Here is a 230,686-nt window from a genome sequence, read left to right on the forward strand (position 1 = left end):
ACCTGGTTCAACCCGCAGGGAGCGAAGCGGTCGATCAGCTCCTCCACGCCCAGTTCCGATTCGCGCAACCAGCCGTGCGTGGCCACCTTGCCGTCCCGGACGTCGGCTCCGAGGATCACATGGTCCGGACCGAACCCGGCCAGCCACTCCGCGAACGCCTCCGGATCGGTGACCGCCACGCTGCCGCAGATCGCCCGGTTCGCACCGCTCTCCAGCACGGCCCGCAGGGAGTCGGCGCTCTTGATCCCTCCGCCCCACTGGATGTCGAGCCCCGTACGGGCGGCCACCCGCTCCAGCACCTTCAGATTCGCCGGGGCGGACGCTTTCGCCCCGTCCAGATCGACCAGATGGATGCGCCGCAGTCCGATCGACTCGTAACGTGCCGCCACCTCGGCCGGGTCCTTGAAATAGGTGGTCTTGCGACCGTAGTCGCCCTGCGTCAGACGGACGCATTCGCCGCCGATGATGTCGATGGCAGGAATGATCTCGATCATAGTTCCAGAAAGTTTTTCAGTATCCGTTCCCCGATCCGGCCGCTCTTCTCGGGATGGAACTGGGTTCCGTAAAAGTTATCCCGTCCCAGCGCGGCGCTGAAAGGCCCGCCGTAAAGGGTGGTGGCAATGGTCTGCGGACAGAGGCCGGGCGCATAGGAGTGCACGTAATAGACATAGGCGCCCTCCTCCAGCCCGGTGAAAAGAGGGGAGCGGAGCCGTTCGACCGTATTCCAGCCCATTTCGGGAACCTTCAGTTCCTCCGCCGGAGCGGCCGCGGACCCCATGCATCCGCAGGAACAGGCCGGCCGGCCGGAAAACGTCTCTCCGAGCCGTTTCACATCCGTGTCGAAAATCCCCATGCAGGGGGTATCCCCCTCCGCGCTGCGGCGGCACATGAGCTGCACCCCGATGCAGATACCCAGTACGGGACGGGTCAGCGAACGGATCACCTCGACCAGTCCCCGCTGGCGCAGCTTCTCCATGGCGGAAGAGGCCTCGCCCACCCCGGGAAGCAACACCCGGTCGGCGGAGCGGATCGTCTCCGCATCGCCGGTCACCGTAAACTCCGCCCCCAGCCGTCCCAGCGCATTGGCCACGGAGCGGAGATTACCCGTATCGTAGTCGATCACCGCAATCATAGCACCCCCTTGCTGCTCGGCAGCTCGTAAGAAAAGACATTCCGGGCGATCGCCATGCGCATGGCCCGGGCGAAGGCTTTGAAAATCCCCTCGATCTTATGGTGTTCGTTCTCGCCCCGGGCCGAAACGTGCAGATTGCAGCGGGCCGACTCGGCCAGGCTCTTGAAGAAGTGGCGGAACATTTCGGTCGGCATGTCACCCACCTTCTCGCGGCGGAATTCGGCGTCCCATTCGAAGTCGATACGCCCGCCGAAATCGAGCAGCACCAGGGCCCGGCATTCGTCCATCGGCAGGGCGTATCCGTACCGTTCGATTCCCCTTTTGGAGCCGAGCGCCCGGAAGATCGCCTCGCCCAGCACGATCGCCACGTCCTCCACCGTGTGATGCTCGTCCACCTGCAGATCGCCGTGCGCCTCGACCGACAGGGAGACACCCGCATGGTGTACGATCTGTTCCAGCATGTGATCGAAAAAACCGATCCCCGTGGAGATACTCGAAGGAGCGAGCCCGTCCAGATCGAGCGAGACGGTGATCTGTGTCTCCCGCGTGGAGCGCGACACGACCGCCGTCCGTTCTTCAGCCCGCAGGAACGCGGCCACCTCCGCCCAACGGTCGGTGACCAGCGCGCAGACCTCCGACAGACCCGCCTCCGCGATCTGCGCCGCACCGTGTTCCCGGGGCTGCAACAGAATCGCCCGGGCCCCGAGGTTCCGTGCCAGTAACACGTCGGTGAGCCGGTCGCCGATCACATAGGAAGCCGCCAGATCATACTCTCCCGTGAGGTATCTGCCGAACATCCCGATCCCCGGTTTCCGCGTGGGAGCCCCCTCGCTCTCGAAGGTGGGGTCGATCAGCATGTCATCGAACCGGACATCTTCGCCGGCAAGCGTCTTCAGCATCTTCTCATGGGCCGGGCGAAAAGTCTCCTCCGGGAAACTCTCCGTACCCAGACCGTCCTGGTTGGTCGCCATGACGTATTCGTATCCCAACCCGGAGAGGGAGGCCAGGGCCGAAATCACCCCCGGTACGAACTCCAGTTTCTCCAGGCTGTCCACCTGTTCGTCGGCCGGTTCGACGATAATCGTCCCGTCCCGGTCGATAAACAGCGCTTTTTTCTTACCATTCATATCCTATCCGTTTTATTCCATCCGTTTCAGTACCCGGATCAGCCGGTCGTTCTCTTCGGGCGTCCCCACCGTGATGCGCAGACACCCGGCACACCCGGCGACCCGCGAGCGGTCGCGCACGATGATACCCTCGCCGATCAATGCCTCATAGACACCCCGCGGATCGTCCACCCGCACCAGCACGAAATTGGCATCGGAGGGGAAGACCTGCCGGATCACCGGACAGCCGGACAGTTCACGCATCACCCGTTCGCGCTGTCCGGTCAGTTCGCGCACCTGGTCCGCGACGGAACGATCCAGCCGTTCGGCCACGATCCGCTGGGTCGGTCCGTTGACATTGTAGGGATACTTCACCTGTGCGAACACCTCCGCCACCCGGGGCGAAGCGAACGCCAGCCCCAACCGCAGACCAGCCATGCCCCATGCCTTGGAGAGGGTCTGCAGAATCACCAGATTGGGATGGCTTTCCAGCTCCGGAAGCAGGCTCTCCTGCGCAGCAAAGTCGATATAGGCCTCGTCCAGCACCACCACACCGGGAAAACGCTCCACGATCCGGAGCAGCTCCCCGCGGGGGAAACTGTTTCCCGAAGGGTTGTTGGGCGAACAGACGAACAGCAGTTTCGTCTGTCCGTCGGCCGCCGCCAGGAGAGCATCCCCGTCCAGCGAAAAGCCGGCACCGAGGGGTACCTCGCGGAATTCCACATCGTTGATGGCTGCCGCCACCTTGTACATGCCGTAAGTCGGGGCGATCGAAACGGCATTGTCCACGCCCGGACGGCAGAAGACCCGGTAAACGAGGTCGATCGCCTCGTCGCTGCCGTTTCCGATGAAAATCCGCTCCACGGGCACACCCTTGATCCGGGCGATCTGCCGCTTCAGCGCCTTCTGGTGCGGATCGGGGTAACGGTTATACCCGTTCTCGTACGGGTTTTCGTTGGCATCGAGATAGATGCCCAGCTCCCCTTCGTATTCGTCCCGCGCCGTGGAGTAGGGCGCCAATGCCCGGATATTGGGGCGGATCAGCTCCTCCACCCGCCGGGCCGTACTCTCCGTATCTCTCTGTGTCATCATTTTCCCTTCCGTTTACAGGTTTCCCTCCGACAGCCGGACCGCCACGGCGTTCCGGTGGGCGGCGAGCCCTTCGCCCTCGGCCATCGTCATGATCGTACCGCCCAATGCGGCGAGCCCCTCCCGCGTGATCTCCTGATAGGTGATCTTCCGCAGGAAACTGTCCGTATTCACCCCGCTGAAGGCCCGCGCCCAGCCCGACGTGGGAAGCGTGTGATTCGTTCCCGAGGCGTAATCGCCCGCGCTCTCGGGCGTATAGTTCCCGATAAAGACGCTGCCGGCCGCCGTGATCCGCGAGGCGACCTCCCACGGGTTTTCCATCGACACGATCAGATGCTCGGCCGCATAGGCATTGGCGAAGCGGACCATCTCCTCCGGCGTGTCCATCACGATCAGGCGGCTGCCGTCGAGGGCCTGCCGGGCGATCCCCCCGCGGGGGAGCGAAGCCAGCTGACGTTCCACCTCCCGGCTCACCCGCTCGGCGAAGGCCCGCGACGTACAGAGCAGAACAGCCTGGCTGTCGGGGCCGTGTTCCGCCTGCGAAAGCAGGTCGGCCGCCACGAAATCGGGCCGCGCCGTCTCGTCCGCCATCACCATCACCTCGGAAGGTCCGGCCGGCATGTCGATCGCCACCTGCGAAGTGCTGACCAACTGCTTGGCCCGGGTCACATAGCGGTTCCCGGGTCCGAAAATCTTGTCAACCTTCGGCACGCTCTCCGTACCGTAAGCCATCGCGGCCACGGCCTGCGCTCCGCCCGCCTTGAAGACGCGCATCACGCCGCACAGCGAAGCCGCATAAAGAATTTCGGGAGCCACTCGCCCTGTCTTGTCCGGCGGCGTGCAGAGCACCACTTCGGGACACCCCGCCACCCGGGCGGGCACCGCCAGCATCAGCACGGTCGAAAAGAGCGGCGCCGAACCGCCGGGGACATACAGTCCCACCCGTCGGATCGGCACGGGACGCTGGATGCACCGCACGCCCGGCACGGTCTCCACCTCCACGGGCCGGGGAAACTGGGCCGCATGGAATTTCTCGATATTGGCGGCTGCCTGTTTCAGCGCCTCCTTCAGCGCTCCGCTCACGGCCGTCTCCGCCTCCCGTATCTCATCGGCGCTTACCTCCACGCCGGACAACGTCGCTCCGTCGATCTCCCCGGCCAGGGCGACCAGGGCCCGGTCGCCCTCCGTCCGCACCCGTTCCACAATCCGCTCCACACGGGCTTCGACCGCCCCGTCGTCCTGCCGGCTGCGGCTCAGAAGAGCCTCCCATTCACGGGGTTCGGGATTCACGTATATCTCCATCACCAAATCATCTTTTCGAGCGCCAGCACCAGAATATCCTCGGCACCGATCGCCTTGAGTTGTTCTATTTTATTCCACAGGTCACGCTCGTTCACCACCACGTGCACGGAACACCAGCCCTCCTGCGCCAGCGGAAGGACAGTCGGAGACTTCATGCCGGGCAGAATCTCCACGGCCTCGGCCACCTTGTCCTGAGGCAGGTTCATCAGCATGTATTTCATGCCCCGGCTGCGTTCCACGGCCTCGAAACGGAACAGCAACTGGGAAAGGATCTGCCGTTTCTCCTCCGAAAGGGCCCGGTTGGCCACGAGCACGGCCTCCGAGAAGAAGACCTTCTCCACCTCTTTCAGCCCGTTGGTCACAAGCGTGCCGCCGGAGCTGACGATATCGAAGATGCCGTCGGCCATTCCCACCGAAGGGGCGATCTCCACCGACCCGGCGATCTCGTGAATCTCGGCGCGGATGCCGCTCTTCTCGAAAAAGGCCCGCAGGATCTTCGGATACGACGTGGCGACCCGCTTCCCGTCGAACCATGCGGGAGAGTCGTAATTCTCGGCCTTAGGAACGGCCAGCGAGAGGCGGCACTTCCCGAAACCCAGCCGGTGCACCACGTCGACGGCCTCGCCCTTCTCTTCCACTTCGTTCAGTCCCACGATTCCGAGGTCGGCCACTCCCATGGCGACTGCCTGCGGAATGTCGTCATCCCGCAGATACAGCACCTCCAGCGGGAAATCGGCGGCCAGGGCCAGCAGTTTGCGTTTACTGTCCTCGATGCGGATACCCGCCTCGGCAAGCAGCGCCACGCTCTCTTCGTTCAAACGGCCTTTGGCCTGAATGGCAATTCTGATCATTTCTTTCCTGTTTTATATCGTTATCTGTTCGTCTCCGGGTAAAAAAATAGGGCCTACCGCAGTGGTAAGCCCTTATCTTTGACGGAGAGTTTCATTACATAACCATCTCCACGGCTACCACTTCGGATGCTGTGTCGTGATGATGATGGATATGGAAAAAACCCTTCATGTCGGTCCCTTTACTTTGCAAATATAATCAAAATTTCAGCAAGTCAAACATTTTGCGGATTTTTCCCCGAAAAACCTTCCGTCCGTATAAACTACGGCACAGTTTCCGAACGTGAAAAAGGAGAGAGGAACGGGTTTTCCACCCCCTGCCGACCCCGATAAGGTTCCCCTGCCGCCGAAGTTCCCGTAACGCAGAATCCGCAGATCGTCCGACAGCGAGAGTCCCTCCCGGCGGGCGTATTTATATAAGGTCTCCTTCGCGCACCAGCACACCGCTTCGAACAGTCCGTCGCCCGGCGCGGCGAGCTCCCGCTCCTTTTCCGAGAGATAACGGGAAGCGATCCGGCCGAACCGGCGATCGAGCCGTTCCACGTCCACGGCGCAAGGCGATTCCGGATCATAAATCACGGCGGCGATCCCGTCCGTATGGGAAACCCCGATATACCCGCCCCCTCCCTGCGACACTTTCCCGGAGGGCAGCAGCACCGGTCCTCCGCCCGATTCGTATCCGATCCGCACCTGCGGCAGCACGCTGCGGAGAGCCGCCCTCCACGCCAGCCGCTGACGGCGACGCTCCCGGCTGCCGAAACCGGCCGTCTCCGCCACATCCTCCGGAGAGACGAGGTCAGCCAACTCCTCCTCCCGCTCCGCGATCTCCCAGAGCAGGAGCCAGCCCCGTTCCGTATGTTCTCGATAGACAACAGGCATATTGCGTCGATTGCGGGCCGTAGGGACGAGCCGGCCCCGTTATCATCCGGGCAGGACGACCTTCACCTTGTCGATCCTCCGCCCGTCGAGCGATTCCGCCGTGAAAAGGATACCGTGGCTGCCGACCGACTCCCCTTTCTTCAGGAAGTCGCCCTTGATCTCCAGCATCAGCCCGGCCACGCTTTCGGCCCCTCCGCGCACGTCCCGGAAATAGTCCTCCTCCAGTCCTGCGACCCGCTCGAAATCGTTCAGGTGAGTCTTTCCCTCGAACAGATAGGTATGGTCGTCGATCTTCCGGTAGAACGACTCTTCGTTGTCCGACTCGTCCGAAATTTCGCCCACGATCTCCTCCAGGATATCTTCGAGGGAGACGAGCCCCACCGTCGAACCGTACTCGTCCACCACGATGGCCATGTGCACCTTGTCGGCCTGGAACTCCTCCAGCAGGTCATTGATCTTCTTGTGTTCGGGAACGAAATAGGGCGTCCGCAGGAATTTCTGCCATTCGAACCCCGCATCTCGTCCGATGTAGGGAATCATATCCTTCACGTAGAGCACGCCCAGAATGTGGTCGAGGTTCTCCCGATAGACGGGAATACGCGAAAAACCCGAAGAGATGATCGTCCGCTTGACCTCCTCGTAGTCGGCCGTCTCGTCGAGCGCCACCACGTCCACTCTCGGCCGCATGATCTCCTCGACCTCCGTGTTGACGAAACTGACGATGCCCGAAAGCATCTGTTTCTCTTCGTCGGTCTGGTTTCCCGTGATCTCGATGGCATTCGACAGTTCGTCCATCGAAATGTCCGCCCGCTTGCGGGCCATCGACTCGCTCACCAGGCTGCCGGCCCGGATCAGAATGCAGGAAAAGGGTTTGAACAGGTGTTTCAGTCCAAGCAGCGGCACCGAAATCATCCGGGCGAACCGCAGCGAATTGTAGGCGGCGAAAATTTTGGGCATGATCTCCCCGAAAAGCAGCAGCAGGAACGTCACCACCACCGTCTTGATGAGGAACTCCCACACGGGGGCTCCGCCGAACGTAACCACCCCGCTCAGGATATAGCTCGAAAGCAGGACGATGCAGATATTGACCAGATTGTTGGCGATCAGCACCGTAGCCAGCAGGTAATCCTGCATCGAAAGCAGTTTGAGAATCGCCTGGTCGGCACGGGAAGACTGTTTGCGGATCGAACTGATATGGGCCGGAGTAAGCGAAAAAAAAGCCGTTTCGGAACCCGACACCAGCGCGGAGACGCACAGCAGCAACACCAGAATCACCAGCAGTACGACGTACTGAGGTTCGAATCCGTTGAAAACGAGTATGTGGGCGGCAGTGTCCAATACGTTATACATTTATCCCGCCGGGTGTCAGTCGAACAGCGAACCGCCCGTCTGGGACTTCTTTTCGGGTGCGGGAGCCTCCTCCTTCAGCGACACGCGGGAAGTTTTCGGTCCCTCGTCCGGAGCGTCGCTGGTGAACTTCACCTTCCGCCGGACGAAAGCCGGCGTATTGACGATCGCGTCGAGGTCGGCGTAGCGGGTATTCTCCTGCGCATGAATGATCTGGCTCTCCCGCACGGGGGGGACGAAACCACCCGTGCGGGTTCCGGCCGGACGCTCCGCAGCAGGCTGTGCACCGGAGGCGGGAACCTGGGGACGCCGGAAAGGATTGGGAACCTCCTTCTCCACAGGAGGCGTCCAGCGCTTGCGCACCACGGGGGGCTGCATCTCCGGAGCCGTCTCCGGCTGTCCGACAGGCGTTCCCGTCTCCTCCGTCCCGGCAGGTACCGCCGCGGGTTTCGAAAAATCCCGTCCGAGCGACTCCCCGTTCAGAATGGCGTTGTTGGCGTCCAAGTCGAACCCCGTGGCAATGATGGTCACCTCGATATCGCTGCCCAGCGCCTGGTTGTACCCGGCCCCCCAGATGATATTGGCCTCGTTTCCGGCCCGCTCCTGGATATACTCGGTGATCTGGCAGGTCTCCTCGAGCGTGATCTCCTCGTGCCCGGAGGTGATGTTGATCAGGATATTTTTGGCTCCCGTAATGTAATTGTGGTTCAGCAGGGGAGAAGAGAGGGAAAGGTCGGCCACCTTCTGGGCGCGGCCCTCGCCGCTGGCACGGCCCGACCCCATCAGGGCCACGCCGCTGTCGCTCATCACGGTCTTCACATCGGCAAAGTCGACATTCACCACTCCGTCCCGGGTGATGATCTCGGCGATCCCCTTGGCCGCGGTCGCCAGAATATCGTCCGCCTTGCCGAACGCTTCGGTCAGCGCCAGTTTCCCGTATATCTCCTGTATGTTCTCATTATTGATAATCAGCAGCGAATCCACGTGCTGCCGCAGTTGTTCGATCCCCTCCTGCGCATGTTTGGCCCGCGTCTTCCCCTCCGCCTTGAACGGCAGGGTGACGATCCCCACGGTCAGGATACCCAGCTCGCGGGCGGCCTTGGCGATGATCGGCGCGGCCCCCGTACCGGTTCCGCCTCCCATTCCCGCCGTAATGAAGACCATTTTGGTCCCCTCGCGTTTGAAAATGGAGATGATCTCGTCCAGGCTCTCCAGCGCCGCCGCGCGTCCCCGCTCGGGATTGTTGCCCGCACCGAGCCCCTCGGTCAGATGTTCGCCGAGCTTCACCTTGATCGGCACCGGACTGCGGAAAAGCGCCTGCCGGTCGGTGTTGCAGATCATGAAGGTCACGTCGGCGATCCCCAGCTCGAACATGTGGTTCACGGCATTGCTCCCGCCGCCGCCCACTCCGGCCACCATGATGATCGACGGGGAGACCTTCTCTATGTCGAATTCTATCAGTTCCTCTACCATAACCCTACGTTCCTGTGCAAATCGGGAAATTTATATCTCGTTGTCGTCCACCACGTCGAACATGTCGGTGATGTTCTTGAAGAGCTTGGAGAAGGGGTTCCGCTTCTCCTTTTTCTTTTTGGCCTTCTCCTCCGCTCCGGCAGCGGGCTCCTCTCCTCCGGCCTCCGCAGCCGGGGGAGCCTGCACGCCCGGACGGGCCGCAGGAGCGGCGGGACGGACCGCCCCGGCAGCCGGTGCGGTCGAGATACGGCGGATCGTCTCCACGCCTCCGGCCCGGCCGCTTTCGAGCCCCTTCATCACGATTCCCACGGCGGTCGAAAGACGCGTGTCGGCGGCCAGTTCGGCCGACTCCTCGTCCACATTCACGTCGGGCGCCGCAATCCGTACGTCCAACCCCGTATAATTCTTCACCATCAGGTCGATGTCCCGCAGCCGGGCACAGCCTCCCGTCAGCACCAATCCGGCGGCCAGCTTGTTCTCGTATCCGGCCTGCTTGATCTCCATCATCACGTAATCCAGAATATCCTGCATCCGGGCTTCGATGATGGCGGCGAGGTTCTTGAACGAAATCTCCTTCGGGTCGCGCGAGGTGCGTCCCGGCACCTTGATGACCTTATCGGCGCTGGCGTTCTCGGAAAGGGCGCTGCCGTACTTCACCTTCAGGTCCTCCACATACCGTTCCAGAATCCCGTAACTGCGGATATCCTTGTTGATGATGTCCGCACCCAGCGGCACCACGCTCACATGGCGGGCGATCTTGTCGTGATAGATGCAGATGTCGGCCGTTCCCGCTCCGATATCCACCACGGCCACCCCCAGCTCCTTTTCATCGGGAAGCACCACGGCCTCGGCCGACACCAGCGGATTGAGGAACATCTGCGCCTGACGGATACCCACCTTCATCAGGGCCTTCTCGAGCCGGGAGACGGCGCTGTTGTCGCCGATCACGAAATTGAACGTGGCCTCGAGCTTCTGCCCGAACATTCCCACCGGATCGGCCACCTCCTCCTCGTCGTTGACGATATAGTTCTGGGGGATGATATGCAGAATCTTCTCCCCGTCGGGAGCCTGCACGTTGCGCATGCTGTCGTTGAGTTTCTGCACGTCCTCCTCCCGTATCTCCCCGTCACGCCCCACATAGACATAATACGAATTCTTGGCGCACTTGATATGCTGGCCGGAGATACCAGTGTAGGCCTCCGAAATCCGGATGCTCAGCCGGCTTTCCAGTTCGTCCACGGCCTCGCGGATCGACTTGGCCACCCCTTCGATATTCTTGATCTCGCCGCGCAGCATGCCCTGCACCTCCTTCACGGCCACGTCCACGATATGCACCTTGCCGTTTTCGCCCCTGGCTCCCACCATGACGACCACGTTGCTGCTACCCAGATCGACCGCTACGATATAATTCTTTTTTTCCACGTCTTGTTTCGGTTATTTTGTACAGATCACCTGATTCCTAAATTTCAGATTGATGTATTTCGGCCCGTCCCAGCCCTCGTACGCCAGCGCATCCCGGTAAAAATCCAGCAACTTGGCGAGCTTGGCCTCCACATCGTCCAGCGGCCCGAGCCCCACCACGTGGTCTCCGGCCCTCGGAACAAACTCAACCTGAGGCTCCTGCCACGCGGGATCACCCTGCGGAGCGGGACTCTCAGACACCTGGATCTGGACGATCTGGGCACGCCAGAAATCATCTCTCTCTATGAATTTTACAAAATTAATCAGTTTCCGGAAAAACCGGTAATTTTCAGATGATTTTTTTTGGGCTTCGGGCAGTGCCTCCGACAGGGGACCCACATAGGTGCGGGAGAAGGGAGGGGTGAAACTGCCCGTAATCACGGGCACATAAAGCACCTCGTGGGGCTGGAGCGGCAGGATGTACCCGTCGTCGGTGATGTAGAAATTGTAGCCGTTGTAGGTGTTGACCCGCGCCACGGGATGCCGCTGGCTCAATTCGATGTGCAGTACGCCGTCGAAATCGGTGTACACTTTCGCGTCGCGTACGTACCCGCGGCCCGTCACCAGCTCACGGATGCGGCGGAGGTCCACCTCGGCGAGCGGCATGTCCTTCGTCCGGATTCCCTCCCGCTCCAGCCAGCCCCGCACCATACCGGGCGTGATAACGCGCTGGCGGGCGCTGTCGCGCACCACGACGCGCACCTGACGCACCACCCGGGCCTCCTGACGGCCGGAGCAGTAGCGTGCGGCCACGACCAGATAGGCCAGCAGCACCCCCCAGCCCACGACTCCCAGAACGATATTCCACACGCGACTCATTCCTTCCGACTTCTTCCGACCTCAGCCGGCCCGTTATTGTTTCACTTTTTTACGCAACTCTTCCGCAATGGCGGGGCAGCAATTCTCGATATTTCCCGCACCGAAGCTCACCACCACGTCCGTCTCCATGCCGGCCAGTTCCCCGGCGACACGCTCCCGGGACACGACGCGCCACGGCACGGTAAGACACCGCCCGATCAACTCCGCATCCACCCCCTCGATAGGCAACTCCCGTGCCGGATAGATCGGCAGAAGCACCGCCTCGTCCGCCAGCGAAAGGGCAGCGGCGAACTCCCGGTACAGGTCGCGGGTCCGGGTATACAGGTGCGGCTGGAACAGGACGGTGAGCCGCCGCCCGGGAAACATCTTCCGCACCGAAGTGATGGCGGCTTCCAGCTCCCGCGGATGATGGGCATAATCGTCCATGTAAACCTGCGACGGAGTGTTGATATAAAACTCGAACCGCCGCTTCACCCCTTCGAATCGCGCCAGCGCCCCGCGCAGCCTCTCCTCGTCAAAACCGGCCACCCACATCAGAGCCACGGCGGCCACGGCATTCTCTACGTTCACCCAGCCGGGGACCCCGAGCGTGCATCCACCGATCACGCGGTCGGGACAAACCAGGTCGAACCGGTAATGCCCCCCGTCGAGCAGGATCACATTGCGGGCATAGAAATCGCACGGAGTATCGAACGAATAGCGGAAGACCCGGATTCCGGCATTCCGCAGCGCGATCTCCACACCCTGTTTGATAACCAGCGCACCGCCCGGCACGATGCGGTCCACGAACTGGGAAAAAGCCTCCTTCACGGCCTCGTGCGTTCCGTAAATATCGAGATGGTCGGCATCGGCGGCCGTGATGACCGCCGCGTCGGGCGTCAGCCGCAGGAACGAACGGTCGAATTCGTCCGCCTCCACGACCAGTCTCCGGCCGGTACCGAGCACCAGGTTGCTGCCGAAATTTCTGGATATACCCCCCAGAAAAGCGCTTCCGCCGCCCGCACCGGGCTCCCCGCCCGGAGCCGCCGCTTCGTGGTCGAGCCACGCCGTGAGCGTAGAAGTGGTCGTCTTACCGTGAGTGCCGGCCACGGCCATCACGTACTTTCCCCGGCTCAGATGGCCCAGCGCCTGCGAACGTTTCACCACTTCGAAACCGTGGCCCCGGAAGTAATTCAACTCGGCATGGTCGTCCGGGACGGCGGGCGTATAGACCACCAACGTTCCGCCGGGCGAACGGAACGGCAGGGGGATCGAATCGACACGGTCCTCGTAATGCACCGCGGCACCCTCTCCGGCCAAAGCCCGGGTGAGCGCCGTCTCCGTCCGGTCGTAACCGGCCACGGCTTTCCCCTCATGCAGGAAATAACGGGCCAGGGCGCTCATCCCGATTCCCCCGATACCCACGAAATAGACTCTTTCGAACTCCATGCTCCTATCTTTTCTCGATCAACCCCGATCTGTAATATTTATTACCCTATTTACCTTCTATCATCATCAATATTTCGTCCGCGATCCGGTCGGCCGCATCGGGCCGGGCCAGTTTCAGGATATTGCCGGCCAGTTCACACCTCCGCGCATCGTCCTTCAGCAAGGCGATCGCGGCCGGAATACCATGTTCCACGGCTTCGCAGTCGGGAATCATCTCGGCGGCGTTCTTCTCCACCAGCGCACGGGCGTTCTTGGTCTGGTGATCCTCCGCCACATTGGGCGAGGGGACGAACAGGGCCGGCTTCCCGATCAGACAGAGCTCCGACACAGTGCCCGCCCCCGACCGCGACATCACCAGATCGGCAGCGGCGTAGGCCAAATCCATCCGCTCGATGAAGGCCCCGCGCCAGATACCCCGGTCGCTCCGTGCGGACATGAATTCGGACATCTCCCGTTCGTAATACTTTCCCGTCTGCCAGATCACCTGAATCTCTCCTGCGGCGGTGATCGCGTCCACCCAGCGTTTCATCATGTCGTTGAGCGTACGCGTGCCCAGGCTTCCGCCGACGACCAGCAGCACCGGTTTGTCCTCCTCCAGGCCGAAATAGTGCAGGGCTTCGGCCCGCAGCGCCGCACGGCCGGATTCAGTCTGCCCGGAAAAGGTGCCGCGCAGGGGATTGCCCGTCATCACGATCCGTCCGGCAGGGAAAAAACGTTCCATGCCGTCGTACGCCACACAGATTTTCCGCGCCTTCGCTGCCAGTATCTTGTTGGTCACCCCCGCATAGGAGTTCTGTTCCTGGATCAGGGTGGGAATTCCCATCCTCTGTGCACTCCACAGCACCGGGGCACTGGCGTAGCCGCCGAACCCCGCCACCGCGTCCGCCCCGAAATCGCGGATCGTCCGGCGGGCCCTGCGCAGGCTCTTCCACACCTTGACGGGCAGCGCCAGATTCTGCAGGGTCAGTTTACGCTGCAACCCGGCCACGGGCAGCCCCACGATCCGGTATCCCAGCGCGGGGACCTTCTCCATCTCCATTTTCCCCTCGGCACCCACGAAAAGCAGTTCCACCCGGTCGCCCAGGCGACGCCGAAGCGCCTCGGCCACCGCCACGGCCGGATAGATATGTCCGCCGGTCCCTCCTCCGCTCAATATGATTCTGTACATACTCTCTATTATGTTTCGGCCGCAGGTTTCTCCGCAGCACGTCCGTTTCTATTTCGTCTCCAGCAGCGACTCTCCGCGCGGCCTGTCGAGCGAGCGCTCCTGGGTCTGGCGGCTCACCCCGAGGATCATGCCCAGTGCCAGCGAGGTGAAGAGCAGCGACGAACCGCCCAGACTGATCAACGGCAGGGTCTGCCCCGTCACCGGAAAGAGGTTCACCGACACCAGCATGTTGAAGAGCGCCTGCAATACGATCATCAGCCCCAGCCCGAGCACCAGCAGGCTCGGGAACGCCGTCCCGCACTTCTGGAAAATCAGAATCGTCCGGAAGAATATCCACAGGTAGAGCACCAGCACCACCACCGCTCCCACGACACCGTACTCCTCCACGATAAAGGCATAGGCGAAATCGGAGTAGGAGTGGGGCAGGTTGGCCCGCTGGGTACTGTTGCCGGGCCCCTTGCCGAAGATTCCGCCCGAAGCGATGGCGATCTTCGCCTGTTCGACCTGCAGGTTGTCGTCCGACTTCTCGTCCACCTGCTCGGTACCGATTCCCGCATAATCCTTCAGCCGGTTCATCCACGTTTCGGCCCGGCCGATTCCGGCAGCCGACATGAAGGCCAATGCCAGAGCGATGACCACGACCACGATTCCCACCAGGCGCCAGAGCTCGCGCACCCGCACCCGCCCGATATAGAGCATCACCCAGCAGGTGAAAAAGGTGATGGCCGAAGTGGAGAAATTGGAAAAGAAGATCGCCCCGCAGGCCAGGACCACGGGAAGAAGCAGGGGGATCGTCGTATCGAAAAGAATATCGCGGTTCCGGCGGCCGTTTTTCGTCCAGCCGCTGACGGAAAACTGGGGCAGGATCGGAATTTTCTGGATCACCGTCTGCCGCTGGGCCAACTGCTGGGCCAGCACCATCACCAGCGTCACCTTCAGAAAATCGGACGGCTGGAAGGTGAGCCCCACGCCCGGAATCCGTATCCAGCGCGAAGCGTCATTCAGGTTGACACCCACCACGAACGTCAGGGCCATGGCTCCCAGCGCCACCAGAAATCCGAGCCGGGCGAAACGGGCGTACACCTGGTAGTTGATCCGATGGACGAGATAGATCACCACGAACCCCAGGCCGATGAACTTCAACTGGTTCATGAAGTAATGGGCCGTGTCGCCTCCCGCCTTGCGGTAGGCCATCGACGCCGTGGAAGAGTACACGACCAGCAGGGAGACGACAGCCAGCGCCGCGAGGATCACCCACAGCACCTTGTCGCCCCCGAAAATCCGCTCCGAAAGCGGTCTGACGGCCGTCTTTTCTCTTTCCTGCATATATCTTCCCCCTTTTTACTGTTGCTGTTTCCCGGTCCGCTCTTTCACCCACGCCTTGAACCGCTCGCCCCGGTCTTCGTAATTCCGGAACAGGTCGAAACTGGCACAGGCGGGAGAGAGCAGCACCGTATCGCCCGGTACGGCCGCAGCACGGGCGGCATTCATTGCGTCTTCGAGCGAATCGGTATCATATATTACAGGAACAATGCCCGAAAAACTCTTTTTCAGTTTGTCGTTATCGAGCCCCATGCAGACCAGCGCCTTCACCTTTTCCCGAGCGAAGTCCATAAGGGGGCCGTAGTCGTTCCCCTTGTCGGTTCCTCCGGCGATCCAGACCACGGGCCGGGTCATGCTCTCCAAGGCATACCACACCGAATCGACGTTCGTGGCCTTCGAATCGTTGACATAGAGTACGCCGTCCAGTTCGCCCGCCGGTTCCAGCCGGTGTTCCACCCCGGCGAAGGATTCCAGCGTCCGCCGGATCGAATCCGGTTCGACGCCCGCCGAAAGGGCCGCCAGCGTGGCCGCCATGGCATCGTAGGTGTTATGGATTCCCTTGATCCGCATCCGGGCCGTCTCCATCTCCACCGTGAACGTTCCGTCCGTCGCCGTGAAGGTTCCGCCGTAGAGCGAAGCGCCCGGCCTCTCGTTCCGTTTCACGGAGAAAGGGAGACGGCGCATGGTCATCGGGTATTTTCCCAACTCTCCGGCGATCACGGGATCGTCGTCGCTATATATAAAAGTATCCTCCGGCCCCATATTGCGGATCACGCGGAACTTGCTGTCCACGTAATTCTGCATCCGGTACTCGTAGCGGTCGAGATGGTCGGGCGTAATGTTCATCAGCACGGCCACGTCGGCCCTGAAACCGTGCACCCCGTCAAGCTGGAAACTACTCAATTCCAGCACATACCATTCCGGAGTTTCGGGAACCTCGACCCCCAGCCTCCGGGCCGTCCGGCGTCCCTCCTCATCCTCCGCCACGGCCACCGTATAGGCGAAACTTTCGCCGATATTGCCGCCGAGCGCCACCTTCATTCCGCCGTCCTTCAGCATCCGGTAAGTCAACGACGTGGTGGTCGTCTTCCCGTTCGAGCCGGTGATGCAGATTTTCCGCGCATGCGTGTAGCGTCCCGCAAACTCGATTTCGGAGACGACCGGAATCCCAGCCTCCCGCAGGGCCTTCACCATAGGGGCCTTGTCCGGAATTCCGGGGCTTTTGACCGCCTCGTCCGCATTCAGAATCAACTCTTCCGTATGGGTACCCTCCTCGTAGGGAATCCCCCACTTCTCCAGCTGCGCCTTATATTTGTCCGCGATCTTTCCCTTGTCGGAAAGAAACACATCGAAACCCTTCACCTTCGCCAAGATTGCCGAGCCGTATCCGCTCTCGCCGCCTCCCAGCACGACCACTCTCTTCATCCTTACCGTATTTTAAGCGTTACCAGTGCGATGGCCGCCAGCAGGAGCTGTACGAGCCAGAAACGCACCACGATTTTCGATTCCGGAAAATTTTTCTTCTGGTAATGGTGGTGCAGGGGAGACATCAGCAGGATGCGGCGCCCTTCGCCGTACTTGCGTTTCGTGTACTTGAAATACCCCACCTGCATCATCACCGACAAACTCTCCACCAGGAAAACGCCGCAGAGGATCGGCAACAGCAGCTCCTTGCGGATCAGCAGGGCGAACACCGCAATGATCCCTCCGATCGCCAGGCTTCCCGTATCGCCCATGAACACCTGCGCAGGATAGCAGTTATACCACAGGAACCCCAGCAGGGCCCCGGCGAACGCCCCCGCGAAGACCAGCAACTCCCCGCTGGAGGGGATATACATGATATTCAGATAATCGGCATAGATCACGTTGCCGGAAAGGTAGGCCAGTATGCCGAGCACCACCACGACCGGAGCCGACACCCCGGCCGCCAGGCCGTCCAGACCGTCCGTCAGGTTGGCCCCGTTCGAAACGGCCGTGATGACGAAAATGGCGACGACAATGTAAATGATCCACGTCAGCACGTCCTCCCTGTGACTGTCGCCCGGCACCAGCCAGTGGTAATCGAATTCGTTGTTCTTGATGAAGGGAATGGTCGTCTTGGTCGACTTCTCCCCCTCGCCCACGAAAACGGGACGGGGTTTTCCCTCGTCCACCACATAGGCCACCTCGGCATCGGCCGTACGGCGATCGAGCTTCTCCTTGACCACGATATGGGAGTTGAAGCACATCACCGTTCCGACGATGACTCCCAGACCGATCTGTCCCACGACCTTGAAGCGGCCTTTCAGCCCCTCTTTCCTGCGGCGGAACACCTTGATATAATCGTCCAGAAAACCGATCGCCCCCAGCCACACGGTCGAAACGATCATCAGGATCACGTAGACGTTCGTCAGGTCGCCGAACAGCAGGATCGGCACCAGGATCGAGGTCAGGATAATCAGACCGCCCATCGTAGGAGTACCCTTCTTCTGCATCTGCCCCTCCAGTCCGAGATTGCGGATCTCTTCGCCGATCTGTTTCCTCTGCAACAGGCGGATGATACGCTGGCCGAAGACCATGCCGATCACCAGCGCCAGAATGATGGCCATGGCGGCCCGGAACGACAGATACTGGAACATACCCGCGCCGGGGATGTCCATATAACGCTCCAGATAGTTGAGTAAATGATAGATCATGATTCGTATTTCGCTTCTTTATGCCTGTTTTCCTCCCGTGCGCAGCGCGAATGCGTCACGCACCTCCTCCTTGTCGTCGAAATGGTGCTTCACTCCGCCCGCATCCTGGTAGGTTTCGTGTCCCTTCCCGGCCACCAGCACGATGTCGCCCGCCGAAGCCATCATCACGGCAGCCCGGATCGCCTCCCGGCGGTCGGTGATCGAAAGATAGCGGTCGCCCGGCTGCACGCCCGCCTTCATCTGGGCCAGAATCGCCTCGGGGTCTTCCAGGCGGGGATTGTCGGAGGTGAGCACGGCCAGATCGGATTCGGAGGCGGCGATGTGCGCCATCTCGGGCCGTTTGGTCGCGTCGCGGTTGCCGCCGCATCCCACCACCACGTAGAGTTTCTGTTCCGGCGTACGGATCTCGTTGATCGTAGAGATGACGTTCTGCAGGGCATCCGGCGTGTGGGCATAGTCCACGATGGCCGTCACGCCATCCCCCGAACGCAGATATTCGAAACGGCCGTTCACAGGCCCCAGCGAACTGAGGCGGGTGAGCACCTCCCCTCGGTCAGCCCCCAGCAGGATCGCCGCGGCATAGACGCTCAGCAGATTGTAGGCGTTGAACCGCCCCAGGAAACGCACCCACACTTCATCGGCATCGAACCGGAGCAGCATACCGTCGAAGAGCATCTCCACGATCCGGCAGCGGAAATCGGCCATACTCCGCAGCGAAAGGGTCTTCACCTGTGCCTGCGTGTTCTGCACCATCACCCGGCCGTTCCGGTCGTCGATGTTGACGAGCGCGAAAGCCCGGCGGGACAACCCGTCGAAGAACAGTTTCTTGGCCCGGATATACTCCGCGAAAGTCTTATGATAATCCAGATGGTCGTGCGTGATGTTGGTAAATATGCCCCCGGCAAAGGTCAGCCCCTCGATCCGGTGCTGCACGATGCTGTGGGAACTCACCTCCATGAAGCAGTATTCGCATCCGGCCTCCACCATGTCGGCCATCATCTCGTTGAGCCGGATCGCGTCGGGCGTGGTGTGGGTCGAGGGGATCTCCCGCCCGTCCACGCGGTAAACCACCGTGGAGATCAGGCCCGCCTTGTATCCCAACCCCCGGAAAAGGTCGTAGAGAAGGGTGACGGTCGTCGTCTTGCCGTTGGTACCCGTCACGCCCACGAGCCGGAGCTTCGCGCTGGGATTTCCGTAAAAGGCGGAGGCGATACGCCCCATCGCCGCATTGGTGTCCTCCACCTGCACGTAGGCCACGCCGGGACGGACGGACGGAGGCATCCGCTGACAGACCACGGCGACCGCACCCGCGTCGAGCGCTTTCTCTATGTAGTCATGGCCGTCCGACTGCACGCCGCACACGGCGAAAAAGAGCTGGCCGGGCACCACTCGCCGGGAGTCGAATCCCAGCGAAGTGACCTCGGCATCGGCCGCTCCGGCCCGGGAGAGGACCTCCACGTCATTCAGAATTTCGCTTAACATTTCGATACTTTTATTGCAATGTACAAAAGTAGGGTTTATCCACCAGAAAAAGGCACACGAAAACCGGTTTTATTGACATCTTATCGACATTCGGGCTCAGACTTCGAGCACGATGCCGACCACCTCGCCGCGATGGACCTCCGCCCCCGGCGGAACGGACTGCGAAACCACCCGCCCCCTCCCGCGGAACGAGACCTTCAACCCGCTCTTTTCCAACAGGTAGACGGCATCTTTCAGCCCCATGCCCCGCACGTCGGGTACCCGGCCGGCCTGCTGCTCCAGAGGGATCACCTCCACGAAGGTCGAATCCGTCCGTGTCTGTACCCAACCCCTGCCCCGGCGTTCGCCCTCCACGGGCAGCGAAAGTTTCGACGACACGCGCCTCACCTGGGGGGCCGGCCCCCCCTTCAGCGACACGGGCCCCTCCCACTTTCCGTCGTATCGCTTCGAGATGGGTTCCTGCCACTCCACCTGGGAGGCCACCACCCGGTCGGCAATGGCCCGGAACACGGGACCGGACAGCGACGCGCCGTAATAGGTGTGATAGGAGCCGGGACCGTAATAGGTCTTGATAGCGACGATGCAGCTGTACTTGGGTTTGTCGGCCGGGAAATAGCCGACCAGCGTAGCCAGGTAGTGACGGCCGCCCCGGGCATCGGTATAGCCATGGCGACCCTGCGCGATCTGCGCGGTACCGGTCTTGCCGGCCACCGTGTAGTAGGGACTCTTGAGCACCCGGGCCGTTCCCTCGTTCACCACCCCCTCCAGACAGCCGCGCACCTTGTCGAGCGTCTCCGACGAGCAGATCTTCGGCACCAGCGTCTCGGTAGGGAAGGTGCGGACGGTCTGCCCGTACTCCCTCAGTTCCCTCACCAGCAACGGACGCACCATCCGTCCGTCGTTGGCCACGGCATTATAAAGGGCGAGCGTGTGCATCGGCGTCAGACGCAGGGCATATCCGTAAGCCATCATCGCCAGCGTGGTACCGTCCCAGTACCGCTCTCCGGGATGCTTCACCACAGGCGTCGCCTCGCCGGCGATCTGCATGCCCAGCTCCTTGTCCAGCCCCATGCCGCAGATGAAATCGACGAACCGGGCCGGATCGTTCTGGTAGTGCTCCCACACCGCCTTGGCGAACCCCACGTTCGACGAGTGCTCGAACACCTGACGCAGGGTGAGCACGCCGTCCTTGTGCGAATCCACGATCTTCGCCTTGCCCACCCGGGCCGTACCGCCCTCGGTATCGATCTTGTCGTCGAGCGTCATCTTCGCGTCGTCCAACAGGGCGATCAGCGACGCCAGCTTGAACGTGGAACCCGGCTCGAGGTTCATGCCGATCGCATAGTTGAAATCCTCCACGAACTGCCCTTCCCCCTTGCGGGTCAGGTTAGCCATGGCCCGGATTTCGCCCGTAGCCACCTCCATCAGCACGACCGTGCCCCACTGGGCATGTCCCAGATCGAGCTGGCGCTTGAGAGCCGTCTCGGCCACGTCCTGAATATCCACGTCCAGCGTGGTGACCACGTCGATCCCGTTGACCGGCTCCACGTTCTCGGCATCGGGCACAGGCACCTTGAAACTACCCGACACACGCTGCATGAGCGTATTGCCGTCGATTCCCTTCAGGTCGTGGTCGAACGCCCCCTCGATTCCGATTTTGGTACCGGTCTGGTTCACGCGGCCGATCGTCCGGGCCGCCAGCGAACCGTGGGGCCGCAGCCGGAGATTGACCTGTTCGACGATCAGCCCTCCCCGGTTCTGCCCGAGGCGGAAGATCGGGAAACGAGTGATCTGCTTCAGCTCGATATAGTTGACCCGGCGGGGAGAGAGGCGGACATAACGGTTCGACTTCCGGTTGCGGCGGGCCGTCACCAGTTTATTGCGGTAGGCGGCCACGCTTTTGTCCTTGAAGAACGTGGCCAGACAGTAGGCCAGCGAATCCACATCGCGGTTGAAAACGGAATCGGCCAGACCTGCCGCCGCGAAGTCCATGCGAATCTCGAAAGTCGGAATCGAAATGGCCAGCGTACGGCCGTCGCGGGCCAGAATGTCGCCCCGGTCGGCTTCGATCGTCACCCGTTCGTAAGTGATCCGGCGCGCCTTTCTGCGCAGTTCATCGCCCTGCGGCCCGTACTGAATCCAGAGCACCCGCGCGAATATGGCCACACCAGCCAGCACGAAAAACAGGTAGAGCATCCGCACACGCAGCAGGATGTCGCGCTTGATTCCCGTCTTCTTCTCTTGCACCATTACTTTCCGATCACTTTAGGGGGTACGAGCGACTCCTGGAGGTCGATGCCCCGCACCTCCAGTTCACGGATGATCTCGCTCTGCCGCGTGGAGTTCATCCGCATGGCGGAGATGGTGAGCGACTTGGCACGCAACTCCTTCACCTCCTTCACCAGCGCGTCGTGGCGACGGTGGAGGTGCTGCATGCGGAACACGTTCGAAATATAGAGCAACATCAGGAAGGCCACGAACAACAGGTACGGATACAGGCGCCGGACCTCGGACTTCGAGAGGATATTGCCCGACAGCAGGGAACCGACATACTCTTTCAGCCTGGAGGGAGGCGCAACGGAGGCCTCTTCGTCGTCCTCCCTGTCCGGCGATGCCGCGGATGCGCCGGAGGTATCCGGCCCCACCCCTTCTTCCTTCATCCCGGCGGAGGAACCGGCGGGAGCACTGGCTGCCCCTTCCGGAACATCTTCCCCCAGCACCACCACATCCTCCTCCGGCTCCCCCCGGCGGGAGCGCAGGCCGGAGGCGAACTCCTCCGTTCCGCGCAGCGTCTCTTTCAGCCGCCGCTGCTGTTCCAGTTCCCACTCGGGGTCTATGATCGTATCCTTGGGCATGGTATCCTTTCAAAATCCGGTCAGCGCTCCGCAGACTTCTCCGCCACACGGAGGCGGGCGCTGCGGGAACGGGGATTGCGCGCCAGTTCATCGTCGGAAGGGACGATCGCCTTGCGCGAAACCACCGTGAAGGGCGACTGCACGCGCCCGTAAAAATCCTGCTCCGCCCTTCCCCCGAAATTGCCGCTGCGCATGAAATTCTTCACCAGGCGGTCCTCCAGCGAGTGATAGGAGATCACGGCCAGGCGGCCGCCGGGACGCAGCACCTTCAGACTCTGTTCCAGCGCCATTTTCAGCGCCTCCATCTCGTGATTCACCTCAATCCGCAGTGCCTGGAACAGCTTGGAGAGAAACTTGGTTTCGTCTTTTTTCGGCGTACAGGGCGCCACCGCCTCCACCAGTGCGGAGATGGTGAGGATCGGACCCGCCGCCCGCGCACGCTCGATGCAGTTGGCGATCTTGTAGGGAGTGTCCAGCTCGCCCCACTCGCGGAAGATGCGGGTGAGCCGCTCGTTCGTATAGGTGTTCACCACCTGTTCGGCCGAGAAACCGGCCCGCTGGTTCATCCGCATGTCGAGCGGCGCATCGAAACGGAACGAAAATCCCCGCTCCCGCGTGTCGAAGTGGTGGGAGGAGACCCCCAGATCGGCCAGCACGCCGTCGACCCGTTCCACGCCCCGCAGACGAAGCGCTCCCCGCATGAAACGGAAATTGCTCTCCACGAAGTGGAAACGCGGATCGTCCGGCACGTTGGCCCGGACATCCGCATCCTGGTCGAAAGCATACAGGCGCCCCCCGGGGCCGAGCTTTCCGAGCAGGGCGCGGGAGTGGCCGCCGCCGCCGAAAGTCAGGTCGACATAGGTCCCGTCGGGCCTGATATCAAGCGCCCCGATCGACTCGTCCAGCAGCACGGGTACGTGATAATCGGTCATCGTTCGCAGTTGTCATGAATCACGCGGTAAAGATACGCTATTCGGAAGGCTTTTCAAAACGGATTTCCGCAAAGAGTTTTTTATATTTGCAGAAATTTTCGAATAACCGTAACCTCAACCGAAACCGTCATGGAAGTCAGCGTCGCGGAGGTGCTCCGCAAGAAAAACCCGGCGGCGGCCCGGTGGATTCCCGGCTTCGCGGTGCGTTACCTCGCCCGCATCGTCCATGAGGAGGAGGTAAACTCCTACCTGCGCGACTTCGCCGACCTGGATGCCATCCACTTCGTCAAGGCCTGTCTGGAGCGCATGCGGATCGGCTACCGGGCCGAAGGCATGGAAAAACTCGATCCGCAGGGCCGCTACATCTTCACCTCGAACCATCCCTTCGGCGGCGTGGACGGCCTGATGCTGGCCGACGAGGTGAGCAAACACTTCGGCGACGTGCGCGTGGTGGTGAACGACATCCTGATGAACCTCACCCCGCTGGCCCCGCTCTTCATCCCCGTCAACAAGCACGGACGGCAGAACCCCGCCTACCTGCGCATGTTCAACGAGGCGTTCGATTCTCAGCTTCCGATCGTCACTTTCCCGGCCGGCCTCTGCTCCCGGCGCACGAACGGCACGGTGGCGGACGCCCCGTGGAAATCCAATTTCGTCAAACGGGCCGTTGCCTCCCGGCGGGACATCGTCCCCGTCCATTTCGACGGGGAGCTCTCGAACTTTTTCTACCGGCTCTCGAACATCCGCAAAAGACTGGGGATCAAGGCCAATATTGAAATGCTCTACCTGGCCGACGAAATGTTCAAACAGGGCGGGCGCCATTTCGACATCCGGATCGGCGACCCCGTACCGTGGCAGGAAATCCGCGCGGAAGGCACACCTGCCCGATGGGCCGAGCGCATCCGCACAAATGCGTATAATTTAAAAAATTCCGGCCGGTAGGCTCCACTTTTCAATTGTTTGGCTATTTTTGTACGGTTTTCCACACGAGCAGAACGAAAGATGAAACCCCTGATAGACCCCGTACCCCGAGAACTGATCGAGCAGGAACTGACCCCCGAGCGTCTGATGCGCAACACCAACAACGGAGGCAACCGCATCTATGTCATCACGGCCGAGAACAGTCCCCACACCATGCAGGAGATCGGACGACTGCGGGAATGGTCGTTCCGCGACGCGGGAGGCGGCACGGGCGCCGAGGTGGACATCGACGAACTGGACACCGTCCCCGGCGGATACAATCAGCTGCTGGTATGGGACCCGAACGCCCGCGAGATCATCGGCGGCTACCGCTTCATCATCTCCCGGGACAGCCACACGAAATACCTCTCCACCGAACACTACTTCCGGTTCAGCGACCGTTTCCGCCGCGACATCCTGCCGTGGACCATCGAACTGGGCCGCTCGTTCGTACAGCCCCACTACCAGGGCACACGCACCAACCCCAAGGCGATCTACGCCCTCGACAACCTGTGGGACGGGCTCGGAGGGCTGATCGTACGCAATCCCGACATGAAGTATTTCTTCGGAAAGGTCACCATGTACGGCGACTACAACCGGGAGGCCCGCAACATGCTGATCTATTTCCTGCGCAAATATTTTCCCGACACGGAAAACCTGGTGGAGCCGATCTACCCGATCGAACTGGACATCGACAACGAAAAGATGGCGGAGATATTCTGCGGCGCCAACTACGCCGAAGACTACAAAATCCTGGGGCGGGAAATCCGGGCCCGGAACGAAAACGTTCCTCCACTCATCAACTCCTACATGAACCTCTCGCCCACGATGCGGGTCTTCGGAACCGTATGCAATCCCGATTTCGGCGACGTGGAAGAGACGGGCATCCTGATCACCATCGAGGACATCTATCCGAAAAAGAGCGAACGGCACACGAAAAACATGCAGTAGACCGGCCGCGGGGAGGGTTTCATCCGTACCCGACAGTCGTCGGCACACCGTCGTGCACCTGAAACGGGCTCATTTCCGGCACACCGGAAACCCTGTTCTTCCGGCACTCGCCGAAACACTTTCCGCCGATGCGAAACTGGTACGAACCTTGCGGAAGAGAGCAGGGGAAACCGCCGTACGGCGACCCGCACGACTTTCAAAAATCGTTCGACATGGCAGACATAGACAATTTTTACGACGACAAACTGGACTTCACCGATGCGGAAGACCAGCTCAGGGATCAATCCGAAGAATTTAAGGAGACCGTAGGGGATACGGACGACGAAAAGAAAAAAACGGAACAGGAGACGGAAAAGAAACCGAAACCCTGCGGCTGCCGGCGCTGACCGAGCCGCGACGGAATCATTTCTCCCGCTCGGCGATATAATCGCACAGGCTCAGCAACGAACGGCGGCAGGGAGAGTCGGGATAGCCGCCGAGCAACGCACGGGCACGGTCGAGATAGTCGCCCATGACCTCGGCCGACCGCTCCAGTCCCCGGCCCGCGACCACCGCGTCGCGCAGATAATCCACATTCTGCGGACGGCGCCGGATATCGGAGAGCTTGGCAATCAGATGCCGCCGCTCCCTATCGGAGACGGACTCCAGAACGGTGAGCAGAGGCAGCGTGATCTTGCGTTCCCTCAGGTCGCCGCAGGCCGGCTTGCCCGTCTGGGAGGAGAGGGCGTAGTCCAGTATGTCATCCTTGATCTGGAAAGCAATTCCCAGATGGTCCCCGAACGTCTTCATCCGCTCCACCTCCTCCGCGGAGGCTCCCACAGCCAGCGCACCCGATCCGCTGCTGGCCCCGATCAGCGTGGCCGTTTTCTTATAGATAATGTCCAGATAGATCTCCCGGGTCATCTCCAGCCGGTCGCTCTGCTGGCTCTGAGTGAGCTCGCCTTCGCAGACCTGCCCGATCGACTTTGTAATAAAAGTTACGATATCGGTCGCTCCGCGTTCCAGTCCGACGGAAAAACTCCGGGCGAAAATATAGTCGCCGATCAACACGGAAGTGCGCGAACGCCACAAGGCGTTGACCGCAGGCTTGCTGCGCCGCACATAGGCCTCGTCCACCACGTCGTCGTGGACGAGCGACGCCGTATGCAGCATCTCGATCAGCATGGCCGCCAGGAAACTCCGCTCCCCGATCGGCTCCGTTCCCCGGTGCAGGGCCCCGGAGAGCATGACCAGCAGGGGGCGGATACCCTTGCCCCGCGTACCGAAAATATAGTTCAGCACCGACGACACATAGGCGTTCGGACTGCGGAGAGCATCGCGCAGATACTCCTCGTAGGCCGACAGTTCCGCCGCCACGGGTTCACGTATCGAATCGAGTGTCGCCATTCTACGGTTTTCGAAGCAACAAATGTAAGGCAAATTTACGGATAGTTTCCGATATCTCGACTATTTTTTATTACTTTGCAACATTAAAAACCGCTTCGTTTAAGGAATGAACAACCGGAAAATATTCATGCGCCTGCTCCCCTATCTGACGGCGCTGGGGCTCTTCATCGCGCTCGACATGCTCTATTTCGCCCCGCAGTACGAGGGCAAACAGCTTCAGATGCACGACGTGACCCAGTACCAGGGCATGAGCAAGGACATTCTCGACTACAAGGAAAAATACGGCACCGACCCCCAGTGGACGGGCAACATGTTCGGCGGCATGCCGGCCTATCTGATCGCGGTACGTTACCCCACGACGCTGGTCAAGTACGCCTCCGAGGCGATGAACTTTCTGGGCGACCCCGCCTGCCTGATCTTCATCGCCATGACGGGATTCTTCGTCATGCTCCTGCTGTGCGGCATCAATCCGTGGATCGGGATCGTCCCCTCGCTGGCATACGGACTTTCGACCTATTTCTTCATCATCATCGGAGCAGGACACATCACGAAAATGGTGGCGCTCGCCTGGGCGCCGATGATGGTGGGGGCCGTATTCTACACCTACCGCCGCAACATGTGGCTCGGAGCGGCGCTCACGGCCCTTTTCGCCTCGGTGGAGCTGGCCGCCAACCACCCCCAGATTACCTACTATTTCCTGCTGGTGCTGATCGCCTTCTGGATCAACGAGGCGATCGGGTCCTTCCGGCAGAAAACGCTGCCCCGTTTCGCCAAAGCCACGGGACTGCTGGCGCTGGCGGCCGTACTGGCCGCAGGTTCCAACCTCGCCCCGCTGTGGTACGTGCAGCAGCACTCCGGCGACACGATCCGGGGAGGCACGGAACTGACCCAGTCGGGCAGCGAATCGGCTCCCAAGAAACAGGGTTCGGGCCTCGATCTCGACTATGCCACGGCGTGGAGCTACGGAAAGGCGGAGAGCTTCAACCTCTTCATCCCCGACCTGATGGGCGGGGCTTCCGACCGGGGATTTTCGGACGACGGCCCCGTAGCGCAGACGCTCTCGAAATACGGCGCCCGCAGTCTGGCCGCCCAGCTTCCCGGCTACTGGGGCGACCAGCCAATCACCGCAGGGCCGACCTATATCGGCGCCGTAATCATCTTCCTCTGCGTGCTGGGCCTTTTCCTGCTTCGGGGACGGTGCAAATGGTGGATCGTGGCGATCACCGTGCTGGCCCTGCTGTTGAGCTGGGGCAGGAACATGATGTGGTTCACGGAGCTCTTTTTCCACTACTTTCCCGGTTACAACAAGTTCCGCACGGTGTCGATGATCCTCGTGATCGCCGAATGGAGCGTTCCCTTCGTCGCCGCCCTGCTGTTGGGCAAACTCTGGAACCAGGAGATCGAACGGCCCCGGATGCTGAAAGCCATCAAATACACGCTTATCGTCACGGGCGGTCTCGCCCTGCTTTTCGCCCTCGGAGGAGGTTCGCTCTTCCGCTTCGGCGAGGAGAACACCTACGGCATGATGATGCAGATGGCGGGAAACAATGAAAAAGTGGCCGGGGAGCTGACCGCCGCCATCGTGCAGGAGAGGGCCGACATGCTGCGGGCCGATTCGCTCCGCTCGCTGCTGTTCGTCCTGCTCACGGGCGGCACGATGCTCGTCTATGCCCTCGGCAAACTGCGCAGAGGATGGCTCGTGGCCATTCTCGCCGTGCTGGTCTGCGCCGATCTCGTCCCGGTCAACCTGCGCTACCTGCCCCAGAGCAAGTTCGTGGAGCCCCGCAAGACCGAGATTAAACCCACGGAGGCCGATCTGCAGATACTGGCCGACACGACGCCCGGCTATCGCGTGGCCAACTTCACGGTCAGCCCGTTCAACGATGCCACCACATCCTACTTCCACCGTTCGGTGGGCGGTTACCACGGCGCCAAACTACAGCGTTACCAGGACCTGATCGACCGCCATCTGTCGCAGATGCACGGAGAGGTCTACAACATGCTCAACACGAAATACTTCATCGTGCCCGGCCAGGACGGGAGACCCTCCGTGCAGTCCAATCCGGAGGCCAACGGCGCTGCCTGGTTCGTCTCGGACATCGAATGGGCCGCCACTGCGGACGAAGAGATCGCCGCATTGGACAGCCTCGACACAAAAACCACGGCCGTAGCGGACATCCGGTTCAGGCCGCAGGTGGAAAAGGAGCTGGAAGGCACGCGGCTCACGGCCGACTCCGCAGCCACGATCACGCTGACCGACTACCGTCCGAACCGGCTGACCTACACCTACCGAAGCGGAGCGAAAGGCCTGGCCGTCTTCTCCGAGATCTACTACGACAAGGGCTGGACGGTGACGCTCGACGGCCGGCCGGCCGATTATTTCCGGGCCGACTACCTGTTGCGGGCCATGGTGCTCCCGGCAGGCGAGCACACGGTGGTATTCAGTTTCCGGGCACCGAACTTCGACCTGCTCTCCAATATTACGCTGGTCTTCTCGTTACTGATCTTTGCGGGAGTGGCCGCAGCCGCCGGCTGGACCATCGTCCGCAAACGGAGGCAGACGGCGGGAACGGTCGCCCCGGGAAACGAAGAGGACTTTCTCCGCGACTCTAAACAGCGATAAAACATGGCCCACGACAGCAACAAAAGACTCAAACGCAAAGTACGCAATTCGTACATCGTCTCCACGGTCAGCATCGCCCTGGTGCTGTTCCTGCTCGGAACGGTCGGCTATCTGATCCTGAACGCCATGCTGGCGACCCAGCGGATGAAGGAGAACGTAACGGTCTATGTCATGCTGCGTTCGGACGTCACCGACGAACAGACCGCGGCGATCAAGACCAATCTGCTGAAGCAAAACGCCGTGCGCGAAGCCGTCTTCGTCTCCAAGGCGGAGGCTGCCGAAGAGTTCAGGGAGTACGCCGGCACCGATTTCGTGGAATTCCTCCGGCAGAACCCGCTGCCCGACTCCTTCGAGGTGAGCCTCAACGCGCGCTCTTCGGAGAAGGAGACCGTACGGGCGCTCGAAACGCAGATCATGCAGTGGCCCGGCGTGGATGAAGTGGTCTATCAGCGCAACGTGATCGAACAGATCACCTCCAACATCAACAAGTTCAACCTGATCCTGCTGCTGTTCGGCGGCACGCTGCTGTTCATCTCGCTGATCCTGCTCAACAACACGATCCGCGTGACGATCTACTCCAAGCGCTACATCATCAACACCATGAAACTGGTCGGGGCGACCCGTTGGTTCATCCTCAAGCCGTTCCTCGGATCGGGCATCCTGCAGGGCATCTACGCGGGCATCATCGCCTCGCTGATGTTCGCGGGCATGGTCGCCGGGCTGAGCGAGGGAATCCCGGAAGTGCGCTTCGTGGCCGAACGGTTCCAGATCGCCGTCATCATGGGCGGCATGCTGGCGGGCGGAGTAGCGATTTCGCTGCTTTTCACGACCTTCGCCGTCAACAAATTCATCAAAATGCCCCCCGGGCGCATCCACATGTATTAAACCAGGCATACCGATATGAAAAAGACCAAAAACACGACCGCGGAGGCCGTTCCCGAAAAAGAGGCCCGTATGGCACTCGGCCCGGCCAATTACAAACTGATGCTGATCGGTTTCGGGATCATCGTCCTCGGCTTTATCCTGATGGTGGGCGGCGCGAGCCCCTCGCCCGACCAGTTCAACTACGACATGTTCAGTTTCCGGCGCATCACGCTGGCCCCGATTCTCGTGCTGGGCGGCTTCGCATTCGAGATCTACGCCATCATGAAACGGGATAACAAAACCAAACACGAATAGCCTATGGACATATGGGAAGCGATCGTGCTGGGCACCGTGCAGGGACTGACCGAGTTCCTGCCGGTCAGCAGCAGCGGGCACCTGCAGATCGCCAAAGAGATACTGGGCGTGACCATACCCGACAACCTGTCGTTCGACGTCACGCTTCATGCAGCCACCGTGCTGAGCACCATCGTCGTATTCCGGCAGGAGATCGCCCGGCTGGCCCGCGGATTTTTCTCGACACGCTACAACGACGACATGGCCTACGTACTGAAAATCCTGCTGTCGATGATTCCCATCGGCATCGTCGGATTCGCATGCAAGGACCGGATCAACGAAATGCTCTCCTCGCCGTACATTCTGGCCGTCGTCGGCGCCATGCTGCTGCTGACGGCCGTGCTGCTGGCTCTCACCCACTTCTATAAGCCCCGTCAAAAGGAGAAAATCTCCTACCGGGACGCCTTCATCATCGGGCTGGGTCAGGCCTGTGCGGCCATGCCGGGCCTCTCCCGCTCGGGCACGACGATCGCCACGGGCCTGCTTTTGGGCGACCGCAAGGAGAGCGTGGCCCAATTCTCTTTTCTGATGGTGCTGCTGCCGATCATCGGGGAGACCTTTCTGCAGTTACTGGACGGCGAGTTCGCCTCGGCCGGAGGAGGTCTCGGCCCCGGGGCGCTCATCGCCGGATTCGTCGCCTCTTTCGTCGTCGGCTATCTGGCATGCCGCTTCATGATCGGAATCGTCAAGCGGGGCAAACTGATCTGGTTCGCCCTGTACTGCGCCGCAGCCGGCATCACATCCATCGCATATTACCTGGCAAACTAACGTAATCCCAAACGGAAACATGACAATCATAGACGGAAAAGAAGTCGCAGCCAGCCTGCGCAAGGAGATCGCCGCAGAGGTGGCGGACATGACCGCAAAAGGGGCGAAAGCGCCCTATCTGGTAGCCGTACTGGTCGGAAACGACGGAGCCAGCCAGACCTATGTGGGACACAAGGAAAAATGCTGCGCGGAAGTGGGTTTCCGCTCCACCGTGTTGCGTCTGCCGGAGGAGACCTCGCAGGAACAGCTGCTCGCCGAAATCGACCGGCTCAACCGCGATCCGGAAGTGGACGGGTTCATCGTACAGCTTCCTCTGCCCGGACATATTTCGGAACAGGCCGTGATCGAAGCGATCGACCCCCGCAAGGATGTGGACGGTTTCCATCCGGTCAATACGGGCCGCATGGTATCGGGCCTCCCCTCCTATCTTCCCGCCACGCCGGACGGCATTCTCTCCCTGCTCCGGTACTATAAGATCGAGACGGCGGGCAAGCACTGCGTAGTGATCGGACGCAGCAACATCGTAGGCCGGCCCATCGCCAACCTGCTCTCGCAGAAAGGATGGGACTGCACGGTCACGATCTGCCACAGCCGGACGAAAAACCTGAAAGAGGTGGTCGCCTCGGGCGACATCGTGATCGCCGCGCTGGGCAAGGCGGAATTCGTCACAGCCGACATGATCAAACCCGGCGCCGTGGTGATCGACGTGGGCATCACCCGCGTCCCGAGCGACAAGACCAAGAGCGGCTGGAAGTTGCTGGGCGACGTCAAATTCGACGAAGTGGCACCCAAATGCAGCTACATCACGCCGGTGCCGGGCGGCGTAGGCCCCATGACGATCATCTCGCTGATGAAAAACACACTCAAGGCAGGCCGCAAGGAGATCTACGGATAAATTCATGTCCCCGGTTGCCGGAGGACCGAACGTTTTCATCAAAACACATCCGTCCCTCCGGATTCAAACAGACAAGGCTGTCTCTAAAAAAGACAGCCTTGTCTGTTTTTTTCCTCTCCGGAATTCTATTCAGTATCGCTTTCCACTTCCAACAATTTATATAACCGGAATTCATACGGTTTGACATACCCCATCGCACCGAGATAACCTACATTCTCGTCATCGAACGCAATGAAAAGGCCCTCGGAAGCGATCTCGTTATCCACATCCACCGTGACCGGATCGAGCCATTTGCGCTGCTCCCTGTCGTAGCTGACGACCTGGAGATACCTCGCACCGCTGCTTCCCAGGGTGTACACGATATAGGGCACGCCATCCCTGTCCAGCGCCATGGTATGGGCACCGAAACGAGTGGTCGGAACCGAGGCGCCGAACGGACGGGGAGCGCTGTCCTCTCCATCTTTATAGGTGTACACCTGGAACAGGTAAGCTCCGTCCACCTGCTGGGAAGAGAGGAAATACATCGTACCGTCGTCCGCGAAATCAATCGCAAGATCGTTCCAGTTGGTAGCCGAAGAATTGGTCAGTCCGCTCTCGACCAAGGTGGAGACACTTCCGTTCGTCCACTTGTACAGGGAATAAAATCCGCCCGTGCCGACATTGGCGACCCCGATATAGACACTTTCCCCGAATCGTCTGGCTTTCTGGTAGTAGGTCGACGTATAGGTCGTCGGACGGTTCGGAATGACACCGGAAGTCCATCCGCTGCCCGAATAGGAGGAAAGCGTAGCCAGTCGGTAATATTCCGTATTACGTCCGTTTCCGGTAGTCACGACGACTATCCGGCCCGTTGCATCGACTGCAAGAGCTCCGTGCGAAGTATTGACCGCATAAGGGATGAATCCCGACGTTCCGACCACCTTCCAGGCGGAACCGTCATACGTCATCACGGTCGGAGCATTCGACACGGAAGCTCCTCTGTCTGCATACAGCACGAACGGTGTACCCTTCGTATCGAACTCCAGATCGACGGCTCCGCCCACTTCGGTCGAAAAAGCCTCCTCCCCGATCCGGACGAATTCGGAACCGTCCCATTTGGCGAAGGCCAGTTTGTCCTCATCGCTGGCCGTTTCGGTCACGCAATAGACCAAATAGGGCAACTGATCGACCGGATTGAGTTTCATCTTGAAATCGGACCGGGTGAACTCGTTTTCCTCGGCCTTCAGCGTACCTACGTGTGTCCACACCTTGTTGACCGGCTTCGTGATATTCACGCTGAAAACCTGGGCGTATTTGGATTCGGAATCGGAAACCAGCATGTCGACAGGCGAGGAGTAATCGTACACCGTGCTCCCGCTTTCGAAAATTTCGTCCCCGACGCTGACTATATCGCCGTCCGAAACCGTAAACCGGGCTTTGAGCTGCGTTTTGTCCACACTCTCCGGAAGAGCGACCACGATATCGCGTCCGGTGATCTCGCCCTCGTAATCCAACACGAGCACACCCGCGTTATCCTCGGCATAAAAACCGAACGAAGTGATTTCAGCCTTGTAGTCGCCACTCCCGCGTCCATCGACGGACTTGTCGGAAACGCAAGCGGCCATGAACATGGCACAACCCGCAACCGTGCATAACTTCAACCAATTTTTCATCTTCAACGGATTTTATTGGGTCTACATATTCACCTTGGTAATCGTATAATAGCTGTTGAGTTTGTCCGGTCCCGGATAACCCATCGTAAAATTCATGCTGTTGCTTTTGAGCACGATTTTCACGCTATTGTCCTTGACAGGCCTGCCGCCGGCATCCACGGAGTCGTCCACCCGGCGGGGCAGCCAGCGGATGTGGATCACATTCACGTAGAGACCCACGGGAAACACCAGCTGTTTGGGACTGAGCAACTCGTAATCCACTCCCTCCTGCAGGCCGTTGCCCGGTTCCAGGTCGTAATTCACCAGCAGTTCGCTTTCCAGCGTCCTGGAGCTGAGAATCACGGCATACGTCGTCTCGAAACTTCCCTCGCTGTCGACCTCGGCACTCGAAGTGGTATTGGTGGAATTGTCGGTGATATAGATAAACGGATGATCGAAAATCACCTCGTGCTTCTCACAAGAACACAACATCGCTCCCAATACGCAGAGCCATATTCCAAAAACTGTCTTCCTATTCATAATTTCTGCTTTGATTCGATTAATAACCCGGATTCTGCTGTATCCCGATATTGACCTCCACCTCGATACTGCTGAGCGGAAGGACGAACTTGTCGTTGGGATAGTTCAGCCGCCGGACGACGGAAGTGGTTTTCGCATCCCGCTCCAGATTCTCCTTGTAACGGACGATATCGAAGAAACGGACCCCTTCCAGGCTCAGTTCCAGAATACGCTGCCGTTTGACAACATCGAGAAGCTGATCCGCGCTGCCCGGCAATGTCACCCGGCCGGTCTCCGTATTCTCCGCCCGGGCGATGATCTCCTTCAGGTCGGCAGCGGCGAGCGACGCTTCGTTCAGCCGGCAATAGGCTTCGGCGCGAATCAGGTACATTTCGGACACACGCAGTACGATCGGGGAGTAGAACAGGTCCTCTTCGTCGGCCGTAGGATCATAGTCGGGGCCGTAGTCGTACTTGAGCAAATCAGTCCCGTCGAGCAGCTGCCTGCGGACATCGTTCTCGTCACTTTCATTCATCTCTTGCAGGAACTTCCCGGAAGCCATGACATTCTGCTCTTCGGCTTCGTAGAACGACCTCAGTCCCCGGCTGGAGATCTGGTCTCCGTTCAGGCGGAACACGGACTCGTCCGAGGCGACCTCCTGCACGAACATCTCCGCATACTGGTCGGCCGGGGTCAGCGACTTGGCCTGAATCACCTCGGAAGCGTAATCCCGGGCATTTCCCCAATCCTCCATATAGAGATAGACACGGGCGAGAAGCGCCTTGCAGGTCAGTGCGGAAACGGTGTACTTGTCGGTCGCGGCCGAATTGCCGAACAGGCGTATCGCCTCGTTCAGGTCATCGACGATCTGCTTGTACACATCCCGGATCGGAGAGCGAAGAATACGGTCATTGACCAACGGGATGGTGTTCACGACAGCGATGCCCAGATGCGAGGCATCCGCCGTATAGTTATACGGCTGCGCATAGGCATTGCAGATGAACAGATGCGTGATCGCCCGGAAAAAGAGCGCCTGTGCCATGATCCGGTCGACCTCTTCGGCACTGGCAGGGAAATCCGTCTTCAGTTCGGGAGCGTAGTAGAGCAGATGGTTTACATTCGAAAGCAATTCGTACCCGTCCGACCAGATACGTCCCACGGCCCCCGTCTCCTGACTGGGATTCGACGTGTAATCGTACTGATCCCTCATGTCGGTGGCGGTGGCAGAGAGGGAGACCATGTCGGCCGCCACCTCCGAATATTTCATATATTCGGCGTTGTAGAAGTTGTAGAACAGACGGTAGAGGCCCAGATTGGCGGACCGGAGTCCCTCCACGTTGGAAAAGAACTTGGGAATGTCGTTCCTACCCAACTGTTTCACGTTCAGGAAATCGCAACTGGCGGCCAGCACGAGCGCCAGAGACAATATGCTTATTTTTCCGATGATTTTCATACTCATTCCTACTCTTAAATTAGAACGACAGGTCTATTCCCAGCATAAACGATCTCTCCTGAGGATACGACTGCATCAGCGTCTTGTAGCTGTTCCGGTTGGCGTAATCCCTCGGAGTCCACAGGAAAAGATTGTTCCCGATGAACGATACGGCGGCTCCCTTGATACCCACCCGGGAACAGAACCGGTCCGGCAGATTGTAACTCAGCGCCAGATTGGAAAGCCTCAGATAGGTTTTGCTGTACAGGAAACGGGTGTTGTAACTGGCGGTGTATCTCGAAAGATTGGCGATGTTCACGGGATTGGCCGCCAACTGCCCGGGGTACTGCCACCGGTCCAGCATCTCCACGGCCTGGTTCTGGCTCACGATATCCCGGCCGTCGGTCATCCCGCTGCTGGCGAGGCTGCTGTTGGCATATCCCCCCACCGAATAGTTGAAGAACGCCGAAAGCGAAAGGTCTTTCCAGCGGAGCATCGTGCTGAACCCTCCGTAGATCGTCGGCCGTTTGGTTTTATACGGCACCCGGTTGTCGTAGCTGTACACCCGCGTGACGTTTCCGTTCTTGTCGTACCAGAGCGGAGCTCCGTCGCGGGGATCGACCCCGGCCCACCGGATCAGCATATGGGCATCCATATCCTCGCCTTCCACCCACGCGGTATTTCCGAAACTGACCATACGGCCGTCGTCGTTCAGCTTGAGAATCTTGTTCCGGTTGTGGGAGAGGTTGGCGGAAAGCGTCCAGTCCCAATCCTTCTGTCTGATAACATGGTAGTCCAGCGTGAGTTCGACACCCATATTGCGCATTTTCCCGGCATTCCGGTACACCCGGCTCTGGCCGATAATACGGGAGACATAAAGCTGGCTGATCAGATCGCGGGTGATGTTGTTATAATAGTCGAGGCTGATGTTCAGGCGGTCGAACAGACCGATATCCAACCCCAGATTGAATTTGTCGGTAATCTCCCAACCGATGCCCGGATTGGCGATCTCCGAAATCCTGGACCCCAGTTCTCCATTGTAACCGCTCGTCAGACTCGTGGTATAGACCCCCCGGGAGATGGCGCTGCTGATCTTCGAGTTTCCGGCCGATCCGTACGAAACCCTCAACTTCAGTTGGTTGATAAAATCCACGTTGAAAAACTTCTCCCGGTGAACGTTCCACGACACGCCGGCGGAAGCGAAATTGGTCCACTGCGAGAACTCGTCGAAATCGGATGTTCCGTCCGAACGGAAATTGGCCGTCAGGAAATAGCGGTTGTCGTAGGCGTATTTGACCTGGAACATGTAGGACATTTTCCGCGAAACGGAAGAGTTGCTGCCGCCGTTGCGCGTGGAGGCATAGTTCACCTCCTGGATTTCGTCGTTGGGATAGCCGTTGCCTGTGGCTTCCAGAGACTGGCGCTGCGTGCTGGTCATTTCGAACCCGGCCAGCCCGGAGAGGAGGTGCTTCCCGAAACGTTTCTGGTAATTGAGCTGTTCGTTGTTGATCCAGTTCAGGAAATTGGCCTGGCTACGCCGGGAGTAGCCGACCGGCGTGTGCACCATCTTGCGCTCCGGATCCTCCTCCTTGTCCGCCCTCTTGTAGCTTATTCCGGAAAGGTTGGTGCGGGCTTGGTAAATATCCTCGTACGTGCCGATATAGTGCACGCCGAAGGAGGCCGACAGGGTCAGTCCGGGAATGAACTCGTACTTGAGGGCCGCCGAACTGATCGTGTTGAACGTACGCTGCCGGTTGGTATTCTCGTCCCGCTCGGCCAGCGAGTTGAAGAAATTATACTCCTGCGGCCAATAGACGGTGGTCCGCGACGTCACCGGCAGGTTGGTCCAGGGGTCTATATCGCCCGGAGCGAGCGTGATGGCCGTATACTCCTTGTTCTTCAGGCGGTAGGTGCCGTCTTCGTTGTAGGGGGATACGATCGGTTTGAACGTGTAATAGTCCCTGTCGAGCGAAAAAATGTTGTTGATGTTGTAAGACATGTTCGACTTCAAATCGAACGTAAACCGTTTGGAAAGTTTGTACGACGTCCCGAAACGGGCCGAAATACGGTCGGCACTGTTTCCCTCGAGCGCGGTGGTTTCCCGGAAATAGTTCACGCCCAGATAATTCCGCATCCGGTCATTTCCCCCGGTCATCGAAACGTTCGCCTGTACGGTCTGCCCCACGTCGAAAAACAGATCGTACCAGTCGGTATTCGTGGCGGAATAGGTATTGAAATCGTTGTCCTGGAATGGAAATTCCCGCGAATCGTATCCGGCATTGGCCCATGCCTCGCGGGCCAGCATCATATACTCCGGCCCGTTGAGAATCTTGTACCGGGTGCTTTTGTCCACCAGCGAAACGCCGTATTTCAGGGAGACGTTCAGCGTAGGGGCTCCCGCCTTGCCCTGTTTGGTCGTCACGAGAATGATGCCGGAGGAGCCGTTGGCCCCGTAGATCGAAGTCTCCGTCGCATCCTTGAGCACGGTGATGGACTCAATGTCCGCCGGGTCGATGTACGACAGCGGGCTCACCGAAGTCTGTACACCCGTAACGGCGTTGTTGTCGTCTCCCGTGTAGATGGGAACTCCGTCGACGATCCAAAGCGGTTCGTTGCCGGCACTGAGCGACGTGTTGCCCCGGATACGCAGGTTATAGCGCGACCGGGCACCCCCGTAATCGTTCTGAGCCTCGATATTGAACCCGGGAACAAGTCCCTCGAGCATCTTGTCGATCCGCGCGGCCGGCAGATTCTTCAGCTTGTCGGCATTGACCTGATAGGCGCTTCCGACCATCTCCGACCGTTTCTGAATCGTTCCATAGGCACCTACGATCGTGATCTCTTCGATCGACTCGCTCGACTCCTTCATCTGGACCCTCAGCGTGGTCTGCGTCGTGACCGCCACGGTCTTGGGCTCCATGCCGATAAACGAAAAGAGCAGGGTGGCACCTTCACGGGGTATCCGGATAGAGAACTGACCGTTCACACCGGTGGCCACACCGCCGCCCGACTTACCTTTGATCACGACTGAAACGCCTATCAGAGGGGTACCCTGCTGATCGACCACGACTCCCTTCAAATCCCGCATCTCTCCCTGCCGGGAATCCGCACCCGATGCCGTCACCGTACACGGCAACGAAAGCAGGCAACAGAACACGAGAAGCAGCGTAATAGATTTCTTCATAAGCATCCGTATTAAGTTTGGCAAACAATACGACTTATAATCCCCACTTCGAGGCCCGGTCATTTTCATCTCCGATCCGGGAGAAGACAATCGAAGCATGCAGGGGTATGCAGACAAATATATCAAATTAATATATAAATTAATTCGAGAACCGGTATAAAATTTCTGTTAATTTCATTTTTTATTAATATATTTTAACAATTCCGATAAATCAGAAGCAAAAAGCAGCCATTCGGTTAACGAATAGCTGCCTCGAAAAGTTCGGGATTCCGCCCCGGCGCTACATGCGCTCCGGCACTTCGATACCCAGCAGTTTCATGCCTGTGGCGATGATGCGGGCCACCTCTTCGCAAAGGCGCAGGCGCATTTTGCGGACGGCGTCCCTCTCCTCCCGGAGAATCGAATGGTCGTGATAGTAACTGTTGTAGGCTTTGGCCAGATCGTAGACGTAAGCAGCGATCAGCGCGGGAGAGAAGCTCTCTCCCGCGGCACGCACCACGGCGGGAAAATCGGCCATCTGTTTGATCAGCGTGATCTCCTCGGGCAGGTACTCCACGCCTTTCACGTCGCCCCGGGCATAGTCGATGCCCCCTTCGGCCGCCTTGCGCAGAATGGAGCGGATACGTGCATGCGTGTACTGGATAAAAGGTCCCGTATTGCCGTTGAAGTCGATCGACTCGCGGGGATCGAAAAGCATCGTCTTGCGCGGATCGACTTTCAGGATGAAATACTTCAGCGCCCCGAGCCCCACCATGCGGCTGATCGCGTCGGCCTCCCCGGCGGAGCACCCGTCGAGCTTGCCCAGCTCCTGCGACATCTCGCGGGCCGTGGCCACCATGTCCGCGATCAGGTCGTCGGCATCCACCACAGTCCCCTCGCGCGACTTCATCTTTCCCTCGGGCAGCTCCACCATCCCGTAGGAGAGGTGGAAGATGTGATCGGCCCAGTCGTATCCCAATTTGGAGAGGATCAGCTTGAGCACCTGGAAATGGTAATTCTGTTCGTTACCCACCACGTAGATCATCTCGTCGAGCTTGTTCTCCTCGAAACGGCTGAGGGCCGTCCCCAGGTCCTGGGTCATGTAAACCGAAGTACCGTCGCCGCGCAGCAACAGCTTCTGGTCGAGGCCGTCCGCCCCGAGGTCGATCCACACCGACCCGTCCTCCTTGCGGAAAAAGATACCGCGCCGCAGGCCGTCCTCCACGAGGCTCTTGCCCAGCAGATAGGTCTGCGACTCGTAATACACCTTGTCGAAATCGACGCCCAGCGCCTTGTAGGTCACGTCGAACCCGTCGTACACCCAGCCGTTCATCGTCTGCCACAGACCGTACACTTCCGGGTCTTTGGCCTCCCATTTGCGCAGCATCTCCTGCGCCTGCCGCATCAGGGGAGCCTTGTGCTTGGCCTCCTCCTCGTCCATGCCGCCGGCCACGAGCTCCTTCACTTCGGCCTTATAGTGCTTGTCGAACTCGACATAGTATTTCCCCACCAGATGGTCCCCCTTCATGCCGCTCGAAGCGGGTGTCTCCCCGCCGCCGAAGAGTTTCCAGGCCAGCATGCTCTTGCAGATATGAATGCCCCGGTCGTTCACCAGATTGACCTTCAGCACCCGGTGGCCGTTGGCAGCCAGAATCTGCGCCACGGAATATCCCAGCAGGTTGTTGCGGATATGCCCCAGATGGAGCGGTTTGTTGGTATTGGGCGACGAATACTCCACCATGATCGTGCGGCCGGTCGGCCCGGCGAACCCGAAGCGTTCGTCCGCCGCGATCTCGGCGAACCGATCCCCCCAGAACGCTCCCGAAAGCGAGAGGTTCAGGAATCCCTTGATAACGTTGAACGCGGCGATCTCCGCCACATTGTCCACGAGCCACTGCCCGATTTCGGTGCCGGTCTGCTCGGGACCCTTGCGGCTGGTCTTGAGCAGGGGGAAGACGACCAGCGTATAGTCGCCTTCGAACTCCTTGCGGGTCTTCTGTATCTGGACGGGAAACGCATCGGCGCCATACAGGGCCGACACGGCGGCCTGCGCCTGCTGCTGGAGGAAATTCTCGATATTCATACCGTTGTAAGCTGTTTTGTCGCCAAAGATAACTATTTTTGCGGCAAAATCATAACGCCGCATGAAGATAGCCGACATAGACCTGGGCGACAAGCCGCTCTTTCTGGCTCCGATGGAGGACGTCACCGATCCTTCGTTCCGCCACATGTGCAAGGAGTTCGGTGCGGACATGGTCTACACGGAGTTCATCTCCTCGGACGGACTGATCCGCGATGCGGCGAAATCGCGCGCCAAACTGAACATTTCGGATGCGGAACGTCCCGTAGGCATCCAGATCTACGGCCATCTGGTCGAGCCGATGGTCGAAGCCGCCCGGCTGGCCGAGGAGGCCCGTCCGGACGTGATCGACATCAATTTCGGCTGCCCGGTCAAGAAGATCGCGGGGCGCGGAGCGGGCAGCGGCATGATGCGCGACGTTCCGCTGATGGTGGAGATGACGCGGCGCATCGTGGAGGCGGTCCGCACACCCGTAACCGTCAAGACGCGGCTGGGCTGGGACGACGAGCACCGCAACATCGAAGAGATCGCCGAACGCCTTCAGGACGTGGGCATCGCCGCCCTCACGATCCACGGCCGCACGCGGGCCCAGATGTACCGCGGCGTGGCCGACTGGACGCTGATCGGAAAGGTGAAGAACAATCCCCGGATACACATTCCCGTCATCGGCAACGGGGATATCTCTTCGGGCGAAGACGCCGCCCGGGCCTTCGACCGTTACGGAGTGGACGGCGTGATGATCGGCCGGGCCACCTACGGCCGGCCATGGATTTTCCGGGAGGTGCGCCACTACCTCTCAACGGGCGAAACGCTGCCCCAACCCTCGGTCCCGGAACGGGTGGAAATCGCCAAACGCCACCTGCTCAAATCGGTGGAGGTGAAGGGCCCCAAAGTGGGCGTACTGGAGATGCGGCGCCATCTCTCCGGCTATTTCAAGGGGCTGCCCGACTTCAAGGCCACCCGCCTGCAACTGGTCACCCTCAACGAGGTGCCCGACCTGCTCCACACGCTCGACTACGTCCGAGACCGGTGGGGCGACTTCGACGCCGGAAGCATCACGCCCCCCCCTCTGTCGCACGAATTGTAACCCCGCCCGGGAAACGGCACGGAAACCGGAGCGTCCGGCACGTCCCGTCACCCCTTACGGCGGCACCATACAGACAGGGGAGGTCCGGAATTCCGGACCTCCCCTGTCGTTTTCCCTGCCGGCTACCGGTTCTCCCCGGCCGGTTTCAGGTATTTGTCCAGCCAGCCGAAGAACTCCCGGTTCCACACCAGCGAATTCTGAGGTTTGAACACCTGGTGCGCTTCGTCCTCGAAAGCCACCAGCCGTGCAGGAATCCCCCGCACGCGGGCGGCGGTGAAGGCCTCCAGGCTCTGCGTATAGGGAATCCGGAAATCCTTCTCTCCCGTGAAGATCAGGATCGGCGTATCCCACTTCTCCACGAACTTATGCGGCGAATTGGCATAGGAGCGCTGCGCCGTCGCATTGCCCTTGTCCCAATAGGGGCCGCCGTAGTCATTGTTGACGAACCAGAGTTCCTCGGTCTCCCCGTACATGCTGTCGAAATCGAAAATGCCGCAGTGGGCGATGAAAGCCTTGAACCGCTTGTCGTGGTTGCCTGCCAGGAAAAAGACCGAATACCCGCCGTAGCTGGCGCCCACACAGCCCAGACGATCCTCATCCACCCACGGTTCGGAGGCCACGTCGTCGATGGCGCTCAGATAGTCGCGGATATTCTGTCCGCTGTAATCGCCCGAAATCTGGTCGAGCCACTCCTGCCCGAACGAAGGGAGTCCGCGCCGGTTGGGCGCCACCACCACATACCCCTGCGCCGCCATCAGCTGCAAGTTCCAGCGGTAACTCCAGAACTGGCTCACCACGCTCTGCGGACCGCCCTGGCAGTAGAGCAGGGCCGGATAGCGTTTCGTACTGTCGAAATCGGGAGGCAGCACTACCCAGGTAAGCATCTGCTTGCCGTCGGTGGTCTTCATCCAGCGTTTCCGCACTTCGCCCATCTTTACGTTGTCGTATACCTCCCCGTTCACCGCGGTCAACCGGGTCATTTCCCCGGTGGAGGGATCGACCCCGAACAGTTCGGTCGCCATCGAAAGCGTGGTCACCTCGGCCACCATCCGGTCGCCGGCACGGGTGAAGGCATTGATGTCGTGGTCGCCCGATGTCACCGTCTCCACTTCGAGAAGATCGTAGTGCGGCCGATCGCCGGCTGCCGGCCGGTAAGGCACCTTACATATCTGATGCGTGGCAGCTATCGGGGCGATGAACCAGAGTTCGTCGTTCCCGTTCCAGACCACGTTCGAGGCATTGTAGTCGAATCCGGCGGTCAGGTCGCTCATCGACCCGTCCTCACTGTTCCATACAAATAGACGCTCCTTGTCCGACTCGTTGCCCGGGCGGCGCATGCTGCGGAAGGCGATCTTCCTGTCGTCGGGCGAAAAGACCGGATACTTGTCGTAACCGGGCATCGAGGGCATCCTTCTCAACCGCGGATCGAGCGGTTCTTCGTCGCCCTTGCAGATATTGCGGGTCGCAGCGGAAGCCACGTCGTAGAGATAGATATCCGAATCGGTCGAAACGGCGTATTCCGTGCCGGTCATCTTCTTGCAGGTGTAGGCCAGCTGTGTTCCGGCATGGTTCCAGGCGATCTCCGCTCCGTCGAAATAGGGCGCCATCGGAGCGTCCCACGGTTCGCCCTCCATGATGTCCTTTCCTTCGGTCAGCCGGCCGTCCTTCAGATCGGCCACGAAGATGTGCATGTAGCCGCCTTCGTCCCAATAGTTCCAGTGACGAGCCATCAGATCGTCGTAGATACGGGCTTTCGAAGCGCCCATATCGGGATAGATGTCGGACGACCTGCGCTTTTCGACCTGCACCCGTTTCAGGTAGTAGGCCCTGTCTCCGGACGGAGCGATCCCGAACCCGGCGATCCCGTCCGCAATGTCCGATACCTGCACGGCCTTGCGCGAGGAGACGTCCATCTTCCAGAGCTGGTCGCTGCCGCTCCGGTCGGAAACGTACCACACCGCACCGCCGTCCGCACTCCAGGCGGGAGACCCCACATTCTCGTCCGCCTCCGTCAGGACCACGGGATCGCCTCCCGCCGCAGGAGAAAGACAGAGCGAAGTCCGGCCTCTGTTCTCCGCCATGTCATATTTCGTCAGCGTATACACTACGCTCTGTCCGTCCGGAGAGAGGGAGGAGGAGCCGATCCGGTTCATCTTCCACATCACCTCGGGCGTAAAGACCCCCGCCTGTTTCTCCTGCGGGGTCAGCCCGTTGTCGATCTTCGTCGTCATATTTTCCGTTTTTGTTCCGCACGACGCCATCGCCCCCACAGCCACGGAGAGCAACAGCCATGATTTCAGATTTCCTGCCATATTGCGTTTGTTCGTTAGTTGTCTTTCACTCCCTGTCCAGATAGCCCGCCCGGACGAATACCTCCCGGATGGAGCGGAAACTGCCGGAAAGCAGCTCCGGAAGCCGCGCAGGCCCGACCCACTCGGCCCGGGTGATTCCCTCCTCCCGCTGGGGTGCGAGCCGTCCGCACCCCTCTCCGGCATCCATGCGGTACCACCAGCACCTTTTCAGCGTCCATACCCCGTGCCACTGATAGAAATGCAGGGTATGGACCAACCATCCGCCCGTAGCCGCCACCCGCACGCCCGTCTCTTCCTCCACCTCCCGCAGGGCACACGTTTCAGGACTCTCGCCCGGCTCCAGATGTCCCTTGGGCAGGTCCCAGCGGCCGTTGCGGAAGATCAGCAACACCCGACCCCCGGCATCGGTCACGAGCCCGCCCGCCGCCTCGACACGGGCGAACAAGTTGCAAAAAGCATCGAAATCACGCCCGGGATCGGACGATATTATCCTCAGCTCCTTGTTATTTTCAACAATTTGCAACACCTTTGCAATGGAAAGCGGAACTCCGCCCTCCAGCACCGCCACACCGGGCTCGGGAGAGGGCGCCGTACGGGTGAAACCGATCCGTTTATCCTCGAAACAGACACTATAATTCATAACCATGAAGAATACCGAGCAACTCGTAGCACAAAGCCTGTTACAAATTAAGGCAATAAAACTGAATCCGGCAAATCCTTTTACATGGGCGTCGGGTTGGAAATCCCCTATCTACTGCGATAACCGCAAGACGCTCTCCTATCCCGAGGTGCGCAAACTCATCTACGAATCGTTCGCCGAGCGGATTACGAAGCTCTATCCCGAAGCCGAGATCATCGCCGGCGTAGCCACGGGAGCCATCGCCCACGGCGTGCTGGCCGCCGAAAAGATGGGCAAGCCGTTCATCTACGTACGGTCGGCCCCTAAATCGCACGGACTGACGAACCAGGTGGAGGGGGAATACCATGCGGGAGCCAAAGTGGTGGTCATCGAAGACCTCGTCTCCACCGGGGGCAGCAGTCTCAACGCCGTGGAAGCGCTGCGCGACGCGGGCTGCGAGGTGCTGGGCATGCTGGCCATCTTCACCTACGGATTCCCGACCGCCGCCGGGAACTTCGCAAAAGCGGGCGTCCGCCTCGACACGCTGAGCGACTATTCCACCATGATCGCGCTGGCGGCCGAACAGGGTTACGTCCATCCCGACGAGCTCGACGCCCTCCGCGAATGGCGCGAATCTCCCTCCACCTGGAGACAATAGAAACGCCCTTGAAACGGAACATTTCCGGACAGGAAATCAGGTACACTATTTGCATCGAAACCAGACAAGACAGATTCATGGAAAAATACGAAAGCCACCAGGTGAGGATACTGCGTCCCGCCGCCGTCATCTACCGCACGCTCTCCGACTTCTCCAACTTCACCCCGATCCTGCAGGACAAGGTGGAAGAGTGGCAGGCCGACGCCGACAGTTGCTCGTTCAAGGTGAAGGGCTTCACGGCCCGGCTGCGGATCGTGGAGCGGGAAGAGAACAAACTGGTCAAGGTGACCGGCGACGAAGGTTCGCCTTTCCCCTTCTTTTTCTGGCTGCAGCTCCACCCCGTGGACGATACGGACACCCGCATGCGGCTGGTGCTCCACATCGAACTGAACATGATGATGAAGATGATGATCGGAGGCAAAATCCGCGAGGCGATGGACCAGATCGCCGACAAGATCGCCGAAAGTTTCAACAACGCCCCTATATAAGACCGCAACCATGTAAAACGCCGCCGCCATGTTCTACCTGATCGCCGCCATACTCGGCTCCTCCTCGCTGACTATCATTCTGAAACTCTTCCAGCTGAAGGGGGTGGACCGGACGGTCGGAATCACGGTGAACTATATCGTGGGGGCGGCCATGGCTTTCCTCTTCGCACCGAAAACGGTCTCCGTCGCGGAGATCGTCCATGCCCCGTGGTTTCCGCTCGGCATGCTCACCGGAGCCATGTTCATGCTCTCCTTCATGGTCTACGCCCTGTCGGCCCAACGATCGGGCGTGGCCGTCACCACCATCTCGGGTCGGGCGGCCATGGCCATTCCGGTCATCTTCGCGTTCGCGGTGCTCGGAGAGACACCCACGCCGCTCAAAATCGTCCTGTTGATCCTGTTGATCCTCTCGATGCCCGTCATACTCTACAAACGGCAGGAGCCGGGCAGGACCGAGGAGCGGTCGCTCGCATGGACGGCCGGATTGCCGATCGCCGTATTCCTGTTCAACGGCACGAATGACACATTGGTACAATACATCCAGAAAGTGCAGATAGCGGCCCGCGACGACAACCCGATATTCATGGGCAGCATGTTCGTCGCAGGCGCCGTGATGGGCCTCGTCTATTATCTGATCGAACGCCGCGGGAAATGGTACGTTCCCACGGGACGCGATCTGCTGTGGGGCACGATTCTCGGGGCGACGAACTGGGTCTGCATGATCGGCGTGCTTTACGCGCTCACGCGCATGGACGGGTCGATCTTCTATGCGCTCTATTACAGCGGAGCGATCGTCTGCGCGACGATCGTGGGCGTCTGGGCCTTCCGGGAGAAACTGTCGCCGCTCAACTATGCCGGCATCGTCGTGGCCGTAGCGGCCATCGTCCTGCTCAGCATGCAGTAAAACCGCACAGATTGCGCAGAACCCAGTAAAAGGCCAGCACGGTCAGGACGATCCCGATCGCACGGCGCCCGGTCAGCACATCGTACAGGCGGGGAAAGCGCACCCGTCCGCCGAAATATTGGAGATACAGAAGCAGGAAGACATAGGGAAGGGCCACCGTCAGGATCGGGTTGTAGGCCAATCCCTCCGCAATCTTCCCGTGCAGGATATGATACAGCGCACGGCCGGTTCCGCACCCCGGACATTCGTACCCCGTCAGCAGCCGGAACGGACATTTGGGCATCCACCATGCCTGCCGGGGATCGACGAAAAAAAGCATAACGACGACCCCGCTGATGACGAGAGCCGTCGTTATGCCTGTCTTTCTACGCATCGGAAACGCCTGGCCCCGGAATATCCGGAACAACGCAACGGCCGCTACATGGCCGACATGCTCTGAAACATACCCATTCCCATGCCCAAAGCGATCAGGAAAACATAGAGTATCCATCCCGCACCGGCCACGATCATGCTGGCGATCGTCCACTGTTTGGCGGACCGGGCCGTACGGATCGCATCGTCGTAACGCCGGTCATGCCACAGTCCGTCCACCTTCGACGCATACACGATGGCCGGAATGCTGAGCGGCAGGCAGCACAGGATGGCCGAAATGATCGACCAAGCCAGCCACGAATCGGGCTTCGGAGGAATCACGACCGTCTGAGTCTCCGACTGCACAGGGGCAGGAGGTACGACGGGCGGCGCCACGGGAGGAGGCGTACCGGCAAACAAGGCGGCCGCCAACTCCTCAACTTCACCCGCGTCCGTCCAGTCGGCCATACTGGCCGTCCAGACCTTAGTACCGGGCCGGATTCCGATCCGGCGCAACTCGTCCACGGAGCAGGGCCCCTGTTGCTTCATCTCGTCATCCAGATAGAAATAGGTATTCATAACCTTACGTTTTATCGTCTCTTAGAAGAACTTCACCCGCCAGTCCTTCACTTCGCTGGCCTCGATCATCGCCTGGTTGGTCCGCTCGTTGATATAGGCCTGAGCCATCGCTTCGAGACGCACCTTTTCACTTTCGAACGTCGCATCTTCCGTCGTCGTCACATGATTCACATCGAAGAGGAAGACTCCCGTACCGCCGATGACAGGTTTGGAAAGCGTATTGGGCTCGGCTCCGCCGCAGATCGCACCGATCAGGCGAGGTTCGACACCCGCTCCCTCCACATAAAACGAGCCAAACTGCAGGTTGCCGACCGTATCCACCGGAGCCCCCAGCGAAGCGGCCACTTCGTCCAGCGAAGCGCCCTTCATCTTCGCGGCCAGCATCTCCCCTTTCTTTTCGCGCAGGAGAATCGTCCGGATATCGGACGCCACCTGCTCCACGGGAGCGATACCGTCCTCACGCACTCCGGTCTGAAGGGCCACCACATAGTCTCCGCCCACCTCCATGATGGGCGAAACGGTACCCTCGTCGTTATTGAAAGCCCAACGCACGAGCTCCCGCGAATTTTCGATACCGTTCACGCTGTGGTCGGTATTGCGGATACGGGCCACCCGCTTCGAAAGAGCCGATTCCTGCACGGCCTTCTCGAAATTCTCGGCCGATCCGGCTGCGGCGGTCAGGAACTTGCTGGCCTCCCCGTACACCGTCTGCTGGGTCAGCGGACTGGGATCGACACGATAGGTGATCGTAGCCATCTGCGCCTTGGGAACCAGCGGCGATTTGTATGTCAGCTGCACCACGTGGATGCCGTACTGCGTCTGTACCGTGAAGATATCCCCCACCTTGGCCTTGAGGCAGGCCTCGCTGAACTGGGGAATCATCTGCTCGGGTGCGAAACGTCCCAGATCGCCGCCCCGCATATTGGCGTTTTCGTCCAGCGAATTCTCGCGGGCCAGCACGGCGAAATCGCCGCCTTTCCGGATCACTCCGACCAGACTGTCGGCCTTGGCCGTCTCTCCGCCCGGAAGTAGGATATGTTTGGCCCCGATCGTATCGGGCAGGTTCCGGATCTCCGAAAGACGGGCCAGCGTATAAACATCCCCCTTGAGGACCGGACCGTACATCTTCTCCTTCCCGCCGAAAGCGACGGCCGCAATAGCCGGCTCCAGCTGCGACTCCTTATAATACCGGTTGTCGGGCGTCTCGGCCGAATTGAGCGTGGCGTACTGCATCGGGGTCTCGCTGGCAGCGAATTCGGCAGCCAGTTCGTTGATGTATTTCTCCGCCTCGGCATAGTCCTCTTTCGAGGGGAGCATGTCGAACATGACGTATTCGATATCGCGCGAAGCGATCTGCTTGAACATATTCTTGTGCGACTTGTAGTAGGAACGTATCTCCGAATCGGAAACCGTCACCGTCGAATCGGGAATCGTGCGATACTCCTGCATCACGAAACGGGCATCGTACGTGTGGTTGGCGGCCTCCAGGCCCAGTTCCACCTCGAGATCGTTCACGAACAGGCCCTTGGTGATGAGCGTCACGTATTTCGACATCACCCGCTGATCGACCATCTGCTCCTTCATGTAGTTCCACATCATCGCGGCACGTCCGCTCTGGTCGGCATCCACGTTGTCGATGAAGTTCTTCAGCATGGCGGGGTCGAACACCCCGTTCCTATTGACGAACGTTCCGCCGATGATCGGGGAGATGTAGACCCCGCTGACCATATCCACCTGCTCGCCCTCGCCGGCCATCAGGCCGAGTTCCTCGAAACCGGGCTGGTAGGCATATTTCATAATCATCGATTCCCAGGCCAGGTTGCGGGTCTGGTCCTGCTCCTCGGCCGTCAGGGCATCCTTGCCCGACATGGCCTGAGCCACGGAGGTCAGCAGATCGGCCCGGTTCGTATATTCGATATAGCCGATCGTGGTTCCGTCGATTTCGCCCACTTTCATCTTCCGGGCGTTCATCAGCCCCGTGCCGGACGAGAGCAGGTCTCCCAGCAAGAAAGCAATCAGCGCCAGACCGATCACGATGGAAACGATGATTCCTCCACGGGTTCTCAATGTGTTTAAAGTTGCCATAATTCGTATAACGTTTAATTTAATTTTGCACGAAACGGGGCCCTCGGGGGCCTAATTAAGGCTCAAAGATAGCAAAATTCTCTATACCAACTACTATTCCGCCTCCCAAGACACGTATTTTTTTACTCCGTGATCCGCACGCGGGCCAACTCCAGCCGCGAGGAGCTCTTGCGCAGAATCCGTATCTCCTTGTTCCCGATCGCAAGCGTCTCGCCCTGCGGCGGAATCCCCTCGTAATGCAGGATGATATATCCGGCCAGCGTGTCGTACTCGTCCGACTCCGGAATCTCCAGTCCGTACTTCTCGTTCAGATAACGCACCTCCAGCCGGCAGGAGAAAATCCATTCGTTCTCACCCACCTGCTTCTCGACCATGTCCTGCGAATCATGTTCGTCCTCGATCTCCCCGAAAATCTCCTCCAGCACATCCTCGAGCGAGACCATGCCGGCCGTTCCGCCGAACTCGTCGATCACCACGGCCACGGACTGCCTCTTCTTGATGAAGCCGGTGAGCAGTTTCTGCGCCGGCATGCTCTCGGTCACATAGGCAACGGGCTTCATCGCCTCGCGCACGCTTCCGGGCCCCGTGAACAGGCTCTTCGTATTGACATAGCCGATGATGTTGTCGATCGTATTCTCATAGATGAAAATACGCGAATACTGCGACTCGACAAAGCGCCCGGTCAACTCGCCGATCGTCTCCGTCACGTCGGCCGCCTCGATGTCCACGCGCGGCACCATACAGTCCCGCACCCGCAGGTCCGAGAAATCGAGCGCATTCTGGAACAGACGGAACTCGTTCTCCCCTTTGTGTCCGCCCCCTTCGTCCTTCTCCCCGTCTGCCGCCTCCTCCACCAGATGCTCCAGATCGACCCGGTCGAACGTACGGATCGTCTGGTTCCTCCGCACGGGCAGTCCCACGATTTTCAGAAACAGGATCGAAATCCAGGTGGTCAGTTTGGCGATCGGGTAGAGGAGCAGATAAAAAAAATAGACCGGAACGGCGAAGGCCTTCATGTAAAAATTGGGGTCGGACTTCACGACCGCCTTGGGAATGAACTCCGCCGTGAAGATAATGACCACCGTGGAGATCAGCGTCTCCGCCAGGATCGACTCGCTGCCCGGCACCCAGCCGAGACGATGCGCCGCCATCGTCAGCAGGGCCGACATGTTGAGCGAATAGACCACCAGCGCGATATTGTTTCCCACCAGGATGGTCGTGATATACTGCCCGGGACGCCGGGTAAAGATGTCGATGATATACCCGAACGTGCGGCTCTGTTTTTTCTCGATCTCCAGTTTCAGCCGGTTGGAGGTCACGAAAGCGATCTCCATCCCCGAAAAGAAAGCGGAGAAAAGCAGTGCTGCGATGACGACGATAACGACTGTAAGCATCTTATTATCGGAATTTGCCGGACGATCCGCAAACGGTGGCTCAATGACTTTGCTGCTGACGGACAGGACGCGGCTTGACCAGGTTTTCCTTCCCCTCCCTTTTGGCCGGCACGGGCTCCCCGGCTTTCCGGTCGCCTGCGGGAAGGTCCGAAGCAGGGCCCTCCACAGCGGTCGAATCGGCTCCCCGGGTCGGCTCGGTATCCACCGTCACCTTCCCTTTCGGACGCCGGAAAGTGAAGTCGTCGAAATTCTCGTCCGACTCGAAACCCACCCCCACGATCACGTCCGTTCCCTGCGTCACCTTCGAATCGACGTTCGAATAGATCTTACGCGTCTTCTGGTTCCAGAAAAGCTGCTGGGTCTCCAGAACCTGTCCTTTGGCATTGGTCGCCACCACGTTTCCTTTCGCCTCCCACAGCTTCTGGTTTTCGAAAAATATGGCATAGTCGGCTACCAGGGTCGATTCGACCTGTCCCGTGGAATCGGAATAGGTCACCACGTCCACCCCTTTGCGGAACTCCATGTACGGCTCTTTCGCCAACTCGTAACGTTCCATGAGAGGCGTGAAAAAACGATAGGACTTGCGTCCGTTCTCCGAAGCGATGAGCGTGAGCGAGTCGCTCTGCTGGGTCATGAGCGTCTCGGGGTCTTCGTTCGCCCCCCCGGACTTCCGTTCGCAGGAGATAAGCAAGATAGCACTCCCCGCAAAAAGGAGTGCTACCCAGAATCTTTTATGTATCGTCGGACGGTTCACCCGCAGGGTCGGTTATCGTCCCTCCCGTACCGTGGTGGAACCGGAAATCCAGCCGCACTTCACCGTATAGGCCGCACCGTTGTTGAGCCCGCGGAAGAAGCACTCCTCCTTCGAGGGGAAATTGGCCCGGTAGCTTGCCAGCTGCTCGTCGGTACCTTTCTTATGCTCGTCGTCCAGCATCGTGCAGGCTTTGGCCAACAGATCGTAGGCCAGCCAGTAAACGCTCTGACGGTCGAAACCCGAACAGGAATTCGAACCCACCGTATAGGCTTGGGCGAGGATCATGTAGGCGAACCCGTTCTCGGGGTCGATCGCAATGGCCTCCTTGGCGAATTTGGCAGCCTCCTGGGCATTGTTCGAACCGAGCTGCGAACCGGCGATCCGCACGCAGAGATTGGCTTTGGTCGCCGGATCGGATTCGTTGGCGATCGCTTCGTTCAGGTATTTCAGGGCCTTGTCGAACTGTTTTTTCTCCTCGAAACCGGCAGCCAGCGCCAGCGCGGTGCTCGACGAGGGCTTCAGCGCATAAAACTTTTCACCCACTTCGAGCTGGAAGTCGGAAATGCAATTGCCGGCCATCAGCAGCCCCAGCGTCTTGTCCAGCAGGGCGGTATCGGTGGGAGCGACAGCGATTCTCGGACGGAACAGTTTCTCCAGATTCTCGCAGCTGGCGGCACCGCTGGAAACGAAAAGCGCCTCGAACGTCTTCTTGGCCTCGGCCTTTTCGGGCGTAGGATCGACGTCGAAAATTTTCACCAGTTTCTCATACTCGTCCATCAGGACGTCTGCCTCGATATTATCATTTTTGTAATCTTCCGTCAACTCCTTGAAGTAGATGTTCAGGAAGTCGGGATCGCTGTTGTTGCCGTTCTCGGCGATGGCGTCCTGGCACATCTTGATGATACCCTCCCGGTCCGCCGGTTTGTAGGTGATATATTCCCGGGCCTTGAGCTCCATGATATACCCCTTGCCGCGAGTGGCGTGATCCCCGAAGTTCTCGATCCGCTTGTCGTAAATCAGCATCAGCGAGTCGATGAGCACGTTCTTCTGCTCGAGCGACGTGGCCCGCAGAATTTTATTGCGGTAAATATCGGCGCCTTTGATATAGATATTCTGCGTCGCCTTGGGAGCCTTCTCCATCAGCTGCTGGAGATACTGCACCGCACCGTCGTAGTTCTTGTTGTTGTATGTATCGTTAAAGAAATTGAGGATCAGCACATTCTGCTTCCTCTCCTCGGGAGTGGCCCCATAACGGGGATCTTCCAGATAAGCCTGGGCAAAAGCACCTGCACTCAGCGAGGTGAGCGCCAAAGCCAATACCAGTTTCAAATCCAATCGTTTCATTTCGTGTAAGTAAGTGATATTAATTAGTTTTAATCGTATTTCGGCTTCACGAACCAGAAGTCCTCTCCGAAGAGGCTCAGCCCGATCGAGAACTTGAAGTAGTTCTCCCGGATCATACCGCGGCGGGTGTTCCCCCTCACGCCATACTCGGCCCCCACGTTGATGTTGGAGAGACGCTTCATGTTGATCGGAATACCCACGCCGACAGTCACCGCCTTATCGCTGATGTTCTGTCCCTTCAGCTGCATGTAGTAGGTGCTGTACCGGAATCCCGCGCGATAGGTGAGCCGTCTGTAAAAATGACGGATATCTCCCCAGTCCGGCGTGTACTGGCCGCCCACCTTGATGCTGTGGGTATCCACGAACTTCACGCCGTTCACCTCGTCCGCCTTGTTCTTGCCGGCCCAGTTCTGGTAACTGTAATCGAACCCCACCCCGATTTTCGCCGTCTGGTAGAAGAGACCGACGGTCAGGTTCGAAGGCAGCGTGAAATCCGACTTCGAGGTGACGAGACTCACCGTGTCCGCATACATGTCGCCCGAAGGCACGTATTTGGTGATATCGGAGCGCAGCTCGCCGCCGAGCTGGTAGGTCACACCCAGCGTCAGCATCCGTTTCTCCGTCGCAAGGACATCGTACTGGATGCCGAAATTCCCGAAAATCCGGGATACGCTCTCTTTCGTGCTCGCATTCATGTTGCTGTAACTGCCGCTCGAAGTGATGGGAGTGATATACTGGTCGATGTAACGGTCGATGCTTCCCAGATAGTAGATCATTTCGGCACCTACGGAAAGACCCTTTGCAATCTCCATGCCGACACCCGCCTTGAACTGGGTGAGGCCGCCTTCCCCGGAATACTTGTACTTGACCTGCCCCACCGTAGCCAGAATATCGGGATCGGTGACCGTCTCCTCCATGCGGTACCCCACGTTGCTCAGCGGCGTCACGCTGAGACCGAAACCGAGCCGGCGCGCGATCGGAAAGGCGATGCCCACATCCCGAACGTTGAACGTATTGTAACTGTTCTTCGACTCCCCGGTCTTCAGATAGAAGTTCTGCCCCTCCATCCCGAAGTTGAACAGGAACGACTTCGGCTGCACCGCACTGTACGAAGCTGGGTTCATATAGTTGATCATCACCTGGTTGCGGAATGCGACCCCGATGCCGCCCATCGAACGGAGATATGCCGTTCCCGGGGTGGACATATCGCCCAGCCCGTAGCAAGTATAGGGCGAAAAAGCGTTGATGCTGCTGCTCTGGGCCCAAGCCCCTGCCGGAAGTGCGAGCGCCAGCACCACCACCTTCATGATCCTCTTTCTAATCTGCATTGTATTCCAAAATTCGGTTCAACCCGTACACAACCAGGTCGTAGGTTGCAAATATCGGATTTTTTACTCGTTTAGCAAAAAAATTTCCGTCTCCTCCCGTAAAAATTATCCTCAAATCGGGATACCGTGCGGAAAGCCGTCCGATGTATCCCTCTATTTCGTAGACGATACCGTCGATTACGCCGCTCTCGATCGCCGAAAAGGTATCCCGTCCCAGCAGTTCGGTCTCCCCCGGCCTGAGCGCCCGCAGGGGCAGCGAACAGGTGTATTCGTGCAGGGCCCGGAAGCGCGAAGCCGCTCCGGGGGAGATATTGCCCCCCAGGAACTCCCCGGCGGCCGAAACCATGTCCACCGTGATGGCGGTGCCGAAATCGACGATCAGCACGTTGCTCTCCGGATAGAGGGCATTGGCCCCCACGGCCGCCGCCAGCCGGTCGCAGCCCAGCGTGCCGGGCGTCCGGTAGAGGTTCTTCAACGGCACGGGCACCGTGTGGTCGAACCGCAGATACCGGCCCGCACGTTTCCTGAGGAATGCCTCGATTCCGGCCACGTCGCCGCGCGAAGAGACCAGCACGGCCGCCTCCACGCCCGGATAACTCTCCAGCACGGAAGCCACCTCCCGCTCTCCCACGCCTTCGAACTTGAACGTATCGACCACCTGGCCCGCCTCGATAACGGCCATTTTGGCGAGGGTATTGCCTATGTCTATTGCCAGGTTCATACGCCTGCAAAGATATTCATAAGTTATAAAGTAAACAAGAAAACCGGCATCAAACTACTGAACCTCTTCCGCTTCGGCCTCCAGCCGGCCCAGGGTTTTCCACGCATCCTCCACGCCTTTTACATCTCTAACTGTCAAACCCAGCTTATTATTGTTCTGGCGGAAAACAAATTTTGCCCCGCCCGCGGTCACCGTCTTCAAAAGTGCCATGAAAAAAGGCGTTTTATAATACGGCGAAGAGGTGTCGGCGATGAACTGGAGGATCAGCAGGCCATTTTTCACTTTCGCCCGTTCGAATCCCAGCTTCATGCACACCCATCGCAGGCGGATCACGTGGAACAGGGTCCGCGTCTGTTCGGGAACGGGACCGAACCGGTCCGTAAGGTTCGCCTCGAACTTCCGCAGGGTCTCCTCGTCGGTGATGTTGTCCAGCTCCCGGTAGAGTCTGATCTTCTCGGCGCTCTGGCCCACGTAACCGTCCGGGATCAGGGCCTCGCTGTCCACCTCGATCTGGCAGTCGTTCACATAGCTGACCGGAGCGGCGGGGAAAGCGGCCGGTGCCGGAGCGGTGGCGCCTTCGGGCAGCGTCCCGTCGCCCACGAGACGTTCGGCCCGCAGCTCCTCCATCGCCTCGTTCAGGATTTTCTGGTAGGTCTCGAAACCGATGTCGGCGATAAAACCGCTCTGCTCGGCCCCCAGCAGGTTTCCCGCTCCGCGGATATCCAGATCCTGCATGGCGATATTGAAACCGGAACCCAGGTCGGAGAACTCCTCGAGCGCCCGCAGGCGGCGGCGCGCCTCACCCGTCAGCAGTTCGTCGGGCGGAGAGAGGAGGTAGCAGAATGCCTTGCGGTTCGACCTCCCCACGCGCCCGCGCAACTGATGCAGGTCGCTCAGCCCGAAATTCTGGGCATTGTTGATGATGATGGTGTTGGCGTTGGGGATGTCGATGCCGTTCTCCACGATGGTGGTGGCGACGAGCACGTCGTATTCGCCGAAAATGAAGTCCATCACCACCTTTTCCAGCTGTTTGGGGTCCATCTGCCCGTGCCCGACGACCGTCCGTACACCGGGACACAGCCGGCGGATCATCGCCTCGATCTGCAGGATGTCCTCCACGCGGTTATGGACGAAATAGACCTGTCCGCCCCGGCCCAGTTCGTAATCCACGGCCTCCTTGATGATCTGCTCGTCGAACGTGTAGGATTCGGTGACGATCGGCTGGCGGTTGGGCGGCGGGGTGGAGATCACCGAAAGGTCGCGCGACCCCATCAGCGAGAACTGGAGCGTCCGGGGGATCGGAGTGGCGGTCAGCGTCAGCGTATCGACGCTCACGCTCATCTGGCGCAGCTTCTCCTTGGCCGCCACGCCGAATTTCTGTTCCTCGTCGATGACGAGAAGTCCCAGCGATTTGAAACGCACGTTTTTCCCCAATATCTTGTGGGTGCCGATCAGGATGTCGATCTTTCCCTCCTCCAGCTCTTTCAGCACCTGGGCCGTCTCTTTTGCGCTTTTGGAGCGGCTGAGATGTTCGATCCGCACCGGAAAATCGCGCAGCCGCTCGCTGAAAGAGCGGTAATGCTGGAGCGCCAGGATCGTGGTCGGCACCAGTACCGCCACCTGCCTGGAGTCCGACACGGCCTTGAACGCCGCCCGGATTGCAATCTCCGTCTTGCCGAAGCCCACGTCGCCGCAGATCAGGCGGTCCATCGGCTGGGGACTCTCCATGTCGTGCTTGACCGCTTCGGTCGCCTTCTGCTGGTCGGGCGTATCCTCGTAGATGAACGAAGCTTCCAGTTCGTGCTGCAAATAGCTGTCCGGTGAGAAGGCGAAACCGGGCGTCGCCTTCCGGCGGGCATACAGGGCTATCAACTCGCGGGCGATCTCCTTGACGGCCTTTTTCGTGGCCGCCTTCATCCGCTGCCACGCCCCGGAACCCAGCTTGTAGATTTTGGGCGGTTCGCTGTCCCGGTCCTTGTAGCGGGAGATGCGATGCAGAGCATGTACGTTGACCAGCAGCACGTCGTTGTCGCGGTACACCAGCTTGATCGCCTCCTGCACCTTGCCGTTCTCCTCCGTGCGCACCAGACCGCCGAAACGGCCCACGCCGTGGTCGATGTGCACCACGTAGTCGCCCACCTTCAGTTCGTTGAGTTCGGCCACCGTAAGGCTTTCGCTGCGGTCCAGCTCTCCGCGCAGGCGGTAACGGTGATAGCGGTCGAAAATCTGGTGGTCGGTGTAGAAACAGAGCCGCAGGTCGTGGCTGACGAACCCCTCGTGAAGGGTGAGCGGAAGCGCCTCGAAGGCCACGTCCCGCTGTCCGATCGAGTGGAAAATATTCTGCAGGCGCTCGATCTGCGCCTTGTTGTCCGAGAGAATCAGCGTCCGGTACCCTTTCAGCCGGTTGGCGTTGATATCGGCGGCCAGCAACTCGAAATTCTTGTTGAACCGGGGCTGGGGAGCGGTGCGGAATTCGATCTTCCGATCCGCCGCCCGCTCCTTCGCATTGTCCTTGAGCAGGAACATCCGGCAGGCCGACACGTCCTCCGCGAATCCCTTGCGGCCCGTCACCAGCGCGTCGATCTCCGAAGGCTCTTCCAGCTCCTTCAGTATCTTGGAACGGATGTCGTTCAGCCGTTTGAACAGATAGTCGGGGTCGGCCACCCAGTAGGTGGCCCGGCCGGCGAAACGGGGAAACGACACCCGGTCGGGCACCAGATCGTCCCGCTTCAGATTGGGCACGATCTCCGCACACTGCAACTTCTCCACCGAGAGCTGCGAAGCGATCTCGAAACGGCGGATCGACTCCACCTCGTCGCCGAAAAAGTCGAGCCGGAAAGGATGGTTTTCCGAATAGGAGAAAATATCGACAATACCGCCCCGCACCGAATACTGTCCCGGTTCATAGACGAAATCGACCCGCTGGAAACCGTATCCGGCCAGCGTCTCCTCCACGAACGCGGGGGAGAGACGGTCCCCGACGCCCACCTGCAGCACGGTGCGCCGCAGCTCCTCCATGCCCACCACCTTCTCGGCCAGCGCCTCGGGATAGGTACAGAGCACCAGATAACCCTCGCCGCCGAAATTTTTCACCGCATTGAGCGCCGCCGTCCGCTGGACGATGCCCGAAGGGTCCTCCTGTCCGAACTGGATCGACCGTTTGTATCCCGTCGGGAAAAAGAGCACACGGTCCGCATCGAGCAACTGGTAGAAGTCGCTGCTCAGATAGGCCGCCGCATCGCGGTCCTCCATGACGAAAACGTGTACGCCGCCCCGCTCCCTCACCACCGATGCGGCGACAAGCGAAAAGGCCGAACCCACCAGCGAGCCCAGGCTCACGGTGGCACAGCCTTCGTAATGTTCCGATATCTCCTTCACGCCGGGCAGCTGCCCGACCAGATCGTTTACCTGTTGCGGCGACATGGCTTGCACATTTTCCCTCCGTCCGGCGCTTTCCGGCCGTCCCTGCTATATCAGTTCACGGCCGTCCTTGCCGTAGAACTTGGTCTCCACGAAACCGGTGGACTGATCCGAGGCGATCTTGATCGTGCAGCGGTATTTCATCGCCCAGCGCATGCGGATGCTGACCAGTCCGCGGGTCAGATAGGACGCCACGAACGGATTCACTTTCACTTTGATATGTTTGATTCCCTTATCGCCGGCGAAATAGGCGATCTTGTTCTCGATCTGCTGGTCGAGCAGCACGGAGGGCATGATCGTCCCCGTTCCGTGACAGGTGGGGCAGGTCTCCTTCACCTCGGGCGCCGCCTCGGGCCGCACCCGCTGACGGGTGATCTGCATCAGGCCGAATTTCGAGAGGGGCAGCACCGTGTGCTTGGCCCGGTCGGTCGCCATCAACTCCTTCATCTTCTCATAAAGGGCCTGGCGGTTCTCCCCCTTGTGCAGGTCGATGAAGTCGATCACGATGATCCCTCCCATATCCCGCAGTCGGAGCTGACGGGCGATCTCCTCCGCCGAGGCGAGGTTCACGTCCATCGCCGTCCGCTCCTGGTCGTCGTCCACCTTGGCCCGGTTGCCGCTGTTGACGTCGATCACGTGCAGCGCCTCCGTGTGTTCGATAATCAGGTAGGCTCCCCTGCGCAGGGAGACGTACTTGGCGAAGAGGGATTTGATCTGTTTCGATATGTCGTAGTTGTCGAAAATGGGTACGCTGCCCTTGTAGAGCTTCACGATCTTCTCCTTCTCCGGGGCGATCGTGCGGATATACTCCTTCACCTCCTCGTACACCGAGGCGTCGTCCACCACGATGCTGCTGAACGAACCGTTGAGCAGATCGCGGATAATGGTGGTCGTACGGCTCATCTCCCCCAGCAGCAACGAGGGAGGGGCCTGCGTCCGGACCCGTTCGAGCGCCGTGTTCCAACGCTTGACGAGCGATTCTATGTCGTGCCGGATATCCTCTTCGCTTTTCCCGATGGCGGCCGTGCGGATGATGACCCCGTAATTCTTCGGAAGTACCTCCTCTACGATCTTCTTCAGCCTCTTTTTCTCCTCGTTGGAGCGGATTTTCTGGGAAACGGATATTTTGTTCGAGAAGGGGATCAGCACCACGTGGCGCCCGGCCAGCGAGATATCGGAAGTAAGCCGGGGACCCTTGGTCGAGATGGCCTCCTTGGCGATCTGCACCAGAATGGGCTGCCCCCCCGAGATCTGGGAGGATATCTTCCCCGTCTTTCCGATGGGGGGATCGAGTTTCAGCGTCTCGAAACGCGTATTTTTCTTATTGGAGAGATTGCCCACCAATTTATGCAGCGACACGAACTGGGGTCCCAGGTCGAGGTAGTGGATGAACGCATCCTTTTCGTGCCCTATGTTGACGAACGCAGCATTGAGACCGGGCATGATCTTGCGCACCTTCCCCAGGTAGATATCCCCCACCGCGAAGCCGGTCTTGCATTTTTCCGTATTGAGCTCCACCAGCCGTTTGTCTTCGATCAGGGCGATCGAGATCTCTGAGGAGGTCACGTTGATGATTAGTTCCTTATTCATTAGTCGTCGGTCTGGACTGCCTGAACGGCAGAGAGAGCTGGGCCTGTGCCCAAAACAATGAACCTAAAGGACCCTGCGGTTCTTTAGGTTCATATAAAAACTTCACATAACAGAGCTACCTACTTTTTCTTTTTATGCCTGTTTTTACGCAGACGTTTTTTCCTCTTGTGGGTAGCCATCTTATGCCCTTTTCTTTTTTTACCGCTTGGCATAACGCTTGAAATTTAAGTTTGGAAATAATTATTTAGCACCCTTTACTTTCGCTGCAAAACTCTTGGCCGGCTTGAAAGCAGGAATGTTGTGAGCAGGGATGGTAATGGTCGTGTTCTTGGAGATGTTGCGGGCCACTTTCTGGGCGCGTTTCTTGATGATGAAACTGCCGAAACCGCGCAGATATACATTGTTCTGAGCCGTCATCGACTCTTTGATGCTGGTCATGAATGCCTCTACAACGTCCTGCACTACAGCTTTTTCAACGCCGGTGCTCTTGGAAATCTCGTTTACAATATCAGCCTTTGTCATGTCTATAGTTTTTAATAAGTTTATCAGTCAAACGAACTGCAAATATACATTTTTATTTATTTAATTTACAAAAGAGTAGCGATATTTTTTGCAAACCGGGCCCGATTTCGTTCAATATTCCACTCTGCATAAGGCATATAACAAAAACCGGCCCATTTTTTTCTTTTCCAGCGCCTTATTGCAAAATACACTGTGAATCAAACGATTATTTTTTCGGTTTATTGTCTCGTCCGTCGTCTTTTTCCGGCACCGGCCCGCGGAAAGCCCCTCCGCGCCCGCCGGAAATATCCGGAAGGGAAGACAATAATTGTCCCGTTTTTGCATTGTATAGATAAAGCGATTATTTATCTTTGCCAATAACTAATGTACGATTATGAACGGAGCCAAAATCCTCTGGGTCGATGACGAGATCGAGCTGCTGAAACCCCACATCTTTTTTCTGAAGGGCAAGGGATACGACGTAGAGACCTGCAACAACGGGTACGACGCCATCGAGATGGTCCAGAGCCACCTGTTCGACCTGATCATCCTCGACGAGATGATGCCCGGCATGACGGGCCTCGAAACGCTTCCGAAAATCAAAGAGATACGCCCCACCACGCCGGTCATCATGGTGACCAAGAGCGAAGAGGAGAACATCATGGACAAGGCCGTAGGTTCGAAGATCGCCGATTACCTCATCAAGCCCGTCAATCCCAACCAGGTACTCCTGTCCATCAAGAAAAACGTGCACCAGCAGCAGCTGGTCACCGAGCAGACCACGGCCGACTACCGGGCCGAATTCGGCCGCATCTCCACCTCGTTCGCCGACGCCCGCACCTTCGCCGACTGGAGCGCCATTTACAAGAAGCTGGTGAACTGGGAGATCGAACTCACCGATTCGAACGACGATTCGATCAGGGAGATTCTCGCCTACCAGAAAGACGAAGCCAACAACGAATACGCCAAGTTCGTCCGCAAAAACTATCTGGACTGGATCAACCGCAAGGATGCCGACACGCCCGTCATGTCGCACACGCTGATGCGGAGCAACATCTTTCCGGAAGCCGACCGCAACCGGAAGACCACGCTCCTGCTGATCGACAACTTCCGCTACGATCAGTGGCGCAGCATCAACGCCCTGCTCCACAACTGGTTCGACATCGCTACCGAGGAGTTCTACTGCAGCATCCTGCCCACGGCCACCCAGTATGCCCGCAACGCCATTTTCGCCGGGCTCATGCCGCTGGCCATCGACAAGCTGATGCCGAACCTCTGGCTCAACGACAACGAAGAGGGGGGCAAGAACCAGTACGAGGAGGATTTCCTGCGCCGCCAACTGCAGACCAACGGCAAGAGTTACCGGATGACTTTCGACAAGCTCATCCGGCCCGAAGCGGGCCGCAAGCTGATCGACAACATCAGCAAGGTGTACGACGCCGATTTCTCGGTGATCGTCTACAACTTCCTGGACATTCTTTCCCACGCCCGGACCGAGACCGAAATCATCCGCGAACTGACGGAGGACGAAGCGGCCTTCCGATCCCTCACACGGTCGTGGTTCGAGCACTCCGACCTGTTCACCATTCTCAAAATGCTCTCGGAGAGGGGGCACACGGTCATCATCACCTCCGACCACGGCACGATCCGGGTGGACAATCCGGTGAAGATCATCGGAGACCGCGAAACCTCCACCAACCTGCGTTACAAAACCGGACGCAACCTCAACTACAACGCCAAGGAGATGTTCGTCATCAACAAACCGCAGGAGGCCCAGCTGCCGCAGAGCAACATCACCTCGACCTACGTATTCGCCTACAACCGGGATTTCTTCGTCTATCCCAACAACTCCAACCAGTTCGTGCGCTACTACAAGAACACGTTCCAGCACGGAGGCATCTCGATGGAGGAGATGATGGTCCCCTACATCGTACTCAAACCCAAAGGATAGCCGCAGAGGTATCCGCCACAAGACCCCATACATGAAGACCCTGCACATAGACCACCAGAGAGACCTGCCCGACGCGGCGGAAGAGATCGTGAAGGAACTCGGCCGCCACCGCATCGTCGCCTTTTACGGCCCGATGGGGGCCGGGAAGACCACCCTGATCCGCGAGATCGCCGGCCGGCTCGGCGTCGAAGACACGGTGACCAGTCCGACTTTCGCCCTGGTCAATCAGTACATGACGGCCGACGGGGAGAAAATAGACCATTTCGACTTCTACCGGATCAACCGCATCGAAGAAGTCTTCGACCTCGGATACGAAGAGTATTTCGACAGCGGGGACATCTGCCTGATCGAATGGCCGGAAAAGATCGAACGGCTCCTGCCCGAAGACGTGCTCGTCGTGGAGATCGAAATCGAAGACGAGGAGAGCCGTATCATCCGGATCGGAACGAGGAACGAACCCAACTGAAACCCGATACGACCATGAAGAATTTGAAACCGGCCGCCCTCGCGCTGGGGTTGGTCTTCGCCGGATGTACAGGAAACGGACCCGCGGAAACGGACACTGTTCCCGCCTACGAGAACGTCACCACGGTACGGCTCACCGTCTCCGAAGGCAAACGGCTGATCGCCAAAGGACTCGCCCGCAACGAAGATATCCGGCGATGCCTCGGAGAAGGCATGCTCATCATCACCCGGGGCACGACGAACACGTACATCGCCGAGGAGCTTGCAAACCTTTCGGCGCCGCACGGCAGTTTCGTGACGGGAAAAATCATTCCGACCGGAACGAAGGACTTCGCCGATACGCTCGAACGGGTAACGGAGATCGTGCTCATCAAAGGGAAGCCCGCGGAGATCGGTTACGAGGAAGCGCTCGCCCGCATGACGGAAAACGACATCGTACTCAAGGGGGCGAACATGCTGAACTATGCGAAACGACAGGCCGCCGTCTGCACGGGTGCGCCGGACGGCGGTACGGTGGCCCGGCTGAAACGGTACACGGACCGGGGAATCGGGCGCTGGATCGTTCCGATCGGTCTGGAAAAGGAGTGTTCCGGAGACCTGCGCATGTATAGGGAGGTAGTGGAGAACGCGAAAGAGAAGGGTCCCGGCACCGTACGGCTCACGCTGACGGAAGGGAACGTATACACCGAAATCGAGGCATTGAAGGAGTTCGCCGACGTCGATGTCTATCCGGCTGCGCTGGGCGGCGTGGCCGGTGCGGAAGGGGGCGCTACACTGATGATCTGCGGAGACGCGGAGGAGGTGGGCAAAGCGGTCGAAGCCGTACATTCCGTACTCGGCGAACCTCCGTTCGCAGAATAACCCCTGCACCGCAGGGACGTTCCGCCTGTTCGCACGCCATCTTTCGCCCGGATTTGCATTGCCGGCCCGACATAAATCCGTAAAAAAGAGACGGTATCTGATTTTCTCAGATACCGTCTCTTTTATCCGAAAACGCCGGATTCCCCGGACGGCCGAACCGCCCGGGGAACCGGAATGCTACTCGTCCAGCAGAATCTCCAGGATACGGATCGCAGCCGTGGCGATCGGCGTACCGGGACCGAAGATGGCGGCGGCACCGTCGCGGTACAGTTCGTCGTAATCCTGATGAGGAATCACACCTCCCACGATCACCACGATGTCCTCGCGGCCCAGTTTCTTGAGTTCGGCGATGATCTGCGGCACCAGCGTCAGGTGACCGGCGGCCAGCGAGGAGACGCCCACTACGTGCACGTCGTTCTCCACGGCCTGTTTGGCCGCTTCGGCCGGAGTCTGGAACAGCGGACCCATATCCACGTCGAAACCGATGTCGGCATATCCCGTGGCTACCACTTTGGCTCCGCGGTCGTGACCGTCCTGTCCCAGTTTGGCGATCATGATACGGGGCTGGCGGCCCTCCTTTTTGGCGAACCGCTCGGCCATCTGTTTGGCCTTTTCGAAATCTGCGTCGTTTTTCACTTCTGAACTGTATACTCCTGAAATGGAACGGATAACTGCCTTGTAACGGCCTACGACCTTCTCGCAGGCATCGGATATCTCACCCAGCGAAGCGCGCACCTTGGCAGCCTCGACGGCCAGTTCGAGCAGGTTGCCCTGCTTGGTCTCCACACACTTGGTAATGGCATCCAGAGCGGCCTGCACGGCCTTTTCGTCGCGGTTCGCACGCAGGTCGTTCAGACGTTTGATCTGCTCCTCGCGCACGGCCGTATTGTCCACGGCCAGAATGTCGATAGGCGCCTCCTTCTCCAGACGGTATTTGTTCAGACCCACGATCACGTCGTGTTTCGAGTCAATCCGGGCCTGCTTGCGGGCGGCAGCCTCCTCGATACGCATTTTGGGAATACCGGTCTCGATGGCCTTGGCCATACCGCCCAGTTTTTCCACCTCCTGGATCAGATCCCATGCCTTGTGAGCGATCTCGTTGGTGAGTTCCTCCACGTAGTAGGAACCGGCCCACGGATCGACCTCGCGGCAGATGTCGGTCTCCTCCTGAATGTAAATCTGCGTATTCCGCGCGATACGGGCCGAGAAGTCGGTCGGCAGGGCGATCGCCTCGTCGAGAGCATTGGTGTGCAGCGACTGGGTGTGTCCCAGGGCGGCAGCCATCGCCTCGATGGCCGTACGGGCCACGTTGTTGAACGGGTCCTGCTCGGTGAGCGACCAGCCGGAAGTCTGGCTGTGAGTACGCAGGGCAAGCGACTTGGGGTTCTTCGGATCGAACTGCTTCACGATCTTGGCCCAAAGCAGACGGGCGGCCCGCATCTTGGCGATCTCCATGAAGTGGTTCATACCGATGGCCCAGAAGAACGACAGACGGGGAGCGAACGTATCCACGCTCATGCCGGCATTGACTCCGGTGCGCAGATACTCCAGACCGTCGGCCAGCGTATAGGCCAGCTCGATGTCGGCCGTAGCGCCGGCCTCCTGCATGTGATAGCCGGAGATCGAGATCGAGTTGAACTTGGGCATGTTCTTCGAGGTGTACTCGAAGATGTCGGCGATGATCCGCATCGAGAATTCGGGCGGATAAATATAGGTGTTACGCACCATGAACTCCTTGAGGATGTCATTCTGGATTGTACCGCTGAGCTGTTCGAGCGTGCAGCCCTGCTCCAGGCCGGCCACGATATAGAAGGCCAGGATCGGAAGCACGGCGCCGTTCATGGTCATCGAGACGGACATCTTGTCCAGCGGAATCCCGTCGAACAGCACCTTCATGTCCTCCACCGAACAGATCGACACGCCGGCCTTGCCCACGTCGCCCACCACACGCGGATGGTCGGCGTTGTAACCGCGGTGCGTAGCCAGGTCGAAGGCTACCGACAGACCCTTCTGTCCCGAAGCCAGGTTGCGGCGGTAGAAGGCGTTCGACTCGGCGGCGGTGGAGAACCCGGCATACTGGCGGATCGTCCACGGACGCATCACGTACATCGTGCTGTAAGGGCCGCGCAGGAAGGGTGCGATACCGGCAGCATAGTTCAGATGCTCCATACCCTCCAGGTCTTCGGCGGTGTAGATTCCCTTGACCGGTATCTGTTCGGGAGTCATCCAGGTCTGGTCGCCGTCGGCGCACTTCTTCGCGTTGCAGCACGCTGCGGCAGCTCCCGTATAGGTCATATCAGAAAATTTTGCTCTCATGTTCTTGTCCTCCTTTTTAGATACCGAGTTCTTTCAGATAGTTTTGCAGGGTTTCGAGCACATTGCTGCGAACGCTGATGAAGTTCTTGATTCCCTGTGCCTCCAGCTCGGCCTGGCAGGCGGGAGCCCCGGCAACCACCAGAATGGCCTTGTCGCCGATCAGCTCCTTCACGCGCGGAGCCAGCGTCGCGTAGTCGTCGTCCGAAGCGCAGACCACCACAATTTCGGCGCCCGATTCAAGGGCGGCCTTCGCACCCTCTTCCACCGAATGGAAGAACGTATTGTCGATCACGCGGATTCCGGCGCAGGCGAAGAAGTTGCAGGAGAACTGGGCGCGGGCGCGGGCCATCGCCAGCGAACCGGCCGTCAGCATGAAGGCCTTGGGCTCCTTGCCGCTGCGGTCCACCTTCAGACGCATCTGCTCGAAAGCCATGGCTCCCCGGTACGGTTTCAACGGACGGACGGACGGGGCGGCCTCCTGATGCTTGCAGCAGCATTTGGGCGAACCCGGCACGACGGTCTGCTCGGTCACGGCCTCGCCGGCCACCTCCGTGAAGTTGGGGAACTGATTGGTTCCCAACAACGAAATGCGGCGCGTCGCCACGTTCTTATCCTTGTTGGCAGCCGATGCTTCCACGGCATCCTGAACGAAGCCCTCCTTGAAAGCGGCGATGTAACCGCCCTTCTCCTCGACCTGTTTGAACAGGGCCCATGCCTGCTCGGCGATACTTTGCGTAAGGGTCTCTATATAATAGGAACCTCCGGCCGGATCGACCACCTGATCGAAATGCGACTCGTTCTTGAGCAGCAGCTGCACGTTGCGGGCGATCCGCTCCGAAAAGTCGGTCGGCTGCTCGTAGGCGGCGTCGAACGGGGTCACCTCCAGCGAGTGGACTCCGGCGATGGTGGCGCTCATGGCTTCGGTCGTTCCGCGAAGCATGTTCACGTATGCGTCATAGACGGTCTGATTCCATTTGGAGGTGACGGCATGCACGAACATTTTCGATGCACAGCCGCGCGTGGGGTTGTAGGGTTTCATGATATTGGCCCACAACATCCGGGCGGCCCGGAACTTGGCGATCTCCATGAAGTAGTTGGAGCTGACGGCCATGCTGAAACGGATGGCGGGAGCGGCTTCGTCCACCGAGAGCCCGGCCTCCATCAGCTTCACCACGTACTCGTGGCCTACGGCCAGCGTAAAGGCGAGCTCCTGCACGATCGTGGAACCGCTGTTGTGGAACTGCTGTCCGTTCACACCCACGAAACGCATCCGTTTGAAAGGTGCGGACTTCCTGATCAGCCCTGCGATCGCATCGAATGCCTTGCCGCCGTCTTCGCTGCATCCGAACGAACCCTTCAGGGTCAGTTTATTGACGATCGGATCGAGAATGAACGAAACACGGACCTTCTCCGGATCGAGCTTTTCGGCCGAAGCCTTTTCGATCACCAGTTCGGCCACTTTCCGGGCACCGCAGCCGCAGAACACCAGTTCGTACCGGTCGAGACCGATACCGGCCAGCAACGTTTCGAGGTCGGCGGCACTGAACTCCTTGTCGGCGATACTGAAGCCCAGCGACTCCACACCGCCTTCGATCAATTTCAGAGCCAGCGCATTGGCCTCTTGGGGGCAGGTTACGGGAATGGTCTGGTGAATCCGCCAGCAATTGCAGCGCTTCGTCCCGCGGACATAGGGAAACTCCCCGCTTTCGGAACCCAGGTGACGAATGGCGGCCAGGTCCTCCGCACGATAGTAGGGGCGGACATTGAAACCTTCGGCCGTCCTCCATACCAGTTTTTTCTGGTAGTCGGCACCTTTCAGGTCCTTCGTGATCACCTCTTCCCACTGCTCCGTGGTGACGGGCGGGAAAGCGGTGAACAACTTCTCTTCCTTATTATTTGCCATAATAACAGTATTTAGAAATGTTTCGTAAGTTTCCGAAAAGACGCCCAAAGTTACTGTTTTTTATTTAACAATCACGGGAAACGGCCACTTTATTTTGCATCACCGGCCAAATAGAAGGTCCGGAAGATGGAAATCCGGAATTAATCGCTTATTTTTGGAACGCGATGAAACCCCGGAATCCATACGGCGAAAAGGTGCGCGAAATGCTCCGCGCGCTCTTTTCCTACACGCCCCGGGAAAAGAGAGGCATCCTCTATCTGCTGCCGTTGCTCGTGCTGCTTTCGCTGCTCGTCTCGACCCTCAACCGTCCGACCTTCGAAAAGAGTTTTCCCCGCTACGCCGACCGGGTGCTCGACTCGCTGAACGACGCCCGCCGGGAACAGTATCCCGACCGCAGCACAACCGCAGGAAAGGATTCCGCCGACCGCAGCGCCAGGGGAGAACTTTTCGCTTTCGACCCCAACACGGTAAGCCTTCCGGAACTCCGTCGACTCGGATTCACCGAAAGGCAGGCCCGGGGCATCCTCAACTACAGGGCTGCGGGAAAGGTGTTCCGGACACCGGAAGCCTTCGCCGACTGCTACACCGTGTCGCCGCAGATGTTCGAACGGCTCGCACCGCTTATCGTCATCGGAGCGGAGTTCCGGACACCCGGACGGGTCGAAACGTCGACCGGACAGACCCTGCATCGCACCGCCGAAACGACGGACGGAGAAAGACGCCCCGACTCCCTGTTCCTGTTCGACCCGAACCTGCTGGATAGGGAAGGGTTCCGCTCGCTGGGCTTCAGCAAACGCCAGACGGAAGCGATCCTCCGCTACCGGGAGATGATCGGAGGATTCCGGGACGCGGAGGAGTTCGCGGAGTGCTACCCGGTGCGCGACCGGTTCCGGGAACTCGAACCGTATGTCCGCATCGCACCCCCGCCCGAAAGGAAGCCCGTCCGCGTGGAACTGAACACGGCCGACTCGGCCCTGCTGGTGACGGTGAAAGGTATCGGGGCGGTCACAGCGGCACGGATCGTCGCCTACCGCACCCGGCTCGGAGGGTTCGTCCGGACGGAGCAGCTGCAGGAGATTCCGGGCATGACCGAACGCAATTACGAGATGATTTTGCAACAAATTTCGTTGGACAGTAGCGAAATTCGAAAAATTGATATTAACTTTGCCGACCCGAAGCGGCTGGCGGAACACCCGTACCTGACCGCATTGGCAAGAAGAAAAATTCTCAAACAGAGACAATTGAAAGGAGGTTGGCGCACGATCGGAGAGATGACGGACGACAAGACACTATCGGTTCAGGAGGCAGAAAAGCTCTCCCCGTATCTCCGTTTCACCCCTTTCGAATCCCCTCAATAAACATTCCGGTTCCCGTCCGGGAGGGCGGCGGCCGTGCGAAAACGAATTTTAACGAAGTAAAAATCCATATCATTTTACGACCATGATTATCATGCCTATCAAAGAGGGCGAAAACATCGAACGCGCTCTGAAGAAATTCAAACGGAAATACGAACGCACCGGCGTGCTGAAAGAACTGCGCAACCGCCAGTACTTCACCAAACCGTCGGTGACCAAGCGCATCGCCAAACTCCACGCCATCTATGTGGAGAACATGCAGCGCGAAGAGGAGTAGTACGTTCCGTCCGGAACGGAGGGACTGCCCGGCAGTCCCCTGCCAGGAAATCACCCCCGCAGCCGATCACCGCTGCGGGGGTGAAATCGTTTCAGCCCGCAGCCGGCAGACGCCCCGCCTTTCTCCGGGAAAAGAACCCGGAGAAGGAATTTTCGGTCCGAAATAGCGACTTTCCGGACATCCGGGGGGACGAAACTTTCGCTACCTTTGTCTTATGACAGAAGAATTCCTGCAATACCTGCGTACGGAAAGGCGCTATTCGGAGCACACCGTAAGGGCTTACGGCGACGATGTCGAACGATTCGTCACGTACTGCCTGGGCCGGTCGGACGATCCGGAACCGGAGTTTTCGCCGGAACGGGTCACTGCCGACGACATCCGGGGATGGATGATGGAGCTCAACCGGGAAGGGGAGAAAGCGACGTCGATCAACCGCAGGATCAGTTCGCTGAGAGCCCTATTCCGCTATCTGCGCAAAACGGGAGCCGTCCGGCACGATCCGTTCCTGAAGATCGGACAGATGAAAACCCCGAAACCGCTGCCGGTTTTCATCGCAGAAAGCCGGATGGAACAGGTACTGCGGCAATCCCCGGAGCATCCCGACGATTTCGACACCCTCCGCAACCGTCTGATCGTACTGTTTTTCTACACGACCGGTCTGCGTCTGGCAGAGCTCGTCGCCATCGATACCGACGACTTCTCGCCCGGTTTTCGTGAACTGAAAGTCCGGGGCAAGGGCGACAAGGAGCGGATCGTACCGATCATGCCGCAGGTACGGGAACGTATTTCGGAGTATCTCGATGAAATTATGCGGCAAAACATTTGCATTACCGGAGGAAAATCCCTATTTTTAACCAAGCAAGGGAGACGCATCAGCCGCAGCACGGTGTACCGGATCGTCCGCGCGGAACTGGCGGCGGCGGGTGTACAGGGCAAGCGCAGTCCGCACGTACTGCGGCATACGTTTGCCACCCACCTGCTCGACGGAGGAGCCGACATGCGGGAAATCCAGCAGCTGCTGGGGCACAGTTCCCTTCGGGCGACGCAGGTGTACACGCACAACAGCATCGCCCGACTGAAAGAGACATACAACACCGCCCATCCGAGGGCGTCACATAAAAAAGATTAAGGAGGAGAAAGCTATGAACGTGAAGATTCAATCCGTAAAGTTCGATGCAGATCAGAAACTCATCGAATTCATTCAGGCCAAGATGAACAAACTGGACCGTTTTGCGGAAAACGCCATTTCGGCCGAAGTCATCATGAAGCTGGACAAGGATACCGAACGGGGCAACAAGGTGGTGACGATCAAACTCGTCGTTCCGGGAGGAGATCTGGTCGCGGATTATCGCAGCAAGAGCTTCGAGGAGTCGGTGGACGAGGCCATCGACGCACTGAAGAAACAGATCGAAAAGCACAAGGAACGCTATAACAAATAATCCGGACCCATCAAAAAACGGAAGCCGACCCGGGCGGGTCGGCTTCCGTTTTTGCCGTTTCACCGGATAATTCTTTCTGATTCCGGCAAATATCCCTATCTTTGGACGACTATAAAAAAAACCCGAGACTATTTCCCCAACTGCAATGAAGATAAGACATTTCCTGATTTCCGCGATTCTCATACTGGCCGCCGCCCCCCTCCTGCATGCCGAACAGCCTTCGGGCGGCGTGAAGGGACGGGTGATCGACAGCCGCAAACGCTCGGCGCTGGCCGGGGCCGTCATCGCCGTCCGGACGGAACGGGATTCCGTCTTCAAGGTGACCGACACGAAAGGGGCGTTCACCATCACGGGACTTCCGCGCGGCAACGCACGGCTGCGGATCTCCTTCATCGGGTACCGGCCGGCCGAAATGCCCGTCTCGATCGAGGGACAGGTACTCGACGTGGGCACCGTCACCCTGACCGAAGCGGACAATGCGATCGACTCGGTAACGGTGGAGTACAAGGTCCCGCTGATGACCCAGACCGGGGACACGATCAAATACAACCCGCTGGCCGTAAAGACCGAACCGTACGACTATGCGATCGACCTGGTCGAGAAGCTGCCGGGCATCACCCTCGACGACAACGGAAAGGTGACGGCGCTGGGAAAAGACGTGACATGGGCGTTCGTGGACGGGAAACTGCTCTTCGGACGGAACGTGATGAACGCGCTGGACAACGTCAAGATATCCGACATCAAGTCGATCAACATCTACGACGTGGCCAATCCCGAAAAACCGCTGCCCGAAGGCGACCTGCAGGACGAGGACAAGCAGCGCGTGCTGGACATCAAGACCAAGAGCCGGTTCCGCCATGCCTACAATGCGGAGGCCTATGGAGGGTGGGGGCAGGATATGAACAAATCACCCGGAACGCCGCGCCAGAACCGTTACCTGGCCGGAGGGAACATCCGCAAGTTCTCCGAGAAACTGGTGATGACGGCCGACGTGCAGGGCAACAACATGAACCGGCAGAGGATGGGATACCGCCGGATGTTCCTCGACCACGGAGGCTCCTCATCCGGGTACTTCCGCAACAACCGGGTCGAAGCGTCCGTCGACCGCAACAACCCGTTCATCAAACGCAAAGGCCCCGGATTCAACTTCCGGTACTCTTTCACCAACAACCACAGCAACAGCGGCAGCGTGAGCGAAAAGGTCTATTTCGAAGACAACGCGGACGAGGCGAGCAGGGACATCTCCCGCACACGGGACACCTCGTTCAACCGCTCCGACTCGTACGACCACAACTTTTCCCTCTCCCTCAACCAGAGGTTCTCGAACCGGACGTTCCTCTCGTTTTTTCCCTCTTTCACGCTGACCGACAACCGTTCGGCGGGCCAGCAGGTCACCAGCGTCTTCTCCCGCGAGGACGACGCCCTGAAGACCCGCACCGGAACCAGCAACCGCAGCAAGAAGACCGGATTTTCCTCTTCGGGCCGGCTGACCCTCTTCACCCCGCTGCGCAAACCCAAGCCGACTGCGGCCGACACGACCCGAAACAAAGATCGGGAACAGCCCCCCGGACGCCCGGACGGCCCGCCGATCCCGCCGAACGGCGGAGGACCGCGCAGTTTCGGAGGAGGAGGATTCTCCCCCGGACGATTTCCGGGCGGGAGGGGACCGGGCCAGATGCGCATGCGTTCCAGAAGAGCCGTGCAGATGCTTCCCCTGCTGATGGCTGAAGTGAACTGGAACTATTCGGACAACAAAGGAACCGGATGGCAGATGGACACGGTATCCTCGGCGAACAACACACAGAAATATCTCACGACCAACTCTTCGGGATACACGAAAAACTTTGGCGGAGGTGTCCGTTTTGCAAACCTCAAACTGGGCAAACAGGTCAGCATGGGAGCCAATTACAATCTGAGCTACGATCACTCAAAAAAACTGAGGACGGCACTCGACACACTGACCATGCAGATCGACACGGCCCAGACTTACGAATACACCCGCAGCTACATCACCCAGAACGTAGGGGTGGAGGCCGAATGGTACAATCCGGAGGCTTCGTTCCAGATGAGGGCCGGCGTCGCGCTGAAAACTTCGTGGTCGGACCGCGACGAAGTGGTTCCGGAACAACTGTTCGACCGACGGTCGTTCGTATCCGTACTGCCCTCACTCTCCATTTCGTCCCGTTACGAAGAGTCTTTCTCCGGCAAACCCAACTGGAACATCAGCTACTCGACCTCGTCGGACGAACCGTCGCTGGAGAACATGCGAAACTGGCTCGACATCAAAGACCCCATGTCGCTCAAACGGGGCAATCCCGACCTGAAACAGAGCTATACCCACTCGATCAGCATGAGTTTTTTCAGAAACAGGACGGAAACGGCCTCCGAAACGCGGCTCAGCCTATCGGCCAGCTACACGCAGAACGACATGGCCACCAAACAGGTGCTGTTCGGAGAGGAGACCTACCTGCCGGAATACGACTACACGGCCGCGGCAGGTTCGACCCTGACCACTTACGAGAACATCGACGGAGCCGTGTCGGTCAATCTTTCGGGCGGACACGAACGGTCGGCCTTCCGCGAAAAATTCATCTTCCGGAGCAGTCTCTCTTATTCGTTCACCCGGCGCCCCGCCTACATCCGCGACGTAAAGAACTTCACCCTCAGTTCCTCTCCCTCGCTGAACCTGACCCTGCAAAGCAACAACTCCCGCAAACTGGAGTTCCGTATCGCATCGCAAACCGGATTCATCGGTTCGTCCAACACGGCCGGAGGCACCGACCAGACATTTACGCAACGCGCCACGGCCAACGTCACGGCCCGGTTTCTGCGTCACTTCACCCTCTACACCTCCTACCAATACTATTATTACCACAGCTCGAAAGCTGCCGACCTGAACAACAACCTGCTCAGCGCCGCACTCTCCTACCGGTTCATGAAAAACAGCGGGGAGGCCCGTTTCACGGTTTACGACATTCTGAACCGCAACAGCGATTTCTCTTCGTCGGTCTACTCATCCTATGTGCTGAACAGCTGGCGCCAGCTCATGAGCCGCTATTTCACCCTGACGCTCAGCTACCGGTTCAACAAGACCGGAGGCGGACCGGGAGGGTTCCGGCCCGGGCCGAGAGGGGGCGGGCCGTTCTGACAATCTGACACAAGGTGGGGCCTTCCGCAAGAGGCTCCATTGTACTCTTCCCGCTTCGCCCCCGGAATTCGTTCTCTTCCGGAGAGGGAAACGGACGTATTCCGCATACGTAAAAATCAGGAGGAATCCCCCGGCTAAAAAAATAGTGCCGCAAAAAGTTGCCGGATTGTAAAAAGAATTGTACTTTTGGACGCAAATTGCCCATGGCTGAATTGCATACAGGTCAGCGATACGGCGATGTTTTTAGAGTTTCTGGCAAAAATTCGTCAAATTTTAATCCGCATTTTTTGCGTATTAATAATTTATTCGTATTTTTGCAGCCCTAAAATGCTGTAAACTGCCGATGTAGCTCAGTTGGCCAGAGCAGCTGATTTGTAATCAGCTGGTCGTGGGTTCGAATCCCTCCATCGGCTCGGAAGGGGAAGGGATGCGGAACGCGCAAGCGGACCGGTCTCCGCAAAAAATGCAAGGAAACGCTCCGGCGACGGAGAGATTCCGGCAAGGTTCTCAGACATACGGGAGAATACCAGAGTGGCCAAATGGGGCAGACTGTAAATCTGCTGGCGTACGCCTTCGGTGGTTCGAATCCATCTTCTCCCACACAAGCGGAAGTAGCTCAGTTGATAGAGCATTAGCCTTCCAAGCTAAGGGTCGCGAGTTTGAGCCTCGTCTTCCGCTCCAGGTACCGGGAAACCGAAACCGCAAACGGCGGAGAGTACGCTCTCCGCCCCATAAACGAAATGAAAGAAAAGAGAAGCATATACGCAGAAATTAATTCCTAAATAACTTTCAGATTATGGCAAAAGAAAAATTTGACCGGTCCAAACCGCATGTAAACATCGGTACCATCGGACACGTTGACCACGGTAAAACCACCCTTACCGCTGCAATCACCACCGTTCTGGCAAAGAAAGGTCTCTCCGAGCTCCGTTCCTTCGACTCTATCGACAACGCTCCCGAGGAGAAAGAGCGCGGTATCACGATCAACACTTCGCACGTAGAGTACCAGACGGCTAACCGTCACTACGCTCACGTAGACTGCCCGGGACACGCCGACTATGTGAAGAACATGGTAACGGGTGCAGCCCAGATGGACGGTGCCATCCTCGTGGTAGCCGCTACCGACGGTCCGATGCCCCAGACCAACGAGCACGTGCTGCTGGCCCGTCAGGTGAACGTTCCGAAGATCGTCGTATTCCTGAACAAATGCGACATGGTTGACGATCCCGAAATGCTCGACCTGGTCGAGATGGAGGTTCGTGACCTGCTGAACAAATACAACTTCGACGGCGACAACGCCCCCATCATCCGCGGTTCCGCTCTGGGCGCCCTGAACGGCGATCCGAAATGGGAAGAGAAGGTAATGGAGCTTATGGACGCTGTCGACGAGTACATTCCCATTCCTCCCCGCGACAATGAGAAACCCTTCCTGATGCCCGTCGAGGACGTATTCTCGATCACCGGCCGCGGTACCGTGCTGACCGGACGTGTCGAGACCGGCGTCATCAAAGTCGGCGATCCCGTCGAAATCATCGGTCTGGAAGAGAAGACGCTGACTTCGACCTGTACGGGTGTCGAGATGTTCCGTAAGCTGCTCGACAGCGGCGAAGCCGGCGACAACGTAGGTCTGCTGATGCGCGGTATCGACAAGAAAGAGGTTAAGCGTGGTATGGTCGTTGCCAAACCCGGTTCGATCACCCCGCACACCAAGTTCGAGGCCGAGGTCTATATCCTGAAGAAAGAGGAAGGCGGCCGTCACACTCCGTTCCACAACAAATACCGTCCCCAGTTCTATCTGCGTACGATGGACGTAACGGGCGAGGTGGAACTGCCCGCAGGCGTTGACATGGTAATGCCGGGCGACAACGTGACGATCACCGTAACCCTGATCTACCCCGTCGCTCTGAACGTAGGTCTGCGTTTCGCTATCCGCGAGGGCGGTCGTACGGTAGGTGCCGGTCAGATCACCAAGATCATCGAATAATTTCCGCATAGGAATTTAGGAGATATTTCCACCGAAGAGGGGCCCGTGCCCCCGGCAAGAGCCCCTCTTCCTTTTTACGAGTGTAGTTCAAGGGTAGAATAGCGGTCTCCAAAACCGTTGATGGGAGTTCGAATCTCTCCACTCGTGCCAAATTTACAGGAATTATGAAGATCGTAAATTACGTCAAAGAATCCTATGCGGAGCTCGTTCAGAAAGTGTCGTGGCCCACGTGGAGTCAGTTGCAAAATTCGGCGATAGTTGTTATGGTAGCTTCCCTGCTGTTCGCCATTGTGATTCTGGCCATGGACCTGACCTTCGAGAACGTGATGAAGGCAATATATAGTCTGCTTTACTAATTCGTAACCCCTCAGGCGATGAGTGAAAAAGAGCAGAAACAGTGGTATGTGATACGTGCCATCGGCGGAAAGGAAAAGAAAGTGAAGGAGTACATCGAATCGGAGATTCGTCACTCCCATCTGGAAGATTACATTTCGCAGGTACTGATTCCCACCGAGAAGGTCTATTCGATCCGAAACGGTAAAAAAATCAGCAAGGAACGTGTTTCGTACCCTGGGTATGTATTGGTGGAAGCGGCTTTCGTAGGAGAAATTCCGTTTATTCTTCGCAACGTACCTAACGTCTTAGGCTTCCTCGGAGACACCAAAGAATCGAGCCAGAAAATGATCGCTACACCCCTCCGCCCTCAGGAGGTGAGCCGCATTCTGGGCCGTGTCGACGAAATGAGCGTTAGCGAGGAGGAGAACGAGATTCCTTTCTTCGTAGGCGAAACGGTGAAAGTGACCGACGGCCCGTTCTCGAGTTTTTCGGGCACGATCGAAGCCGTGGACAACGACAGGAAGAAGCTCACCGTCTCCGTGAAGATATTCGGACGCAAGACTCCCATGGAGTTGAGCTTTATGCAAGTTGAAAAAGAATAATTAACCAAGGAAAATTATGGCAAAAGAGGTTGCTGCGTTTATCAAACTGCAGATCAAAGGTGGTGCTGCCAATCCTTCACCCCCGGTCGGACCTGCTCTGGGTTCCAAAGGTGTCAATATCATGGACTTCTGCAAGCAGTTCAATGCACGGACACAGGACAAAGCCGGTAAGGTGTTGCCCGTCATCATCACTGTTTACAGCGATAAGTCTTTCGATTTTATCGTTAAGCAGCCGCCTGTAGCCGTACAGCTCAAAGAGGCTGCCGGTCTGAAATCGGGTTCCGCCGAACCGAACCGCAAGAAAGTGGGTCAGGTGACGTGGGAGCAGGTGGAGGCCATCGCGAAGGACAAAATGTCCGACCTGAACAGCTTCACGCTTGAGTCCGCAATGCGAATGGTGGCCGGTACGGCACGCAGCATGGGCATCAATGTCGTTGGTGAATTTCCTAAATTGTAATTTTAAATTACTGAAAAATGAGTAAGCTGACCAAAAATAGAAAGACAGCTCTTGCCAAGGTGGAAGCCGACAAGGTGTACAAGCTCAGCGAGGCGGCAGCTCTTCTGAAGGAGATTACCTTTACGAAATTCGATGCTTCCGTTGACGTGGACGTACGCCTGGGGGTAGACCCCCGCAAGGCCAACCAGATGGTCAGAGGTGTCGTCACCCTGCCGCACGGTACGGGAAAACAGGTAAGAGTGCTTGTCCTTTGTACTCCCGACAAGGAGAACGAAGCGAAGGAGGCCGGTGCCGACTACGTGGGCCTGGACGAATACGTCGAAAAAATCAAGGGCGGCTGGACCGACGTCGACGTAATCATCACCACCCCCAACGTAATGGCCAAGGTCGGTGCGCTGGGCCGTATCCTCGGTCCCCGCGGACTGATGCCGAATCCCAAAACGGGTACGGTGACCATGGAGGTCGGAAAGGCTGTCTCCGAAGTGAAAGCCGGTAAGATCGACTTCAAGGTCGACAAATTCGGTATCGTTCACACTTCGATCGGAAAGGTTTCTTTCACGGCCGATCAGATTGTCGATAACGCCAAGGAGTTCCTCCAGACGATCAACAAACTGAAACCGAGCGCTGCTAAAGGTACGTATGTACTGAGTATCTATCTCTCGTCGACGATGAGTCCCGGCTTGCAGATCGACCCCAAATCCGTTGAAACCAAATAAATCGAGAAACGATGACAAGGGAAGAAAAAACAGTTATTATCAATAGCTTAGCCGAGAAACTCACGCAATATCCCCATTTCTACCTGACGGACATCTCCGAACTGAATGCCGAGCAGACCGCAGCTCTGCGCCGCAAATGCTTCGAGCAGGAGATCAATCTGGTAGTCGTTAAGAACACCCTGTTCGAAAAGGCTCTGGAGAAGGTGGAAAAGGCGGACGAGCAGCTCAAGAGCGTATTGGAAGGAGCTACCGCCGTTATGTTCTCGAACGTAAACAAGGGTCCCGCAGTGCTGATCAAGGAGTTCCGGAAAACGAATCCGAAACCGATCCTGAAAGCAGCCTATGTCGAGGAGTCGATCTACGTGGGCGACCAGACGGTGGAGGAACTCTCCAAGATCAAGAGCAAAGAGGAACTTATCGGCGATATCATCATGTTGCTGCAATCCCCGGCGAAGAACGTCATTTCCGCTCTGCAGGGATCGGCAGGACAGAAAATTGCGGGCCTCGTGAAAGCGCTCGAAGAAAGAAACTAATCACAATCATTTTCGTAAAACATTTTAAAAATTTCTATAACGATGGCAGATGTAAAAAAATTAGCTGAGGAGTTGGTTAACTTGACAGTTAAGGAAGTAAATGAATTGGCCACTATTCTGAAAGACGAGTACGGTATCGAACCCGCTGCTGCTGCAGTCGCAGTTGCTGCTGCACCCGCCGCTGCTGGCGAGGCTGCCGCTGCCGAGAAGACCGCTTTCGACGTGATCCTGAAGAACGCCGGACAGGCTAAACTCCAGGTTGTGAAGGCCGTTAAGGACATCACCGGTCTGGGTCTGAAAGAGGCCAAAGACATGGTTGACGGTGCTCCCAAAGCCGTGAAGGAGGGCGTTTCCAAAGAGGAGGCCGAGTCCATCAAAGCACAACTGGAAGAAGCAGGAGCTGAAGTTGAAGTTAAGTAGCAAATACTTATAATTCAGAACATATCGGGTATAGAGCTTATGCAGATAAGCTCTATGCCTTTTCTTCGTTTATCGAATTGCAGTATTTAAGAAAAGTCCAGCTTCCGGCCCTTACTTCCGCCCTTTCCTGAACTTTCCTCCCCCCGCAACCTTGCCTCAGCAAGGTTTTATCTTCGGAAGACGAACCGAATTGCGAAATCCGGACGCTTTTCCGCCACTTCAACTTTAATCTCAGGATACGATGTCCCAAAAAGCGAATAATCAAAGAATTAACTTCTCTTCAGTAAAAAACAGGATGCACTATCCTGATTTCCTGGAGATACAGTTGAAATCATTTCAAGATTTTTTCCAGTTAGACACCACCGCCGAAAACCGCAAGAACGAAGGCCTCTACAAGGTGTTCATGGAAAATTTCCCCATTACCGATACACGGAACAATTTCGTTCTGGAATTTATAGATTATTACATCGATCCGCCCCGTTACTCGATCGAAGAGTGTCTGGAACGCGGACTCACCTATAGCGTACCACTGAAAGCCAAACTCAAGCTCTACTGTACGGATTCGGAGCACGAGGATTTCGACACCGTGGTGCAGGACGTCTATTTCGGGACGATTCCCTACATGACTCCCCGCGGAACCTTCGTCATCAACGGAGCGGAACGCGTGATCGTATCCCAGCTACACCGCTCGCCCGGCGTATTTTTCGGACAGAGCATGCACACCAACGGAACGAAACTCTATTCGGCCCGTATCATTCCGTTCAAAGGCTCCTGGATCGAATTCGCCACGGACATCAATAACGTGATGTACGCCTATATCGACCGGAAAAAGAAACTGCCGGTAACCACTCTCCTCCGTGCCATCTGTTTCGAGAGCGACCGTCAGATTCTGGAGATATTCGACCTGGCCGATGAAGTGAAGGTGAGCAAATCCACCCTGAAAAAGGCGGTTGGCAGAAAACTCGCCGCACGTGTCCTGAAAACGTGGGTGGAGGATTTCGTGGACGAGGACACCGGCGAAGTGGTATCCATCGAACGTAATGAAGTGATTATCGACCGCGAGACCGAACTCACGGAAGAGCATATCGACGACATCATCGAGAGCGGCGCCAAAAGTATTCTCCTGCATAAGGACAACCAGAGCGGCGTCGATTACTCCATCGTATACAATACCCTGCAGAAAGACCCCTGCAACTCGGAAAAAGAGGCCGTGGTATATATCTACCGCCAGCTGCGCAACTCCGAGCCGCCCGACGAGGCCACAGCCCGCGACGTGATCGAGAAGCTGTTCTTCTCGGACAAGCGGTATGACCTGGGCGACGTGGGCCGTTTCCGCATCAACAAGAAACTGGGGTTGGACATCGACCCTTCGGTGCGGATTCTGACCAAGGAGGATATCATCGCAATCATCAAGTACCTGATTTCGCTGATCAACTCCAAGACCGACGTGGACGACATCGACCACCTGAGCAACCGCCGTGTCCGCACGGTGGGCGAACAGTTGTCGAACCAGTTCAGCGTGGGCTTCGTCCGCATGGCCCGCACTATCCGCGAGCGGATGAACGTGCGTGACAACGAGGTCTTCACCCCGGTAGATCTGATCAACGCCAAGACGCTTTCGAGCGTCATCAACTCGTTCTTCGGGACCAACCAGCTTTCGCAGTTCATGGACCAGACCAACCCGCTGGCCGAAATGACGCACAAACGCCGTCTGTCGGCTCTGGGTCCCGGCGGTCTTTCGCGCGAACGGGCCGGTTTCGAGGTGCGGGACGTACACTATACCCATTACGGCCGTCTCTGCCCGATCGAGACTCCCGAAGGTCCGAACATCGGTCTGATCTCTTCGCTCTGCGTCTTTGCGAAAGTGAGCGACATGGGATTCATCGAAACGCCCTACCGGAAAGTGACGGAGGGGAAAGTGGACCTGACGGACAAAGGCATCTCCTACCTGAGCGCCGAAGAGGAGGAGGGACTGATCATCGCACAGGCCAACGCGCCGCTGGATGACGAGGGCCATTTCCTCGAACCGGACCGCATCAAGGCCCGGTCGGAAGGAGACTTCCCCGTGGTAACGGACAAGGAGGTGAACCTGATGGACGTGGCACCGAATCAGATCGCTTCGATCGCCGCCAGTCTGATCCCCTTCCTCGAACACGACGACGCCAACCGGGCCCTGATGGGATCGAACATGATGCGTCAGGCCGTGCCCCTGATCACGTGCGAAGCACCGATCGTGGGAACCGGTCTGGAAAAGGATATGATCAGCGACAGCCGGATTCAGATCGTGGCCGAACGCGACGGCGAAGTGGTATTCGCCGACGCAAGCGAAATCCATGTCAAATACGAACGGACTCCGGACGAAATTCTGGTGAGCTTCGATCCGGAAGTGACGGTTTACAAGTTGCCGCGTTACCGCAAGACCAACCAGAACACCTCCGTGACGCTGAAGCCCATCGTCATGACGGGCGACAAAGTGGTCAAGGGACAGATCATGACCGAAGGCTATTCGACCCAGAACGGGGAACTGGCCATCGGCCGCAACCTGAAGGTGGCCTTCATGCCCTGGAAAGGATACAACTTCGAGGATGCCATCGTGATCTCGGAGCGCATCGTACGCGAGGATATTTTCACCTCGGTACATGTGGACGAATACATCATGGAGGTGCGCGACACCAAACGCGGTGTGGAAGAGCTCACTTCGGACATTCCCAACGTGAGCGAAGACGCCACGAAGGATCTGGACGAGAATGGTATCATCCGCATCGGAGCCAACGTCAAACCGGGCGACATCCTGATCGGCAAGATCACGCCGAAGGGAGAGAGCGATCCTTCGCCCGAGGAGAAACTGCTCCGGGCCATTTTCGGCGACAAGGCGGGCGACGTGAAGGACGCTTCGCTGAAAGCGCAGCCGTCGCTCTACGGCGTGGTGATCGACAAGAAACTGTTCAGCCGTGCCAATAAGGACTCGAAGAAAGGCAAGCAGGCCGAAAAGGCCCAGCTGGAGAAGCTGGATGCCCAGTTCGTCGCCGACACGACCCAGCTCAAGGACCGTCTGGTCGAGAAACTGTGGACGCTGCTCAAGGACAAGACGACCGTCGGCATCAAGGACTACTTCGGCGTGGAGCTGGTACCGAAAGGAGCCAAGTTCACCCAGAAGATGCTCGCCGACATCGACTACATGAACCTCAGCACCGAGAAGTGGACGGGAGACGCGCACACCGACATGCTCATCGAGCAGGCCGTGAACAACTACACGATCAAATTCAAGGAGTTCGACGCGCACGTCAAACGTGAAAAATACAACATCACCAACGGGGACGAACTTCCGGCAGGCATCATCCAGCTGGCCAAGGTCTACATCGCCAAGAAGCGCAAGCTGAAAGTGGGTGACAAGATGGCCGGCCGCCACGGTAACAAAGGTATCGTGGCCAAGATCGTCCGGGATGAGGACATGCCGTTCCTCGAAGACGGAACGATCGTGGACATCGTGCTGAACCCGCTGGGCGTACCTTCGCGTATGAACCTGGGACAGATTTACGAAACCGTGCTCGGATGGGCCGGCAAGGAATTGGGTCTGAAGTTCGCCACCCCGATTTTCGACGGTGCCACGCTGGACGAGATCAACGAATACACGGCCAAGGCGGGCGTACCGCGCAGCGGCCGCACCTACCTCTACGACGGCGGCACGGGCGAAATGTTCGACCAGCCGGCTACGGTGGGCGTGATCTACATGCTGAAACTGGGCCACATGATCGACGACAAGATGCACGCCCGTTCGATCGGTCCCTACTCGCTCATCACGCAGCAGCCTCTGGGCGGTAAGGCCCAGTTCGGAGGCCAGCGTTTCGGAGAGATGGAGGTGTGGGCGCTGGAAGCCTTCGGCGCCGCCAACATCCTGCAGGAGATCCTGACCATCAAGTCCGACGACGTGATGGGACGCGCCAAGGCGTATGAGGCGATCGTCAAGGGAGACAACCTTCCCACGCCGGGCATTCCCGAGTCGCTCAACGTGCTGCTGCACGAACTGCGGGGTCTGGCCATCAGCGTGAAGTTGGACTAAAGTTTGAAAAAATAAACAGTAAAGTATATGTCATTCAAGAAAGATAACAAGGCGAACGTCAGCTTCAACAAAATATCGATCGGACTGGCATCTCCCGAGGAGATTCTGGAAAATTCGAGCGGTGAGGTGCTGAAGCCCGAGACGATCAACTACCGTACCTACAAGCCCGAACGGGACGGCCTCTTCTGCGAGCGGATCTTCGGGCCTGTGAAGGATTACGAATGCCATTGCGGAAAATACAAACGTATCCGTTACAAGGGGATCGTCTGCGACCGGTGCGGTGTGGAGGTGACCGAGAAAAAGGTGCGCCGCGAGCGGATGGGACATATCTCGCTGGTGGTTCCGGTGGTCCACATCTGGTATTTCCGTTCGCTTCCCTCGAAAATCGGCTATCTGTTGGGGATACCGAGCAAAAAACTCGAGGCGATCATCTACTACGAACGCTATATCGTGGTACAGGCGGGAGCCGCCGCTGCCAGCGGGGTGAACGACCTGGATCTGCTTGCGGAAAAAGAGTATCTGGACGTGCTGGCATCCCTTCCCAAAGGGAATGCCCAGTTGGACGACAGCGATCCCAACAAGTTCATCGCCCAGATGGGAGCCGAAGCGATCTACACCCTGCTCCAGAAACTCGACTTGGACGCACTCTCCTATCAGTTGCGTCACAAGGCCAACACCGAGACCTCGCAGCAGCGTAAATCGGAGGCACTGAAGCGCCTGCACATCGTCGAGGCGTTCCGTTCCTCGAAAGAGATCAACAAACCGGAGTGGATGGTGCTGAAGGTGATCCCCGTGATCCCACCCGAACTGCGGCCGCTAGTGCCGCTGGACGGAGGCCGTTTCGCCACGAGCGACCTGAACGACCTCTACCGCCGGGTCATCATCCGCAACAACCGTCTGAAACGGCTGATCGAGATCAAGGCTCCGGAGGTGATCCTGCGCAACGAGAAACGTATGCTGCAGGAGGCTGTCGATTCGCTCTTCGACAACTCGCGCAAGAGCAACGCCGTAAAGACGGAAAGCAACCGCCCGCTCAAGTCGCTGAGCGACTCGCTCAAGGGTAAACAGGGACGTTTCCGCCAGAACCTGCTCGGTAAACGTGTCGACTACTCGGCCCGTTCGGTAATCGTCGTGGGTCCCGAACTGAGGATGCACGAAATGGGTATTCCCAAAGATATGGCGGCCGAACTCTACAAGCCGTTCGTGATCCGCAAGCTGATCGAAAGGGGCATCGTCAAGACTGTCAAGTCGGCCAAGAAGATCATAGACCGCAAGGACCCCGTGATCTGGGATATTCTGGAGAACGTCATCAAAGGACATCCCGTGCTGATGAACCGTGCCCCGACGCTGCACCGTCTCGGCATCCAGGCCTTCCAGCCCAAGCTGATCGAGGGCAAGGCACTGCAGCTGCACCCGCTGGCCTGTACGGCATTCAACGCCGACTTCGACGGCGACCAGATGGCCGTGCACCTTCCGCTCGGAAACGCCGCCATTCTGGAAGCCCAGTTGCTGATGCTCGGTTCGCACAACATTCTCAACCCCGCCAACGGCGCCCCCATTACCGTTCCTTCGCAGGACATGGTGCTCGGACTCTACTACATCACCAAGCCCAAGAAGGGGGTCAAGGGTGAAGGACAGGTGTTTTACGGCGCAGAGGAGGCGATCATCGCCTACAACGAAAAACGCGCCGACCTGCACGCCAAAGTGAAGGTGATGGTGGACAACGCCGTAGCCGAGGATGGAACGCTGAAACGCGAACTGATCGAAACGACCGTAGGCCGAATCCTTTTCAACCAGGTGGTACCGAAGGAAGTAGGCTATATCAACACGCTGCTGACGAAAAAGTCGCTGCGCGACATCATCGGTCTGGTGATGAAGAAGGCCGGAGCCGACAAGGCGGCCGACTTCCTGGACGACATCAAGAACCTGGGCTACCGGATGGCCTTCCAGGGCGGTCTGTCGTTCAACCTGGACGCCGTGCTGATCCCCGAAGAAAAGGAGTCGCTGGTTCACGAGGGATACGAACGGGTGGACGAGGTGATGGAGAGCTACAACGCCGGTCTGATCACCAACAACGAACGTTATAACCAGATCATCGACATCTGGACCAATATCAATTCGAAACTGACCAAAACGGTGCTCGACCACCTGATCGCCGATCAGGACGGATTCAATCCCGTTTACATGATGCTGGACTCGGGAGCCCGCGGTTCGAAAGAGCAGATCCGTCAGCTTTCCGGTATGCGAGGTCTGATGGCCAAGCCTCAGAAATCGGGAGCCGAGGGAGGTCAGGTCATCGAGAACCCGATCCTCTCGAACTTCAAGGAGGGCCTCTCCGTGCTGGAGTACTTCATCTCTACCCACGGTGCCCGCAAGGGTCTGGCCGACACCGCGCTGAAAACTGCCGACGCCGGTTATCTGACCCGCCGTCTGGTGGACGTGGCTCAGGACGTGATCATCAACGAGGAGGATTGCGGCACGCTGCGCGGTCTGACGGCTACGGCCATCAAACGGAACGAAGATGTGGTGCAGACGCTCTACGAGCGCATCCTCGGCCGGGTAGCTCTGCAGGACGTGGTGCATCCGCTCACGGGCGAGGTGATGGTCCACGCGGGCGAAGAGATCACGGAAGACATCGCCGAAGCCATCGAAAAATCGCCGGTGGAACAGGTCGAGATCCGTTCGGTGCTCACCTGCGAATCCCGCAAGGGCGTATGCGCCAAGTGTTACGGACGCAACCTGGCGACGGGCCGCATGGTACAGAAAGGAGAGGTGGTCGGCGTCATCGCCGCCCAGAGTATCGGCGAACCCGGTACCCAGCTGACCCTGCGTACGTTCCACGTCGGCGGTGTGGCCGGCGGCGTGGCTGTGGACAACAGCGTGGTTTCACGCTACGACGGCCGTCTGGAAATCGACGAGCTCCGTGTGGTAAAGAGCAAGAACGACGCGGGCGAAGAGGTCGAAGTGGTTATCAGCCGCCTGTCGGAACTCCGCATCGTGGACGTCAACACGGGCATCACCCTCTATACGCATGCGCTTCCTTATGGCGCCGTGCTCTTCATGCACGACGGCGATATGGTGAAAAAAGGCGACCGCGTCTGCGAATGGGACCCCTACAACGCCGTAATCATCTCCGAATACGAAGGTAAGATCAGCTTCGAGAATATCATCGAGGGCGTCACCTACCGCGAAGAGGCCGACGAACAGACCGGCCTGCGCGAAAAGGTGATCATCGAGTCGAGAGACAAGACCAAGAACCCCGTCATCAAGATCCTCGACAAGAGCGGCGAGGAGCAGAAGCAGTACAACCTGCCCGTAAGCGCCCACATCGTGGTGAAGGAGAATGCCAAAATCAAGGCCGGAGACGTGCTGATCAAGATCCCGCGCGCCATCGGTAAGGCAGGCGATATCACGGGAGGTCTCCCCCGAGTTACGGAGTTGTTCGAGGCCCGCAATCCGTCGAATCCCGCCATCGTTTCCGAGATCGACGGCGAAATCTCGTTCGGCAAGATCAAACGCGGTAACCGCGAGATCATCGTCACATCCAAAGGCGGCGACATCAAACGCTATCTGGTGCCCCTGTCGCGTCAGATTCTGGTCCAGGAGAACGACTATGTCCGTGCGGGTATGCCCCTGTCGGACGGGGCGATCACTCCGAGCGACATTCTGGCCATCCAGGGTCCTACGAAAGTACAGGAGTACATCGTGAACGAGGTACAGGAAGTGTACCGTATGCAGGGCGTGAAGATCAACGACAAGCATTTCGAGGTGATCGTACGCCAGATGATGAACAAGGTACAGATTCAGGACCCGGGCGACACGCGTTTCCTCGAAGAGCAGATCGTGGACAAGTGGGAGTTCATGGAAGTGAACGACGAACTTTACGACAAGGTGGTCGTAACCGATGCGGGCGATTCGCAGAATGTCCAGCCGGGACAGATCATCTCGGTACGCAAACTCCGCGACGAGAACTCCGTGCTCAAGCGCAAGGATATGAAACCGGTCGAGGTGCGCGACATCATTCCCGCCACGTCGAATCAGGTGTTGCAGGGTATCACCCGTGCTGCCCTGCAGACCAGCAGTTTCATGTCGGCCGCTTCGTTCCAGGAGACGACCAAAGTGCTGAACGAGGCCGCGATTTACGGCAAGGTAGACCCGCTGGAAAAACTGAAGGAGAACGTCATCTGCGGTCACCTGATTCCGGCAGGAACCGGTATCCGCGACTACGACAACCTCGTAGTGGGGTCGCTCGACGAATACAACAGTCTGACGGCCAAACGATAGTTCCGTCGTACCCGACAAAAGCCCCGGAATATTCCGGGGCTTTTTTTATTCCCCCATGACAGGAAAATAAAAAAGAGAAAAAAATTTCGGGAAAAAATCGGAATCCACCGCACGCTCAGGCGGCTCAGAGGGTATCCGCGGCGGAGTTTTTCACTCCGACCTCCGAAACGGAGCGCCATTATGGAAAAAGGCTGTAGGCAATGCTGAAAAAATTTATTACTTTTGTATCAATTGGAAAATAATAAACCAGAAATGCCTGATGCCTATGACAAGGTAACGACTCCGAAAAAACCCTCCTGGCTCAAAATCCGGCTCCACGGAAACGACTCGTTTGCCGACGTAGCGCGAATCGTCGAAAAACATGCGCTGCATACCATTTGCAGCAGCGGAATGTGTCCCAATAAAGCCGAGTGCTGGAGCCGGCGTACGGCCACGTTGATGATTCTGGGCGACATTTGTACCAGACATTGTAAATTCTGTGCCACACAGGGAGGGAAACCGTTACCGATCGACAGCCGAGAACCCGAACGGGTTGCCGACTCCATCCGTCTGATGGGGTTGCGTCATGCCGTTATTACCTCCGTGACACGCGACGACCTGCCCGACGGCGGAGCCTCCCATTGGGCCGCCGTGATCCGGGCTGTCCGAGCGATGAATCCGGAAACCACCGTGGAAGTCCTCATTCCCGATCTGGACGCAAAAGAGGAGCTGCTGGACATCGTATTGGAGGCACGTCCCGATATCGCAGGACACAACATCGAAACCGTCCGGAGGATCACCCCTGCCGTACGCAGTCGTGCCACCTATGCCACCAGCATGAAGACACTCACCTATATGGCTTCCTGCGGGGCTCTTACCAAAAGCGGACTGATGCTCGGGCTGGGCGAAACCGAAAAGGAGATTCTGGAAACACTGGACGATCTGGCCGCTGCCGGCTGCCGCATCGTCACGCTCGGACAGTACCTGCGGCCGACGCTGACCCATGTACCGGTGGCGGAATACGTCACTCCCGAAAAATTCGAATATTACCGCGAACAGGCGCTCGCACGGGGCTTCGGCTACGTGGCCAGCGCTCCGCTCGTGCGTTCCTCCTACCTGGCGGAAGAGGCGCTGCGTTGCGGAAAACTAAAATAAGAGGCCCGTGGAATCCGTTATCCATACAGATCTGGGCCTGGTCGGATACAAAGAGTGCTGGGAACTCCAGCAGAAGTTCTTTGAAGCCCTGATCGCCGCCAAAAGCGTTCCGGGAAGTGCCATTTCGCAATCGGCACGCCTGCTCCTGTGCGAACATCCCCACGTCTATACGTTGGGTAAAAGCGGGCACGCGGAGAACCTGCTCGTGAACGAGACATTCCTCGCCCGCATAGGGGCCGAACTGTTCCGGATCGACCGGGGCGGCGACATCACCTATCACGGTCCCGGCCAACTGGTCGGTTACCCGATTCTGGACCTGCAAAGGCTGAATCTGGGGCTGAAAGAGTATGTGCACGCGCTCGAACAGTGCGTGATCGACACGATCGCCGATTTCGGCGTGCACGGAGGAAGAGTCGCGGGAGCTACGGGCGTATGGCTCGGAGACGCAGTCCCGCAGGAGGGAACGGAGCCGGCAACCGGAGGTCCGCTGCGCAAAATATGTGCGATCGGCGTACGCAGTTCCCGTTTCGTGACCATGCACGGGTTTGCCCTGAATGTCAACACGCAGCTGGATTATTTCGGATACATCAATCCCTGCGGGTTCACCGACCGGGGAGTCACCTCCCTGGAAAAGGAGCTGGGCCACAAGGTGGAGATGAAAGAGGTCAAAGCCTCTTTCGTCCGTCATTTTGAGAAGATTATAAATATAAAAATAATAAATAATAACGAGTATGCCAATAGCAAAACGTTGGGTTATGAAGGAGCAGGGGGACCCCCGGAAGGTGGCTCAGATGAGCGCTGCGCTGGGGATCGCACCCGTGCTCGCTAACCTGTTGGTTCAGCGTGGCATAGAGACTTTGGACGAGGCTCAGCGGTTTTTCAACCCCCGGTTGGAGGACCTGCACGATCCGTTCCTGATGAAGGATATGGACCGGGCCGTGGAACGCATTGCGCAGGCTGTGGAACACCATGAGAAGATCATGGTGTACGGAGACTACGACGTGGACGGAACCACGGCGGTAGCACTCGTTTACAGTTTCCTGCGCCGGCTGGGCCATACCGATCTGATGTTCTATATCCCCGACCGCTACACCGAAGGGTACGGTATTTCGGTCAAGGGGATCGACCTGGCCCACCGCAAGGGCGTGTCGCTCATCATCACGCTCGACTGCGGAATCAAAGCCGTCGAAAAAGTCGCCTATGCCGCCGAAAAAGGGATTGATTTCATCATCTGCGATCACCACCTTCCGGGCGAGAAGATCCCTGAAGCGGTAGCCGTGCTCGACCCCAAACGGGCCGACTGCCCCTATCCGTTCAAGGAACTTTCGGGATGCGGAGTAGGTTTCAAAATGATGCAGGGATACTGCCTGTACAAGGGACTACCCTTTTCGGAAGTGGAACGACTGCTCGACCTGGTCGTCGTGAGCATCGCCTCGGACATCGTGCCTCTTACCGGCGAGAACCGCATTCTGGCTCACTACGGACTGGAACGCCTCAACACCAAACCGGGTAAAGGGCTCCATTCGATCATCAAAATCTGCGGACTGGATACCCACACCATCACCATCGACGACATCGTCTTCAAGATCGGCCCCCGGATCAATGCGGCCGGCCGGATGGAAGTCGAGTCCGACGGCGAACACCCGGTCCCCTCGGGCGGCCATTCCGCAGTGAAAATGCTGATCGAACGGGATGAGAACATGGCCGAGGAGTTCGGCAGTTTCATCGACACCTGCAACCAGGACCGTAAAAACATCGACCGGTCGATCACCCAGCAGGCACACGACTACATCGAGAGCAATCCCCATCTGAAAAAGCTCAAAAGCACGGTGATCTACAATCCGGGATGGATGAAGGGCATCGTAGGCATCGTCGCCTCGCGGCTGATCGAGACCTACTACCGTCCCACCGTCGTGCTGACCAAAAGCAACGGATTCGCCACGGGCTCGGCCCGCAGCGTACCCGGTTTCGACCTCTACCAGGCCGTGGAGTCCTGTGCCGACCTGCTGGAGAATTTCGGGGGACACATGTATGCTGCCGGACTGACGATGAAACCGGAAAATGTGGAAGAGTTCACCCGCCGCTTCAACGCCTATGTCGAAGAACACATCGACCCGCAGATGCTGATTCCGCAGGTGGAGATCGACGCACCGCTGCTCTTCAGCGACATCACGCCGACTTTCCGGCGCGACCTGTGCCGTTTCCAGCCCTTCGGCCCGGGCAACACGGCCCCCGTGTTCGTCACCAAAGGGGTCAGCAACCGCGGCGATGCCCGTCTCGTAGGCGCCGAATGCGAACACCTGCGCATGGACCTGATGCAGGGTGAAAAGCCCAACACCACGATCGGGGCGATCGCCTTCCAGCAACCGACCCATTACGAATGGATTCGCAGCGGAAAACCGGTCGATGTCTGCTACTGCGTGGTGGAAAACCACTACCGGGGCACCGTAACCCCCCAACTCCGGATCAAGGACATCAAGACCGTAGACTGGCATTGAGAATCCGTCACCCTATCGCATACGAAAGCGGCCGGAACTTATTCCGGCCGCTTTCGGTTTATGTCCGTATCACTTTCCTTTCGAAAAATTACGTTTCAGCCAGCGGGGAAATATGATCGCCCCGGCAACCAGATAGGGATAGTAGGTCACCAGCCGCCACAACACGGCGATCAGTGTGGCCGCACCCAGTTGCAGGGCGGCCGGAACGGCAATCAGGTCGCTGCAATAGTTCGTAAAGACGTACTCGGCGAATCCGCTCCCTCCCGGCGTGGGCATCACAAGCATCATGATCCACATGACCAGCTGGCGGGCGAAGAGCAGGAACTGGTCGCTCACCGAGAAAAAGGCCATGACGAGGGCGTTGGCCACCAGATAACGGGAGCTCCAGGAGAGAAAGGTGGCCAGTCCGCTTTTCAGCCAGAAACGGAATCCGTAACGCCGGATTTCGTAGGAGCTGAGCACGATATCCTCGCCCACGTGATAGGCGGCCCGGTACCAGCGGCGCAGCCACCGGAGCCGGAATATCCGCATGAGCAGCCACTTGAGTCCCTGCGGATTGAAGAAAAGCCCGTAGGAAAGCAGCAGCACGTACCCGAATTTCAGAAAATACCCGACCAGCGCAAACGTGACGAGCCCTTTGGTCACCACTCCGCCTCCGGCCACGATGTCGAACAGATTGTCGAATCCCACGACCGCCATCAGCAGAGGAAACATCACGATGAAATAGACTTCGTCCAGAAAAGAGGTCAGCATCACGATAGCCGAGCTGCGCCCCACGCTGATCCCCTCCTTGTGTACGTAGATGACCGCCACACTGGTTCCCCCAACGGCCGACGGGGTGATGGCCGAGGTAAACTCCCAAAGCATGATGATCCGGAACGCCTGCCGCCAGGAGAGATGTCCGCCGCTCAGCACCCGGATACGGATCATGTAGCCCGCATCGCGTCCCATAATAAACAGCACGGCGACCGCCAGCCAGAAAACGGTCCAACCCGTCACGCGAATGTCCCGGAAAACGGCGGGATCGAAATCCCGGTAGAACATATAAGCCACCACGGCCAGTCCGATGAGGACCGGATAGAGCGCATTGCTCAATCGGATCTTGCCGAGCGGGCTGCCCTGCGGAGGCCGTACGCGTGCGGATTTTTCGGAGGATCTCACACCGGAAGGTTTTTGACCTCCAAAGATATAATTTTTATGCCAGACTGCAATCCGGGAAGGCAGTCTCTTTCGTCCGGACTCTCCTTCGTTCCGGCGCTACTTCCGACGTTCGAGAGAAACGACCCTGCGGCACAACTCACCCTCCTGCGTCACGCCTTCCAGTGTGACGTCGTAGGTCGACGGCCGGTCGGCCGTGTAAAACGACACCGTGGCGACACCGGTGGAATCGGTTTTGATCCGGGGGTCCCAGCAGATCGTGGTACGCAGGTCGGGCGTCCGGCTCTCGCGCACTTCAGCCACTTCATATTTGGGCTGATAGAACTGTTCCGGTTTTTTGTATCCCAAATGCTGCACCTTCGCCAGCGAAGGGAGCGCCGATACCGACGAAGAGACCGAGGCCCCGTCCTTGAGCGAAATGAGAATCACGCCGCCCGAAGCCCCGAGTCCGAAGATGGCGGCCTCCGGCCCGGCCACCAGATCGACCGACTGCACGTCCGCCATGTTGACCGCATCGAGCGATTCCGGCTCCACGGCCATTTCGTCGATATAGACCAACGGAGGATCGGTACTGTTCCTCACGGATATGTCATGTCCTATCACACGCACTCCCGGAAGGGTCTGCAGCACGGCATAGATGTCCTGCCCCACATAACGGTCGATCACATCCTGCGGTATGGAACGGGTGGGGCTCACGTTGTAGAGAAGATTCTTGTTCTCCCGGCGCTGCGTGGTGACCACGACCTCGCGCATGTCGATCACCCGCATCCCCCCTTCGTAATAATAGCGCTCCTTGGACTGGTTCAGGAACGCTTCGGGAAGCGCACTTTCGCTCCGGCCCACCAACGGCCGGGGAATATGGACCTGTCGGGAGGGAAACACCTCCGGACGAATGTTCAGGGAGACCGAACGGGTACCGCCCGACTTGTTCATCGCCTGCAGGATGAACGACGTGCTGTCGGCGAAATCCAGTCCCGACATATTGAAACGGTTGCTTCCCTCCAGCTGGAACACTTCCAGATAACGCGTGGTCGGCGAAAAGATCAGAATGGAAGGACGTTTGGCGGCTCCGCCGAAAAATCCCGTGATGGAACCCGAAATGGACTGGCTCTCCTCCACCGCAAAACGTTTCGGAGGCAGATCCCCTTTCAGTATCTCCGGCAGGGAGAACCGCGTCCACCCCTGCGTCAGCATCAGCAGATCGAGACACCGCAGCGTTTCAGGTGCATCGTTCCGAAAATACCATCCGGGACTCTCGACATACCCTTTCAGATCGGAAGAGAGCAAGAGGCCCGAAAGGATATTCTCCTGTGTCGAATCCTGCACCACGGCATGACGGTCCGTCACCGAAAGAGCGAACGTTCCTACGGCCGGATTTCCCTGGCTGTCGGTCACTTTCAGTTTCAGCTCGACCCGCTCCCGTTTGTAATAGTCCGGTTTGTCCGCGGTCACGGCAGCCGCGGCTCCCCTCTTGCGGACGAATACCAGCCGTTCGGAGACGGGGGCACCCGTCACCTTGTCCACCAGTGCGAAATGCGTGATGCCTTCCGGTAACTGTTCCGTACCGATCGCCTTGGCTCCTTCACCGCCGACGCGATCCAGCGCCACCATGATCTTCCCCCTCGAATGTACGATCAGTCCCAACCGTGACAGGTCCACGTCCGGAGTCGCATAAACCTGATACAGCAACCGGCCCCGCATCTGCGCGACCCGAAGGGAGCATCCCGAAGCGGCCACGGGTGGCAGTTCGAACCGCTTGGTCTTCCCGCCCTCCGAAGTAAGCTCGGCATAATACCTCTTCCCCTGCTGGGCCAATATGTTGAACCGGCCCATCCCGAGATGCTCGGACTCCAGTTCCGCGATCTCCTCGCCCTCCTCGGAGAGAAGTCGTCCTTTCACCCCGACACCCAGTCCGTTGCTTCCGATCGCCTTGAAGGCCACGAGTTGCGCCGGACCCGGAATCAGATGCCCTCCTTCCGGGAAGAACTGCACATCGAAATCATCGCTGAACGCAGGAAGGTAGACCGTCCGGTCGAAATGGCGGTCGGGTTCGTCTATGACGAAACGGATCGAATTTTCCAGACTGTCGGCGGGCGGGGCGAACGAGATGCGGAACTCCCCCCGGTCGTCCGTCCTCTGATTGTAATTCCGTTCCCGACCCCCGAAACAGGTGCTGTAAACGAGCCGCTGCCCGGCCAACGGGTCGAGCGCGCTGTTGGTCAGCCGGCACCGTACCTCGACCAGACTGTCGGCCGTCCATCCGTAGTCCACGGCGAGATTGACGGCATCGTCGATCGGATTGACGATCCGTATGTTGCGCTCGAAAAAATAATCGGGTCCGTCGTTCTGCATCCACTGTGTATAAGCCCTCAGACAGTAATCGCCCCACGGGAGGTCGGGCGACAGTTTCAGACAGTTGTGGAATCCCCACTCGTCCGCCTTGATCTTCACACGCTGGACGAGCGAATCGCGTCGGTCGATCAGCTCCACATAGATGTACCTGGAAGCCGAAGTGGGGGTCAGCGTAATGGCGTTCACCAGAAATCCCTTGAACCAGATATTCTCTCCGGCGCTGTAATAGGGTTTGTCGGTCTGCAGATAGAGTTTCTCCGACACCCCCCGTCCATAGAATTTCATGAATCCGTCGAAAACGCGCTGTCCGAAACTCTCCGGAGCTTCGGAGACCGCCGTATCGGCCGGAATCTCTTTCGCCGACGGTTTCGCCGCGGCACGGGAAGCCTTCGGAGGACGTGCCTGCACGGCAAGGACACCGAAAAACAGGGCACAGAGCAACAGGAACCGGACGGATGTTTTCATAGGGCAGAGGGTTTTGTCGGCACAGTCGTTTAAATTTAACTGCAATGTAAACATTTTCCGGCAAAAATGTCCATCCGCCACCGAACAATTTCAGGCAAAACGCCCGATTCAGCAGGTGAACCGGCATCCGCCTCCCCTCGCTACGAACGCCCCCACGCCTTTCCGGCGCGGGAGGGGTCGGCATCCCCGACGACCACGGTCGTAAAACGCTCCGGAACCAAATATTTGCGGGCCGTGGCCAACACCTCTTCGGGCGTCGTGCTGCGCACCCGCTCCAGAAAACGGCCGATGTAGCCGTTGTCCGTCCCGTTCTGCACATTTTCAATAGTGACGTCCGCAATTCCGAACGGACCGTCAAGAATCCGCATCACCTCTCCGGCCACGATGTTCTTTACCATCTGCAGTTCCCGTTCCTCCACCGCTTCGTTCCGAAGCCGCTCCATTTCGCGGAATATCTGATCCACGGCGTCCTCCGCAGCCGCTGCGGCCACTTCGGTCGCTATCGCCATATATCCTTCGTACTCCAGGTTGACCATACCCGCGAAGACCCCGTAGGTATATCCCCGCTCCTCCCGCAGGTTGCGCACCAGCCTCGAACCGAAATAGCCGCCCAGAACGGTGGTCACCACCTGCATCGGGATGAAATCGGGATGGGTCCGGGGAAACAGGCGTGTACCCACCCGCAGGGCCGATTGCAGGGCTCCCGGATGGCTGCCGAAAGCATAGCGGAGAGAGACGGGTTCCGCCATTCCGGAAAGCCCGGCCGCATCCCCCGCCGGCAGTTTTCCGGCCAGCGCGGCGATCCGCCGCCGGGCATCGGGATTCACGTCGCCGCTGGCTACCGCAAAACAGTTCCTCCCCGTGTAGTACCTGCGGTAAAAGCGGATCAGGTCGTCCCTTCCGAGCGTATCGTACCGTTCGGCCGGCGAAGATACCCCGTACGGATGTTCCGCCCCGAACAGCGTCCGGGAAAAGAGCTCCCGTGCCTGGAAAGCCACCTTCGTCCGCTCCACAGCAAGACGCTGTTTCTGTTTGGAACAATATGTCCGCACTTCGTCCTGCGGGAACTCCGGAGCCAGCAGGATCTCCTCTGCGACCTCCATCGTCTCCGCGAAGAAACGCGAAAGCGAACAGAAAGTCACCACGGCATAATCCCGGTCGGTGCTCACTTCGTAATAGGAGCCGTAAAAGTCGAGCCGTTCGGCGATCTGTGCCGCCGTAGACCTGCGCGATCCCTCGCTGAGCAGATTCACCGCCGCCGAAGCGGAGAAGGGCACCTCCTGCAACGAGGTTCCCGCCCGGAACACGAAGCTGACGCGGACCACCTCCTGTCCGGGAATATCGACCATATAGAGCCGCACGCCGTTGTCCAGCACGTCTTCGCAAACCGGCGGCATCTCGGCCCGGCCGGGCGTCACGATCGCAGGAGGCACCGGACGTCCGGCCCCCGTCGTATTCTCTTTTCCTTTCATTCCGTTTCCGTTTTCGCATCCGCGGGCACCCCGTCGCCGGACGCCCGGTAAACGAGCGTCGAACTGCATTCCGGCACGAACACCTCCGCAGCACACTCCATCAGCCGCTCCGGGGTGAGCGACCGGTATATCTCCACCTCCCGGTTGATCAGCGGCAGGTCGCCCAGCATTTCGTAAAACCCGAGGTTCATCGCCTTGTTCATCACATTGATCTCGCCGAAGGTGGTGTTCGCCTCGAACTTGTTCTTCACCTTCTCCGCCTCTGCCGCCCCGACGGGTTCCCGTTTCAGCGACTCCAACTGCTCCCACAGGGCCGCTTCGGCCGCCTCCGGCTCCACTCCGGGCAACAGATTGCCCGTCACCACGAAAAGTCCGGGGTCCACGTCTCCCGTCACGTAGGCATTGGCGCTGGCGAACAGCCGTCCTTCCTGCACCAGTCGACGGTACAGCCGCGAGGACGTTCCCCCGGCCAGCAGATCGGAAATCATGTCCAACGGATAGAAATCCTTCCCCGTACGGCCGCACATCCTGAAAGCGACCGTCACCACCGTGGCCGGCACATCCCTTACCACCTCCAGCCTGCGGGAAACGGTCTGGAGCGGTTCCTGCGGAATCTCCGGCTTCGGATACGACACGTCGGGAAGGGGACCGAACCACTTTTCGGCCAATGCGAAGACCCGTTCCGGATCGAGATCGGCCGCCACCGAAAGAATCGCATTCGAAGGATTGTAAAAACGGCGATAGAACTCCCTGACCTCCCGGAGCGTCGCCCCCGCGATGTGTTCCGGCGTGAGCCCGATGGTCGCCCACCGGTAGGGATGCTCCTTGAACGCGAGCGCCCGCAGCAACAGCCAGAGATCACCGTAAGGCTGGTTCAGATAACGCTGCTTGTACTCCTCGATCACCACTTTCTTTTCCGCCTCCAGATTCTTCCGGTCGATTGCAAGTCCCGTCATCCGGTCGGATTCCAGCCACAGGGCGGTCTCCGTGTTGTCCACCGGAAGCGTGATGTAATAATCCGTGTAGTCGTTGTTGGTAAAGGCGTTGTTCTCCCCGCTGGCCATCTGGACCGGCACGTCGAAGTCGGGCACCTGCCCCGTTCCCCGGAACATCAGGTGCTCGAACAGGTGGGCGAACCCCGTGCGGTGCGGATCTTCATCGCGGGCCCCCACCCGGTAGAGCATGTTGACGGCGGCCATCCGGGAAAACTTCTCCCGGTGGGCCAGCACCGTAAGCCCGTTGGCGAGCGTATGTCTTTCGTAGGTTATCATCGTTTCTGTCTCTTTTTCGGAGCGGACGGATCGACCGGATGCTCGAAATCCACGGGCGGCAGTTTCCTCATCAGCGACCGGATGGCCGCCGACCGCCGCACCATGTAGGCGGACGGAGCCGCCAGATTCATACGCCGGGGATTGGGCAGGACCGTGGCGATCATCGCCGCATCGTAGTTGTTCAGATGCTCGGCCTCCTTGTCGAAAAAACGCCGGGCTGCCGCCTCCACTCCGTACACGTTCGGATGGGTCTCGATCACGTTCAGGTAGACCTCCACGATCCTCTGTTTGTTCCAGAACAGTTCGATCAGCACGGTGAACCACCCCTCAACCCCCTTGCGCAGCCATGTCCGGTCGGGATAGCAGAAGACATTCTTGGCCGTCTGCTGACTGATCGTGCTGGCTCCCAGCTTCCTCTTACGGTCCTTGCGGCGGTTGTGTTCCAGCGCCTTGTCGATCGCCTCCCAGTCGAATCCGTGATGGATCAGAAAATTATTGTCTTCGGAAGCCATCACCGCCTTGACCATTGACATGTTGATCCGGTGGAGCGGCCGCCAGCGCGAGTCGATCCGGACTCCTTCGTCGGACGCGTTTTCGAACAGCCTGATGATCTTCAGCGGGGTGAAAGTGACCGGCACCAGCCGCAGCATCAGCACATAACTCACCGAAAAGGAGAGAAAAAAGAGCGTGAAATAGACCACTATGCGTCCCAGATACTTCATCGGCAATTCCCGGACCGCAGCCGGGCTGAAAATTCCGTTGCAAATTTAACCGAATTTCCGCAAAAAAGAGCGTTTCCCGCCGGCCGGGCCCGAAATTATCCCTCCAGGGATAGGAAAATTACAGGAAAAAACGCTATCTTTGCGGTCGCAGGTACGTATCCGCGAATATCGTACCGGAGAGTGCTATCGGTAAATTATCGTAAAAACGCAACTCAATAAAAGCAAATCTTATTCTAAAAATTAAGATGGGACAGAAAAAATTCATTACGTGTGACGGTAACTACGCCGCAGCCCACATCGCCTACATGTTCAGCGAGGTAGCTGCTATTTACCCCATCACACCGTCGTCCACGATGGCCGAATACGTGGACGAATGGGCGGCCGGCGGTCGCAAGAACATCTTCGGCGAGACCGTCAAGGTGGTCGAAATGCAGTCGGAGGCAGGTGCCGCAGGAGCCGTTCACGGTTCGCTGCAGTCGGGTGCGCTGACCACGACCTTCACCGCATCGCAGGGTCTGCTGCTGATGATCCCCAACATGTACAAGATTTCGGGCGAGCTGCTCCCGGGCGTGTTCCACGTATCGGCGCGCGCACTGGCCGCACAGTCGCTCTCCATCTTCGGCGACCACCAGGACGTCATGGCCACCCGCCAGACCGGATTCGCCATGTTGGCCACCAGTTCCGTTCAGGAAGTGATGGACCTGGCCGGCGTCGCCCACCTGGTCGCCATCAAGTCCCGCGTTCCGTTCCTGCACTTCTTCGACGGTTTCCGGACCTCCCACGAGATCCAGAAGATCGAACTGATGGACCAGGAGGTGCTCGAAGGCCTGCTCGACAAAAAAGCGCTGGCCGAGTTCCGTGCCCGTGCACTGAACCCCGAACACCCCGTTACGCGCGGTACGGCCCAGAATCCCGACATCTATTTCCAGACCCGCGAGGCTGCCAACAAATTCTACGACGCCGTGCCCGACATGGTCGCCGAGGCAATGAAGGAGATCAGCAAGATCACCGGACGCACCTACAAGCCCTTTACCTATTACGGGGCCCCCGATGCGGAAAACATCGTCATCGCCATGGGCTCCGTTACGGAGACGATCAAGGAGACGATCGACTATCTGAACGCACAGGGCGACAAGGTGGGTCTGATTACCGTACACCTCTACCGTCCGTTCTCGGCCAAATATTTCCTCGACGTGCTGCCCGCCAGCGTGAAACGCATCTGCGTACTCGACCGCACCAAGGAACCGGGAGCCAACGGCGATCCGCTTTACCTGGACGTGAAAGACGTTCTGTACGGACAGAAAAACGCTCCGCTGGTCATCGGCGGCCGTTACGGTCTTTCGTCGAAAGACACCACTCCGGCCCAGATGCTGGCCGTATTCGCCAACCTGCGTGCCAATGAGCCGAAGAACCAGTTCACGGTCGGCATCACCGATGACGTGACCTTCAAGTCGCTGCCCGTCGGCCAGGAGATTTCGCTGGCCAAACCCGGCACGTTCGAGGCTCTCTTCTTCGGTCTGGGTGCCGACGGTACGGTGGGTGCCAACAAAAACTCGATCAAGATCATCGGCGGTTCGACCGATAAATACTGCCAGGCCTATTTCTCGTACGACTCGAAGAAATCGGGCGGTTACACCTCTTCGCACCTGCGTTTCGGCGACCAGCCCATCACGTCGCCCTATCTGGTGACCACCCCCGACTTCGTGGCCTGCCACGTTCCCTCGTACGTTGACAAGTACGACGTACTGAAAGGTCTCAAGAAGGGCGGTTCGTTCCTGCTGAACAGCGTGCACGATGCCGAGACGACCAAGGCTTCGCTGCCCGACCACATGAAGAAATACCTGGCCGAAAACCAGATCAACTTCTATATCATCAACGCCACGAAGATCGCCGCAGAGCTGGGTCTGGGCAACCGCACCAACACCATCATGCAGTCGGCCTTCTTCAAGATCGCCAATGTGATTCCCTTCGACAAAGCCGTCGAGGAGATGAAGAAAGCCATCTACAAATCCTACGGCAAGAAAGGCGAGGACATCGTGAACATGAACTACGCCGCCGTGGACAAGGGCGGAGCCGAAGTGATCAAGGTAGAGGTTCCTGCCGAATGGGCCAGCCTCGAGGACAAGCCGATGGAAGGTTTCCACAATCCCCGCGCCACGGAATTCGTGACCAAGATCGTGGAGCCGATCAACGCCCTCAAGGGCGACGACCTGCCCGTGAGCGCCTTCAACGGCCGCGAAGACGGAACGTGGGAGAACGGCACCGCCCAATACGAAAAACGGGGTATCGCCGTGAACGTGCCGGAGTGGCTCGTGGACAACTGTATCCAGTGTAACCAGTGTGCCTACGTCTGCCCCCACGCAGCCATCCGTCCGTTCCTTATGACCGAGGAGGAGGCCGCCGCCGCACCCGAAGGCACTACCTGCAAGCAGGGCGTAGGCCCCACCAAGGAGTACAAGTTCCGCATCCAGGTGAGCCCGCTCGACTGTACGGGTTGCAGCAACTGCGTGGACGTCTGCCCGGCCCCGACCAAGGCGCTGAAAATGCAGCCGCTCGAATCGCAGCTCAAGGAGGAGGTTCGCTGGGAATACCTCAACTACAAGGTGGGTTACAAGGACACCGTGGTGGACAAGACCAAGACCGTGAAAAACCTTCAGTTCGCACAGCCCCTGTTCGAATTCTCGGGAGCCTGCGCCGGTTGTGGCGAAACGCCCTATATCAAGGCCATCACCCAGCTCTTCGGCGACCGCATGATGGTAGCCAACGCCACGGGATGTACCTCGATTTACAGCGGTTCCGCTCCTTCGACCCCCTACTGCACCAATGCTCAGGGTCAGGGTCCCGCATGGGCCAACTCGCTGTTCGAGGACAACGCCGAGTTCGGTCTGGGTATGCACATCGGTGTCGAGAAACTGCGCGACCGCGTAGCCGAGAAGATGAAATATGCCATCGAGAACTGCTCCGAGTGCTCGGCCGAACTGAAAGCCGCCATGGGCGAATGGCTGGAAGGCAAGGACAACAGCGCCCTGAGCGCTGCCGCCAGTGCCAAGCTGATCCCGATGATGGAGGCCTGCGGATGCAAGACCTGCAAGGAACTGCTCGATCTGAAACAATATTTCGTGAAGAAGTCGCAGTGGATCATCGGCGGCGACGGTTGGGGTTACGACATCGGCTTCGGCGGTGTGGACCACGTACTGGCTTCGGGTCAGGACGTCAACATTCTGATCGTCGACACCGAGGTTTACTCCAACACCGGCGGACAGTCGTCGAAAGCCACCCCCGTGGGTGCCGTGGCCAAATTCGCTTCGGCCGGTAAACGGATCCGCAAGAAGGATATCGGCGCCATCGCCATGACCTACGGTTACGTTTATGTGGCACAGGTTTCGATCGGCGGCAGCCAGAACCAGTTGTTCCAGGTGCTGAAAGAGGCCGAGGCCTATCCGGGCCCATCGCTCATCATCGCATACGCTCCCTGTATCAATCACGGTATCAAGGGCGGCATGACCCGCACGCAGACCGTCGGCAAGGAGGCTGTTGAGTGCGGATACTGGCACCTGTGGCGTTACAACCCGCAGCTGGAAGCCGAAGGCAAGAACCCCTTCAAGTACGACTCGAAAGAGCCCGATTGGAGCAAGTTCCAGGCCTTCCTGAACAAGGAGGTTCGCTATACGTCATTGCTCAAAGCCTTCCCGGCAGAGGCACAGGAACTGTTCGCCGCAGCCGAGGAAAATGCAAAATGGCGTTACGAAACCTACCAGCGTCTGGCTAAAATGAGTTACGACAAAGAGTAGTAGTCTCCCGGAATTCGAATTCCGTACAAAAAGGAGGACGTCCGCAATGCGGACGTCCTCCTTTTTACATCAGGCACAATGGATATTCGGCATCCACACCCGAAATTTTATCGTTCCAATACGCGAAACAGGAAATCCATCTTCTCCTGCCGTATTCCGGCAGGAATCGGCCCGCAATGCCTTCCGCCTTCGATCTCCTTATAGATGACATGACGATGTCCGCTTTCGCGCATCGCCTTCACGAACCGGTCCGCATGATGCACCTTGCTGACCGACCGGTCGCCCGAAGTCTGCATGATAAAGAAAGGAATATCGGGAATCTCCCGAACCTGATCCATCGGGTTATGCTCGGTCATGCTCTCCTCGAACGTGTTGCCATATCCCCAATAGGCACACCGGAAAGTCCGGGGCAGATCGGGGCGTTCGGTAAAGTGATATTTGATATCCGTCACGGGACAGTTCGCCACACAGGCGCTGACCGGGCGCCGTGCATAACGGGTGTACAGAATGGCGCAAAAACCTCCCATGCTGCCGCCCGTCGTGACCAACGGGATCGAATCGGGAATCCCGTAGGCTTCATAAACGGCATCCACAATCCCGTCTACCATCTCCCGGGCCTGCCGGTTCATCCAGTGCCAGGGTCCACAATAAGGATAAACGATCAAATATCCCTTCTCCGCCAACATCTTCTCTTCCGAGGAAGGGGCCTCACGGAGCCTGGTATTATTCAGACCGTGGAACGAAATCATTACACCCCGGTAAGGTCCGGGCACCGAATCGAAAATCCACGCCATCTGCCGGGCTTCCCCGATCGTCAGGCCACCCCGTTCCTCCCCGACGGCGGACACCGCGACAGGAAGGGCGATACAGAAGAGGAAAAGAATGAACGACCGCTTCATACGCTGATTTTCATATACGCATACGTTATCTCAACCGGGGTTTTCCTCCTGCGGCCACGGCTTTCATCATCTTGCGCGTGTCTTCGAACTGCTTGAGCAGGCGGTTCACCTCCACGATCGTCACCCCGCTGCCCTTGGCGATCCGATTCTTACGGCTGGTATTGATCAACGAAGGATTTTCCCGCTCGGCCGGAGTCATCGAAAAGATGATCGACTCGGTCTGCTTGAAGACGTCGTCGCTGATCTCCACATTCTTGAGCGCCTTGCCCACGCCCGGAATCATCGAAGCCAGATCCTTCAGATTGCCCATCTTCTTGATCTGTCCGATCTGGGTAAGGAAATCGTTGAAATTGAACTGATCCTTGATGATCTTCTTTTTCAGTTTGCGGGCCTCATCCTCGTCGTACTGCTCCTGCGCCCGCTCTACCAGCGAAACGATGTCACCCATACCGAGAATCCGGTCGGCCATACGTTCCGGGTGGAACACCTGCAAAGCATCCATCTTCTCACCCGAAGAGATGAATTTCAACGGTTTGTTAACCACCGCACGGATCGAAATGGCCGCACCGCCCCGTGTATCGCCGTCGAGCTTGGTCAGCACCACGCCGTCGAAATCAAGACGGTCATTGAATTCACGGGCCGTATTCACCGCATCCTGCCCCGTCATGGCATCCACGACGAAAAGGGTCTCGCTCGGCCGGACCGCCTGCTTGATCGCCGTGATCTCCTGCATCATCTCCTCGTCCACGGCCAGACGTCCGGCCGTATCGACGATCACCGTATTGAGTCCCTTGCTACGGGCATACCTGATGGCGTTCTCGGCGATCTGCACCGGATTCCGGTTCCCCTCCTCCGTGTAAACCTCCACACCGATCTGGCTCCCGAGCACCTTCAGCTGCTCGATGGCGGCCGGACGGTAAACGTCACCGGCCACGAGCAACACGCCGCGTCCCTTCTTGCTTTTGATCAGATTGGCCAGTTTCCCGGAAAAGGTCGTCTTACCGGAACCTTGCAGACCGGCGATCAACACCACGGCGGGACTTCCCTCCAGCCGGATATCGGTCATCGTTCCTCCCATCAACCGGGCCAATTCGTCCCGGACGATCTTGGTCATCATCTGACCGGGCTTTACGGCTTTCAACACATCGGCCCCCAACGCCTTCTGTTTCACTTCGTCGGTGAACGATTTGGCCACCTTATAGTTGACGTCGGCGTCGATCAACGCCCGGCGAATCTCCTTCAGCGTTTCGGCCACGTTGATCTCGGTGATACGCCCCTCGCCCTTCAGAATCTTAAAGGAACGCTCCAGTTTATCGGTTAAATTCTCAAACATCGTTTCGGATTTTCAATTCTTTCCACAAATATAATCAATTTCGCGTGCAAGTCAAGAACGCACGCCGGGACACGAAACCGCCCTGCGGCACAGGATGCGCGAACCCGTCGCAAATATACGAAATAGTTCCGGGATGCAGGCTTTCCGAGCCGATTTTCAAAGGCTTCTTTCCTGCATACGAAAAGCGGCCTCTTTCCGAAGCCGCTTTCCGTATTCCGTATCTCTCCGTCCGTCTATCCCAGGAAGCTGAGCAGCACACCGGCCGCCACGGCACTTCCGATCACACCGGCCACATTGGGCCCCATGGCGTGCATCAACAGGTAATTGGTCTTGTCGTACTTGATACCCATATCCTGCGACACGCGTGCGGCCAGCGGTACGGCCGAAACACCCGCATTGCCGATCAGCGGATTGATCTTGTTTCCCTCCTTCAGGAAGAGGTTCATGAACTTCACGAACAGCACGCCCGAAGCCGTAGCGATGAAGAAGGCACAGGCGCCGATAGCGAACGTACCGACCGATTTCAAGGTCAGGAAGGTGGTCGCCTGGGTGGAGGCACCCACCGTCAGACCGATCAGAATCGTCACGATGTCGATCATCGGGCCGCTGGCCGTATTGGCCAGACGTTTCGTCACGCCGCACTCCTTGAGCAGGTTCCCGAAGAACAGCATACCCAGCAGGGGCAAAGCCGAAGGCACCAGGAAAGCCGTGAAGAGCAGTCCGATAATCGGAAAGAGGATTTTTTCGGTCTGCGAAATCTGACGGGGCGGCTTCATATGGATCACGCGCTCTTTCTGGGTGGTCAGCAGGCGCATCACGGGCGGCTGGATCAAAGGCACGAGCGCCATGTACGAATACGCCGAAATAGCAATGGCACCCATCAGGTCGGGAGCCAGCCGGCTCGACAGGAAGATGGCCGTGGGACCGTCCGCACCGCCGATGATACCGATAGCCCCGGCCTCAGCTGCCGTATAGTCGAAACCCAGCGCTCCCAATCCGAGCACCGCCATGTAGGCAGCGAAAATGCCGAACTGCGCAGCAGCGCCCACCAACATCAGTTTAGGATTGGAAATCAGGGCCGAGAAGTCGGTCATCGCACCGATTCCGAGGAATATCAGCGGAGGATACACCCCTTTCACCACCCCGAAATAGAGGTAGTTGAGCACCGAACCCTCTTCATAGATGCCCACCTCCATGCCGGGAAAGAACGGGATATTTCCCACGATGATACCGAACCCGATCGGAACCAGCAGCATCGGTTCGAAGTGTTTGGCGATCGCCAGATAGATGAAGATCATACCGATCACGATCATGACCAGATGGCCCCACGTCAGGTTGGCGAAACCCGTGAAAGTATAGAACTGCTGAAGATTATCCCCCAGGAAAGAGAAGAATCCCGGATTTGCTGCTTCTGCCAACATATGCCTAACCGATTGTCATCAGCACGTCGCCTTCGAGCACCGAATCGCCCTGGTTGACGCTGACAGATTTCACAATACCTTCCACGTCGGAGTCGATGTTGTTCTCCATCTTCATGGCCTCGAGGATCAGCAGACGCTGGCCGACCGACACGTGGTCACCCACCTTGACGGCAAGATTCAGCACCACTCCCGGCAGCGGACTCTTCACCGGCGTCCCGGCTCCGGCGGCCTGCGGTTTGGCGGTTTTAGCCACGGCGGGATGCGCATCGGTCGAAGGAACGACGGGACTCTGCACCAGTTTCGGGGTTTTGGTCTTGGCGGCCACGCCCTCCACTTCCACCGTGTAATCGACCCCGTTCACCGTCACGTTGGCCTCGTTGTCGTCAACGCTGTTCACCGCCACGGTGTAGTCGTTTCCGTTTATCTTGAATTTATACGTTTTCATACTGTTTCTGCTTATTTTTTATTGGGAATTTGACGTAACCCGTAGATCTTGGAACTCCACGGAGAGTATGCCCGGGCCACCCGGTTGATGGTCAGTACGGTAGACTCCTTGTCGTGCATCTCGCTGCGATACATGTGAAGAGCCATCGCTATGGCGGCTATTTCCGCTTCGCCGCTGAACGTATTGCCTTTCACCTTGTTCAACAACGGTTCGGAAACCTTGCCGGCAGCATTCTGGTTCTTCTGCGTCACCTTCTTCATGGTCTTGCCCAGCAGGCTGAACAGGATATAGAGGATCAGCAGCGCCGAAAACACCACGCTCATGGCCGTAATGGCCATAATGATTCCCGAAGGGTCCATCCGACGGAACTTCTCATGTTTAGGCACCTCGTCGATCACGTCATTCGTAGCTCCCGGCGTCGTCCGGGGCAGTTTCCCGAATACGGGACCTTCGTCCGTTTCCAGCACGCCGATCGAAACGTCAGGCTCCTGTTCGGAAACCTCGTAACGGATTTCATCAATCGGTTTCCCCTTTCCGCTGGCATCCAACAGGGCCAGATAACCCGTCTGGTCCAGCGTGAAATTGGTATGGAACGTTCCCTTGGTGTCGGTTCCGTCGCAGAAAAAGACAACGTAATCCCGGGGAGCGACCACCGTACGCGGATCGCCCGAAGGAATCCGGTAGGTGTACCGGTTGTCGCCCAGTTTCACCGAAAGGTGGGCCCCGGCGAGGTTGACCTTCGAATACCCGGTATTGAAGAGCTCGATCCAGCCGATCCGTTTTCCGTAGTCGTCCTCATAGTTGTCTACGTTGCGGACCATGACCTCGTTGATCCTGATGTCCTTGATGCCCTGCGCCGAAACGCCCGCACCCAGCATCAGCATCAATCCTAATGCGAACAGTCTCCTCATAGCCTACAACGGAATATTAGAGTGTTTCTTGGCCGGATTGACCAGCTTCTTGGTGGCCAGCGACTGCAGGGCGCGGATGATCCGGAACCGGGTATTGCGCGGCTCGATCACGTCGTCGATATAACCGTATTTGGCAGCCACGTACGGATTGGCGAACTTGCGCCGGTACTCCGACTCCTTCTCGGCCATGAACTTGGCCTTCTCCTCCGGATCTTCGATGGCGGCGATCTCCTTCGAAGAGAGCACCTCGATCGCTCCGGCCGGACCCATTACGGCGATTTCGGCCTGCGGCCATGCATAGTTGATGTCGCCCCGCAGATGTTTGGAACTCATCACACAGTAGGCACCTCCGTAGGCCTTGCGCAGGATCACCGTCACCTTGGGCACCGTCGCCTCGCCGTAAGCGAAAAGCAGTTTGGCCCCGTGGATAATGATACCGCCGTATTCCTGGGCCGTTCCCGGCAGGAAGCCCGGTACGTCCACCAGCGTCACGATCGGAATATTGAACGCATCGCAGAAACGCACGAAGCGGGCGGCCTTGCGCGAAGCGTTGATATCGAGCACACCGGCCAAATACTTCGGCTGGTTGGCGATAATTCCCACGCTCTGTCCGTTGAAACGGGCGAAACCCGTCACGATATTGGGAGCGAACAGGCTCTGACTCTCGAGGAATTCCCCGTTGTCCACGACGGCGCGGATCACTTCCAGCACGTCGTACGGTTTGTTCGGATTGTCGGGAATGATCTCGTTGAGCGCATCCTCCAGACGGTCGATATCATCGGTGCAGACGGTCAGCGGGGCATCTTCCAGATTATTCTGGGGCAGATAGCTCAGCAGTTTACGAATCAGCCCCATACCGTCTTCCTCCGTGTCGGCCACGAAATGGGCCACACCGCTTTTGGCTGCATGGATCGAAGCGCCGCCCAGCTGCTCCTGGCTTACCTCCTCGCCCGTCACCGTCTTCACCACCTTCGGCCCGGTCACGAACATATAGCTCGTACCCTTGCTCATGATGATGAAATCGGTCAGCGCCGGCGAATAGACGGCACCACCCGCACAAGGGCCGAAAATAGCCGAAATCTGCGGAATCACGCCCGAAGCCAGAATGTTGCGCTGGAAAATCTCCGTATAGCCGCTCAGGCTGTTCACACCCTCCTGGATACGGGCACCGCCGGAGTCGTTGATGCCGATCAGCGGAGCACCGGCCTTCATGGCCATATCCATCACCTTACATATCTTGGCCGCAAAGGTTTCGGAAAGCGAACCGCCGAAGACCGTGAAATCCTGGGCGAAAACATAGACCAGCCGACCGTCCACGGTGCCGTATCCGGTCACCACGCCGTCGCCGTAATAGGTCTCGTTCTCCAGCCCGAAATTGTGGCAACGGTGCGTGACGAACATGTCGAACTCCTCGAAACTGCCTTCGTCCAGCAGCATTTCGATCCGCTCGCGGGCCGTATATTTACCTTTCTTATGCTGCGAGTCGATCCGTTTCTGTCCTCCGCCCAGTTTGGCCTGTTCGCGCAGGCGGATCAACTCCTCGATTTTACCCTGATTGCTGCTCATAATCCCGTCAGATTATTTCTTGTTCTTATCCTCGCACAGTTCGGTCAGCACGCCGAAAGTCGATTTCGGGTGCAGGAAAGCGATGCTCAGCCCCTCGGCGCCCTTGCGCGGAGCCTTGTCGATCAGCTGCACGCCCTTGCTCTCGGCATCAGCCAGCGCATCCTCGACACCCTCCACGGCGAAAGCCACATGATGCACACCGGCCCCCTTCTTTTCGATGAACTTGGCGATCGTACCGTCTTCCGAAGTCGATTCCAGCAATTCGATCTTGGTCTGCCCCACCTTGAAAAACGCGGTCTTCACCTTCTGGTCGGCGACCTCCTCGATGTTATAGCACTTCAGGCCCAATACGTTTTCCCAGTACGGAATGGCTTCATCGAGACTCTTGACGGCAATCCCGATGTGTTCGATGTGTGAAACTTTCATGATTTTTGAAATTTTTTATAATGTAAATATAATTTATTGTTTTTCAGCATCTTCCCCTTTACACGGAAGCCTCTTACAAAGATAGAGGGAATATCCGGATTAATAAATATTTTCATCATATTTTTTTCGTCTTTTTTACGGATTTTCCGACCGATTTCCCCCGATCACAAACTCTGGTAAACCCGCATCAGACTGGCAACGATATGCTCCTGCCGGAAACGGGCCGCATGACGATATCCCCTTTCGGCCAGTTCCGCACGCAGGGCAGTGTCGCCCAACGCCCGCCCGATCGCATCCGCCATCTCTTCCGTACTGGCCGGATCGACATAGAGGCAGGCATCGCCGCCCGTCTCGACAAAGACGCCCCCCCGGGTCGTAATGACCGGAATCCCCGAATTGAGCCCTTCGAGAATCGGGATGCCGAACCCTTCGAACAACGAAGCGTAGACCAGTGCATCCGCCATCTGGTAAAGGGCAGGCAGATCGGACGTCTCGACCCCGGTCAGAAAATGAATCCGGTCCGCAAGCCCGTGGCCGGCGGCATAACTTTCGACCCGGTCGGCATAGGGTGTCCGCCGCCCGCACACCACGAGTTCCGTATCCAATCCGTTTTCGGCGATCGCACGCACGGCAAGCAACAGGTTCTTGCGCTCCTCCACGGTACCCACACTCAACAGATAGTGTCCGGGCAGCCCGTATTTCATCCGCACGCGCCGACGCTCCCCGTCGTCCGCCCGGTCATAAAAAATCGGATTGCAGCCCTGGTAGACCACGTCTATTTTCTCGGAAGGGACTCCCCAGAATTCCACCAGGTCATTCCGGGTCTGGCCGCTGATGGCGATAATCCGGTCGGCATTCCGGCAGCTTCCGGCATACTTCCGGGTGTACAGCCAACGATCGGCCGGCCTGTAAAGCCGGGGATAACGCACGAATATCAGATCGTGGATCGTCACCACGCTCCGCACCCCCGATCGGCGGATGTCGGCAGGCAGCTCGTTGCTCAATCCGTGATAAATGTCCAACCCTGCCCGACGCAGGCTGCCACTCATGGCATAACTCCTCCACAGGGAGGAAAAACGCCGGGACACGCCTTCGGGATAGAGCGTCCGCACGCCCTCGGGCACAGCGAATCCGACGGGATTACCCTCTTTCGGAGAAAAAAGCAGATACTCGTGGCCGGGACAATAACGGCTGAGCAGTTCCACACTGTCGCGGCTGTACGCTCCCAATCCGCTGCGGTTGAAAAAGACACGCTTGGCATCGAACCCTATACGCATAGGTCAGAAAGTTTTACGATTTCGACGGTGGGTAAAGTTACAACTTTAGCCCGGATATACGGCCCGAAACGGAATAATTTGTTATCTTCGCAGAAAATGAGCGGCCCATGAAACAGATCGCCTTGTTTGCGTTCGCCGCACTGGCATTGCTCCAGACGGTTAGCGCCCAGAAACTTATCGTGGGGGAACGCGCCCCGGAACTCAGAATCGGGGAGTGGCTGTCCAAGGCCCCGGCCGAGGGAGACATGCCCCGGCTGGTGGAATTTTTCCATTCGGCCAGCAAGCCCTCCACCGACCGGATTCCCAACCTGAACGCCCTGGCCAAAAAGTACGACGGAAAGCTCCATGTCATCGTCGTCACCCGCGAGTCCCGCGACAAGGTGGCCCCGGCGCTGGCCGACCGCAGCAATCTGTTCTATGCGGGACTGGACGACGCGGGCAAAACCTTCTCCGCCTATGGGGTACGCTATCTTCCGTTCAGCGTGCTGATCGACGCGAAAGGACGCACCCGCTGGTTCGGCAACTCCGCCCACCTCACCGAAGAGATCATCAACCAAAACCTGTAACACGACCATGCCCAAGCACAACTTTCCGGACGACCACATAGACCACTACGAAAATCACCACAAGGAGCATTTCGACAGCGCCCTCAACGTCAATTCGGGCGTGGAACAGCCTCCGGTGGTGAATCCTCATTTCCGGCGGGTAAAACGCCACACGCTCACCACGGACGAGTATGTCGAAGGCATCCTCGCATCCAATATCACGATCCTCTCACAGGCCATCACGCTTATAGAAAGTCACAATCCGGCCCACTACACCCAAGCGCAGGAGATCATCGAACGCTGCCTGCCCCACAGCGGACGTTCGGTGCGCATCGGCATTACGGGTGTACCCGGTGCCGGCAAATCGACCTTCATCGAGGCGGTCGGCGGCATGGTCACGGCAGACGGGCACAAACTGGCGGTACTGGCCATCGACCCCAGTTCGGAGCGGAGCGGAGGATCGATCCTGGGCGACAAAACCCGCATGGAGAGCATATCCTCGAATCCGGACGTCTTCATCCGGCCCTCCCCGTCGGCCGGATCGCTGGGCGGCGTGGCCCGCAAGACGCGCGAGACGATCGTCCTGTGCGAAGCGGCCGGTTTCGACGTGATCTTCATCGAGACGGTAGGCGTGGGACAATCCGAGACGGCCGTCCATTCGATGGTGGACCTCTTCATGCTGCTCCAGATTTCCGGAGCGGGCGACGAATTGCAGGGCATCAAACGGGGCATCATGGAGATGGCCGATCTGGTGGCCATCACCAAGGCCGACGGCGAAAATGTCGCCAAGGCGCAGATCGCACGCACACACTTCATCAATGCGCTGATGCTCTTTCCGACCCCCGAATCCGAGTGGCGTCCCAAAGTCTACACCTGCTCGGCAGTGGATAAATCGGGACTGAGGGAGGTATGGGAAGGCGTGGAAGAGTTCCTCTCCTTCACCAAAAACAACGGATACTTCCACCGGAACCGCCAGCGGCAAAGCAAATACTGGATGTACGAAACGATCAACGAAGCGCTGAAGGAACACTTTTACCGCAATCCCGCCGTGGAGAAGGCCCTGCCGGGTTACGAACAAAAAGTGTTGGAGGACCGGATAAGTTCCTTCATCGCAGCCAAAGAGCTGCTGACGGCATACTTTTCCAAAACGGAATAAGAAGACCCTCCATCCGGGTATGAAAAAGGGTGCTCTCCTGAGAGCACCCTTTATTCACATTTCCTGTCTGCGGACAGCCGGGCTCCCTGCCCCGCCCGCAGGATGAGGCTACTTTTTGGATGTCTCGATGATCCGGCGGCACTCCTCGAGCGACAGCTCGGCCGGAACCGCACCTTTGGGAATCCGGTAGTTCTTTCCCTTGTAGGCGATATACGGTCCGTAACGGCCGTTGAGCACCTGCAGATCGGGCTCCTCGGAGAAGGTCCGGATCGGGGTCTTCGCCGAAGCGTCCTTGTTCTTCTTCTCCTCGATCAGCTGTACGGCCCTCTCCAGCGTAATAGTATAAGGATCGTCCGTCCTGGCCAGCGAAGTAAATTTACCGTCGTAACGGACATAGGGACCGAACTTGCCGATACCGATCACCACGTCCTTTCCGTCGATCTGACCCGCCACTCGGGGCAGAGAGAAGAGTTCGAGCGCCTCCTCGAGCGTGATGGACGCAATCAACTGACCCTTTTTCAGGCTGGCATACCGGGGTTTTTCACCCTCCTCGTTTCCGCCGATCTGCACCATCGGACCATAACGGCCGATACGGGCCGACACCTCCTTGCCTGTCGCGGGATCGACGCCCAGCACGCGCACCGGGTGCGTATGCTGGGGAACGGCCCCCATCGCCTCCTCGACCGTGGCATGGAACGAGTCGTAGAACGAACGGATCATCTCCTGCCATCCCTTCTTGCCCTCGGCGATCTCGTCGAACTCCTTCTCCACGCTGGCCGTGAAATTATAATCCAGAATCGCCTTGAACTGCGCCTCCAGATAATCGTTCACCAGCATGCCTATATCGGTAGGAGCCAGACGCCCCTTCTCCCGGCCGACATTTTCGGTACCCGTCTTCTCGGTGATCTTTCCCTTTTCCAGTTTCAACTGAAGATACTCGCGCTTGACACCCTCGCGGTTCTGTTTGACCACATAACCGCGATTGATGATCGTCGTAATGGTCGGGGCATAAGTCGAAGGCCGGCCGATCCCCAACTCCTCCAGACGCTTGACGAGGGAGGCCTCGCTGTATCTCGGAGGCGACTGGGTGAAACGCTGCGTCGCGGTGACATTCACATCCGTCAGGGCATCGCCCACGGCCATACGCGGAAGCACGCCCTCGGCCGACTGTTCCCCTTCGTCGTCCACCCCTTCGGAGTAGAGCCTCAGGAAACCGTCGAAACGGATCACCTCGCCCGTAGCCACGAACAACTCTTTCGCACCGCTGACGTCGATCGTCACCGTCGTCCGGTCGATCCGGGCAGCGGCCATCTGCGAAGCGACCGTCCGTTTCCAGATCAGTTCATAGAGCCTTTTTTCAGCGGGCGACCCGTCGATCTCGGTTTTATTGATATAAGTGGGGCGAATCGCCTCGTGAGCCTCCTGCGCACCTTTGGTTTTGGTCTTGAAATTACGGGGTTCGGAATATTTTTCGCCGAACAGTTTGGTGATCTCCTCCTTCGAGGCGGCGATGGCCTGGGCGGCCAGATTCACCGAGTCGGTACGCATGTAGGTAATCGAACCCTGCTCGTAGAGTTTCTGTGCCACGGACATGGTTTGGGAAACCGACATACCCAACTTGCGGGCGGCCTCCTGCTGGAGGGTCGAGGTGGTGAAGGGAGGGGCCGGCGATTTCACGGCCGGTTTCTGCTCGCTTTTCACCACGGAAAACGAGGCTCCGTCGCATTTTTCGAGAAAAGCCCGGGCCTCTTCCAGCGTATCGAAACGCCGGTTCAGCTCGGCACGGAACAGCGTCTTGTCCGGATCGGAAGTGACGTAAAACTGGGCCACCACCCTGAAATAAGGAGTCGGTACGAAACCTATGATCTCCCGTTCGCGCTCCACCAGCAGACGCACGGCCACGCTCTGCACACGCCCGGCCGACAGGGAAGGCTTTACCTTTTTCCATAACACGGGCGAAAGTTCGAACCCGACGAGCCGGTCGAGAATCCGGCGGGCCTGCTGGGCGTTGACCAGATTCATGTTCACGGTACGGGGCTTTTCGATGGCAGCCAGAATGGCCGGTTTGGTGATCTCGTGGAATACGATCCGGCGGGTCTCCTCCACCGGCAGCCCCAACACCTGCGTCAGATGCCAGGCAATAGCCTCCCCTTCGCGGTCTTCATCGGAGGCGAGCCACACCCGTTTGGCGCTTTTGGCCAGTTTGGAAAGCTCGGCCACCACCTTTTTCTTGTCGTCCGAAATTTCGTAGGTCGGAGCGAAACCGTGCGGAATGTCGATTCCCAGATCCTTCTTGGCCAGATCGCGGATATGCCCGAAACTGGACTTAACCGTATATTCCTTACCGAGAAACTTTTCGATGGTCTTGGCTTTGGCCGGCGACTCAACGATCACTAAATTTTCCGTCATAAATCCCTTATTGCATAAAAAGCGAAAACCTAAAGAAGTCTTTAGGTTCGCCTTTAACTTATTTCATTAAAGTGTATGTCAGTATCAATTTCATCCTTCCCTCTCCCGTAGCGGGACTCCGCAGAGCCACTTGCCCGAAAGTGTAGGTCAGGGAGACGTCCGGCGTGAGATAAACCGTCTCCTGTTGGGCCGTGTGGCCCGGTTGCCAGCCGATCACCATCTTCTGGATATAGTTGGTGATGTCCATCAGATAGTAGTAATTACTACGGTTCAGGTATCCGTCGTAGGCGAGCGTACCGCCCTGCTGCTGTTCGTACTGGTAATAGTAATCCGGGATCGGGTCCAGATCGGAATAGTTGAAGAACATGCCCAGGCGTGAAGGAGCCTTGTCCATCGACTCGGCCCAGGTCAGCGGCGGCTGAGGCTCATCCATCTCGACGATCAGGCGGGCCTGGTTGATCACCATGCTCGCATTCCGGTACTCCTCGCCGTGTTTGTCGCGCAGTGCTTCGATCTCGGATTTCAATCGCTCGGAAAAACGCAGATAGGTCGTCACACCGGCCAACGTCTGCACGTAAGCCGTGGAGACCGGATTATCCGAAGGCAGCGTATCGTTCAGCAGAGTTTCGATCTCGGTTCCGGCATAATCGTGCAGAATCCGGGAGATGGACGTGTTGTACGAGTAGGTTCCGTCGTCGAAATAGTAACTGAGCGAAACGGTGCTGTCCTTGTCGGTCTCCGTATCCCGGAAATGGGTATACAGCGTCATGTAGGACTCTTCGAGCGTGATACTCGAAAGGGCCGCATCCGTCTCCGTATCGGCAGGGGCCGGTGCGATATAAAGTCCGTTGAACATGCTGAGGAAAGCGGTATCCGCTTCATAGACCGAAGCGGGAGCATCGGCCAGCCGCTGCATGAAAGCCCGGCCTTTCTCGCCGCTCTCTTCCGCCTTGAGCGTAATCAGGAAATGTTCACCGGCCTTGTGCGTAAAGGTAAACAGGGGCTCCTGGTCGATCACCTCTTCCGCCGGAAAATCGACGTAATAGGTGGAATCCATCGCAATCGGTTTGTTCACCTCGTAGATATTGTATGTCAGCGTCTTGGACGAATCGCCCGAATAACTGCCCACATAGAGATTGAGCTGAATCGAATCGGCCTTCGGGCTCGGTCCGAACCGGTTTTCCGTATCGGTGAAGGCCCCGGGCACATACTGCATGAGGGCGCTGGCCGTAGTCTTGCCGTACGTGTCGGACAGAGTGTTGCCCAGAAAGGTAACCCCCAGATTGTTGGAGGGGATCTTATTGGTCTGGGTCAGATAGGCGTCTATGCTGTAAACGGTATCCACGGCAAAGGCGGGACGGAAACTGTCCGGCAGGAAATTCAGCCCCAGCGAATCGTCCACGGAGGTACACGCCGACAGCGAAACAGACAGTATCGCCGTTACGCACAGATATCTCGTTGTCCGCCTCATCGCATCAAAACAATTCTTCATAAAATTTCTGATAATTATCAAGGTATTGTGCCGTCGATTTGTCCTGATACGGAAGCACGGGCTTTCCCGTTTTGCCGAGATATTCCATAACCGCGGGATCGGGATTGTGCGCTTCGATGACAACACCGTCTGCGTAATCAATAACGAACTTCATCAGGTTTTGGTATGAAGGCTGCGCGATTAATTCCAGTTTATCACTCTGGACACCTTCGTTTTGTATCTTGGTTCCAAAATTCTCGTCGAGCTGTCCCCCGAATCCGTCGTCGTAGAGCGAAACGACGATCTTCGCGTCGCGGAACAGGGGGTCGTCCACGAAAGCGCCCCGCAGGTAGAGGGGCACGATCGCCGAAAACCACCCGTGGCAATGGACCACATCGGGCTGCCAGCGCAACTTCTTCACGGTCTCGAGCACACCGCGCGCAAAGAAAATAGCCCTTTCGTCGTTGTCCGGGAACCACGTCCCGTCGGCATCGGTCAGCACGGCCTTGCGGCTGAAGTAGTCGTCGTTGTCGATGAAATAGATCTGGACCCGCGCGGCCGGAATCGAAGCCACCTTGATGATGAGCTGGTGGTCGTTGTCGTCGATGATCAGGTTCATCCCCGAAAGGCGGATCACCTCGTGCAACTGGTTGCGGCGTTCGTTGATACAGCCGTACCGCGGCATGAACGTCCGGATCTCGTAACCCCGTTCCTGCATGGCCTGCGACAGTGTCCGGCACAGCGAGGACATTTCGGTCTCCGGAAGATAGGGGGTGATCTCCTGGCAGACGTAAAGGATTCTGGTACTGCTCATCGATGATTTCTGTTAATTCGGCGACTTTCCATGCACAAAGGTACTAAAAAATTACCATTCCGACAACTCCTGCCGGGACACCCGTTCCGCAACCGTCAACCGTCAGATTATCAACATGGCATCCCCGTAGGTTCCGAAGCGGTATTTCTCCTCTTTGGCCACCTTGTAGGCATTCATCACCGTGTCGTAGCCGCCGAAGGCGGCCACCATCATCAGCTGAGTGGAGTAGGGCAGATGGAAATTACTGATCATCGAATCGGCCACGCTGAATTCGTAGGGACAAAAGATGAACTTGTTGGTCCAGCCTTCGTAAGGCTTGAGGAATCCTTCGGTCGAAACGGAACTTTCGATCGTCCGCATCACCGTGGTCCCCACGGCACAAACCCGGCGTCCCTTCTCCTTGGCATGATTGACGGTCTGCGCCGCATCCTCGGGAATGAAAATCTGCTCGGAGTCCATCTTATGCTTGGTCAGATCTTCGACATCCACCGTACGGAAATTGCCGAGCCCCACGTGCAGGGTGATTTCGGCCGTCTGAATTCCCTTGATCTCCATCCGTTTGAGCAGATGCTTGCTGAAATGGAGACCGGCCGTCGGGGCCGCCACGGCCCCCTCGTGTTTGGCGAAAATGGTCTGGTATCGTTCGTCGTCGATCGGTTCCACCTTTTCCCTCACCCATTTGGGCAGCGGCGTCTCACCCATCTTGTAGAGCGTGGCCTTGAACTCTTCATAACTGCCGTCGAACAGGAAGCGCAGCGTACGACCCCTCGACGTCGTATTGTCGATCACCTCGGCCACCAGCAGGTCGTCGTCCCCGAAATAGAGCTTGTTCCCGATCCGAATCTTCCGGGCGGGATCCACCAGCACGTCCCACAGGCGCAGGTCGCGGTTCAGCTCACGGAGCAGGAAAATCTCGATTTCGGCGCCGGTCTTCTCCTTGTTGCCGTACAGACGGGCAGGAAAAACCTTGGTATTATTGAAAATAAAGACGTCGTTCTCATCGAAATAGTCGATCACATCCTTAAAAATCCGGTGTTCGATCTCCCCCGTGTCCCGGTGCACGATCATCAGGCGGGACTCGTCGCGGTTCTCGGTCGGATACTTGGCCAGCATATCCGGCGAAAAGGGGTAGTTGTACTGGGATAGCTTCATAGCGTTCGAAATTCGATTTTACATGCGCATAACAAAATATATACGCGAAAAATCTAATTTTGTTTCGCGGAACCCAGAATTTTTTCGATCTCCTCCAGCGCGTAACACTCCTCCACCCGAAAATTCCCGCTGCGCGTACGGCACAAAGCGGAAAGATAGGCCCCGCTTCCGAGTTTTTCGCCCAATTCCTGTGCGATGGACCGGATATAAGTCCCCTTGCTGCATGCGATCCGCACTTCGACCGCAGGGGGCGCCCAACGCAGGATCTCCATCGAATAGACTGTGATGAGCGCACGCCGCATGGCGACCTCCCGGCCGGCCCGGGCATATTCGTAGGCCCGCTTCCCTTCGATCATCTTGGCGGAATAGACGGGAGGGGTCTGCAACCTCTCTCCGCACAGAGCCCGGAGAGCCTCTTCGGTCATCTCCCGGGTAATATGTTCCCACGGATAAGTCCGGTCCACCGGATGTTCCATATCGAAACTGGGGGTAGTGGCCCCCAGCGTGAATTCAGCCACATACTCCTTCGCCTCGGCCTGCAACGCCTCGGCCTGTTTGGTCGCCTTTCCGACACACAGGATCAGCACGCCCGAAGCGAGCGGGTCCAGCGTTCCCGCATGTCCGATCTTGATTTTCCTGTACCCAAGATGCTTCAGGAGCACCTTTACCTTGCGCACCACATCGGCTGAAGTCCATCCGAGCGGTTTATCGACGGGGATCACCGCCCCTTCCGGAAAATCGAGTTCTTTCGATAAAATCTTTTCCACAATATTTCAACTGTCAATCATACCGCGCCCCAAGGCAGACGAAAAGAAACGCCCTCCGTCATTTCATATAAACGCGATGGACTCCCGACTTGGCGATATTACGGGCTACATCGAGATACGCCGGCTTGCCGATCGTATAATATCCCAGGCAAAAAGCCGTAATACCCTCGCTGTAATTGAAACGCTTGGGACTTCCGTCCCGGTGAACATGCGTACCGCCCACCCGGGTATCGCCCCGCGTATCGACATTTCCTTCCGAGTCCACGCGCCCGCTCACGTAATCGAGGGTCCGGCCTGCCATGTAAGCGATCCTGTCACGCGTCTCCCTGTCAGGACAGACCAGACGGTAGCGCATGGCCATCATGGCTCCCGCATCCATGTAACTGGCATCCAGCCCGCCCAGCTCGGGACTCAGCCCGTCGGGCGTCATCAGATCCAGTCCTTCGCGGGAATAGGCCAGTGCGGCGTCCGACAGATATTCGTCTCCGGTCAGCCAGGCAATAGTCCCCAACGCCTCGCTGATGATATGCTTACGATGCGTATAAGGCTGATTGGTCTTTTTCCCTTCCCTGGCGATATCGGAATCGACCAGCCAATACCCGGTCTTGTGCAACCGGTCAAGATACCTATCTACTATATACTGATACTCGGGAAGTTCCGATTGCCGGATCAACAGCAATCCGCGCGCTACGGACCCGGCGAATATCTCGGTGCTGTGGAACGGATCGGCACATCCGGGAAAGCCCCCGTCTTCGCCCTGACGGGAGAAAGCCCAGTCCAACTCCCTGACCGCCCGATCGATCAACCCCTTATCGTCGCCATCCAACATCCGATGCACGATCCCTGCCTCAATCCGGTCCCCCGCGATACGCTGCTCCTCAATATACCAGCGATCACGTTCTCCCCGCTCGTATTTCAGATTGGCTCCGGCCGCTCCCGTCTCCGAAACGGGCTGAAAGCGATCCGGTACGAAAATCTCCTCCTGCAGAATCCGGCAATCGCACAGCACGTCCAACAGCCGCACCGTGTCCGGGACAGGCACGGCAAGTGCCGTCTTTTTATCCGCAGAGACACAGGACAGGAATCCCGCTATCACCGACAGCAGCAAAACCGATTCCGCTCCTCTCCACAACACTCGTTTCATCGTATTTATTTTTAGGTCCGCAATTTTTCACATACTTATCACATCCTACCGGTTCTCTCTGAGACGCTGCCAGATCAAAGCCGAAGCCCCCAGAATGGCGGCATTTTTTCCGTCGATCCCCGAGGGAAGCAGTTTCACCTTGTTGCGAAAATTGGCCAACATGTGCATTTCCATATACTTCTTGGTGGGTTCGAAAAGATACTTGCCAGCCTTGGCCAGACCGCCGAAAAGGAAGATCGCCTCCGGACTGGTGATGGTCACGGCATTGGCCAGCGCCCTCCCCAGCAACATTCCCGTATATTCGAATGCTTCGATAGCCAGAGGGTCGCCCGCCAAAGCCGCCTTGGTAATCATTTCGGCCGTCAGGTCGTTGAAGCTGACGTCGCGGAACTCGCTGTTCTCCGTATGGTCGGCCAGCAGTTTGAAAACCGTCCGTTTGATACCGGTAGCCGAAACGTAGGTTTCCAGACACCCTTTCCGGCCGCAACCGCACACGCGGCCCGTATGGTTGACGATCACGTGGCCCAACTCGCCGGCAAAACTGTCGTGCCCGTAGATGATCTGCCCGTTGGCCACGAATCCGCTGCCGAGCCCGGTCCCCAGCGTGATGACGATGAAATCCTTCATCCCCTTCGCTCCGCCGTAAACCATTTCCCCCACAGCCGCAGCCTTGGCGTCATTGGTCATGATTACAGGAACCGACGGGAAAAAACGCTGCAGTTTTTCCACCACGGGCACGACCCCCTTCCAGACCAGATTGGCCGCATTTTCGATCGTACCCCGGTAGTAGTTGGCGTTCGGGGCACCGATACCCACGCCGATCAGTTCATGTTCGATGTCCAGCTGTTTGAGCAGCGACTGGATGCCGATATAAAGCTCTTCGATGTATTGATCGAAATCGGGATATTGGCGGGTGGAGATGACCGACTCACCATACATGTTTCCCTGGTCGTCCACCAGTCCGAACGCCGTATTCGTGCCGCCGATATCGACGCCGATTGCCAGTTTTTTCATTCCGTTTCAGGTTGTTGAGTTTTTAAATAATTTTAATTTCAACCAAATATAGCGTTTTTTCGGCTCCTTCCAAAATTTTTTTGCCGGGAGAGCGTATCTTTGCGCCGAATAACCATTCGGATCATGTACACACCAGAAGAGATATCCGGCATCGTCCGGCAATACATGGCCTCGCTCGTCTTCCCGCCCCACCCCCGGGAACTGTTCGCCCCGATCGAGTATTCGCTCGAGGAGGGGGGAAAGCGGCTGCGTCCCACCCTGCTGCTGATGGCCTGCAACCTGTTCAGCGAACAACCGCGCGAAGCACTCCCGGCAGCGGCGGCCGTCGAGGTATTTCACAACTTCACTCTGCTGCACGACGACATCATGGACAATGCCGACGTGCGGCGTGGAAAACCTTCGGTGCACCGCCGGTGGGGAGCCAACGCCGCCATCCTTTCGGGCGATGCCATGATGATCTACGCCTACACCCTGCTCGGGCAATGCGATCCTAAGCTTCTGCCGGCCCTGCTCGAAACGTTCAACCGCATGGCCATGGAGGTGTGCGAAGGACAGCAATACGATATGGATTTCGAAAGCCGCGAACAGGTGAGCGTGGACGAATACCTGAACATGATCCGGCTGAAAACCTCCGCCCTGCTCTCCGGATCGGTCGCACTGGGAGCCATGATCGGCGGCGCGGACGGGGAAAGCCTCGACAAGCTCGACCGGTTCGCCACTCAGTTGGGACTGGCTTTCCAGCTGCAGGACGACCTGCTGGACACCTACGGCGATGAAAAAACGCTGGGCAAGGCGATCGGCGGCGATATTCTCGAAGGGAAAAAGACCTTTCTGATGATCCGGGCACTGGAACTGGCGGCTCCGGCCCAACAGGAGACGCTGAAAAAAACGGCAGGGGACGCCTCGCTGACGACAACGGAAAAGATTCTCCGCGTCAGAGCCGTGTACGACCGGCTGGGCATCGCCCGCCTGACCCGGGAAGCGATCGCCCGCCATACCGCAGCAGCCATCGAAGCGCTCGACGCCCTCCGGCTTCCGGAAGAGAGAACGGCTCCCCTGCACGTTCTGGCTACCGGCCTGCTGGAACGGGCCAAATAGAAAGGCAGGAACATGGAAAACAAACCGACTCTCACACGCGACCGGATCGAAATCATGGCTCCCGCCGGATCGTATGAATCGCTGCGGGCCGCCATCGCCGCGGGAGCCGATTCGGTCTATTTCGGCGTGGAAGGGCTCAACATGCGGGCCCGCTCCTCGTCGAACTTCACGCTCGACGACCTGACCCGCATCGCGGCGATCACACGCGAGCACGGCCTCAAAAGTTACCTGACGGTCAACACGATCATCTACGACGAAGATCTTCCCGTAATGCGCCGCGTGATCGACCGGGCCAAAGAAGAGGAGATTTCGGCAGTCATCGCCTCGGATATGGCGGCGATCCTCTACGCCCGGGAAGCGGGCGTGGAAGTGCATGTCTCCACCCAGCTCAACGTCTGCAACACGGAAGCGGTCCGCCACTTCGCCCGATGGGCCGACGTGATGGTACTGGCCCGCGAACTTTCCCTGCCCCAGATCGAACGCATCCATCGGGCGATCGAGGAGGAGGACATACGGGGTCCTCTCGGCGAACGGGTCAAAATCGAGATGTTCGCCCACGGCGCACTCTGCATGGCCGTATCGGGGAAATGCTATCTGAGCCAACACATCGCGGGCTGTTCGGCCAACCGGGGCGCTTGCCAGCAGATATGCCGCCGCTCCTACGAACTGCGCGACCGCGAGACGGGCGAAGAGATTCTGGTGGAAAACCGTTACCTGCTTTCGCCCAAAGATCTCTGCACGATCGGTTTTCTCGACAAATTCCTCGCCGCAGGCGTGCGCGTTCTGAAAATCGAAGGACGGGCACGCTCGGCGGAGTATGTGAAACGGGTCTGCGAATGTTACGACGAAGCGGTGCGGGCGGTCTGTGAGGGCACCTACACCCGGGAACGCTGCGAGGCATGGACGCGAAGACTCTCCACGGTCTTCAACCGGGGATTCTGGGAGGGATACTATCAGGGGACGCCACTCGTGGAACTCAACCGGGAGTACGGATCGTCAGCCACCAAACGTAAGGTCTACGTCGGCAAGGTGACCAATTTCTTCCGGCGGCCGCAGGTGGCCGAAATTACGACGGAAGCCTCGGGTCTGGACGAAGGGGACGAAATCCTCTTTCTGGGAGAGACTACGGGTGTGGTGGAGAGTTTCGCCACAGGCATCCGCATAGCGGAGAAACCCGTCCTGCACGTCGCCCGCAAAGAGGTCTGTTCCCTCCACACGCCGGAACCCGTCCGGCGGGGCGACAAACTCTACAAACTGGTGGATGCCTGAGGATTCGGCCCGGTCTGATCGCAGTAATAGAGCCTGCTCACGTCGAATCCCCGTTCGCGGGCCCGCTGCAACAGACGGTCGAGCACCTCGCGGGGCAAGGTCGGCGTACGGCTCAGTATCCACAGATAGTCGGGAGAAGAACTTCCCACCAACGCATAGGCATAATCCTCCGTATCCAGCTCCAGAATATAGTAGGTCATCGAGAACCAGAGGAAATAGACGGCCTTAAACTTTCCCTCCACAGGCGGTGGCGGCAGGCGGATCGTACCTTCGGCCGACCACAGTTTCCCGTTGGGCTTGTAACCCCGGTTGATGATGGTGACGGTTCCGTCCGGGTTCTTCAGATACTCGGCCGTCACGCGATCGAGATTCCGTTCGAGCGCATTGTCGAAACGGGCGATTTCGTACCATGTACCGAAATAGCGGTCTACCTCGATATTCTGCACCACGCTCAAATCCACCTCCCCGCCCCGGGCGTAGGAGCACACGAAACCCAGCAGGACGAATGTCCCGCACAATACGATGCTTTTCATGGTCTGACATTTTAGAATGAAAAAGCATAAACAGTGCCGGAAAGAACCCCCGCCTTCCTCTGCGGCGGTGTCACTCGCCGCCGAACTGCATCAGGTAGCTCTTGATGAAACCGTCGATCTCGCCGTCGAGCACCGCTCCGGTATCGGAAGTTTCGTATCCGGTACGGTGATCCTTCACCAGTTTGTAGGGATGCAGCGTATAGCTGCGTATCTGGGAACCCCACTCGATCTTCTTCTTCTGTCCCTCCAGTTCGTTCTGCTTCTCGCGCCGCTTCTCCAGTTCGATCTGGTAGAGACGCGATTTCAGGATACGCATGGCATTCTCGCGGTTCATCAGCTGCGAACGGGTCTCGGTATTCTCCACCACGATCCCCGACGGAAGGTGACGCAGACGCACGCCCGTCTCCACCTTGTTGACGTTCTGACCGCCCGCTCCGCTGCTGCGGTAGGTATCCCACTCGATATCGGCAGGATTGACCACGATCTCGATCGTATCGTCCACGGCAGGCGAGACGAAAACCGACGCGAAAGTCGTCTGGCGCTTGTTGTTGGCATTGAACGGAGAGAGTCGCACCAGCCGGTGCACGCCGCTCTCGCTCTTGAGATAGCCGTAGGCGTACTCTCCCTCGAATTCGAGCGTGGCCGATTTGACGCCCACCTCGTCGCCCTCCTGCATGTCCTGCAGACGCACCTTGTAGCCGTTCAGTTCGCCCCAGCGGGTGTACATGCGAAGCAACATGGCGGCCCAGTCCAGACTCTCCGTACCGCCCGCCCCGGAATTGATCTCCAGAATAGCGCCCAATTTGTCCTCCTCGCTGCGCAGCATGTTCCGCATCTCCAGCGCTTCGGTCTTTGCAAGGGCTCGCCCGTACAATTCGTCGAGTTCGGCCTCCGAAGCGACACCCTCCTTCACGAAGTCAGGCATCAACTGGAGATCGTCCACGAGCGACGCCACCTCCCGGTAATCGGTGATCCAACCCCGCAGGGAAGCCACCACCTTGAGTTGTTTCTCGGCGGCGGCGGGATCGTCCCAAAAGTCGGGCGCCTGCGTTTTCTGTTCCTCTTCTTCTAATTCGATAACCCTGTTATCGATGTCAAAGATGCCTCCTCAGCGAATCCTGTCGCCTTACAAGCTCTTTAATCTGTTCGGTAGTAATCATGTTCTATCTCTTGATTCGTTGAATATTCGTTCTATCCGGCCACGGAGCAAGGGATTCCCAGCGCCTCGACCCGGTCGGCGATCCGGCGGAGCTCCTCCACGGGGACCTTTTCCAGGTTCTCGGCCGGCGTATCGCGGTCGATCGTATAGATCATCACCTGGCGGGGACGGATCTGACCGATCAGCTCCAGCCAGGCATCCACCTCGCGCGGCGTGGCGTTATCCACCCGCCTCCCGCCGTACTCGCCCCGCAGGAACATGGTTTGGACGATCAGCCGGCCCCCGAACAGTTTCATGTTCTCCACCGTCTCCGCCACCGAATAACGGCCATTGGGATTATCGACCAGACGGACCGTTTCATCGAAAGCGGAATCGAGTTTCAGGATATTGTTGTCCACTTTCATCAGTGCCTTCCGTACGGATTCGCGGCCGATCATCGTGGCATTGCTCAATACGGAGACCTTCGCCGAGGGACATACCGCATCACGCAAGGCGATCGTATCGTCGATAATGGCCGGAAAGTCGGGGTGCATGGTCGGCTCGCCGTTTCCGGCAAAAGTGATGACGTCGGGAGGCGTCCCGGCGGCCACCATTTCCTGCAATTTCTCTCCGAGCAGACACCGTACGTCCTCCCTCCGGTTGAAGCGAGGCCACAGACCGTGCCGTGCCCAGCCGCATTCGCAGTAGATGCAGTCGAAACTGCACAGCTTACTCTCCAGCGGAAGCAGGTTCACCCCCAGCGAAAGCCCCAGCCGGCGGCTGTGCACCGGTCCGAAAATGATATCGTGATACAATGAAGTAGCCATACCGGAACAAAGATACTAATTTGTCGCAAATATACATTATCGCCCAACAATCCATTCCCAATAAATCTTGCACCCGGTCACAAAGCCGCCGAATCGTTGTGCACCAGAACGATTAAAACCGTATCTTTGAAAAATCAACCCTAACCCTATACGACCCATGAAAAAACGACTGTCCCGTATCATCTTTCCACTTCTTGCCGGCTGGATCATGACCGCCTGTTCCGCCACCGATCCGTTGTCGATAAAGATTTCCGCTCCGGCCGACACCGACGATCCCCGTAAGGATTACACCCGGATCTTATACGAAACACTCGAAAACCATCCTGCCCAAAAGTTGCGAATCGTGTTCGAACCGGGAATCTATCACTTCTATCCCGACCACGCGGCAGGGAAATACCATGCCATCACGAACCACTCCAACCTGTATCGCTATTTCGCATTTCCGCTCGTCGGATACGATTCCGTAGAGATCGAAGGCAACGGAGCCGAATTTATCTTCCACGGAGTCATCACACCGTTCCTGATAGAGAGATCCAGCGGCATCACGATCAAAAACATACGGATAGACTGGGAATACCCGTTTTACCTGCAAGCCGAAATCACCCGCAAAAACGAAACGACGAAGGAGGTCGGCATCAGAATCGACACCACGATCTCCAAACCCGTCTATCGGGACGGCCGGCTTCGCATCCAAGGTCCCGGCTGGCAGTTCGACTACCTGGGCCAGAACATCACCTTCGATCCGGCCACGCGCGCAGTGGCTTTCATGGCTGAAACAGCACGCCTGCCGGTCGATGATCTCTATGCCGAAAAGATCAACGAACTGAACTATACGATAAAGTGGGACCGTTCGGCCACCTTGCCGGAACCCGGACACATCGTCACCTTCCGGGGCGCCATGTCCGAGAACCGGCTCGCCCCGGCCATCCACATCAGCGGCTCACGCAACGTCACCCTCCAGGACATTACCATCCATCACTGCCCGGGCATGGGAATCATCGGGGAAAAAAGTGCGGACATCACGCTCGACCGTATCCGGGTAATGCCACGGGAGGGCTCGGGACGCATCGTATCCAGCATGGCCGATGCCACTCATTTCTGTAACTGTGCCGGCAAACTGACCGTACGGGACTGTCTGTTCATGAATATGCTCGACGACGGTATCAATGTCCACGGCACCTACACCTCGGTCGAAGAGATCCGGAACCGGTCCGAAATCATCGCTTCGCTGAATCATTTCCAACAGAGCGATTTCCATTTCGCCGACCGGGCGGACACCCTTCGCATCGTCGATGCCGAAACCATGCTTCCCAAACAGACCTGCGTGGTAAAAGAGGTCGTGAAGATCAACGAATATCTGTTCCGCATCATCACGGAAAATCCCTTGTCCGGGGAGATAAAACCCGGCGACGGCATCGAAAACATCTCCTGGTACCCCACGGAATTTCTCTTCAGCGGCAACACGATCAAAAACAACAGGGCCAGGGGTATCCTGTTGAGCGTTCCCTCGAAGTGCCTGATCGAGAACAACACCATATCGGTCATGAAAAATGCGATCCTCCTCGAAGGCGACCTTCTGCACTGGTTCGAATCGGGAGCCGTACGCGATGTCGTGATTCGGAACAACCGTTTCGGAGAGTGCTCCTACGGAGGGGGAAATTTTCCGCTGATTTCGATCAATCCCCAGATGCTCGCTTTCAAGCAGAATGAATATTACGAAAAAAACATTCTCGTCACGGACAATATCATCGCCTCGTCTTTTTCCAATCTTATCCAGGGACATGGCGTGTACGGACTGACCATCCAAGGGAACAAATTCATCAAAACCGACACATACGACGATCCTTTCCGCGGTCAGCCGATCATCCAGCTCCATCATTGCGGCGGGACAAAGATCATCCGAAACCAATTCGACAACCTGTCGCCGGCAATCGAAGTCGACCTCCCCACCTTTAACGACGATTTCCAGACCGATATCCGCAACGTAATCACTGAAAAAAACGAATAGCGTTACCGACAGCTCCGCGGTTTCATACCGCAATCCCGAAAAAAATACGACAACCCACAAAGGGTTGTCGTATTTTTCACCCGCCGCCCCTTCTGAAAGGGTGGCTTCAAAACTTTTCTACTTCCGGTAAATCTTGGTATAGCCGTAGATAGCCTCGTCGCCGAGCTCCTCTTCGATACGAAGCAGCTGGTTGTACTTGGCCATACGGTCGGAACGGCTCAGCGAACCGGTCTTGATCTGCCCCGAGTTGGTGGCTACGGCAATGTCGGCGATGGTCGAATCCTCGGTCTCGCCCGAACGGTGCGACGTCACGCTGGTATAGCCGGCACGGTGAGCCATCTCGATGGCATCCAGCGTTTCGGTCAGCGAGCCGATCTGGTTTACCTTGATGAGGATCGAGTTACCGCATCCCATCTCGATGCCTTTCTTCAGGAACTCTACGTTGGTCACGAACAGGTCGTCGCCCACCAGCTGGCATTTGTCGCCCAGTTTAGCGGTCAGCACCTGCCAGCCTTCCCAGTCGTTCTCGCTCATACCGTCCTCGATCGAGTCGATGGGGTATTTGGCGACGAGCTCTTCCAGATAGGCAACCTGCTCGGCCGAAGTACGCTTGGCTCCCGTGGGACCTTCGAACTTCGTATAGTCGTAAATGCCGTCCTTGTAGAATTCGGACGATGCGCAGTCCATACCGATGGCCACATCGCCGCCCTCGCATTTGCGTCCGGGCTTGTAACCGGCTTTCTTGATCGCCTCAATGATCGACTCGAGCGCGTCTTCCGTACCTTTCAGTGCGGGAGCGAAACCGCCCTCGTCGCCTACGGCGGTGCTCAGGCCGCGGTCGTGCAGCACCTTCTTCAGCGCGTGGAACACCTCGGCACCCATCCGCAGCCCCTCCTTGAAGGAAGAGGCTCCCACGGGACGGATCATGAACTCCTGGAAGGCGATCGGAGCGTCGGAGTGTGACCCTCCGTTGATGATGTTCATCATCGGAACGGGCAGTGTCTTGGCATTGGTTCCGCCGATGTAGCGATAAAGGGGCATGCCCAGCAGATTGGCAGCCGCACGTGCGCAGGCCAGCGAAACACCCAGAATGGCGTTGGCACCCAGGTTGCTTTTGGTCGGGGTTCCGTCCAGCGCGATCATCGTCTTGTCGATGCCCACCTGGTCCGTTACGTTCATTCCCACGATCTCCTTGGCGATCACTTCGTTCACGTTCTGAACGGCTTTCAGCACGCCCTTGCCCGAATAACGGCCCTTGTCGCCGTCACGCAGTTCGAGAGCCTCGTTCTCGCCGGTCGATGCGCCCGACGGCACGGCGGCACGTCCGAAAGCGCCGCTGGCGGTTACCACTTCCACCTCTACGGTGGGATTGCCTCTCGAATCGAGGATCTCTCTGGCATGAACATTTACAATCTGTCCCATAGCTTTAATTCTTTAATTGGTTATATCGTTTCCTTTTGCTTCAACGACTTCCTTCTTCCGGCCTCCGCTTCCGACGAACCGGCCGAAAAACGTTTCAAAGATACAACATTGCCGGTTATTAAACAAATTTAAAAAAACCGAAATGACACTCTTCCGGAACCGACACCACAGGGATCCGTTCAACGGGACTTTCGGACGACCACATCGTCCCATAAGTTTTTGAAATAGGCGATGGTATGCAACCTCCATTCCGTATAGCGGGAATGTCGACGGCGGGGCGGGGCGGGAGCCGGCGGAGCAGGCGTGAACCAGGAGAGGGAAACCAGATGGATCGCCACGGTATTCTCCGTCACGGACATATCACCCGGATGCCCTCCCTGCGTAGTGAAATAGTCGTAAGGATAGAGATGGTAATCGTGTTCCAGCACCTGGGGATACCGGTATTCATCGTTCCGGAAACCGAACCGGAACGCCGTCCGGCTCAGGAGCCAGGGCATGACATATTCGCCGATCTTTTCCGGAACGAACGAACGCCCCTCATAATAGTCCAGAAAGGCACGGAACACGGGATGGCCCTTCTCCGCCCCCATGATGGCGGCTTCGATATTGATTCCGGTATTTCCCGACATGACCAGCGAATCGAACGTACCTTCATTCTTCTTCCATATCAAATGATCCTCCCACAGTTCGATCCCTCCGAAGGCCCGATGTTCCAGATAGGGATCGAACCGTTTCAGCACCCGCACATCCGAATCCAGATAGATCCCGCCACAGTGGTACAAGGCGTAAAGCCGGATATAATCGGCCGCGAAAGCCCACTTTCCGTGCTTGCAGGCCTGTTCCACCCAAGGCACGCTGTGAATATCGAACCGTTCCATATCCCAGCATACGATTTCGTAATCGGGCATCACCCTCCGCCACGACTCAATACAATCGAGAATACGCTGCGGTTTCTCTTCGCCGCTCAGCCAACAGTAATGAATGATTTTCGGAATCATATCTTTAAAATCGAAAAAAATCGTTTCAATCCAAACAACGGCTGCCAGCCAGCGGATTGCTTACCGACAACCTGCATACGAGTTTTCCATCCGACTTCCGGTCCAAATTTCCATACCGGTCCGCAGAGACGGCCGGGCCGTCTCTCTTCCGCCTCGCTTCTTTCGGACAGCACCGTCTCAATGGCCTCCGGATCCGTCAACACAACGGCAATCCACTTTTCTCTCCGGCAAAAATAAATCATATCCGCCGAAACAAAAAATAAGAGGTCCCGAAAGACCTCTTATTCCGTCCGTTCCGCAGAACGGCTCATATTTCCGTTCACTTAAGCCTTTTTGCTGGCCGCAGTACGGGGAGCTACCTTCTTGGCGCCCGAAGTCTTCGGGGCTGCCGTACGGGGAGCTGCCGGTTTCGCCTTGGGAGCCGCAGGCTTCTTGGCCGCCTTGGGAGCGGCTTTAGGAGCTTCGCCTTCCGCACCCTCCGCGGTCTCTTCCACTACTACGGCGTCGGTCACGTTATCGGTTGCGGCAGCAGCCTTCTTCGCACCTCCGCGGCTGCGGCGGGTACGCGTCTTGGCGGCTGCGGTAGCCTCTGCCGAATAGGTCTCGTTGAAGTCCACCAGTTCGATGAAACAGGTCTCGGCAGCATCGCCCAAGCGGAAACCGGTCTTCAGGATACGGGTATAACCGCCCGGACGATCGGCGATCTTGGGTGCCACCACGCGGAAGAGCTCCGATACGGCCTCTTTGTTCTTGAGGTAGCTGAACACGACACGGCGCGAGTGCGTAGAGTCGTCTTTCGACTTGGTAATCAGGGGCTCGACATACATCCGCAGCGCCTTCGCCTTAGCGAGCGTAGTGTTGATCCGCTTGTGCATCACGAGCGAGCTGGCCATGTTTGCGAGCAGGGCTTTACGGTGTGCGCTCTGGCGGCCGAGGTGGTTGAATTTCTTGTTATGTCTCATAATTAATCCTTGTCAAGTTTGTAGATAGATACGTCCATTCCGAAGTGCAGGTTGAGCGAAGCGAGCAGGTCGTCCAACTCCGTGAGCGATTTCTTGCCGAAGTTGCGGAACTTCAGCAGATCGTTACGGTTGAAACGCACCAGATCGCCCACCGTGTCCACTTCCGCCGCTTTCAGACAGTTGAGCGCACGCACGGAAAGATCCTGATCGGAGAGCTTCGTCTTCAGCAGCTGACGCATGTGCAGCACGTCTTCGTCGAACTCCTCAGCGGCGGCGTTCTCTTCCATGTTCAGCGTGATCTTCTCGTCGGAGAAGAGCATGAAGTGGTGGATCAGAATCTTGGCAGCCTCCTTCAGCGCATCCTTCGGATGGATCGAACCGTCGGTCGTGATCTCCAGATTGAGTTTCTCGTAGTCGGTCTTCTGTTCGACACGGTAGTTCTCAATCGAATACTTCACATTTTTGATAGGCGTATGAATCGAGTCAATCGGCAGCAGACCAAATTCGGCGTCGGCGGGACGGTTCTCCTCTGCGGGAACGTATCCGCGCCCTTTCCCGATCGTCAGGTCGATCTGGAGTTTGGTCTCCGGCGAAAGGCGGCAGATCACCAGCTCGGGATTCAACACCTTGAAATTCGTGAGAAAGTTGGAGATGTATCCGGCGGTCAGTTCCGATTGACCCGCCACATTGACGGTCACCTTTTCACCGTCCACGTTGTCGACGGTCTTGATGAATCGCACCTGTTTCAGGTTCAGGATGATGTCGATCATCCCTTCCATCACACCGGGGATAGCGGCAAATTCGTGGTCGACGCCCGCGATCTTCACCGTAGTGATCGCATACCCCTCCAGCGAGGAGAGCAGAATGCGGCGCAGGGCATTTCCGACGGTCATCCCGAAACCGGGCTCCAACGGACGGAATTCGAATTTTCCGAACGTGGAGGTCGATTCGAGCATGATCACCTTCTCAGGTTTCTGGAATGCTAATATTGCCATAATATTGTTCTCTCGATTAATTTACTACTTAGAATACAATTCGACGATCAGCTGCTCCTTGATATTCTCGGGAATATCGGCACGGTCGGGTTTCTGCAGGAAGCGGCCGCTCATGGTGCTGCCGTCCCATTCGAGCCATGCGTAACGGCTCCGACGCCCGCCCTGGAGCGAATCCTGAATCACTTCGAGACTCTTCGACTTCTCGCGGACAGCCACCACGTCGCCGACCTTCAGACTGTACGAGGGAACATTCACCACCGCACCGTTCACCGTGATGTGACGGTGCGAAACCAACTGACGGGCAGCGGCACGCGTGGGAGCGATACCCAAACGGTACACCACGTTGTCCAGACGGCACTCGAGCAGTTTCAGCAGGTTCTCACCCGTGATACCGCCCATACGGGAAGCCTCTTCGAACGTTCTGTGGAACTGTTTCTCCAGAATCCCATAGGTCGATTTGGCCTTCTGTTTCTCGTTGAGCTGCGTACCGTACTCCGATACCTTCTTGCGCTTGCGGGCGAGTCCGTGCTGTCCGGGAGGATAGTTCTTCTTCTCGAGCCCCTTATCCGCACCGAAGATAGCTTCGCCGAACTTTCTGGCGATTTTGGTTTTTGGTCCTATATATCTTGCCATTTTCTTAACTTTTAACTTTTAAATACATGGATGTTCACTTGCAACACACGGCGCCGAAATTAGACGCGACGACGGTTGGGCGGACGGCACCCGTTGTGGGGCAGCGGCGTAACATCAATGATTTCGAGCACCTCGATACCGGCTCCGTGAATGGTACGGATCGCCGACTCACGGCCGGCTCCGGGTCCCTTCACATACACCTTCACCTTGCGCAGACCCATATCGTAAGCCACCTTGGCACAATCCTGAGCGGCAGTCTGAGCGGCATAGGGCGTATTTTTCTTAGAACCGCGGAAACCCATCTTCCCGGCCGAGCTCCAGCTGATCACTTCGCCGACGCCGTTGGTGAGGGTTATAATCACGTTGTTGAAGGTCGAGTGGACATGGGCAGCACCCACGGCGTCAACCTTGACGACCTTCTTTTTAACTGTTCCAGTCTTTTTTGCCATAACTCTCTAAAATTACTTAGTTGCTTTTTTCTTGTTAGCGACGGTTTTCTTCCTTCCCTTGCGGGTACGTGCATTGTTCTTGGTGCTCTGACCGCGAACGGGAAGGCCCAGACGGTGACGAATTCCGCGGTAGCAGCCGATGTCCATCAGTCGTTTGATGTTCAGCTGAACCAGCGAACGGCATTCGCCCTCCACCTTGTAACCGTTGCTCGCGATGATGTTACGGATCGCAGCAACCTGGTCGTCAGTCCAATCCTGCACCTTGGTATCGTAGCTGATACCGGCCTGGTCCAGAATCTGGCGAGCGGTACTTCTTCCAATACCGTAGACATAGGTCAGACCTATCTCGCCTCTCTTGTTTTTGGGTAAATCTACACCAACTATACGTGCCATAAATCTTTGTTCTCTGTGGTTTAAATTAAACGATTATCCCTGGCGCATCTTCAGTTTGGGATTCTTCTTGCAAATCACGTAAAGTCTGCCCTTACGTTTCACGATCTTGCAATCCTCACTTCTCTTCTTGATGGATGTTCTGACTTTCATTTTTCAACATCTTTGTTATTTGTACCTGAAGGAGATACGTCCTTTCGACAGATCGTAAGGAGACATCTCGACTTTCACTTTGTCTCCGGGGAGGATCTTGATGTAGTGCATCCGCATCTTTCCGGAGATGTGGGCGGTGATCACATGGCCGTTGTCCAACTCCACGCGGAACATGGCGTTGGAGAGAGCCTCGATGATCGTCCCGTCCTTTTCGATAGCAGTTTGCTTTGCCATAGAGTCTTAGTTAATCGCGTTCTCGATAATTTTAAAATCCGTCAGCACGTCGGGTCCTTCCTTCGTGATGGCCACTGCGAATTCGAAGTGGGCCGAAGGTTTTCGGTCCCGGGTGCGTACGGTCCATCCGTCACGTTCGAATACGACCTGCTTGGTCCCCATATTGATCATGGGCTCTATGCAGATCACCATCCCCTCTTTGAGCAGGGGACCTCTGCCGCGTGCTCCGTAGTTGGCCACCTCCGGTTCCTCGTGCATTTTCCTGCCGAGTCCGTGCCCGACCAGCTCGCGGACTACCGAAAATCCATGGCTTTCAGCGTGCTCCTGCACAGCCGCAGAAATATCGCCTACGCGATTGCCTGCCTTGGCCTGTGCGACACCTTTATAAAGAGCTTCTTTGGTTACTCTGAGCAGCTCCGCCACCTTCGGATCAATCTCTCCGACCGCGAACGTGTAGGCGGAATCGCCATAAAACCCCTTCATAAACGTACCACAATCCACTGAAACCACATCCCCGGTCTTCAACGCGTAATCGGATGGGATTCCGTGCACGACCTGTTCGTTCACCGATACGCAGAGCGTATTGGGAAAGCCGCCGTACCCAAGGAAGCCGGGAACTGCCCCGTGAGAACGGATGAACTTCTCAGCCACCGCATCCAGCTCCAGCGTCGTCACCCCCGGGGCGATGGCCCTGGCCACTTCGGCCAAGGTCGCCGACACGAGCAGATTGTTCTCGCGGAGCAGTTCTATCTCTTCCTTTGTTTTTAAATATATCATTGCAGCAAAAACTCCTTTTCCAGCAATCCGTTAGCTTCTACCCTTGATTCGGCCGGTCTTCATCAGACCGTCGTAGTGACGAAGAAGTAGATAGCTCTCTATCTGCTTGAGAGTGTCCAGAATCACACCTACCAGGATCAACAGCGACGTACCTCCGTAGAAGAGGGCGAACTGATGGTTGATTCCCAGTTTCGAGGCGAACGCGGGCAGAATGGCCACGATAGCCAGGAAAATGGAACCGGGAAGGGTGATCCGGGTCATGATGGTGTCGAGATATTCGCTGGTTTTCTTACCGGGTTTCACTCCGGGAATGAAACCGCCGTTGCGTTTCATATCTTCGGCCATCATGTTGGGATTCACGGTAATCGCGGTGTAAAAATAGGTAAACGCGATCACCAGCAGTCCAAATACCAGGTTATACCAGAAACCCGTGTAGTTGGCAAAGGCGGCGGCAATGCCCTGAGTAGCCTCGAAGCGGCTGAAGAACATGGGAATGAACATCAACGCCTGGGCGAAGATGATCGGCATGACTCCTGCCGCATTGATCTTCAGGGGAATGTACTGACGCACACCTCCGTACTGTTTGTTGCCCACGATACGCTTGGCATACTGCACCGGAATTTTCCGCACGGCCTGTACCAGGGCGATCGTGGCGGCAAACACCAGAAACAGCATCACCAGTTCGACAACCAGCATCACGAAACCACCGGTGGCCTCCGTGAACCGGGTGTTGAACTCGGCCAGCATGGCATGGGGCAGACGGGCGATGATACCGACCATGATGATCAGCGACACACCGTTGCCGATCCCCTTATCGGTGATCTTCTCGCCCAGCCACATCACAAACATGGTGCCGGCGATCAGCACCACAGTGGCCGAAACAGTGAACAGGAAACTCGAACGACCCAGCACGAATGCTGCGTCGGGAAGCTGGGCATGAAGGTTGGCGAGGTAGGCCGGCCCCTGCAGGAGCAGGACGATGATGGTCAGATACCTCGTCCACTGGTTGATTTTGCGGCGCCCGCTCTCCCCCTCTTTCTGCAACTTCTGGAAGTAGGGAACTACGATACCCAACAACTGGATGACGATCGAAGCGGAGATGTAGGGCATGATACCCAGGGCGAAAATCGAAGCGTTGGAAAACGCACCTCCGGAGAAGATGTTCAGCAGGCCCATCAGACCGTTGCCTTCCACCTGGCTCTCCAGCGCGGACAGCGCCTCGGGATTGATCCCGGGAATCACCACAAAACTACCGAATCTATAGATAAGCAGAAGACCCAGCGTATAGAGGATACGATTACGCAGCTCTTCTATCTTAAATATATTCTTGATGGTTTCGATCAGCTTCTTCATGGCTAAGGATTAAAGTTTTACAACCGAACCTTTCTGAGCTTCGATAGCCGCTGCGGCAGATTTCGAGAAAGCGTGGGCTTTGACCTCCAGCGCGCGCGTCAGAGTGCCGCCGCCCAGGATTTTCACCTTATCGTTTTTCGACACGAAACCGGCCTCGATCAGCGTATCCACCGAGACAGCGCTCAGATTGTTCTTGGCTGCAAGTTCTTCAATCACCGCCAGGTTGATAGCTTTGTATTCCACCCTTTTCAGGTTGGTAAAACCGAACTTGGGCAGGCGTCTCTGCAAAGGCATCTGACCTCCTTCGAAACCGAGTTTCGAAGAGTATCCCGAACGGGACTGCGCTCCCTTGTGACCACGCGTGGAGGTACCACCGCGTCCCGAGCCCTGGCCCCGGCCGATTCGTTTCTCTCTGCCTTTAGACCCTTCGGCGGGTTTTAAATTACTGAGATCCATTGTCTGATACTATGATTCGTTTACACTATTTTACGTTTTCCACCTTCACCAGGTGCTTCACCTTCTCGATCATCCCCGCAATCAGCGCCGAATCCTCGTGCTGAACGGTCTGATTGATCCTGCGCAGGCCGAGCGCGTCGAGATTCTTACGCTGCTGGGCCGTGCTGCCGATACGGCTTTTGATCTGAGTGATATTCAATTTTGCCATTTTCAGCGGGATTATCCGTTAAACACTTTGTCCAGGGAGATACCGCGAACCTGAGCCACACTCTGGGCATCGCGCAGTTCGAGCAGGGCACCGATCGTGGCCTTCACCAGGTTGTGAGGGTTCGAAGAACCTTTGCTCTTGGCAAGCACATTGCGTACGCCGACGCTCTCGAGCACGGCACGCATGGCACCGCCGGCGATAACACCGGTACCGGGAGCGGCCGGACGGATCATCACCAGCGAACCGCTGTAACGAGCCTCCTGTTTGTGGGGAATGGTTCCCTTAAGCACGGGAATCTTCACCAGATTCTTCTTGGCATCCTCCACGCCCTTGGCGATGGCCGAGGTAACTTCGCTGGCTTTGCCCAGGCCGTAGCCCACCACGCCGTTCTCGTTACCTACCACCACGATGGCCGAAAAGCTGAAGGTGCGACCTCCCTTGGTTACCTTGGTAACACGCTGGATGCTCACCAGACGATCTTTGAGCTCCAGGTCGCTTGTTCTGACTTTCTTTATGTTGGTATTTGACATAGTCGCTTAAAATTTAAGACCACCTTCCCGGGCGGCGTCGGCTAACACTTTGACTCTTCCGTGATAGAGGTATCCGTTACGGTCGAATGCCACCTGCGCGATACCCTTGGTGGCGGCACGCTCGGCAGCGAGTTTGCCTACGAGACCGGCCACCTGCGATTTGTTCAGGCCCTTGGCCTGCTCGGCCACCTCCTTGTCCAGGGACGAAGCCGCTGCCAGAGTAACACCGTTGACATCATCAATGAACTGCACGTAGATCTGCTTGTTGCTACGGAACACAGTCATGCGAGGCATGGCGGCCGTACCGTTGACAACCTTGCGGATACGGTGCTTGATCCTCTCTCTTCTTTCTATTTTCGTCAATGACATAATTTTACGATTTTACTATTTAGCACCAGCAGATTTACCAGCTTTGCGACGCAGCTGTTCACCCACGAACTTGATACCTTTACCCTTGTAAGGTTCGGGTTTGCGCAGCGAACGGATCTTGGCAGCGACCTGGCCGATCAGCTGTTTGTCCGTACTCTTGAGAGTGACGATCGGGTTTCCCTTCTTCTCCGTCACGGCCGTCACCTGAATTTCAGGAGGCAGCAACAGGTGGATATCGTGCGAATATCCCAGGCTGAGCTCCAGGATTTGACCTTTGGCCTCGGCCTTGAAACCGACACCCACGAGCTCCTGCTGGATCTGGTAGCCTTCCGAAACACCCACGACCATGTTATGGATCAAGGCACGGTAGAGGCCGTGCATCGAACGGTGGCGCGGTTGGTTCGTAGGACGCGTTACTGTCAATACGTTTCCCTCTACGCTAACCGTGATATCCGAGTCCACTTTCTGACTCAGGCTGCCCAGAGGTCCTTTCACGCTAACCACGTTCTCGGGAGAGACGGTCACCGTCACCCCGGCGGGCAGGTTTACAGGTAATTTTCCAATTCTTGACATTATTGATCTTTTTAAGCATTAATAAACATAGCACAATACCTCGCCGCCGACGTTCTCCACGCGCGCCTTCTTGTCGGTCATCACGCCTTTGGAGGTCGAAAGAATGGCGATACCCAGACCGTTGAGCACCTTGGGCATCTGATCGACGCTCGCGTACCGGCGCAGACCGGGACGGCTCACGCGCCGCAGATCCTTGATGGCGTTGGTCTTGGTCTCGGGATGATACTTCAGGGCGATCTTGATCGACGGATGGCCCTTGGCATCGTTTTCAAATTTGTAGGCCAAAATGTAGCCCTGATCGTACAGGATCTTCGTAATCTCCTGCTTGATCTTCGAAGCGGGAGCTTCAACCACTTTGTGGTTGGCTTTCACCGCATTTCTAATCCTCGTTAGAAAATCTGCTATCGGATCAGTCATTTTACTATTAAAAAATTGGTTAATAAAAGTTAAAAACGTGCAAATTTAATCTTTTTATCCCGTTTTCCACGCATTTTTCCCCGTAAAAAGTTCAAATTCGGAATTATGCCGAATCCTGAAGGGCGGTTTACCTCTGCAAACCGTCTCTCAGGACTCGGATAAAGGACCGGAAATTGGACTTTCCCCGTGGCGGAAAAACTACCACGAAGCCTTCTTCACGCCGGGGATCAACCCCTTGGAAGCCATCTCGCGGAACTGAATGCGGCTGATACCGAACAGTCTCATATACCCTTTCGGACGACCGGTCAGTTTGCAGCGGTTGTGCAGACGGATCGGGTTCGAATTGCGGGGCAGTTTGCTGAGGCCCACCTGGTCGCCGGCTTCTTTCAGTGCTGCACGCTTGGCGGCATAGCGCTCCACCAGTTTGAGGCGTTTCGCCTCGCGTGCCTTCATCGATTCCTTAGCCATATCCTAATTGTTCTTTTTAGCGTTTTTGAAAGGGAGTCCGAACTCCTTGAGCAGGGCATAAGCCTCTTCGTCGGTCTTCGCAGTGGTCACGAACGTGATCTCCATACCGAAGATTTTGGTGATCTTGTCGATATCGATCTCCGGGAAGATGATCTGCTCGGCGATACCGAGAGTGTAGTTGCCGCGGCCGTCGAACTTCTCGTTGATACCCTTGAAGTCACGGATACGGGGCAGTGCCACGGCGATCAGCCTTTCGAGGAACTCGTACATCTTGTCCGAACGCAGGGTCACACGCACACCGATGGGCATCCCCTTACGCAACTTGAAGTTCGAAATGTCCTTTTTCGACTTGGTCTGTACAGCTTTCTGACCGGTGATGGTCGTCAGCTCCTGCTGGGCTACTTCGATCAGCTTCTTGTCGGCAACAGCCTGGCCCATACCCTGGTTGATGACGATCTTTTCCAGTTTGGGGCACTGCATCACGCTCGTATAGCCGAACTGTTTCATCAGAGCAGCCTTGATCTGCTCCTTGTACATGGTCTTGAGTGTCGGTTGGTAAGCTGCCATTATTTGATCTCCTCCCCTGACTTTTTAGCGTAACGAACTAATTTTCCTTTGTCATTCGCCTTGCGGCCCACACGAGTCGGTTTGCCCGACTTGGGGTCCAGCGGCTGCAGATTCGAGATGTGTATCGGAGCCTCCTGCTTCACGATACCTCCCTGGGGACTCTTCGAACTGGGCTTGGTGTGTTTCGAAACCATGTTCACTCCCTCGACTATGGCGCGCTGTTTCTCGACATCGATCGAGAGCACCTTACCCTGCTGGCCCTTGCTGTCGCCCGCATTCACGTAAACGGTGTCCCCTTTCTTGATATGTAATTTCACTGACATTGCTTTACTCTTTTTTCAGATTACAATACTTCGGGAGCAAGTGAAATGATCTTCATGTAAGAGTCGCGCAGTTCGCGGGCCACGGGGCCGAAGATACGCGTTCCTCTCATTTCACCCTGATTGTTCAGCAGCACGACGGCATTGTCGTCAAAACGGATGTAACTTCCGTTCGCGCGTCTGATCTCCTTCTTGGTCCTTACCACCACTGCCTTCGAAACGGCTCCCTTCTTCATGTCGCCGGAAGGAGAGGCGCTCTTGACAGAGACAACTATTTTATCGCCGATGGTCGCGTAGCGTTTGCCCGTACCGCCCAACACACGGATGCAGAGAACCTCCTTGGCACCGCTGTTGTCAGCCACAACCATTCTACTTTCTTGCTGTATCATGACTATTTAGCTCTTTCAATGATTTCTACTAATCTCCAACGCTTGGTCTTGCTGAGGGGACGTGTCTCCATGAGTTTGACGGTATCGCCCGGATTGCAGGTGTTTTCGGCGTCCTCGGCCACAAACTTCGTGGTCTTGTTCACGAACTTGCCGTATATCGGATGCTTTACCTTCCTCTTAACGGCAACGACGACGGATTTCTCCATCTTGTTGCTGACAACCACCCCGATTCTCTCTTTTCTAAGATTTCTTTCCATAGTGGTAATTAACTGTTAACGGTTTGCTTTTGGCGCAGGATGGTCAGCATACGTGCAATATCTCTGCGGGCTTTCTTGATGGTACTGGGATTCTCTACCGGCGAAATGGCATGGTTCACCTTCACGCGGACCAGATTAGCCTTCTCGGTCTCGATGCGCTCAACCAGATCGGCTACTGAGAGCTCTTTGATTTCAGCTGTTTTCATGTCGACTTAGATTGAGTTTTCGGTATAATCTCTTCTTACGATGAACTTGGTCGGGATCGGGAGTTTCTGGGCACCCAGTCTCAAGGCCTCCTGAGCCACTGCCAGGGGCACCCCTTCGGCCTCGATCAGGATACGGCCGGGAGTAACGGGAGCCACGAACCCTTCGGGCGAACCTTTACCTTTACCCATACGAACCTCGGCGGGTTTCTTGGTGATCGGTTTGTCCGGGAAGATACGGATCCAAATCTGACCTTCACGTTTCATATGACGCACGATAGCCTGACGTGCAGCTTCTATCTGGCGGCCGGTGATCCAGGTCGAATCCAGAGCCTTGATGCCGAAAGAGCCGAACGCAAGCTGGTTCCCGCGCTGTGCGAGACCTTTCATGCGGCCCTTCTGCATTCTTCTAAATTTGGTCTTTTTTGGCTGTAACATTATATTGTCGCTTTAAAAGGTCCTACACTACTTGTTATTGTTTCTTCTCTTTCTGCCTCCGCCGCGACGGTCACGGTCGCCGCGATCGGCACGGTCGCCGCGGGACGCACCGCCCTGGGCGGACATGTTGGCTACGGGCATCTCGAACAGGTCGCGCTTGCCGTACACCTCGCCGGTGCAGATCCAGACCTTTACGCCCAGAATACCCACCTTCGTCAGAGCTTCGGTAAGACTATAGTCCACATCGGCACGGAAAGTATGCAGCGGAATGCGGCCTTCCTTGTACATCTCGCTGCGGGCCATTTCGGCGCCGCCCACACGGCCGGAAATCTGGATCTTGATGCCCTCGGCCCCCATGCGCATCGTCGAAGCGATAGCGGTCTTCAGAGCACGGCGGTACGAGATGCGGCCTTCGAGCTGACGGGCGATGTTGTTACCCACGATCACGGCGTCGATTTCAGGACGCTTCACCTCGAAGATATTGATCTGAACCTCCTTGCCAGTCAGTTTCTTCAGCTCTTCTTTCAGCTTGTCGACCTCCTGGCCGCCCTTGCCGATGATGATGCCGGGACGGGCGGTGGAGATGGTCACGGTAACCAATTTCAGCGTGCGCTCAATGATGATCTTGGAGATGCTCGCTTTGGCCAGACGGGCGTTCAGATATTTACGGATTTTGGAGTCTTCGACCAGCTTGGCGGAAAAGTCCTTGCCGCCGTACCAGTTCGAATCCCAACCCCGGATAATACCAAGACGGTTTGCTATCGGATTAACTTTCTGTCCCATCTGCTTACTTTTTTTCTTCGGTTACCATTTTGTCAACAACTACCGTCACGTGGTTCGAACGCTTGCGGATACGGTGTGCACGTCCCTGAGGGGCGGGCTGAACCCGTTTGAGCATCCGACCTCCGTCCACGAAAACCTCTTTCACGCACAGAGGAGTATCCTCCAGACGCTGGCCTTCGTTCTTGGCCTCCCAGTTGGCGATGGCAGAACGCAACAGTTTCTCCATTCGGATCGATGCCTCCTTCTTCGAGTAGCGGAGGATACCCAGTGCCCGGTTGATCTCCACACCGCGGATGATGTCGGCTACCAGACGCATTTTCCGGGGAGAGGTCGGGCAATCACGCAGAACAGCGATGGCTTTCTGCTTCTTTTCGGCCTTGAGTTTTTCGGCCATTATGCTTTTTCTTGCACCCATTTCCTACTATTTTTTCTTGTTACCTGCGTGGCCACGGAAGTTACGCGTCGGAGAGAACTCTCCGAGTTTGTGTCCTACCATGTTTTCAGTTACATATACGGGGATGAACTTGTTCCCGTTGTGGACGGCGATGGTCTGTCCCACGAAGTCGGGCGAAATCATGCTCGCGCGCGACCAGGTCTTGATGACAGCCTTTTTCCCGCTCTCATTCTGGGCGATAACTCTCGCTTCGAGTTTCGGCTCAATAAATGGTCCTTTTTTTAATGAACGGCTCATTACGCTACTATTTTAAATTTATTTTTTCCTTCTTGAAATGATGAACTTGGAGGAAGCCTTCTGCGGAGTACGCGTCTTGTAACCTTTAGCCAGAAGACCTTTGCGCGAACGGGGATGTCCTCCCGACGAACGGCCTTCGCCACCACCCATCGGGTGATCGACGGGGTTCATCGTGACACCGCGGTTACGCGGACGGCGACCCAGCCAACGGCTTTTACCGGCCTTGCCGTGCTGCTCGAGGCTGTGGTCCGGATTGGACACGGCACCCACGGTCGCGCGGCAAGTCACCAGCACCATACGGGTCTCTCCCGAAGGAAGTTTGATAATAGCGTATTTACCTTCACGCGCAAGCAACTGTGCGTAGGTACCGGCACTGCGGGCCATCACGGCTCCCTGTCCGGGGTAGAGTTCGATGTTGTGCACGACGGTTCCCAGAGGAATATCGGCGAGGAAGAGGGTGTTTCCGACTTCGGGTGCGGCGCCCTCTCCGCTGCGGACGGTCTGGCCCACCTGCAGCCCGTTGGGGGCGAGGATGTAGCTCTTCTGTCCGTCGGCATACACGATCAGCGCGATACGTGCCGAACGGTTCGGGTCGTACTCGATAGTCTTTACCACGGCAGGCATGTCCTTGCTCCGCTTGAAGTCAACTTCACGGTACATCTGCTTGTGACCGCCGCCGATGTAGCGCATGGTCATCTTACCGGAGTTGTTACGGCCGCCCGTGCTTTTCTTGGGGCTCAGCAACGACTTTTCGGGCTTGCTCGACGTGATGTCGTCGAACGTGCCTACAATCTTATGTCTTGTACCCGGTGTAATGGGTTTGAACTTTCTTACTGCCATCTCTTCTAGATATTACTGTAAAAATCTATCTTATCTCCGTTTTTCAGCGTAACAATCGCCTTTTTGAAGTTGTTCGTACGGCCCACCAGCATACCCGCCTTGGTGTAACGGCTCTTCACCTTACCCATGTAGTTGATGGTGTTGACGTCGGTGACAACCACGTTGTACATCTGCTCGACGGCAGTCTTGACCTGCAATTTGTTCGCTCTGGGATCAACGATAAAACCGTAGCGATTCAGCTTATCGCCCTGAATCGTCATTTTCTCGGTCAATATTGGCTTAATTAGAATTTCCATTTTTGCAGTGTTTACGCTAGCATTTCGTTAATAACATTCACCGAACCCTCGGCCATCAGCACCGTACCGGCATTCATCACGTCGTAGGTGTTCACGTTCTGTGCGACGACCACCTTCACGTTCTGCAGGTTGCGGGTCGAAAGAATCACGTTGTGATCCGACTCGGGCAGCACGAGCAGCATCTTCTTGCCTTCCAGATTCAGGCTTTTGGCCATGGCCAGGAAAGTCTTGGTCTTGGGAGTCTCGATCGAAAAATTCTCCACGACCTTGATCCCCTCATTCTTGGCCTTGTAGGAAAGGGCGCTGCGACGGGCCAGCTGTTTGAGCTTCTTGTTGAGCTTGAAGCTGTAATCGCGGGGTACGGGACCGAACACCCGGCCGCCACCCGGAAACAGAGGCGACTTGATGCTGCCGGCACGGGCACCGCCGGTACCTTTCTGCTTTTTCAGCTTCTTGGTCGATCCGGCCACTTCGTTACGCTGCTTGGACTTGTGCGTTCCCTGACGCTGATTGGCCAGATACTGCTTCACATCGAGGTAGATCGCATGGTCGTTGGGCTCGATACCAAAAACCGCATCGTTCAGGAGGGCCTTTTTACCGGTCTCCTGACCCGAAATATTGTAAATTGCTAATTCCATGTTAGTCTTCGATTATTAAGTACGACCCTTTTGCTCCCGGGATGGAACCTTTCACGAGAAGAAGGTTGTTTTCCGGAATCTTCTTCAGAATCCGCAGGTTGAGCACCTTCACCTGCTCGCCGCCCGTCTGTCCGGGAAGTCTCTTTCCCTTGAACACACGCGAAGGGTAGGACGATGCGCCCAGCGAACCGGGTTTACGCTGACGGTTGTGCTGGCCATGGGTCTGACCGCCGACACCGCCGAAGCCGTGACGTTTCACAACGCCTTGAAATCCTTTACCTTTCGATATCCCCGTTACGTCGACCCAGTCGTCGTCCTCGAAGATGTCCAGGGTAATCACGTCGCCCAGGTTGAGCTCCTTGTCGAAACTCTTGATCTCAACCAGTTTGCGCATGGGGGTAGTGCCGGCCTTCTTGAAGTGGCCTAACAAACTACTGCTGGTGTGCTTCTCCTTCTTTTCGTCATAGGCAATCTGAACCGCGGCATAACCATCTTTTTCCACGGTCTTGATTTGCGTAACCACGCAGGGACCAGCCTCGATAACAGTGCATGGTATATTCTTACCCTCGGCACTGAAAACGGAAGTCATTCCGATTTTTTTTCCAATTAGTCCTGACATTTTTGTCTTAAAAAAATTACTTGTAGTTGTGTGTATCCTTGTTTATCGCATTTCCGTGGCATGTCCGCAGACATACCGTCTTTCCGGAAGAGAGCGGAAGGGGAGGAGATTCCGAATGTCCGCGTATCGCATACGCGCTGTTCGGAATCTCCGGATTCCGGCAACCTCCCGTCATTCCGGGAGAACTCCGTCAGACCTTGATCTCCACCTCTACACCGCTGGGCAGCTCGAGCTTCATCAGAGCGTCGATCGTCTTGGGCGTCGAACTGTAAATGTCCAGAATGCGCTTGAACGTGCAGAGCTGGAACTGCTCGCGGGCCTTCTTGTTCACGAACGTCGAGCGGTTTACGGTAAAGATTTTCTTCTGGGTGGGCAGCGGAATCGGGCCGCTCACCACAGCGCCTGTGGTCTTCACAGTCTTTACGATCTTCTCGGCGGATTTGTCCACCAGATTGTGATCGTACGATTTAAGCTTGATTCTTATTTTCTGGCTCATGATCTGTTTTTATTCTATTGCACCTTTGTTTTTACCGCTGCTCTTCTCGATGATCTCCTTGGCCAGGTTCGCAGGAACCTCCTCGAAATGGGAGAACTCCATCGACGAAGTGGCGCGGCCCGAAGAGATGGTACGCAGCACGGTCACATATCCGAACATCTCCGACAGGGGAACTTTGGCCTTCACCACACGGGCAGTACCTTTGGACTCCATGCCGGCGATCTGTCCGCGGCGTTTGTTCAGGTCGCCGATGATGTCGCCCATGTTCTCCTCGGGAGTAACCACCTCCACGGACATGATAGGCTCCTTGATCACGGGCTTGGCCTTCTGAGCGGCGGCACGGAAACCGTTGCGTGCGCAGATTTCGAACGAAAGCGAGTCAGAGTCCACGGGGTGGAACGAACCGTCGAGCAGGTTCACCTTCATGCTGTCGATCGAGAAACCGGCCAGCGCACCGTTGGCCATGGCCGCCTCGAAACCTTTCTGCACCGAAGGGATATACTCTTTGGGAATATTACCGCCCTTGACGCTGTCAATGAACTCGAGACCCATCTTACCTTCCTCGGCAGGACCGATTTCGAAAATGATGTCGGCGAACTTACCGCGACCACCGGTCTGTTTCTTGAACACTTCGCGGTGCTGAACGGTAGCGGTCAGAGCCTCCTTGTAGTTCACCTGGGGTGCACCCTGGTTAATCTCTACGCCGAATTCGCGTTTCAGACGGTCTACGATAATCTCCAGGTGGAGTTCACCCATACCGCTGATGACGGTCTGTCCGCTGTCCTCGTCGGTCTTTACCGTGAAGGTGGGGTCCTCCTCGGCCAGTTTACCCAGCGCGATACCCAGTTTGTCGAGGTCTTTCTGCGTCTTGGGCTCTACGGCCAGACCGATCACCGGTTCGGGGAAGGTCATCGACTCGAGAGCGATAGGAGCCTTTTCATCGCAGAGGGTATCTCCGGTACGGATCTCCTTGAAACCTACGGCAGCGCAGATGTCTCCGGCGCCGACGGTCTCCATCGGGTTTTGCTTGTTGGCATGCATCTGGTAGATGCGGCTGATACGCTCCTTCTTTCCGGAACGGCTGTTGTGGACGTACGAGCCTGCATCGAGCTTACCCGAATATACACGGACGAAAGCCAGACGCCCCACGAAGGGATCGGTAGCGATCTTGAATGCGAGACCGCAGAAAGGATCGCTCTCCGACGGATGGCGCACGGTCTCCTCGCCCGTTTCGGGGTTGATTCCCACGATCGCCTCCACATCCAGCGGAGAGGGGAGGAATGCCATCACATAGTCCAGCAGAATCTGAACGCCCTTGTTCTTGAACGACGAACCGCAGAGCATCGGCACGATGGCCATCTGGCAGGTCGCCTTACGGATCGCAGCGATCAGTTCGTCGGGAGTGATCGAATCGGGATCTTCGAAGAACTTCTCCATCAGGGCCTCGTCCACCGTGGCCACCTCCTCGATCAGCTTGGCCCGCCACTCGGCGGCTTCGGCCTTCATCTCGGCGGGAATCTCCTCGTAGGTAAAGTTGTCACGGACATTCTTGTCGTCGAAATAGATGATGGCCCTATTATATATAAGGTCTACCAGTCCGACGAACTTGTCCTCGGCACCGATCGGCAGCACCACCGGAACGGCGGTAGCGCCGAGGCGCTCCTTGATCTGGGCACATACACCCAGGAAGTCGGCACCCGTACGGTCCATCTTGTTCACGTAACCGATACGAGGCACCTTGTATTTGTCGGCCTGACGCCAAACGGTCTCCGACTGGGGCTCCACGCCACCCACGGCACAGAACGTAGCGACAGCTCCGTCCAGCACGCGCAGGGCACGCTCCACCTCCACGGTGAAGTCCACGTGTCCCGGGGTGTCGATCAGGTTGATCTGGTAGGTCTGATCCTTGTAGTGCCAGAACGCGGTCGTCGCAGCCGAGGTAATGGTAATACCCCGCTCCTGCTCCTGAACCATCCAGTCCATGGTAGCGGCACCCTCGTGCACCTCGCCGATCTTGTGCGTCTTGCCCGTGTAAAACAGAATACGCTCGGAAGTAGTGGTCTTACCGGCATCAATGTGCGCCATGATACCGATGTTCCGCGTATATTTCAGATCTCTCGTTGCCATATAATCTCCTTCGTCTGTTAGAATCTAAAATGTGCGAACGCCTTGTTGGCCTCGGCCATTCTGTGCATCTCTTCCTTGCGTTTGTATGCGGCGCCCTCCTGATTGTAGGCAGCCATGATTTCGGCCGACAGCTTCTCGGCCATCGAACGACCCGGACGCTTGCGAGAGTAAAGGACAAGGTTTTTCATGGATAATGAAATCTTGCGCTCGGGTCTTACCTCGGTAGGAACCTGGAACGTGGCACCGCCCACACGGCGGGACTTCACTTCGACCTGGGGAGTGATGTTCTCCAGAGCCTGTTTCCAGATTTCAAGAGGAGCCTTCTCTGCATCCTTCATCTTCTCGCCCACGATATCCATGGCATCATAGAAAATCGTGTAGGCAATACTCTTCTTACCATCCAGCATGAGGTTGTTCACGAACCTCGTCACGAGCACGTCTCCGTACTTGGGATCTGGAAGTAGAATTCGCTTTTTAGGCTTTGCTTTTCTCATTTCTTAAAACTTTGCTGATAAAATTTGTGTTTTTCTCTTACTTCTTTGCCGGTGCACCTGCCTTGGGACGCTTGGCTCCGTACTTCGAACGACGCTGACGGCGACCGTCCACGCCTGCGGCATCCAGCGCGCCGCGAACCAGGTGGTATCGAACGCCGGGGAGATCCTTCACACGACCGCCGCGAACCAAAACAATGGAGTGTTCCTGCAGGTTGTGGCCCTCGCCCGGAATGTAGGCATTCACCTCTTTACCGTTGGTCAGACGCACCCTCGCCACCTTACGCATGGCCGAGTTAGGCTTCTTGGGCGTGGTGGTATACACACGCACGCAAACGCCACGTCGTTGCGGACACGCATCCAGCGCAGGAGCCTTGCTGTTGAACTCCAGCTGCACTCTTCCTTTCCGTACTAACTGTTGAATAGTTGGCATTTTACTTACTTTTTGTCCTTTGTGTTAGTTAATTACTGTCGTTTTCATTATCCAAAACGGACTGCAAAGATACGCATAATTTCGATACTACCATATATTTCCTACACTTTTTTTGCTGATTTACGGGGTTTTCGAGGCTTTTCCACAGAAATAACAATCATTAATATTTATAGAATCCGAAATACTATAATATCAGCTTATTAGAAACAGGTCGCCATTCAAATAAACAGATAATAACCAATCTTTTACCATCTATAACAACAGACACCTACGGCATTTTCACATTCTTCGCCATTCCGAACGAACAGCCCGAATGCCAACCGATTGCTTCCGCCATCCGCATCTTCCGGAGCGACCGATTCCGGACATACGGGAAACGGGGATCGTCCTGCCGGAATCCGGCAGGACGATCCCGCCCGGACATGGATTGTTACGGACAGATGACACCCGATAACGAAAAAAGACTTATCTTTGCAAATCAACAGCAAACCATTAAATCCGCGACAGCACCATGGAATATAATTTCAGAGAGATAGAGCCGAAGTGGCAGAAAGAGTGGAAGGAGCGCAAAACCTACCGGGTGGAGATCGACCCTTCACGGCCCAAATTCTACGTACTGGACATGTTCCCCTATCCTTCGGGTGCGGGACTCCACGTCGGGCATCCGCTGGGTTACATCGCCTCCGACATCTACTCCCGCTACAAACGGCTGTGCGGATTCAACGTACTGCATCCGATGGGATACGACGCTTTCGGCCTCCCGGCGGAACAATATGCCATCCAGACCGGCCAGCATCCGGCCGTAACGACCCGGCAGAACATCGAGCGATACCGGGAACAGCTCGACAAAATCGGTTTTTCGTTCGATTGGGACCGCGAAGTGCGTACCTGCGATCCAGGCTATTACAAATGGACGCAGTGGGCTTTCCTGAAGATGTTCGGCCACTATTACGACAATACGACCGGCAGAGCCGAACCGATCGAAAAACTGACCGCCCGTTTCGAAAAACAGGGCACCGAAGGACTCGATGCCGCCTGCACGACCGAGATGCGTTTCTCCGCGGACGAATGGAAAGCCATGGACGAACGGCGGCGTGAAGAGGTGCTCCAGAACTACCGGCTGGCTTTCCGCGCCGATACGATGGTCAACTGGTGTCCGCAGTTGGGCACGGTACTGGCCAACGACGAAGTGAAGGACGGGCTCTCTGTCCGCGGAGGCTATCCTGTCGAGCAGAAGCGAATGAAACAATGGCTGCTCCGTGTAACGGCCTACGCCCAGCGGCTGCTGGAGGGACTGGACCGCCTCGCCTGGAGCGATTCGCTCAAGGAGATCCAGCGGAACTGGATCGGCCGCAGCGAGGGAGCCCAGGTCTTCTTCGACATCCGGGACAGCGATAAAAAACTCGAAATATTCACGACCCGTCCCGACACCATTTTCGGCGTCACGTTCATGGTGATCGCCCCCGAACACGAATGGATCGGAGAACTGACCACACCCGAACACAGGACGGAGATTGAAGAGTATATCGCCCAAACGAAAAAACGATCCGAACGGGAACGCATCGCCGAAACCAAACGGGTCAGCGGAGCCTTCACGGGAAGCTATGCCGTCAACCCATTCACCCTCAAGGAGATTCCGATCTACGTCAGCGACTACGTACTGGCCGGCTACGGTACGGGAGCGATCATGGCGGTTCCGGCCCACGACAGCCGAGACTATGCTTTCGCCCGCCATTTCGGCCTGCCGATCATCCCGGTCGTGGAAGGCGGCGACCTTTCGGTCGAGTCGTACGACGCCAAATCGGGCAAACTGATCAACTCGGATTTCATCGACGGACTCGAAGTAAAGGAGGCGATCCAGATCATGTTCGCCGAAATCGAACGGCGCGGACTGGGCAAAAAACGGATCAACTACCGCCTGCGGGATGCCATTTTCAGCCGCCAGCGCTACTGGGGCGAACCCTTCCCGATCTACTATAAAAATGACATCGCCTATCCGCTGAGCGAAGACAAACTGCCGCTGGAACTGCCCCCCGTCGAGAATTTCGGTCCCACCGAACAGGGAGAGCCGCCGCTGGCCCGCGTACGCAACTGGGCCACGCAGGAAGGTTATCCCTACGAACTGAGCACGATGCCCGGATTCGCCGGCTCGTCGGCCTACTACCTGCGTTACATGGACCCGCACAACGACCGGGCGCTCGTATCGAAAGAGGCGGACGAATACTGGCGCGACGTAGATCTCTACGTGGGCGGTATCGAACACGCCACGGGTCACCTGATGTACTCCCGTTTCTGGAACAAGTTCCTTTTCGACCTGGGATACGTGGCGGAGGACGAACCGTTCAAAAAGCTGGTGAACCAGGGCATGATCCAGGGCCGGTCGAACTTCGTCTACCGCGTGGTGGGCACCAACAAGTTCGTCTCGCTCGGACTCAAAGACCGGTACGAGACACAGGAGATCCACGTGGACGTGAACATCGTGAAGAACGACCTGCTGAATCTCGACGCCTTCCGGGCATGGAGGCCCGAATTCGCCGATGCGGAGTTCATCCTCGAAGACGGGAAATATATCTGCGGCTGGGCCATCGAGAAGATGTCGAAGTCGATGTACAACGTGGTGAATCCCGACTACATCGTGGAGAACTACGGCGCCGACACGCTGCGCATGTACGAAATGTTCCTCGGCCCGCTCGAACAGTCCAAACCGTGGGACACCAACGGCATAGACGGCGTGCACAAGTTCCTGCGCCGTTTCTGGCGTCTTTTCTACAACCGGGACGGGGTTCTGAACCTCTCGGACGAAAAGGCGGCCCCGGCCGAATTGAAGACCCTGCACAAGACGATCAAGAAAGTCCGCGAGGATATCGAAAACTTCTCGTTCAACACGTCGGTGAGCGCCTTCATGATCTGCCTCAACGAACTGGGAGATTGCAACAAGCGCGAAATTCTCGAACCGCTCGCCGTACTGCTTTCCCCCTTCGCTCCGCACATCACGGAAGAGTTGTGGCAGACGGCCCTCGGACACCCGAGAACCATTTTCGACGCCCGTTTCCCCGAATACGACGAGAAATACCTCGTGGAAAACAGCTTCGAATATCCCGTGTCGTTCAACGGCAAGCTCCGCTTCAAGAAGGAGCTTCCGCTGGGCATATCCAACGGAGAGCTCGAAAAACTGGTGCTCGCCGACAGTGCCACAGCCCGCTACCTGGACGGAAAAACACCCCGTAAGGTGATCGTGGTGCCGGGCAAAATCATCAATATCGTGATCTGAGTCACACCTGCACCGCGGCGGGCGGCTTCTCCCCCGCCGCGGGCAGCAAACCTTAAAAACGCTTTTTATGGAGATAGCCGTCATTCTGCTGCTGATTCTGCTCAACGGAGTATTCGCCATGTCGGAGATCGCCCTGATCTCGGCCCGAAAATCCCGGCTGGAGGCTGATGCCCGCGAAGGGAACCGGTCGGCCCGCACGGCGCTCAATCTGGCCCGCAAACCGGATAAATTCCTCTCCACGATCCAGATCGGCATCACTCTGATCGGCATCCTCACAGGTATCTACTCGGGCGACGTACTGGCCCAGGACCTGGGGTCCCTGCTGGCCAGGGCCGGCATACCGGCCGCATGGTCAGTAACGGCCGCCAAGACGGTCATCGTGATCGTCGTCACCTACCTGACCCTCATTTTCGGCGAACTGGTCCCCAAACGGATCGGCATGAGCGCCTCGGAAAAGGCCGCCAAAGCCGTGGCCCGGCCCATGAATCTGCTTTCGGCCGTCGCTTCGCCCTTCGTATGGCTGCTCTCGAAAAGCACTTCGTTCTTTTTCAACATACTGGGCATGAAGGACCAGGAGGAGAAAGTGACCGAGGAGGAGATCAAGGCGATCATCCAGGAAGGCACCGCGGACGGGGAGATTCAGGAGGTGGAACAGGATATCGTGGAACGGGTTTTCGGACTGGGCGACCGTAAGGTGGAGTCGATCATGACCCACCGCAGCGAAATGGTCACGCTCGATGCGGACGCCACGCCGCAGCAGATCACCGACACCGTGCGGCTTCATCCTTTCGACCTCTATCCCGTCACCGAGGGCGGACCGGGCAATATCATCGGAATCGTCCGGCTCAAGGACCTTTTCGGAGAGGTGGAGCGCCCCGGTTTCCGGCTGCGCTCGCTGCTTCGTCCCGCGCATTATTTCCACGAGAATCTGAGCGTCTACAACGCTCTGGAGCAGATGAAAAACGGACGGATCAAATACGGACTGGTCAGTGACGAATTCGGCGACATTCAGGGAATCGTCACCCTGAAAGACATTCTGGAGGGACTGATCGGTTCGATGCCCGAAAAGGACGAGGAACAAGAGATCGTCCAGCGGGAAGACGGTTCGTTCCTGGTGGACGGACAGTGCTCGTTCTACGACTTTCTGGCTTTCTTCGATCTGGAAGAGCTTTTCCCGAAATACGACTACAACACGCTCAGCGGGCTGATCCTCGAAGAACTCGAGCACATACCCCGCACCGGTGAACGCCTCCGGTGGAGGGAATTCGACCTGGAGATCGTCGACATGGACGGGGCCCGCATCGACAAAGTGCTCGTAACGCACCGGCAACAGCCGGACATGTAGCGCAGCGGGAAAGGCCGTCCGGAAAACAGGTCCGGCAAATCCCCCGCAGCCCCCTCCCGCGGGATGCAGGACAGACAACAACATACCCGGTCCCTAAGAAAAACAGCGTGTCCGCCACCCGCAGACACGCCGTTTCCGTATGTTCCGAAAGACTATTTCGTATAGGAAAACTCCTCTCCGTCCTTATAGATGGTCACCATCGGTGTTTCGGAAGGTTCGACCCGGCCGATGATCCGGGCGTCCACACCGAACTCGCGCGAAATTTTCACGATGTCGTTGGCCACCGAAGGATCGACATACAACTCCATGCGGTGTCCCATATTGAAAACGCAGTACATTTCGCTCCACGGCGTCTCGCTCTGCTCCTGAATCGCCTGGAACAGGAACGGAACCTCGAACAGATTGTCCTTGATGACATGCACGTCCTCGATGAAATGCAACACTTTCGTCTGGCCGCCGCCGCTGCAATGCACCATGCCGTGGAGATTGCCCCGGTAATGGCGCAACACCTCCCGGATAATCGGTGCATAGGTCCGCGTGGGAGAAAGCACCAGTTTGCCCATGGTCAGCGTCTGTCCGTCCACTTCGACCTTGTCGGTCAGCCGGTATTTCCCGGTATAGACCAGATCGGAAGGGACTCCGTTGTCGTAGCTCTCCGGATATTTCGACGCCAGATAGTTGGCGAACACGTCGTGACGCGCCGAAGTAAGGCCGTTGCTGCCCATTCCCCCGTTATACTCCGTTTCATAGGTGGCCTGTCCGAAAGAACTCAGCCCCACGATGTAACAACCCGCCTTGATACGGTCGTTCGAAATCACGTCCGAACGCTTCATTCGGGCCGTCACCGTACTGTCCACAATGATCGTTCGCACCAGATCGCCCACGTCGGCCGTCTCACCGCCCGTCGACCATATCTCCACCCCCAAGTCACGCATCGACTGCAGAAACTCCTCCGTACCGTTGATGATCGCCGAGATCACCTCGCCCGGAATCAGCCGCTTGTTGCGCCCGATGGTCGAAGAGAGCAGAATCCCGCTGGTAGCCCCCACGCAGAGCAGATCGTCCGTGTTCATCACGATGGCGTCCTGAGCGACCCCTTTCCACACCGACATGTCGCCCGTCTCCCTCCAGTACATGTAGGCCAGCGACGACTTGGTCCCCGCTCCGTCGGCGTGCATCACCAGACAAGACGCATCGTCTCCCCCGAGCGTATCGGGGATGATCTTGCAGAATGCCTTGGGATAAAGTCCTTTGTCGATCTTCCGGATCGCGTTGTGCACATCCTCCTTGGAGGAGGAGACGCCCCTGCGGGCGTATCTCGATGTCGTTGCCATAATGTTCGGGTATAGCCGGTTGTTTAAATTGCAAAGATACACAAAAGTAGGATAACTGGAAGAATTTTCGAAAATTTCGTTTCTTCGCAATAATTCGGTATTTTTGCATCCGGACATTCATTCACACGCAGAACCCATGGCCTCCGGAGAGAAACAAGAAGCGGTGTTCGACCTGATCAAATCCATGACCAAGGCCGAAAAACGCAATTTCAAGCTCTACGCCACCCGCCTGGCCGGCAACCAGGAGGCCAAATTCATCGCCCTGTTCGACTGCCTCGACACACTGGAGGAATACGACGAGGGGAAAGTGCTCCAGAAATGTCCGGTCAAAAAGGAGCAGCTTCCCAACATGAAGGCCCATCTCTACAAACAGATTCTGGTGAGCCTGCGTCTGCTCGGCGTCCAGCATTCGATGCCGATCCAACTGCGCGAACAGCTCGATTTCGCCCGCATTCTCTACGACAAGGGGCTCTACCGCCAGAGTTCCAAAATTCTGGAAAAGACCCGCGAACAGGCCTCCGCCACCCAGCAGCACACGATCCTGCTGGACGTGATCGACTTCCAGAAACAGATCGAGACGCTGAACGTCTCCCGGGGCATGGCCTCGCTGGCCGAATCGTTCCATCGCCAGACCGCCGACATCTGCCGTCAGATCGAGAACATCAACACCCTCTCCAGCACGGCACTCCAGATATTCTCCCTCTATCAGAAACTGGGATACGTCCGCACGCAGAAAGACCTCGACCTGATCGACCAGTATTTTCGTCCGCGGCTGGCGGTCTACACCGAAAGGTCGCTCTCGTTTCTGGAAAGGTTCTACTATTTCCAGGCCATGGCATGGTTCCACTACATCCGCCACGACTTCGTCCGCTGTTACCTCTATGCCTGCCGCTGGATCGCCCTGTTCGACGCCCACCCCCAGATGAAGCCCCTCATGTACGACAACTACCTGAAAGGATACTCTAGGCTGCTGGAAGGGCTTTTCCTGATGCGCAAATACCACACGCTAGTCGATACGCTGGCCCGTTTCGAGAGAGAATGCCGCGAGATCGGTTCGGTCAACGAAAACGCCGTGGTCATTTCCCGTCAGATCATCTACACGGGCCATATCCACCGCTGTTTCCTCGAAGGAGGTTTCCGGGAGGGCATCCGCCTGGTCGAAGAGGTGGAGACATTCCTCCGCAAACATTCCAAGCACATCAACCTCCACCAGAAGATGCTGATGTACTACAAGATCGCCTGCCTCTATTTCGGGGACGGGAACTATTCCAAGTGCATGGAATACCTGGCAAGGATCACAGGGACGAAAGACCCCCAGATCCGGCGCGACCTCCAATGCTATGCCAAAATCCTCAACCTGATCGCCTCCTACGAGGCCGGCATCGACTACAACCTCGACTATCAGATCCGGTCGGTCTATTCCTTCATCGTCAAGATGAACGACATGCAGGAAGTGCAGCGCGAAATGCTCGCATTCCTCAAAAGGCTGAACTCAATCTACGCACACAACCTGAAAGACGAGCTGCGCGTCCTCTACCAGCGGCTCAAACCGTACGAAAACCATCCTTATGAGCGGAGGACATTCTACTACCTCGACATCCTTTCATGGCTGGAAAGCAAAATCACGGGACGGACGGTGGGGGAGATCATCCGCGAAAAGTTCCGCCGGGAGCAACGGAAACCCCTTGCGGAGAGGGATGTATAAAATTTTTCAAAAAAATTTCCGGATTGACAGATTTTGCCGATTCGAGACCGGACGGTTAGGGATCATAACCCATTTTTTTTCTGTGGCTCCGATTTTTAACCGAATCGGCCGTTGAAATTTCGACATTCCCGACGCCGACGGGCTCCTCAGGCCCGCCCGATTTGTTTTTCTGCGCCGGGAACGATACTTTTGTAAGTCCCGAACGCATCAAACCGAAATAAGACAAGACGAAAATGGAAAAGCAAGCACAGAAGTACGTAGACGAATTCATGGCCAACCTGATGGCGAAAAACCCCGGCGAAAAGGAGTTTCACCAGGCTGTCCGTGAGGTGGTGGAGACCCTTGCGCCCTACATCATCGAAAATCCCCAGCTGCAGAAGATGAAGATCCTGGAGCGTATCGCCGAACCCGAACGCGTGGTGATGTTCCGTGTGCCGTGGCTCAACGACAAGGGCGAAGTGGAGATCAACAAAGGATACCGCATCCAGATGAACAGCGCCATCGGCCCCTACAAGGGAGGCATCCGGTTCCATCCCAGCGTCAACCTCAGCATTCTGAAGTTCCTTGCTTTCGAACAGACCTTCAAGAACAGCCTCACCACACTGCCCATGGGCGGCGGCAAAGGCGGTTCCGACTTCAACCCCAAGGGCAAGTCGGACAACGAGGTGATGAAATTCTGCCAGAGTTTCATGACCGAACTGCAGCGCCACATCGGACAGGATACGGACGTACCGGCCGGCGACATCGGCGTAGGCGGCCGTGAAATCGGGTTCATGTTCGGCCAGTACAAACGCCTTCGTAACGAATTTTCCGGCACCCTGACCGGCAAGGGCCTCGACTGGGGCGGCAGCCCGCTGCGTCCCGAGGCCACGGGTTACGGCACCTGCTACTTTGCCTCGGCCATGCTCGCCACCCGCGGCGAAAGTTTCAAGGGCAAGACCGTAGCGATCTCCGGCTCGGGCAACGTGGCCCAATACGCCACGGAAAAGGCCACCCAACTCGGCGCCAAAGTGGTGACGCTATCCGATTCGAACGGATACATTTACGATCCGAAAGGGATCGACGCCGAAAAACTGGCCTATGTCATGGAACTCAAGAACATCTTCCGCGGCCGGATCAAAGAGTACGCCGAACGTTATCCCGAAGCCCAATATTTCGAAGGCGAACGTCCGTGGAGCGTGAAATGCGACATCGCCATGCCCTGCGCCACCCAGAACGAGCTCAACGGCGAAGAGGCCAAAACGCTGGTGGCCAACGGCTGCATCTGCGTGGCAGAGGGAGCCAACATGCCCTCCACCCCCGAAGCGATCGAGGTGTTCCAGAACGCGAAACTGCTCTACTCTCCGGGCAAGGCATCCAACGCCGGCGGCGTAGCCACTTCCGGACTGGAGATGACACAGAATTCGATCCGTCTGAAATGGACACCCGAAGAGGTGGACGAAAAACTCCGTTCCATCATGGACAACATCCACGCCGCCTGCGTAAAGTACGGCACGGAGCCCGACGGATACGTCAACTACGTGAAGGGAGCCAATATCGCCGGATTCATCAAGGTCGCCAACGCCATGCTGGCACAGGGACTGGTGTAGTCCATCCTGCAAAATAAGGTAAGGAGAGGGGCCGTGGAATCACGGCCCCTCTCCTCTTTTCGACACGCCGGACACAAGTTTTACTCTTTCGCAAAAACCCGGCGGATACCGGATGCCCCGGCTCTTCCGGCCTATCCGACCGGCACGGGGACGACCGGCTGCCGCCGCACCTCATCCAATGGCCGGGACAGGTATTTCACCCGGGAAAAATCTATCGACCGCAGATCGAAACTGCGTATGGCACTGTTGTACATCGTACGGTAATAGATCTTTCCATTCTTCATGTCCGTGGCTGAAGTCCACTGCGTGGCACTCGGAATATCGGCCGGGATTTTCCCCTCGGCGAATTCGACCCCGATCGGAATATCGAAATTATTCAGAATCTGAAAACATTGCAGAACGGCATTCAGAGCCGAATCCGGCTGCGGCGCGGTCGCCTGGTAAAAGGCGGCCCGAACGAAACGCGAGGGCGGAGTGACGTCGCCGGGAATCCCCAGCATGCCGCTCCCAGCCCCGAAAGGGGAGAGCTCCGCCGCCCCCAGCCTGTGCGCCGGAGCCGAGCCGGAATACAGGTTGACATAGTTGTTCAGATTGGTCAACTGCCACTCGAAACCCGGGGAGTTGGTCAGTACGCCGAGCGTATTCTCATAAAAACGGGGACGACCTCCGACGATCTCCAGCACGATCTGGCGACCGGACGCATCGGCGAAACGCCAATGCGCCGTGGAGGCCCGCGGATCGACGGCGACGACATGCACTTTTCCCACTGCCTCCTTCACCTCTTCCACCGTCCGGCAGCCGCCGAGTATCCAGGAAACGAGCTGAAGGTCGGCGATACTGGCCGATCTTTTCGCAGGATCGAACTCTTCATACTGTCCGTATCCGGGGAAATAGAAAAGACCCGCCGAAAGACCCGTCTCGTTCAGTCCCTCAGCCACGAACTCCTCCTGCTCCACGGAGAGTCCGACATAACCGTAACGGGCTGAAAAAAGCATCCCGTCCGTACCGCCGGGCACCATCGACCGCTGCGTGTATCCGCGCGGCACGACGACATACCGGCTGTTCAGATCGCTCCCGCCCCATTCGATGGTGCGGGCTACCACACAGGCTCCGTCTTTCGCCCTGAACGTGATACCGGTACAGGCTCCGGCCGCTCCCGGCCATCCGGCCATCGCAGCGGCTGCCGCCGCAACGAAGCAAAAAAAACCTCTTTTCATCATACGGATATTCTTGATGTTCATGTTCGTTTCGTAAAAATAGGAAGAATATCGGATTACCGCATAAACCGTTCCTTTTTTCACGAAAAAGAACGGGAACGTTCCCGTCCGTCCCCGCGCGTTTACCCTGCATCCGAGACGGGGAAAACGTATCTTTGCCTCCTTTTTTCAGTAACTTTTCGCAAATCAACCGTATTTAGTCGCATTTAGCCGTAATATTATTCCGGATAAAACCTATCTTTGCGGGAAAACTGACAGACTACCCCTTTCCCCGATGAAACGAACCTTTCTCCTGTTACTGTTCACTGTATTGACGTACTCCGCCTCCGCACAAACCGCCACCCTGCGGGGGCGTGTTCTGTCGGCGACGGACAGTACGGCGCTCGCGGGGGCCACGGTCATGACCCCGGGAGGAAGCGTCAACACCATGTGCGACGCGCAGGGCCTCTTTTCGCTGGGGAAAGTCCCCCGTTCGACCCGGACGATCCAGATCGTCTTTCTGGGATATGCCACGGCAGAGATTACGGTCGCCATCAAATCGGCGACGCTCGACCTGGGAAATATCTACCTGAAGGAGAACACCAACCAGATAGATGCCGTCGTAGTGCAGAGCGAAGCTCCGATGTCGATCCAGAAGACGGACACCACCCAGTTCAACGCGGCCGCATTCAAAACCACGCCCGACGCCGATGCTGACGAACTGCTGATGAAGATGCCGGGCGTCGTGATCCAGAACGGCCGGGTGGAGGCGCAGGGCGAACCGATCCGCAAAATCTACGTGGACGGACGGCTCTTCTTCGGCACCGACCCGATGGCAGCACTGAAAAACCTGCCTGCGGACGCCATCGAAAGCATCCAGATTTTCGACGAACAGAGCGAGCAGTCCCGCCTGATCGGATTCGACGACGGCAACAGCCAGAAAGCGATCAACATCGTCACCAAAGCCAAAGACGGGAAAAGCACCCTGTTCAAAGGAGAAGGATCGGGAGGAACCGACCTGGACGACAACAACCGCAAATTCCGCTACCTGACCGGCGGCAACTTTTCCCGGTTCACGCCCGCACAGCGGATTACCGTCACGGCGCTGGCAAACAACGTCAACACCATGAAATTCGGCCAGAACGAACTGGCCGACGAAGTGAAGGTGGACAACAACGGCAACCTGAGAAACCAGCCGATGGGCGTACAGCGCATCACAGGCATCGGTACGAACTACTCGGCCGAAACGAAAAAAATCCGCTTTTCGGGCAACTATTTCTACGACAACAACCGCAACGAGTTGGAAAACCTCAGTGAAAACGACTATTTTCCCGATCCTCGAGGCCTTTTCCAGAGCAAACACGTCACGAACCGCAACAATTCCCTCACCACCAACCACAACAACCGTCTTAACTTCCGGCTGGAGTGGAGGATCAACGCCAACAACACCTTCATCCTTTCGCCGCGGATCAACATCCAGAAAAACAACCGCATGGAACAGGGCCGGTCGCTCACCCTGCAAAGCAAGGAGTCCGGTCTCCCGCTCGACTCGGCCAACCGCAACACCACCGATTACCTGACCGACAATTTCAACTATTCGATCGCGGGCAACGCGACCTTCGCCCACCGGTTCCCCTCGAAAAAAGGCCGTTCCATCTCGGCCAACCTCACCTACAACTTCAGCAACCGGAGCCAGGACCGTCTGCAGCACGACCTGGAGCGGGCCAGCTACAAAAAGAACAAACAGAACGAATATTACTGGGCCCCGAGCAGCAACCCGATCGATCGTCTGACCGACCAGGTCACCACGAGCAACCTGCTCCGGCTACGGCTCACCTACGCGGAACCGTTCGCCAAACGGCACCGCATCCTCTTCAACTATGTGATGAGCCGGGACTGGGGAGCCACCGACAAACAGGCATACAGCAACCGCTACAAAAAGGAGCCGGAACACATTCCCGAATACAGCATCCGGGACTCCTCCCAGTGCAACAGCATGAACCGCGATTACAGCACGTTCGGAGGCGGATTCGGGTACGCCTATTACAGCAAGAAATACACGCTGAACACCTCGGTCGATTTCCAGAGCATCCGCCAGCAGCGGGAGGAGATCGAACCCCGGCCCGACAAAAGGAGCCAGTCGTTTTTCGACGTCCAGCCCACGCTGACGTTCCGCTATTCGCTGGAGAAAAGCCGCTACCTGAAGATACAGTACAGAGGACGCACCGTTCTGCCGCGCATCGACCAGATGCAGAATTACGTCAACAACAACTCGCCCACCAACGTCCGGGTCGGAAATCCCGATCTGAAAGAGGGTTACCAGCACACGCTGGACATCTTCTACAACGGCTCGAATGTCCGTAAGTCGAGAAACCTCACCATCACGATCAACGCCATGACCCGCTCCAACATCGTGGCCAACAGCACGGAGGTGATGCCCCGCGACACGCTGATCTATCCTTCGGCCGAAAAAACGCCCGGCACCGGGGTCATGGTAGAGGAAGGTGCGTTCGTCCGCCGCTACGTGAACCTGAACGGATACGTGGCCATCCGCACCTCGGGCACGTACAGCATGGCCGTGAAGCCCATCCGCAGCAACGTCAACCTCTCGATGAACTACAACTTCATCCGCACCCCCTCCGTCTACACCTACCTCAACTACGCGAACATCCATTCGGGCGGAGTACGCGTCGGCATCACCAGCAATATTTCGGAGAACGTGGATTTCAACTTCTACTCCAACACGGTCTTCAACTACACCCGCAACTCGGCCAAGGACAACGTGTCGTTTCTCAACCAGAACCTCTACTACTCGATGAGCGTCATCCTGCCGCTCGGGTTCACGTTCAACACGCTGGCCACCTGGAAATACTACACCAGCTCCAGTTCGACCGACTTCACCAGTTCGTTTTTCCTGCTCGACGTAGGGATCGGCAAGAAGGTGTTCCGCCACCGGAACGGCGAATTCCGCATCACGGCTTTCGACCTGCTGAACCAGAACCGCAACCTGCTGCACTACGTCTACGACGATCGCGTGAACGACGTGCGGACCAACACGCTGGGCCGCTACATTCTCGCCCGGTTCTCCTATCGCTTCAACTCCATGGTACACGGGAAGAAACGGGCACCGAAACTCCCGGCCGGAGAAAATTTTCAGGAGATCGACCTGAAGGATTTGAAAAAAATGAGTAATTTGCCGAAAAATTCGTCCGGAAAACCTGCGAAAAAGTGATTCCGGACCCCTTTTTCCGCTATGAGTGAAAGCAACAAGATATTGCGCGGGACCGAAACCGATCTGGAATTCGAAAACAAAATCCGTCCGCAGGAACTCGACAGTTTCAACGGCCAGGACAAGATCATCGAAAACCTGCGGATCTTCATCAAGGCGGCCCTGATGCGCGGCGAGGCGCTCGACCACGTCCTGCTGCACGGCCCCCCGGGCCTGGGCAAGACCACCCTGGCAGGCATCATCAGCAACGAAATGGGCGGCACGCTCCGCGTCTCTTCGGGCCCCGTACTGGACAAGCCGGGCGACCTGGCGGGCCTGCTCACCAACCTCAATCCGGGCGACGTACTCTTCATCGACGAAATCCACCGGCTGAGCCCGATCGTGGAGGAGTACCTCTATTCGGCCATGGAGGACTACAAGATCGACATCGTGCTGGACAAGGGGCCCAGCGCCCGTTCGATCCAGATCGAACTGAACCCCTTCACGCTGATCGGCGCCACCACCCGAAGCGGTCTGCTCACCAGTCCGCTGAGAGCACGGTTCGGCATCCAGTGCCACCTGGAATACTACGACACCCGCACGTTGGCGGGCATTATCCACCGTTCGGCCTCCATTCTGAACATCCCGATCGACGGGGAGGCCTCCCGCGAAATCGCCCTCCGCAGCCGGGGCACGCCCCGGATCGCCAATTCGCTGCTGCGCCGCGTAAGGGATTTTGCCATGGTCAAGGGAGACGGACGGATCGACCTGGATATCACCCGTTTCGCACTGGGCGCACTCAACATCGACGCCCGGGGGCTCGACAGGATGGACCACAAAATCCTCTCGACCATCATCCACAAGTTCAACGGCGGTCCGGTGGGAATCAATACCATCGCCACGGCGGTGGGCGAGGAGGGGGGCACGATCGAAGAGGTCTACGAACCGTTCCTCATCAAGGAGGGATTTTTGAAGCGGACGCCCCGGGGACGCGAAGTGACCGAACTAGCCTACACGCATCTGGGCATCGTTCCTCCCGCCCAGGAAGGGACCCTGTTCTGAACATGGAACGCCCGACCGGAAAAAACGGCACATACCCCGACAAAAAAGGGAGGAACGTTCATGAAGTTCCTCCCTTTTCCGTATCCGCCCGAAGAATACCCGCTTCCCGGAACAAACTCCGGACAGCATCTCACCTTATCACTTTCTTCAGCTCCCCGACCTGTTCGTAATTGGTCAGGTCGACCTGTATCGGCACGACCGAAACATAATCGTTCGCCAGCGCCCACTCGTCGGTGTCGGTGGCTTCCGGTTCCTCGTTGAAAAAATTTCCGGTCAGCCAGAAATAGTCGCGCCCGCGAGGGTCCTGCCGGCAAAAGAACTCCTCCTTCCAATACCCCCTGTTCTGGCGGCAAACCCGGACACCCCGGATACGGTCTGCCGGAACAGCCGGAAAATTGACGTTCAGGCAGAGGGGCGACTTCACCCCGGCACGCATCACGTCCGCCACGATCCGTTCTCCGTAGAGGGCCGCACCTCCGAAATCGGCTTGCGGATCGGGATCGACCAGCGAAAGACCGATCGAGGGAGCCCCGTAGAAACTGGCCTCGATGGCGGCACCCATCGTGCCGGAATAGATCACGCTGATGGCCGAATTGGACCCGTGGTTGATTCCGGAAATGGTCAGCACGGGTTTTTCGTCGGCAAACAGATAGTCGAATCCCATCTTTACACAATCCACCGGAGTGCCGTCGCAGGCGTACACGGTCAGATCCTCGGCCTCCTTTACCTTGCGCAGGTAGAGCGGACGGGACATGGTGATGGCATGGGCCATGCCCGACTGCGGACGTTCGGGGGCGATCACCACCACACGCCCGAACTTGAGTGCCACCTGCTCGGCATAACGCAGTCCCCGGGCTCCCACCCCGTCGTCGTTCGTCACAAAAATCAACGGTTTTTTCATCTTTTCCACTTTATTCATCTTTCAACTCCTTTTCCAATTCCAACAACGCCTCATAGGGATCTCCTTCCAGCGACAACTCGGCGGCGAATGCGGGTTCCGTCTTCTCTCCCGCCCGCTTGCGGGCCACGATACGGTGCCGGAACTCCCCTCCCTTCCGCCTCAAAAGCATCTCTTCGACCACCATATGACGATACCCGTTCTGCCGGCGGACCGGAACCGGCTGTCCGAACACCTCAAATACCATACCCTCGAACCGAAACCGTCCCACGACCGTCTCCACACCCTTTATCCGCAACCGTTCGCACGCATAGCCCTCCCAGCGGGAAAAACACCTCTCCAGAGTCTCCTGCAACCGGACCGGTTCGGGAGCATGGCACAACACGTCCAGATCGCTCCCCTCCACCTCGATCGAAAGCGGAAAGGTGCCCGCCAGCACGGGAGAAAACTCCGCCAGAGTTTCGAACACCCCGCTGCGCCGGATCAGCCCGTAGAGTTCCCGCTGACGGGCGGTACCCCGGGCCAGATAGTCCAGCGTATCGAATGTATGCCCCGGATTTCGCGCCATAATGCCGCAAAGATACGAAAGAATCGCCCGAAATTTAAAAAATGTTTGGTTTTCTTAAAATTAGGTTTTACCTTTGCAACCCACGTGTAGGAATCTCTTATGTGAACGCAGGAGTCCGTAATATTCCGCACTTCAAATTTAACGAACGAACCATGAACAAGGAGAATTTAATCAAGATCGCCGAGGCCTCCATGTGGCCCGAAAAAGAGGTTCCCTCTTTCAAGAGCGGCGACACGATCACCGTTACCTACAAGATCGTCGAGGGTAACAAGGAGCGTCTGCAGAGTTTCCGCGGCGTCGTGATCCAGATCAAAGGCCGGGGTGTGACCAAAATGTTCACCATCCGCAAGGTGTCCAACGGCGTAGGCGTGGAGCGTATCTTCCCGCTCTATTCGCCCCACATCGACCACATCGAGGTGAACAAGGTGGGTGTCGTACGTCGTGCACGCATCTATTACCTGCGTGACCTGACCGGCAAGAAAGCGCGTATCAAGGAGAAACGTTTCGGCGGTTCCGCCAAATAATCCTGCCGGCCGCCGGCCGGACACAACTAACAGGAGAGGCCGTCTTTTACAGACGGCCTCTTTCCGTAAATATTTCGTCGAATTCCGCATGTTCCTCATCCTTTCGATCATGTTCTGCGGCGTGGCGCTGGGCGCCGTGCTCCGCAACCGCCGCTGGCCGGCCAGAACGGCCGGACGGCTGATCCTGCCCGTCATCTGCCTGCTTCTGCTGTGCATGGGCATTTCGGTCGGCGGTAACCGGGAGGTGATCGGCAACTTCCCCTCCCTGGGACTGGACGCACTCGTCATCACGGTCGGCGCCCTGCTGGGTAGTCTGCTCGGAGCGAAAGCGGTATATGCCCGCTTTTTCAAACAAAAGGGAACCGGTACGGAAGCTCCCTGCGTCATTCCGTACCCCCCAGAATGCAAAAAGACCGCCGCACCCGGCCCGAAACGGCGCTTCCCGGCAGCAGAGACCACCGCCGCACCCGTTTCAGCACCGGTGGAAAGCCGGCCGGAAAATTCATCCGGGGCAACCGGAACCGGGCCGGAAAAACCGAAAAAATCGAACGACAGTCTGAAAATCCTTCTCTCTTTCCTGCTCGGGGCCGCATTGGGCATTGCCGCAGGACAATTACACGATGCAGTTCCGTCTGAAAGCACTGCCGGACAGCTCCTCTCCTTTCTGACAACCGCCGCCGACCGGGGATCGGTCCGGGTGCTCTACCTGCTGATGTTCCTAGTAGGCATTTCGGTGGGCAGCGAAGGCGGCATCCTCCGCCAACTGCGGAGCAGCGGGCTGAAAATACTGCTCGTACCGGCCGCCACCATCCTCGGGACATGGGCCGGCGTGGCCCTTCTCAGCCCATTGGTCGGCGACCGCACGCTCACCCAATGTCTGATGGTCGGATCGGGGTTCGGCTACTACTCCCTCTCCGGTATCCTGATCAGCCAGAGCAGCGGCGTGGCCCTGGGAACCACTTCTCTGATCGCCAACATTCTGCGGGAACTGGCCGCTCTCACGCTGGCCCCCGTCCTGGTACGGTTGTTCGGTCCTCTGGCCCCGATCTGCGCGGGCGGAGCCACCACGATGGACACGACTTTGCCGGTGATCGCACAATTTTCCGGAAAAAATTTTATCTTTGTTGCTATCGTTCACGGCATCGTTGTTGATTTTTCGGTTCCGGTGTCCGTGACCCTGTTTTCCCTGTTGTGAGCCATCCTAAAACACTGAAACTATGGTACTGCAAATCCTGCTGATCATCTCCGTCATCCTTCAGTTGCTGGCCGCGGGAACCGCCATCCGGCTGACACGAGTCACCAAATACAACTTTTCGTGGATACTCTTCACCGTCGCCCTCACGGTGATGGCTTTCACGCGGTTCGGGGAATACTACCAGGTAGTGGCCGACAAGGAGCTGCGTCTGCCGCAGGATTTCTTCATCTGGCTGGGCGTCCTCACCTCCCTCTGTTTCGCCGTAGGAGTCTTCTACGTCAAAAAGATATTCAACTACATCAACAAACTCGATTTCCAGCGCCGGCTGACCGAGAAACGGATTCTCAACACCGTGCTGCGCACCGAGGAGAAGGAGCGGATGCGTTTCTCGAAGGAGCTGCACGACGGACTGGGCCCCCTGCTCTCCTCGGCCCGCATGTCGCTTTCGGCCCTCGGCAAAAGCGGCAGCCAGACGGAAGCCGACCGGGAGATCATCGACAACACGAATTACGTGATCGAAGAGGCCATCCGGAGCCTGCGTGAAATATCGAACAATCTGAGCCCCCACATCCTGAAAGATTTCGGACTGGCCCGGGGCATCAACAACTTCATCGCCAAATCGACCGGCCTGAACAAGATCAAAATCAATTTCACGACCAACCTGAAGACCGAACGGTTCGACACGGACGTGGAGGTGATCCTCTACCGGGTGATCTGCGAACTGATCAACAACAGCATCAAACATTCGGGCGGTACCCGGATCGACCTCATCCTTCTCTACAACAACCAGACCCTCTCGCTGGAGTACACGGACGACGGCAAGGGATTCAACCTGCCGGCCGTGCTCGACGTCGGCATGGGACTTTCGAACATCACCTCCCGGATCAACTCCCTGAAAGGAACCTGCGACATCACCAGTTCCAAAGGCAAGGGCATGCGCGCCTCGATCCGGATCGACCTTTCCAAAACACAACCATGGAGATAACCTGTAACATCGCGCTGGTAGACGACCACACCTTGTTCCGGAACGGACTCAAGGGCCTGCTGGAGAGCTGCTGCGGATGCCGTGTGGTGGCCGAAGCCTCGGACGGCGACGAATTTCTGGAGCTGTTGCCTGGACTCGACACCGACATCGTGCTGCTGGACATTGACATGCCGCGCATGAACGGTTTCGAAGCAGCCACCCGGGCGCTCGCCCAACGACCCGACCTGAAAATCATCACCCTCTCGATGCACGGCGACGAAGACTACTATTTCAAAATGGTGTCGATCGGCGTGAAGGGTTTCCTGCTGAAAAGCTCCGACATCGACGAAGTCTCCACGGCGATCCAGACGGTAGCCAAAGGCGGCAGCTATTTCTCCCAGGAACTGTTGCGCACATTGGTCGGGAGCCTCAAATCGGCTCCTTCCGCCGAACTCGGCCATGAAACCCTCTCCCAGAGGGAGTTGGAAATCCTGTTGCTGATCTGTAAGGGAATGTCCAACCAGGAGATCGCGGATGCGCTTTTCATCTCGAAACGGACGGTGGATAAGCACCGCGCCAACATCCTCGACAAGACCAACTGCAAGAACACGGCAAACCTGGTGGTCTACGCCATCAAGAACTCTCTGGTCGAGATATAGAGCCACACGGAGCCAACACCGCCACCCCGAAAGAAACGATTATTTCCCGGGGCGGCGGCTGCGACAGACCTGCGAGGTTAGGGACGATCTGCCGCATGGAATACATTGCTTCACAAAATTTTTACTATTTTTGAGAAGTCAAGCGATTTTTATATCACAAACATAGGCAAAATATTTTGACTAAACAAGAGGATAGGCAAATAAAATTGCTTATTAAGCACAGAATAGTGGAATATGTCGAATCCCAGGGCATGTCCATGTACTCCTTTTACAGGGATTCGGGAATCACGCGCAACACGTTCAGCAATCCGAGCGGCATTTCGGAACAGAACCTGATGAAGTTCCGCAGGTATGCACCGGACGTTTCGCTCCACTGGCTGGTGGAAGGCGAGGGAGGAATGTTCCAGCGATGGACTCCGGCCGACGAACCGCTCCCCGCAGCGGTGCCGGACGCGGAAAGCCTCCGGTACGAACCGTCAATCCGCCTGCGCCAGGCAAGCGACGTGGCTGCCGGCTATCAGACCCAGGCCGACGATACGGCAGAAGAAGAGGGGATTTCGCTTTACGAACTGCGGAACGGAGAAACCCTCTCCTCCCTTCTGTCCGGGACGGAAAGGGAGGCCGCTCCAACCGGCCGGCTGGTCATTCCGGGCGCCCCTTCCTGTGACGGCGCCCTCCGCATCCCGGAAAACGACGCATTCCGACTGCGGAAAGGCGACATCGTCTTTTTCAGAAAATGCACCCCGGACGAAGAACCGGCCTACGGCGAAACCTATCTTCTTTCACTCGAGATCAACGGGGAAGAGACTCTTTCCGCACGGGAACTGTTGCCGGGCAGCACGCCCGAACTGATCCGGCTGGCAGGAGACGATCCGAAATCCGTCCCGCAGGAGATCTACCGGAGCCGGATTCGCGCCATGGCGATGATCGTCGGCCACATCCGTTTCAACGTTCCGCACAAATAAAATCCTTCCGCAATTCCGTCCGGACACACCCGTTCCGGCAAAGACTGTGGAACATACGACATTCGGCACAATACGAACGACAAGGGGGGGCACGGAAATTTCCGTGCCCCCCCTTGTCTTGTTTCCGAACCGCGACCTTACACCAGTTCAATCCCGGCCTCCAGACACTCCGAACGCATCCGTTCGGGCCAGATACTGCTCTGTATCTCTCCGATATGGGCCTTGCGCAACAGGAACATGCACAGGCGCGACTGACCGATACCGCCGCCGATCGTGCAGGGAAGCTCTCCGGCCAGTAACCTCCGGTGGAAATAGAGATCCTTTTTCCACTCCTCCCCCCGCAGGGCAAGCTGACGCTCCAATGCCGGAGCGTCCACCCGGATACCCATGCTCGAAACCTCGAAAGCACTCTCCAACACCGGATTCCAGAGCAGAATATCGCCGTTCAGCCCGTAGTACCCCTCGTCGTCGGGTGTACTCCAGTCGTCGTAGTCGGCCGCCCGCCCGTCATGGGGAGTCCCGTCCGAAAGGGCATGTCCGATTCCGATCACGAACACGGCCTTATGCTCGCGCACGATTTCGTTCTCCCGCTCCTTGGGAGACAGGCCGGGATACATGTCGAGCAACTGTTGCGAATGAATGAAGAATATCTCCTCGGGAAGCTGGGGACGAAGCTGGGGAAATTCCACGTAAAGTTTGTTCTCCGTCACCTTGATCGACTCGTAGATGCGGCGCACCGTCCGTTTCAGAAAGGCGATGTTGCGCTCTTCCGGAACGATCACCTTTTCCCAGTCCCACTGGTCCACATAAATCGAATGGATATTGTCCAGCTCCTCGTCGGGCCGCAGGGCGTTCATGTCGGTATAGATGCCCCGGCCCGGCCCCGTACCCAACTCGGCCAGCTTGAGCCGTTTCCATTTGGCCAGCGAATGGACCACCTCGGCCCGCCGGTCGTCCATGTCCCGGATCGGAAAGGATACGGCCCGCTCTACACTGTTCAGATCGTCATTGATACCCGTTCCCTGAAGCACCACCATCGGCGCGGTAACCCTCAACAGGGCCAGCTGGGCGGAAAGATTCTCCTGAAACATATCCTTCAGGTGCTTGATCGCCTTCTCGGTCTGCTCGACCGACCCCAGCAGATTGCGGTAATCCTTCGGTTTTATCAGTGTCATCGAACGCTATTGACGGATAATCAGATAATAATTCTTTTTCCCCTTCTGCACCACCAGGTACCTGCCGGCGATCAGATCGGCTTCGGTCACCATCCGGTCGGGCGCGGCCACCTTCTCCTTGTTGAGCGATACGCCTCCGCCCTGGATCAGCTTGCGGGTCTCGCCTTTCGAGGGGAATACCTGCAACTCTCCGCCGCACAGATCGACGAACGAAATGCCGCGCTCCGGCGTGATCGCTCCGACCGGCAGCGCGAACTGGGGAACCCCGTCGAACACCTGCAGGAGCGTCTCCTCGTCCAGGTTGCGCAGCGCATCGGCCGTCGCCCCGCCGAACAGGATCGCGGAGGCCTCCTCCGCCTTGCGGAACTCCTCTTCGGAATGGATCATGCAGGTCACCTCCCTGGCCAGCCGTTTCTGCAGGATACGCAGGTGCGGCGCCTGGTCGTGTTCGGCGATCAGTCCTTCGACCGTCTCCCGGTCGAGCAGCGTGAAAATCTTGATATAGCGTTTGGCATCCTCGTCGCTCGTGTTGAGCCAAAACTGGTAAAACTTATACGGCGAAGTGTAGCGGGGATCGAGCCAAATATTGCCCGACTCGGTCTTGCCGAATTTCGTACCGTCCGCCTTTTTGATGAGCGGACAGACGATGGCATAGGCCTCTCCGCCCAGCTTGCGGCGGATCAGTTCGGTACCCGTAGTGATATTTCCCCACTGGTCGGAACCGCCCAACTGGATTTTGCAGTTCTTCGTCTGATAGAGATGCAGAAAGTCGTAACCCTGCACCAACTGGTATGTGAACTCCGTGAAGGACATTCCTTCGCCTTCCCCGTTGAAGCGCTTTTTCACCGAATCCTTGGCCATCATGTAGTTGACGGTGATGAGCTTGCCCACGTCCCGGATGAAATCGAGAAACGAAAAGTCCTTCATCCAGTCGTAGTTGTTGACCATCTCGGCCGCATTGGGAGCATCGGAATTGAAGTCGATCAGCTTCGAAAGCTGCCGTTTGATCGCCTCCTGGTTGTGGCGCAGAGTCTTCTCGTCCAGCAGATTCCGTTCGAGCGACTTGCCCGACGGGTCTCCGATCATGCCCGTAGCACCTCCCACCAGCGCGATGGGCTTATGTCCGCACCGCTGGAAATGCTTGAGGATCATCACGCTCACCAAATGCCCGATATGGAGTGAATCGGCCGTAGGGTCGATTCCCACATAAGCCGTCGTCATCTCTTTTTCCAGTTGTTCCTTAGCCCCGGGCATCATATCGTGGATCATGCCGCGCCAGGAAAGCTCTTCAACAAAATTCATCGTTCGATCTTCATTTCGTTTATCATATCATACCGGAGCCCCGTATAAAAGCTCCGCACAGTCACATTGGCACAAATGTACGAAAAAATCGCCGCCGCATGAAATTACAGCCGGAAAATTAGGGGATTACTCCACATCCAGATCCATCTCCTTCCGCAGCGTCGCCAACAGGGGATTCTTCTCGGTCAGGAACTTCAGCCGGTCTTCCACCCGGATAGGCTTCAGACCCGTAACCTCCTCCACGACCGTCACTTCCAGTTTTGCGGTTCCGTTCAGCGCAGCCACTTCGATCAGCAGGGAAAGAATCTCCGTCTGATTCCGCAGAATCTCCTCCCGCAGCGGCTCGTTGGGCACGCTGACCTTCACCGTATTCCCCTCGGCCCGCATCTCCCGGAAGGCCATAGCGATCCGCGGACGGACCCGCTCCATCCGGTGCAGGAAACCGGTCGCGGCCGCACGGATCTTACGCTCGCTGTCCGGATCGACCCGTTCTGCCTCCTGCCCCGGACGGTTTTCGTCCGGAACGGCCTCTCCCGTATAACTGCCCCGCGACGCATTCATGATGGAAGCGATCGAAAGTCCCGAGATGGAACGGACCGTATGGGGTGCGGGCGGCTGCGGCTTCTCCTCCTGTGGAGCCTGCACGACCGGAGCCGGACCGGCCGGTTCAGGCGCGGGGGCAGGACGAACAGGCCTCGGAGCAGTTGCGGTTTCGTCCAGAATTGCCGGGGAAACCGCAGAAGCGGCCGGCCGCGAGACCCTATCCGCGCCAGAAACAGGTTCAGCAGGAGAGACCGCCGGAGCGGAAACCTTCCGATCGCTCCGCAGGGGAGGGAGCTGAGGAGCCGTCACCGACCCTGCGGCATCATTTTTTTTTTGCCCGAGCCCGCAGAGTTTCATCAGGCCCAGTTCCACGCTCAGGCGCTGGTTGGATGAAGTGCGGAGCGAACCGTCGAGCGCCGTGAGCAGAGAGATCGCCTCGAACAGGAAACCCACGTCGCAGTCGGCCCCCTGCTGCTTGTAGCGTTCCAGCAACGAACCCGTCACTTCCAGCAGTTTCAGCGTGTCGGGCGACTTGCACATCAGAATATCGCGGAAATGACCGTTCAGCCCGGTCAGAAACGTCTGCCCGGAAAAGCCTTTCCGCAACACATCGTCCAGCAACAGAAGCGCCCCCGGATAGTCTCCGGCGAGAATCAGTTTCGTGACCGTAAAGTATGTATCGTAGTCCAGTACATTGAGTGTCTGGGCCACCTCCTTGAAGTTCAGATCATTTCCGCAGAACGAAACAGCCTTGTCGAACATCGAGAGCGCATCGCGCATACCTCCGTCCGCCTTTTGGGCGATCAGGTGCAGCGACTCGTCGTCCGCCGTCACTCCCTCCTGTGAGGCGATATATTTGAGATAAGAAACACTGTCTTCGACCCGGATGCGGTTGAAATCGAATATCTGGCAGCGGGAGAGGATCGTCGGCAGAATCTTGTGTTTCTCGGTAGTAGCCAGGATAAAGACGGCGTGGGCGGGCGGCTCTTCCAGTGTTTTGAGAAATGCATTGAAAGCCGCCGCCGAAAGCATGTGCACCTCGTCGATGATATAGACGCTATACCGGCCGATCTGAGGCGGGATACGCACCTGCTCGGTCAGCGAACGGATATCGTCCACCGAATTGTTCGAAGCGGCATCCAGCTCGTGGATATTGAACGAACGCCCCTCGTTGAATCCCCTGCACGACTCGCACCGGTTGCAGGCTTCGGCATCCACCGGCGAAAGGCAGTTGATCGCCTTGGCGAAAATACGCGCGCAAGTGGTCTTACCCACGCCGCGCGGACCGCAGAACAGATAGGCATGCGCCAACTGGCCCCGGCTGATGGCGTTCTTGAGCGTGGAAGTGATATGATGCTGCCCCACGACCGACGCAAAAGTCGCGGGACGGTACTTGCGGGCACTGACGACGAAATTTTCCATAGCTCTACAAAAGTAGGGTCTTTTCATCGGAATTCAAATACAAACCCGGGAATTACACGGACAAATAATCAAAGAATCCGAAAAAACGAGTCACCCGATATGTCATTTTGTCGTTTTTCCGGCAAATGACGGATGACAACATTGCCCGGAACGTGATAATGCGTCAGTTCCGGCCCGCCTGGCAGACAATTTGCACCGTTCCCTTTCCGAAACGAAGCAATAAAAGAAAGGAGAACGAAATATGAACATCAACACATTAACCATCAAAGCGCAGGAGTGTCTGCAACAGGCTTTCCAGATCGCCGCCAACCATAACAACCAGGCGGTGGAACCGTTGCATATCCTGGCGTCGATCATCGAGGACGACGATTCGCTGGGCGCTTTCCTGCTGGGCCGTGCAGGGGTCAACGTGCGCGGCCTGCGCAGCGAGGTGCAGGCCCGACTGGCCCGATTGCCGCAGGTGACGGGCGGAGGAGAACAGTATTTCGCCCAGGAGTCGTCGAAAGTGATCCAACGGGCAACCGACTACACGAAGAATTTCGGCGACAAATATGCTTCGGTGGAGCACCTGCTGCTGGGACTCGTAGCCGACGGAGGCGAGACGGCCAAACTGCTCAAACAGAGCGGGGCGAGTGAAAAGGAGTTGATCGCGGCCATCAGGGAGTTGCGCAAGGGGTCGAGCATCGACAGCCAGACGGCCGACCAGACTTTCGATGCACTGGGCAAATATGCACTGAACCTGAACGAGATGGCCCGTAACGGCAAACTCGACCCGGTGATCGGCCGGGACGAAGAGATCCGGCGGGTACTTCAGATTCTTTCGCGGCGTACGAAAAACAACCCGATTCTGGTCGGCGAACCGGGCGTAGGCAAAACCGCCATCGCCGAGGGTATCGCCCACAGGATCGTGGACGGCGACGTGCCCGAGAATCTGAAATCGAAACAGATTTTTTCGCTGGACATGGGAGCCCTCGTGGCCGGTGCCAAATACAAGGGAGAGTTCGAAGAGCGTCTGAAGGCGGTCGTTCAGGAGGTGACCGCTTCCGAAGGCGAAATCCTGCTCTTCATCGACGAAATCCACACGCTGGTCGGAGCCGGCAAAGGTGAGGGTGCCATGGATGCTGCCAACATCCTGAAACCGGCACTGGCCCGCGGTGAACTGCGCACGATCGGAGCCACGACGCTGGACGAATTCCAGAAATATTTCGAACAGGACAAGGCCCTGGAACGACGCTTCCAGAAGGTGATGGTGGACGAACCGTCGGCCGTGGACGCCATTTCGATCCTGCGCGGACTGAAGGAACGTTATGAACACCACCACAAGGTACGGATCAAGGACGAGGCGATCATCGCTGCCGTGGAACTCTCGCAGCGCTATATCACCTCGAGGTTCCTTCCCGACAAGGCGATCGACCTGATCGACGAGGGAGCCGCCCGGCTGCGGCTGGAGATGAACTCCGTTCCGGAGGAGATCGACCAGCTCGACCGCAAGGTCCGTCAACTGGAGATCGAACGCGAGGCGATCCGGCGCGAAGGCGACAAGGCGCGGATCGACACGCTGACCAAAGAGATCGACGACCTGAATTCGAAGCGTACCGCCCTGCGGGCCAAATGGCAGAACGAACGCGACATCCTGGAGAAAATCCAGCATAACCGGGACGAAATCGAACGGCTGAAGGTACAGGCCGCCGAGGCGGAGCGTTCGGGCGATTACGGACAGGTGGCCGAAATCCGCTACGGCAAGATCCGCGAGGCGGAGACCCAGATCGCCAACCTCACCGAAGAACTGAAGCTCAGCAACGCCAACGGCGCGATGATAAAAGAGGAGGTCGATGCCGAAGACATCGCAGAGGTGGTTTCCCGCTGGACGGGCATTCCGGTCAAAAAGATGCTGGCCAGCGAACGCGAAAAACTCCTCCACATGGAGGAGGACCTGCATCGACGGGTCGTGGGCCAGGACGAAGCCATCCGGGCCATTTCGGATGCCGTGCGCCGCAGCCGGGCCGGCCTGCAGGACCCCCGGAGGCCGATCGGATCGTTCATCTTCCTCGGAACCACGGGCGTGGGCAAGACGGAACTGGCCAAAGCGCTGGCCGAATTCCTCTTCAACGACGAGAACATGATCACGCGGATCGACATGAGCGAGTATCAGGAACGCCACAGCGTTTCGCGGCTCATCGGAGCGCCTCCCGGATACGTGGGTTACGACGAAGGCGGTCAACTGACGGAAGCCGTGCGCCGCAAGCCCTATTCGGTCGTCCTGCTCGACGAGATCGAAAAGGCGCATCCGGACGTCTTCAACATCCTGTTGCAGGTGCTCGACGACGGACGGCTGACCGACAACAAGGGCCGGACGGTGGATTTCCGCAACACGATCATCATCATGACTTCGAACATGGGATCGAACCTCATCATGGACAACTTCACCGCTGCGGAGAACAAAGAGGGCGAGATACCTTCCGAGGTGGTCGAAAAGACCCGGGAGCAGGTCATCGACCTGATGAAGCAGAGCCTCAAGCCGGAATTCCTGAACCGGATCGACGAGATCGTGATGTTCACCCCGCTGACCCGGAAGGACGTGATCCGCATCGTAGGCATACAGATCGGCATCATCGGCCGGATGCTGAAAGAGAACGGCATCGCGCTCGAAGTGACCGGCAAGGCGCAGGAGTGGCTGGCCGACCAGGGGTACGACCCGATGTACGGCGCCCGTCCCGTGAAAAGGGCGATCCAGAACTACGTGGTGAACGACCTCTCGAAACAGATCCTGGCCGGAAAGGTCAACCGCGAAAAACCGATCGTCATCGACGCGGACGCGAACGGGCTGACATACAAGAACTGACCGGGCAGAAAAGAGTCGTCCTCTTTCCTGAAAACCGAATCCGGAAACAGACGGAGTTTCATGCTCCGGACCTGTTTCCGGATTTTTTATGCCCTGTCCGAAAGGTTATCTCACCGAATCCCGTTCAGGCATCTCTTCCGACAAGGGTCTTTCTCCCCGAAGCATCCGGGCCGCCTCGCCGGCCAGCCACAGATAATGGTCGGACGGGAGCCCCCCGTAAGTCAGAAAAGGACTTTTGCCCGCGGGTGGACGATTCGTACATTTGAAGAAAGCTGTTCCCTCGTCAATCTCGTCGAACATGGCCAGATAGAGAGATACGGCACCAGCCCGAAGGGCTCCCTCCGCCTGCCGCCAGAAGAAACGGCCTCCCAAACGCGGAATCTGGTCGAGCGGCGCCCTCCCGTTCCGGAGATTATGCCAGCTGAAACCCGGAAAAAGTACCGGGACGTATCCTTTTCCATGTTCCCGACACCAAGCCACATCCTCTGCGATCATTTTTTGAAATGCAGGGTAATGCTCCATATCGAACCGCCCCACCAACCACGGGAGCACAATATCCGCCTGCATGATGATTTCGTGGAGCCGCGGATCTGGCAGCGCATCGCCCGAAAGCTTCCGCCAATGGGCCGGAACCCCCACCAACACGGAACATCCCGATTCCTTCAGAAAAGTCACGATCTTTTCTGCCTCGCCGAATCCATAAGCCCGGTTATCATCGAACCCGATCCCCCAGACGGCAACCAACGGTTTCCCTCCGTGATGCAGATAGTGGTTGTCCGGACGGGAAGTAAGGCGCATTTCTCCGGTAAGTTTTTTCCAGTCGTCGATCAGCACCTGTTCGTCGCCCGGCTGCATGCCGGAAAGATCATACATGACGCACAAGGCCCGGGAATACTTTTCCGCCGCCTCGAGAGCCTGCCGCAGGATCGCATCGCTGTTCCGAATCAATTTCTCTCCCTTGACCGACACTACGAAACGCTGCACGAACGCCCCGTCGATCCCATACTCCTTCATCCAGCGGAAATGCAGATTGGTCGTGGAAGCATCACGGGAACTGAAAACCGTGGCGGGCGTTCCGTCTCCGAACCGGAATTCCGTCGGATAACGCTCCGTGTATTCGGTCATATCGGGCCACAGGTCGATCGTACAACTCCCCGGGGCGAAAACATCTCCTTTCTGATAGTGTTTCCAATGCAATCCGGCCCCGTCCCCGGGTGTATTGAACCAACCCTGATAACCGGCCATTACCAATCCGTCGAACGACGGGAAGCGCACCGTCTTCCCCGTACCGCTTCCTTTCCCCGTGCAGCCGCCCACCGCCGGCAGCACCAGCACACCGAGCCACAGCAACCCGGCACGCCATCCTATTCGTCCCATCGCGGTCAGAAAGTTACTTTATCGGGGAAACGGTCCAGGGCGATATACTCGTAGGTAAACCGGTCAGGATAGACCTTTACCAGATTCATCCCGTGAAACCCCTTGCCGAGCGCCTTGCCGAGCGCTCCGGCCGTCACCATCTTCATTCCGCGGTCTTCACCGTAAGAGACGTCATGCAAGTGTCCCGCAAAGACTGCCGCCACCCTGTAACGATGGAAAAGATCGAGGTATTTACCCCGGACCGAGAGCGGAATATTCGAATATTTGTCCGCTTCATCGGGCGTTTTCAGAAAGAAACTGTAATGCGAGAAGACGAACCGGAACCGCGCATCTTCCGCTTCGGCCAGCTTGTTTTCGAGCCATTCGTACTGTTCCGGCTCCAGATCGGGATTCTCTTCCCGGATCACACAGGAGTTGATCCCCACGAAACGGCATCCTTTGTGATCGAAGCTGAAACGGTCCTGTCCATAGTTTTTCGCATAGGCTTCCAACTGGGCCGGATCGGTCGTCTTGCTGATATCGTGGTTCCCGGGAATGACGTAAACCGGTATTTTCCGGTCGATACCGGCCATCGACCGTTTGAAAGCCGCGACCTGATCGGTGCTTTTCGAGGCATTGACCATGTCACCCGTCACCACGACGAAATCGGGACGGAGTCGGTTGATGATACCCACAGCCCGCTCCATCAGCTCCGCCTCGGCCGTATAGCTCTGATTGGCGTCCATAAACCCGAACTGCGGATCGCTCAACTGAATGAAGAAAAACGGTTCGGACGGGCTCTCCTCCGTTCTCCCCCCGGCTCCGTCCGGAGCCTCGCTCCTTTGGCAATGCACACCCGTGCAGACAAAGAGTGCAAGCAGCAACAACGGCAAAAATCTGTTCATCTTTTTTCGATTCGAAAGGATTGAATACATAAAATCTTCGGTTAATATACGAAAACGGGACGACACCGCCCTCTGTCCGGCGATGCCGTCCGTTTTTCTCTATTCCACTATGAACTGGGCACGCGTAACGCCCAGGTAGGCGGACTTGTTCTCCGTTGTCGGTTCCAGATTCGTCCCTTTCTGGAAATTGTTCCAGGAGTTGAGCAGAATCAGCCGCTGCGGCCCCATGTTCTTTTTGGCCAGGTTACAGTTGGTGACATAATCCTCCGTCGAACCTCCCTTGCCGAAAGTGTAGTCGGTGCTGGTAGGCGAATAGACTTTGTCATCGTACGACGGGAAGACACAGGGCACGAAATCGGTTCCCAAAGGAGAGAGGAAACGCGTCCAGTTCTGCCAGTTCAGGTCGATGAAACTGAAATAACCGAACCGGCGGTCATAGTCATTAGTCGACCAGTCCTTCAACGTAATTCCGTCGAAGGGAGCCAGATTGTTCCGGGGATAGTTGACCGGAGCCGTCCAGCCGTTGGTGAACTCACCGATGATGTAAAGGTCTATGCCGTAGGCCGCCATCTCGTCGCGCAGCGCGGGAAGCACCTGCGAATAGTCGATGCTGTTGAGGGCTGCCGAAGAGAGATTGACGGGCGAAATCAACACGACGGGACGGTCCCCCACCCGAAAATAGGCATCGCTCTGGAACAGTGGCAACATCTTTTCGGTGAATTCGGTGCGCATTTGGGTCAGTTTCTCATCGCTCTGCAACGGCTGGTCGTTGCTTATACCCAAATGCGAAGTATTGAAATTCACCACCATTCTCACTCCGTCCGCGGCGCGTTTCGAGGCGAAAAGCGACAACAGGGCATCGTCCGTGGACCCGGCGTTCCAGCCGAACACGAAATAGTCCAGGCCGGCCTCATCGGCCCACTCCACATGTTGTTCCATCACGCTTTCGGTCAGAGAGGTGTATTCCCCCAACACCGGGGTTCCCGTGTACTGCGGAGCACCGTCCTTCCTCCAGTAGGTCGTGGCGATATTCGTATAGTAAGCCCCTACCCGGGCGCTTTCGGTCAGCGTGATCTGGGGAATGTCGTAAATGTATTTGTTCTTGTCGGGCGGCAGGTATTCGTCCTTGTCGCAGGAAACGAACACCGCTCCTGCCAACACCGTCCCAAGCAATAATACACAGCTGTTTTTCATAAACTTTCGAATTTGATAGGTTTTGCGAAAAGCGTTACAAATAAGGGTTCTCCTTCGTCGGTTTGGCGAACCACAGTTTGGTGGACATCCTGTCGCCGCCGTCCATCCATCCGATCGCCTTCTGCAACTCATCGTTGTTATTCAGCGTCTCGTTGTCCGGATATACCAGCCGCTGCGGAATATAGGCGAAGGTCTTTCCTGTCGGGGTCACTGCACCGTTCCCCGTGTCCGGACTCAGATGGGGCGGAAATTCGAGCACCTGGGTACGGCGGATCAGCGTCCAGGCCTCGAGAGACTGATAAAACAGGGCTATGTACTGCTGCATCACGATCTGACGATAAACCGGATCGGGGTCGTCCGCCTTGATAGCTGAAGAGGTAATGCCCAGCCAATCCTGATATTTCGTTTCGCCTTCCGACAAGTCGGAGAGCGTACCCCATGCGATGCCGGGCACCCGGAGATAGTCAGCCGTTTCGGAGGCCGTCACGCCATATTGGGCCATGGAAGCCTCGATCCCCGCGTTGTAATAGCTCTCGGCCGTGTTTCCCCGGTCGGTCAGTCCCCGGTAGACAGCCTCGCATTTGAGCAGGCACATTTCGGCATAACAGAAAAGCACCTCGGCATAGTCGGCCACGAAAAAGGCGTCCTGCATCATCGAATAGTCTTCGGAAGTCTTCCCGCTGTGCGGATTGGGATTGATCGTCACGCCCGGGGGCGTGCTCGAGTTTTTGGGTTCTCCCCAGTAGGGAGCCCACACGAAACCGGCCGGCATCTGAAGCGGATTGGCCTCCGTGAAGAATTTCGGAATACGCGGATCGCCATACGGCGCCATATGTTGAAGTATCGACTCGCCGGCCGTGTTCAGCTTGTCCTTGTTGGCTTCCCGCTCCACGATCATATAGTCGTAAAAATAGTTGCGGGTAGCGGATGTCGACCCCCATTTCACCACGCAGTTATCCTCGGCGCCCGAGATCATCGCCGACTCGTCTTCCATCAGTTCGGAAATCACGGCCCTGGCTTTCTGCGGATTGCCGTTCGGCGCATCGTTGGAGATACGGACCGCCAGCCGGAAGCGCAACGAATTGGCGAATTTTTTCCACTTGAGCAGATCGCTCGACTTGTCCGACGAAGGGTACACCGGATCATTCTGATACCTGTCCCCGGAAAGATCCAGCCCCTCAGCACAGGCCTTCAAATCGTCGAGCAGTTCGTAATAGATATATTCCTCACGATCATAAGGCACTTTCTGCGAAGCCTTCAGCGCATGGGTTTTGGGCACGTTTCCCCAGATCGAAACGATCTGGGAAAAGATATAGTTCTCCCATATCCGGGCGATGATGAGCCGGTTGCGGTACGAAGCGTCGCCCGTCTTCCGGTCCTGGATATAGCGCACAGGGAAAAGCGCCTCGTTATAGGCCCTTCGCCAGTAGGTGTCGTTCGAACTGGGAAAATTGCCGTAACGGCCCATCTGGTCGCTGGAGCCCCAGTAATAATGACAGTAATTTCCCAAAAGCCGCTTCTTCATCTCCCCACTGAAAGCGTTCAGGGTATAATAGACACTGGAATTGAACAGGTATTCCGGATTGAGCTGATCGGGCGAATTGGGATTCCGGTTGGTCTCCTCGAAATTCCGGGTACAGCCCCCCCCGAGCACGCCCGCGATCAGCATGATGACAAATATCTTGATTCGTTTCATAGTCTTTTTTTAGAAAGTGATTTTCACATCGAAACCGAAAGAGGTGACCGGAGGTATGGAACCGTATTCGATCCCCTGTCCGTTGCCCGAAGTGGTCATCGCCTCGGGATCGATTCCCTTGGGGGTATTCTGGTAGAGAATTCCAAGATTCCGGCCGACCAGCGACACGCGGACCGATCCGAACGGCGTATTTTTCAGCAATTTACGCGGCATGCTGTAGCCGATCGCCACTTCGCGCAATTTAATGAAAGAGGCGTCGAAACACTGCATTTCGTCAATGTTGGAAAAAGTGCCGTTGGTAGGTTTCACGTATTTATGACTGGGCGTACCGTCCTCGTAATAGACGTCGTCGAACTGCAGGCCGCCCGTCAGGTTGTCGTCGTCCTCCCCGTAAATCACATTGCTGACATACCACTCTTCGCGGCCTTCGAGCGTATTGGCCAGCACTCCGGCAATCGTACCGCGCCGATAGGTCCCCGAAAACATCGTCCCGCCGATCCGCCCGTCGAGCATGAAGCTGACAGTAAAATCCTTGATCTTGAAAGAACTGGAAAAACTGCCCGTCCACTTGGGCGTAGCCGTACCAAGATAAGCATCACTGCCCGTAGCGATCGGGAGCCCCTTGGAATCGACCAGCTTGCGGCCGTACTCATCCCGTTTCCATGCGCGTCCGCGCAGCACTCCGTAAGGCATCCCCTCCTCCAGATTGACATTGAGCCGTCCGAACCATGTGGTGAGCGTCAGATTGGGATTGCCCGGCACCACCTTCAGTACACGGGAATTGTTCTTTGCCCAATTCACGGTGGCCTCCCAAGAGAAAATCTTGGTACGGATCGGAGTACCGGAGAGAATCACCTCCCAACCCCAGTTACGAATCTTACCCGTATTGAGGTATTTTCGCGTATATCCGCTCGAATAGGGGAGCATTACACTCGTGATCAGGTTAATGGCCTTGGAATCGTAGTAGGTGACGTCCAGCGACAACCGATTGGAAAGGAAACGGAGATCGGCACCGGCTTCGAAAGAGCGGTTCTGCTCGGGCTTCAGGTCGGCATTGTTCAGCGTCGTACCGATCGTCTGCAAAGGTCCGCCGTTGTAAATGCCGGTCAACGGATAGGTCTGACTGATACGGTAGGGGTCGGTATCGGCACCGGCATAGGCGTACGAAGCACGTATCTTACCGAACGAAAGCACCTTGGGAGAGATGCGGAACGCCTCGGAGAAGATGAATGACCCGCCGAACGAAGGATAGAAATAGGAGCAGTTCTCGATCGGGAGGGTAGACGACCAGTCGTTGCGTGCGGTCACGTCCACGAACAGGTAGTTATTGAAACCCAGCGATACGGAACCGTACACCGACCGGATTTTCTTTGCCGAACGGGTCTGCCCGACGGTGGGAAACTCGCCCGAATTGGAGATATTATCGAAACCCGGCATCAACAGCGTAGTGATCGACTGCGTCCGGCGTTCCGAATTGCGCGAATAGCGGCTCATTCCGGCCATGGCATTGACCGACAATTTGTTCCAGAACGTTTTGTTGAAGACCAACAACCCTTCGAGGTTGGTTGACACATAGTTCGTGTTGAAATTCTTCATGCTCCCGAGCGGGTCACGCAGGGCACCGAGATTATTGAACTCCGTCCCGTTCCACCAATAGGCATCCATACCGAACTTGCCCATGAATTTCAGGTAGGAAGTGAATTTCAACTCCAGGTTCATCGAACCGTTCACCCGATCGCGGACATCCTTGTTCGTGTTCTCATAAATGTTCCAGTAGGGGTTGTATCCGCGTTCGCCGATGGGTATCGTTTCATTTCCCTCGGCATCCTTGTAGTTTTTCAACATGTCGATCGACAGATCGCGCGGCAGGGTGGTAAAGGCATAAATCGGATTACGGTCGGAACCGTTCATGTACTGCCGGTTCTTGACCTGTTCGCGGGAATAGGTCACCTTCGTATCGAGGGTCACCCATTTGGCTACGGTATTGAACACCCGCACATTGAGGGCATTCCGGTCGTTGCGGTTGATACCGTGCACCACACTGTTGCCGAAACTGTTGGTATAGGACACGCGGAAGTTATTCTGTTTCGAACCACCTTCCACGGCGATCGAATTGGATATGCGGGTCGCCACGTCGTAGAAATCGCGCACGTTATCGGGCTGGGGCAACTCCAGGGTCTCCCGTCCGTCGAATCCGATGATCCGCTGCCCCCACATCGGGGCTCCCCAGCTGCGCCGTTTGCTTCCCGCCGCCAACAGGCTGAGATTGGGAAGCGCATCGTCCGTCTGAACGGGCAGCGTGGCGGAACTCCCGAGTTTGAAACTGTTTTCGCCCGTTCCGTAGGCGTTCTGATACTCGGGATACTGCGAAATGGCCTCGAACTGATAGCTGCCGTTGAAAGTCACACGGATCTTATCGAACGAATCGGCCCGTTTGGTAGTGATGAGTACCACCCCCTGCGAGGCACGCGACCCGTACAGAGCGGCAGCATTGGGACCTTTCAGGATCTCGATATTGGCGATATCGTCGGGACTGATGTCGGAAACGGGGTTCCCGTAATCGAGGGCACCTGCACCGGAAACGGTCACATCTTCGTCGCCCGGCTGATTTTCGATAATCATACCGTCGACCACGAAAAGAGGCTGCGCGTTCCCCGTGAGCGAGTTGGTGCCCCGGATCACGATACGGGCCGTACCGTTGCTCACACCCGGCGGCACGATATTGACACCGGCCACCTTACCGGCCAGCGAAGCGATGAAATTGGAACTTTTGTTCTCGCTCAACGCATCGGCATCCACCCCCTGTCGGGAATAACTCAGGGCTTTCGCCTCACGGGTAAGGCCCAGGGCCGTGACTACCACCTCTTCCACCTGGGTCGAAGCGGCTTTGAGCCTCACTGTAAAACTCCTCTTCTCCCCGATCAGAACCGTCTGAGGTTCCATACCGATAAAAGTGAAGGTAAGGGAGGTGAAACCGGAGGGAACATTCAGGGTGAAAGCACCCTTCATGTCGGTAGAAGTACCGATCACCTTCGCGTTGCCGGTTCCGCTGTAACCGGTCGCCTGGACGGTCACGCCGGGGATCGGCTTGCCGTCCTGGTCATCCAGCACTTTTCCCGTCAGGACCCGGGACTGGGCAGCCGCCCACAACCCCACGACCATGAAAAGGAAACTCAGGACAAGATTTCTCATATTCATATTCTTTATAACAGGTTTAGTTTTCGCTTCATGCAGATTCGATCCCGGAATCAACGACACGAAAAGTCACGACCTTTACAAAGAACACGCATCCGAGGGCATTACCCGTCGAATTTCGAAAGCAAATATACCTTCGTCCCCTTAACAAAACATTAATACTTTCCTTAATTAAAGAATTTTAATATTAAGAATATGTAAAATATCCTCTTCTCTTTAATTTATTTTTAAAAACATCTCTGAGAAGTTGTATATTAATAAATATATATTATCTTTGTTTCGATTCCCGGATACAACATACGAAAAGGACTGCCTTTCAATTGTTCTTTAAACTCAAAACCGTACAATGAAGAATATTTTGAAAGCATGGTTCTGTGTACTGTCTGTCGCCTTTTCCTGCTCCCTGCCGGGGTGCCTGTCCGAAGACGACGGGGCGGCTGTCGAACCGGATTTCGGCAGCGGCCGGATATCCCTCAGCGAATTGAGAAAGATTCCGGCGGGTACTCTATTATCCGATGATATCGCCGTAACGGCGACGGTTATTTCCGATCCCGCAGCGAACAATCTGCCGCCGGGATGTTTTTTTGTACAGGACAACTCCTGCCGCGGAATATGTATCGCCATGGACGGTGCGGCCTATGCGCGCGGCGACCGGTTGCAGATCAACGTCCGGAATGCCTCGGTCGAAGTCAACGACGACGGCCTGTACCTCCTCTCCGGACTCTCCTCCGAAAACATCGTGCTCCTCTCCTCCGGCGACAATCCCGAGTCCACACCTATTAAGGCGAACGAACTGTCCGACTACGAATCCATGTTCGTCCGGATCGACCAGGCCCAGGTAACCCTCTCCGACCAGAACAAGCCTTTTTCGGGCAAACTCAACTTCGAGACGGAATACGGACGCCGCTTCTCCGTCTATACGTATGGTTCCGCCGGTTTCGCTTCATCGACCGTACCCGCCGATTACGGATATATAGAAGGTATCGTGTCGCTGGTGGACGGAAAACGGGTATTGCTTCCGGTCAACCCGTCCAGCTACGCCCATCTGACGGAAGACCGCTGTACGCCTCCCACTCCCCAATTTTCGGTTCCGGAAGTACGTGACATGGATGAAGGTACGGTTCCGGACGACATCGAAATGACTGCAACCGTCGTGTCGGACGGAAGCGATGCCAACTTCGATGACCGGACAGCCTATGTACAGGATGCCGAACGGGGTGTGATGATAGAATTCACCGCTCCGCACGGCATGGCGGCGGGCCAGAATTTCACACTGAACCTGAAGGGAACGACCGTTTCGGCCGGACAGCCGTTCAGAATCACCGGAGTCGATCCCGCCCAGATTGTCAAAAACGGTAATCCGCAGGAAGTCAACCCCGTTCAGGTGACCCTGGCTCAGTTGACAAAGGACGACACCTACGAATCCATGCTGGTCCAGGTAACAAACATACAATCGGCGGAAAACGATGCTTCGAAAACCTTCTCGGAAAACACGCTCTTCACCGACAGCGAAGGATCGCAGCTTTCCGTTTACACGGCTCCCGGCTCGGTCCGCCGGACCAACCATGTCCCGCCGGCTGCCGGCTCGGTCGCAGGCATCGTCACGGCTACGGGAAAAACTCCCCGGCTCACGCCCCGGACCAATGCGGATTTCTCGCTGCCGGACAAGGGTACGCGATTCGACGGCACGGAAGTGATCTTCTTCGTTCCGGACGACACACAGGACCTCTTCCTATCGGAAGCCGTACACGGAGTAGCGGCAGACGGCCAGTCGATCAACGCCGTGGAACTGTACAATCCGACAGGTTCCCCCCTCGACCTCACGCAGTACATGCTCGTCCTGCTGTTCCATGACAGCAACACCGATCTGATTACCTCCGTCGCCAAACTGACTTTCGAGAACGCGAACGACTTCCCGCGTGCGCTCTCTCCCGGGGAAACGCTGGTCATCGTTTCAGAAACGGCGACCGCCATGCCTGACAAGTTCGACAAGACCCGGTATTCCTACTATAAAGAGTACAATCCGAGTTCGATGCCCGTGCTGGGTTCGAAAGGGAACGCCCCGTTCGTGCTGATGAAAAACACGGGGTCCCCGTCCGTTCCTTCCTGGACGGAGATCGACCGGGTGGGTGTACCCAACGTTCTGGATGCCTCGAAACTAAAACCGGGGGAGACCGATATCGACAGCTACTCGGGCAAATACAGTTCGAATCCGGCCGCAGCCAGCAAACTGGAGCGCGGCTGGAACAGAGGACGCACCTGGACGCGCAACCCCGGTTACGCCGGACGTCCCGGCAACGCCAACCAACTGACGGAAGCCACCCTGAACAAGGGTTCCTGGTCCGCTTTGGCCGACAAAAAAGCCCAGTACAAACTCGACATTGCCAACACGGCATGCGATCCCCGCACGAGCGGCAGCGGCTGGACACAGGTAAGCATCAATTCCGCCACCTCCGCCACCTCTGCCAAACAGAACACTACCCTGGGATGGCATATTTACAGCATTCCCATGACGGATTAACGGATTCCTTCCCGCGCAGTTACAAGTACGGCAGGCTGAGTTTCAGCCTGCCGTATCCGATTTACGCGCCGGCGACCTCTCCGGACAGGATATCCGCCCGGCCGATCCCCCGAACCGGACCGACAATCGTCCGAAAAGAGGAAAGACCGAACGGAATCGCCGGCCATACGGATGAAAAAGAGAGGATAACGCTTTTTTTCGTATCTTGCCGGATATTACCCCAAAAAAACTAATAACAAACGATGAAACGTACAACCATTTTTCCGATTCTCGCAACTTGCGTCCTCGCGGCCTGCACCCACGACCGGACGCAGACACGGCTGGTCGATTACGTAGACCCCTATATCGGCTCCGATTTCCACGGGCACGTGTTCGTGGGTGCCAGCGTTCCGTTCGGCATGGTCCAGCTGGGCCCCAACAACATCTTCAAAGGCTGGGACTGGTGTTCCGGATATCATTACAGCGACAGCATCGTCGCAGGATTTTCACACACGCACCTCAACGGCACGGGCGTGGGCGATCTGGGCGACATCCTGCTGATGCCCTACACCGGCGACGTCCGCATCCGCCGGGGCGAACAGAACGACCTGGGCGGAGGATATGCCACCATGTACAGCCACGACAACGAAACGGTGCGACCCGACTACTACTCGCTGCTGATGGACAACGGCGTGCGGGCCGAACTGACCGCCACGGCCCGGGCCGGCATGCACCGTTACACCTACCCTGCGGGTGAGACGCCCCGCCTGATGATCGACCTGCTCGAAGGCAACCGCTGCAAGGCCGATTCGACAGGCATGCGGCTGGTGGACGACCGTACGATCGAAGGTTACCGTTACACGAAGGGATGGGCTCCCCGCCGCAGGGTCTATTTCCGGCTGGAGACCGACCGTCCGATCCTCTCGCTCGAGCTGTTCGACAACGACCGGAAGGTGGAAGGAACGCAGGCCGAAGGCAAGATCAAAGGCGTCGTCACCTTCGCCCCCGACTCCAAACCCGTGACGTTGAAGGTGGGCATCTCGCCTGTCGGCTGCGAGGGTGCAGCGGCCAATCTCGCCGCTGAAATTCCCCACTGGGATTTCGACCGGATCGTCCGCGAAGGACACGACGCATGGGAACGGGAACTCGCCAAAATCCGGGTGGAGACCCCCGACACGGTCAAGAAGAAAATCTTCTATACGGCCATGTACCATGCCGCCGTCGCCCCGATGCTCTGCTGCGATGCGGACGGCTCCTACCGCGGCATGGACGACCGGGTGCGCCGCGACCCGGATTTCGTCAACTATTCGACCTTCTCTCTGTGGGATACCTACCGGGCGCTCAACCCCCTCTTCACCGTCATCCATTCCGACAAGGTCGGCGACTTCGTACGTTCGATGCTTTCGGTCTACGACCAGCACGGACGCCTGCCGATCTGGGGACTGTGGGGCACCGACACCTACTGCATGCCGGGATACAGCGCCGTACAGGTGATCTGCGACGCCTACCTGAAGGGTATCGGGGGATTCGATCCCGAAAAGGCGTTCGAGGCGGTCCGCGCCACGGCCACACATCCCGACCAGCGGGGAATCCCCTACGTGATGGAATCGGGCTACATTCCGGCGGACAAGGAGTTCGAATCGGTCTCCTACGGCATGGAGTACGCCGTCGCCGACTGGGGAATCTCCCGGATGGCCCGGAAACTGGGCAAAAACGCCGATTACGAAACCTTCTCCGAACGGGGCGACCACTTCGCCCGCTACATCGACACCGCTCTGCGTCTGGCCCGGCCGAAACTGAGCGACGGCACGTGGAAAACCCCTTACGACCCTTTCCGATCCATCCACAGCAAGGGCGATTTCTGCGAGGGCAACGGCTGGCAGTACACGTTCTTCGCCCCGCAGCACCCGGAACTGCTGATCCGGATGATGGGCGGCGACGAGGCGTTCTGCCGTCAGCTCGACAGCCTGTTCATCGCCGAGGGAGAGATGGGCGAAGAGGCTTCGATGGACATTTCGGGACTGATCGGACAGTATGCCCACGGCAACGAACCGAGCCACCACACCGTCTATCTGTACGCTTTCGCCGGACAGCAATGGAAAGCCGCCGAGAAGGCCCGCCGCATCATGGACGAATTCTATCTGGCAACCCCTTCGGGAATCATCGGCAACGAAGACTGCGGGCAGATGTCGGCCTGGTACATCCTCTCCGCGATGGGATTCTACCAGGTCAATCCCTGCAGCGGCCTATTCGTGTTCGGCTCCCCGCAGATGGACCGTGCGGAGATCGCCCTGCCCGAAGGAAAGAAGTTCACGGTCCGCGCCGAAAACAACCTGCCGGAGAACAAATACATCCGGAGCGTAACGCTCAACAGCCGGGACTACGCGAAGAGCTACATCACCTACGCCGACATCATGCAGGGTGGGGAACTGGTCTTCGTCATGGGCCCGGAACCCAACTTCGAATTCGGAGCCGCCCCGGAAAACCGGCCCCGGTCCGAGGTATTCGATCAATTATAGCGAAATCCGGAAATAGGGAGTGCCGTAACAAATCCCATACAATAGCGATTCACCTCCGCAACGAAATTTCGTTGCGGGGTGAATCGTCAATAACGGAAACTGTCGTCCGTCGTTTCGTCCTTCCGGTCCGCCGGAACCGGCATCAAGACACCGGGCAATCTATTTGCCCTTCGTCAGCAATTCGTAGATTTTATTGGACACATCGCTATTCTCCTGCACCCCGGTAAAGAGGTCCGACCACGGACCATAGGCATACAGAGGCACCATAATCGAAGTATGGCCTTTCGTCGAGAAATTGCCGGTCAATTTGCCATCGGCGATATGTCCGTTTCCAAGCGAAAGAGCACCCGTTTCATGATCGGCGGATATGATTACCAGCGTATGACCGTCCTTTTCGGCAAAACGGATAGCAGCTTCGACGGCCTGATCGAAATCCAGCACTTCCCCCACTACACCCTTGAAATCGTTGTTATGGGCGCTCTTGTCGATACGGGCACCCTCTACCATCAGGAAAAATCCCTTGTCACTGCGTTTCGACAGATAATCCAGGGCAAAAGCAGTCGTCACAGGCAGAAAATCGCCCCGGTTCTCATTGACGGAAGCGGTTTTGGCGGCAGGAGGCAGTACCCCCAGACGTGCGGCCGTCGCAGCATTCCGGTCGGCAACGCTCTCCACAAGGGTAAATCCGGCTTTTTCGAGTCTCTTCTCCACGCCTTTTTTCTCCATCAATTCGCGGCTTCCGCCCCCGAAAAACGTCAGTTTGCAATCCGGAAGATCGCTCCATATTTCGTCGGACATCCCCCGCTCGGGCTGATGGGCATAAAACGAGGCAGGGGTGGCTCCGTCCATATTGTCCGTCGTCAGCACACCTGTGGCGAATCCTTTCTCCGAGAGTTTTTCGGTGATGTTTTCCAGCACCTTCCCTTCCTTGTCCACTCCGATCGCACCGTTCCGGGTCTTCTTCCCCGTAGCATAGGCCGTACCGGAAGCGGCCGAATCGGTCGTAAAGTGGCTGGCCGACTGCGTACGCACCAGACCGATCGTCTTCAGATTGGTGAGGGTCAGCGCCCCCTGATTCATATACATGCCGGCCGAGGCATGCGCCAGCCCCATCCCGTCCCCGATCATCAGGATAACGTTGCGGACCGGTTTATGTGCCCCGTCGATCGAAAAGGAGGGGGTATAAACCGCATGATACTCCTTGTTGGTCAACCGGGTTTTGACCACTTCGTTCTGTGCACCGGCCGGTACCGCCAGTGCAAGCAGGAGCAGAACTCCCGCCCATCTCATTCCATACTTCATAATAATAGTGTTTTATCGGATGAAACATATCGTCGGAACATTTCAGAGCGTATCGGCAGCTATCGGTTCGCCCCGGAATCCCTCGTTGGGTTCGGGCCCCATCTCGATCTCCATCACGCCTCCGTTCATCAGGGTCCGGTGCGTGAAGAAAGGCGTATCCATCGGCTCTCCGTTCAGCACGACCCGCTGGATATATTTGTTGCCGCGGGAATTGTTACGGGTGACGATTTCGAAACTCCGGCCTTCCGGCAGCCGGATGCGCACCCGGTCGAAGATCGGCCGGCCGAGCGAATAGACACCGCTGGCCGGAGCCACCGAATAGAAACCCATCGCATTGAGGATATACCAGGCCGACATCTGCCCGCAGTCCTCGTTCCCGGCCAATCCGTTCGGATCGGCGAAATAGAGGTTGCGGAGGATCGAATCAACCAGACGCTGGGTCTTCCACGGCTCGCCCACATAGTTATAGAGGTGCGTGATGTGGTGGCTCGGTTCATTGCCGTGGGCATATTGCCCGATCAACCCGGAGATATCGCTGGAGATCCGGTCCCCGGCCAACTCGGAAGAGACCGTGAAAAGGGAGTCGAGCTTCGCGGTAAACGCCTCTTTTCCCCCGTGCAGAGCCACGAGACCGTCCACGTCGTGCATCACGTACCACGACCACTGCCATGCATTGCCCTCGCAATAATCGTCTTTGCGGTGATTCGAGGCCCGGGGGTCGAAAGGAGCGTTCCAGCTCCCGTCGAGCCGTTTGCCCCGCATGAATCCCACCGAAGGATCGAAATAGTTCCTGTAATACGAAGCCTTTCGCGCAAACTCCGCAGCCTCTTTTTCCTTGCCCAGCGCTTCGGCGAACCGGGCGATGCACCAGTCGTTGTATGCATATTCCAACCCCTTGGCCACCGACTCGTTGTCGCGGTCGCAAGGCACCCAACCGATCGAATCCTTGTATAGTTTTCCTACCGGCATCAAGCTGCCGGTATTGACATCCCCGTCGAGATTCTCTACGGTCACCGGGTGATACTGCGACGATTTGACACAGGCGGCGAAAGCCTTCTCCGCATCGAACCCCCTCAGTCCTTTCAAATAGGCCTCGGCAATGACCGAAACCGCATGGTAACCGATCATCGTGCCGGTATAGTTCGATGCCAGATCCCACATGGGCAGAAAACCGCCTTCGTCGGCCTTTTCGATCAGCGTACGGACGAAAGCCTCGTTCCGGGAGGGATCGATGATGTTCAACAGGGGATGCAGGGCCCGAAACGTATCCCACAGAGAGAAAACCGTGTAGTATTCACCCTTCTCGGAACGGTGAATCCGGCGATCCTGCCCACGGTAACGGCCGTCCGCATCGACATAGGTGCCGGGACTGATCCGGGCATGATAAAGCCCCGTATAGAAAATCCGTTTCGAAACCTCGTCCGGAGAGGTCACTTCGATCGCCTTGAGACATTCCTCCCAACGGTCGGCAGCCTGTGCCGCCACCTTGTCGAAATCCCAGCCGGGAATCTCCGCCTCGGCATTGCCGCGGGCTCCGCGGCAGTCCACCGCCGAAATGCCCACCTTGACCAATACCGGACAACCTCCGGTATCGCCGAACCCGAGCCGGGCCTTCACACCCGGTCCCGAAACGGAATCGCCGGAAACACGGCGCCCGCCGGCGAACAGTTCCGCCTCGAACGGCCGGGAAAACACGGCATAGAAATAAACGGGCTGATCCTTGGCCCAGCCGCAAGTCCGTTTCACCCCTTCGATCTCGGTCGGACCGAGCACGCGGAGTTCCAGATCGAGATTTTCGTGAAACTGAAGCGTGTGGGAAAGATCGACCACGACGGCTGCCGAATCCGATGCAGGAAAAGTGTAGCGGTGCATACCCGCGCGCACGGAAGCCGTCAATTCGGCCCGGACTCCGTAATCATCGAGTACGACCGAATAGTAACCGGGCGAAGCACTCTCCCTCTCGTGCGAAAAGCGGGAGCGGTAACCGGCTACGGAATCCTCACCCCGGTCCAGGGAGACATTCCCCACGACAGGCATCAGCAGAATATCGCCGTAATCCCCGATCCCGGTCCCGCTGAGGTGGGTGTGCGAGAACCCGATGATGACGGAATCGGAATAGTGGTAGCCCGAACAGGCGTCCCACCCCTCCATCCGCGTATCCGGGCTGAGTTGGACCATACCGTGGGGAACGACGGCTCCGGGAAACGTATGTCCGTGTCCTCCCGTTCCGATAAACGGATCGACGTAATCCACCAGGGCCTCCGGCCGGTCCCCGCATCCGGCCCACGCGCCCAACAGAAGCGGCAGCAAAAGCAGTTTTCTCATAAGTTCGGAATTAGTTTGTCAATGCACTCTCTCGGGACAGGCCCGCATCAACAAAAATAGAGGACAACCCTTAATAAAATATTAACGATCCCCTTAACCGAAACAAAATAAAACCGATGAATCCTCCGGAATGCAAAATCCGGGGAGGGCTAACGGACGAACGAATCGAACTCTGTCGGGAAGTGTTCGCCCATCACCTGCAGATATTCCCGGACAAAATTGTCGAACGCACTTTTTGCTGCCCCGATTCGCCGAAGCGCCACCAGAGCATGGCATTTCACTCTCACGGATTCCTCATCCAGCGAATCGAACTGCAGGATACGTTCGGAGAGCAAAATCTGCATCCGGTAGTCATCCGCAGCCACGATCCGTTCACGCCAACGGGAGAGAAGAGCGATCATGGCATCGGAATAAGCCGCCTTGAAACCGTCCAGCCAGTCGTACGACTGGTCGGGCAGGAGCTGCCCCCGGGCCGCCAGTTCCAGCAACGGAGCGGAAAGCGGACCATCCTCCCGGCTCCCGGCCAGACAATGCATGGCATACAGATAGTCGCAATAGGAGTCCCCGTGGAGGAGTATCTTCCAGCAGCCGTTGTCCGACGCGATTTCGAAATTCCCGACCCCTTCAAGAAGCAACCGGATTTTCCGGATATTGACACTGCGGTTATTCTGGGAACTCTCCTCGGATTTGTCAGGCCACAGGCTTTCCCGCAGCCGGGCGTTCGAAATTCCCTTTCCGTCCGCCGTATAAAGTACGATCAGCGAAAGCAACCGTTTCATCATCGGAGTGAATTCGCCGGAAATATCCTCTCCCTGACGGTCCGTCACCCGGAATCCGCCCAACAGATGAATACCCGTCGGAAGCGGACAGGACTGGACCGCAGGTTCCTGCAAAGACTGTCCTTGCACATAAGGAACGGGGCCGGGGGCACGGACCGTTTCTTCCCTTCTTCCGAAAATCCGCCGGCGGACCGCCCAACACGCCGCTCCGCCGGCCGCAGCGGCACATCCGACCAGCACCCATATCCACGTACGACCTGCCTCTTCCTGCGGCAACGCCTCCAAAAGAGGCAAGTCGATCGAATAGAGATTCGCCTCATAGGAGCGGTCGGCGATCCGATGCATCGTCACGGCGAACAGCCGCTGTCCTACCGTGTCGCACAACAGCGTGGCATCCGAATGCACGTCATGAAAGACAAAGGGTATCGTATCCCCGAGAGAGACGGTCTCCCCGTCCGCCAGGCCGATCCGTTTCAACTGCAGCCGGGACACGAACCGGCCGGGATCGAAAAAAAGGGCGTATGCCTCTTTCCCTTCCGGTCCGACGATCAGCCGGGAAGCCGCCACCTCGGAGGAGGTCTTCGAAGGAAGATCCCAGCATTTGCGAACGGAATAGTCCCGCAGATCCATAGCATACAGATCACGGAAAACCTGTGTTCCATACTCCTGGAACCCTTTCTCGTTCCCCATGCCTCCGTAGATGTAGACCATCGTATCGGCAATTCCCACCGCACTCAGATACCGGGGAGGAATCATTCCCGAAAGCGAATCGGTCTGCACCTCTCCTCGTGAAGTGATACGATTCATCACGGAGAGATACCGGTGATATCCGTACCCGAAAAGTTGAATCAGGGAGGTATCGACAGGGGAAAAGAAGCTGTTGTGGTGCTGGCAACCCGACTCCATCGCCTTCCGCAGGGGCACCGACCAACGCCCGGCCGAGAAATCGAACCGGGAGATTCCTTCCGGCAACGCACCTTCGAAATCGTACAGAAGTAAATCCCCCTTCACGGGATCGCAGACGAACTGATTGGCCATATTTTCCACCGGGAGCCCAGGCGAAAAGGGAAAATCCGTCTGTTTCCGGGTCAGCAGATCGAAACGCCGAACCACATCTTTCGAAACGAACAGAACGGCTCTTTCGTCCCGCTCAGGCACGATGAAAGTTTTCGAACCGAAAGCCGCCTTCCCGATCCTTTTCCACCGCATATGGTCGAACACCTGCCAATAAGGACGGATTACGGATGCGGACATACCTCCTTCGAGGGACTCGACGACACCCCTGCGATCGGGCACATCCAACGGCCAGGAGTAGGAAACCTCTTCGGGCGAAAAACCGACAGTCAGATTCCGCAGAACGAAAGGAGCCACATCGGTCGTGGAAAATCCCGTCAGATCGACGGCACCGAAACAGATGTTCACCTCTCGGCCGGAAGGCAATGGCAGAGACTCTCCCATGCCGAGGCCGTTGACAGTCACGGCAAAGACATCCCCTTCAGCACGGATTTCGAGCAGGAGACGGTTCCAGCTATCCAGTTTTTCCCGCAGCGCGTCAATATTTCCCAGCAAACGGTTGTCGCCGATCAGACACAACTCCGGAATTCCGTTGAAAGGATTGCTCAACAACAGGTCCACACTAGTCTCACCACCCAGAACAATCCGGCATACATACCCGAAATGTTCCGTCTCCCCGCGTATTTTCAGATCGAACCCGACGGAAAGATAGTCCCGGAAACGAAGTGTACGGCCATCCCCCGGAATGGTCAGCACGGTCCTCTCGTCCTTGTTCTTTTCGTAAGCATGGAACGAAAGACCGTATCTGCCTTCCGGACGGGGCGTTTGACCGTGAACAGACAATCCGAAGAAAAACAGGATTATGGCGACTGAATATCTCATTCGATTAGACGACCGGCGTTTTGCTATGATACAAATATAGTCATTCTCCCACGATTCCGCAACAGAGATCGCCCGCATCGTCATCTTTCCGCACCATCCTGCACCCCGGACCGAACAGCCTGCCACTCCTGCCAAACCGACCCGAAACGGATAAAACCACTTTTCCGTACCTGCCGGCACGAACGAAAACAACACGGGGACGTGACCCCAATACGTCCCGTCCCCGTCCTTCAATCGGCAGGCCGATTATTTTTTCAACTCTTCGACCAGTTTCGGCATCATCGTCCAAATCGTATGTTCCTGTTTGGCCGTATAGAAATTGCCGTCTATTTCCGAATCGGCATCCGTAGCGATCCCCTTTTTGACGGCGGCTTTCGCCAACGGATGCACGGCCACCCTCTTTCCCCCGGAAACCCCGGCGAAATCGAACATCAGGGCGGCAGCGCAATGACCCGCCATAATCTTGCCCTTTTCACCGAAAGTCCGGAGCACCTCCATCAGATCCACGTTGTAACTCTCCGTCGCATGGTCCGCGAAAACCGGCACGGCATCGCCGCAGGAGAAGACCAAGGCGTCGAATTCGTCCTCGCGTCCCTTCAGGTCGGAGATTACCGCATCGGCCTCGAGAACGACTCCCGAATTCGTTTTGATCCTGCGGTCGTCCGCCACCGCAAACACGGTATAAGGAATACCGTTTTCATAAAATGTCTCCAGATACTGGAACAGTCCCATCCCGTTCACGGGATTCACGGCCAGAACGGCCACTTTCTTCGCCATAATTCGATTTTTTTTAAGAATGAAACATCGGTTATTTTCAGTAAGTTCATTACTTTTGCATACAAATATATGCAAAGCCGGGTCATTTCACAAGAAGGCACCTGATCATAAGATAGTTACCCGTGTGTAACCTTTGCTGTAAATCAACCCGGAGCGAACGGAAGAACGATGAAAAATTTTCATGCCGAAAAGAACTGCCCGGTCCGGAACATCCTATGTCGGCTGGGCGACAAATGGTCGATTCTCGTCCTGATCACCCTGCACGCCAACGGGACCCTGCGATTCGGACAGATACAGAAAGCGATCGGCGATATTTCCCAACGCATGCTCACCGTCACCCTCCGCTCGCTGGAAACGGACGGCATGATCGAGCGCAAGGTATATGCCGAAATTCCCCCGCGGGTAGAGTACTGCCTGACCGGACGGGGATGCAGCCTGCTGCCGCACATATACGGATTGGTGGAGTGGGCCCAAGCCAACATGGAGAGTATCCTGGCCGGCAGAAAAGGGCACGGCACGGCCGACCCGGCCGCCGGAATCGGCACAACTATCTCACCAAAAGACGATTAAAAAATTTCGGCACAAAAAGTGCAGGAATAGTATATAAATACAGTATTATGTATTGCATAGTATTAAATAAAATCCATATATTTGCATTGCAAAACACATAAAGAACCGGACCATGAAAAAAACACTGAACGTAAATATCGGAGGCATGGCCTTCACGGTGGACGAGGACGCCTACCACGCCCTCGACCGTTATCTGGAAGATGTCCGATCCCGGCAGGAGGACAACGATCCCGGTGAGGTGACCGCCGACATCGAATCGCGGATCGCGGAGCTATTCTCCGAACGAATCACCCACCGCAGCCAGGTGGTGAACATCGACATGGCCCGGTACGCGATGGAGGTGATCGGACGGCCCGACACGTTCGGGGAGCGGAAAACCGCGCCGGACGGCCGCAGTGCCTTCGCCGGCAGGGAGACGCCGCCCCCCTACGACGAACCCCGCAAACTCTACCGGTCGAGACGCGACCGCATCATCGGCGGCGTATGCGGCGGAATCGCCCGCTACTTCGACGTGGACGTCACCCTGGTGCGCGTCCTCTTCGCAGTGCTTTTCTTCACCTCGGTGAGCCTCTGGATCTACATCATCCTCTGGATCGTCATCCCGCAGGCCCCGGAAAACGCGGCTTCCGCCAAATACGACCGGGCATGAACGTGGACAACATACAGGCACAGATGCGCAAGGGGATTCTGGAATACTGTCTCCTTTCGATCCTCTCCCGTCAGGACGCCTACGCTTCGGAGATCATTTCGGAGTTGAAAAACGCCCGGATGATCGTGGTCGAAGGAACGCTGTATCCCATCCTGACCCGGCTGAAAAACCAGGAACTGCTCTCCTACCGGTGGGAAGAGTCGCCGCAGGGTCCCCCCCGCAAATACTACACGATCACGAGCCGGGGAAGGGAGGCGCTCGCCCTGCTCGACGCGGCGTGGGAAGAATTAATAGGCCAGATCGGGGCCATCCGCAACGGACAATCGAACACTGAATTATGAAAGAGACCGTACAGATCAGCATCTCCGGCATCGCCTTCTTCTTCGACGGGGAGGCCTATCTCGAATTGAAAGCCTATCTCGACAGGCTGGAAAAGGGTTACCGCAACGACCCCGACGGCGCCGAGATCGTCGCCGACATCGAAGCCCGGATCGCCGAGATCATCCTCGGCAAACAGGAACCGGACCGGATCGTGGACCCCGCACTCGTCAGGGAGATCATCGGCCGGATGGGTTTTCCCGAAGGTACGGAACTTGAGGAGGAGAGTCCCGCCGTCCCGAAAAGCGTGCGGGAAAAATTCTCCCGCCGCCTCTACCGGAACCCCGACGGGGCACGTCTGGGCGGTGTCTGCAACGGCATCGCCACCTTCCTGGGCATCGACCCCGTGTGGGTACGCCTGGCGGTCTTCTCCCCGCTGGTCCTGCTGATCTTCACGGCCACGCTGGGACTGGGATTTCTCTCCGGACTGCTGTTCACCGTACAGGCGGCACTGCTCGCCCTCTACCTCCTGCTCTGGTTCGCCGTTCCCACGGCCCGCACCCCGCGCCAACGGCTCGAAATGCGCGGGGAGCGGATCACGGCATCCTCCATCGAAAAGAGTTTCCGTGAGGAGTTTTCCTCTCTCTCGGCCGATACGCCCCGCAACCGGAAAACAGCCACCGTCTGGGCCGAAGTGGTCTGGGTCATGGGGCGGATCGCTCTCTTCGGCATCAAAGCCCTTTCTTTGATATTCAGTCTTTTTCTGATCGCGGCGGCACTCTCCCTGATCATCGGGTTTGTCGTGCTGCTCACCTCCTGGGACCGGATACCCAACCTCGCCGAAACGTTCAGCGCCTTCCAGGGAATATCGCCCGGACTGTTTCTGGCCCTCTGCGTGCTCATCGTCCTGTTGCCGGTTCTGCTGCTGCTCTACCTGCTGCTGCGGCTGGTGTTCGATCTCCCCACCGGCCGGGGAGTTCTGGCGGGTATCTTCGGACTGTGGATCATCGTTACGGTCTTCGTCTGCTTCATGGCCGTCCGGAACTCCGAAGCCCTGAGTTCGAATGCGGAACGCCGTACCCGGAACGAACTTCCAACGGTACGGGACGAGCAATCTCCCGTCCTGCCAGACAGTTCCTCCGCGGAACGGACCGCCGCACCCGATTCCCTTTCCTCCGATTCGCTCCGAACCCTTTAAATCCCACGAAACATCATGGAAATCATTCATCCCGAAAACAAAAACAGGAAACCCGTCGCGGAAGCGCGCAACATTTACATCGGCCTTCTGCTGATCGTCATCGGAGCGGTCTGGATGCTCTACAATTTCGGCCGGATAGACTACCGTCTGTTCGATGCGCTCTTTTCATGGCAGATGCTCACGATCGTACTGGGCGGTTACCTGCTCACCCTGCGCCGCTGGGCGGCCGGAAGCGTGATCGTCGCCCTGGGAGTCGTCTTCGCGCTGAGCGACTTTTTCGGCCTCCGCATTCCGCTCGACAAGGTCGCCCTGCCGCTGATCGTGATCGCCATCGGGCTGATTTTCCTCTTTTCCAAAAAAAGATAGGGAAGGGAGAGACAAAATCGGTGTTATCAAAAATATTCGCGAATTATTGCTAAATTTGCGGCGGTATTTTTAATAGGAGAAAATATGGCAGAGATTAAATGCGTGGGCATCCTGACCTCCGGGGGCGACGCTCCCGCGATGAACGCAGCGATCCGCGCCGTGACGCGTGCGGCGATCTACAACGGATTCGAAGTGAAAGGCATCATGCGCGGATACCGCGGTCTGATCACGGGTGAGATTTTCCCGATGAAGACCCAGAACGTCAGCAATATCATCCAGCAGGGAGGCACCATCCTCAAGACCGCCCGGTGCAAGGAGTTCACCACGCCCGAAGGACGCCAGATCGCCTACGACACCATGCAGAAAGAAGGGATCGACGCGCTGGTGGTAATCGGCGGCGACGGTTCGCTGACCGGAGCCCGTATCTTCGCATCGGAATACAACATCCCGATCGTGGGACTGCCCGGCACCATCGACAACGACCTGTACGGCACCGACACGACCATCGGATACGATACGGCCCTCAATACCATCATGGAGGCCACGGACAAGATCCGCGACACGGCCTCTTCCCATGAACGTCTCTTCTTCATCGAGGTGATGGGGCGCAACGCCGGTTTCCTCGCCCTGAACGGAGCCATCGCCACGGGAGCCGAGGCGGCCATCATCCCGGAGATCGCCACGGAGGTCGACCAGTTGGCCGAACTGATCCAGAACGGTTTCCGCAAGTCGAAAAACAGCAGTATCGTGCTGGTAGCCGAAAGCGAGCTCACGGGCGGCGCGATGGGACTGGCCGAACGCGTGAAAAACGAATATCCCCAGTACGACGTACGCGTCACCATCCTGGGCCACATCCAACGGGGAGGTTCTCCCACGGCGAGCGACCGGATTCTGGCCAGCCGGATGGGCGAAGCGGCCATCAACGCCCTGCTGGAGGGTCAGCGCAACATCATGGTCGGCATCCAGAACGACGAACTCGTCTACGTGCCGTTCACCAAGGCCATCCGCAACGACAAGCCGATCAACCGCGACCTGCTCAATACGATCAAGATCCTCTCGATCTGACGGCACGGCGATCCGAGAAAAAGGGGAGGCCCGGAGTGATACTCCGGGCCTCCCCTTTTTCTCCCCCCGGCTCCGTTTCCCGGTTTGCGGTTCCGCGATTAATTTTATAGCTTTGCAACCCCGAAAAAACGAATTCTTTCACTATATTTATACCCGACCGGACTTCCATTCCATGACACCGTATACCCGCACATTTCCCTGTACGCGCCTCTTTCCCGGGGCGCACGAAGGCAGCGTGCGGACAGGAACGGGCCCTTGCCGTCAAGGGTCAGCCAGAAAGGAGCGGCTCCGCCGGAGTATCCCCCGCCCATCTATTTTATTACAGGTACAGCCAATAAACCGGGGCGAAAAAACGTTATTCTACCGGAATCATCCGGGAACTTCCCGATCCGGCACGGGTCTGTCCGCCCAACTGCAGACGAAAACAGCCAGATTCGATCAGGTAATCGACCCCAATCTGCAGATGCGATGAAAACACGCTTGCTCCGAATACGTCCGTTCGTCCTCCTGCTGCTGATCGCAGGAGCCGTATTCGTATTCTCCCCGGCCGTCGCCCGGGATTTCAAATACCTCACCACCCGAGACGGACTCAGCCACAACGGAGTGTACTCCATCGCAAAGGACGGCGAAGGGCTGATGTGGTTCTCCACCGGCACCGGAATCGACCGTTACGACGGCACGTCCATCCGGAACTACCGCCTGTTCGGACCGGAAGAGGACCGCTCGCACATCGGCCGGTTCAACCATGTCGTCACCGATCCGGAACAACGCATCTGGGCCTTCAACGTCAAAGGCGCCCTTTTCCGTTACGATCCCCGGACCGATTCGTTCGAACGGCGGATCGAGGTTCCGAACTCGACCTCCCCGACCAGCATGTCGCTGCTGGGAGTGTGCTTCTCCTCCGGCCCCCTCACACTGCTTTACGGCTCCCTGGGCCTCAAATGTTACGACCGGGAAGACAACCGGCTTCTCGGCGAGAACCTGATGCCCGGCATCTACGTCACGAAAGTGGTCGCCGTTTCCGACTCCCTGTATGCGGTCGGTACGGCCGACGGATTCTACCTGCTGAAACTCGACTCCCCGACCGACTACCGTATCACGCGCATCGAGCCCGAACGACTCGACAGCCGCATCCAGACGCTCCACTACAACGCTGCGGCCGACCGTCTCTACCTGGGCACCTTCAACGGCCGTATCTTCCGGTACGACCTCGCCCAGGGCATTCTGACCCAGATCGTGTCCATCTCTTCCAACACACCCGTCAGGGACCTCACCGAAGGGTTGCACCATTCGCTCTACATCGCCTCGGACGGCATGGGAATCTTCGTCATGGACACCCGTACGGAGAAGATCATCCGCCGGTACGTGGCCACCGAAAACTATACCGACGGCCTCAGCGCCAACTCGATCTACGATATTTACATCGACGACGAAAACCGCCTGTGGATCGGCACCTACATCCGGGGAGTCTGCATCCTCGACAAGAACATTCCCGATTTCACCTACGTCACCCGCCGGGCGGGAAACAACAACTCACTGAACAACAACCTGGTCAGCACCATTATGGAAGACCGGGACGGCGACCTGTGGTTCGGCACCGACGACGGCGTAAGCCTGTACGACACGGGAACCGGACGCTGGCACCACCTCCTCAATACGCGGAACAATCCCGACACGCGGTACAAAATCCTGGCACTGTGCGATGCGGGCGACGGGCTGGTATGGGCCGGAGGATTCGCCTGCGGCGCCGCCCTGATCGACAAACGGACCCTGCGCGTCAGGACGACTCTCCGAGAGCTGTCGAAAGCCCACCGCGGATCGGGCCTGAACCATGTTTACGTCATCTACCGCGATCCTTCGGGCGACCTGTGGTTCGGCGGACTGCACGGCCGGGTGATCCGCTACGATCCGGTTTCGGACGACTACCGCGAATACAAAACTCGCAATGTCAATGCGATCAATTCGTTCGCAGGTAGTATCGTGATCGGTACGGCCCGGGGCATCTTCCGGCTCGACAGGCAGTTGGATACTTTCGTCCCCTGGCCTTCGGAAAACCCGGACTCCCCCCTGCTGAAATCCCACATCAACCACCTGTATCCCGACGGAGACAGGCTATGGTTCAGCACGGAACAGGGACTGGGTGCCTACGACACGCTCCGGAAGAAGACCTTCACCTACAACCGCGAAGACGGTCTCGTTTCGGACATCGTCTACGCCATCACCGGAGATCGGAACGGACGCATTTGGGTGAGCAGCGACCGGGGACTCTCCTGCGTAGACTACCGGACGGGCTCGTTCCTGAACTTCAACGTCGGGAACGGCCTGAAGGACGACAGCTTCAACACCCGGGCCGTATGTCGGACGAAGGACGGAAAACTCTGGTTCGGCAGCTATCTGGGCGCCGTCGCCTTCGACCCGCTCCTCGTACATAAAATCAATGTCCGGACCAAACTCTATTTCTCGGACTTCAAGATCAGCTACCGTTCCGTCTTCGAGAAAAACACGGAATTCCGGATGACGGGCTCGCTCAACGAGCTCTCCGACATCAAACTGAAGTACCGGCAGAACACCTTTTCGTTCGCCTTCGCGGGCATCAACTACACCGATGCCTCCCGGCTCCGTTACGCGTGGAGGCTGAAGGGATACGACGACCAGTGGCTCGAACAGAACGGGACGCCCAGCGCCAATTATGCCAACATTCCCCACGGACACTACACGTTCCAGGTCAAAGCGCTCGACACCGAAAGCGGAGAAGCTCTCGACTACCGGGAGATCCGCATCCGGATCACGCCTCCGTTCTGGGACAGCGTATGGGCCTGGTGCCTCTACCTGATCGTGGCCTCGATGCTGACGTTCGGCATCTACCGCATCGTACACGACCGGATCGAACGGAGGCACTTCGCCCAGAAAATCCGCTATTTCACAGACACGGCCCACGAAATCAAAACCCCTATCACGCTGATCCTCGGCCCGCTCAACAAACTGGCCGAAGAGACATCGCTGCCTCCCCGGGACAGGGACCTGCTGGACATCGCCCTGAAGAACACCAACAAACTGAGCGTATTCGTCAACCGGCTGCTCGACTTCCAGAAGGCGGAGATGCAGGCGATGAAGCTGGTCGTTACACGTCACGATGCAGTGTCCTACATGGAGGAGCGTGTGAACGCCTTCCGCCTGCTCGCCATCCAGAAGCAGATCACGCTGACCTTCTCCAGCCGGCTGATGCAGCGGGAAGTGTGGTTCGACGCGGCAAAAATGGAGACGGTCGTGGACAACCTCCTCTCGAACGCCCTGAAATATTCCCGGGCGGGCGACCGGGTGGACGTTTCGCTCTATCCCGACGAAAAGAGGAACGGCTGGACTCTCGAAGTGCGGGACACGGGAATCGGCATCTCCGCCGAATCCCAGACCCAACTTTTCAAACGCTTCTACCGTGCGGACAATGCCGTGACCTCCGATGAATCCGGCAGCGGGATCGGACTGATGCTCTGTCAGACGCTCACCCGCATGATGAAGGGCAAAATATCGTTCGAAAGCAAATTGGGCGAAGGCTCCCGCTTCCGCCTGACCTTCCCCTACGGCAACGCCCATTTCCGGAAAGAGAATATCGCCGTCGCGCAACCGGAGACGGTCACGACGACTGCCGATCCGGCCGAAGCGCCGGCCGGCGTATCCGCCACTCCGCAGGCGTCGCCGAATACACCCACGCTGCTGGTAGTGGAAGACAACGACGACCTGCGCCGGTTCATCAGCCACTGCATGAACCCCTACTACCGTGTGGCGGAAGCCGCCGACGGAAACGAGGCGCTCCGCCTGCTGCCGGAAGTAAAACCCGACCTGATCCTCTCGGACGTGATGATGCCCGGCATGAACGGCTACGAACTCTGTTCGCGCGTCAAGGGAAATCTGGAGACCTCCCATATCCCCGTCATTCTGATCACCGTCCTGGACGAAAAGAGCGACATGATCGAAGGATACAACCGCGGGGCCGACAATTACGTGATCAAGCCGTTCGACGCCACGCTGCTGAAAATGAAGATCGACAACAGTATCCGGAGCCGCCGCGCACTCAGCGAACGGCTGATGCACTCGATCGGAGGCAGCCAGCAGGTGTCGCTGGAGAACGAACTGGACAACCGCTTCATCCAGGAGATAACGCAGCACCTGGAGGAGCATCTGACCGACAGCGAGTATTCGATCGACCACCTCTGCAAGGACATGGCCCTGAGCCGCTCTTCCTTCTACAACAAGATCAAGGCGCTCACCAACCAGTCCCCGAACGACTTCATCCGCATCTTCCGGCTCAACAAGGCCGCGCAGCTGCTCCGCAACGGGGTCCGAAACGTCAACGAAGTGGCTTACGCCACCGGCTTCTCGGACGTGAAGTACTTCAGCACGGTCTTCAAGAAACACTACGGGATGAGCCCGAGCAAATACGTTCAGGAACAGTAACGGCTCCTTTTGCGGCATCGGTCCCGTCTGAACGGGGCAAAAAGCCGCTTTAACAGAAATCAAACCTTTTTTAAGAGAAAACAAACCTTCGTTAGGAAACGAACTCCTAACATTGTATCGTGAATTCATATCTAAAATAATCAGATAAAATCAAAAAACAAAAACCCTAACCATGATGAAAAATTTCAACTTCAGGTTATTTGTGATTTTGCTGTGCACCGTGTCCCTAAACACGGCCTTCGCCCAGCAGATCGCCGTCCGCGGACGTATCGTCGACGACGGGGGCTCTCCCCTGGCAGGTGTCGCCGTCGTAGTCAAAGGCACCAATAAAGGTACCGTATCCAACGATAAGGGAGAATACAACATCAAGGTAAACTCCGAAAGGGATACGCTTACGTTCAACTTCATCGGTTACACCCCCCAGGAAAAAGTGGTGGGAAAAAACCGCATCATCAACATCAAGATGGCCGATTCGAGCCTCGAAATGGAAGAGGTGGTCGTCGTGGGTTACGGTGTCATGAAACGCCGCGACCTGACCGGTTCGGTCGCGTCGATCCAGGCATCGGATATCGCCAAGGTTCCGGTCAGCAGCGCCGCGGAGGCCATCACCGGTAAACTGGCCGGCGTGCAGGTGACCACCACGGAAGGCGAGCCCGGCGCCGAAATCAAGATCCGTGTCCGGGGCGGCGGCTCCATCACGCAGGACAACGCGCCTCTTTATATCGTGGACGGTTTCCCCTCGGACCTCGGACTGGACGGCGTGGACCCGAACGACATCGAGTCGATCGACGTGTTGAAGGATGCCTCCTCCACCTCCATCTACGGTGCCCGCGGTGCCAACGGTGTGGTGATCGTGACGACCAAAGGCGGCAAGGAGGGCAAATTCAGCGTATCCTACAACGGATACGTGGGATTCCAGAAACTCTCCAAGACCCTGCCCGTGCTCAACTCGCTGGAGTATGCGAAACAGCAGTGGGAGCGGGGAGCCCGCAGCAAGATGGAGAGCGGCGACATGACCGAAAACATCGGCGCATGGGGTGCCTACGAGGATATGAACGCCAACTACATCGACCGGCCCGGTGCCGACTGGCAGGACGAGGTGTTCGGCCGTACGGCGCTCGTTCAGTCGCACAACGTCGCCATCAACGGCGGAACGAAAGCCACCAAGTACACGTTCAGCTTCAGCCGCAGCGACGAAGAAGGTATTCTGATGAACAGCGACTTCGAGCGGAACTCGTTCAAGTTCAAGTTCGACACCAAGGCCAACGACCGGGTGACCTTCAGCGCGAACGGAAGCTACATGGACCGGAAGACGCTGGGCAACGGAACCTCGGAAGCCACCAACTCCTCGGCCTACAGCCCCCTGATCAACATCATCACCTATGCTCCTTTCGGCAGCAGCTCTCTGGACGAATTCATGGAAGAGGAGTTCGACGAGGACTCGAACGAGACTTCGGCCCTGAATCCCAGATACATGACTTCTTCCATTCAGAAAGAGAGGTTGGTGCGTTCGCTCCAGTTCAACGGAGCCATAAGCTACAAACTCCACAAAAACCTGACCCTGCGCGTATCGGGCGGGTACAACCGCACCTGGGACGACACGAACATGTTCTATACGGCCATTTCCGACTATGCCCGCCGCAACGGAGGTCCGAGCGGTTCGATGTACGAGCAGGACAAGGATAAATGGAACACCTCGAACACGCTGACCTATACGAAAAAATTCGGCCGGGATCACGACCTCACCGTCATGATCGGCCAGGAGGCCAACAAGCTCCACTATTTCTCGAAAACACTGACCGCAAACGGATTTCCGAACGAAGACAAAAAATTCTCAGACCTGAAACCGGCAACGACGAAACAGCTCGAATCCAACGAATATTCCGAAGCCCTCCTTTCGTTCTTCGGCCGGGCGAACTACACGTATAAAGGGAGATACATTTTCTCCGCGTCGCTCCGCCGGGACGGCTCCTCCAAATTCGCCAAGAAAAACCGCTGGGGTACCTTCCCCGCAGCTTCCGTGGGATGGCGCATCAGCGACGAAAACTTCTTCCGCCCCCTGCAGAAGGTAGTCAGCAGCCTGAAACTGCGTTACAGTTACGGACAGGCCGGTAACAACCGCATCAACAACTTCCTGTACAGTACGAACTACAGCTCCATCTATTACGGACAGGACAACATGGCGACGCTCGGTCTGGTTCCCGCTTCGCTGGCCAACCCCGATCTGAAATGGGAAACCACCATCACCTCGAACGTCGGTCTGGATTTCGGTTTCCTGAACAACCGTATTTCGGGTTCGATCGAGTACTATAACAACAAGACCAAAGACCTGCTGCTGAATGCCAACATCAGCCCCATGGCCGGTTACTCCACCCAGATGAAAAACATCGGAAGCACCCGCAACCGCGGTTTCGAAGTGGTGTTGAGCGCCGTCATCATGAACAAGAAGGACTTCTCGTGGACGGCCAACTTCAACATTTCGGCCAACCGCAACAAAGTGCTCAAACTGAACGGACAGGAGGACTTCATGAAGGCCTCTTCGAGCTGGGGCAACGTGTCCAGCGACTTCATCGTACAGGTGGGACAGCCCCTCGGCCAGATTCTGGGCTATATCAGCGACGGCATGTACACGGCCAACGATTTCGTCGATGCGGTGTTCGATCCCTCCAGCAGCCAGTACGGGAAGTTCGTTCCGGACAACCTGAAACCGGGTATTCCCTACAACAGCAGCCAGGCCAAGGACACCAACCTGTTGGGTATCCCCAAAATCAAACGGATCGGAAGCGCCGCGGATTCGAAAACGACGACGCCCGACCTGGACCAGACCGTGATCGGAAACACGAGCCCGAAACATTTCGGCGGTTTCAACACCACGTTCCAATACAAGGGTATCGACCTGAGCATCTTCCTCAACTGGGTGTACGGACACGACGTATACAACGCCACCCTGCTGCGCGGCGTGACCCAGATGTACAGCCGGAAAAACATCATCAAACAGGAGGGGCAGCGCTATACGGTGGTGGATCCCCAGACGGGAGTGCCTGTGGTCAACCGCGACCGGCTCAACGAGATCAACGCCAACTCCACGCTGTATGCGAGCGGAACGAAAGCCGAATACCTGGTCAACGATTACGTGGAAGACGGATCGTTCCTGCGCCTGAACAACGTGACGATCGGTTATACGTTCCCGACTCCGTGGCTGAAGAAAATCCACATACAGAAGCTGAGAATCTACGCGACGGGCTACAACCTGGCCACCATCACCGGATATTCGGGCTACGACCCCGAAGTGGACACGCGCCGCAAGACGCCGCTGACTCCCGGTGTGGACTACTCGGCCTATCCCCGGAGCCGCAAGTTCATTTTCGGCATCAACGTAACTTTCTAAATTCCTAACACTAACAATGAACATGAATATGAAAACCATAGCGCTGAAAAGAACTTTCATGGTCGCCCTGTCGGCAGGCAGCCTGCTGATGAGTTCCTGTTCGGATTTCCTCGACATAGCCCCCGACTCGATCTACGCATCCGACAACCTCTACCAGACCACGGACCAGGCGGAACGCACGCTGCTGGGCGTCTATTCCACCCTGTGCAGCTCGAACCTCTACGGCCGTAACATCACCATGTATTACGACCTGGACACCGATCTGGGCATGATCCGTTACGCGAGCGGAGACCCCGCGGACGACGGCGAACGCCGCAGCACGGCCCACTACCTCTTCACGTCCACGACCAAGAACCTTTCCAATACGTGGAACACGCTCTACACCGGCGTGGAACGTGCGAACATCCTGATCGAGTCGATTCCCCAGATGGCCCAGTACAACAACGGAACCGAAGAGGAGAAATTCCTGCTCCGCCAGTACCTCGGGGAGGGACTCACCCTCCGGGCGCTCTTCTATTTCGACCTGATCCGTCTGTGGGGCGACGTACCCTACAAAACCAAATCGTCCGTATCGGGCGACAACTTCGATCTGCCGCGCACTTCACGCGACACCATTTACAAGCACATCATCAACGATCTGCAGACGGCGATCGACATGGTACCCTGGGCCAACGACACCCGGTACGGCAACACCTACCACGAACGCATCTCCAAAGGCGCCGTGAAAGGATTCCTCGCCCGCATCTGCCTCTATGCCGCCGGCTATTCGCTCCGCTGGGACCTGGAAAACCCGACTCCCGCATCGCGCCGGATGGCCCGCATCAACGACGAGAACCGGATTCGGGAACTGTACACCATCGCCCGCGACCAGTGCCATGAGATCATGATGTCCGGCGTCCACAAGCTGACGCCCAGTTACGAGGATATTTGGGTCAAATACATCGGCGGTTACCTCATGAACAATACCGAACGCGAAAACATCTTCGAACTGGGATTCTTCTCGACGCTGAGCACCGCGAATGAAGCCGGCTACTACGGCACCTACATCGGTCCCGAATCGAAAGCTGATCCGTGTCCCGCCACGGGACAGTGCTCCGGAGGCGTTTTCGTAACCCCGGCCCTTCAGCTCGCATTCACCCCGGGCGACACCCGGCGCGACATCACCTGCGCCTACATGAAACACACGAAAGAGTCGGAAATCAAAGGCGCGTTCCGCGACATCTCCAACACCTATGCCGGAAAATGGCGGAACATCTGGGGAAAAAACGAATCGGGCAGCTGCTCCAACTTCAACTTCCCCATGCTCCGATATGCCGACGTGCTGCTCATGTTCGCCGAAGCGGACAGCTACCTGGCCAACGGACCGACTTCGGAAGCCATCGCAGCCTTGAAAGAAGTACGCAAACGCGCCTTCCCCGAGACCACCACATCTTCTACGGAAAAGACGAAAGCCGACATCGATGCCGAAACATATTCTGATTATGATTTTGCAGGATTCCTCGACGTAATCATCGAAGAGCGCGGTTACGAACTGGCTTTCGAGGGATTCCGCAAGACGGACCTCATCCGCTGGAACAAGCTCAAGGAGCGGCTGGAATGGGCGGCCGGCGAACACGAGGCGCTCGACCAATACATGGAAAACGGCGGGACGAGTCCTTACATGGGACAGATTCCCCACCGGCGAGGAACGATCCTCAACAAGAACATGTACTATCGTGAAAACAGCAAGAGCGTAATCTACGAAACGAAGACCGCGGAAGAGACCCCGGTCGTCGGCGAGAATGAGACCCCGTGGAAATCCAGAGGATTCCTGAAAGCCCCCGGAGGCGTTCACAGCAACACCGGCAACTTCATGCACTACGCCCGCGGATTCCAAGAGAACTATTCGGAACTCTTCCCGATTCCGAAAGCCGTGCTCGACGTAACGACGGCCCTCACCCAGATCCCGGGATACGAATAGGCGACACAGATTTTTAGGTTAATTATAGGTTGGTGATACCCGTGCGGCATACGACTTAGCCGTATGTCGTACGGGTATCGTTTTAGGATCATATCCGAACTTTTAAGCATTCTAAAAGCATATGAAACTGATTTTCAAAAACATCTTCCTCGCGCTCGGACTTCTGCTGTGTGCGGGAACCGGCTTTGCGAAACCGGCCGGAATGGAATTGAGGAACACGTTTTCCTCGTGCAGCGTGTATATCGGAGCGGATACGGAATCGCAATGCGACCTGCGTTTCCGCCAGAAGGGAACCGGCGAGTGGAAAGAGGCCTATCCCCCCGTTTACGACACGATCTGGAAGGAATTCCGGGGCAGTATCGTCCTGCTGGACGAGGACACTCCCTACGAAGTGAAAGCCACCCTGACCCGCGACGGGAAAACGATCGGCGAATACACGGGCGAATTCCGCACCTGGACCTCGAACCCGACCGTTGCGAAAACCGTCAAGCTGAGCTCCCTGTTCGGCAAAAAGAAGAACCGCGGCATCGCCGTCGACGGACTGAAGGGAACGGCCGACGGCTGGATCCGGATCGTGGGCGACGAGGAACTCGATGCCGGCAACAAAACGGATTACGCGATCCGCTTCACGAACTGCGAGTACGTCATCCTGGAAGGCGCGACGATCAAGGGCGGTCTCAAATGCGGGATCGACATCACCGAAACGGTCTCCGACCTGCGCATCATCAACTGCGACATCTCCCATTGGGGCCGGGTACCCGTCAGCCAGAACAAGGACGGTCAGTACCTCGACCGGGAGGGCAATAGGATCAACAACGACGGCGGTATCCGCCTGGAACGCGGCCGGAACGTGGTCGTGGAACGCTGCTACATCCACGACCCGAACGGCCTGACCAATCCCTGGCACGGCACGATCCACCTGGGCCCCCTGACCGGCCAGAAATACAGGCAGCGCCATCCGGTAGGCCCGTGCGGCATCTTCGTCGTGGAGAACGGCGGTAATTTCGTCGTCCGCTACAACGACATCGTGGGCAGCCAAGCCCACCGTTACAACGACGCCATCGAGGGCTGGAAGAACGGCTTCGTGGAGGGCGGCTTCAAGGAGGATGCCGACGTTTACGGCAACATGCTCGGCTACGGACAGGACGACGGCATCGAACTCGACGGAGGACAGTGCAACGTTCGCCTCTACAACAACCGTTTCGAACAGACCTACTGCGGCATGAGCCTGGCCCCGAACAAGAAAGGTCCCTCCTACATCTTCGGCAACGTGGTCTGGAACCTGGGCAGTTCGACCGGCTCGGCCAGTGCGGCCGTGAAGAACGGCGGCGGCTTCGAACACACCCTCGGACGCCAGTTCCTTTTCAACAACACGATGTACGTCTTCGGCAACGGCATGCGGGGCGTGGGTTACGGCCGCAAACCGAACGACAGCCGCGAACGGTTCATCGCCACCACCCGCAACAACATGTTCATCTCCGTCCGCAAACCCGAAGGTTCCGGCAAGGACTCCAAAGGCCAGTCCATCACCGACCATTACGAAATTCCCGAAAACGATTTCGACTACGACATGGTCGGCAATACCCGCACGCCGGACAAGAAAGGCTTCATGAAAGCCCGGCCGGGTTCGGAGACCCACGGCGTATTCGCCTGCCCCGAATTCACGAGCGCTTTCCACGGCGTATTCACCCTGAAGGCGAACGACCCGGGAATAGACAAGGGAACGGTGATCCCCAACTTCCGCGAAACCTTCAACGGGAAAGCCCCCGACATGGGCGCCCTCGAATACGGGGCCTCGAGCCTGATCCCGATCCGTCCGATCGACATCGAATCCGATTACTACTATGTCCGCCTGGAAGAGGGAAAGACCAAAACCGTGAAAATCGCCGTCGGCGACATCGGCAAGGAGACCGGCTTCACGATCCGCAAGGCCGAGGACATGGAGTGGCTGACCGTGACCCCTTCGGCCACCACGCTGAAACCCAACTCCACGCTGACACTCAAAATCTCCGTGAAACCGTCCGAAGAGAGGCTCGTGGGCATGTTCTTCGTCCGGCTCGACAACGGATTCTCGGTTCCGATCTCCACCGAACTCAAAAAATAAACCGACCCGAAACCACAATCTGAAATGAACCTGCTGAAAACCCTTGTCCTGGCCGCCGTCGCCTCCTGCTCTCTGGCAGGAGACAGGGCCCAGGAAAAACCGTTCGCCGAAGGCGGCTTCGTCCTCATCCCCGAAACGGAGATCCGGCACGAAGGCAAACCCGCCCGCACGGACGCATTCGAAATCCTCGACCATCCCGTCACCAATGCGGAATACAGGCTCTTCGTGGAAGCCACGGGCCATCGGGCACCCCTGCACTGGAAGGAGGGAAAGATTCCCGCCGGGCGGGAGGAATACCCCGTCATCTTCGTCAACCGCTACGACGCGGATGCCTACACGGAGTGGCTGACCCGCACCACGGGACGAGTCTACCGTATCCCGACCACCGTGGAGTTCAGGGTCGCAGCCCAGGGAGGTCCGAAATACCGGAAATATTTCTGGGGAGACAAGGCTCCGTCGTCCACCTCTGCGGAGACGGTAAACTATAACCGCGACGGCAAACGCGTCTTCAACGAATGGGACAAATACCTCAAACCGGCCCGCTGGGGGGCGAAAAACCCGAGAGGACTCTATCAGATGGCCGGCAACGTATGGCAGTTCGCCCTGCTGAACGACGACCAGTGCACCACCAACTTCAAATACCGGATCTACTGCCAGAGCGATATCGAACGTTCGATCATGGGCGGAGGCTGGTGTTCGCCGGCCGAATTCCTGACCTGCGGATCGGTATTCGCCCAGTCGCCCGGACTCTGCTATCCCGACCTGGGTATCCGGCTGGTACGCGAACCGGAAGGGAAACGGTGGAGTATCCGTGAGCGCGGAGTGGCTGCCTGTGCGGACGGCGACCGTTCGATCGCCCTGAGCTGGGCCCTGCTCCCGGACGATTCCCGCACTACGGCCTTCAACATCTACCGGCAATCCGGCAAACGGAGAATGCACAGCGGATTCCGGATCAACGACCGGCCCGTCCGTACCACCTCTTTCGCGGACACGACCTGCACCCCGGGCGAACGGTACCAGTACCGGATCGTCCCCGTCCTCGCCGACGGCACGGAAGGGAATCCTTCGGAGTGGGTGGGAGCGGACGCGGGGAGTGCCCTGCAACACGTGGTGGCCGTGTTCAAACCCTATTCACCCGTCAAAACGGGCATGACACCGGTTTTCGGCGACCTGGAAGGCAACGGCCGCACGGGCTGCGTGATCCGGCTGGACAACGGCAACAAGGAGAATTCGCAGGACCCCGGAATCCCCGTCCAGCTCGAAGCCTTCTCCTATACGGGCAAATCGCTCTGGCGCAAAAACATCGCCGACCACGACCATGTCTTCGGCAGCGAATGCAACGCCCCCTTCAACGTATGGGACATGGACGGGGACGGACGCGACGAGGTCATCACCCTGCTTCAGATCGGCGAGCAAAACTATGTAGCCATCCTCGACGGACTGACCGGCAAAGTGCTCCGCAAATCGCCCTGGGACCCGATGGAGACCGACATGGCGCGCTCCTCGACCCGCATTCAGATGAGCATAGCCTGCCTGGACGGGAAAAACCCGGCCGTCATCACTCAGACCGGCATCTATGAAAACGAAGTGATTTCGGCCTACGACGCCGGTCTGAACCGGCTGTGGACCTTCAAAAGCCTGATGGAAACCAGCGGCTCCGGCGGCCACAAGGTGGAAGTGATCGACGTGGACGGAGACGGCCGGCAGGAGATTTTCTACGGCACCACCTGCCTGAACCACGACGGCACGGTCCGCTGGTCGATCTACAAAAGCCACCCTGACCTGATTTCGATCCGCGACTATATCCCCTCCCGGCCGGGACTCGAAGTCTGCTATGCTGTGGAGACCTCTTCCCACGCCGGGCTGTACATGGTGGACGCCTCTACGGGCGAAATCCTCTGGGCGCACAACAGGGAGAACGACCCCGCCTGGCGGCACGCCCACATCAACTGGACGGCAGACATCTGGGACGGATCGGAGGGTATCGAATGCGTCTCCAACCGCAACGGCCACAAGGATCACCACATGATGCTCTACTCCGCGGAAGGCAAACTGCTGATGGACGGATTCCCCTACGGTTACACTCCCGTCAAATGGAGCGGTGAGAAAGTGTGCGACCTGCTCCACGGAAACGGCGACCGAATCGGCCGGTTCGACGGCCGGGAAATCGTGCCGCTGGCAGGCGAACGCCCCAATCCGATAAAAAACAGTTCGCTCATCATGACGGCCGACCTGTGGGGCGATTACCGGGAAGAGCTCGTCGTATCGGGCACCGATACCGACGGACGACGGGCCGTATTCGTCATCACGGCGACCCGGCCGATCGACAGGATGTACGTCACCCCGCGGTCGAGTACGGACTACCGTCTCTGGCTCGCCCGCAACAAGGGCGGCGGTTACGGTTCGGTGTACGACTACCCTCTGGAACTTCCCAAAAACAAATGACCATGAAACGACTGCTGACAGGAATCCTCGCGCTCTGCACATGCGCCGCAGGAGAAGCCCGTGACAAAGCGTGGTACACGCAGGGCAGTTTCGCCCCGCAGGTACGCGTGGAGTGCACGGTGGAAAACACACTCGACATCGACCGGGAAAACTGTCCGGTCATCATCCGCCGGGCCGACTTTCCGGTTCCCGACCTGCATGAAATGTGGGTCACCGTGGTCGATCCGGCCCTTCCCCCCGCTCCTGCCCCCACTCCCGAGAGGCTGACGCTGCAGGGCGGCCACGAACTGCGCCGGGAAACCAACGGCCACGCCGTCTACCACCAGGTAGACGATATCGACAAGGACGGCATCTGGGACGAAATCTTTTTCCAGACCGACCTGAAGGCAGGTGAAAAACGGACGTTCTACATCTATCTGGGCGAAAATTCCCGCGGCTGGAACAAACACTATACCCACGCCAACATCGGCAGCTACTGCCGCCACCTGATGCCCTTCTGGGAGAATGAATACGTAGGCTGGAAAATCTGGTTCGCCAACAGTTGCGACGTCTTCGGCAAACGCAAACCGACACTGATGTCGCAGCACCTCTACATGGAGAACATCGACGGCTACGGCATCCAGACGATCGACCCCGACTACGGTTCGGATATCCAGCGCGTGGCCAACAGTTTCGGCGGCGGTTCGGTCTGTCTGTTCGAATTCCCCGAACGGCCCGATTCGGCCTCCCGGCCCCGCTTCACCCCGAAGCATTTCGAACTGGCGCCCAAATCGAAATGGAACGCCGGACAAATGTCCGATACCCGTTACACGTACGACGTGGTGTTCAACGGCCCGATCCGCTCCATGATCCGGATCAAAGGAATGAACTGGGATTCGGGCAACGGATTCTACGAATATGTCCAGGATTACACGATCTACGCCCACACCAACTACTGCACTTCCCGGGTCCGTTTCACCACGTTCGAACCGCGGAAACAGGGCGTGGCACCGGGCTGCGGCGTACGACAAAAGCCCGAACAGGACAACTTCGTCCAGCACGGCGGACTGGTGGTGACCTCCGGCCCCGAATATATCAGCGACCCGGAGAACATCGACAACCGCCCTCCCTGGAAAGTGCCTTTCATCGGCATGGCCCTCGCCGTGAGGGAGCAGTACCGGCCCGAATACCGGTATATCCGGACCAACGACGGCAACCACACGTTCCGCGTCACTCCCGACGCACACAATGCCTACGAATACATGGTCATGGCGAGCTGGGCCGAAGGTCCGCGCTACAACACGAAGGAGACCTTCAACGCCTATGCCGAACAGATGTACCGGGAGTACAACAACCCGGTCAGAGTCGCCTGTGCCAAACCCGAACAAAAATAACACCGGTTCCCGATTAACTATCCGACCATGAAAAAACGACTTATCACGCTGATCTCGCTTCTGAGCGCCGTCACCCTGAGCGCCCAGGAAGCACCCGGCTCCACCCCGCTGATCCAAAACGTCTATGCCCGGCAGACCCAGATCCTGAACGGTTACTGGAACTACCTGATGGACCAGCAGGAGATCGGGTACTACAACTACCGGAATCTGCCCTCGCCGGACGGATTCTTCAAGGACATCCGGGTGGACAACGTCACCACCTGGAAGGAGTACGATTTCGACTCGGCCCCCGTGATGCGCGTTCCCGGCGACTGGAACACGCAGAAACCCGAACTCTACAACTACGAGGGGACCCTCTGGTACAAGAAGAAGTTCCCGTACAGGAAATCGGCCGGAAGGGTCTTCCTCTACTTCGGTGCCGCCAACTACGACACGAAGGTATGGGTGAACGGCGAGAAGGCCGGCGAACACGTCGGAGGATTCACCCCGTTCAACTTCGAGGTGACCGGCCTGCTCCGCGAAGGGGAGAATTCCGTGATCGTGAAGGTGGACAACAAACGTTCGCTGGATGCCGTGCCGACCGTCAATTTCGACTGGTTCAACTACGGCGGACTGACCCGCGACGTGATGCTGGTCGAAGTGCCCGACCGCTTCATCCGCACCTACCGCATCCAGTTGGAAAAGGGCAGCGACCGCACGATCGCGGCCGAAGTCCGGCTCAGCGAGCGGAAAGCCGGGGAAAAGATCACGGTGGAGATCCCCGAACTGAACGTCAGGCGGACGGCTTCGACCGGAGCCGACGGTGTCGCTGCGTTCCGGATCGAGGCGTCTCCCGCACTGTGGAGCCCCGAAACGCCCAAACTCTACGACGTCGTGATCGCCTCGGAGACGGACCGCGTCGCCGACCGCATCGCCTTCCGCACGATCTCCACTCGCGGTCACCAGGTGCTGCTCAACGGCAAACCCGTCTTTCTGAAAGGGGTCTGCATCCACGACGAGGCCCCCTACGGCGGCGGCCGCATCTACTCGGAAGACGAAGCGCACATCCTGCTCAAATGGGCCAGGGAGATGAACTGCAACTTCGTGCGGCTGGCCCATTACCCCCACAGCGAACAGATGATCCGCGAGGCGGAACGCATGGGCATCATGGTGTGGTCGGAAGTCCCCGTCTACTGGACGATCAACTGGGAGAGCCCCGCCACCTTCACCAACGCGAAAAACCAGCTCAGCGAGATGATCGAACGCGACCGTAACCGCGGCAACATCATCATCTGGTCGGTGGCCAACGAAACCCCTCACAGCGAGGCCCGCGACAAATTCCTCTCGGGCCTGATCGCCTATACCCGCGCGCAGGACGACACGCGTCTGGTGAGCCTGGCCATGGAACGGCACGACATTTCGGAGAACGAGATGACCGTGCAGGACAACCTGCACGAACTGGTCGACGTGGTGAGCTTCAACCAGTACGTCGGCTGGTACGTGGGCCGCAACGACAAGATCGACCGCGTGAGCTGGAAAATCCCCTACGGGAAACCGATCATCGTCAGCGAATACGGCGGCGAGTGCATCGCCGGGTACCGTTCGCCCGACAAGAAGATCTGGTCCGAGGAGTACCAGGCCGAACTCTACGCCAAATCTGCCAAAATGTTCGACGAACGCCTTCCGGGACTGGCCGGCACCACGCCCTGGCTCCTGAAGGACTACCGTTCCCCGCGCCGCGTGATGCCCAACATGCAGGACGGCTACAACCGCAAGGGTCTCGTGTCGGAACACGGCCAGAAAAAACAGGCTTTCTACGTCATGCAGCAGTGGTACAAAACCAAATAGCTGCGAGACACCGTTAAAAAAGGGGGGAGCGATCAAAGATCGCTCCCCCCTTTTTCCGTCCGAAACTGCCGGCCGGTTCCCCGGAGAGAAACTCCGTCAGATATTTTTCATCGACAGACTGATCCGGCCCCGCACCCGGTCGATCCCCGTCACCCGTACGGTCACCTGCTGGTGCAGCCTCACCGCCTGATTCGGATCGCTCACGTAACGGTCGGAAAGCTGGGATATATGCACCAGCCCGTCCTGCTTGACGCCTATATCCACGAAGGCGCCGAAATTGGTGATATTGGTCACGATCCCCGGCAGCAGCATCCCTTCGTACAGGTCATCGACCGAACGCACTCCCTCCGCGAACCGGAAAGCCCGGATCGTACTGCGCGGATCGCGGCCCGGTTTGGCGAGTTCGGCCAGGATATCCGTCAGGGTGGGGATACCCGTCTTTTCGGTCACATAGCGGCGGACGTCGATCCGGCTGCGCAGCGCTTCATCCTGCAACAGATGCCGCACGTCCGTTCCCAGATCGGCCGCCATCCGCTCCGCCACTCCGTACGATTCGGGATGCACGGCACTGTTGTCCAGCGGATTTTCGGCACCGTCGATACGCAGGAACCCGGCACACTGTTCGAACGCCTTGGGTCCCAGCCGGGGCACCCGGAGCAGTCCGGCCCGCGAAACGAAAGGTCCGTTGGCCGCACGGTACTCCACGATATTCTGTGCCAGCGCCGGCCCCACGCCCGAGACGTAGGCCAGCAGATGTCTCGAAGCCGTATTGAGGTTCACCCCCACGTGGTTCACACAACTTTCGACCACGGCGTCCAGACTCTCTTTCAGACGTTTCTGGTCCACGTCGTGCTGATACTGTCCCACACCGATCGCCTTCGGGTCGATCTTCACCAGTTCGGCCAGCGGGTCGATCAGACGGCGGCCGATCGAGACCGCCCCGCGCACCGTGACATCGCAGTCGGGAAACTCCTCCCGGGCCGTCTCCGAAGCGGAATAGACACTGGCTCCATCCTCGCTGACAGAGAATATCTCCACCGGGTGCGGGAAAGCGACACCCCGCAGGAACGCCTCCGTCTCGCGTCCGGCCGTACCGTCGCCCACGGCGACCGCCTCGGTCCGATAACGTGCGGCCAACGCCGCGAAACGCTCCGAAGCCTCTTTCTCCCGGCCCTGAGGCGGATGGGGATAGAGGGTTTCGCTGTGCAGCAAGGCACCCTGCTCGTCAAGGCAGACCACTTTGCAGCCGCTCCGGAAGCCCGGGTCGACCGCCATGACCCGCCTGCGACCCAGCGGCGGAGAGAGGAGCAACTGCCGCAGATTGGCGGCAAATACCCGGATCGCCTCCTCTTCGGCCCGTTCCCGCGCCTGCGCGATCGCCTCGGCCTCCATGGAGGGTTTCAGCAATCGCTTGTACCCGTCCTTCACGGCAATCTCCACCTGTTCCCGTGCGGGAGAATCTCCCCGTACGAAAATCCGTTCGAGCTGTTCCAGCGCACGCGCCTCGTCGGGCGCTGCCGCAAGCCGGAGCACCCCCTCCCGTTCCCCGCGCAGCAGAGCCAGCAGACGGTGCGACGGAATCCGGCGCAAGAGTTCCGAACTGTCGAAATAATCGGCGTATTTCACCCCTTCCCGTTCCTTTCCCTTCACCACCCGGGAGACGATCATCCCCTCGTGACGGAAAAGCCGGCGCATGGCGCTGCGGCTCCGCTCGCTCTCGCTGACCCATTCGGCCATAATGTCGCGGGCTCCCTCGAGCGCCTGCTCCGCGTCCCCGACCTCCCCCCGGACGAACCGGGAGGCCAGCTGCCCGGGCCGGGCCCCGTCCTGCCGCATCAGCAGGGCGGCGAGCGGTTCCAGTCCCCGTTCCCGGGCGACGGTCGCCCTCGTCCGCCGTTTCGGACGGAAAGGCAGGTAGATGTCTTCCAGTTGCGCGGAATCGTAGCAGGACTCGATCCGCCGGCGCAGTTCGTCGGTCAGCTTTCCCTGTTCGGCAATCGAATCCAACACGGTCTGCCGCCTCCGGAGCAATTCGGTCAGCCGTTCGTAATCCTGTTTCACGGCCGCCACCTGCACCTCGTCCAGCCCGCCCGTGGCCTCCTTCCGGTAGCGGCTGATAAAGGGGACCGTAGCCCCTTCGTCCACCAGGGCGATCACGCCTGTCACGCCGCCCTCGGGAAGCGACCGGCCGCGGGCGATCAGCCCCGTCAGTTCCTGTTTTTGCTGTCGTGTCATCGGAATGTCTTTTCAAAAGGCCGTCCGGCCCGCGGCAAAGATAGGATTTTACGACGGGAAACCCAATCCGCTTCCATCCCCGTTCGGCGGTTACGCCGAAAAAAGCTATCTTCGCCGAAAAATACCGACATGGTACGACAGACCGAATTCTCACTGCGCCCCCGGAGCCGGGGCTTCCACCTGGTCACGGACGAAATCCTGCGGCACCTGCCCCCGCTGCCCGAAACGGGCCTGCTCCACCTCTTCCTGCAGCACACCTCGGCGGCGCTCACCCTCAACGAAAACGCCGACCCCGACGTGCGGGGCGACATGGCGGCGATCTTCGACCGTCTCGTGCGGGAACGGGAACCCTATTACGAACACACGCTGGAAGGGGCCGACGACATGCCCGCCCATGCGAAATCGACCCTCGCGGGAGCCTCGCTCACGATTCCCGTCACCGGCGGCCGGCTCAATCTGGGCATGTGGCAGGGCATCTGGCTCTGCGAATTCCGCAACCGGGGCGGCGGCCGCCGGATCGTGGCCACCGCAATCGGAGAATGACGGATTTTTTTCCTATATTTGGAATCGAACCAAAACGACAAGACCATGTTTTCAGCTGAAACCTACTCCCGCCGCCGTGCCCTGCTGCGCGAACGGGTCACCAAAGGAGGACTGATCCTGCTGCCCGGCAACGGAGAGGCCCCGGCCAACTACCCCTCGAACACCTACCATTTCCGGCAGGACAGCACGTTCCTCTACTTTTTCGGGCTGAACCATCCCGATCTGGTGGGCGTGCTGGACGCCGACACGGGAGAGGAAGCACTCTACGGCGACGACCTGTCGATGGACGACATCATCTGGACGGGTCCCCAGCCCTCGGTGGCCGAACTGGGCGGACGGGTCGGCATCAGACATACCTTTCACCTCTCCAGGCTGGCGGAACGGATCACGGACGCCGTGCGTCGGGGACGCAGAGTCCATTTCCTGCCACCTTACCGGGCCGAAAACCGGCTGCTGATCGCCTCACTGCTGGGACTGACGCCCGGAGCGGTGCCCGACCGCGTCTCCGTGGAACTGGCGCTGGCCGTGGTCTCCCTGCGCGAATCGAAAAGCGCCGAGGAGATCGAGGAGATCGAACGGGCCTGCGAGATCGGCTACCGGATGCACACCACGGCCATGCGCATGTGCCGGCCAGGCGTCGTGGAACGGGAGATCGCCGGAGCCATCGAGGGAATCGCCATGCAGTCGGGTGCGGGCGTATCGTTCGCCTCCATCGTGTCGCAGCACGGCGAGACGCTCCATAACCACTGCTACGACGGGGTGCTCGAAGCGGGCCGCCTGCTGCTGGTGGACGCCGGAGCCGAAACCACAATGAACTACTGCAGCGACTTCACCCGGACTTTCCCCGTGAGCGGCCGTTTCACCGAACGGCAGAAAGAGGTCTACAATATCGTGCTGGCCGCCAACGACAGGGCCTTCGAGCTCTCGAAACCGGGCCTGCGCTACCAGGAGATCCATCTGGCGGCCGCCCGGGTCATCGTCGAAGGGCTCAAGGCACTGGGGCTGATGCGGGGCGACACGGACGAGGCGGTGGCCGCCGGAGCCCATGCCCTCTTCATGCCGCACGGACTAGGGCACCAGATGGGCATCGACGTGCACGACATGGAGGACATCGGCGAAAAGTACGTAGGCTACGACCTGGAGACGGAGCGCAGCACCGAACTGGGACTCTCCTCGCTGCGCATGGGCCGCCGCCTGAAACCGGGCTTCGTGATGACGGTCGAACCGGGCATCTACTTCATCCCCGCCTACATCGAAAAGTGGAAACACGAGGGGCTGAACCGGGAGTTCATCGACTTCGAGGCGCTGAGACCCTACTACGATTTCGGCGGCATCCGCATCGAGGACGACATCCTCATCACCCCCGACGGCAACCGCATGCTCGGCAAACAACGGGTACCCGTCACCGTCGGACAGATCGAGGAGTTCATGCGGGAGAACCGGTAAATTCCCCCGCCGGCCATACGAAAGGGCATCGCGGTCTGCTCCGCGGCGCCCTTTTCTGTTCCGCACGGAACCGCACGAACTTCCCTGCATTTCCGGAAGGCGCCGCCCGAACAGGACAGGAAACACGCGTCCGTTCTATTCGGGAAGATCCTCGGGCCGGGAGTTGAACTTCCGGATATACTCTTTCGGCGTGATCCCGTAAGCATCCCTGAAATAGCGGATGAACCGGGTATGGTTGGTCATCCCGATCTCGTACAGCACCTCCGCGACCCGCAGCTGTCCCGTGGCGAGCAACTGGGCGGCCCGCCGGATACGGATGTCGCGGATGATTTCGTTCGGATTCCTGCCGGGCGGAATGGCCTTCGTGCGACGATAGAGCTGCGTGCGGCTCATGCCCAGTTCGGAAGCCATCTGATCCACGCCGAAATCGACGTTCGACATGTTCTCCTCGACGACGGTCCGGATTCTTACCAACAGCTCCTCGTCCTGTGAAGGCACATGCACGCCGGAAGGCTCCATATTCTTTTCGTTCTGCACCTTGCGGGCGAACTGCGTCCTCGCGTTGAGCAGGTTCGTCATGCGGAAAACGAGCGTCTCCGGTTCGAACGGTTTCACGATGTACTCGTACGCACCCGCCACGAACGCCTCGCGGATGGACTCCCGGTCGCTCTTGACGCTGTGGACGATGATCGGGATGTGTCCCGTGCGACTGTCGGCCTTCATCCGGCGGATGAATTCCAGCCCGTCCATGACGGGCATCATCATATCGGTGATGACGATGTCGGGATGCCGGGTGCAGGCCGCCTCCAGTCCCTGCTCCCCGTCGGGAGCCCGGACGACGGTAAACTCGCCCTTCAGACACTCCGTAATGTAGTCCAGCATATCCGCATTGTCCTCCACGACCAGCACGGTATAGGTTTGATGCGGCTTTTCGGCCGGAACGGCCGAAGGCACCTCCTCCCTTTCCCGCCCGGAGAGCTCTCCGCCAACGATATACTCGGGCTTGTAGGCCTCCCGGTCGATCCGGAACCTGACCGTGAACTCGGAACCCTGCTGGGGGGCGCTGGAGACCTCCACACGACCGCCGTGCAGTTCGATCAGGGCTTTGGTCAGCGAAAGGCCCACACCGCTGCTCTGTCCGTGGAGCGGCGTACCGTGATAGAACATGTCGAAAATGCGGGAAAGTTCCCGCTGGGGAATCCCGACCCCCGAATCCCGTACCGAAACGACGGCGAACTTTCCCGAATCGCCCGTCTCGAACCGGAGTCCGACCTCGATGCCGCCACCCCGGGGTGTGAACTTGAAGGCGTTGGAAATCAGATTATGCAACACTTTCTCGATCTTGTCGAGGTCGAACCACCCTTCGGGCCGCTCTTCCGGCGCGACGAAACGCAGCGCAATGCCCGACTGGCTGCTCAGGTAAGCGAACGAATCGACCACGCCCCTCACCGCGCCGTACACGTCGTAAAGTGAAACGGCCATGGGCAGCGTGTGCGAAGAGATGCGCCGTATGTCGAGCAGCTGATTGATGAGCTTGAGCAGCTTGCGGACGTTCCGGTCGATGATCCCGAGCCGGAATCCCGCATACTCCTCCGAGTCGTACCGGGCCCGCAGATCGCGCAGCGGGGCGGAGATGAGGGTGAGCGGCGTGCGCAGTTCGTGGGTGATGTTCATGAAGAAATTGAGCTTCATTTCGTTCAGTTCCTCTCGGTTCTGCTGTTCGACCTCCCGCCGGAACAACTCCTGGCGCCACCGCTGACGCGAACGGAAATAGAAGATCACGCCGGTAATCAGCAGGGCCCCGCCCGTCAGGTAGAGCAGGACGGCCCACCAGCTGGCCCAGGGCGGCGGAAGGATCACGAACTCGATCCGTTTGACCTCGCGGCTCCACTGCCGGTCGCTGTTGGCCGACTGTAACAGGAAGGTGTAACGACCCGCCGGCAGGTTCTCGTATGAGGCGAAACGTTGCGATGCGCCCACTTCGATCCAGTCGCGGTCGTAATGCTCCAGTTTGTAACGGAACCGGTTGCTCCGCGGAATCGCATAGTGATCCGAGGTAAACTCCAGTACGAAGTTGTTGTGTTCGTAATGAAGCGTAACCCGTTCCGTCACGTTGATGCCGCGCGAGAGAATCTCCCTGCCGTCGTATTTTTGGCCGGGCCGGATCGTCTTGTTGAAGACCCGGAGACGGGTCAGGACCGGTCTTCCCGCGTAACTCCGTTTCGGGAAAAGCCGGGGATTGAAATAGTTGATGCCGTTGATTCCCCCGGCCAGTATCCATCCGCTGCGGGTCTTCGTGACCGCATTGGTGAAGGTATTGCTTTGCAGGCCGTTGTCACTGATATACCGCCGGGCGATGTGCGACCGCGGATCGTAGGAATAGAGCCCCTGGCTGCTGTTGAGCCAGAGACAGCCCTCCGAATCGCCGATGATGGCCTGAATCTTGGCTTCGCGCAACAGGGGGTCGGTCACGTGCGAAACCGACACGATCTCCCCGTCCCGGGTCTCGATCCGGTTCAGCCCGGCATCGGTTCCTACCCACAGGATTCCTTCTTCATCCCGGTACAGACACCACACCTGGTTGTGGCTGATCCGGAAGCCGTTGCCTTTCTGCCGGATGATCTCCGTGGAGACGATGCCCCGGTCGTCGTACCGTACGCGGGTCAGCCCCAGATCGGACGACCCCACCCAGAGCGTATGTCCGTCCGGATCGGCCAGCACGCAATAGGAGGAGTTGGAGGAGAGGCCGTCCGAACGCAGATAGGTTTCGTGGCTTCCGTCGGCCGGCCGGTAACGGACCAATCCGTTCAGGGTAGCGATCCAGATATGTCCGTGCGGGTCTTCGGAAAGCCCCGAATAGTAGCGGTACTTCTGCTGCGCGTTGCCGGACCCCAAATCCACCCGGCGGCTCGCATAGCGGTCGCCGCCCCGCCCCTCGATTCGGTACACGGCATCGTGGGCCGCCGCCCACAGCGTGCCGTCCCGGCTTTCGATCATCTGGGAAACCCCCGAGAGCGACAGTTCCTTCGTCATGTCGGTCATCCTTTTCCGCGTCAGGTCGTAGCGCAGCAGATCTCCTTCGAACTTGTTGATCCACAACTGGTCCCTGCTGTCCGAAAAGAGGGAGTAGATATGCTCCCCGGCATAGCCCAGCTCGCTGAGGCGTTCGGTGACGAGCGGACGGAACAGATGGAACTGGGGCGTGGAGAGATCGGCGTAGTTCACCCCCCTGCGCGTCCCGACCCACAGCACGTTGGAGGGGTCGATGTAGAGAGCGGCGATCTTCTCGTCCGTCAGCCGTCCGAAAAAGTCGGAAGGCGTATAACCGGAAATGCTCCGGATTTCGTAATCTTTGACAACGGCGCAGAACAATCCGTGCCGGTTGGTCCCGAACCACATCCGCCCCTCGAAATCCTGCACGATGCGGTCCACCTGGACCGACGGACCCGGAGGAAGCTCCACCTCGACGAAAGCGGCCCGGTGCGGCGGACGCACGGCCAGGCCGCCCCGGTATCCCACCCAGATACCGCCCTGACGGTCGCAGTAGATCGTGGTGATGGTCCTGCCCGCGAAATGATCCACCGGGAAAGGGGTGGGCATCCCTTCCCCCGCCGGAGGGAAGAAGTACAGGCCGTCGATCGTACCGGCCCAGGTTCCGCACTGGCGATCGCACTGGATGGCATAGACGTTGGCCGCCGGCATCCCCTCCACCACGGAGAAGGAGAGGTTTCCCCGCCCGTCCTTCCGCCCGAAGATAAGCTCCTCGCTGGTTCCCACCCAGAGGTTTCCCTGCCCGTCGCTGTCCAGCGAACGCACCGAGTAGAAACTGAGCATGCCGAGCGAGTCGGTATAGTTGATATAGCGCTGGAGGTCGGAATCGTAGCGCATCAGTCCCCCGTCCAGTCCCACCCAGACCGTACCGTCGTAGTAGGATTCCATGCAGACGATCCGGTTGTTGAACAGCCCCTCGGGACGGGAAGGCGAATAGCGCTGCGAGACGATCCCGTATCCGTCGAAGAAGTTCATTCCGTCGTAGGTGGATATCATCACGATCCCGTCCTTGTTCTGGAGAATCGAAGTGACGGAGTTCTGCGACAGTCCGTCGTTCACGCTGATGTATCGGAAGGAGAGCCGCCGGTCGCTTTCGTCCGACAGGGCGAAAGAGGAATTTCCGCAGAAACAGAGCAGAGCGGCAAGCAAAACGGTTTTCGGTCTCATCGGTTTATTTTAGGGTTTACAAAACTAACCATATTTTATTTGATATAAACAAGCGGATGGAACGAATCGTCAGTTTATTGAAACAAATTGTCCGGACGCATGGAAAACCTTTCCATACTTTTGTTTCGCAGTTATTCTAAATGAACGCTAACCTAATCATTCAACCATGAAGAGAAAATCTACTTTTCTGAGAGGGTGTCTTTTCATTCAGGTGTGCCTGGTCGCGGCGCTTGTGATGACCGGCATCCCGAATGTCTATTCCCAGGAGACCATCAAGGTGTCGGGCACCGTGGTCGACGAAAGCGGCGCCCCGCTGCTCGGCGTCTCCGTCGTCGTGGAGGGCACCTCGCGGGGAACGACCGTCGATGCGAAGGGACGGTACTCGATTTCCGTACCCAAAAAGAGCGCCTCGCTCACCTTTTCGTTCCTGGGATATAAAAAACAGACGATTCCCGTGAACGGCCGCACGAAAGTGGACGTCGTGATGCAGAGCGACACCGAAGTGATCGAAGACGTGGTGGTCGTGGGCTACGGCACGATGGCCAAACGGGACCTGACCGGCGCTGTCTCCTCGCTCAGCGGAGGCGCTATCGCCGAAGTGCCGACGGTCAACCTCAGTTCGGCACTGGCGGGCCGTCTGGCGGGCGTTTACGTCACCACCAGCGACGGCGCTCCCGACGCCGAAGTGAGCATCCGCATCCGGGGCGGCGGCTCGATCACGCAGGACAACTCGCCTCTGTACATCGTGGACGGCTTCCCGATGGACGACCTGAGCACGCTATCGAGCTCCGACATCCAGTCGATCGACGTGCTGAAAGACGCCTCCTCCACGGCCATCTACGGGGCCCGGGGCGCCAACGGCGTGGTGATCGTCACCACGAAATCCGCCAAGGCCGGCCGTACGACCGTCACCTACAACGGTTACGGATCGTTCAAATACGTTCCCCGCATGCTGGACATGATGAACTCCTACGAGTATGTGCAGATGCAGTACGAACTGGCGTCGCTCAAGGCGGCCGCCGAATACGAGGCCTTCATCCGGAACTACGGACAGCCGGCCGACTTCGACATCTACAAGAACATACCCGGCACGGACTATCAGGACCAGATGTTCGGCCGTACCGCCTGGGGACAATACCACAACGTGGCCGTGAACGGCGGCAGCGACAAGACCAAGTTCAACCTCAGCCTCTCCTACCTGAACGAGGACGGCGTGTTGCGCAACTCGAGTTTCGAACGGGCCAACATCAGTTTCAAACTGAACCACCGCATCTCCCAGAAGGTGAAGGTCGACCTCTCCACCTATTATACCAACTCGGTGACCATGGGCGCCGGCACCTCGGTCAACAGTTCGAGCGAGATCAAGAACGCCGTGAACTACCGTCCGGTCTATGGCAAGGGAAACATCACCGACGACATGACCGAAGAGGACCAGATCGCCTACGACGAGATCGAGAACGGCAGTTCCCTGTACGACCCCATCACGCTGGTCGACCAGGACTACAAGCGCCGCAAGAGGACCGAACTGAACGTGAACGGCGCCCTCTCGTGGAACATCACCAAAAACCTCTCCCTGCGTTCGGAGATCGGAGGCATGACCCGGCAGGAAGACGTACGCCGGTTCTACGGACCGCTGACCTACAAGGCGCGGCAGGCGGGCAGCAAACCCGTGGCGGAGCGCACCGACATCGACCGTCCCAGATGGCGCACGGCCCACACCCTGACCTATAAATACAAAACCAAACGCCATTCGCTCAACGCGATGGCAGGTTTCGAGGCGATGTCCGAAGACGATTCGAGACTCGAGGTGACGGCCCGCAGCCTGCCGGTGGACATCTCACCCAGCGACGCGTTCGCCCGGATGTCCTTCGGTTCCCAGGAGTATCCCGAGACCACCGTGGCCTCTCCGACCCGGCTGGCTTCGTTCTTCGGCCGCGTGAACTACACGTACCGTGACAAATACCTCTTCTCGGCCACGTTCCGTGCCGACGGTTCGACCAAGTTCGCCCCCGGCAATCAGTGGGGCTACTTCCCCTCGGGCGCCTTCGCATGGCGCATGAGCGAGGAGCCGTTCCTCAAGGACGTGAGCTGGCTCGACAACCTGAAACTCCGCGTGAGCTATGGTGAGGCGGGCAACAACCGGATCGACAACGATATGTGGCGGCGTACGTTTCGGGGAGCGTTCGACACGAATTCGATGTACGCGGGAATCACCAATATCCCCAACCTGTACTACGCCAACACCTCTACCACGCTGGTCAACCCCAATCTGAAATGGGAAACGACCGTCACCCGGAATATCGGCCTGGACTTCGAAGTGCTGAGAAACCGAATCAAAGGTACGGTTGAGGTTTACTGGAACACTACCCGCGACCTGCTCATCAAATCGAAACTGCCCTCCTACAAAGGATACACGGACCAGTTGCGCAACATCGGGCAGACTTCCAACCGGGGTATCGAAATCTCGCTGGAGGGCGTGATCGTCCAGAAAAAGGACTTCAACCTGAACGCCTCGTTCAACATCGCCTTCAACCGCAACCGGGTCGACAAACTGGACGGTGCCGAATCGAAATTCTACCAGAGCGGATGGTTGGGCGCCGACCTGCGCGAATCGCAGGACTATCTGTTGCAGGTGGGCCAGTCCATCGGTCTGATGTACGGATATGTGAC

185 protein-coding genes and 4 tRNA genes (2 of these 189 cut by a window edge) are annotated in these 230,686 nt (G+C 57.7%); 72 read left to right on the forward strand and 117 right to left on the reverse strand.

Features of this window, described 5'->3' with window-relative positions:
- From hisA to rsmH, 20 genes are all read right to left on the reverse strand, one after another.
- Positions 1-494, reverse strand: partial view of a 1-(5-phosphoribosyl)-5-[(5-phosphoribosylamino)methylideneamino]imidazole-4-carboxamide isomerase gene (gene hisA / locus INF32_RS09830; RefSeq protein ID WP_226388229.1) — the 5' portion only. It extends 235 nt beyond the left edge of the window; the window shows 494 of its 729 coding nt (coding positions 1-494); it begins with the start codon at positions 492-494; the stop codon falls past the left edge of the window.
- Positions 491-1,132 (reverse strand): imidazole glycerol phosphate synthase subunit HisH, encoded by a 642-nt coding sequence (hisH, locus tag INF32_RS09835; protein ID WP_226388230.1) that lies wholly within the window; start codon positions 1,130-1,132, stop codon positions 491-493. The genes hisA and hisH overlap by 4 nt, the downstream gene beginning before the upstream one ends.
- Positions 1,129-2,259: a bifunctional histidinol-phosphatase/imidazoleglycerol-phosphate dehydratase HisB gene (gene hisB / locus INF32_RS09840; protein WP_226388231.1), complete on the reverse strand. Its 1,131-nt coding sequence runs from the start codon at positions 2,257-2,259 to the stop codon at positions 1,129-1,131. Before hisB ends, hisH begins: the two co-directional genes overlap by 4 nt.
- A gap of 12 nt (positions 2,260-2,271) precedes the next feature.
- Complete coding sequence (hisC, locus tag INF32_RS09845; RefSeq protein ID WP_226388232.1) at positions 2,272-3,330, reverse strand: histidinol-phosphate transaminase; 1,059 nt, start codon at positions 3,328-3,330, stop codon at positions 2,272-2,274.
- 12 nt (positions 3,331-3,342) lie between these two features.
- Entirely contained in the window at positions 3,343-4,629 is a 1,287-nt protein-coding gene (hisD, locus tag INF32_RS09850) for a histidinol dehydrogenase (RefSeq protein ID WP_226388233.1), read from the reverse strand.
- Entirely contained in the window at positions 4,629-5,480 is an 852-nt protein-coding gene (gene hisG / locus INF32_RS09855) for an ATP phosphoribosyltransferase (protein WP_226388234.1), read from the reverse strand. The genes hisD and hisG overlap by 1 nt, the downstream gene beginning before the upstream one ends.
- Positions 5,481-5,684: 204 nt before the next feature.
- Entirely contained in the window at positions 5,685-6,356 is a 672-nt protein-coding gene (locus INF32_RS09860) for a 4'-phosphopantetheinyl transferase family protein (protein ID WP_226388235.1), read from the reverse strand.
- A 42-nt stretch (positions 6,357-6,398) separates the two neighbouring features.
- Positions 6,399-7,706, reverse strand: coding sequence for a gliding motility-associated protein GldE (gene gldE, locus INF32_RS09865; RefSeq protein ID WP_226388236.1), 1,308 nt, complete (start codon positions 7,704-7,706; stop codon positions 6,399-6,401).
- Positions 7,707-7,721: 15 nt separating this feature from the next.
- A complete protein-coding gene (gene ftsZ, locus INF32_RS09870) occupies positions 7,722-9,176 on the reverse strand; it encodes a cell division protein FtsZ (protein WP_226388237.1) in 1,455 nt (484 codons plus the stop codon).
- Between the two features lie 30 nt (positions 9,177-9,206).
- Complete coding sequence (ftsA, locus tag INF32_RS09875; RefSeq protein WP_226388238.1) at positions 9,207-10,598, reverse strand: cell division protein FtsA; 1,392 nt, start codon at positions 10,596-10,598, stop codon at positions 9,207-9,209.
- A 12-nt stretch (positions 10,599-10,610) separates the two neighbouring features.
- A complete protein-coding gene (locus INF32_RS09880; protein WP_226388239.1) occupies positions 10,611-11,456 on the reverse strand; it encodes a cell division protein FtsQ/DivIB in 846 nt (281 codons plus the stop codon).
- Between the two features lie 33 nt (positions 11,457-11,489).
- Positions 11,490-12,884, reverse strand: coding sequence for a UDP-N-acetylmuramate--L-alanine ligase (locus INF32_RS09885; RefSeq protein ID WP_226388240.1), 1,395 nt, complete (start codon positions 12,882-12,884; stop codon positions 11,490-11,492).
- A 46-nt stretch (positions 12,885-12,930) separates the two neighbouring features.
- Complete coding sequence (gene murG, locus INF32_RS09890) at positions 12,931-14,052, reverse strand: undecaprenyldiphospho-muramoylpentapeptide beta-N-acetylglucosaminyltransferase (protein WP_226388241.1); 1,122 nt, start codon at positions 14,050-14,052, stop codon at positions 12,931-12,933.
- A 48-nt stretch (positions 14,053-14,100) separates the two neighbouring features.
- Positions 14,101-15,378, reverse strand: coding sequence for an FtsW/RodA/SpoVE family cell cycle protein (locus INF32_RS09895; RefSeq protein ID WP_226388242.1), 1,278 nt, complete (start codon positions 15,376-15,378; stop codon positions 14,101-14,103).
- Positions 15,379-15,393: 15 nt separating this feature from the next.
- Entirely contained in the window at positions 15,394-16,800 is a 1,407-nt protein-coding gene (gene murD / locus INF32_RS09900; RefSeq protein WP_226388243.1) for a UDP-N-acetylmuramoyl-L-alanine--D-glutamate ligase, read from the reverse strand.
- 2 nt (positions 16,801-16,802) lie between these two features.
- Positions 16,803-18,050 (reverse strand): phospho-N-acetylmuramoyl-pentapeptide-transferase, encoded by a 1,248-nt coding sequence (mraY, locus tag INF32_RS09905; protein WP_226388244.1) that lies wholly within the window; start codon positions 18,048-18,050, stop codon positions 16,803-16,805.
- A gap of 18 nt (positions 18,051-18,068) precedes the next feature.
- Positions 18,069-19,538, reverse strand: a complete 1,470-nt coding sequence (locus INF32_RS09910; protein WP_394368336.1) for a UDP-N-acetylmuramoyl-L-alanyl-D-glutamate--2,6-diaminopimelate ligase — start codon at positions 19,536-19,538, stop codon at positions 18,069-18,071.
- 90 nt (positions 19,539-19,628) lie between these two features.
- Entirely contained in the window at positions 19,629-21,782 is a 2,154-nt protein-coding gene (locus INF32_RS09915; RefSeq protein WP_226388246.1) for a penicillin-binding protein, read from the reverse strand.
- On the reverse strand, positions 21,782-22,387 hold the full coding sequence (locus tag INF32_RS09920; protein ID WP_226388247.1) for an FtsL-like putative cell division protein: 606 nt from the start codon (positions 22,385-22,387) through the stop codon (positions 21,782-21,784). The genes INF32_RS09915 and INF32_RS09920 overlap by 1 nt, the downstream gene beginning before the upstream one ends.
- Before the next feature lie 20 nt (positions 22,388-22,407).
- A complete protein-coding gene (gene rsmH, locus INF32_RS09925; RefSeq protein WP_226388248.1) occupies positions 22,408-23,319 on the reverse strand; it encodes a 16S rRNA (cytosine(1402)-N(4))-methyltransferase RsmH in 912 nt (303 codons plus the stop codon).
- Positions 23,320-23,448: 129 nt separating this feature from the next.
- Between rsmH and INF32_RS09930 the strand changes: the two genes are divergently transcribed.
- From INF32_RS09930 to INF32_RS09940, 3 genes are all read left to right on the forward strand, one after another.
- Positions 23,449-24,261, forward strand: a complete 813-nt coding sequence (locus INF32_RS09930; RefSeq protein WP_226388249.1) for a 1-acyl-sn-glycerol-3-phosphate acyltransferase — start codon at positions 23,449-23,451, stop codon at positions 24,259-24,261.
- 60 nt (positions 24,262-24,321) lie between these two features.
- Positions 24,322-25,230 (forward strand): GNAT family N-acetyltransferase, encoded by a 909-nt coding sequence (locus INF32_RS09935; RefSeq protein ID WP_226388250.1) that lies wholly within the window; start codon positions 24,322-24,324, stop codon positions 25,228-25,230.
- Between the two features lie 212 nt (positions 25,231-25,442).
- On the forward strand, positions 25,443-25,616 hold the full coding sequence (locus tag INF32_RS09940; RefSeq protein ID WP_226388251.1) for a hypothetical protein: 174 nt from the start codon (positions 25,443-25,445) through the stop codon (positions 25,614-25,616).
- 16 nt (positions 25,617-25,632) lie between these two features.
- Here INF32_RS09940 and INF32_RS09945 read toward each other — a convergent pair whose 3' ends face one another.
- Positions 25,633-26,616 carry a polyprenyl synthetase family protein gene (locus INF32_RS09945; RefSeq protein ID WP_226388252.1) on the reverse strand — a complete coding sequence of 328 codons (984 nt, stop codon included), beginning with the start codon at positions 26,614-26,616 and terminating at the stop codon, positions 25,633-25,635.
- Between the two features lie 106 nt (positions 26,617-26,722).
- On the opposite strand from INF32_RS09945, the gene INF32_RS09950 reads away from it, so the two are divergent.
- From INF32_RS09950 to folD, 5 genes are read left to right on the forward strand one after another with little or no spacing between them, the layout of a single operon-like run.
- On the forward strand, positions 26,723-29,239 hold the full coding sequence (locus INF32_RS09950; protein WP_226388253.1) for a YfhO family protein: 2,517 nt from the start codon (positions 26,723-26,725) through the stop codon (positions 29,237-29,239).
- Between the two features lie 3 nt (positions 29,240-29,242).
- A complete protein-coding gene (locus INF32_RS09955; RefSeq protein ID WP_226388254.1) occupies positions 29,243-30,124 on the forward strand; it encodes a cell division protein FtsX in 882 nt (293 codons plus the stop codon).
- 15 nt (positions 30,125-30,139) lie between these two features.
- The gene (locus INF32_RS09960; RefSeq protein ID WP_226388255.1) at positions 30,140-30,418 is read left to right on the forward strand and encodes a DUF3098 domain-containing protein; all 279 of its coding nucleotides are present in this window, start codon (positions 30,140-30,142) and stop codon (positions 30,416-30,418) included.
- A 3-nt stretch (positions 30,419-30,421) separates the two neighbouring features.
- Positions 30,422-31,225, forward strand: coding sequence for an undecaprenyl-diphosphate phosphatase (locus tag INF32_RS09965; RefSeq protein ID WP_226388256.1), 804 nt, complete (start codon positions 30,422-30,424; stop codon positions 31,223-31,225).
- Between the two features lie 19 nt (positions 31,226-31,244).
- Complete coding sequence (folD, locus tag INF32_RS09970) at positions 31,245-32,120, forward strand: bifunctional methylenetetrahydrofolate dehydrogenase/methenyltetrahydrofolate cyclohydrolase FolD (RefSeq protein ID WP_226388257.1); 876 nt, start codon at positions 31,245-31,247, stop codon at positions 32,118-32,120.
- Between the two features lie 125 nt (positions 32,121-32,245).
- On the opposite strand, the gene INF32_RS09975 is transcribed toward folD, so the two are convergent.
- From INF32_RS09975 to argS, 5 genes are all read right to left on the reverse strand, one after another.
- Positions 32,246-33,772 (reverse strand): hypothetical protein, encoded by a 1,527-nt coding sequence (locus INF32_RS09975; protein WP_226388258.1) that lies wholly within the window; start codon positions 33,770-33,772, stop codon positions 32,246-32,248.
- A 21-nt stretch (positions 33,773-33,793) separates the two neighbouring features.
- Positions 33,794-34,291 carry a hypothetical protein gene (locus INF32_RS09980; RefSeq protein ID WP_226388259.1) on the reverse strand — a complete coding sequence of 166 codons (498 nt, stop codon included), beginning with the start codon at positions 34,289-34,291 and terminating at the stop codon, positions 33,794-33,796.
- Between the two features lie 19 nt (positions 34,292-34,310).
- The gene (locus INF32_RS09985; protein WP_226388260.1) at positions 34,311-35,723 is read right to left on the reverse strand and encodes a RagB/SusD family nutrient uptake outer membrane protein; all 1,413 of its coding nucleotides are present in this window, start codon (positions 35,721-35,723) and stop codon (positions 34,311-34,313) included.
- A 19-nt stretch (positions 35,724-35,742) separates the two neighbouring features.
- Entirely contained in the window at positions 35,743-38,886 is a 3,144-nt protein-coding gene (locus INF32_RS09990; protein WP_226388261.1) for a SusC/RagA family TonB-linked outer membrane protein, read from the reverse strand.
- A 280-nt stretch (positions 38,887-39,166) separates the two neighbouring features.
- Positions 39,167-40,948, reverse strand: coding sequence for an arginine--tRNA ligase (argS, locus tag INF32_RS09995; RefSeq protein WP_226388262.1), 1,782 nt, complete (start codon positions 40,946-40,948; stop codon positions 39,167-39,169).
- A gap of 61 nt (positions 40,949-41,009) precedes the next feature.
- Here argS and dusB point away from each other — a divergent pair, with 61 nt between their 5' ends.
- On the forward strand, positions 41,010-42,032 hold the full coding sequence (gene dusB / locus INF32_RS10000) for a tRNA dihydrouridine synthase DusB (protein ID WP_226388263.1): 1,023 nt from the start codon (positions 41,010-41,012) through the stop codon (positions 42,030-42,032).
- 122 nt (positions 42,033-42,154) lie between these two features.
- On the opposite strand, the gene INF32_RS10005 is transcribed toward dusB, so the two are convergent.
- The gene (locus INF32_RS10005; RefSeq protein ID WP_394368333.1) at positions 42,155-44,344 is read right to left on the reverse strand and encodes a S9 family peptidase; all 2,190 of its coding nucleotides are present in this window, start codon (positions 44,342-44,344) and stop codon (positions 42,155-42,157) included.
- A gap of 25 nt (positions 44,345-44,369) precedes the next feature.
- Complete coding sequence (locus tag INF32_RS10010) at positions 44,370-44,984, reverse strand: NUDIX hydrolase (RefSeq protein ID WP_226388264.1); 615 nt, start codon at positions 44,982-44,984, stop codon at positions 44,370-44,372.
- Positions 44,985-44,988: 4 nt separating this feature from the next.
- Between INF32_RS10010 and pyrE the strand changes: the two genes are divergently transcribed.
- From pyrE to INF32_RS10025, 3 genes are all read left to right on the forward strand, one after another.
- Complete coding sequence (pyrE, locus tag INF32_RS10015; protein ID WP_226388265.1) at positions 44,989-45,621, forward strand: orotate phosphoribosyltransferase; 633 nt, start codon at positions 44,989-44,991, stop codon at positions 45,619-45,621.
- A 77-nt stretch (positions 45,622-45,698) separates the two neighbouring features.
- On the forward strand, positions 45,699-46,109 hold the full coding sequence (locus INF32_RS10020; RefSeq protein WP_226388266.1) for an SRPBCC family protein: 411 nt from the start codon (positions 45,699-45,701) through the stop codon (positions 46,107-46,109).
- 28 nt (positions 46,110-46,137) lie between these two features.
- The gene (locus tag INF32_RS10025) at positions 46,138-47,013 is read left to right on the forward strand and encodes an EamA family transporter (RefSeq protein WP_226388267.1); all 876 of its coding nucleotides are present in this window, start codon (positions 46,138-46,140) and stop codon (positions 47,011-47,013) included.
- On the opposite strand, the gene INF32_RS10030 is transcribed toward INF32_RS10025, so the two are convergent.
- The 11 genes from INF32_RS10030 to INF32_RS10080 form a co-directional block, all read right to left on the reverse strand.
- Positions 47,000-47,386 carry a DUF2752 domain-containing protein gene (locus INF32_RS10030; protein WP_226388268.1) on the reverse strand — a complete coding sequence of 129 codons (387 nt, stop codon included), beginning with the start codon at positions 47,384-47,386 and terminating at the stop codon, positions 47,000-47,002. The two genes, INF32_RS10025 and INF32_RS10030, sit on opposite strands and share 14 nt — an antisense overlap.
- Positions 47,387-47,430: 44 nt before the next feature.
- Positions 47,431-47,943 (reverse strand): CD225/dispanin family protein, encoded by a 513-nt coding sequence (locus INF32_RS10035; RefSeq protein ID WP_226388269.1) that lies wholly within the window; start codon positions 47,941-47,943, stop codon positions 47,431-47,433.
- A 21-nt stretch (positions 47,944-47,964) separates the two neighbouring features.
- Positions 47,965-50,028, reverse strand: coding sequence for a peptidylprolyl isomerase (locus INF32_RS10040; RefSeq protein WP_226388270.1), 2,064 nt, complete (start codon positions 50,026-50,028; stop codon positions 47,965-47,967).
- A 122-nt stretch (positions 50,029-50,150) separates the two neighbouring features.
- Complete coding sequence (locus INF32_RS10045) at positions 50,151-51,422, reverse strand: hemolysin family protein (RefSeq protein ID WP_226388271.1); 1,272 nt, start codon at positions 51,420-51,422, stop codon at positions 50,151-50,153.
- A 40-nt stretch (positions 51,423-51,462) separates the two neighbouring features.
- Positions 51,463-52,176 (reverse strand): LPS export ABC transporter periplasmic protein LptC, encoded by a 714-nt coding sequence (gene lptC, locus INF32_RS10050; RefSeq protein WP_226388272.1) that lies wholly within the window; start codon positions 52,174-52,176, stop codon positions 51,463-51,465.
- A gap of 12 nt (positions 52,177-52,188) precedes the next feature.
- Positions 52,189-53,520, reverse strand: a complete 1,332-nt coding sequence (locus INF32_RS10055) for a tetratricopeptide repeat protein (RefSeq protein ID WP_226388273.1) — start codon at positions 53,518-53,520, stop codon at positions 52,189-52,191.
- Positions 53,521-53,549: 29 nt separating this feature from the next.
- The gene (locus INF32_RS10060; protein ID WP_226388274.1) at positions 53,550-54,848 is read right to left on the reverse strand and encodes an OmpP1/FadL family transporter; all 1,299 of its coding nucleotides are present in this window, start codon (positions 54,846-54,848) and stop codon (positions 53,550-53,552) included.
- The gene (locus tag INF32_RS10065; RefSeq protein ID WP_226388275.1) at positions 54,838-55,569 is read right to left on the reverse strand and encodes a type III pantothenate kinase; all 732 of its coding nucleotides are present in this window, start codon (positions 55,567-55,569) and stop codon (positions 54,838-54,840) included. Before INF32_RS10065 ends, INF32_RS10060 begins: the two co-directional genes overlap by 11 nt.
- A 54-nt stretch (positions 55,570-55,623) precedes the next feature.
- Complete coding sequence (gene mfd / locus INF32_RS10070) at positions 55,624-58,992, reverse strand: transcription-repair coupling factor (RefSeq protein ID WP_226388276.1); 3,369 nt, start codon at positions 58,990-58,992, stop codon at positions 55,624-55,626.
- 45 nt (positions 58,993-59,037) lie between these two features.
- Complete coding sequence (locus INF32_RS10075) at positions 59,038-60,579, reverse strand: Rne/Rng family ribonuclease (RefSeq protein WP_226388277.1); 1,542 nt, start codon at positions 60,577-60,579, stop codon at positions 59,038-59,040.
- A 240-nt stretch (positions 60,580-60,819) separates the two neighbouring features.
- Positions 60,820-61,101: an HU family DNA-binding protein gene (locus INF32_RS10080; RefSeq protein WP_226388278.1), complete on the reverse strand. Its 282-nt coding sequence runs from the start codon at positions 61,099-61,101 to the stop codon at positions 60,820-60,822.
- A 373-nt stretch (positions 61,102-61,474) separates the two neighbouring features.
- On the opposite strand from INF32_RS10080, the gene porX reads away from it, so the two are divergent.
- From porX to INF32_RS10095, 3 genes are read left to right on the forward strand one after another with little or no spacing between them, the layout of a single operon-like run.
- Positions 61,475-63,031, forward strand: a complete 1,557-nt coding sequence (gene porX, locus INF32_RS10085) for a T9SS response regulator signal transducer PorX (protein ID WP_226388279.1) — start codon at positions 61,475-61,477, stop codon at positions 63,029-63,031.
- Between the two features lie 31 nt (positions 63,032-63,062).
- Positions 63,063-63,497 (forward strand): tRNA (adenosine(37)-N6)-threonylcarbamoyltransferase complex ATPase subunit type 1 TsaE, encoded by a 435-nt coding sequence (gene tsaE / locus INF32_RS10090; protein WP_226388280.1) that lies wholly within the window; start codon positions 63,063-63,065, stop codon positions 63,495-63,497.
- Positions 63,498-63,511: 14 nt separating this feature from the next.
- Positions 63,512-64,357 carry a hypothetical protein gene (locus tag INF32_RS10095; RefSeq protein WP_226388281.1) on the forward strand — a complete coding sequence of 282 codons (846 nt, stop codon included), beginning with the start codon at positions 63,512-63,514 and terminating at the stop codon, positions 64,355-64,357.
- A 177-nt stretch (positions 64,358-64,534) separates the two neighbouring features.
- On the opposite strand, the gene scpA is transcribed toward INF32_RS10095, so the two are convergent.
- Together scpA and INF32_RS10105 are read right to left on the reverse strand one after the other, a co-directional pair.
- Entirely contained in the window at positions 64,535-66,673 is a 2,139-nt protein-coding gene (scpA, locus tag INF32_RS10100; protein WP_226388282.1) for a methylmalonyl-CoA mutase, read from the reverse strand.
- Between the two features lie 16 nt (positions 66,674-66,689).
- On the reverse strand, positions 66,690-68,576 hold the full coding sequence (locus INF32_RS10105) for a methylmalonyl-CoA mutase family protein (RefSeq protein ID WP_226388283.1): 1,887 nt from the start codon (positions 68,574-68,576) through the stop codon (positions 66,690-66,692).
- Positions 68,577-68,740: 164 nt separating this feature from the next.
- Between INF32_RS10105 and INF32_RS10110 the strand changes: the two genes are divergently transcribed.
- The 21 genes from INF32_RS10110 (at position 68,741) to recJ (ending at position 91,819) form a co-directional block, all read left to right on the forward strand.
- The gene (locus INF32_RS10110; RefSeq protein ID WP_226388284.1) at positions 68,741-69,934 is read left to right on the forward strand and encodes a helix-hairpin-helix domain-containing protein; all 1,194 of its coding nucleotides are present in this window, start codon (positions 68,741-68,743) and stop codon (positions 69,932-69,934) included.
- 82 nt (positions 69,935-70,016) lie between these two features.
- Complete coding sequence (gene rpsU / locus INF32_RS10115; protein ID WP_226388285.1) at positions 70,017-70,208, forward strand: 30S ribosomal protein S21; 192 nt, start codon at positions 70,017-70,019, stop codon at positions 70,206-70,208.
- Between the two features lie 214 nt (positions 70,209-70,422).
- A complete protein-coding gene (locus INF32_RS10120; protein WP_226388286.1) occupies positions 70,423-71,337 on the forward strand; it encodes a tyrosine-type recombinase/integrase in 915 nt (304 codons plus the stop codon).
- A 13-nt stretch (positions 71,338-71,350) separates the two neighbouring features.
- Positions 71,351-71,647 carry a ribosome hibernation-promoting factor, HPF/YfiA family gene (hpf, locus tag INF32_RS10125; RefSeq protein WP_226388287.1) on the forward strand — a complete coding sequence of 99 codons (297 nt, stop codon included), beginning with the start codon at positions 71,351-71,353 and terminating at the stop codon, positions 71,645-71,647.
- A 145-nt stretch (positions 71,648-71,792) separates the two neighbouring features.
- Positions 71,793-74,795, forward strand: a complete 3,003-nt coding sequence (locus INF32_RS10130) for a TonB-dependent receptor (protein ID WP_226388288.1) — start codon at positions 71,793-71,795, stop codon at positions 74,793-74,795.
- Positions 74,796-75,134: 339 nt separating this feature from the next.
- Positions 75,135-75,208, forward strand: a tRNA-Thr gene (locus INF32_RS10135).
- A gap of 104 nt (positions 75,209-75,312) precedes the next feature.
- Positions 75,313-75,395, forward strand: a tRNA-Tyr gene (locus INF32_RS10140).
- A 5-nt stretch (positions 75,396-75,400) separates the two neighbouring features.
- Positions 75,401-75,476 (forward strand) — tRNA-Gly (locus tag INF32_RS10145).
- A 115-nt stretch (positions 75,477-75,591) separates the two neighbouring features.
- On the forward strand, positions 75,592-76,779 hold the full coding sequence (tuf, locus tag INF32_RS10150; protein ID WP_226388289.1) for an elongation factor Tu: 1,188 nt from the start codon (positions 75,592-75,594) through the stop codon (positions 76,777-76,779).
- A gap of 76 nt (positions 76,780-76,855) precedes the next feature.
- Positions 76,856-76,929, forward strand: a tRNA-Trp gene (locus tag INF32_RS10155).
- Between the two features lie 14 nt (positions 76,930-76,943).
- Complete coding sequence (secE, locus tag INF32_RS10160) at positions 76,944-77,135, forward strand: preprotein translocase subunit SecE (protein WP_262893005.1); 192 nt, start codon at positions 76,944-76,946, stop codon at positions 77,133-77,135.
- A gap of 18 nt (positions 77,136-77,153) precedes the next feature.
- The gene (gene nusG / locus INF32_RS10165) at positions 77,154-77,717 is read left to right on the forward strand and encodes a transcription termination/antitermination protein NusG (protein ID WP_226388290.1); all 564 of its coding nucleotides are present in this window, start codon (positions 77,154-77,156) and stop codon (positions 77,715-77,717) included.
- A gap of 16 nt (positions 77,718-77,733) precedes the next feature.
- The gene (gene rplK / locus INF32_RS10170; protein ID WP_226388291.1) at positions 77,734-78,174 is read left to right on the forward strand and encodes a 50S ribosomal protein L11; all 441 of its coding nucleotides are present in this window, start codon (positions 77,734-77,736) and stop codon (positions 78,172-78,174) included.
- A 17-nt stretch (positions 78,175-78,191) separates the two neighbouring features.
- Entirely contained in the window at positions 78,192-78,890 is a 699-nt protein-coding gene (gene rplA / locus INF32_RS10175) for a 50S ribosomal protein L1 (protein ID WP_226388292.1), read from the forward strand.
- An 11-nt stretch (positions 78,891-78,901) separates the two neighbouring features.
- The gene (gene rplJ, locus INF32_RS10180) at positions 78,902-79,423 is read left to right on the forward strand and encodes a 50S ribosomal protein L10 (RefSeq protein ID WP_226388293.1); all 522 of its coding nucleotides are present in this window, start codon (positions 78,902-78,904) and stop codon (positions 79,421-79,423) included.
- Positions 79,424-79,465: 42 nt separating this feature from the next.
- The gene (gene rplL, locus INF32_RS10185) at positions 79,466-79,843 is read left to right on the forward strand and encodes a 50S ribosomal protein L7/L12 (protein ID WP_226388294.1); all 378 of its coding nucleotides are present in this window, start codon (positions 79,466-79,468) and stop codon (positions 79,841-79,843) included.
- Positions 79,844-80,084: 241 nt separating this feature from the next.
- Positions 80,085-83,903 (forward strand): DNA-directed RNA polymerase subunit beta, encoded by a 3,819-nt coding sequence (rpoB, locus tag INF32_RS10190; protein ID WP_226388295.1) that lies wholly within the window; start codon positions 80,085-80,087, stop codon positions 83,901-83,903.
- A 27-nt stretch (positions 83,904-83,930) separates the two neighbouring features.
- Positions 83,931-88,187, forward strand: a complete 4,257-nt coding sequence (gene rpoC, locus INF32_RS10195; protein WP_226388296.1) for a DNA-directed RNA polymerase subunit beta' — start codon at positions 83,931-83,933, stop codon at positions 88,185-88,187.
- 252 nt (positions 88,188-88,439) lie between these two features.
- Positions 88,440-89,321: a lipoyl synthase gene (gene lipA / locus INF32_RS10200; protein WP_226388297.1), complete on the forward strand. Its 882-nt coding sequence runs from the start codon at positions 88,440-88,442 to the stop codon at positions 89,319-89,321.
- A 7-nt stretch (positions 89,322-89,328) separates the two neighbouring features.
- Positions 89,329-90,150 (forward strand): lipoyl(octanoyl) transferase LipB, encoded by an 822-nt coding sequence (lipB, locus tag INF32_RS10205; RefSeq protein WP_226388298.1) that lies wholly within the window; start codon positions 89,329-89,331, stop codon positions 90,148-90,150.
- Complete coding sequence (recJ, locus tag INF32_RS10210; RefSeq protein WP_226388299.1) at positions 90,053-91,819, forward strand: single-stranded-DNA-specific exonuclease RecJ; 1,767 nt, start codon at positions 90,053-90,055, stop codon at positions 91,817-91,819. The genes lipB and recJ overlap by 98 nt, the downstream gene beginning before the upstream one ends.
- Before the next feature lie 69 nt (positions 91,820-91,888).
- Here the strand turns inward: recJ and INF32_RS10215 are convergent, their stop codons facing one another.
- From INF32_RS10215 to mtgA, 5 genes are all read right to left on the reverse strand, one after another.
- On the reverse strand, positions 91,889-92,980 hold the full coding sequence (locus INF32_RS10215; RefSeq protein ID WP_226388300.1) for a lysylphosphatidylglycerol synthase transmembrane domain-containing protein: 1,092 nt from the start codon (positions 92,978-92,980) through the stop codon (positions 91,889-91,891).
- 96 nt (positions 92,981-93,076) lie between these two features.
- Positions 93,077-95,794 carry a TonB-dependent receptor plug domain-containing protein gene (locus tag INF32_RS10220; protein ID WP_226388301.1) on the reverse strand — a complete coding sequence of 906 codons (2,718 nt, stop codon included), beginning with the start codon at positions 95,792-95,794 and terminating at the stop codon, positions 93,077-93,079.
- 140 nt (positions 95,795-95,934) lie between these two features.
- Positions 95,935-97,266, reverse strand: coding sequence for a M16 family metallopeptidase (locus tag INF32_RS10225; protein WP_226388302.1), 1,332 nt, complete (start codon positions 97,264-97,266; stop codon positions 95,935-95,937).
- A complete protein-coding gene (locus INF32_RS10230) occupies positions 97,263-98,537 on the reverse strand; it encodes a M16 family metallopeptidase (RefSeq protein WP_226388303.1) in 1,275 nt (424 codons plus the stop codon). The genes INF32_RS10225 and INF32_RS10230 overlap by 4 nt, the downstream gene beginning before the upstream one ends.
- Entirely contained in the window at positions 98,534-99,259 is a 726-nt protein-coding gene (gene mtgA / locus INF32_RS10235) for a monofunctional biosynthetic peptidoglycan transglycosylase (protein ID WP_226388304.1), read from the reverse strand. Before mtgA ends, INF32_RS10230 begins: the two co-directional genes overlap by 4 nt.
- A 245-nt stretch (positions 99,260-99,504) precedes the next feature.
- Between mtgA and nifJ the strand changes: the two genes are divergently transcribed.
- On the forward strand, positions 99,505-103,050 hold the full coding sequence (gene nifJ / locus INF32_RS10240; protein WP_226388305.1) for a pyruvate:ferredoxin (flavodoxin) oxidoreductase: 3,546 nt from the start codon (positions 99,505-99,507) through the stop codon (positions 103,048-103,050).
- 107 nt (positions 103,051-103,157) lie between these two features.
- Here nifJ and INF32_RS10245 read toward each other — a convergent pair whose 3' ends face one another.
- The 8 genes from INF32_RS10245 to INF32_RS10280 all read right to left on the reverse strand — a co-directional run bounded on the left by INF32_RS10245 (position 103,158) and on the right by INF32_RS10280 (position 111,328).
- Positions 103,158-103,949: an alpha/beta hydrolase family protein gene (locus INF32_RS10245; protein ID WP_226388306.1), complete on the reverse strand. Its 792-nt coding sequence runs from the start codon at positions 103,947-103,949 to the stop codon at positions 103,158-103,160.
- A 25-nt stretch (positions 103,950-103,974) separates the two neighbouring features.
- Positions 103,975-105,282 carry a signal recognition particle protein gene (ffh, locus tag INF32_RS10250; protein WP_226388307.1) on the reverse strand — a complete coding sequence of 436 codons (1,308 nt, stop codon included), beginning with the start codon at positions 105,280-105,282 and terminating at the stop codon, positions 103,975-103,977.
- 233 nt (positions 105,283-105,515) lie between these two features.
- Complete coding sequence (locus INF32_RS10255) at positions 105,516-106,703, reverse strand: sodium ion-translocating decarboxylase subunit beta (protein ID WP_226388308.1); 1,188 nt, start codon at positions 106,701-106,703, stop codon at positions 105,516-105,518.
- Positions 106,704-106,707: 4 nt separating this feature from the next.
- Positions 106,708-107,148 carry a biotin/lipoyl-containing protein gene (locus INF32_RS10260; protein ID WP_226388309.1) on the reverse strand — a complete coding sequence of 147 codons (441 nt, stop codon included), beginning with the start codon at positions 107,146-107,148 and terminating at the stop codon, positions 106,708-106,710.
- Between the two features lie 11 nt (positions 107,149-107,159).
- A complete protein-coding gene (locus INF32_RS10265) occupies positions 107,160-108,059 on the reverse strand; it encodes an OadG family transporter subunit (RefSeq protein ID WP_226388310.1) in 900 nt (299 codons plus the stop codon).
- 3 nt (positions 108,060-108,062) lie between these two features.
- Positions 108,063-109,625, reverse strand: coding sequence for an acyl-CoA carboxylase subunit beta (locus INF32_RS10270; protein WP_226388311.1), 1,563 nt, complete (start codon positions 109,623-109,625; stop codon positions 108,063-108,065).
- Between the two features lie 12 nt (positions 109,626-109,637).
- Positions 109,638-110,051, reverse strand: coding sequence for a methylmalonyl-CoA epimerase (gene mce, locus INF32_RS10275; RefSeq protein ID WP_226388312.1), 414 nt, complete (start codon positions 110,049-110,051; stop codon positions 109,638-109,640).
- A gap of 164 nt (positions 110,052-110,215) precedes the next feature.
- Positions 110,216-111,328 (reverse strand): glycosyltransferase family 4 protein, encoded by a 1,113-nt coding sequence (locus tag INF32_RS10280; RefSeq protein WP_226388313.1) that lies wholly within the window; start codon positions 111,326-111,328, stop codon positions 110,216-110,218.
- Positions 111,329-111,435: 107 nt separating this feature from the next.
- Between INF32_RS10280 and INF32_RS10285 the strand changes: the two genes are divergently transcribed.
- Positions 111,436-111,894, forward strand: coding sequence for a TlpA family protein disulfide reductase (locus tag INF32_RS10285; RefSeq protein ID WP_226388314.1), 459 nt, complete (start codon positions 111,436-111,438; stop codon positions 111,892-111,894).
- A gap of 7 nt (positions 111,895-111,901) precedes the next feature.
- The gene (gene meaB, locus INF32_RS10290; protein ID WP_226388315.1) at positions 111,902-113,029 is read left to right on the forward strand and encodes a methylmalonyl Co-A mutase-associated GTPase MeaB; all 1,128 of its coding nucleotides are present in this window, start codon (positions 111,902-111,904) and stop codon (positions 113,027-113,029) included.
- Positions 113,030-113,137: 108 nt separating this feature from the next.
- On the opposite strand, the gene topA is transcribed toward meaB, so the two are convergent.
- The 7 genes from topA to INF32_RS10325 all read right to left on the reverse strand — a co-directional run bounded on the left by topA (position 113,138) and on the right by INF32_RS10325 (position 121,800).
- Entirely contained in the window at positions 113,138-115,438 is a 2,301-nt protein-coding gene (topA, locus tag INF32_RS10295; protein WP_226388316.1) for a type I DNA topoisomerase, read from the reverse strand.
- 58 nt (positions 115,439-115,496) lie between these two features.
- Entirely contained in the window at positions 115,497-116,930 is a 1,434-nt protein-coding gene (locus INF32_RS10300; protein ID WP_226388317.1) for a DUF4270 family protein, read from the reverse strand.
- Positions 116,914-117,723 (reverse strand): glycogen/starch synthase, encoded by an 810-nt coding sequence (locus INF32_RS10305; RefSeq protein WP_226388318.1) that lies wholly within the window; start codon positions 117,721-117,723, stop codon positions 116,914-116,916. The genes INF32_RS10300 and INF32_RS10305 overlap by 17 nt, the downstream gene beginning before the upstream one ends.
- 102 nt (positions 117,724-117,825) lie before the next feature.
- Positions 117,826-118,875 (reverse strand): tRNA preQ1(34) S-adenosylmethionine ribosyltransferase-isomerase QueA, encoded by a 1,050-nt coding sequence (gene queA, locus INF32_RS10310; RefSeq protein WP_226388319.1) that lies wholly within the window; start codon positions 118,873-118,875, stop codon positions 117,826-117,828.
- A 53-nt stretch (positions 118,876-118,928) separates the two neighbouring features.
- A complete protein-coding gene (truB, locus tag INF32_RS10315) occupies positions 118,929-119,642 on the reverse strand; it encodes a tRNA pseudouridine(55) synthase TruB (RefSeq protein ID WP_226388320.1) in 714 nt (237 codons plus the stop codon).
- A 58-nt stretch (positions 119,643-119,700) separates the two neighbouring features.
- The gene (locus tag INF32_RS10320) at positions 119,701-120,786 is read right to left on the reverse strand and encodes a hypothetical protein (RefSeq protein ID WP_226388321.1); all 1,086 of its coding nucleotides are present in this window, start codon (positions 120,784-120,786) and stop codon (positions 119,701-119,703) included.
- Between the two features lie 45 nt (positions 120,787-120,831).
- Positions 120,832-121,800, reverse strand: a complete 969-nt coding sequence (locus tag INF32_RS10325) for an ROK family protein (protein WP_226388322.1) — start codon at positions 121,798-121,800, stop codon at positions 120,832-120,834.
- Positions 121,801-121,923: 123 nt separating this feature from the next.
- On the opposite strand from INF32_RS10325, the gene INF32_RS10330 reads away from it, so the two are divergent.
- A complete protein-coding gene (locus INF32_RS10330; protein WP_226388323.1) occupies positions 121,924-122,898 on the forward strand; it encodes a polyprenyl synthetase family protein in 975 nt (324 codons plus the stop codon).
- A 12-nt stretch (positions 122,899-122,910) separates the two neighbouring features.
- Entirely contained in the window at positions 122,911-124,167 is a 1,257-nt protein-coding gene (locus tag INF32_RS10335; protein ID WP_226388324.1) for a peptidase U32 family protein, read from the forward strand.
- On the opposite strand, the gene INF32_RS10340 is transcribed toward INF32_RS10335, so the two are convergent.
- The 3 genes from INF32_RS10340 to INF32_RS10350 form a co-directional block, all read right to left on the reverse strand.
- Positions 124,146-124,700 carry a lipocalin family protein gene (locus INF32_RS10340; RefSeq protein ID WP_226388325.1) on the reverse strand — a complete coding sequence of 185 codons (555 nt, stop codon included), beginning with the start codon at positions 124,698-124,700 and terminating at the stop codon, positions 124,146-124,148. The genes INF32_RS10335 and INF32_RS10340 overlap by 22 nt on opposite strands.
- Before the next feature lie 70 nt (positions 124,701-124,770).
- Positions 124,771-125,860 (reverse strand): peptide chain release factor 2 gene (gene prfB, locus INF32_RS10345; protein WP_226388326.1). Its coding sequence is split into 2 segments (ribosomal slippage): positions 124,771-125,805 and positions 125,807-125,860, totalling 1,089 coding nucleotides; the frame shifts between segments, so codons are not numbered across the junction.
- 31 nt (positions 125,861-125,891) lie between these two features.
- A complete protein-coding gene (locus INF32_RS10350; RefSeq protein WP_226388327.1) occupies positions 125,892-126,665 on the reverse strand; it encodes a radical SAM protein in 774 nt (257 codons plus the stop codon).
- Between the two features lie 157 nt (positions 126,666-126,822).
- Here INF32_RS10350 and INF32_RS10355 point away from each other — a divergent pair, with 157 nt between their 5' ends.
- Positions 126,823-128,673, forward strand: coding sequence for a right-handed parallel beta-helix repeat-containing protein (locus tag INF32_RS10355; protein ID WP_226388328.1), 1,851 nt, complete (start codon positions 126,823-126,825; stop codon positions 128,671-128,673).
- Between the two features lie 117 nt (positions 128,674-128,790).
- Here INF32_RS10355 and eno read toward each other — a convergent pair whose 3' ends face one another.
- The 35 genes from eno to rpsL all read right to left on the reverse strand — a co-directional run bounded on the left by eno (position 128,791) and on the right by rpsL (position 149,648).
- A complete protein-coding gene (eno, locus tag INF32_RS10360; protein WP_226388329.1) occupies positions 128,791-130,095 on the reverse strand; it encodes a phosphopyruvate hydratase in 1,305 nt (434 codons plus the stop codon).
- Positions 130,096-130,274: 179 nt separating this feature from the next.
- A complete protein-coding gene (locus INF32_RS10365) occupies positions 130,275-131,093 on the reverse strand; it encodes a glycosyltransferase family 32 protein (protein WP_226388330.1) in 819 nt (272 codons plus the stop codon).
- Between the two features lie 323 nt (positions 131,094-131,416).
- Positions 131,417-132,055 (reverse strand): 50S ribosomal protein L17, encoded by a 639-nt coding sequence (gene rplQ / locus INF32_RS10370; RefSeq protein WP_226388331.1) that lies wholly within the window; start codon positions 132,053-132,055, stop codon positions 131,417-131,419.
- A 2-nt stretch (positions 132,056-132,057) separates the two neighbouring features.
- Positions 132,058-133,050: a DNA-directed RNA polymerase subunit alpha gene (locus tag INF32_RS10375; protein ID WP_226388332.1), complete on the reverse strand. Its 993-nt coding sequence runs from the start codon at positions 133,048-133,050 to the stop codon at positions 132,058-132,060.
- A 24-nt stretch (positions 133,051-133,074) separates the two neighbouring features.
- Positions 133,075-133,683, reverse strand: coding sequence for a 30S ribosomal protein S4 (rpsD, locus tag INF32_RS10380; protein ID WP_226388333.1), 609 nt, complete (start codon positions 133,681-133,683; stop codon positions 133,075-133,077).
- A 59-nt stretch (positions 133,684-133,742) separates the two neighbouring features.
- Positions 133,743-134,132 (reverse strand): 30S ribosomal protein S11, encoded by a 390-nt coding sequence (rpsK, locus tag INF32_RS10385; protein ID WP_226388334.1) that lies wholly within the window; start codon positions 134,130-134,132, stop codon positions 133,743-133,745.
- A 12-nt stretch (positions 134,133-134,144) separates the two neighbouring features.
- Positions 134,145-134,525, reverse strand: coding sequence for a 30S ribosomal protein S13 (rpsM, locus tag INF32_RS10390; protein ID WP_226388335.1), 381 nt, complete (start codon positions 134,523-134,525; stop codon positions 134,145-134,147).
- Between the two features lie 33 nt (positions 134,526-134,558).
- Positions 134,559-134,675, reverse strand: coding sequence for a 50S ribosomal protein L36 (gene rpmJ / locus INF32_RS10395; protein WP_009132884.1), 117 nt, complete (start codon positions 134,673-134,675; stop codon positions 134,559-134,561).
- 15 nt (positions 134,676-134,690) lie between these two features.
- The gene (gene infA / locus INF32_RS10400; protein WP_226388336.1) at positions 134,691-134,909 is read right to left on the reverse strand and encodes a translation initiation factor IF-1; all 219 of its coding nucleotides are present in this window, start codon (positions 134,907-134,909) and stop codon (positions 134,691-134,693) included.
- Between the two features lie 6 nt (positions 134,910-134,915).
- Complete coding sequence (map, locus tag INF32_RS10405) at positions 134,916-135,686, reverse strand: type I methionyl aminopeptidase (RefSeq protein ID WP_226388337.1); 771 nt, start codon at positions 135,684-135,686, stop codon at positions 134,916-134,918.
- 30 nt (positions 135,687-135,716) lie between these two features.
- On the reverse strand, positions 135,717-137,039 hold the full coding sequence (secY, locus tag INF32_RS10410; protein WP_226388338.1) for a preprotein translocase subunit SecY: 1,323 nt from the start codon (positions 137,037-137,039) through the stop codon (positions 135,717-135,719).
- A gap of 9 nt (positions 137,040-137,048) precedes the next feature.
- A complete protein-coding gene (rplO, locus tag INF32_RS10415) occupies positions 137,049-137,495 on the reverse strand; it encodes a 50S ribosomal protein L15 (RefSeq protein ID WP_226388339.1) in 447 nt (148 codons plus the stop codon).
- Between the two features lie 25 nt (positions 137,496-137,520).
- Positions 137,521-137,703, reverse strand: coding sequence for a 50S ribosomal protein L30 (gene rpmD, locus INF32_RS10420; protein ID WP_226388340.1), 183 nt, complete (start codon positions 137,701-137,703; stop codon positions 137,521-137,523).
- An 11-nt stretch (positions 137,704-137,714) separates the two neighbouring features.
- On the reverse strand, positions 137,715-138,233 hold the full coding sequence (gene rpsE / locus INF32_RS10425; protein ID WP_226388341.1) for a 30S ribosomal protein S5: 519 nt from the start codon (positions 138,231-138,233) through the stop codon (positions 137,715-137,717).
- A gap of 6 nt (positions 138,234-138,239) precedes the next feature.
- The gene (gene rplR, locus INF32_RS10430; RefSeq protein WP_226388342.1) at positions 138,240-138,602 is read right to left on the reverse strand and encodes a 50S ribosomal protein L18; all 363 of its coding nucleotides are present in this window, start codon (positions 138,600-138,602) and stop codon (positions 138,240-138,242) included.
- A 15-nt stretch (positions 138,603-138,617) separates the two neighbouring features.
- Complete coding sequence (rplF, locus tag INF32_RS10435; protein ID WP_226388343.1) at positions 138,618-139,175, reverse strand: 50S ribosomal protein L6; 558 nt, start codon at positions 139,173-139,175, stop codon at positions 138,618-138,620.
- 18 nt (positions 139,176-139,193) lie between these two features.
- Entirely contained in the window at positions 139,194-139,592 is a 399-nt protein-coding gene (gene rpsH / locus INF32_RS10440; protein WP_226388344.1) for a 30S ribosomal protein S8, read from the reverse strand.
- 198 nt (positions 139,593-139,790) lie between these two features.
- Positions 139,791-140,060 carry a 30S ribosomal protein S14 gene (gene rpsN, locus INF32_RS10445; protein WP_226388345.1) on the reverse strand — a complete coding sequence of 90 codons (270 nt, stop codon included), beginning with the start codon at positions 140,058-140,060 and terminating at the stop codon, positions 139,791-139,793.
- A 3-nt stretch (positions 140,061-140,063) separates the two neighbouring features.
- A complete protein-coding gene (gene rplE / locus INF32_RS10450) occupies positions 140,064-140,627 on the reverse strand; it encodes a 50S ribosomal protein L5 (protein WP_226388346.1) in 564 nt (187 codons plus the stop codon).
- Positions 140,627-140,950 (reverse strand): 50S ribosomal protein L24, encoded by a 324-nt coding sequence (gene rplX / locus INF32_RS10455; protein WP_226388347.1) that lies wholly within the window; start codon positions 140,948-140,950, stop codon positions 140,627-140,629. The genes rplE and rplX overlap by 1 nt, the downstream gene beginning before the upstream one ends.
- Before the next feature lie 20 nt (positions 140,951-140,970).
- Positions 140,971-141,336, reverse strand: a complete 366-nt coding sequence (rplN, locus tag INF32_RS10460; protein WP_226388348.1) for a 50S ribosomal protein L14 — start codon at positions 141,334-141,336, stop codon at positions 140,971-140,973.
- A gap of 2 nt (positions 141,337-141,338) precedes the next feature.
- A complete protein-coding gene (gene rpsQ, locus INF32_RS10465; protein ID WP_226388349.1) occupies positions 141,339-141,593 on the reverse strand; it encodes a 30S ribosomal protein S17 in 255 nt (84 codons plus the stop codon).
- Between the two features lie 8 nt (positions 141,594-141,601).
- A complete protein-coding gene (rpmC, locus tag INF32_RS10470; protein ID WP_226388350.1) occupies positions 141,602-141,799 on the reverse strand; it encodes a 50S ribosomal protein L29 in 198 nt (65 codons plus the stop codon).
- A 6-nt stretch (positions 141,800-141,805) separates the two neighbouring features.
- The gene (rplP, locus tag INF32_RS10475; RefSeq protein ID WP_226388351.1) at positions 141,806-142,234 is read right to left on the reverse strand and encodes a 50S ribosomal protein L16; all 429 of its coding nucleotides are present in this window, start codon (positions 142,232-142,234) and stop codon (positions 141,806-141,808) included.
- Between the two features lie 27 nt (positions 142,235-142,261).
- Positions 142,262-143,017: a 30S ribosomal protein S3 gene (gene rpsC / locus INF32_RS10480; RefSeq protein ID WP_226388352.1), complete on the reverse strand. Its 756-nt coding sequence runs from the start codon at positions 143,015-143,017 to the stop codon at positions 142,262-142,264.
- A gap of 4 nt (positions 143,018-143,021) precedes the next feature.
- On the reverse strand, positions 143,022-143,432 hold the full coding sequence (gene rplV / locus INF32_RS10485) for a 50S ribosomal protein L22 (RefSeq protein WP_226388353.1): 411 nt from the start codon (positions 143,430-143,432) through the stop codon (positions 143,022-143,024).
- A gap of 6 nt (positions 143,433-143,438) precedes the next feature.
- Entirely contained in the window at positions 143,439-143,708 is a 270-nt protein-coding gene (rpsS, locus tag INF32_RS10490) for a 30S ribosomal protein S19 (RefSeq protein ID WP_226388354.1), read from the reverse strand.
- 18 nt (positions 143,709-143,726) lie between these two features.
- A complete protein-coding gene (gene rplB, locus INF32_RS10495; protein ID WP_226388355.1) occupies positions 143,727-144,548 on the reverse strand; it encodes a 50S ribosomal protein L2 in 822 nt (273 codons plus the stop codon).
- A 5-nt stretch (positions 144,549-144,553) separates the two neighbouring features.
- Positions 144,554-144,844, reverse strand: a complete 291-nt coding sequence (gene rplW / locus INF32_RS10500) for a 50S ribosomal protein L23 (protein WP_226388356.1) — start codon at positions 144,842-144,844, stop codon at positions 144,554-144,556.
- A gap of 11 nt (positions 144,845-144,855) precedes the next feature.
- Positions 144,856-145,482: a 50S ribosomal protein L4 gene (rplD, locus tag INF32_RS10505; protein WP_226388357.1), complete on the reverse strand. Its 627-nt coding sequence runs from the start codon at positions 145,480-145,482 to the stop codon at positions 144,856-144,858.
- Position 145,483: 1 nt separating this feature from the next.
- Complete coding sequence (gene rplC, locus INF32_RS10510) at positions 145,484-146,101, reverse strand: 50S ribosomal protein L3 (RefSeq protein ID WP_226388358.1); 618 nt, start codon at positions 146,099-146,101, stop codon at positions 145,484-145,486.
- Positions 146,102-146,291: 190 nt separating this feature from the next.
- The gene (gene rpsJ / locus INF32_RS10515) at positions 146,292-146,597 is read right to left on the reverse strand and encodes a 30S ribosomal protein S10 (RefSeq protein ID WP_226388359.1); all 306 of its coding nucleotides are present in this window, start codon (positions 146,595-146,597) and stop codon (positions 146,292-146,294) included.
- 9 nt (positions 146,598-146,606) lie between these two features.
- Entirely contained in the window at positions 146,607-148,724 is a 2,118-nt protein-coding gene (fusA, locus tag INF32_RS10520; RefSeq protein WP_226388360.1) for an elongation factor G, read from the reverse strand.
- A gap of 17 nt (positions 148,725-148,741) precedes the next feature.
- Positions 148,742-149,218 carry a 30S ribosomal protein S7 gene (rpsG, locus tag INF32_RS10525; protein ID WP_226388361.1) on the reverse strand — a complete coding sequence of 159 codons (477 nt, stop codon included), beginning with the start codon at positions 149,216-149,218 and terminating at the stop codon, positions 148,742-148,744.
- A gap of 37 nt (positions 149,219-149,255) precedes the next feature.
- Positions 149,256-149,648 (reverse strand): 30S ribosomal protein S12, encoded by a 393-nt coding sequence (gene rpsL / locus INF32_RS10530; protein WP_226388362.1) that lies wholly within the window; start codon positions 149,646-149,648, stop codon positions 149,256-149,258.
- A 511-nt stretch (positions 149,649-150,159) separates the two neighbouring features.
- Between rpsL and leuS the strand changes: the two genes are divergently transcribed.
- On the forward strand, positions 150,160-152,919 hold the full coding sequence (gene leuS / locus INF32_RS10535; RefSeq protein ID WP_226388363.1) for a leucine--tRNA ligase: 2,760 nt from the start codon (positions 150,160-150,162) through the stop codon (positions 152,917-152,919).
- A 67-nt stretch (positions 152,920-152,986) separates the two neighbouring features.
- Complete coding sequence (locus INF32_RS10540; RefSeq protein ID WP_226388364.1) at positions 152,987-154,264, forward strand: hemolysin family protein; 1,278 nt, start codon at positions 152,987-152,989, stop codon at positions 154,262-154,264.
- Positions 154,265-154,416: 152 nt separating this feature from the next.
- Here INF32_RS10540 and INF32_RS10545 read toward each other — a convergent pair whose 3' ends face one another.
- Entirely contained in the window at positions 154,417-155,598 is a 1,182-nt protein-coding gene (locus tag INF32_RS10545) for an AIR synthase related protein (RefSeq protein WP_226388365.1), read from the reverse strand.
- A gap of 163 nt (positions 155,599-155,761) precedes the next feature.
- Here INF32_RS10545 and INF32_RS10550 point away from each other — a divergent pair, with 163 nt between their 5' ends.
- Positions 155,762-157,303: a hypothetical protein gene (locus INF32_RS10550; RefSeq protein WP_226388366.1), complete on the forward strand. Its 1,542-nt coding sequence runs from the start codon at positions 155,762-155,764 to the stop codon at positions 157,301-157,303.
- Between the two features lie 233 nt (positions 157,304-157,536).
- On the forward strand, positions 157,537-158,892 hold the full coding sequence (gene gdhA / locus INF32_RS10555; RefSeq protein ID WP_226388367.1) for an NADP-specific glutamate dehydrogenase: 1,356 nt from the start codon (positions 157,537-157,539) through the stop codon (positions 158,890-158,892).
- Positions 158,893-159,023: 131 nt separating this feature from the next.
- Here gdhA and INF32_RS10560 read toward each other — a convergent pair whose 3' ends face one another.
- Positions 159,024-160,112: a linear amide C-N hydrolase gene (locus INF32_RS10560; RefSeq protein WP_394368337.1), complete on the reverse strand. Its 1,089-nt coding sequence runs from the start codon at positions 160,110-160,112 to the stop codon at positions 159,024-159,026.
- 271 nt (positions 160,113-160,383) lie between these two features.
- On the opposite strand from INF32_RS10560, the gene INF32_RS10565 reads away from it, so the two are divergent.
- Together INF32_RS10565 and ruvB are read left to right on the forward strand one after the other, a co-directional pair.
- The gene (locus tag INF32_RS10565; protein ID WP_226388368.1) at positions 160,384-163,320 is read left to right on the forward strand and encodes a TonB-dependent receptor; all 2,937 of its coding nucleotides are present in this window, start codon (positions 160,384-160,386) and stop codon (positions 163,318-163,320) included.
- Between the two features lie 21 nt (positions 163,321-163,341).
- A complete protein-coding gene (gene ruvB / locus INF32_RS10570) occupies positions 163,342-164,358 on the forward strand; it encodes a Holliday junction branch migration DNA helicase RuvB (RefSeq protein WP_226388369.1) in 1,017 nt (338 codons plus the stop codon).
- A gap of 130 nt (positions 164,359-164,488) precedes the next feature.
- Here the strand turns inward: ruvB and surE are convergent, their stop codons facing one another.
- Positions 164,489-165,277, reverse strand: a complete 789-nt coding sequence (gene surE / locus INF32_RS10575; RefSeq protein WP_226388370.1) for a 5'/3'-nucleotidase SurE — start codon at positions 165,275-165,277, stop codon at positions 164,489-164,491.
- The gene (locus INF32_RS10580) at positions 165,270-165,824 is read right to left on the reverse strand and encodes a DUF4269 domain-containing protein (protein WP_226388371.1); all 555 of its coding nucleotides are present in this window, start codon (positions 165,822-165,824) and stop codon (positions 165,270-165,272) included. Before INF32_RS10580 ends, surE begins: the two co-directional genes overlap by 8 nt.
- Before the next feature lie 152 nt (positions 165,825-165,976).
- Between INF32_RS10580 and rplS the strand changes: the two genes are divergently transcribed.
- From rplS to INF32_RS10605, 5 genes are all read left to right on the forward strand, one after another.
- Complete coding sequence (gene rplS, locus INF32_RS10585; protein WP_226388372.1) at positions 165,977-166,348, forward strand: 50S ribosomal protein L19; 372 nt, start codon at positions 165,977-165,979, stop codon at positions 166,346-166,348.
- 88 nt (positions 166,349-166,436) lie between these two features.
- Positions 166,437-167,543, forward strand: coding sequence for a lysine exporter LysO family protein (locus tag INF32_RS10590; RefSeq protein ID WP_226388373.1), 1,107 nt, complete (start codon positions 166,437-166,439; stop codon positions 167,541-167,543).
- A gap of 22 nt (positions 167,544-167,565) precedes the next feature.
- A complete protein-coding gene (locus INF32_RS10595) occupies positions 167,566-168,528 on the forward strand; it encodes a sensor histidine kinase (protein WP_226388374.1) in 963 nt (320 codons plus the stop codon).
- Positions 168,519-169,166, forward strand: coding sequence for a response regulator transcription factor (locus INF32_RS10600; protein ID WP_226388375.1), 648 nt, complete (start codon positions 168,519-168,521; stop codon positions 169,164-169,166). Before INF32_RS10595 ends, INF32_RS10600 begins: the two co-directional genes overlap by 10 nt.
- 227 nt (positions 169,167-169,393) lie before the next feature.
- Positions 169,394-170,131, forward strand: coding sequence for a hypothetical protein (locus INF32_RS10605; RefSeq protein WP_226388376.1), 738 nt, complete (start codon positions 169,394-169,396; stop codon positions 170,129-170,131).
- 137 nt (positions 170,132-170,268) lie between these two features.
- Here INF32_RS10605 and asnA read toward each other — a convergent pair whose 3' ends face one another.
- The 3 genes from asnA to INF32_RS10620 form a co-directional block, all read right to left on the reverse strand.
- Positions 170,269-171,306: an aspartate--ammonia ligase gene (gene asnA / locus INF32_RS10610; RefSeq protein ID WP_226388377.1), complete on the reverse strand. Its 1,038-nt coding sequence runs from the start codon at positions 171,304-171,306 to the stop codon at positions 170,269-170,271.
- Positions 171,307-171,312: 6 nt separating this feature from the next.
- Positions 171,313-172,608 (reverse strand): tyrosine--tRNA ligase, encoded by a 1,296-nt coding sequence (gene tyrS / locus INF32_RS10615; protein WP_226388378.1) that lies wholly within the window; start codon positions 172,606-172,608, stop codon positions 171,313-171,315.
- Positions 172,609-172,734: 126 nt separating this feature from the next.
- Positions 172,735-174,573 carry a DNA polymerase III subunit gamma/tau gene (locus INF32_RS10620; RefSeq protein ID WP_226388379.1) on the reverse strand — a complete coding sequence of 613 codons (1,839 nt, stop codon included), beginning with the start codon at positions 174,571-174,573 and terminating at the stop codon, positions 172,735-172,737.
- Positions 174,574-174,814: 241 nt separating this feature from the next.
- Between INF32_RS10620 and clpB the strand changes: the two genes are divergently transcribed.
- On the forward strand, positions 174,815-177,415 hold the full coding sequence (gene clpB, locus INF32_RS10625; protein ID WP_226388380.1) for an ATP-dependent chaperone ClpB: 2,601 nt from the start codon (positions 174,815-174,817) through the stop codon (positions 177,413-177,415).
- Positions 177,416-177,520: 105 nt separating this feature from the next.
- On the opposite strand, the gene INF32_RS10630 is transcribed toward clpB, so the two are convergent.
- From INF32_RS10630 to INF32_RS10650, 5 genes are all read right to left on the reverse strand, one after another.
- Entirely contained in the window at positions 177,521-178,792 is a 1,272-nt protein-coding gene (locus INF32_RS10630) for a glycoside hydrolase family 71/99-like protein (RefSeq protein WP_226388381.1), read from the reverse strand.
- Between the two features lie 5 nt (positions 178,793-178,797).
- The gene (locus tag INF32_RS10635) at positions 178,798-179,676 is read right to left on the reverse strand and encodes a metallophosphoesterase (RefSeq protein ID WP_226388382.1); all 879 of its coding nucleotides are present in this window, start codon (positions 179,674-179,676) and stop codon (positions 178,798-178,800) included.
- Between the two features lie 99 nt (positions 179,677-179,775).
- On the reverse strand, positions 179,776-180,870 hold the full coding sequence (locus tag INF32_RS10640) for a glycoside hydrolase family 99-like domain-containing protein (protein WP_226388383.1): 1,095 nt from the start codon (positions 180,868-180,870) through the stop codon (positions 179,776-179,778).
- Positions 180,871-180,904: 34 nt separating this feature from the next.
- Positions 180,905-182,566, reverse strand: coding sequence for a SusD/RagB family nutrient-binding outer membrane lipoprotein (locus tag INF32_RS10645; RefSeq protein WP_226388384.1), 1,662 nt, complete (start codon positions 182,564-182,566; stop codon positions 180,905-180,907).
- Between the two features lie 9 nt (positions 182,567-182,575).
- Positions 182,576-185,758, reverse strand: coding sequence for a SusC/RagA family TonB-linked outer membrane protein (locus INF32_RS10650; protein WP_226388385.1), 3,183 nt, complete (start codon positions 185,756-185,758; stop codon positions 182,576-182,578).
- Positions 185,759-186,107: 349 nt separating this feature from the next.
- Between INF32_RS10650 and INF32_RS10655 the strand changes: the two genes are divergently transcribed.
- Positions 186,108-188,282, forward strand: a complete 2,175-nt coding sequence (locus INF32_RS10655) for a DUF5689 domain-containing protein (RefSeq protein ID WP_226388386.1) — start codon at positions 186,108-186,110, stop codon at positions 188,280-188,282.
- Positions 188,283-188,524: 242 nt separating this feature from the next.
- Positions 188,525-190,780 (forward strand): GH92 family glycosyl hydrolase, encoded by a 2,256-nt coding sequence (locus tag INF32_RS10660; RefSeq protein ID WP_226388387.1) that lies wholly within the window; start codon positions 188,525-188,527, stop codon positions 190,778-190,780.
- Between the two features lie 159 nt (positions 190,781-190,939).
- Here INF32_RS10660 and INF32_RS10665 read toward each other — a convergent pair whose 3' ends face one another.
- From INF32_RS10665 to INF32_RS10680, 4 genes are all read right to left on the reverse strand, one after another.
- Positions 190,940-192,082, reverse strand: coding sequence for an alkaline phosphatase (locus tag INF32_RS10665; RefSeq protein ID WP_226388388.1), 1,143 nt, complete (start codon positions 192,080-192,082; stop codon positions 190,940-190,942).
- Positions 192,083-192,124: 42 nt separating this feature from the next.
- The gene (locus INF32_RS10670) at positions 192,125-194,407 is read right to left on the reverse strand and encodes a GH92 family glycosyl hydrolase (RefSeq protein ID WP_226388389.1); all 2,283 of its coding nucleotides are present in this window, start codon (positions 194,405-194,407) and stop codon (positions 192,125-192,127) included.
- Between the two features lie 149 nt (positions 194,408-194,556).
- The gene (locus INF32_RS10675; RefSeq protein WP_226388390.1) at positions 194,557-197,082 is read right to left on the reverse strand and encodes a hypothetical protein; all 2,526 of its coding nucleotides are present in this window, start codon (positions 197,080-197,082) and stop codon (positions 194,557-194,559) included.
- A 246-nt stretch (positions 197,083-197,328) separates the two neighbouring features.
- A complete protein-coding gene (locus INF32_RS10680; protein WP_226388391.1) occupies positions 197,329-197,859 on the reverse strand; it encodes a DJ-1/PfpI family protein in 531 nt (176 codons plus the stop codon).
- A gap of 168 nt (positions 197,860-198,027) precedes the next feature.
- Here INF32_RS10680 and INF32_RS10685 point away from each other — a divergent pair, with 168 nt between their 5' ends.
- The 13 genes from INF32_RS10685 (at position 198,028) to INF32_RS10745 (ending at position 219,574) form a co-directional block, all read left to right on the forward strand.
- Positions 198,028-198,429, forward strand: coding sequence for a winged helix-turn-helix transcriptional regulator (locus INF32_RS10685; RefSeq protein WP_226388392.1), 402 nt, complete (start codon positions 198,028-198,030; stop codon positions 198,427-198,429).
- A 112-nt stretch (positions 198,430-198,541) separates the two neighbouring features.
- Positions 198,542-199,078 carry a PspC domain-containing protein gene (locus tag INF32_RS10690; protein ID WP_226388393.1) on the forward strand — a complete coding sequence of 179 codons (537 nt, stop codon included), beginning with the start codon at positions 198,542-198,544 and terminating at the stop codon, positions 199,076-199,078.
- Positions 199,075-199,419, forward strand: a complete 345-nt coding sequence (locus INF32_RS10695) for a PadR family transcriptional regulator (RefSeq protein ID WP_226388394.1) — start codon at positions 199,075-199,077, stop codon at positions 199,417-199,419. The genes INF32_RS10690 and INF32_RS10695 overlap by 4 nt, the downstream gene beginning before the upstream one ends.
- Positions 199,416-200,594 (forward strand): PspC domain-containing protein, encoded by a 1,179-nt coding sequence (locus tag INF32_RS10700; RefSeq protein WP_226388395.1) that lies wholly within the window; start codon positions 199,416-199,418, stop codon positions 200,592-200,594. Before INF32_RS10695 ends, INF32_RS10700 begins: the two co-directional genes overlap by 4 nt.
- A gap of 15 nt (positions 200,595-200,609) precedes the next feature.
- Positions 200,610-200,960: a LiaF transmembrane domain-containing protein gene (locus INF32_RS10705; protein ID WP_226388396.1), complete on the forward strand. Its 351-nt coding sequence runs from the start codon at positions 200,610-200,612 to the stop codon at positions 200,958-200,960.
- Between the two features lie 84 nt (positions 200,961-201,044).
- Positions 201,045-202,025, forward strand: coding sequence for a 6-phosphofructokinase (gene pfkA / locus INF32_RS10710; RefSeq protein ID WP_226388397.1), 981 nt, complete (start codon positions 201,045-201,047; stop codon positions 202,023-202,025).
- Between the two features lie 468 nt (positions 202,026-202,493).
- Positions 202,494-206,477 carry a hybrid sensor histidine kinase/response regulator transcription factor gene (locus INF32_RS10715; RefSeq protein ID WP_226388398.1) on the forward strand — a complete coding sequence of 1,328 codons (3,984 nt, stop codon included), beginning with the start codon at positions 202,494-202,496 and terminating at the stop codon, positions 206,475-206,477.
- 175 nt (positions 206,478-206,652) lie between these two features.
- The gene (locus tag INF32_RS10720) at positions 206,653-209,865 is read left to right on the forward strand and encodes a SusC/RagA family TonB-linked outer membrane protein (RefSeq protein WP_226388399.1); all 3,213 of its coding nucleotides are present in this window, start codon (positions 206,653-206,655) and stop codon (positions 209,863-209,865) included.
- A gap of 28 nt (positions 209,866-209,893) precedes the next feature.
- On the forward strand, positions 209,894-211,825 hold the full coding sequence (locus INF32_RS10725; RefSeq protein ID WP_226388400.1) for a RagB/SusD family nutrient uptake outer membrane protein: 1,932 nt from the start codon (positions 209,894-209,896) through the stop codon (positions 211,823-211,825).
- Between the two features lie 121 nt (positions 211,826-211,946).
- Positions 211,947-213,929: a right-handed parallel beta-helix repeat-containing protein gene (locus INF32_RS10730; RefSeq protein WP_226388401.1), complete on the forward strand. Its 1,983-nt coding sequence runs from the start codon at positions 211,947-211,949 to the stop codon at positions 213,927-213,929.
- Positions 213,930-213,953: 24 nt separating this feature from the next.
- On the forward strand, positions 213,954-216,374 hold the full coding sequence (locus INF32_RS10735) for a rhamnogalacturonan lyase family protein (RefSeq protein WP_226388402.1): 2,421 nt from the start codon (positions 213,954-213,956) through the stop codon (positions 216,372-216,374).
- Positions 216,375-216,376: 2 nt separating this feature from the next.
- Complete coding sequence (locus tag INF32_RS10740; protein ID WP_226388403.1) at positions 216,377-217,747, forward strand: DUF4861 family protein; 1,371 nt, start codon at positions 216,377-216,379, stop codon at positions 217,745-217,747.
- A 27-nt stretch (positions 217,748-217,774) separates the two neighbouring features.
- On the forward strand, positions 217,775-219,574 hold the full coding sequence (locus tag INF32_RS10745) for a glycoside hydrolase family 2 protein (RefSeq protein ID WP_226388404.1): 1,800 nt from the start codon (positions 217,775-217,777) through the stop codon (positions 219,572-219,574).
- 96 nt (positions 219,575-219,670) lie between these two features.
- On the opposite strand, the gene INF32_RS10750 is transcribed toward INF32_RS10745, so the two are convergent.
- Entirely contained in the window at positions 219,671-221,809 is a 2,139-nt protein-coding gene (locus tag INF32_RS10750) for a Tex family protein (RefSeq protein WP_226388405.1), read from the reverse strand.
- 129 nt (positions 221,810-221,938) lie between these two features.
- On the opposite strand from INF32_RS10750, the gene INF32_RS10755 reads away from it, so the two are divergent.
- Both INF32_RS10755 and INF32_RS10760 read left to right on the forward strand, forming a co-directional pair.
- Complete coding sequence (locus INF32_RS10755) at positions 221,939-222,352, forward strand: secondary thiamine-phosphate synthase enzyme YjbQ (RefSeq protein ID WP_226388406.1); 414 nt, start codon at positions 221,939-221,941, stop codon at positions 222,350-222,352.
- A gap of 45 nt (positions 222,353-222,397) precedes the next feature.
- Complete coding sequence (locus tag INF32_RS10760; RefSeq protein ID WP_226388407.1) at positions 222,398-223,798, forward strand: aminopeptidase P family protein; 1,401 nt, start codon at positions 222,398-222,400, stop codon at positions 223,796-223,798.
- A 135-nt stretch (positions 223,799-223,933) separates the two neighbouring features.
- Here INF32_RS10760 and INF32_RS10765 read toward each other — a convergent pair whose 3' ends face one another.
- Positions 223,934-228,016: a hybrid sensor histidine kinase/response regulator transcription factor gene (locus INF32_RS10765; RefSeq protein WP_226388408.1), complete on the reverse strand. Its 4,083-nt coding sequence runs from the start codon at positions 228,014-228,016 to the stop codon at positions 223,934-223,936.
- Positions 228,017-228,182: 166 nt separating this feature from the next.
- Between INF32_RS10765 and INF32_RS10770 the strand changes: the two genes are divergently transcribed.
- Positions 228,183-230,686 carry the 5' portion of a SusC/RagA family TonB-linked outer membrane protein gene (locus tag INF32_RS10770; protein ID WP_226388409.1) on the forward strand. It continues 781 nt past the right edge of the window, so only the first 2,504 of its 3,285 coding nucleotides appear in the window; the start codon lies at positions 228,183-228,185; its stop codon lies beyond the right edge, outside the window.

This window comes from Gallalistipes aquisgranensis, assembly GCF_014982715.1.
GTDB lineage: Bacteria > Bacteroidota > Bacteroidia > Bacteroidales > Rikenellaceae > Gallalistipes > Gallalistipes aquisgranensis.

Excerpts from the sequence above, each read along its gene's own strand:
- hisH (WP_226388230.1), bottom strand. The coding sequence starts at position 1,132 with ATGATTGCGGTGATCGACTACGATACGGGTAATCTCCGCTCCGTGGCC.
- hisB (WP_226388231.1), bottom strand. The coding sequence starts at position 2,259 with ATGAATGGTAAGAAAAAAGCGCTGTTTATCGACCGGGACGGGACGATT.
- hisC (WP_226388232.1), bottom strand. The coding sequence starts at position 3,330 with ATGATGACACAGAGAGATACGGAGAGTACGGCCCGGCGGGTGGAGGAG.
- hisD (WP_226388233.1), bottom strand. The coding sequence starts at position 4,629 with ATGGAGATATACGTGAATCCCGAACCCCGTGAATGGGAGGCTCTTCTG.
- hisG (WP_226388234.1), bottom strand. The coding sequence starts at position 5,480 with ATGATCAGAATTGCCATTCAGGCCAAAGGCCGTTTGAACGAAGAGAGC.
- INF32_RS09860 (WP_226388235.1), bottom strand. The coding sequence starts at position 6,356 with ATGCCTGTTGTCTATCGAGAACATACGGAACGGGGCTGGCTCCTGCTC.
- gldE (WP_226388236.1), bottom strand. The coding sequence starts at position 7,706 with ATGTATAACGTATTGGACACTGCCGCCCACATACTCGTTTTCAACGGA.
- ftsZ (WP_226388237.1), bottom strand. The coding sequence starts at position 9,176 with ATGGTAGAGGAACTGATAGAATTCGACATAGAGAAGGTCTCCCCGTCG.
- INF32_RS09880 (WP_226388239.1), bottom strand. The coding sequence starts at position 11,456 with ATGAGTCGCGTGTGGAATATCGTTCTGGGAGTCGTGGGCTGGGGGGTG.
- INF32_RS09885 (WP_226388240.1), bottom strand. The coding sequence starts at position 12,884 with ATGGAGTTCGAAAGAGTCTATTTCGTGGGTATCGGGGGAATCGGGATG.
- murG (WP_226388241.1), bottom strand. The coding sequence starts at position 14,052 with ATGTACAGAATCATATTGAGCGGAGGAGGGACCGGCGGACATATCTAT.
- INF32_RS09895 (WP_226388242.1), bottom strand. The coding sequence starts at position 15,378 with ATGCAGGAAAGAGAAAAGACGGCCGTCAGACCGCTTTCGGAGCGGATT.
- murD (WP_226388243.1), bottom strand. The coding sequence starts at position 16,800 with ATGAAGAGAGTGGTCGTGCTGGGAGGCGGCGAGAGCGGATACGGCTCG.
- mraY (WP_226388244.1), bottom strand. The coding sequence starts at position 18,050 with ATGATCTATCATTTACTCAACTATCTGGAGCGTTATATGGACATCCCC.
- INF32_RS09915 (WP_226388246.1), bottom strand. The coding sequence starts at position 21,782 with ATGGTGCAAGAGAAGAAGACGGGAATCAAGCGCGACATCCTGCTGCGT.
- INF32_RS09920 (WP_226388247.1), bottom strand. The coding sequence starts at position 22,387 with ATGCCCAAGGATACGATCATAGACCCCGAGTGGGAACTGGAACAGCAG.
- rsmH (WP_226388248.1), bottom strand. The coding sequence starts at position 23,319 with ATGACCGATTATCACGTACCCGTGCTGCTGGACGAGTCGATCGGGGCG.
- INF32_RS09930 (WP_226388249.1), top strand. The coding sequence starts at position 23,449 with ATGGAAGTCAGCGTCGCGGAGGTGCTCCGCAAGAAAAACCCGGCGGCG.
- INF32_RS09935 (WP_226388250.1), top strand. The coding sequence starts at position 24,322 with ATGAAACCCCTGATAGACCCCGTACCCCGAGAACTGATCGAGCAGGAA.
- INF32_RS09940 (WP_226388251.1), top strand. The coding sequence starts at position 25,443 with ATGGCAGACATAGACAATTTTTACGACGACAAACTGGACTTCACCGAT.
- INF32_RS09945 (WP_226388252.1), bottom strand. The coding sequence starts at position 26,616 with ATGGCGACACTCGATTCGATACGTGAACCCGTGGCGGCGGAACTGTCG.
- INF32_RS09950 (WP_226388253.1), top strand. The coding sequence starts at position 26,723 with ATGAACAACCGGAAAATATTCATGCGCCTGCTCCCCTATCTGACGGCG.
- INF32_RS09955 (WP_226388254.1), top strand. The coding sequence starts at position 29,243 with ATGGCCCACGACAGCAACAAAAGACTCAAACGCAAAGTACGCAATTCG.
- INF32_RS09960 (WP_226388255.1), top strand. The coding sequence starts at position 30,140 with ATGAAAAAGACCAAAAACACGACCGCGGAGGCCGTTCCCGAAAAAGAG.
- INF32_RS09965 (WP_226388256.1), top strand. The coding sequence starts at position 30,422 with ATGGACATATGGGAAGCGATCGTGCTGGGCACCGTGCAGGGACTGACC.
- folD (WP_226388257.1), top strand. The coding sequence starts at position 31,245 with ATGACAATCATAGACGGAAAAGAAGTCGCAGCCAGCCTGCGCAAGGAG.
- INF32_RS09975 (WP_226388258.1), bottom strand. The coding sequence starts at position 33,772 with ATGAAAAATTGGTTGAAGTTATGCACGGTTGCGGGTTGTGCCATGTTC.
- INF32_RS09980 (WP_226388259.1), bottom strand. The coding sequence starts at position 34,291 with ATGAATAGGAAGACAGTTTTTGGAATATGGCTCTGCGTATTGGGAGCG.
- INF32_RS09985 (WP_226388260.1), bottom strand. The coding sequence starts at position 35,723 with ATGAAAATCATCGGAAAAATAAGCATATTGTCTCTGGCGCTCGTGCTG.
- INF32_RS09990 (WP_226388261.1), bottom strand. The coding sequence starts at position 38,886 with ATGAAGAAATCTATTACGCTGCTTCTCGTGTTCTGTTGCCTGCTTTCG.
- argS (WP_226388262.1), bottom strand. The coding sequence starts at position 40,948 with ATGAATATCGAGAATTTCCTCCAGCAGCAGGCGCAGGCCGCCGTGTCG.
- dusB (WP_226388263.1), top strand. The coding sequence starts at position 41,010 with ATGAAGATAGCCGACATAGACCTGGGCGACAAGCCGCTCTTTCTGGCT.
- INF32_RS10005 (WP_394368333.1), bottom strand. The coding sequence starts at position 44,344 with ATGGCAGGAAATCTGAAATCATGGCTGTTGCTCTCCGTGGCTGTGGGG.
- INF32_RS10010 (WP_226388264.1), bottom strand. The coding sequence starts at position 44,984 with ATGAATTATAGTGTCTGTTTCGAGGATAAACGGATCGGTTTCACCCGT.
- pyrE (WP_226388265.1), top strand. The coding sequence starts at position 44,989 with ATGAAGAATACCGAGCAACTCGTAGCACAAAGCCTGTTACAAATTAAG.
- INF32_RS10020 (WP_226388266.1), top strand. The coding sequence starts at position 45,699 with ATGGAAAAATACGAAAGCCACCAGGTGAGGATACTGCGTCCCGCCGCC.
- INF32_RS10025 (WP_226388267.1), top strand. The coding sequence starts at position 46,138 with ATGTTCTACCTGATCGCCGCCATACTCGGCTCCTCCTCGCTGACTATC.
- INF32_RS10030 (WP_226388268.1), bottom strand. The coding sequence starts at position 47,386 with ATGCGTAGAAAGACAGGCATAACGACGGCTCTCGTCATCAGCGGGGTC.
- INF32_RS10035 (WP_226388269.1), bottom strand. The coding sequence starts at position 47,943 with ATGAATACCTATTTCTATCTGGATGACGAGATGAAGCAACAGGGGCCC.
- INF32_RS10040 (WP_226388270.1), bottom strand. The coding sequence starts at position 50,028 with ATGGCAACTTTAAACACATTGAGAACCCGTGGAGGAATCATCGTTTCC.
- INF32_RS10045 (WP_226388271.1), bottom strand. The coding sequence starts at position 51,422 with ATGCTTACAGTCGTTATCGTCGTCATCGCAGCACTGCTTTTCTCCGCT.
- INF32_RS10055 (WP_226388273.1), bottom strand. The coding sequence starts at position 53,520 with ATGAAACGATTGGATTTGAAACTGGTATTGGCTTTGGCGCTCACCTCG.
- INF32_RS10060 (WP_226388274.1), bottom strand. The coding sequence starts at position 54,848 with ATGCAGATTAGAAAGAGGATCATGAAGGTGGTGGTGCTGGCGCTCGCA.
- INF32_RS10065 (WP_226388275.1), bottom strand. The coding sequence starts at position 55,569 with ATGAACCTGGCAATAGACATAGGCAATACCCTCGCCAAAATGGCCGTT.
- mfd (WP_226388276.1), bottom strand. The coding sequence starts at position 58,992 with ATGTCGCCGCAACAGGTAAACGATCTGGTCGGGCAGCTGCCCGGCGTG.
- INF32_RS10075 (WP_226388277.1), bottom strand. The coding sequence starts at position 60,579 with ATGAATAAGGAACTAATCATCAACGTGACCTCCTCAGAGATCTCGATC.
- INF32_RS10080 (WP_226388278.1), bottom strand. The coding sequence starts at position 61,101 with ATGACAAAGGCTGATATTGTAAACGAGATTTCCAAGAGCACCGGCGTT.
- porX (WP_226388279.1), top strand. The coding sequence starts at position 61,475 with ATGAACGGAGCCAAAATCCTCTGGGTCGATGACGAGATCGAGCTGCTG.
- tsaE (WP_226388280.1), top strand. The coding sequence starts at position 63,063 with ATGAAGACCCTGCACATAGACCACCAGAGAGACCTGCCCGACGCGGCG.
- INF32_RS10095 (WP_226388281.1), top strand. The coding sequence starts at position 63,512 with ATGAAGAATTTGAAACCGGCCGCCCTCGCGCTGGGGTTGGTCTTCGCC.
- scpA (WP_226388282.1), bottom strand. The coding sequence starts at position 66,673 with ATGAGAGCAAAATTTTCTGATATGACCTATACGGGAGCTGCCGCAGCG.
- INF32_RS10105 (WP_226388283.1), bottom strand. The coding sequence starts at position 68,576 with ATGGCAAATAATAAGGAAGAGAAGTTGTTCACCGCTTTCCCGCCCGTC.
- INF32_RS10110 (WP_226388284.1), top strand. The coding sequence starts at position 68,741 with ATGAAACCCCGGAATCCATACGGCGAAAAGGTGCGCGAAATGCTCCGC.
- rpsU (WP_226388285.1), top strand. The coding sequence starts at position 70,017 with ATGATTATCATGCCTATCAAAGAGGGCGAAAACATCGAACGCGCTCTG.
- INF32_RS10120 (WP_226388286.1), top strand. The coding sequence starts at position 70,423 with ATGACAGAAGAATTCCTGCAATACCTGCGTACGGAAAGGCGCTATTCG.
- hpf (WP_226388287.1), top strand. The coding sequence starts at position 71,351 with ATGAACGTGAAGATTCAATCCGTAAAGTTCGATGCAGATCAGAAACTC.
- INF32_RS10130 (WP_226388288.1), top strand. The coding sequence starts at position 71,793 with ATGAAGATAAGACATTTCCTGATTTCCGCGATTCTCATACTGGCCGCC.
- tuf (WP_226388289.1), top strand. The coding sequence starts at position 75,592 with ATGGCAAAAGAAAAATTTGACCGGTCCAAACCGCATGTAAACATCGGT.
- secE (WP_262893005.1), top strand. The coding sequence starts at position 76,944 with ATGAAGATCGTAAATTACGTCAAAGAATCCTATGCGGAGCTCGTTCAG.
- nusG (WP_226388290.1), top strand. The coding sequence starts at position 77,154 with ATGAGTGAAAAAGAGCAGAAACAGTGGTATGTGATACGTGCCATCGGC.
- rplK (WP_226388291.1), top strand. The coding sequence starts at position 77,734 with ATGGCAAAAGAGGTTGCTGCGTTTATCAAACTGCAGATCAAAGGTGGT.
- rplA (WP_226388292.1), top strand. The coding sequence starts at position 78,192 with ATGAGTAAGCTGACCAAAAATAGAAAGACAGCTCTTGCCAAGGTGGAA.
- rplJ (WP_226388293.1), top strand. The coding sequence starts at position 78,902 with ATGACAAGGGAAGAAAAAACAGTTATTATCAATAGCTTAGCCGAGAAA.
- rplL (WP_226388294.1), top strand. The coding sequence starts at position 79,466 with ATGGCAGATGTAAAAAAATTAGCTGAGGAGTTGGTTAACTTGACAGTT.
- rpoB (WP_226388295.1), top strand. The coding sequence starts at position 80,085 with ATGTCCCAAAAAGCGAATAATCAAAGAATTAACTTCTCTTCAGTAAAA.
- rpoC (WP_226388296.1), top strand. The coding sequence starts at position 83,931 with ATGTCATTCAAGAAAGATAACAAGGCGAACGTCAGCTTCAACAAAATA.
- lipA (WP_226388297.1), top strand. The coding sequence starts at position 88,440 with ATGCCTGATGCCTATGACAAGGTAACGACTCCGAAAAAACCCTCCTGG.
- recJ (WP_226388299.1), top strand. The coding sequence starts at position 90,053 with ATGCCAATAGCAAAACGTTGGGTTATGAAGGAGCAGGGGGACCCCCGG.
- INF32_RS10220 (WP_226388301.1), bottom strand. The coding sequence starts at position 95,794 with ATGAAAACATCCGTCCGGTTCCTGTTGCTCTGTGCCCTGTTTTTCGGT.
- INF32_RS10225 (WP_226388302.1), bottom strand. The coding sequence starts at position 97,266 with ATGAAAGGAAAAGAGAATACGACGGGGGCCGGACGTCCGGTGCCTCCT.
- INF32_RS10230 (WP_226388303.1), bottom strand. The coding sequence starts at position 98,537 with ATGATAACCTACGAAAGACATACGCTCGCCAACGGGCTTACGGTGCTG.
- mtgA (WP_226388304.1), bottom strand. The coding sequence starts at position 99,259 with ATGAAGTATCTGGGACGCATAGTGGTCTATTTCACGCTCTTTTTTCTC.
- nifJ (WP_226388305.1), top strand. The coding sequence starts at position 99,505 with ATGGGACAGAAAAAATTCATTACGTGTGACGGTAACTACGCCGCAGCC.
- INF32_RS10245 (WP_226388306.1), bottom strand. The coding sequence starts at position 103,949 with ATGAAGCGGTCGTTCATTCTTTTCCTCTTCTGTATCGCCCTTCCTGTC.
- ffh (WP_226388307.1), bottom strand. The coding sequence starts at position 105,282 with ATGTTTGAGAATTTAACCGATAAACTGGAGCGTTCCTTTAAGATTCTG.
- INF32_RS10255 (WP_226388308.1), bottom strand. The coding sequence starts at position 106,703 with ATGTTGGCAGAAGCAGCAAATCCGGGATTCTTCTCTTTCCTGGGGGAT.
- INF32_RS10260 (WP_226388309.1), bottom strand. The coding sequence starts at position 107,148 with ATGAAAACGTATAAATTCAAGATAAACGGAAACGACTACACCGTGGCG.
- INF32_RS10265 (WP_226388310.1), bottom strand. The coding sequence starts at position 108,059 with ATGAGGAGACTGTTCGCATTAGGATTGATGCTGATGCTGGGTGCGGGC.
- INF32_RS10270 (WP_226388311.1), bottom strand. The coding sequence starts at position 109,625 with ATGAGCAGCAATCAGGGTAAAATCGAGGAGTTGATCCGCCTGCGCGAA.
- mce (WP_226388312.1), bottom strand. The coding sequence starts at position 110,051 with ATGAAAGTTTCACACATCGAACACATCGGGATTGCCGTCAAGAGTCTC.
- INF32_RS10280 (WP_226388313.1), bottom strand. The coding sequence starts at position 111,328 with ATGCGTATAGGGTTCGATGCCAAGCGTGTCTTTTTCAACCGCAGCGGA.
- INF32_RS10285 (WP_226388314.1), top strand. The coding sequence starts at position 111,436 with ATGAAACAGATCGCCTTGTTTGCGTTCGCCGCACTGGCATTGCTCCAG.
- meaB (WP_226388315.1), top strand. The coding sequence starts at position 111,902 with ATGCCCAAGCACAACTTTCCGGACGACCACATAGACCACTACGAAAAT.
- topA (WP_226388316.1), bottom strand. The coding sequence starts at position 115,438 with ATGACGGAAAATTTAGTGATCGTTGAGTCGCCGGCCAAAGCCAAGACC.
- INF32_RS10300 (WP_226388317.1), bottom strand. The coding sequence starts at position 116,930 with ATGAAGAATTGTTTTGATGCGATGAGGCGGACAACGAGATATCTGTGC.
- INF32_RS10305 (WP_226388318.1), bottom strand. The coding sequence starts at position 117,723 with ATGAGCAGTACCAGAATCCTTTACGTCTGCCAGGAGATCACCCCCTAT.
- queA (WP_226388319.1), bottom strand. The coding sequence starts at position 118,875 with ATGAAGCTATCCCAGTACAACTACCCCTTTTCGCCGGATATGCTGGCC.
- INF32_RS10320 (WP_226388321.1), bottom strand. The coding sequence starts at position 120,786 with ATGAAACGAGTGTTGTGGAGAGGAGCGGAATCGGTTTTGCTGCTGTCG.
- INF32_RS10325 (WP_226388322.1), bottom strand. The coding sequence starts at position 121,800 with ATGAAAAAACTGGCAATCGGCGTCGATATCGGCGGCACGAATACGGCG.
- INF32_RS10330 (WP_226388323.1), top strand. The coding sequence starts at position 121,924 with ATGTACACACCAGAAGAGATATCCGGCATCGTCCGGCAATACATGGCC.
- INF32_RS10335 (WP_226388324.1), top strand. The coding sequence starts at position 122,911 with ATGGAAAACAAACCGACTCTCACACGCGACCGGATCGAAATCATGGCT.
- INF32_RS10340 (WP_226388325.1), bottom strand. The coding sequence starts at position 124,700 with ATGAAAAGCATCGTATTGTGCGGGACATTCGTCCTGCTGGGTTTCGTG.
- INF32_RS10350 (WP_226388327.1), bottom strand. The coding sequence starts at position 126,665 with ATGGCTACTTCATTGTATCACGATATCATTTTCGGACCGGTGCACAGC.
- INF32_RS10355 (WP_226388328.1), top strand. The coding sequence starts at position 126,823 with ATGAAAAAACGACTGTCCCGTATCATCTTTCCACTTCTTGCCGGCTGG.
- eno (WP_226388329.1), bottom strand. The coding sequence starts at position 130,095 with ATGGGACAGATTGTAAATGTTCATGCCAGAGAGATCCTCGATTCGAGA.
- INF32_RS10365 (WP_226388330.1), bottom strand. The coding sequence starts at position 131,093 with ATGATTCCGAAAATCATTCATTACTGTTGGCTGAGCGGCGAAGAGAAA.
- rplQ (WP_226388331.1), bottom strand. The coding sequence starts at position 132,055 with ATGAGACATAACAAGAAATTCAACCACCTCGGCCGCCAGAGCGCACAC.
- INF32_RS10375 (WP_226388332.1), bottom strand. The coding sequence starts at position 133,050 with ATGGCAATATTAGCATTCCAGAAACCTGAGAAGGTGATCATGCTCGAA.
- rpsD (WP_226388333.1), bottom strand. The coding sequence starts at position 133,683 with ATGGCAAGATATATAGGACCAAAAACCAAAATCGCCAGAAAGTTCGGC.
- rpsK (WP_226388334.1), bottom strand. The coding sequence starts at position 134,132 with ATGGCAAAAAAGACTGGAACAGTTAAAAAGAAGGTCGTCAAGGTTGAC.
- rpsM (WP_226388335.1), bottom strand. The coding sequence starts at position 134,525 with ATGGCACGTATAGTTGGTGTAGATTTACCCAAAAACAAGAGAGGCGAG.
- rpmJ (WP_009132884.1), bottom strand. The coding sequence starts at position 134,675 with ATGAAAGTCAGAACATCCATCAAGAAGAGAAGTGAGGATTGCAAGATC.
- infA (WP_226388336.1), bottom strand. The coding sequence starts at position 134,909 with ATGGCAAAGCAAACTGCTATCGAAAAGGACGGGACGATCATCGAGGCT.
- map (WP_226388337.1), bottom strand. The coding sequence starts at position 135,686 with ATGATATATTTAAAAACAAAGGAAGAGATAGAACTGCTCCGCGAGAAC.
- secY (WP_226388338.1), bottom strand. The coding sequence starts at position 137,039 with ATGAAGAAGCTGATCGAAACCATCAAGAATATATTTAAGATAGAAGAG.
- rplO (WP_226388339.1), bottom strand. The coding sequence starts at position 137,495 with ATGGATCTCAGTAATTTAAAACCCGCCGAAGGGTCTAAAGGCAGAGAG.
- rpmD (WP_226388340.1), bottom strand. The coding sequence starts at position 137,703 with ATGGCAAAATTGAATATCACTCAGATCAAAAGCCGTATCGGCAGCACG.
- rpsE (WP_226388341.1), bottom strand. The coding sequence starts at position 138,233 with ATGTCAAATACCAACATAAAGAAAGTCAGAACAAGCGACCTGGAGCTC.
- rplR (WP_226388342.1), bottom strand. The coding sequence starts at position 138,602 with ATGTCATTGACGAAAATAGAAAGAAGAGAGAGGATCAAGCACCGTATC.
- rplF (WP_226388343.1), bottom strand. The coding sequence starts at position 139,175 with ATGTCAAGAATTGGAAAATTACCTGTAAACCTGCCCGCCGGGGTGACG.
- rpsH (WP_226388344.1), bottom strand. The coding sequence starts at position 139,592 with ATGACTGATCCGATAGCAGATTTTCTAACGAGGATTAGAAATGCGGTG.
- rpsN (WP_226388345.1), bottom strand. The coding sequence starts at position 140,060 with ATGGCTAAGGAATCGATGAAGGCACGCGAGGCGAAACGCCTCAAACTG.
- rplE (WP_226388346.1), bottom strand. The coding sequence starts at position 140,627 with ATGGCAGCTTACCAACCGACACTCAAGACCATGTACAAGGAGCAGATC.
- rplX (WP_226388347.1), bottom strand. The coding sequence starts at position 140,950 with ATGTCAGTGAAATTACATATCAAGAAAGGGGACACCGTTTACGTGAAT.
- rplN (WP_226388348.1), bottom strand. The coding sequence starts at position 141,336 with ATGATACAGCAAGAAAGTAGAATGGTTGTGGCTGACAACAGCGGTGCC.
- rpsQ (WP_226388349.1), bottom strand. The coding sequence starts at position 141,593 with ATGGAAAGAAATCTTAGAAAAGAGAGAATCGGGGTGGTTGTCAGCAAC.
- rpmC (WP_226388350.1), bottom strand. The coding sequence starts at position 141,799 with ATGAAAACAGCTGAAATCAAAGAGCTCTCAGTAGCCGATCTGGTTGAG.
- rplP (WP_226388351.1), bottom strand. The coding sequence starts at position 142,234 with ATGTTACAGCCAAAAAAGACCAAATTTAGAAGAATGCAGAAGGGCCGC.
- rpsC (WP_226388352.1), bottom strand. The coding sequence starts at position 143,017 with ATGGGACAGAAAGTTAATCCGATAGCAAACCGTCTTGGTATTATCCGG.
- rplV (WP_226388353.1), bottom strand. The coding sequence starts at position 143,432 with ATGGGTGCAAGAAAAAGCATAATGGCCGAAAAACTCAAGGCCGAAAAG.
- rpsS (WP_226388354.1), bottom strand. The coding sequence starts at position 143,708 with ATGAGCCGTTCATTAAAAAAAGGACCATTTATTGAGCCGAAACTCGAA.
- rplB (WP_226388355.1), bottom strand. The coding sequence starts at position 144,548 with ATGGCAGTAAGAAAGTTCAAACCCATTACACCGGGTACAAGACATAAG.
- rplW (WP_226388356.1), bottom strand. The coding sequence starts at position 144,844 with ATGGAAATTCTAATTAAGCCAATATTGACCGAGAAAATGACGATTCAG.
- rplD (WP_226388357.1), bottom strand. The coding sequence starts at position 145,482 with ATGGAATTAGCAATTTACAATATTTCGGGTCAGGAGACCGGTAAAAAG.
- rplC (WP_226388358.1), bottom strand. The coding sequence starts at position 146,101 with ATGTCAGGACTAATTGGAAAAAAAATCGGAATGACTTCCGTTTTCAGT.
- rpsJ (WP_226388359.1), bottom strand. The coding sequence starts at position 146,597 with ATGAGCCAGAAAATAAGAATCAAGCTTAAATCGTACGATCACAATCTG.
- fusA (WP_226388360.1), bottom strand. The coding sequence starts at position 148,724 with ATGGCAACGAGAGATCTGAAATATACGCGGAACATCGGTATCATGGCG.
- rpsG (WP_226388361.1), bottom strand. The coding sequence starts at position 149,218 with ATGAGAAAAGCAAAGCCTAAAAAGCGAATTCTACTTCCAGATCCCAAG.
- rpsL (WP_226388362.1), bottom strand. The coding sequence starts at position 149,648 with ATGCCAACTATTCAACAGTTAGTACGGAAAGGAAGAGTGCAGCTGGAG.
- leuS (WP_226388363.1), top strand. The coding sequence starts at position 150,160 with ATGGAATATAATTTCAGAGAGATAGAGCCGAAGTGGCAGAAAGAGTGG.
- INF32_RS10540 (WP_226388364.1), top strand. The coding sequence starts at position 152,987 with ATGGAGATAGCCGTCATTCTGCTGCTGATTCTGCTCAACGGAGTATTC.
- INF32_RS10545 (WP_226388365.1), bottom strand. The coding sequence starts at position 155,598 with ATGGCAACGACATCGAGATACGCCCGCAGGGGCGTCTCCTCCTCCAAG.
- gdhA (WP_226388367.1), top strand. The coding sequence starts at position 157,537 with ATGGAAAAGCAAGCACAGAAGTACGTAGACGAATTCATGGCCAACCTG.
- INF32_RS10560 (WP_394368337.1), bottom strand. The coding sequence starts at position 160,112 with ATGATGAAAAGAGGTTTTTTTTGCTTCGTTGCGGCGGCAGCCGCTGCG.
- INF32_RS10565 (WP_226388368.1), top strand. The coding sequence starts at position 160,384 with ATGAAACGAACCTTTCTCCTGTTACTGTTCACTGTATTGACGTACTCC.
- ruvB (WP_226388369.1), top strand. The coding sequence starts at position 163,342 with ATGAGTGAAAGCAACAAGATATTGCGCGGGACCGAAACCGATCTGGAA.
- surE (WP_226388370.1), bottom strand. The coding sequence starts at position 165,277 with ATGAATAAAGTGGAAAAGATGAAAAAACCGTTGATTTTTGTGACGAAC.
- INF32_RS10580 (WP_226388371.1), bottom strand. The coding sequence starts at position 165,824 with ATGGCGCGAAATCCGGGGCATACATTCGATACGCTGGACTATCTGGCC.
- rplS (WP_226388372.1), top strand. The coding sequence starts at position 165,977 with ATGAACAAGGAGAATTTAATCAAGATCGCCGAGGCCTCCATGTGGCCC.
- INF32_RS10590 (WP_226388373.1), top strand. The coding sequence starts at position 166,437 with ATGTTCCTCATCCTTTCGATCATGTTCTGCGGCGTGGCGCTGGGCGCC.
- INF32_RS10595 (WP_226388374.1), top strand. The coding sequence starts at position 167,566 with ATGGTACTGCAAATCCTGCTGATCATCTCCGTCATCCTTCAGTTGCTG.
- INF32_RS10600 (WP_226388375.1), top strand. The coding sequence starts at position 168,519 with ATGGAGATAACCTGTAACATCGCGCTGGTAGACGACCACACCTTGTTC.
- asnA (WP_226388377.1), bottom strand. The coding sequence starts at position 171,306 with ATGACACTGATAAAACCGAAGGATTACCGCAATCTGCTGGGGTCGGTC.
- tyrS (WP_226388378.1), bottom strand. The coding sequence starts at position 172,608 with ATGAATTTTGTTGAAGAGCTTTCCTGGCGCGGCATGATCCACGATATG.
- INF32_RS10620 (WP_226388379.1), bottom strand. The coding sequence starts at position 174,573 with ATGGAAAATTTCGTCGTCAGTGCCCGCAAGTACCGTCCCGCGACTTTT.
- clpB (WP_226388380.1), top strand. The coding sequence starts at position 174,815 with ATGAACATCAACACATTAACCATCAAAGCGCAGGAGTGTCTGCAACAG.
- INF32_RS10630 (WP_226388381.1), bottom strand. The coding sequence starts at position 178,792 with ATGGGACGAATAGGATGGCGTGCCGGGTTGCTGTGGCTCGGTGTGCTG.
- INF32_RS10635 (WP_226388382.1), bottom strand. The coding sequence starts at position 179,676 with ATGAACAGATTTTTGCCGTTGTTGCTGCTTGCACTCTTTGTCTGCACG.
- INF32_RS10640 (WP_226388383.1), bottom strand. The coding sequence starts at position 180,870 with ATGAAAAACAGCTGTGTATTATTGCTTGGGACGGTGTTGGCAGGAGCG.
- INF32_RS10645 (WP_226388384.1), bottom strand. The coding sequence starts at position 182,566 with ATGAAACGAATCAAGATATTTGTCATCATGCTGATCGCGGGCGTGCTC.
- INF32_RS10650 (WP_226388385.1), bottom strand. The coding sequence starts at position 185,758 with ATGAGAAATCTTGTCCTGAGTTTCCTTTTCATGGTCGTGGGGTTGTGG.
- INF32_RS10655 (WP_226388386.1), top strand. The coding sequence starts at position 186,108 with ATGAAGAATATTTTGAAAGCATGGTTCTGTGTACTGTCTGTCGCCTTT.
- INF32_RS10660 (WP_226388387.1), top strand. The coding sequence starts at position 188,525 with ATGAAACGTACAACCATTTTTCCGATTCTCGCAACTTGCGTCCTCGCG.
- INF32_RS10665 (WP_226388388.1), bottom strand. The coding sequence starts at position 192,082 with ATGAAGTATGGAATGAGATGGGCGGGAGTTCTGCTCCTGCTTGCACTG.
- INF32_RS10670 (WP_226388389.1), bottom strand. The coding sequence starts at position 194,407 with ATGAGAAAACTGCTTTTGCTGCCGCTTCTGTTGGGCGCGTGGGCCGGA.
- INF32_RS10675 (WP_226388390.1), bottom strand. The coding sequence starts at position 197,082 with ATGAGATATTCAGTCGCCATAATCCTGTTTTTCTTCGGATTGTCTGTT.
- INF32_RS10680 (WP_226388391.1), bottom strand. The coding sequence starts at position 197,859 with ATGGCGAAGAAAGTGGCCGTTCTGGCCGTGAATCCCGTGAACGGGATG.
- INF32_RS10685 (WP_226388392.1), top strand. The coding sequence starts at position 198,028 with ATGAAAAATTTTCATGCCGAAAAGAACTGCCCGGTCCGGAACATCCTA.
- INF32_RS10690 (WP_226388393.1), top strand. The coding sequence starts at position 198,542 with ATGAAAAAAACACTGAACGTAAATATCGGAGGCATGGCCTTCACGGTG.
- INF32_RS10695 (WP_226388394.1), top strand. The coding sequence starts at position 199,075 with ATGAACGTGGACAACATACAGGCACAGATGCGCAAGGGGATTCTGGAA.
- INF32_RS10700 (WP_226388395.1), top strand. The coding sequence starts at position 199,416 with ATGAAAGAGACCGTACAGATCAGCATCTCCGGCATCGCCTTCTTCTTC.
- INF32_RS10705 (WP_226388396.1), top strand. The coding sequence starts at position 200,610 with ATGGAAATCATTCATCCCGAAAACAAAAACAGGAAACCCGTCGCGGAA.
- pfkA (WP_226388397.1), top strand. The coding sequence starts at position 201,045 with ATGGCAGAGATTAAATGCGTGGGCATCCTGACCTCCGGGGGCGACGCT.
- INF32_RS10715 (WP_226388398.1), top strand. The coding sequence starts at position 202,494 with ATGAAAACACGCTTGCTCCGAATACGTCCGTTCGTCCTCCTGCTGCTG.
- INF32_RS10720 (WP_226388399.1), top strand. The coding sequence starts at position 206,653 with ATGAAAAATTTCAACTTCAGGTTATTTGTGATTTTGCTGTGCACCGTG.
- INF32_RS10725 (WP_226388400.1), top strand. The coding sequence starts at position 209,894 with ATGAAAACCATAGCGCTGAAAAGAACTTTCATGGTCGCCCTGTCGGCA.
- INF32_RS10730 (WP_226388401.1), top strand. The coding sequence starts at position 211,947 with ATGAAACTGATTTTCAAAAACATCTTCCTCGCGCTCGGACTTCTGCTG.
- INF32_RS10735 (WP_226388402.1), top strand. The coding sequence starts at position 213,954 with ATGAACCTGCTGAAAACCCTTGTCCTGGCCGCCGTCGCCTCCTGCTCT.
- INF32_RS10740 (WP_226388403.1), top strand. The coding sequence starts at position 216,377 with ATGAAACGACTGCTGACAGGAATCCTCGCGCTCTGCACATGCGCCGCA.
- INF32_RS10745 (WP_226388404.1), top strand. The coding sequence starts at position 217,775 with ATGAAAAAACGACTTATCACGCTGATCTCGCTTCTGAGCGCCGTCACC.
- INF32_RS10750 (WP_226388405.1), bottom strand. The coding sequence starts at position 221,809 with ATGACACGACAGCAAAAACAGGAACTGACGGGGCTGATCGCCCGCGGC.
- INF32_RS10755 (WP_226388406.1), top strand. The coding sequence starts at position 221,939 with ATGGTACGACAGACCGAATTCTCACTGCGCCCCCGGAGCCGGGGCTTC.
- INF32_RS10760 (WP_226388407.1), top strand. The coding sequence starts at position 222,398 with ATGTTTTCAGCTGAAACCTACTCCCGCCGCCGTGCCCTGCTGCGCGAA.
- INF32_RS10765 (WP_226388408.1), bottom strand. The coding sequence starts at position 228,016 with ATGAGACCGAAAACCGTTTTGCTTGCCGCTCTGCTCTGTTTCTGCGGA.